Genomic DNA, 230,686 nt, shown 5'->3' on the forward strand with positions numbered 1-230,686 from the left:
TCCAACGGGCGCTTGGGTGCTACCGTCCGGCGCGTTTCCACATCATCGCAGCGCCTGTGCCCTGCGCCGGACATGCCCTCCTCCACGCCCTCCTCGCCTTACCCCCACCTGCTCCAGCCCCTCGACCTGGGCTTCACCACGCTCAAGAACCGCGTGCTGATGGGCTCGATGCACACCGGTCTGGAAGATGGCAACCACTTTGACCGGCTGGCCGCCTACTTTGCCGAGCGCGCACGCGGCGATGTCGGCCTGATGGTCACGGGCGGATTCGCACCCAACATTGCCGGGTGGACAAAGCCCTTTGCCGGGCGCCTCGCCACGCATGGCGCCGCACGCCGCCACCGCACGGTCACCAACGCCGTGCACGAGGAAGGCGGCAAGATCGCCCTGCAGATCCTGCATACCGGCCGCTACGGCTACCACCCATTTGCGGTGGCGCCCACGGCGTTGCGCTCGCCCATCAGCCCGTTCACGCCGCGCGAGTTATCAGCGCGCGGTATCGAACGGCAGATCCGCGCCTTCGTGCGCTGCGCGCAGCTGGCGCGTGAGGCCGGCTACGACGGCGTCGAGATCATGGGTTCCGAGGGTTACTTCATCAACCAGTTTCTCGTCACGCACACCAACAAGCGCACGGACGACTGGGGCGGCAGCTATGCGAACCGCATGCGCCTGCCCGTGGAAATCGTCCAACGCACGCGCGAAGCCGTCGGCAAGGATTTCATCATCATCTATCGCCTGTCGATGATCGACCTGATCCCGGACGGCAGCTCGTGGGAAGAAGTCGTGCAGCTCGCCAAGGCCGTGGAGCGCGCGGGCGCGACCATCATCAATACGGGCATCGGCTGGCACGAGGCGCGCATCCCGACCATTGCGACGAGCGTGCCGCGCGCAGCGTTTGCGTGGGTCACCAAGAAGATGAAGGGCGAAGTCAGCATTCCGCTCGTGACGTCCAACCGCATCAACACGCCCGAGGTGGCAGAGGCCGTGCTGGCCGACGGGTGCGCCGACATGGTGTCGATGGCGCGGCCGCTGCTGGCCGATGCCGATTTCGTACGCAAGGCCGCCACGAACCGCGCGCAGGACATCAACACCTGCATCGCCTGCAACCAGGCGTGCCTGGACCACGCATTCAAGGCCAAGATTGCGAGCTGCCTCGTCAACCCGCGCGCGTGCCATGAGACCGAACTCATCATCCGCCCGACGCCCGCCAAGCGGCGGTTTGCGGTGGTGGGCGCAGGGCCTGCAGGCCTGTCGGCAGCCATCACGCTGGCCGAGCGCGGGCACGCGGTCGATCTCTTCGATGCAGCCCCTGAACTCGGCGGCCAGTTGAACATGGCCAAGACGATTCCGGGCAAGGAAGAATTTCACGAGATGCTGCGCTACTTCAAGCGCCGGGTTGAGGCCACCGGCGTGACGCCCCGCCTGGGCGCGCGCGTGGAAGCGCAGCAACTGCTGGCAGGCAAATACGACGAGATCATCATCGCGACGGGCGTGTCGCCGCGCAATCCGAAGATCCCTGGGCAGGACCATCCGAGCGTGCTGTCGTACATCGATGTGCTGCGCCATCGCAAGCCGGTGGGCAAACGCGTGGCGATTGTCGGTGCGGGGGGCATCGGTTTTGACGTGGCGGAATTCCTCGCGCTTGACGGCCACTCGCCCACGCTGGATCTGCAAACGTGGCGCGCCGAATGGGGCGTGGGAGATCCGACCGAAGTGCGTGGCGGTGTGGATGGCATCCGCCCCGAACCGCAAACACCTGCGCGCGACATCGTCCTGCTGCAGCGGCGTGCCGGCAAACTCGGCGGTGGACTGGGCAAGACCACCGGCTGGATTCATCGCACAAGCCTGAAAAACCTGGGCGTGCGCATGGTGGGCGGCGTCAACTACGAGCGCATCGGCGACGAAGGCCTGCTCGTAAGCTACGGCGAAAAACGCGAAGCGGCCGAATGGCTGCCGGTCGATTCCATCGTGCTGTGCGCAGGGCAAGAGCCGCTGCGAGAACTCGTTGAACCGCTGCAGGCTGGCGGGGCAAAAGTGCACATCATCGGTGGCGCAGATGAAGCGCTTGAGCTCGATGCCAAACGTGCGATCGACCAAGGCACGCGGCTGGCTGCATCGCTGTAGCGCGGGGCCGACTGGATAGCGCGTCGCATGAAGAACTCAGCGTTCGCTTCATGTTTCGCGCTTTCAATGAGAGTTAAAAAAATAGACGCATGAAAGGGCTTTCCTGCGCTTGCTGAAGTGCGCGCCGTGACCTTAGATGCCATTGCGCAAGCCGCCCAACCGGCCATCGGGCCGCAGTAGCACGCAATAGGAAGCGGCACGCCTTGCAGTGGGGTGGGATGGTGCATGGGCACGACCACGGCCATTGCCGGAGGATCGCGCCATGCCTGACCAGCCTTCCAACTCCGGATCATCCGATCTGCTGCGTGCTCTTGGCGCAGACCTATCGACGCATCCGGGTGTGCTCTCCGAGCGCGAGCGCGAATTGCTCGCCAGTCTCGTCACACAGCTCAAGACGCAGACCACCGATCCGAACGTAGGCAACGCGATTCATACCGCGCTGTCCAACACGCTCGGCAAGCGCGCCAGCGATGTCCTCGGTGCAGCCATCGCCTCGCATCTCCTGGGCGCCGGAGGCCGCGTGCCGGTACAGGTCAATCCGGCGGTAGGGCCGGTGGTCGCGCATCCGGTGGCGCCCGTGGTGTCTGAGCCAGGCATCTTTGGCCCGATTGCCCCATCGCCCATCGGCCCCGTCGCGAATGACCCGAGCGGCGGGCCATGGGTGTGGCCGCCGTTGAACCCGCCACCGCTTTTTCCGCCATCCATTCCGCCTGTCCCGCCCAACCCGGGGCCGGGGCCGGTGCCCGTTCCCATCCCCATTCCCATTCCCGTCGATCCACAACCCGTACCGGTTCCCGGCGTACCGCCCTGGTTTCCGATTCCCGTGCCGCCTTCGCTGCCGCCGGACGACCCGTTCTTCCCGCACGGTCCCCAACCCATCTTTCCGCCGATTCCACTCGGCGATCCGGGTGTTCCGCCGCCTCCGGAACCGATTGATCCGGGCGATCCGCAACCGATCGACCCAGGCTGGCCGGGCGACCCCCAACCTGGCGAGCCAGGAAATCCGGAACCGGTCGATCCTGGCGAGCCCGGCCCGGTCGGTCCTGTCGGCCCCGGCGACCCGGGGGACCCCGGCGGCCCTGGCCCTGTTGGGCCGGGAGAACCGACTGGCCCCATCAATCCTGGGCCGGTAGATCCGGGTGGCCCCGGACCTGCGGACCCTGGCAGCCCAGGAGACCCAGGCCCCGTCGATCCGGGCCCCTCAGACCCCGGTTCGCCAGAACCTGGGCCATCCGACCCGGAGGGCCGGTGGAACGGCGTGCTGGATCCTGGCGCGCTCGAATCCATCGTCGACCAGTTCGCCAGCATGGCGGTGTTGCAGCAAGTGGCCGGTGCAGTGGCTGCGGCGGGCGCGCGCTTTGAAACCCAAGTCGTCTACACGCGGTCGATCGAAGCCAGCGAAACCCTGGCTCCTGCGCCGGTGCGCATCCAGGTGCTGCGCGACGCTCCGCAGATCGACAAGCTCCTCGTAGGCCCCGTGGAACGGGCCTTGCCGGGTGCCGCCCGCCGGCTTGCGCCGCGTGCGCGGCAAGTGGGCCGGATTCGTGTGTCCGTGCTCGCGCTGCAGCCCGGTACCAGCACGCGCGTCGATCTGGCCAACCAGCCAGCGCACGCCAACGACGTGGTGCTGGTGGCAACGCTCGGCAGCACGGGCACGACCAATGCATCGCTGCGCATGCTGCGCGGACCGCTGCGCCTGGCGGGTGTCGACCCTCGCCGTGGACAGATCGTGGTACCGCTCTCCACGGGGCGCGCCGTGGTCGTGCCCGCTTTGCGGCCTGCGGAGATCGTCGCCCCTGTCGGACCCAACGCCAGGCCGCTGCTGGTCGCTATCGTGCTGGCCGAGCTTTCGGTCAAGTAAAACGGAGGCCAGCGTGATCGCCCCCATGCTTGACTATCAGCCGGACGTTCTCGCACCGCGCGCAGCGGTGCAGCGCATCCGCGCCCGCGCGATGTCGGATCAGCCGCTGCGTATCAATCCGCGGCTGCGCTTTGGGCAATCGGAGCAAGGCTGGCTGCTGCATGTTGAAGACCCTGACCGTCGCATCGGGCGCACCTTCGCCGTCAGCCCGAATGTCTGGAGCAACCTGCGCCGGATGCAGCCCGGCGACGTCGCCCCGTCAATGGACCCGTTCATGCATAACGTGCTCGTTGACGCTGGCGTGCTGGTATCGGCCGCCCAAATCGATGCCGCGCAGGTGCCGGCGCTCGAAGCCGCGCGGGCGTCGTTCGCACGGGAAAACTATGGCGTGGTGACCGACGCCCTGCACCCGTACGAGGTGGCAGTCTTGCGGCGCTACCTCCGTCACGGCGTACGCTCGGGCGCCATCCGGTTTGGCGACCCGCAAGTGCCGCGCCGATACCGCGCCCACAATGATCCGATGCTGCGAACGCTGCAGGCGCGCCTCACGCCGTTGATCTCGCACGTGGTGGGCGCCCCGGTCAAACCGTCGTACGCCTACCTTGCGGCGTATACGCAGGGCGCGGTCCTGCACCGGCATGTCGACCGGCCGCAGTGTGAATACAGCCTGACGATCGCCGTGGACTACACGCCCGAACCGACGCTCGAAGCCTCGTGGCCCATCCGTCTGGGCCTGCCCGATGCCGAAGTGCTGGTCTATCAAAGCCTGGGCGATGCGCTCGTCTATGCCGGCCCGCGCGTGGTCCATTTTCGTGAGGCCTTGCCCGAAGGACACATCTCGACTTCGCTGCTGCTGCACTACGTCAACCTCAACTTTCGTGGGTCGCTCAATTGAAATTCGAACCACAGCACTTGCCGACGGCATCCTGGCCCGACCTGTTACCGGTGGAACTCGTCCATCCGCCATGGTGGGCGTCATGCGACGAATTCCTGCCGCCCAATGAACTCGAGCTCGTGCGCGAAGCGGCGCTGGCGGACCCGGCCGCATTCCGACCTTCTGCCGTACTCAACGCGGCCGGCGGCGGCGTCGAACTCGACATCCGCAGATCGCGCGTGCGCTACGACGAGCCAACCATCGTGGCGTTGTTCGAGGAGCGTCTGCTCGCCTGTGCCGACAACATCTTCGAGCGCTTGCGCATCGCGCCGTTTCCGGTTCAGCGCCTGGAAGTGCAGCTCACCGTGACTGGCCATGGCGAATTCTTCAAGGTTCACAACGACAACACCCATGCGCAGTTGCGCACGCGCCGCGTCACGTTCATCTACTACTTCCACCGCGAACCGAAGACGTTTGAAGGCGGCGACCTGCGGCTCTATGCATCGCGCACCGATGGCCGGCGCTGGCGCGAAACCACAGATTTCGTCGACATCGCGCCCGTGCAGAATCGGCTGATCGTGTTCCCGAGCTTCCTCATGCACGAACTGCGGCCCGTGAGCGTGCCATCGAGCCGCATGGAGGATGGCCGCTTCACGGTCAACGGGTGGTTCCACAGTTGAGGCCGCTACGGCGGCAGGCCTGTGAAGGATTTGCATCCTGCTTCCGTTTTTACACACACCGCCCCCGCCACGCGCGCGAAGAATGGCGAAATGACAACGTGTGGTGCCGCCGCCCTCTGCTCGGCCCGGTTCTTGCGTGAAAAGGCGCATCACGCACATTCCCAAGAACCGGTTTGTCCAAAAACGTCTCTCCTCAGTCTTCTGCCAACGCAGCGCCGCTGCCCTCGCTCGATCTGGGCCAAACGGCATTCCTCCTGGACTTTGATGGCACGCTCGTCGACATCGCGCCGCAGCCCGATGCCGTGCATGTCTCCGCGCCGCTGCGTGAAACGCTAGCCGCGCTGCACGCCGCAAGCGGGGGCGCATTGGCGATCATCAGCGGGCGCACGGTGCACGACGTGGAGTCTCGTCTGTCGCTGCCGGGGCTCGTCATCGCCGGTGTGCACGGTGCCGAACGCCGCTATGCAGACGGCGGCTTCGTCCGCCTGAACACCGACACCGATGCGCTCGCGCGGCTGGAGAGCGAGTTGCGCGCCGAACTCACACAGTTGTCGACGCAGTTTTCCGGCGTGGTGCTGGAGAGCAAGGGCATCGCTTTCGCCCTGCACTACCGCCACGCACCAGAGGCTGAAAACGCCGTACTGACGGTGGCTGACCGCCTCGCGCGCCGCTATGCCGACCACGTGCGCCTGCAGGCCGGCAAGATGGTTGTCGAACTCAAGCCGCGCGGCGCCAGCAAGGGCGACGTGGTGCACACCCTGATGACCGAGCCGCCCTTCATGGGCCGCACCGTGCTGTTTGCCGGCGATGACCTGACCGATGAAAGCGCCTTCGATGCCGTCAATGCGCTGGAGGGCTGGTCGATCAAGGTGGGCGCAGGCCCGAGCCAGGCGCGCTGGCGCGTGCAAGACGCCGCGGCATTGCGCGCATGGCTGACAACGCTTACGGCCCCGCCCAAGCGAGGTGCCGCATGAGCCGACTCATTGTGGTCTCCAACCGCGTTGCGCCCGTTGCCGAAGGCCAGGGGACGGCCGGCGGCCTGGCCGTGGGTGTGTTCGACGCGCTGCGCGAAACCGGTGGCATCTGGTTTGGCTGGAGCGGTGAAACCGCGACCACCAGCTCGGACACAATCGCGCACGAGCCGAACATCGTCACCAAGGGCAATATCACCTACGCCACCGTCGGCCTGAACCGCAAAGACTACGACCAGTACTACCGCGGCTTTGCCAATGCGACGCTGTGGCCGATCTTCCACTACCGCGTGGATCTCTCACGCTACGAGCGCCAGGAGTACCACGGCTACCGCCGCGTGAATGCGCAGTTTGCGCATCAGCTCAAGGCGCTGGTGCAGCCTGATGACATCCTCTGGGTGCACGACTATCACCTGATTCCGTTTGCTGCGGAGTGCCGCGCGCTGGGGCTGACCAACCGCATCGGGTTCTTCCTGCACATTCCGTTTCCGTCGCCGGAAATCCTGACGACGATTCCGCCGCATGAAGACCTGATGCGGGCGCTCTGTGCGTACGATCTGGTCGGTTTCCAGACCGAGACCGATCGCGTCGCCTTCTACGACTACATCGAGCGCGAGGCGCGGGGCTATATCGAACAGAAGGAACAGAACGGCCCCGTGCACGCCTACGGGCACACGCTGCGTGCCGAGGTCTACCCGATCGGTGTGCACCCGGACGAGATTGCGCAGCAAGCCAAGGCATCGCTGGCGCGGCGCAATCCATTCACGCGGCATGCGAGCCCGCGCGGCGAGCGCGCCGTTGGTCAGGGGCAAGGTCAAGGCCAGCAGCCGCCGAGACTCATCATGAGCGTGGATCGGCTCGACTATTCAAAAGGATTGCCTGAACGGTTCCGAGCATTCGAGCAGTTGCTGGACGATTTTCCGGACCACCGCCGGCACGTGACCTTCATCCAGATTGCGCCAACGTCGCGTCAGGATGTGCAGAGCTATCAGCAGATCCGGCAGCGGCTGGAGGCGGAGTCGGGCCGCATCAACGGCAAGCATTCCGAGCTGGACTGGACGCCCATCCGCTACATCAACAAGCAATACGAACGGCGCGTGCTGATGGCGCTCTTCCGCAGCTCGCAGATCGGCTATGTCACGCCGTTGCGCGATGGCATGAACCTTGTCGCCAAGGAATACGTGGCCGCGCAAGACCCGGAAGACCCGGGCGTGCTGGTGCTCTCGCGCTTTGCCGGCGCGGCGCGCGAGCTGGATGCCGCGCTGATCGTCAACCCGTACGACACGCGCGGCATGGCCGAGGCACTGAACCGCGCATTGACGATGCCACTGGAAGAGCGCAAGGCGCGCTACGCCCACATGATGGATCGGCTGCGGGCCGCCAACCTCACCATCTGGCGCGAGCGGTTTGTAGCCGACCTGCGCAACGCGCCGTCGCAGTAATCAGGCGCGTCAGGCGCCTGCGCTGCCAGTACGCGACATACGCTCGGCGGCTTCCGGTATGTCTGACGATGCGTCGGCCTGGGGCGACAGCATGTCGGCCAATACGGCATTCATGCGTGCCCAGTGCGAACCGGGCCAATAGATACGCCGACAGACATCGCAGGTGCTAAAGAGGCGTTGGCGCTCGCGCACGCGCGGCGGCACGCTGGCGGAAGCCTCTTCCGGGCTTAGCATCCGCAGCAGCACATTGCATTCGAGACAGCGTGAGAACGGCTTGGCCACATCAGCCAGCCGCAGGCGCGTGACGATTTCGCGCATCTGCGCCTGCGGCTCCCGCGCGCGGATGAATGCGCCCCGGCGAATGCCGCGTCGCTTGAGAAGCTCACGGTCACGCGAGAGCACGATCCAGTCTTCGCCCAGGGCCAGCGCTTCGATGGCCGCGTCGGCATAGTTGTTGTCGTAGGCGGTGTCAAAGCCCGCCATGCGCAGCAGCCGAGCCGTGGCCCCCAGGTGGGCGTCGCACAGAAAATGCAGCGGCGCGGTCGGCAACAGGGGCTCCACGGCTGACACGGCAACGTGCCCCCGGCCGGGCAACATGGCCTCCAGCCCCATGGGGGCACCATCCACCAGCACTTGCCCCACTTCGGTATGCGGCACGCCAAGCGCCTCGATGGCGTGCTTGAGCGTGGCGCCCTCTGCCCACGCGCGCACAACGGGATGCCCGCGCAACGCCATCGGAAGAAGCGGCGCCAGACTGGAATCGAACGTGAGGATGACGGTCTGCATGCCTGCCACGATACTCCCAACCCAACATCGGCGCCCTGGCGCCCCGGTTCTCGCGCCAATAAAGATGCGGCGTGACCGGTGAAGTCACGCCGCAAACAGGGAGGAGGAGAAATTCAGTTGGTGCGCGGCTTATGCGCGCGATGCAGCGCCACCGTTCGGATAGCTCGCATCGCCATTCCACGACAGGTAGCCATACGTGTCGGCCTGGCGATCCGCGCCTTGGCTGTACGGATCAAAGCGATCGTTCTTCCACGACAGATAGCCGTAGGTGTCTGCCTGGCGGTCGGCGCCTTGGGTGTATGGGTCGAAGCAGCCCGCCTGCGTCGCGGCCGGTGCGTCAAAGTTGGGCTGGATGGAAGCCGTTGCAGGCTGCGACAGCAGCGCGGCGGAAGCCGATACGGTGGCCACCATAGCCAGGACGGCGCGGCGGGAAAAAGCGGAGAAGAGGCGGGAGTTCATGATCTGTTCCTTGTTCGTTTGCGCTCGTTGTTGCGCTTGGAGGGCAGAATAGATCGTTGCTCCCGTCTGATAAATGCGACTTTGCAGAAATAACTGTTCAGGCGGCGCTAACAATCTGCAGCCGGGGATTTTCCTTGAGCTGCAGGCACGGGTGGTCGGCAAACAGCGTCGCCACCCAGTCGACGAACACCCGCACCTTGGGCGACAGATGCCGGTTGTGCGGATACACCACCGAGATGGGCACCGGCTCGGAAATATGATCCGGCAGCACCTCCACCAGCGCGCCCGACATCAGGTGCTCGTACACCAGGAAGCGCGAGGTCTGCAGCAGCCCCAGGCCATGCAGGCCGCATGCCACGGCCGACTCGGCATCGTTGACGGACACCATGCTGCGCACCTTGTGGATCTGCTTCTGCCCGTCGATCACGAAATCCCAGTCCATGCGGCGGCCATTGCGCGCAGAAAAGTAATTCACCGCTGTGTGGTCCTGCAGGTCTTCCAACGTCAGGGGCGTGCCGCAGCGGGCCAGATATTCGGGCGACGCGCAATTGACCATCGACAGTTGGCCGATGCGGCGCGCGACAAGGCTGGAGTCCTGCAATTCGCCGCCACGCACGGCGCAATCCACGCCCTCCTGCACGAGGTCGACAGTGCGGTCGCTCATGCCGATCTCCAGCTGAAGATCGGGGTACGCCTCGTGAAAATCGCGAATGCGCGGCACGAGCAACCGTTTGCCAATCGACGCAGGCACGTCGATGCGCAGGGTGCCGCGTGCGCCCGATGCGCTTTGTGAAAACGCGGCCTCGGTCTCTTCCAGATCGCCGAGCAGACGCACGCAGCGTTCGTAGTACGCAGCGCCATCGGCGGTGACATTGACGCGGCGCGTGGTCCGGTGCAACAGGCGCACGCCGAGATGCGCCTCAAGGCTTTGCACCAGGTTCGTCACCGTGGCGCGGGGTAACTGAAGGCTGTCGGCAGCCTTGGTGAAGCTGCTGGCTTCCACGACACGCGTGAAAACCTGCATGGCCTGCAAGCGATCCATCTGCGGCTCCTTAAGGACGGACTCCACGGGGCGGGCGCACTGCCCGAATCAAAACGGGCAATGCGCCGGACCTGTGGAATCAAGGGGTCTGCTTGTGCTCGAGAAACGCAACGCGCTCTGAGCATGAGGCGCGATCAGGAAGGCGGCGACTACGGGTTTTCGCAGTGCAACAAGATCGGCCTCGAGCAATGACACTTTGTAGCACAACCGCAAATTTTGATTGTTCGGCTGCAACTAATAGTGATGTCTGATTATAGGCATTTATCCGCGGTCGTCTAATCACCATCATTCAGCCCATCGATATCCGGGTATCCGCAAAGGTAAGCCCCGCCTGACATCATGGGTTCTTCTCCGCCGCGCCTCGTTGTTTCGGATCGCTCGCTGACCAGCGATGCGGCTTCAGCCGCTGTTCGTCCAGCACGGCCGTACGCAACGTCCGCCCCCACAAATGTTGCACTGAATAACAAATTGCGCAGTGCAGCATCCAAGCTGCCTGAGCAAGCTTCTGCGTGCGAGGAAACGGCTGGTGCGGGGCCGCTGCCGCGCGAGGTCACGTCCGAAGACTATTGGACGCAGGGTTACGCCAGCCGCATCCGCCTGCGGGTGTTCCGCCCTGAAATGCACGCCGACGATGCCGCCGCGCCGTTGCGCCGCCCCGGCGTGCTGTACCTGCACGGCGGTGGTTTCGTACGCGGCTCGATTGACGATGCCGATGCGCCGGCGCGCCTCCTGGCCGCCACATTGCCGGCAGTGGTGGTCACGGTCGGCTATTCGCTCGCTCCGGCTGCACCTTTTCCGGCCGCGCCCGAAGATGTGTACGCCGCGCTGTGCTGCATGGCAGACCATGCCGGTGCATGGGGTATTGACCGTCGTCGCATGGCGGTGGCCGGGCATGACGCCGGCGGCAACCTGTCTGCCGCACTCACGATGATTGCGCGCGACCGCGGCGGCCCCAACCTGCGCGCGCAGGTCCTGATCGCGCCGATGCTCGATCCGACCATGGCCCGTGTGCGCCCCGACCACCTGGCCGACGCCGACAACTCGGCCGAAGTCTGCGCCGATTGCTATCGCCAATACCTGCCCCGCCCGACCGAGCGCGTGCACCCCTACGCCGCACCGGTGGAATCGCGCCGCCTGCAGGGCCTGCCCCCTGCCCTGCTGCTCACCGCGCCGCAAGACCTGTTGCGCACGGAAGCCGAGCGCTATGCCGCGTGCCTGATTGAAGCGGGCGTCGTCACGCAAGTCGTGCGCGTGAACGAGGCCTGCCATGACTCGATTGCCATGAGCGCGGTGGCGCAAGACGAGATGACGTGCTTCCTGCGCTGGCACCTCGGGATGACACGTCAAGCGGCTGCGCCACGCAAACGCCGTGCACGTGCGGATCGAAAGGACCGCACCTCCATCGACCCGACCGCGGAGACGCCTGGCTGAACCCATACAACAAGAAACGGAGTGCGAGGCCGCCCGCGTGTTTCTACGCTGCGGCCAAAGCGCTTTTATCCAGTCTTTTTCTCTTTGCTTACCCAACAAAATCGAGAGAGTCATCATGAGCCTGTCCAAACGCACACTCGCCATTTCGGTTGCCGCCGTGCTCGGCGTTGCAGCTGTGGGCACCTACGGTCTGGTCTCCAGTGCCGGCGCATCGCAGCAGCCCGCCGCCGCCCCCGCCGCCACGCCGGTCGATGTGGCGCCGGTCCTGGCCAAGAACGTGGCCGAATGGGACGAGTTTTCCGGCCGCATTGAAGCCGTTCAACGCGTTGAAGTCCGCCCGCTGGTGAGCGGCACCGTCACCGCCGTCCACTTCAAGGACGGCAGCATCGTCAAGAAGGGCGACGCGCTGTTCACCATCGACCCGCGCCCCTACGCTGCCGAAGTCGCCCGCACGCAAGCCGCGCTGACGGCCGCCAAATCGCGCGTGGCCTACACCACGTCGGAGCTGGACCGTGCACGAAAGCTGGTGGCCGACAACGCCATCGCGCGCCGTGAGTTCGAAGAGAAGGAAAACGCCGCACGCGAGGCACAGGCCAACCTGCAAGGCGCCGCCGCCGCGCTGGACGCCGCCAAGCTGAACCTGGAGTACACGCACATCGTGGCGCCGGTCGCAGGCCGCGTGTCGCGCGCAGAAATCACCGTCGGCAACGTCGTCTCTGCCGGTGGTGCTGCGCCGGTGCTGACCACGCTGGTGTCGGTCTCGCCGATGTACGTGGCGTTCGATGCGGATGAGCAAAGCTACCTGCGTTACTCCGAGAAGGCCGCCCAGGGCGCCAAGACCCCGGTCTACATCGGGCTGGCCAATGAAGACGGCTACACGCGCGAAGGCGTGATCCAGTCCGTCGACAACCGGCTGGACGTCCGCTCGGGCACGATCCGCGTGCGCGCCACGCTGGACAACGCCGACGGCCGCCTCACGCCGGGCCTCTACGCCCGCGTGCGCATGAGCACCGGCGCACCGCACGACGCCATCCTCATCAGCGACAAGGCCATCGGCACGGACCAGGACAAGAAGTTCGTCCTGGTGGTGGATGCCGCCAACAAGACGAGCTATCGCCCGGTTGTGCTGGGCGCCTCCATTGACGGCCTGCGCGTGGTGAAGTCGGGCCTGAAGGCGGGTGACCGCATCGTCGTGAACGGTATCCAGCGCGTGCGCCCGGGCGACGCCGTGGCACCCAATACGGTGACCATGGACAGCCTGGTCACCAAGCGCGTGGTGTTGCCCGGTGCACAGCCCGAAGCCCCCGCCGCGCCCGCCGAAGCCAAAGCCGAAACACCCGCCGCGCCCGCCGCCAAGGCCGAAACCAAGCCCGCCAACGCCAAGACCGCAGCCAACGCCCAACGTCTTCCGGCCGACCGCGCCTGATTGCACCGATTGCGCTAAATCGCGACTGAAACTCATCGCTCACAGCCATGAACTTCTCTAAATTTTTCGTGGACCGCCCGATCTTTGCGGGCGTGCTATCCACGCTGATCCTGCTGATCGGGATCATCTCGATCTGGCGATTGCCGATCTCGGAGTACCCCGAGGTCGTACCGCCTTCGGTGGTGGTGCGCGCGCAGTTCCCGGGCGCCAACCCGAAGGTGATTGCCGAGACCGTCGCCTCGCCGCTCGAAGAGCAGATCAACGGCGTCGAGAACATGCTCTACATGCAGTCGCAAGCCAACAGCGACGGCAACCTGACCACGACGGTCACCTTCAAGCTGGGCACCGACCCGGACAAGGCACAGCAGCTCGTGCAGAACCGCGTGTCGCAGGCGCTGCCGCGTCTGCCCGACGTGGTGCAACGCCTGGGCGTGACGACCGTCAAGAGCAGCCCCGACCTGACGATGGTGGTGCACTTGCTGTCGCCCAACGACCGCTACGACATGACGTACCTGCGCAACTACGCCGTGCTCAACGTCAAAGACCGTTTGGCACGGATCAGCGGTGTGGGCCAGGTGCAGCTCTTCGGCTCGGGTGACTACTCGATGCGCGTATGGCTCGACCCGAACAAGGTGGCCGAGCGCGGCCTGACTGCCAACGAAGTGGTCAAGGCCATCCGCGACCAGAACGTGCAGGTGGCAGCTGGCGTGATCGGCGGCTCGCCCTCGGTGCCGGGCACGGATCTGCAACTGTCGGTCAACGCGCAGGGCCGGCTGAAGACCGAGCAGGAATTCGGCGACATCATCCTCAAGAGTTCGCCCGACGGCGCCGTCACGACCCTGCGTGACGTGGCCCGCATCGAGCTGGCCGCATCGGAATACGGCCTTCGCTCGCTGCTGGACAACAAGCAGGCGGTGGCCATTCCGATCTTCCAGGCGCCGGGTTCCAACGCGCTGCAGATTTCGGATGACGTGCGCAAGACGATGGCCGAGCTGAAGGAAGACTTTCCCGAAGGCGTCGACTACCGCATCGTCTATGACCCGACGCAATTCGTCCGCTCGAGTATCGAAGCCGTCACGCACACGCTGCTGGAAGCGGTGGCGCTTGTGGTGCTGGTGGTGATCCTGTTCCTGCAGACGTGGCGTGCGTCGATCATTCCGCTGCTGGCGGTGCCGGTGTCCATCATCGGTACGTTTGGCCTGATGCTGATGTTCGGCTTCTCGATCAACGCGCTGTCGCTGTTCGGGCTGGTGCTGGCGATCGGGATCGTGGTGGACGATGCCATCGTGGTGGTGGAAAACGTCGAGCGGAACATCGCCGAAGGGTTATCGCCACGCGAGGCCACCTACAAGGCCATGCGCGAGGTGAGCGGCCCCATCATCGCCATTGCCCTGACGCTGATTGCCGTGTTCGTGCCGCTGGCTTTCATGACGGGCCTGACCGGTCAGTTCTACAAGCAGTTCGCGCTGACGATCTCCATCTCGACCGTCATCTCGGCCTTCAACTCGCTCACGCTGTCGCCGGCGCTGGCCGCCCTGCTGCTCAAGAGCCATGACGCGCCAAAGGATTGGCTGGCGCGCACGATGGACAAGGGCCTCGGCTGGATCTTCCGCCCGTTCAACCGCGTGTTTGGTGCCGCATCGGAATCGTATGGCCGCAGCACGTCGCGCGTGATCGGCCGCAAGGCAGTGATGCTGGGCATCTACCTGGCCTTGATCGGTGCGACTGCGCTGCTGTTCAACAAGGTGCCGGGCGGCTTCGTGCCGATGCAAGACAAGCAGTACCTGGTGAGCTTCGCGCAACTGCCGGACGGTGCATCGCTGGACCGCACGGAAGACGTGATCCGCCGCATGTCGGACATCGCCCTCAAGCACCCCGGCGTGGAAAGCGCCGTGGCCTTCCCGGGCCTGTCGATCAACGGCTTCACCAACAGCCCGAGCGCCGGCATTGTGTTCGTCACGCTCAAGCCATTTGACGAGCGCAAGACGCCCAACCTGTCGGGCGGGGCAATCGCAGGGCAGCTGAACCAGCAATACGGCGCCATCAAGGACGCCTTCATTGCGGTGTTCCCGCCGCCGCCCGTGCAAGGCCTCGGCACGGTGGGTGGCTTCAAGCTGCAACTGGAAGACCGCGGCTCGGTCGGCTACGAGCAGCTCTTTGCCGCCACGCAGGCCTTCATGGCCAAGGCACGCAAGACGCCTGAGCTGGGCCCATCGTTCTCGAGCTACCAGATCAACGTGCCGCAGTTGAACGCAGACCTGGACCGCGTGAAGGCCAAGCAGCTTGGCGTGCCGGTGACCGATGTGTTCGACACCATGCAGGTGTACCTGGGCTCGCTGTACGTGAACGACTTCAACCGCTTCGGCCGCACGTATCAGGTCAAGGTGCAGGCAGACGCGCCGTTCCGCGCCCATGCAGAAGACATCCTGCAGTTGAAGACGCGCAACGCCGCTGGCGACATGGTTCCGCTGTCATCGCTGCTGCGCGTCTCGCAAGGCTTCGGGCCGGACATGGTGGTGCGCTACAACGGCTACACCGCTGCCGACATCAACGGTGGCCCCGCGCCGGGCTTCTCGTCAGGTCAGGCACAGGCGGCAGTGGAACGCATCGCGCATGAAACGCTGCCCAAGGGTGTGCGCTTCGAGTGGACGGATCTGACGTATCAGCAGATCCTGGCCGGCAACTCGGCCGTGTGGATCTTCCCGATCTGCGTGCTGCTGGTGTTCCTGGTGCTGGCTGCCCAGTACGAAAGCCTGACGCTGCCGCTGGCCGTGATCCTGATCGTACCGATGAGCCTGTTTGCCGCCATGCTGGGCGTGTGGGTCTCGCATGGAGACAACAACATCTTCACGCAGATCGGTCTGGTGGTGCTGGTGGGGCTGGCGTGCAAGAACGCGATCCTGATCGTGGAGTTTGCGCGCGAGCTTGAGCTGCAGGGTCGCACCATCGTGGAAGCCGCCATCGAGGCCTGCCGCCTGCGTCTGCGCCCGATCCTGATGACGTCGATCGCTTTCATCATGGGCGTGGTGCCCCTGGTGGTGTCGACCGGCGCCGGCGCGGAAATGCGCCATGCCATGGGCGTGGCCGTGTTCGCGGGGATGCTGGGTGTGACGCTGTTCGGCCTGTTCCTCACGCCGGTGTTCTACGTGCTGCTGCGCACGCTGGCGGCACGCCGTGGCCAGCGCTCTGAAGATGCACCCGATCGTGATCTGGACCTGGATGGCGCGCTGCCCGTGCCGTCGACCCAGCACTAAGGTCAACACTCATCAAGACATCGTTATGAACGCGTCGACACAACAACAAACAGGTCCGGCCATGCGGTCGGGCCGCTGGACCCCGCTGGCGCTGGCCGCCGCGCTGTTCCTCGCGGCCTGCTCGCTCGCCCCGACCTACGAGAAGCCGGACGTTGGCACACCCAACGCCTTCAAGGAAGCTGCACAACCAGCGGACGCACCGCTGGCCGCAGGCGAGCAAGGCAAGTGGAAGACCGCCGAGCCCGCGCTGCCCGCCGACGGCGCGTGGTGGAAGATCTTCAACGACCCGACGCTCGACAAGCTCGAAGCGCAGGCCGCTGAAGCCAGCCCCACACTGGCCGCCGCAGCCGCACGCGTGAACCAGGCGCGTGCCTTCGTGCAGGCCAACCGTGCATCGCTGTTCCCGGAACTGGATGCGGGCTTCGGCCCGACGCGCCAGCGGGCGTCGGCGGCATCGGCTGGCTTGCCAGTTGGCGCGCCCGTGCAGCCGCAGACGTACTGGCGTGCGCAGTCCACCGTGGCGTATGAGGTCGACCTGTTCGGCCGCGTGCGCAACAACATCGATGCCGCCGGCGCCGATGCCGAGCGTGTCGAAGCGCTGTACCGTGCCGCCCGTCTCTCATTGCAGGCCGACGTGGCGCAGACGTACTTCAGCCTGCGCACGCTGGATGCGGAAGAGGCCTTGCTGTCCCGCACGCTGGTCGGCCGTGAAGAGGCGCTCAAGCTGGTGCAGCGCCGCTTCAACACCGGCGACATTGGCGAGCTGGACGTTGCCCGCGCCGATGCAGAACTCGCCACGGCACGCTCCGACCGCATCGGCGTACAACGTCGTCGCGCGGTGCTGGAGCATGCACTGGCAACGCTGCTGGGCAAGGCACCGGCCGATTTCACGATGGGCACCGACCCCCTGCAATCTGCCGACGTGCGCGTACCGGCCGGGCTCCCTTCCGCCCTGCTGGAACGCCGCCCCGACGTAGCCGCGGCGGAACGCTCGATGGCTGCTGCCAACGCGCGCATTGGCGTGGCGCGTGCGGCGTTCTTCCCGCAACTGCAACTCACGGGTGGCTTCGGCTACGAGTCGCACGACATCGGCGACCTGCTCAAGTGGGGCAGCCGTACGTGGATTCTCGGGCCGCTGGTGGGCACCGCGCTGTCGCTGCCGATCTTTGACGGGGGCGCACGCAGTGCTGGCGTGAAGCAAGCGCGTGCGGCGTACGAAGAGAACGTTGCCAACTACCGCGAAAGCGTGCTCATCGCCTTCCGCGAGGTGGAAGACAACCTGTCGGAACTGCGCCTCCTGGCCGACCAATCCAAGGCCCAGGACGATGCCGTACGCGCTTCCACGCGTGCAGCGCAACTCTCGCGCACGCGCTACAACGCGGGGTCGGTCAACTACCTGGACGTGATCGATGCCGAGCGCAACATGCTGTCCGCCGAACGTATCGGCGTGCAACTGGCCGGCAGCCGCATGAACTCCACGGTGGGGCTCATCAAAGCGCTGGGCGGCGGCTGGGGCGATCTGCCGCCAGCCGCACCGGCCAACGCGTCTAACGCAGCCCAGCCCGCAACGGTGGCGCAGCAGTAAAAATTTCTCTCCTCTCTCTCTGGAAAGCGAGATCTGCGCGGCTTCGGCCGCGTTTTTTTTTCGTGCGTTCAGCGCGAACCTCTGGCCCCGCGCGCGTTCCAGCTCATCGCCCACGCATAGAAGCCGACCAGCGTGCCGAACTGCAGGAACACCGCCCACAGCAGAAAGATCTGCGGGTACCAGAGCATCGACCCCTTGAGCAGCACCACAGATGCCAGCGTGTACTGAAACGGAATGAAGACCGTCAGATACGCCATGCCCATGACGGACAACACCAGCTTGCGGATCAGGCCAAAGTCCAGCACGTTGTAGATCAGCGCATAGAGCCACGGTGTGATCAGCACAACCACGACCGACGCCTGCGTGAGCGAGCCGATCGACCCTCCGCCGTCATACGGAAAGCTCGCGGGCCACATGAAGAAGTAGAACTGGGCGCTCGCCTGAACCACGCCAATAAAGCGCAGCCAGTACGCCAGCGGCAACGCACGGCCGCCGATGAAGCGGGTGCCGAACAGCAACGCCAGCGTGACGATCATCCCGACCAGCCATTGCACGGCAGTGGGCAACGCGGCATCGCTGTGCGGATACGGAATGGCCCCAAAGCCCGGCACGAGCGCCTTCACGGCCGCCACGCGAACCTGCCCTTCCAGTGCCATGCTCCAGAAACCGATGATGCGTTCCCACAGACGCGCCACGGTTGGCCAGAGCGCGCAGTAGCCGGCGGTGAGCGCCAGCGGAATCCCGAGCACATCGATCCAGCGCGAGAGCGGGAACGCCAGACGCCGCATCGCGCGGTGCATGACGATGCGATCGCCGCGATAGCCGATCACCCGCTTGGGCTCATGCCCGCGCAATCGGCGCTTGGTGGGCAGGTCGTCGGCCGGCCCGTCTTCGATGGGCTTGGCGTTCATCGGAAGCTCCAGCGGAAGCCGATTTCACCGTAGGTGCGGTTGTAGAACGGGTTGTGGTAGTACTGCGCGCCGATGATGAGCAGCAGATCACGCGCGACACGCTCGCGCCACTGGATGGCGTAGCTCATGCTGTTGTAGTCCGCGCGCTCGGTGCCGGTGGTCAGCACCTGATAGGCCTCGCGGGCGTGCTCCACGCGCAGCACGAGCGCGCGCTTTTCGTCGTTGCCGATCGTGGCGGCAATGTACTGGCTCGGGCCGAACACCATGCCGGGATTAGCCCGGTTGAAACGCAGACCGCCCTCCAGCACGACCGACGGGAAATACGCCAGCGAGCTGAGCACCAGCCCCTGGTCATTGCGCACGCTGTCCTGGCCCTGCGCGTAGTAAGCGCCGATGCCGGCCACGAAACGGCGGTCCGGGCCGAACTTGCGATAGCCCGCCACATCCACACGCCACTTCGAAAACAGCTCACTGTTGCCTGTGCCCGCACCGACGAGAACGTAGTAATCCTCCGAGAGATCGCGCGTGAGCGAGAGCGCACCGTACTGGCCTGCAAAACCAAACCGGCTCTGCCGATCCAGCTCGGCCTGCCAGATGCCATATGAGGTGACCATCATGCCGCGCAAGGCCACTGCCGTGGCACCGCCAAAGCCGTCGCTCATACGGCCGGTGTCGAGCACGGCCTCGATGGCGGCGCGCTCCGGGGCGTAGGGTTCGGGCAGCGGCTCCGGCACGGTGGGCGCGGTGGCGCCGGGCGTCGGCACAGGCGTCGCGGCCAACGCCGTCGCATCCGCCGGCGGGGCGGCACCTTCCTGTGCAACCGGCTGTTCTGCTTCCGTTGCGGCTTCTTGCGGTGTTGCCGGCTCTGCCGGTTGCATCGCTTCGGCGGGTTGTGCCGCTTCTGTCGCTTGCGTCGGTTGTGCCCCTTCCGCGCCTTCCGCGGGCTTGGCGGCGGCATCGTGGGCGGCGGCCGGCTCGGCAGCCTGTGCCCACACCGCTGGCAATGTCATGCCGCAGATGGCAGCCGCCACCATCCACGCGATTGGAGTTCGGTTCACGCTGGTATTTCCCCGTCTGTTATTGACAGCGGGCGCCGGCCTTTTTTTGATGCGCGGCGGCGGCCCTTTCTGCTTGTTGTTTCGTGCTTAGCTGCCCGTGTTCAACTTGGCAGCAATGGCGAGCTTGGTGCCGGCGCCTGCCACCACCCGCCAGTTTTTTCCCTCCCTGACGATGCTGGCCTGGCCCGTTTCCACACGCGGCTCGGTATAACGATCCGCCGGGAACAGCCATGTCAGGTCGTTCAGTGTTTCCGGATTCTCAGCAATCACGCGCACGTCGCCGCGCTCCGATGTCGTGTGCCACACGGTCTTCTCACGCCGCTCGGCAAACTCGGCCATCTGCGTGATGGTGTGCCAGCGGAAGCGCTTGCGCGCCTCTTCCGCGTCGGCGGCTTCCATCAGTGCGTCAATGGCGTGCAGGTAGCGCACCGCGCCGGGGGGGTGGAAGTAGATCAGGCGGATCTCGCCGGAGTCTGTGGTGAACTTCACCAGCGAAGTCAGCCACGCCGCAATCTCCGCTTCCGGAATGTGCGCCATGTCGGCTTCTTCAATGGTCGCGTACTGGCCATACGTCTGCACCGGAAACGACCAGATGTGCTCGTCGCGCCGGCCGTTGCGATACGTGCGCGTCGGCCCCTGGCCGATGTTGCCGGTGAAGTAATAACCCTTGACGTTGTGCTCGTCCAGCCAGCGCGTCGCCCATTCGGGCTGGTTGCCTGTGGGCGCGGAATACTCGGTCTGCGGCTTGCCGGTCAGTGCCTCGATGGCGTCTGCGTTCTTCTGCAGGTAGGTCTCCATGGTGGTCTGGTTCTCTTCCGTCACGTTCAGGCCGAACCAGTCGTGAATCCAGCCGCCGTGGCTGCCCACCTCGTGCCCTTGCTTCATCAGGCCGTGCACCACTTCCGCAAAGGCGGGGTTGTGGGCGAGGTTGACGCCCAAGCCGTCGCCAAACTGGCGCTGGTCAGGGCCGGCGGTGATGTGGAAGCTGAACGGGCCGCGCTTGAACACGCCGTCTTCAATCAGCTTGTCTGTGGCGTCAATACAGATGCGCGCGTCGCAGTGCCAGTTCAGCACCAGGCCACCCACACCCTGCGGCGCCGGCGACAGGCGCGGCTGTTCCAGCACGTGGCCGGCAAAGTAGCTGAGGAAGCCGTGCATCAGCACGCCGTCGGTACGCAGCTTCAGATACGTCAGCGGCAGGTTGACGAACAGCACGTGGCCTTTGCCCACGGTGCGCTCGCCCGCGATGATCGAGTTGTCTTCGGAGCGCAGCAGCACCTTGCCAGCGTAGTCGCCCTGCGTGCGCAGGGTCGGGTACTGCAGCATGTCTTGCCCGTAGCCCGACAGCACCGCACGCCCATTCGACACAATCCAGCGCCCCGGCGGAATATGCAGATCGACCATCGCATCGGGCTGGCCATAGACGGTGGCCTGGCTGGCCATCTTTTCGCGCAGCGTTGAATAGAAACCGTACTGCACGCCGGCCAGCGTCGACATGCGCGAGGCGCCATCTTCGTAGAAGCCCTTTTCGTTGAGGATGCCGGCGTCGTACACCTGCATCAGTGCGCCGCCGTCCTGCACGAACTGGCTGATCTGGTTGACGAGCGCGGTGGTCATCGACCGGTGCACGGTGTCGGGCAGGATCACGCCGGCAAATACGCGCTCTCCATTCAACCCGTGGCGCACGAAATCCGACGCCGACATGGTGCGCAGGCGCAAGCCCTCTTCCAGTGCGGCGTCTTCCCACGCCTGCACGTAGATGCGGTTGTCTTGCCCGAAGTTGTCAGGCACCACCAGCACGATGTCGTCGGTCTGCGGGCGGCCTGGGCCGGCGCTGAGGTTGCGTGCCAGCAGCAGCGCGCAGGCAGCAAAGGCAATCAGGATAAGCAGACTGGTCAGGTGCTTGCGCCAGTCGATGCGCTTGGAAGGTGTGCTCATTGGGAAACAGCCAGTGCATGCGAGAGCCCGATCAGCGCGCCCTCTTCCATCAAGTTCCAGCGGCCTGCGGCGCGCCATTGCGGCGCGGCCTGCAGCCACTTCTGCGCGGTCGGTGTATCGCCCAGCGTGTAGGCAGCCCAGGCGATCAGGCCCCACGGGAACGGGTCTGCCTTGCCCGACAGCCACGTCTGCCCGTAGCGGAACTTCCACACCGCCCATTTACGCTGGGCGGCCGAGCCGGTTTCCAGGTCATGCACCCATGGATAGACCGGCGCAACCGCCGTCGGATAGAAGCCGTAGGGCGTGGGCGGCAGGCTCACGCGTGCGGGTTCCAGCGCGCCATTCCGTTGGTAACCATAGGCATGCGCAAGGCCGTCCATCATCTGCTTGTGTGTGGGCAGCGCGGCCAGCTCCAGCGTGTAGTGCAACGATGCCTTGGGGTCGGCGCGCAAGTGCTTGAGTGCCCAGGCCACTTCCACGTTGTCGGCAAAGTAGGCTTCGGGCCGATCGGCAAATGCCTGGAACGTCGCGCGCTTCGGGTCCCACAGGGTGGCGAGGTGCATCAACGCAAGGCTGCAGCTCGCCAGCAGTTGCGGCGGACCATGCAAGACCTCATTGACGAGCAGGCACCAGAACACCGCTTGCGAGTCATCCGCGTCGGCGTGGCCACATGCGGCCCAGCCGTCTGTGCCATTGCGGCAAAGGCGTGGAAACGTTCCATTGGGCTGTTGATACGGCAGCAACCAATTGGCCAGTCCAACCGCCGGGGCTTGCACGTCGGCACCCAGGCGGTGAGCGACCAGCAGCGATTCGATGGCGACGTAGGGCTCGACGTAATCGCCCTGGGCGAATACGGTCATGGCCCCGTCGGGCGTGGTGAAGTCTTCAAACATCGTGGCACCGTGCGCAGCGGCAGCCGACAGCACAAGCCCGACCAGCACGGCAAAGCAGCGGCGAACGCAAGCGCTCCAGAACGTGGCCATGCAAGCCTCCTTACCCTTCCACACGCGCGAACTCGTGCGCGGTAATTACGCCATGCACCACACAGCCTGCCGAGACGAACAGGCGGTTGCAGACGAGCGTGGTCGGTGCATCGGGGCGGCCGATGCGGCAGTTCGGTCCGAGCACGATGTCTTCAAAGCCGATCAGCGGGCCCAGCACCGCGCTGCCCGCACCGATCTCCAGGTTCTTGCGCGCCGATAGCGTGCCCGCGATGCGCACGCCGTCGCCCGTGCGCAGGTGCCCGTGCGTCTTGATACTGCCTTCGAGCACCATGCCGCCCGCGACACGGCAGTCGCCGCGCACCACGTAGTCGCAATCGGTTGCCTCGTTGGCCGCGAGCGTGGCATCGCCGTCGAGCACGCGCCGCTCCGTGGCCGGCTTCGGCAAACCGACCGGCTGCGCTGCGCTGCGCACGTCGCCAAACATCACCTCACCGGCGCCGGCCCGCTCGAAGCGCGCCGGGGCGGCCATCTCGATGCGCTCCTCCGCCGTGACACGGCCTTCGACACGCACGTTGGGCAGCAACCGCACATTACGGCCATGCACCCAGCGCTGCACCACCACGTTCTCGCCCAGTTCGATATCGCCCTCGGCCAGGCAGGCACGCAGGCGGGTATCGCGCTCGACTTCGACATCCTGCTCGACATACAAGTCGGCACGCACGCGGCTGCGTGGGCCCAGCCACGCGTTGCCCCGGAACACGACGATGTGGTTCACCTTGTCGAGCATGCGCGCCAGCCCCGACTGCTCGGCTGCGGGGCGGCCGCGCGGGTCGCGCCCCACGCTCAGTTCTGCGCTCACGGGCACCTCGTAGGCGGCACCTTCGGCACGCATGGCATCAACATCCACGCCGTACTGCTCTTGCAGCCGGCGGCGGAAGCTGTTGGCAAAGAAGGTGAGATTGTTCGGCTGGTCACGCCGCATCGGCAACGGCGCGGAGTCGGTCGGACGCAGCCATTCCGACAACGCCGGCAGGAACGGCAGTACGAGCAGGCCAGCAACCGCGCCGCTCAGCAGCAGCACGCTTCCGATCATGTGCCCTCCGGGCCGGTGTGCACGGGCACCTCGCCAGCCATGATGTTGACCACGCCCGCGGCTTCCGTGCGGAAGCGCTCGGTCTTGTCCCACACCAGTTCGCGCTTTTTCACGGCGTCGATGACTTGCGTCACACCCGCGCGCGCGATCGTCATCATGCTGACCAGGAAGCCGAACAGGTTCAGCGGCAGCAAGCGGATACGGTTGCGATGGCCATCGAGGTAGGTGGCCGCCGCAATCTCGAAGAAGGCCGCATTCGTGCCCAGCCCGCCATAGCACAGCAGCGCCGCCAGAAGAATCCAGCCCGAGACGATGGACTGCGCCGCCGCATAGAACAGGATGACCGCCACCACCCAGCCGGCCAGCTGCACCATCGGCATGACGAAGATCAGCAGCAGCAACGCACCGTCCAGCCGCTCAAGCCGGCTGATGCGGTCATTGGCGAGCAGCTTGCGGATGTTCTGCACCATCACCTGGTTGTGGCCGCGCGACCAGCGGCTGATCTGCTTGAGCCGCACGGGCCAGACTTCGGGCACCTCTTCGTAGCATTCGGAGCGGTTCTGGTAGACCGTTTTCCAGCCGTGCTGCAGCAGGCGGAACGTCACATCGGTGTCTTCGGCCAGCGTGTCGATGTTCCAGCCGCCGATATCGTCCAGCGCGCGACGGCGGATGCCGCCCACGGTGCCGCCGTACTGCGGTACCAGGCCCAGGTTCATGCGGGCGGTCTGGTCGACCTGGTAGCCGCCGGAGCGCTCCAGATCGAGCAGGCGCGTGAGCAGGTTCGCGCCGGCATTCACCGGCACCACGCGGCCCATGATGGCGCCCACTTCCGGGTCGAAGAACGGGGCCACGAGTTGTTTGATCAGCCCGCGCGCCGGCAGGTAGTCGGCGTCGAACACGATCATGATCTCGGCGTCGATCAACTGCGTGGCATCGCGCAACGCAGCCGCCTTGCCGGGCCGGCCTTCGGTGCGGTGGAACAACTGGAAGCGGCCCGGGTTGCGCGCTGCAATCTCGTCGATGATCTCGCGCGTGCGGTCCTTGGAGCGATCGTTGACCGGCATGATGGTCAGCTTGTCGCGCGGGTAATCCACCAGCAGCAGCGCGTTGAGGCAATCGGCAATCACGCGCTCTTCGTTGTGCGCCGCCACGCAGACGACCACGCTCGGCCACACACCCTGTTCAATGTCGAGGTACGGCTGACGCTGACGGCCGAACAGCCGGTTCAGCGTGAACAGGTAGTGCCGCGCGGTGTAGACGACGAGCAGCGTGATGATGCAGAACGCCAGCACCAGCAGGATATCGATCGCAAGCGTGGACATGGTCTTCGTTGCCTTCGGCCGTCAGGCCGCTTGAAGTTCTTCGCCCAGAAACTCCTGGACATGCGCACCGCCCAAGGCGGCCACGATGCGCTGCGAGGCGAGCCCGTCGCCATATGGGTTCAGGCGCTGCGAGAACGCACGCCAGGCGTCGTCGTTGTCGTACAGGTGGCTGACGGCACCGACGATGCTGTCCACCTCCGTGCCGACCAGGCGCACGGTGCCGGCCTGCACGGCCTCCGGGCGCTCCGTCACGTTGCGCATGACGAGCACCGGCTTGCCCAGCGACGGCGCTTCTTCCTGCACGCCGCCCGAGTCGGTCAGGATCACGTGGGCGCGCTGCATCAGGCGCACGAAGCGGGCGTAGTCCAGCGGCTCGATCAGGTGCACGTTCGGCAGGCCTGCCAGGGCGGTCTGCACGGGCCCGCGCACGTTCGGGTTCAGGTGGATCGGATAGACGATCTGGATGTCGTCGCGGCGCGCCAGCTTGGCCAGTGCCTCGCAGATGTTGGCGAACCCCGAACCGAAGTTTTCGCGGCGGTGACCCGTCACCAACAGCACCTTGCGGTCGTCCTTCAGGAACGGGAAATGCGCATCCAGCTCGGTGCGGAAGGCGTCGTCCTTCAGGATGCGCTGGGTGGTCTGCAGCAGCGCGTCGATCACGGTATTGCCCGTCACCAGGATGCGGCCGCCCAGGTTTTCCGCCTGCAGGTTGCGGCGCGATGAATCGGTCGGGGCAAACAGCAGGTCGGCGCACACGTCGATGGTGCGGCGGTTCATCTCTTCCGGCCACGGTTGGTAAAGGTCGCCCGTGCGCAGGCCGGCTTCAACGTGGCCAATGGGAATGCGACGGTGGAACGCAGCCATGGCCGACATCATCGCGGTGGTCGTGTCGCCGTGCACCAGGATGCGGTCGGGACGCACCGTCTCCAGCACGTCGTCAAACGCCGTGAGCAGACGGGCACTGAGCCCGTTCAGCGTCTGGTTCTGCGTCATCAGCTCCAGGTCGTATTGCGGCGTGATGTCGAACAGGTCCAGCACCTGCTGCAGCATCTGCTTGTGCTGCCCCGTCACGCAGACGACGGACTCCATGGCCGACTGCTCGGCCAGCGCCTTGACGAGCGGCGCCATCTTGATCGCTTCGGGCCGTGTGCCGAAAACGGAGAGAATTTTCATAGCCGGATAGAAGAAGCACGGCATGCGCATCGCAGACGCGCATACAGCACACAGGACTGACGAAGGGAATCGGGTGACGCCTCCTCCGTGCCTCCTTCTTGTTCTTATGCGACCGTGGGGGCGGGGAAACCGGGCGTCGTGCAGGCCGCAATTTTCTCAATGAACACGCCATTACCGCCACCCCTCTTTTTTTTAAACAGAAAGGCTGACTAGGATTACCCCTTCTTTAGGGGGTGCCGGAAATAACGGGCGCTAACGGAGAAAATGAGATGAAGGATCACGTGCGTTGCTGAACCTGTCCGCAAGGCGCGGATCCGCACTGACATTGGTGCTGCAGCAGGTTGATTGCCTGAACGCGGATTATCGATGAATCAATCTGCGTTTCATCTTCGGCTTTTCTTGAAGTCGAAGCATGCGTAATTGCAACGCAAATGAAAACACAAAAAGGATAAATTATTCCCACCCATTAGTGGGGTATGCCGATTTATCTGAAAAAAAACGCGGCGTCTTCCAAACGCCGCGCGCTGTGCACTTTGGGGGAAGCACAGGAGTTAAATCGATTCGAGTTCGCGGCCGCGTGTCTCCGGCAACGTGAGTGCTGCCACGATGAGCAGCCCATAGGCGCCCGCCGCGAAGATGCCAATGGCATGCCCCAGCGACGAATGCGCGCTCACCTGCCCGATCAGGAACGGAAAGCACGCGCCCACAGCCCGGCCAACGTTGTAGCAAAAGCCCTGGCCGGAACCACGCACCGCCGTCGGGAACAACTCGGTCAGGAAGGCGCCCATGCCCGCAAAGATGCCCGAGGCAAAGAAGCCCAGCGGCAGGCCGAGCAGCAGCATTGTGCTGTCGGTCACCTCCAGCTGCGTGTAGGCCAGCGCCACCACCATCGAGCCCACGGCAAACAGGATGAAGTTGCGCTTGCGGCCAAGGCGGTCAGTCAGCACCGCGCTGGTCAGGTAGCCGACGTACGAACCGATGATCACCACGGCCAGATAACCGCCCGTGCCCAGCACGGTCAGATGGCGCTCCGTCTTCAGGAACGTCGGCAGCCACGTGGTGATGGCGTAGTAGCCGCCTTGCGCACCGGTGGTCAGCACGGCGGCACGCAGCGTGGTGCTCAATAGCCGCGGAGAGAAAATCTCGAAGAAGCTCGTACGCTCGGCGGCTTGTGACTTCGCTTCCTGAAACACCTCCGGCTCTTTCACCAGACGGCGCAGGAAGAACACGAACACCGCCGGCACGATCCCCACGAGAAACAACGCGCGCCATGCGGTTTCAGGCGGCATCACGCTGAAGAACCACGCATACAGCAATGCCGACGCGCCCCACCCCAGCGCCCACCCCGCTTGCACCATGCCAACGGCCTTGCCGCGATCCTGCGAGCGAATGGCCTCGCCGATCAGCACCGCGCCAGCCGTCCATTCCCCGCCAAAGCCGAAGCCCATGAGCGTGCGAGCAATCAGCAATTGTTCGTAGTTCTGCGCGAGGCCGCACAGGAAGGTAAACACGGCAAACCAAAGGATGGTGATCTGCAACGCGCGCACGCGCCCGATACGGTCTGACAAGATGCCCGCTACCCAGCCGCCCGCCGCCGATGCCAGCAGCGTGCACGTGCCGATCAACCCCGCATCGGCCTTGGAAAGGCCCCACACGCCGATCAACGTAGGGATGACGAAGCTCAGGATCTGCGTGTCCATCGCGTCGAGCGCGTAGCCCACCTTGCAGCTCCAGAACGTACGGCGCTCCTGCGTGGAGATCTCTCGGTACCAGCGGAACAAACCGCCGGAGTTGGCTGCGGCAGTGGCGTCCGTCCCAGCGGGCGCTCGCGCAACCGTTGCTTCGGTTGTCATGGTGTTTCCTCCTTGTTACTGATGCTGTCTCGATGCGTCTATCGCTTATTGCTATAAACCAGCGCCTCTGCGTGCGCCAGTTGGAACCCCGGTACCCGTCCGTCTTGCGGTCTTTCGGTCTTTCGGTCTTTCCGACTTTTGGTCTTGCAGCTGCGTGTTCAGGCCAACGCCGCGGTACGCAGGTCGGTGATCAACATGTGCCCCGGCGCATGCGTGATGCACAACTCAGGCCGCGCCTGTTGCACCACCGCCTGGGGTGTCACGCCACAAGCCCAGAACACCGGCACTTCGCCCGGCTGCACAGGCACCGCATCGCCCCAATCGGGCTGTGCGAGATCAGCGATGCCGATGGCCGCCGGATCGCCAAAATGCACAGGCGCGCCGTGTGCACGCGGCATGCGCGAGGTGATCTCGATCGAGCGGATGGCATCGGGCACCGACATCGGCCGCATTGACACCACCAGCTTGCCCGCCAGGCGGGACGTGCCGATCGTGTCGACCGACGTGCGATACATCGCCACGTTGCGCGACATGGCGATATGGCGCAGCGGCACGCCCGCTTCCATCAACGCATGCTCGAACGAGAACGAGCAGCCGATGGCGAAGGCGACCATGTCGTCGGTCCACAGCGCTTCAACGTCGGCCGGCTCGTCGGCCAGTTCGCCGTTGCGGTAGACGCGATAGCGCGGCACGTCGCGGCGCACGTCAACGTCCTGCCCCAGATGGCGGAACACGGGCACGCCGGGTTCGGTCACGTCCAACAGGGGGCACGGTTTCGGGTTGAGTTGGCAGAAGCGCAGAAACTCGTTGGCCCACGTATCGCGCAGCATCACGATATTGGCCTGCACGTAGCCATCGCACAGGCCGCTGGTGTGGCCGCGCAGCACGCCCGAGCGCGCCGCAAGGCGGGCGGAATACGGATTTGCGTACGCCACGCTGGCACCCGGGCGGGTGTGTACGGGCATCGGCGCCGGGTGTTCCGGCACTCTTTTTGCCTGGGCTGTCTCCACTGCCGTCATCATTCAAGCTCTTCCACAAGGTGGTTCGTGCGCCAAATTGTGAAAGCGCGATGAAACGCGGTCCAACGAAAGTTTCGGATTGCAGGCGATAGGAAAAGGTGATTGCCAAGGCGGGTGCCGCATCCGCGCGTGTAGAATCCGTCGCCCCTCCGTTTTGCCGCTCTTCGCCCGACATGGACTACCAAGCGATCCTGGACACCATCCACCGCGACATCCAGCCGTATCTCGGCCAGGGCCGGGTTGCCGACTACATCCCCGAGTTGGCCGGCGCCAGCGCAGCGGATTTCGGCATGGCCCTCGTCACGCTCGGCGGCGACGTCTACACGGTGGGCAAGGCGAATGTGCCGTTTTCGATTCAAAGCGTCTCCAAGCTGTTTGCCTGCACGCTGGCCTTCCAGCTCGAAGGCGAAACGCTCTGGCAACGCGTCGGCCGCGAACCCTCCGGCAATGCTTTCAACTCGCTGGTGCAGCTCGAATACGAGAACGGCATCCCGCGCAACCCGTTCATCAATGCCGGTGCGCTGGTCGTGACCGACGTGCTGTGCCGCCGCTTCGTGCAGGCTGAAACCGCACTGGTGCAATTCATGCGGCGGCTGGTCGACAACCCGCGCATCGACTACGTGCGGCGCGTGGCCGAATCCGAACTGGCCCATGCCGACCGCAATCGCGCAATGGCCCACTTCATGAGGAGCTTTGGCAACCTGCACATGCCGGTGGAAACCGTCATCGATGCGTACTGCCGCCAATGCGCCATCGAGATGGACTGCACCGACCTCGCCCGCGCGGTCCTGTTTCTCGCCAACGGCGGCGTCGTGCCATGGAGCGGCGAGCGCATCGTCGATGCCAGCCCCGCCAAGCGCCTCTCTGCACTGATGCTGACCTGCGGTACCTACGACGCGGCAGGCGACTTCGTCTATCGCGTGGGGCTGCCGGCCAAGAGTGGCGTGGGCGGCGGCATCGTTGCCGTGCTGCCGGGCGAGTTTGGCGTGTGCGTGTGGTCTCCGGGGCTGGACGTCAGTGGCAACTCGCTCGCCGGCCTTCAGGCGCTGGAATGGCTCACGACGCTGACCGGCCGCTCGATCTTCTGACGCTGCCGCGACTGCACGCTTGCGTGGCTCAGGCGGCCTAGGCGGCTTCCGTGTTGCGCTCGACTTCTTCGGCAATGGCATAGCGCGGGCCGACCGACAGGCAGAATTCCCGCGCCATCGTTCGCGCCAGGCCAACAATGGCTTCGTGCACCTCCAGCCCCGCTCCAGCGCGCCACGACGCGATGATCGGCAAAGTGGGCAACGCGGGCTCCACATCCAGTACCGTCAACGCGCCGCTCTCAATGCGGTCGCGTACCAGCACGGTGGGCAACGCGCCCACGCCGAAGCCATCGCCCACCAGGCGCGTCATGGCGGCCACCGAATTGACGCAGTTCACGCGCGGTGATTCCACCCCGCTCAGGTGCAGCAGGTTCAGCATGTCTTGATGCGGCCGCGAGTTGCGCACGAAGGTGATGAGCCGTTCGCGCGCCAGTTCACCCAGGCTGCCGTACGGGTGGGCCAGCCGGGAGTTGGTGGCGACCACCCAGTGGATCGGGTACTGCGCGAGCTGCACGTTGCGCACACTTTCGGCGCGCAGCAGATCGGTCTGGAAAGCAATGTCGAGCGCGCCCTTCTGCAAGTGCTCGACGAGGTGCATCGCGCTGTCGGCCACGAGTTCGATTTCCAGCGCAGGAAACATCTCGGCCGTGCGCGCGATGAGCGGCGAGAGCCACGTATGGATGACGCTGTCCATCGCCCCCACCCGCACGCGCCCTTCAAAGCCCGGGCGTTGTGCCACGGCTGCCTGCAACTGGTGCAGCGTGCTCACCATGCGGTCAGCATATTCGAGCACCTTGTGGCCATCGGGCGTGAGTTGCACGCCGCGTGTGTCGCGGTCAAACAGGCGCACGCCCAGCTCTTCTTCCAGCGCGGCAATCCGCGCCGAAATGGACGCCTGCGTGGTGAACAGCTTGTCTGCGGTAAGGCGAAAACTACGCAGCCGCGCCACCCAGACAAAGGTTTCCAGAAAACGTAGGTTCATGCCCTGCCCCTCGTGTTGTTGTAGGTGGCTCGCTTGCGTTGCACCCGCTGCGCCATCGGCCCCATGCAGCGCGTTTAGGTTACGGATTTTCGTGCTGCGGCGCACGCTCATGCATGCCTGTTCGGCGGTTTTTACCAAAGCCCCGCCAAAACTGCCACGGACCCTCGTAGTTTCTACAAACGCGGGCGCGCCCACACCGCGGCGCACTACGTAATTTGCCAATAGCTGTGCTGGCAACCGGCGTCCAGAATGCCCTTATCACCCGCTTGCTTTCAATCAGGCCCACCCCGCATGGGGCGCAGCTGGAGGACACCATGCCTGCCATCGACGAGATCAACGGCCGCATCGTCTACTACCGTCCGCCGCCCCCTCCGCCTCCCCCGCCAACCCCCGCGCAGAAACAAGCCGCAGCCGACGCAAAGACCAAGACCGACGCGGCCATCCAGACAGCCAATACGGCGGTCAACGACTACATCAACAACGGCGACGACTCCACGGCCGCGCAGGACAAGCTCGACAAGCCGCTTTCGGACGTCATCAACTCGGTGCAGAACGAGTTGCGCCGGCAGGCCGACGAAGCGCCCGGCGGCGGCGAAAAGAAAGCCATTGAAGACGCGGCGGACGCCATCAAGAAACGCGATCCCGATGCCAAATGGCTCGACAAGATCGTCGACGACGCAAAAGACGCGGTTGAGAAGCAAGACCTGAGCCAGCGAACCGCATCGGAAGCGCGCGACGGCGTGCTTGATGCCCAGGACAAGCTGCAGGACGCGCAAGACATCAAGGTCACAAACCGGAGTATTGCTGAAGACAAGCAGGACTCGATCAACGCGGCCCAGGCCAACCTGAACCAGGCCATCGAGGACTTCAAGACTGCCCTTGGCCGCGAGCTTTCCACCTACGAGAACTTCGGCTCGGGCGACAACCTGCAGGCCGCCAATGACGCCACCGATGCGCTGGCAAAAGCCCACCCAGATTGGGACGACGGCAGCCTTGCCCTTGCCAGGAACATCGCCACGGCCGATGCAATCCAGTACCAGATCAACCACATCAACCCGAACGACCCAACGCTGTCTGCCCAGGACAAGGCACTCGCCACCGACGACCCGGTGCAGTTTGCGTGCGTGCAGCTTGCGCGGCCGCATGCCAATGACAAGAACGCCGAGCAGATCTACGAGCAGATCGGCGCAGCCAGCTACGACGTGCGCGTGAACTTCACCAAGGACCAGGTCGCAGCCAAGATGAAGGCGGGCGATGCTCAGGGCGCGCTGAAGATCCTGTCGACCAACATGAACGACGTGTCGGTCACCAGTGCCGACCCCGACGCGCGCGACCATCTGTATCAGGTGGCCGGCGCGCCCTTCTTCAACGCGCACAGCGACTACTTCAACAAGCAGATCAGCGACCTCACCCAGGTCTACAAGTACAACCCAGACGACCCGGACGCCAATCGCAAGATGGCCGACAGCACCGTCAAATACGACGCCGTCGGCAAATGGATGAAGGACCTCGCCAAGGTGGCGCCACCCGAGGTGGCAAGCAACCTGCTGACCACCGTAGAAGATCGCTTCAACGACAACGGCCACTGGTTCCAGAGCAACGCCGGCGCCGACACGTCTGGACTCGTGCCCCACGGCTCGGACTTTTATGGCGGCTTGAGTCTGACGGCTGCCGTGGCCGATTCGCCGCGCTTCGCCAGCGACCAGTCGAGCACCGACCACGCCCAGCAGGTTGCCAACTGGCTGACCACCAACTCCAACGCCAAATCGTTCCTCTACAGCATGCAGACCTCCGGCTCGGGGGGGAGCATGCCGTCGTGGGTGCCGGTGCAGAACGCCGTAGGCGACGGCAACGGCGCCACCGTCACCGATGCGCTCATCCAGCAGCACGGCAAGGACTTGCCCAACGTCGACATGCTGCAACGCGCCTTCGACCGCGGCAACGAGAAGGTCCAGCAAAAGCAGGCAGAGGCTGACTACAAGACGTTCCAGTCCGACCAGAATGCGGGGCTGAAGAACATCTTCGGGCAGATGTCCAAGGCCACCTTTGGAAAGGACACACCGCTTTACAACGACAAGGCGCAGACCTTCAGCGGACCCGATTCCGACACGCAGCTCAAGAACTACATCGGCGGCGCGCTGATGATCCAGGCCGACAACGCTGGCGCGCAGAGCAGCGGCGCCACCGGCACCGCGTGGTTCACCGGCGGCAACAGCACCAAGGTCATCAACGAGGTCAACAAGACGATCCACGAGGCGGGCGGAGACAACCCGACCGTGAAGGCCATTCCCATCGCCTATGTGGACAAGAGCGCGGGCGTGATGCCGACGGCGTTGTTCGAAGTGGCCGACAAGAATGGGGGTAAGCCTCACTACATCGACGATCGCGGTTGGGACTACAGCAGTCTGGATGATTACCGCCACAACAACGCCCTGTCTGACGGCGGCACGATCTACGTGCCGAAGAATCTTGCCGGCACGGTCTCGCTCGACAGCAATGGCATTCCGGACGTCGATCACTTCAGTGCACATATCACCACGACGGGGCAGAAGATCCGGCACGTTGTGGACATCGTGGCCGGTGTAGCCACGGCGGTGGGCGGCGTAATCCTGTCAGTCGGCACGTTTGGCGGCGCAGCACCCATTGGCGGTGCCTTGGTTGCGGTCGGCACGGGATGGATCGTGGGCGAATCGATCGATCACCTCGACACACTGGCCGATCACGGCCGCTCGTGGTCGCCGCTGAACCCCGAAGCGACGAATGACTGGCTGGCCATCGTCACCTCTGCTGCGGGCGAGTACAGCCTTGCGGGCAAGGGCCTGGTCGCCGTATCGGACGTGGCCAATGCATCGAGGCTCTTCAAGATCACGCGCTCGGCGTCGGACCTCGTGGCTGGCGGCGGCGGCATGATCATGACGGGCGCGCAGGTCAAGGACCTGCTGATGTACGGCGACCGGATGTCAGGCTCGCAGAAGGCCGAATCCATCATGTTCCTGGGCCTCGGCCTCGGCCAGGTGGGTGCAACGCGCATGCTCGAACGCGTTGGACTGTCACAAGGCACGGAACGCGTCGGCCTGCTCAACGCACTGAAGAACAACGCCGGCCGCTACAAGCCCACCGAGGTGGTGCCCGAGCCCACCACGGTGGCTGCCAATGACCCAGCCAGTGCGGGCCGGCCGACCACCGACCCGACCACCGAGCCAGTGATCACGCAAGCCGGCGGCAAGACAGCGGAGCCTGCCGGCACCACCGCTGGCAACGATGGGAAAGACGGCACGACGGGCAAGCCCGGCACGGACCCGACCGCCCCGATCGACCCGGTCACAGGCAAGCCCAAAACCGCCGGAGACCCCGTCACTGAACCAGGCAAAACGGGTACATCGGGCGACGAAAGCAATCCGACCAAGCCGGGGCCCGCGCGCCCCTCGCGGCCGCTGCCGGGTGCCCTGGACGACCTCGCCAACCCGGAAATTACGCTCACCAGCTTTACCGACACACAAAAGGCTCTGGACGCCGGCACGCAGAATGCACTGTCGCAGCATGCCGATCTGCTGCTCGATGCCGAGAACTACCGCACCGACGGCACAACCAATGGCCGCCACCCGCACGGCATTGGCGTGCGCAGGCTGGCCGCCAAGCTGGCCGAGATGAGCGACGAGCAGCGGCGCCTCATCCTGAACAAGGCCGAGTTCGCGCACGACACCGCCAACATCAAAGACCCCGTGCGCATGAGCTGGCGCCAGCGCATGCAGCTCTATCGCGGCAAGTCGTCGGTATTCGGCCGCACGGCAGATCGGATCATGTCGCCGGTGGACCGCATCCAGGCGCTTTTCGTGGATCGCGGCATACGCAAGTTCTTCGTCAAGGGCGGCACGGAAGACGCCGCCGCCGCGCTGAAAGACACCCAGCGCATTCTGCTGGTGACGGGCTTCACCGTCGGGCGAGACCCGGTCTCGGGCCGTGCCCTGCCCGAAACGGACGGCCCCGTCGGCACCGCTGAAATGGCGGCCAAGCTCGCGCTGGCCGGCCGCAACATGACCATCGCAACCGATTCGGCCAACATGCCGGTCGTGCAGTCGGTGCTGGCGAGCCTCGATGGCGGGCATCTCGTCAAGCTGGAGCCGTTCGATGCCAAGCGCGGGCAGCCCGCTCGCGATGCCGCAAACGAACTGCTTGACCGCGTGCAGCCCGATGCAGTCGTCGCCATTGAACTGCCGGCCCGAAATGCCGACGGCGACTACCTCAACATGCGCGGCATCTCCGTGGCGGAGGTGAATGCCCCGAAGGATCAGATCGTGCTTGAGGCCAACAAGCGCACGGGGATTGTCACGGTAGGAGTGGGCGACGGCGGTAACGAGGCCGGCATGGGCAGCCTGCGCAGCAATATCCCACCCGTCACGCTCGCCGATAACACCACGATCGATTTCGCATCGACGGTGCCGGTGAAGTATCCCGTGACTGCGTGGAACTCCAACTTTGGCGCACAGGCCATCCTGGCCAACATGCTGCACCAGATGGGCCGCATGGACCTCATGACCACGCCGGAGGAACTACACGCAGCCATCAAGGCTTCAGTGGATGCAGGAGCGGTGGACGGTGTCAGCCGCAAGAGCGAAGCCAGCGTCGACGGTTTCCCCTCACAGGTGCATCAGGGCATGCTCGTGCTGCTGCGCAATGCCATGAACCACATGCCTGACGGCAAGACGTTTGACGAGGCCACGCCCAACGAGCCCTTCACCGTTGCGGCCTTCGACTCCAGCAACGGCGGACTGATCGCGGCCAAGAACATGCTGGCCATCATCAAGGCCGAAACGGGTGAAGACTTGCAGATGGTGCCGGTGGTGGACCACGCCAACGCGCCGTATGGCCCCAAGAGCCCGGACACGCTCATCCGTCTTGTCGGCAATGGGCTGCAGACCGCACAGCGTCTGAAGGCCGCCATGGTGGCCATGGCGTGCAACACGGCGTGCACGGCGTTCCCGAAGGCGCTGGACAACGTTGATGTGCCTGTCATCAACCTGATTGACGTGACGTCGCGCGCCATGGTCGAACACGGCGGGGACCGCCCTGCCGTCCTTGCCACGGCGGGCACCGTCAAGAGCGAGGCATACCAGAACACGGTCGCTGAGCTGTCCGATGGTCGGATCACCCCGCAAGCCGTTGCCGCCCACAAGTTCGCGGATTTCGTCAACGACCTGAAGCACAAGAGCGATGACCCAAAGGTGAAGGAAGAGCTGCAAGACGCCTCGGACGCATACGTCAACGAACTCCACCCGGAGACCACGTCGCTGTGGCTATGTTGCACGCACTACCCGGCGATGAAGGATTTCCTCGTGACCTCGCTGCTCAAGCGCGGCATGGATATTCCGGTGATCGATCCGATGGAGTACCAGGCCAGGGCGCTGCTCAATGAAATCGGGAAGAGCGATTGGCACACGCCAAGCGCGGCGTATTCCACCGATCCGTACGTCGTCACCTCGGGCAAGACGGGCCCGGTGAGCGAATCGGCGCAGAACCTGATGGAGCGGCCCAACGTGCCCGTGCAGCGGGTGCGCAGGTTCGGCCCCGGCAAGACGCTGGATGGCGCCATTCCGCCGAACCCCCGCATGGAGCCCACGCCCATCAGCAACGCCGTGATGGCGCTGTTCAACCCGGACATGGCGCGCATTGAAAATCCTAACGGAGTCGGCAACGCCGCCGCTGCGCTGCAGGGCAGCAACCGCATCCTGGTGCTGGCCGGGTCGCGCAACGCGCATGGCGCGGTGGATACCGACGGCATTGCCGGCGCCGCCGTGTTCGGCCATGACTTGCAGGCGGCGGGCAAGCAGGTCGTCTACGTGGTGCCGCACGAAGCGGTACCGGCACTCGATGCCGCCTTGCAGGCGCGCGGGGCCGCCGTCAACGACTACAGCATCGTCCCGTTCAACGCGGAGCCCGGCGAGCAGGCGCGCACAACGGCGCAAGATCTCATCGATCAGGCGTCGCCCGACACGATCGTCTCCATCAACGTGCACGGCCGCAATAGTGAGAACCGCTACGTCGATCAGAACGGCAACGACGTCACTGACCAGACCGTCCCGCTGGACGAGGTGGCCATTGCCGGCTGGAAGACCGACGGCGTGACGACCATCGGTGTCGGCTCGCGCGGGCATGAAGCCGGCATGGGCAACACGCGCCGCACGGCCCCGCAGGTGACCCTGCCCGATGGCACGGTGGTGGACCCGCGTTCAGTGGTGCCGGCGGACCACTATGTGAGTGCATCGAACTCCAACTGGGGCGCGCACGGCCTGGCGGCTTCGGTGCTGGAAGCCGCCGGCCGCACGGATCTGCTGACGACTCATCAGCAGCATATGGACGCGCTGAACGCCACCGCCAGCGCCGGCGCGGTCGATGGCGCGACGGGCCAGGCCACCGGCACCGTCGGCGGGCACGACAGCAACACCTACCAGACCGTCGTGCAGATGATCAACCTGGCGGCAGGCAAGAAGCCCGACGTGCCGCCACCCACGCCCGCAAGCGCGACAGGGCCGAAGGGGCCGGGAGGCCCGCAGCCCACCGGCAGCAAGACCACTGAGCCCACCACCCCGGCCATCAAGACCGGCGAAGCCGGCGACGATGGCAACGGCACCCCGCCCACCGAGCCCGACAGCGCCGCCAGCGCCGGCGAACCCAAGCGCAAGCCGTGGATCCGCTGGATCTTCGCGGGCTCGCTCACGGGGGCGTTCTCCACGGCTGCGAGTTCCGCCACGCTCACCGGAAGCGCCGCGACGCACGCGGTATTTGATCCGTCCGTCACCAGCCCGCTGTCGTTCATGTATCGGGGCGGCATCGCAGCGCTGCGTGCCAACAAGACGCGCGCCGTGTCTGACCAGGTCAGCAAGTTGGGCACTGAAGATTCAGACTCGGCACTGGCCTGGCTCAAGACCAACATGTCGGATCACGGGCGCCGCTGGGGCGTGACAAAGGGCGACCGGAAAACCATCGCTGACGCAGTCGCGCGTTTCCAGGACAACCCGGATGCGCTCACTGCAGCGCTGTCCAAGGTCGACGATCCCAAAGCCAAGGACGACCCCGATGTCCAGGCACTGATGGCGCTCAAGGGGGCGCCGGGCAAGCTGCTTTCGCCCAAGAGCCCCGTAGGGCGCGCGAACGACACGCTGCAACTGCTGACACTTGCGCTCAATAACGGCAACACGGCTTACTGGTTTGCCACGCATGGAGCGCACCTGAACACGCCATCGTTCTGGAGCAATGCGCTGTTCCTGAGCGCCAACCTGGCGCTGTCCAGCCGCAACTTTGCCGGCCGCCTGGGCGCTACATTCAACGACAAGGCGACCAACACGAGCCCGTGGCTGAATCGCGCGCAGGCATTCACGATGTCGCTGTACACGGTCGGTTCGGTGCCCCTGGCGATGAACGACGCGCTCATGCACACCAACAGCCCGGCCATGGGTGCCACCAAGGCAGCACTGGACCTGGCATTCGGCGCAGGCGCCCTGCGCATTGCCGGCGACCTGATGCCCAAGGTCGGCCAACGGCTGCCGAGCAACGCCATGCTGCCCGGCGGCGTGATCCTGGGTGTGGCGGCGGTCACGCGCTTCGGCATCGAATTGTTCGTGCCCAATCAGGCGGCCAAGCCGGCCGTCGCTCAAGTGCAGGCCAACGGCAACGGGCAGGATCAGAACGACCAGCCCATTGCCGCGTTCCCGCTGCCCGACATGCAGGGCGTAAGCGGTGATCTGCTGCGCGCCAATGCGCCGCACGCGTTGCCATCGATCGGCACAGGCACCTCGCGGCAGTACGCGATCGTTGGCCCAGGCGGCACGCTCTGGCAATTGAGCGCCACCGATGCCGCCAAGCTGCTTGGCACCACGGGCCCGGCATCCGACGCTCGCACGGCTGCCGCGCTCGACAAGCTGGCACCGATGAACAGCCAGTTCGACTGGGCAGCGCTGGATGGCAATCCATATACGCAAGGCGCAACGGGACAGGACCCGGATCTCGTCGTCCCGGGTGACATCGTGCGGATCGGATAACGGGGAAAGCGGGTAACGATCGGCGGGCGCAGCAGTCAGGCGCTTGCCGTTCTTTTTTTGCGCTCCCTTACGCGCTCAGGAGGTGGACGACACGTACGGATTACCCACTGCATCCGCGCCTTCAGCCCAGCGCAGCAGCGCCGCCACATCGCGGAACAGCGTGCGGTCAATGGTGGTATCCATCGGCACGGTGTCGTGCAGGCGCTCCGCCAGACCGGCGTTGGCTGCGGTCGGCACGAGGTGGTATTCGGCCATCTGCCGGATGCGCTGGACAGATTCGCCGCTGCCCTTGGCGATCACCATCGGCAACGTGCCATCGCCGGGGTAATACAGCGCCACCGCATGCCGCGCGCTGAACACGATGGCGGTAGCAATGCGCATGCGATCTTCCAGCGCGCTGTATTGCACCTCCAATGCAAGCTGGCGGCGGCGCCCCACGATGTGCGGATCGCCTTGCAGCTCGCGGTGCTCACGGCGCAGTTCTTCGGTAGACATGCGGTTCTTCTTGAAGAACTCGAAACGCACGTGCCAGTAGTCCAGCGCGGCCATCAGCACGTACACCACCGCCGCCCAGCCGAACAGCAGAAGAATCATGTGCGCGACCACGGCCAGGATGGTCGCCGGCCGCCCGTAGCCCGCCTGCAGCGGCAACGCCAACGACGCGCGAATCACCACGAACAGCGTCAACGCCAGGCAAGCCACCTTGAACAGCATGATGGCCAGGCCGATCAGGTTGCGCACGGAGAACATGCGCTGGATGCCCTCCCCAGGATTGAGCCGTGACATTTGCGGCGTCAGGCGTTTGGGCGCGAACATGCCGCCCACCTGGGCAAACGCACCCAGCACAGCCAGCACGGTCACCAGCACCAGGACGGCTGCGCTCAACAGGATCCACTCCGCCCCCGCCGATACCAACGCCTGCCGCACCGCCGCGGCTGGGTCGCGCGCCTGCGCCACGGCGCTCACGTTCTGTATCAGCAGGCCGCGCATGCGTTCGAGCAACCACGGCCCGCCTTGCCACAACAGCACGAGCATCCCGATAAAGACCAGCGCGCTCGTCACGTCCGTGCTGCGGACGACTTCGCCTTCGCGCCGTGCGTCCTCCAGACGGCGCTGTGTGGGCTTGTGCTGTTTCTCGCTCATGCGCCGGGGCTGTGCAGCAGCGCGCGCAACAGCCAGACCATCTCGCCATTGCCGGCCAGGAAGGTGCGCATCGATTCGAAGACAAAGCCGAGGAACAGCACCATCATCAGCACGGCCAGCAGGCTCTTTACCGGCTGAGCAAACAGGAACACGTTCAACTGCGGCACCGAGCGGTTGATCAGCCCGATGCCCAGCTCCGCCACCACCAGCACGATGATCACGGGTGCGGCCAGCTTGAGCGTCCAGCCGAGCACGCTATCGGCTTCGTGCACCGCAAACTGCTCCAGCGCAACCGATGCGCTTGGCAACATGCGCTCGATCGGCCAGAGCTTGTACGACTCGAAGAACGCGCCAAGCATCACATGCAGGCCGCCGCCTGTGACGAACAACGTGACAGCCATGAAGCCGAGAAAACTGGCGGTCGGCCCGCTCTCATGTCCGGCCACCGGGTCAAAGAAGGATGCGTTGCCCGAGCCGGTCTGAAAGTCGATCAGGTGGCCGATGTTCTCGATGGCCCACAGCAGCGCGCCAAACGCCATGCCGAGCAGCACGCCGATCAGCGCTTCCTTGAGCGCCAGCGCCATCCACAGGCCGCCGCCCTGCACGTTCATCGCCGCGCCTGCCATGGACGGTGCCACGAACACCGCCAGGATGGCGATGAACCCACTGCGCACCATGCCCGTCACCACCCGCCCGCTGAACACGGGCACGATGAACATGATGGGCAGCAGACGCGGCAGCACCAGCAGCGCCTGCCGGAACAAGCCTTCCATGGAGTGCGGATCGAACCCTTGCATCGGCTCAGGCGGTGATCTTCTGGCTGACAAGCTGGCGCGCGAGCTGGGCTTCAAGCGCGGCGTCTTCTTCCTGCCATTCCGCCGCGCGGCGCTGGGCGGCCGCCACGCGCTGCTTGGCGCGGTCGACGGCTTCACACTTGGCGTTCGCGCGGGCCACATGCCGCTGGGCGCGTGCCTGCGCCACCTGCTCGGCCGCCAGCGCCGTGCCGGTCTGCGTTGATTCGACGTGCGCATTGACGATGGCACGATCCAGCGCCAGCCGCGCGGCATTGGCGCCGCACAGCAGCGCGACGGCGCTGCGCGCATCCTCACGCACGGCCTGTTCAATGGCAGCGTCGTGCGCAGAGCGCGCCGATACCGTTTGCTGCAACCCTTGCTGCGCCGCCGCGTTCTGCGCGGCTGCCTGGGCCAACAGGGCAGCCTGCTTCTGCGCACGTGCCATGGCGCCGAGCTTGCGCGCCTCGCGCACGCGGGCGAGCTGACGCAGCACGTCACTCATAGCGCCCCCACCACGGCTTCAAGGTCGGCCACGGTGCGCTCCAGCTTCACGCGCGTATCGGCGTCTTGCTCAAAGAAGCGGGCGAGCGCGGCATGGGCGCGCAATGCGGTATCGCCCAGGGCATCGCTGCCTTCGCGGTATTCGCCAATCTGCACGAGCAATTCGATCTCCTGGTATTTGGCCAGCAGCTCGCGCACGCGTTGCGCGGCGGCACGGTGCGCAGGCGTGGTCACCTGCGGCATCACACGGCTAATGCTGGCCAGCAAATCAATAGCCGGATAGCGTCCCGCCAGCGCCTGCTTGCGCGATAGCACGATGTGCCCGTCGACGATGGAGCGCACCTCTTCGGCAATCGGATCGCTCTCTTCATCGCCCTCCACCAGCACGGTGTAGAAGGCGGTGATGACACCATGCGCCCCCGCGCCCGCCCGCTCCAGCAATTGCGGCAATACCGAGAACGTGGAGGGCGGAAAACTCCGCCGCGTCGGCGGCTCGCCGCTCGCCAGCCCGACCTCGCGCTGCGCCCGCGCAAACCGCGTGAGTGAATCCACCAGCAGCAGCACGTTCTTGCCGCGATCACGGAAGTATTCGGCCACGGCGGTGGCCACCAGCGCGCACTTCACGCGCTCCATGGCCGGCCGGTCAGACGTAGATACCACCAGCACCGTCTTGCGCCGCGTCGCCTCCGGCAGGCACAGCTCCAGAAATTCACGCACTTCGCGCCCGCGCTCGCCAATCAGTGCGATGACGTTGACGTCGCTCTGCGCGCCGCGCGCGATCATGCCCAGCAGCGTGCTCTTGCCCACGCCCGACGGCGCAAAGATGCCCAGCCGCTGGCCAATGCCCACTGTCAGCATGGCGTCGATGGCGCGCACCCCGGTTGAGAGCGCCGCGTCGATGCGGCGGCGTGACAACGGGCTAGGCGGCTCTGCATGCGTTGAAACACGCTCCTTGGTGAACAGCGGCCCGCCGTCATCCATGGGCGCACCCAGCCCATCGAGCACGCGGCCAAGCAACGCATCGCCCACGCCAAAGCGATGCGCGCTGCCAGAGGGAATCACCTCCGTGGCGGCCGACAAGCCGTGCACGCTGCCCAGCGGCGTCAGCAAAGTGGACTGCCGCTCGAAACCAACGACTTCCGCATAGACGCTGCGCTCGCCAGGCGTGCGCAGTTCGCACACCTCGCCCAACCGCGCCTGGATGCCCGATGCATTGAGCATGAGCCCGACCGCACGGTGAATGCGCCCGCGCATCTGGACGCCCGCAGCCATCCCGTCGGTGCGCTCCAGCACGTCGCGCAGGCTACGTTCCAGATCGCCCGCGTCAATGATGTGGCTGACAGCGGGCTCGGTCATGCTTCGCCTCCCACCAGGGCGGCGTGCAGCGCTGCCAGTTGCGTGTCGATGCCGGCTTCGACCACGCCGGATGCGGTCTCCACCACCAGCGCCTCTTCCGAGAGGCTGGCGTCGGGCACCACGCGCACGCGGCGGGTACCGTCGGTCATGGTGCCCAGCACACGCTCCAGATCCGCCACCTGCTGCGGGGCGATACGCACCGTCAGCACGGGTTCGTGTTCGACCAGTGTTTCGATGCGCGCGAAGGCCTTGGCATAGATCGCCTCGCGCGGCAGATCGGCCGCCAGCTCGCGCACGGTGCGTGTGACGAGTTCGGCCATCAGCTGCTTCATGGCCGCCAAGGCCCGCGCGTTGGCAAGCGCATCGGCATACAGCCGCGTGGCGGCTTCGCGTTCGCCCTTTTCATAGCCTTCGTCGTAGCCGGCCTTGAGTTGTTGCTCGCGTTGCGCCTCGGCGTCTTCCAGCAGGCGCTCGCGTTCTTCCTGGGCGCTGCCGAGGATGCTCGTGGCATCGAGCAGCGCCGCATACTCGTGCTGCTTGAGCACCTTGCGCTCGCTCAGGATATGCAGCTTGTCGGTGGTAATCAGAAAAGCCAGTCCCATGCCGGCACCTGTTCAGGAATCAAGCTCAGCCGCAACAACTCGCCCAGTTCTGCGCGTTGCGTGCGGCCTAGCAAATACGGCGGTCGATCGGCGTCGGCCGCGTTGCGCGGGAACTTCAACGCCAGCCGACGGATGACGGCCGGGCCAAACGGCACCAGAAAATCAGTCAGCAACCGGCGCCCGCGGGCGCGCAGCGTTTCCACCGCCAGGCGCGGGTACTGGCGCTGCGCCTGCAAGGTCTCGGCAACGGCCTCGAAGGCCGGCATGCGTTCCAATGCAAATGCCACAAGCGGCGCGCCGAACGCGAGGTCGATGGCCTGCCGGGTCTTGCGCGAGACTTCGCCCTCGCGTAGCCATTGGCGATGCAGGCAAAGGCCGCAGCACATGGCCATGCGCTCCAGCGCATCGGCGGGCAACAGGGCGATGCGCTTTTCCACGGCGGCAAAGTCGTAGTCCCATTCGCCCTGCAACTGATGGGCTTGGAGCAGCGCCCGCGCCAGCACGGCGCGCCCTGCCTCGCCATAACGGGCTGGGTCGCGCAGCGCAAGCGGCCAATCCGCCGGCAGCCACGACGCGTCGATATAGCGATCCGGCCGCAGGTTGAACGTGGCAACTAGCCCTGCCAGGCGCGCATCGTTGGTCATGACGCCCGCTCCGGCCGACGTCCGCTGAGGTTGTCGAACGCGCCACGTCGCCATGCCACGAGACCTGTTACAACGAGTGCCGCGATGATCAGCAAGCCGAGCAGCCACACCAGCGGGTTGCGCGTGCTGAATGTGCCGAGCAACGCCGCGCCCTTTCGCACGTCCACCGGCACCGGCTGGGCGCCCTGCAGGAACAGCGATACGTTGTCGTAGCTCAGCCCTTCAATGCTGTGCGCGACGAGGTCTTTCACCATCGGCGCCATGGCGGTGAGGTTCACGCCGGGCCGGTAGCGGATGTACACCGCAGCGGAGGCTGGCTTGGCCTTGTCGGCCAGCGGATCGTTCTCGGGAATCACGACATGCACGTGCGCGAGCATCACGCCATCCACATCGAGCAGCGTGCGCGACAGCTCCTGCGAGACGCCGTAGATGTAGCGAACGCGCTCTTCAGCAGGCGTGGCCACCAGCCCCTGTTTCTGGAACACCTGGCCGAGTGACGCCAGGCGCGGGCGCGGCAGGCCCTGCGCACGCAGTACCGCCAGCGAAGGACCCATGTCGGCCTGGTCGACGGTAAGCGTCCAGGTGCGGCCCTCCTGGCCCTGGCCGTCCTGCACGAGCTTCTGCCCGCTGATGCCAGCCGCCGACAGCGCGGACACCATCTCGTTGACCTCGACCTCCGACAGGCCGGTGTACAGCTCCTGCTCGCACCCGGCCAGGCCGAAGAGGCAGGCAAGCGCCATCAGCACACCCAGCAATCGGTTCATGTCAGCCTTCCTGGTTTTTCAGCAGCGAGTGGCTCACGCCGTTGGCGGCCTGCGCAAAGCTCATGTCCATCTGGTACTCGGCCAGCGTCATCGAGGCGAAGTAGCTGAAGTCGGCCAGCTTCACCATCGTCATGGTCACGTCCATGCTGTCGAGCGAATCGAGCATCTCCTGCCGCTTGCTGTTGATGCTGGTGTAGCGCTCGTTGAGGTCGTGGCCGTAGTCGCGCCACTGGCCCATCGCACCGTCGGCGCCGGGCCCGCGCGTGAACGAGAACGACACATCCGGCACCGGCGATGGCGTTGCGTGGGAGGCCATCGGAATGGGTTGTGCCGGCAGCGTGGCCGGCTGCACCGTCGTGGTGGCAACCGGGCGCATCATGCCGCCAAACTGCTGGGCGTCGGTGGGCATGGCGGCTTGCGTAGCCGGAGTGCCGATGCCCTGCTCGACCTGCCCCGGGCCCTGGGCCGCATACGCCGCGGGGTTCACCTGCGCGGCCTGGCTGGCGCCGGCAGCACCGCCGGCTTGGGCCTGTGCAGCTTGAGTCGCGGCAACGGCCGCAATCGCATTTGCTTCGATCGACATCGTGCCCTCCTGAATTCGATGAAGCGGCGGCAGGCCGCGCCCGCCGCCGCTGGGGTTGCGCGTCAGCTCGCGCGCGCGCCGTCGCGGACGGCACCGGCTGCCGAAGCCGCCGTATTGCTCAGCGATTGGGCCGCGCCGATGATGCCGCTGGCGGCGGCGCCCTTGGCTGCGGCGGCCTGCACTGCCGTGGCGATCTTCAGTTGGTCTTCGCCGGACTGGTTGATGCTGCCGATGGCGCCGTCAACGCCGGTGGTGGGTGTACCTGCCATGGTGCTCTCCTGGATGTCAGTCAAAAAGGTCAAAAGGGTCAAAAGGAACTACCAACTGCACTGCCAACTGCTTGCGGCGGAAGCCGACCTCGCATCTGCCGGCCACCTCCGTACGACACACCGGGCGCATAGGAGAAAGGGGATCCGCTGCGCTACGGTGTTTGCGGCTGGATCGGCCACGTGACCGATTGCCCGCCGCGGTCGAGCACCACACCATCTGAAGCGATGCTCTTCACCTGGAGGCCGCCCTTGAGGTGGGCGCCCTCGAAATACAACTGGCCGTCGCGCGTCTGCACAAAGCGCGTACCGTCTTCGTCTTCATATGTGCTCACGATGGCGGGCAGGCCGTCGGCGCGCGGCGTTTCCGCCACGACGTTCGGCGGCGGCGGGCCATCCCACGCCACGCGGTCAACCACCTCGACGGCGGGCTTGGCGTCGCGCGCGTAGTTGCGGATGCGCTGCCATGCCTGTGCGCGATCGGCCGTGCCGCTCACCACGATGCGGCCGTGCCCGTCGTAGGCCACGTTCAGCGCGGCCGTGCCGCTTGTGCCGCCCGCGCTGAAGTACTGCTGCGCAGCGGCCAGCAGGTCGCTCACCACGTACACCTCGCCGATCGACACATCGGACAATCCGCGCGCGCGGCTCAGCAGCGCCTGGTGGTCGGCCTCGGTCGGCACGTAGCCGGACACGCGCGACGTGCCGTCTGACGCGGGCGTCACCACAATCTCCGCCGGGTCACCCAACGCGTGACGGACCTGCGCTGCACGCGCCGCAGGGTCGCGGCCCCACAGCGACCAGCCGTCATGCCCGGCAAACGCGACCACGCCGCCGGCCAGCAGCACCGCAAGCCACAGGCCGATGCCGGCAACCAGCCACGTTCGCCCGCGCCCCGCCTTGGTGGACACCCGCGACAGCCACACCGCTGCGGCCAGCGGCAGCCACGACGGCACGCGCTCTGCCAGCACCGCAGCACCCGCACCTTCCACCGCGGCGGCCGGCATGCGGATCGTTCCGACCTTTTCGATGCCGACACGGATGTCGCCCATGGCAATCACATCGCCCGGCACCACGCTGCGGCGCGTCTGGCCGAATGGCTGGCCGTTGAGCGTTGGCTCGGCATCGTCCAGCCGGCGTGCAGAGACGGCAATGCCGCCCACCTCGAACATCAGCTCGCGCGCGGCGACACTGCTGTCGGGCACGATGATTTCGCAGTTGGGCGCCGAGCCGACCACGTTGGCGCCCATCCGCAGCGGCATCGATCTGCCGTATAGCGGGCCGCTCAGGAAGCACAGCTTCCAGGGCGATTTATCCGAGTGCGGCGAGGGTTGTGAGGCTGGCTGGTTCATGCAGTCGTGAAACAGGCGGCGTGGGCAAGGTGCCGACACTGGCCGGCGGCTGGTTGGGTGCCGGCGTGTTGGGCAACGGGCCCGGTTTCCAATCGGTTGATCCCGGCACCGGCATGCCAACGCCCGGAATCGACACGGCGGGCACGTCGTTCGGGTTGGTGCTGGCGGCGGTCAGGACGCGCGGGGTCAGCAGATAGAAGCGCTCCATGTGCTGGCCGGTCTTATTGGTGTACTTGAACAGGTTGCCGATGAAGGGCACGTCCGAGAGGAACGGAATGCCCGACTTGGTGTTGTTCAGGCTGTCGGAGTTGAAACCGGCAATCAGCAGGCTTTTGCCCTCTTCGATCATCGCCTTGGTGACGATGGAGCGCTCCTGCACGACCGGCAGCTGCGAGACGCGGTCGTTGGTCAGGTTTCCGTCGTCAATGTCGATCGACATCATCACGCTCATCTGGCCGGCCTCGTTGACGATGAGCGGCGTGACCTTCACGCTCGTGCCCGTCGTGATGCCGTACAGCGATGCATCCTGAAAGCCCGACACCGGCACATAGAAGTGGATGAGGTTTTCAAGAATCGCCTCGGTATTGTCCAGCGCCAGCACCTTCGGCTTGGCTTGCAGTTGTGCATTGCCGCTCTGCGTGAGCGCATTGATGCGCGCCAGCAGGTAGTTGCGCAGACTGCCGCCAATCGATGCGGTGAGCGCCATGCCGATCGGCGTGGTGGCGCCGGTCTGGCCGTCTTCGGTGGTGCCGAGGTTGAACGTGAGCGGCGGATTGTTGCCGTTGCCGGATTGGAAATCGCCGTGCGTGGTGTGCAGACGCCAGTCGACGCCCAGGCTATCGAGCGAATCGGTGCTGATGTCGATGATCGTGAGGTTGATCTCCACCAGCCGCGGCTTGGTATCGAGCGAGGCAATCAGGCGCTCGTACTGCGCCATGTGCTCGGGCACGTCGCGGATGAGCACGGCGTTGATGCCGGCGTCGGCCTCGATGCGCGGCAGGTCAGGCGGTGCACCGCCGCCCGATGCTGCGGGCGCCTGCGCGCCGTAGCCGGAATCGCCCTGCGCGCCTGCCAGCGGAATCTCGATGCGCGGCACGTTGATGCTGTCACCGGAACTGAGCTTCATCTGCCGCGTCGGCCCAGTCAGCCGCATGGCGCGCGTGGGCGACATGCCGGGGCTGCTTGCACCGGGGTTGGGCGCGCCCAGCAGGCGACGCATCATGGTGGCAATGCCGGGAATCGTCACGGGCTTGCCAGACCGATTGATCTCCACATCGCCCGCCCATGCGTACTTGAGCGGGAATGCGCGAATCTCAGCGCGATCCGCACCGCGCGACGGATCGGCAATCGATGCAATGGCCTGGCGCACCAGTTCCACATAGCGCTTCGGGCCAGACGCGTAGACGGTGTTTTCCTTGTCGCTCACAACCAGCGGAAAGCGCTGATCGGTGATCTGCATGGCGCGCAGGATCTGCGCAAGCTCCGGGCCGCTGCCCTTCGGAATCGGGAAGACCTGCGTCTGTGAATCATCTGCACGGTCCACGTAGATGAGCGAACCGTCGTAGTACCACGTGAGCCCGTAGGTGGCGCATACGGTATTGAGCGTGCTGGCCGGCGGGCCAGAGAACTTGCCGTTGATGGTGCCTTCCACCTTCGGGTCGACGACCGCCGTCACGCCTTGGGATGCCGCCAGCTCGCGGATGAAATCGCCCACCTTCTTGCCTTCGGCCACCAGTGTGTACGACCGGTTGCGCCAGCGCAGCTCGGCCGCCTGCACCAGGGCCGCCGTCGTCAGCAGCCATAGGCACGCTGCAGATGCACTCCACCGCAGGAATCGATAGCGTTTGTTCACGCGTGTTCTCGCTCGGTTATGTTGTTGTTTGTTCGGCGCCATCTCGCGATCCCCCCGCTAGAAAGGCGCCACACCGCCGTAAAACACCTGATCGAGTGCCATGCGGGCAAAACGCAGCACTTCGCGTCCGCCCCACCCCGCCAGCACCACGATGGTCACCATCACAGCAATCAGCCGCACCGACAGGCCGATGCTCTGATCCTGGATCTGCGTCACTGCCTGCGCGATGGCAATCAGCAACGCCGATACCGTCGCCACCGCCACCACGGGCAACGAGACCAGCAGCACCAGAAGCAAGCCCTGGCGCGTGGCTTCGAGAATGGTGGCGCTCATGTTCATGGGCCAGTCTCCTTGTGCGGTCCGTGCGTTCTGTGTGTTCAGGCGGGGTTGGTCACCCAGCCCACGGTGTTGAGTTCGATCGCTTCGTCGATCTCCTGGTACGACAGCACCGGCAGATCGCCAAACACCGGCTGCAGCATCGTCTTGACGTAGCGCCGGCAGTTGAGCGACACCATCACCGCCAGCGGCCGGCCATGGCGGTCTTTCTCCAGCGGGCGTGTGCCGCCAAGGATCTTCACCACCTGGTCGGTAATCGCCTGCTTCGCGTCTCGCGTGAGGCTCAGCACGCTGCCCTGCTTGGTGTGCACGACGGCCTGCTCGATGCGTTCCTGCAAGGACTGCTCGAACAGCACCACATCGAGCACCCGGCTGGTGCCGCAGAACTGCTCGGTGATCTGGCGGTGCAAATCCACGCGCACCAGCTCCACCAGGCCGATCACATCTTCGGGCTCTTTGGGCGACCACGTGATCAGGCTCTCGAAAATGGCGCGGAGGTTGCGGATCGACACGCCCTCCTGCACCAGCCGGCGCAGCACTTCCGTAATGCGCTGCGGAGGCACCAGGCGCGTGAGTTCAGCCACCAGCTCGCCATGTTCGCGGCGCATGATCTGGATCAGGTTCTGTGTTTCCTGAATGCCGATGAGTGACGCAGCGTTGCGCTCGATGAGCGTTTCGACTTCTGCAGCCAGGCGGTCTTCGGCGGGCACGGCACCGTCTGAAATCGCATCGCGCTCCGGCAGCGTGCCTTCGGCGGCCAGCACGTCCTGCACAAGCAGCGCGTAACCGTGGGCGGGCAACGCCGCATCCCAGGTCAGTTGCACGCGTGGGAACACCGCGCCGAGCCTGCGCTGCACGCGCGATTTGGCTTCGGCCAGGCGGGTCTGCAAGGCAACGAGTTCGATCTTGCCGCGCAGGTCTTCCGACAGGCGCACCGCAATGGGCGCCGCAATGCCTTCTGCCGGCGAGCCAGCTTCGGGTTCGGCCAATCGCCGGGCATCGGGGCCGAGCACAAGCAGATCGAGCGGCGGAGTTTGCCGGCGCTGGCGCATGCGGAGGAACGCGGCGGCCGCGGTGCCGATCGCCAGTAGCAGGAACGACCATTTCGGAAACCCAGGCACCAGCAGGAACGCCAGCAGCACCCCGCTGGCCATCAGCATGCCGCGCGGGTGCGCGGTGATCTGCGCGCCGATCTGCTGGCCAAGGTGGCGGGCCTCTCGGTCACGCGTCGCCACGCGGGTGGTGACAATGCCTGCGGCAATCGACACCAGCAGCGACGGAATCTGCGAGGCCATGCCGTCGCCAACCGTCAGGATCGCGTAACGGTGCAGCGCATCGCCGATCGACATGCCGTGCATCAACGCGCCCACGGCAATGCCGGCCAGGATGTTGATGACGGCGATGATGATGCCGGCAATGGCGTCGCCCTTGACGAACTTCATCGCGCCGTCCATCGCGCCGTGCAGTTGCGATTCCTGCTCCAGCGCCTCGCGGCGGCGCTTGGCCTCATCCGACGTGATGATGCCGGCGCGCAGGTCCGCATCGATGCTCATCTGCTTGCCCGGCATCGCGTCGAGTGAAAACCGCGCGCCGACCTCGGCCACGCGCTCCGAGCCCTTGGCGATCACGATGAACTGCACCACCGCGATCACCAGGAAGACCACGCCGCCCACGACGAAGTTGTTGCCGACCACCAGTTTTCCGAACGTGTCGATCACGTGGCCCGCGTTGGCCTGCAGCAGGATCAGCTTGCACGAGGCGATGTTCAGCGACAGGCGAAACAGCGTCGTGAACAGCAGCACCGCCGGAAACGACGAGAACGCAAGCGCCGACGGCAGATAGATCGACACGCACAGCAACACGATGCTTGCGGCCAGATTGAGCGAGATCAGCCCATCGAGCACAACGGTGGGCAGGGGCAGAACGAAGAGCGCGACCACCGCCACCACGAACACGGCAATCGCGATGTCGTAATTCACCAGCCGCGCCCAGCGCATGCCGGAGAGCGGAACATCCAACGCTGCAGCAAGATTCCGAGGCTTTGCCATGGAGCGCCTTTGGGCCCGTTTTGGACTGTTGGGACTGTTTTGGGCCGCGTGGGCCCACGAATCTCCGTAGAAGACAGGCGCTGTTGAGCCCCCGCTTCTCTTGCGAAAGTGTAGAAGTGAGGGGCCTGTCCGCTCAACGCTGAAACTCGTAGTCGAGCGGTCAATCTCTGACGAAGTTTCGGGGTCGACTACGCTTTTCGGTAGTTCATCGTGGTGTGTGCACGCCACTACAGTGAGTGCATTCACTTGCCACGCGAGAGGCCACGGTTGACTGCTTCGAATGTGGGTGCCGGCGATGTCCGCGCGCCGATCCTGTTTGGCGAAGAACACATCGTGGTCGATGCCGAATCGATCCGCCTGGGTGCGATGGCGCGCGCCGAGTCCTTCTCTGAAACCGCCCAGGATCTGCGGGCCGCGCACGGTGCGCAGGAACGGCAATTGCTGCTGCGCGCCGTTTTGCGCAGCATCGGCTTCGACTGGCTCTGCTACTACCGGCTGACACGCATTGGTGAATCGATTACGCGCGTGCTGTACTTCCGTGCGTATTCCCCGCCGAACTGGCCCAAGCGCTACATCGAAGAGCGCTACTTTGAAGTCGACCCGCGCCTGGCCTTTGCGCTGCGCCACGAATGGCCCCTCGTGTGGGACCTGGCCGACCTGGGCGCCACGCTTACCGCGCCGGCGGATGCGGACCGCCTGCACCGCCTGCTGCAAGACGCGGAACGCTCCGGCCTGCGCAGCGGCATCAGCTTCGGCGTCGTCAGCCCACGCAGCCTGGAACACAGCGTCATCTGCTTTGGATCGGGCAATAACGCCAAGGGCTGGATTGCCGATAACGTGGTCGGCCAAGCCTATGCCGTGGGGCTGGGCCTGCATGAATTTCTCATGCAGCACGCCAAGCCATTGCATGAAGACACGCATGCGCGTGCGCTCACGCAGGTGCAACGGCAGATTCTGGAATTCATCACCAGCGGGTTGTCGGACAAGGCGATTGCCGAGCAGCTCAACATGTCGCCGCACAACGTCGACTATCACCTGCGTCAGCTCAAGAAGAAATACGGTGCACAGAACCGCGTGCAGCTGGCCTATATGGCCGGCCGCATGTTCATGACATGAATACGCTCGACGCCCGCATGCTCTCCGCTGTGGACCAGACACTGGCGCGTGCGCTGTCGCGCCTGTATCTGGCGCGCGCGGCACTACCGTTTTCCGTAGGGAACATGCCCTACGAAGCGCGTTGCGAAGCGCATGCCGTGCAGGCTGCGGCACAGGCCTACCGCTTCACGTTGGGCGATGCCCCAGGCTGGCTGCTGCTCGATGCCGCCGCTGAACGTGCATGGCTGGCCGACGCCGCAGATGCGCACGTGCCGCAAGCCCTGCGCTGCGCCGTGCTGGCCGACGCTCTGGCATCGCTCACTCGGGCCATCGAGCAACGCAGCGGAGGCGCGCTTATGTGGTTGCCAGAGACCGCCTCGCCCGACGTACGGCTGGACCGGCCAGACGTCCTGCAGATGATGATCACCCGCCGCGATGACGAATCCGTCGGAGACGGTGCCGCGCCGTGGCTGGCGCGCGCCGGTCTGCTGTTCGACGCGCCGCAGGTGCTAGCCGAACTGTGCCCGCCGGAGTTGGCCGCGGAGCCCATTCCGCTGGCCGCGTTCATGGGCACGCAGGTGCCGCTGCGCTTCGAGCTGGGCGCCACTTTTCTGTCGCGCCGCGACTTTGCCAGCATTGCGCTGGGCGACATCGTGCGCATCGAAAAATGGCTGCCCGCAGGCAATGCGCTGCGCTGCGTGGCCCGCGTGCGGGGCCAACTGCACCTGCGTGTTTTCGGGCAAGTGCAAGGCAACCGCATCGTCGTGGAAACCGTAGAGGAAAAGCCGATGACAACAGAGAACCCAGTCCCCAATACCGCTGCATCCGGCACGGAACCCTCCGCGCGCCCGCTTCCCACCGACAGCCTGGACGACATCGAACTGGTCACTACTTTCGAGCTGGAAGAGCGGCGGCTGTCATTGGCCGAACTGCGTGCGTTACGGCCCGGCACGGTCATGGAGCTGGCGCAGCCGCTCAATCAGGCTGTCATCCGCATCCTGGCCAATGGCATGCCGGTTGGCGAAGGCCACCTGATTGCGGTCGGCAACCGGCTCGGTGTGCGCGTGTCGCGCTTCATCGGTCAGGCGGCACCGGGGCAGGCATAACTAACGCCCCTCCCTCAACAAGAACAACGCATCGACACACTCGACACACCCAATGGGAAACCTGCCCAATCCCGTAGCGATGATTGCCGTGGTGGCGGCGCTGGGCATCGCGCCCTTTGCCGCGCTCATGGTCACGAGCTACACCAAGCTGGTGGTGGTGTTTGGCCTGCTGCGCTCGGCGCTGGGCATTCAGCAGGTACCGCCCAACATCGTGCTCAACGGCATCGCGCTGATCCTGACGGTGTTCATCATGGCGCCGGTCGGCATGGACATGGTCGACAACCTGCGCGGGCGCAACTTCAACCTGAGCAGCCAGATGAGCGTGGATGACGTGATCGCCATCCTCGATGCCGCGCAGCCGCCGGTGAAGAAATTCCTGGAGACCCATACGCTGGAATCGGAGCGCAACTTCTTCGTCAAATCCGCCACGAGCATCTGGCCCAAGGAGCGCGCCGCCGGCCTCAAGAACGACGACCTGACGGTGCTCGTGCCGAGTTTCACCCTCACCGAACTGATCAAGGCGTTCCAGGTGGGCTTCGTGCTCTACATCATCTTCGTGGTGGTCGACTTGGTGGTGGCCAACCTGTTGCTGGCCTTAGGCATGCAGATGATTGCGCCGACCACCATCTCGGTGCCGTTCAAGCTGCTGCTGTTCGTGATGCTCGATGGCTGGTCGGTCCTGGTGCACGGGCTCGTGCTGTCTTATCGATAGAGGTGGCGACCATGCGTGTCAGTGCTTTTATCGTTGCCGCCATGGCGTTTGGGGCCTGCATGGCAGCCACGTCTGCCGTGGCGGGGCCACGCATTGATGCGCGCGCCTTCGCCACGCTGGCTGCCACATGCGCGCCACGCGTTGATCGCCTCACGCTCGAAGCGCTGGTGCGCACGGAGTCTGCCTACAACCCGTATGCGATCGGCGTGGTGGGCGGCAGGCTTGTGCGCCAACCGGCCACGCTGGAAGAAGCCGTCGCAACCGCGCGTTCACTGGAGCGCCAAGGCTACAACTTCAGTGTCGGGCTCGGGCAGGTCAACCGCTACAACCTTGCGCGCTTTGGCGAGACACTGGAAACCGCGTTCGACGCCTGCCGTAACTTGCGTGCAGGCGGCACCATCCTCGCCGAGTGCTTTGCACGCTCATTGCCGCGCTACGGAGATCAGCAGCAGGCGTTGCGCGCGGCGCTGTCGTGCTACTACAGCGGCAATTTCGAGACCGGCTTCCGCCATGGCTATGTGCAGAAGGTTGTCGCCAACGCTGGCGACGTGCCTGCCATCGTGCCCGACGCTGCCGGTGGGCGAATCGAGCCGATTCCTGTCGTGCCCGCCGGCGGCGCTACGCCGGCTGCAAGGGCACCCCGCCCCGCCTCTGCACCAGCACAACCACGGGTGCTGACCGGCAGCGCGTGCACGGGCCAGACCGGCCGGCAGGTGATGATCGTTGCGTGCAATCGCGCCGACGGCGCGTCGTGCCTGCGCTGCGTGGCACTGCCGCGCTGAACGCCGCGCGGCCGCTTCCACATCGCCCCTTCCCCCCGTCAGATCAGGTTCAGGCGGCCCGCAATGTAGGCCAGCTGAGCGCGGTTGGTCGCGCCGTAGCGGCGGCGAATCAGGCGCAAGTGGTAATCAACGTTGTGCGCCGTGGTGTGCAGTTTGATGGCGATTTCCTTGTCGCTCATGCCCGCGGCCAGGCACGTCAGCACACGGCTTTGCATGACGGTGAGCGGTGCCTCTTCACCGGATACGCACGTGTTGCGCGTGAACGTTTGCAGTGGCGCCCGCCAAACCTGATGCAGCGCCATGCCAAAGAGGATCGACTGGCCAAGCACACTGTCGCTGATCCATTCCCGCCCTGCATGCGGCGAGCTGAGGCTGACGATTGCATGGTTCATGCCCTTGCCCGCGCCCAGGCTGAACATCACGCCGCTGCGCAGGCCGTGTTCGTCCATCGCCTGCAGCAGCGCGCGCATTGTGGGCTCCATGCGCGCCTGGCCGCGCGCCAGCGATGCCAGATCCCACACCAGCGGCATGCCGGTGGCAAACACCGCGGGCAGGCGCGGGTCGACGGTGAACAGACGCTCGTCGCAATAGCGCTGCAGGAACCGCGGCGCCACGTAGTTCTTGAGCATGGCCACCGTGGGCGGCGCGTTTTCGTGGCGCTCGGTCAGCGCGTAGGTGAGGGACGAAAAACCCATCAGCCCCATCAGCCCGGACACAATGCGTGCGCGCTCGGCCACCCCGCGTGCGGCCTGCAGTTCGGCAGCCAGGCGCAGGCGACCCGGCTGTGCAGGCGCGGGCTCGAACAGCAGCGCGTGCTCGTCCACGGGAACAACGTCCGTGCCGGACGGCAGCGGCACGAAGAAGCGATCGCCATTGGCGGCATCGTCTGCTGCGGTGCGCGCGGCCAGGGAATCGGCGTGCCCGGGTAGCGATGCGCTGTCCGCCTTCGGGGACAGCGCATCCAGGTCGAGCTGGAGGGAAGCGCCTGGGCAGGTGGAAACACCGGACTGCGCGTCCGCCCCCTTGAGCGCGGTGCGCATGTCCATCAGCAGCGCCACGTCTTCGGCGCGGGGGAAACGTACTGCCTGCAAACCATCTGAGCGATGTGCGGCGGCCATTGCCGTCCTCCGGTCATGTTGGAAACACCTGCTTGGCCGCCGGAAAGCTTCCGGCCATAGCCAAGACTGTTTCCCCCCCGGGGGATGACATTTGCTGTGCGGTGACCCTGAGCACCGCTGGGCATGGATCGTGAAAAGCGACGTCCGGCCTACGTTTTGGCGCATTGTTGCAAGCCGACGGCAAGGTTGTCCAACAAAACTTTTTAGTGCCCCACCATCGACGTGGCTTATGTTGCAATGCAGCGGAGGACGCCGCTGACAGCGGTGGCAGGACGGCGCATCCATGCCCCTTGCGGCATGCCGGACATCATTGTGTCAGGATTGACCGTGCGTTATATCCAACCCTATATTGCGAATAATTAACCCAACCTGTCGCCGGCGCCCAACGCGTCACCTCGTGGTTTGCGGGAATCATCCGGCCAGCCAACCGCACCTTCGCAACGTATCCGCATGTCCGCTTCCATCTGGACGCCTCTGCTGCTCTCACTCAAGGTGGCCGGTTGGGCGACCGTCCTGAACCTCGTGCTGGGCGTGGGCGCGGCTTACGCGCTCGCGCGCACGCGCAATCGCCTGCGCGACGTCATCGACTCAATCCTGACGCTGCCCCTCGTACTGCCGCCCACGGTGCTCGGTTATTACCTGCTGGTGCTGCTGGGCCGGCGCGGCACGATCGGGGGGTGGCTCGACAGCCTCGGGATTCAGCTCGTCTTTACGTGGCAGGGTGCGGTGATTGCCTCCACGGTGGTGGCGTTTCCGCTGGTCATGAAATCCGCACGCGCCGCCTTTGAAGGCGTGGATCACCAACTGGAAAATGCGGCGCGTGTGCTGGGCCTGCCGGAGGCTGCCGTGTTCTTTCGCGTCACGCTGCCGCTGGCCGCACGCGGCATTGCCGCTGGCGTGCTGCTGGCCTTTGCGCGTGCATTGGGCGAATTTGGTGCCACGCTCATGATTGCCGGCAACCTGCCGGGCCGCACGCAGACGCTTTCCGTGGCCATCTACGAAGCCGTGCAGGCCGGCGACGACGCCACGGCCAATACGCTGGTGCTGATCACCTCACTCACCTGCATCGTAGTGCTAGTGGTTGCCAGCCGGCTGCTGCAAGGGCGCGCGCCCAGCCTGCAGGAGCAACTGGCATGAGCGGCGGCATGATCGACCTCGTCGTGCAGAAAACGCTCACCAGCGCGGCGCGTGTGTTCTCGCTGGACATTGCCGTACGCTCGGACAGCCGGCGCGTGGTGCTGTACGGGCCGTCGGGCGCTGGCAAGAGCCTCACCTTGCGCGCCATTGCCGGCCTCATGACGCCCGAGCGCGGCCGCATCGTGCTGAACGGCCGTACGCTGTTCGACCACGCCGAGAGCATCAACCTGAGCGCGCAGGAACGCCGCGTCGGCTACCTCTTCCAGGACTACGCGCTCTTCAACCACTTGACGGTGGCGCAGAACATCGCGTTCGGACTCAAGCGCGGGTGGTTCAACCCGCCCCGCCGCACACGCGACCCTCGCGTGCAGCAGTGGATCGACACATTCGAGCTAGGCGCCGTCGCCGCCAATTACCCGACGCAGATTTCCGGCGGGCAGCGCCAGCGTGTGGCGCTGGCCCGCGCGCTGATCGCCGAGCCGTCCATGCTGCTGTTAGACGAGCCCTTTGCCGCACTGGACCCGGCGCTGCGCACGCGCATGCGTTCCGAGCTGTCTGCCCTGCAAGCGCGGCTGCAGGTGCCGATGCTGATGATCACGCACGATCCGGCCGATGTGGAGATCTTCGGAGACCACGTATTCGAGCTGCGCGATGGCCGCGTCGTGGCCGATGCCGTGCGCGCGCCCGATGCGGCGCCGCTATCGCCGTATCCGCATCTGACGGCGGTGCTGAACCGCTAGAAAACGCCTAACGCGAGCCCGGTTGCCATGGCCTGCCCGAGGGTGCGGCAGCGCTCCAGATCGTCTGCCCCGATGTGCTTGAGAGCCAGGATGGCCTCGGGCGTTTGCGCATGCGTGCAGACGATGAGCGGTCCGGCCACGGCCTTGAGCCGCCAGCCGGTGGCAATGCGCTCAATCTGGCGCACCGCGTTCTGGCCATCGCTGCCTGCACAGATCAGGCATGCGTATGGCCGGCCGTTGATACGGTCGAGCACCGGGTAATAGCAGCGGTCGAAAAAATCCTTGAGCTGCCCGCTGATGGCGGCGAGGTTTTCCGGTGTCGCGAAGAGATAGCCGTCCGCCGCCAGCACATCGTCGGGGCCGGCCTGCGCCGCCTGCAGCAACCGCACGGCAACGCCGCCCTCTTCTGCGGCGCCCGCCTGCGCGGCCTCGGCCATCTGGCGTGTGCCGCCCGTCATCGAGTGGTAGACGATCAACAGGGTTTTGGGCGTCATGAAGGCTTAAGCCAATCCCAGGATCACGCTCGACGCCTCAAAGACGGCCACGGCTTTCACGCCTTCAGCGAGTGCCAGTGTTTCCACAGCGGTACGCGAGAGCATGGCCACCAGCACCGTTTCCCCCGCCAACGCAGCGTTCGCATCCAGCAGGCGCAGGCGCACTTCGGCCTGCACCGCGCCATCGCGGATTTCCGTGACCACGCATGGCAACTGGTTTTCTGCCGAGACGCGCCACTCGCCGGCGCCACGCATCAGCATCACAGCAGGCGCCTTGATGAGCGCGACGGCCTGCACGCCCGGCGCCAACCCCAGCACGCGCGTGCTTTCCTGCGTGATGGTGGCGGCGACAGCCTGACCGCCGGGCAGGCGCAGCGTCACCACATCGTTGACGGCGCCCGGTGCGACTGATTCGACCGTCCCGAACAGCGTATTGCGCGCGCTCGTGCGCAGCATCAGGCGGCGCAGCAGGTTGACGTCTTCACTGGCGGCTTGCGCGGCGGCATCCAGGCGTTCGACAAAGCGACGGTGCTCGGCTTCCAGCGCGCGAAAGCTCTCGATCAGCCGTTGCGCGCGGGGCGTCAGCACACTGCCGCCACCGCCCTTGCCGCCCGTGGTGCGCACCACCAGCGGCTCGCCGGCCAGGTTGTTCATGGTGTCGATGGCGTCCCACGCGGCCTTGTAGGAAAGACCTACCGCTTTTGCGCCTGCGGTGATGGAGCCGGTCTGCCCGATGGCAGCCAACAGTTCGATCCGGCCACGCCCGCCCCAGTTGTCTTCACCGGCGCGCAGCCAGATGGTGCCGTCGAGTTCCAGCATGTCGTCCCGTCTTGGATGGAGATTGCAACATGCAGGATGTTAACGTGTTAACGCCGATTCGCCGGCTCAAGCCGCCGCCAGGCGCGGCGTACGCACATGCAGCAGCACCGAGCGCGAGAGCAGCAGGCCACCCAGGAAGCCGAACAGCGCGCTGAACAGTGCCATGAAACTGCCGGAGTGCGAGACTTCCGGATGCATCGCCAGCATCACGTTGTAGGCATAGCGGGACGCGAACAGACCTACGATCACCACCATCGGCACCCAGCTTCCGGGCACGCGCACGGTGTCGGCAGTTTCGGACACGGCGCCGTCGGGCGGTGACATGTACGTCAGCAGGAATGCCACCAAAACAGCGACCAGCCACATCGTCAGCGCCAGCGCGCTGCCATGGCTTGCCATCGACACACCGTAAAGCGAATACGCGGCCACCACCAGCGGCAGTACGATCAGGCGGCGGCGCGACACGATGCGGGGCTGCATCTGACGCACCCCGATGGCGATCAGCACGGCAAACACGACGAACACCCAGGTGGGCGTGTGCGAAACGATGGAGGCGATCGATTCGAGCATGGCGGTCTCCCTGTTGGAATGACGCCAGCTTAGGTGCTGGCCCCCGCGCGCGGGAGCGGATTGCGACGAACGGCAGAAACCCCGGTGTGAACGGCTCAGTCAGCCATGCAGCCTGCCGGGCGGTCAGCCCAGCGCCGCGCGTACGCCAGCATCCACCACTGACAGGTGCGCCCGCAGCAAGCGGTCGAAACCTTCGGCCGTGACGGGCTTGCCGATGTAGTAACCCTGGATTTCCTGGCAGCCCGCCTTGGCAAGAAACTCCACCTGGTCGGCGTCTTCCACACCTTCAGCGGTGACGGTCATGCCCAGGGCGCGCGCCATGGCGACGATGGCCTCCGTCAGCGCCACGGAATCCGGATCGCCCGGAATGCCGGTGATGAACGAGCGGTCGATCTTCACGTTGCTGATCGGGAAGCGCTGCAGATACGACAACGATGAATACCCGGTACCGAAATCGTCGATGGAGATCCGGATGCCCTGCGCGGTGAGTGCATCGAACATGGGGCGGACTTCATCCGCACCGCCCATCAGCAGGCTTTCGGTAATTTCCACTTCGAGCGCGGTTGGCGGCAGCCCGGTGTCGGCCAGCGTCTGCTCGATCATGGGCACCACGTCGCCGGCCTGGAACTGGCGCGCCGACAGGTTGACCGCCATGCGGAAGTCATAGCCCAGCGCTTCGTACCAGATCACGGCCTGCTCGCAGGCGCGGCGCAAGACCCATGCGCCAATCGGCACAATCAGACCGGTCTCTTCCGCCACCGGGATGAACTCCACCGGCGAGATCGCCCCGAGCTTGGCGCTGTTCCAGCGCAGCAGTGCCTCGGCGCCGACGATGCGATGGCTGGCCAGGTCGTATTTGGGCTGATAGACGAGCTGCAGTTCGTTGTTCTCGCGCGCGTCGCGCAGCGCGTTTTCCAGCATGTAGCGGCGTTGCAGGCGGGCGTTCAGTTCAGCCGTGTAGAACTGCGCGCGGTTGCGGCCATTCTGCTTGGCGCGGTACATGGCGGCATCGGCCGAACGCAGCAGGTCGGAACCCGAGATGCCGTCGTGCGGATACAGCGCCACGCCAATCGACACGCCTAAGTAATACCGTCCGTTGACAGTATCGAACGGCTCGCGCATGGCCTGCAGCAAACGTTCGGCCAGCAGCGCGATGCGCTTTCCTTCGACACGCTGGTCGATCAGGATGACGAATTCGTCGCCGCCCAGGCGGGCGATCATGTCGCCAGGGCCGATGCAATCGGTCAGGCGGGCGGCGGCGCTTTGCAGCAGCGTGTCGCCGCAGGCATGGCCGGCGGTGTCGTTCACGCTTTTAAAGCGGTCGAGGTCAAGGAAGAAAAGCGCCAGTTCGCGGCTCTCGTCGCGTGCGCTCTCAATGGCGCTTTCCAGGTGTGCGATGAAGAAGCTGCGGTTGGTCAGCCCTGTCAGCGCATCGTGCGCGGCCAGATGGCGCAGGCGCTGCTCGGCGCGCTTGATGTCGGTGATATCGGCAAACGACAGCATCACGCTGCTGGGCGTGGGCTCGGCGTGACGACGGATCGGAATGATGTTCTGCCGCACCCACATCAGCTCGCCCGTCTTGAGCAACAGCCCATACACGCGGCCGAAGATGGGTTCGCCAGTGCGCAGAACCTGCCCGGACGGCATCATGGTCGAACCGATTTCCTTGCCGTCTTCATCCACGACGCGTTGAATCGGGTCGAGCCGGTTACGCCCGACAAGCTGCCCAGGACGCACGCGCAGGATGCGCTCGGCGCTGGCGTTGGCGGCCTGCACCACACCGTCCGGCGACATGATGACGACGCCTTCGTGCAGGTTCGAGATCGCCAGGCGATAGCGTTCTTCGCTTTCGGCCAGGCCGCGCTCGACGTTGTCCTTCTGAATGGCAACGCCTGCCAGGTGCGTGACGTCGTCGAGGAAATGCTGTTCTTCTTCCACGGGCATGCACGGTTGTCGATAGAACAACGCGAGCACACCAAGCTTGTCCCCGCGCGATGAACGGATCGGCAACGCCCAGGCAGAAGCAAAGCCCGCCGCCAACGCCGCCGTGCGCTCACGCTGCCAGCGCGGGTCGGTCGCAATGTTGTCGATGAAAACGGCGTCACCCAGGAATACGGCGCAACCGCATGCGCCAACATCGGGGCCGACTGGTGTGTTTTCCAGCGTGGCGGCATAGGCCGCGGGCAGCGTAGGCGCGGCGGCCACACTCAGGGTCTGGGAGTCGGCGTCCAGCAGCAGCAGCGCCGACATGGCATTCGGGTAGACCTGCTCGACGTACAGGCACAGATGGCGCAGCACCGTCGACAGCGTCGCATTGGAGGCAAGTTGCGCAAGCACGGCATTCTCCGAAGCGAGCAGGCGGCGCGCATGCAGTGCTTCGGCACGAGCCTGTACGGCGTGGCGCTCCAACGCATGGCGCGACACGGCTTCGCGCAGCACGATCATGACGGCGGGCTGCCCCTCGTGCTCGCACGCGGCGGCTTCGCTGGCAACCAGCACGTGCGTGTAGTCGGCGCGCACCAGACGGTGTTCGACCGGCTGTGCAGAGACGCCGCTGCTCACCATGCCCGCCAGGCGCGGAACCACCTGGGCAACGTCATCAGGATGAATCAGCCCGGCGAGTTGCAGGCCGGCCAGTTGCGCTGGATCCTGCGCGCCCAGCAAGCGGGCGGCTGCCGGGTTGGCTCGCACGAGGCGCCCGTCCACGGTCAGCAATACCGCGTCGGACGACAGCCGTGACAGCGCATCGAAATCGGTACCACGCACATCAGTCATCGCCCCGACCATGGCCGCCACCGGACGTTGCGCGGCCTGGGGGCCCAGCGCAACGTCTGCAGGAGAGGCTCCGGCCTGGGCCGGAAGAAACTGGGTCATGGGCAATGCGATGGCTTGAGCGATAACAGCAACAGCAGTGGCAATGGGAAAGCGAGAGGGAGACTACACGTGTCTCGACCCTAACCACAACGGCGCGCCGGCAGAAAACTGAAGGGTGCTGCGTGCGATACCCCTGACGGGCGTGTGGCGGCCGTCCTACGTTGCATGCCCCAAGAAAAAACCCGCGCTCAGTTGACGAGGCGCGGGTTGAAATCTCTGGACCGTGTCGATCTGTTCCAGAGAGGAGAACCGACCCATGAGGCAAGCGAGGCAAAGCTGCATCGCATCGCCATGTTGTGAATCATAGTTGCCCCCTTGGAAAAACAAAGGGCGGAAAAGACCGGATATTTCGTCCCATTTTCATTTCCGCCGACCCATTTGTTTTGGCACTGCACGAACCCCTGTGCTGCTTATCCCGCCTGCTTACATCGCCTGCATGTGCGAGCCTTATGGGCGGTTCGTTTCACGATGCAGACGATGCCGGAAAAATCTCCCCGGCATATCGGTTGGTCGCTACATTGGCAAGAATGTTCCAAGCTGCCAGATTATGTCGGTTCACATGAAGCATTTTGCGCAGGCAAAATCACGTCGGAGTGGCTCATGAGGCAGATTGCCGCGTCAAGTTCGGGCGCGGCATGCCGTTACTGGTCGAAAGAGCGCGCCTGTTCCGTGACCTAGCAGGCGCAATTTGGATGCCCGTTCCTGGACTGTCATGCCGTCTCTGTCTCCCCCCACTGGATCGCTTTCACGGCGCACGACGCGGTTGCTGATTGCCGTGAGCGTGCTGGCCGTCCTTGTTGCGTTGCCGCGCGCACACGCTTCAACGCCGCCCGCGGCCGCAGTTGTGCCTGCCCCCAGCCGGCCACCCGTTGCTGCTGCCCCGCCCGCACCGATTCCGGCCGCCAAGACAACCAAGGCGACGACGGTTGCCTCTACCGCCCCGACCTGCCAAGCGATCATGCGGCGCCTGTCGGGCAGCCTGGCTGCCACGCCGAGCACGGCCGATAAGCCGGGCACCGTGATGATCGACGTGGACAAGGCGGGCGTGATGATGGCTTGCAGCCATTCCGACTCCATTGCCATCCCTGTACCGGGTGGCAAGCCGCGATGACACCCTTCGTCTTCGCACACCGTGTCATGGCCGGCATGCTGGCGGCGCTGGCAGCGCTGTCCATGCCGGTGGCCGGTGCGGAGCGCTGGATCAGGCTGGCCGATCAACCGGACAGCTACGCATCGCTCGACGTCGGAAGCATCCAGCGCATGCCCAGCGGGCCGGTCAGCGCATGGGTGCGCGTAGAAGCGTCGAATCGCTCGGGCATGCGCTCGCTGCAACGCATGTTCGGCGCCTTTCGCGGCGACATGGCCGATTTTCTGTACACCATCGATTGCCGCAGCCGGCAGTTCTCCGTCTCGCAAGCCAAGCTGTATCAAGGCGCGCTGACCGTCAGCGAACGACAGCTCGCCAACGATGCGGGCTGGCAACGCGTGGATGCCGTGGGCCTGGCCGGCGAGGTGGCGCGCCAGCTCTGCAGCGGATAGCGTCCAGGCTTCTTGCATCGCATCGCGGTGCCATCGTTGGTAACATCAACGCGTGCGCCCCGCTCCCAAGTCCCCTTCGCTTCAGCCTGCCGACCCTCGCGTAACCGCAGACGCGAGCGTCTTCGGCACGCTTGCACGCGGCTCGCGCGCATCGCTCGAGCGCGTGACGAATCTGGGCGATGGGGTGACCGCCGCCATCTGGCGCAACGAGCACGACGAGGCGCGCTACATCCAGCCCGAGCACCACACGCTTTCGGTCTATCTGCAGGGCGGGTACACCACGCACCGCCAGGATCTGCCGCACCTGTTCGGTGCGCCGGGGCGCGTCTGCATGCTGCCGGCCGAACACCAGTCGAGCTGGGTAATCGAGCAGCCGATGCGTTTCGTTCATCTGTATTTCACGCCTGACGCGTTGGCGGGGCACGCCGTACGTTTGCTCGACGCAGAGCCCCGCCTGTTCACGCTGCACGACCGCACCTTCATTGAAGATGTTCATCTCGCACAAGCCTGCGCGAACATCGCTCAGCTCGACTGGACCGACCTGGACGACCGCATGCGCGCCAACGCGCTGGCCAACGACACGCTGTCGTATCTCGTGCAGACCCAGGGCCGCACGCGGGCGCTGGCCGTACGTGGCGGACTGGCGCCGCACGTATGCCGGCGCATTGCCGCGCGTATCGATGCCGAGCTGCATCTGCCCCTGTCGCTCGGGCAACTCGCAGCAGAAGCAAACCTGTCGGAGTTCCATTTCGCACGGATGTTTCGGGCATCGTTCGGGGTGGCGCCGCATGAGTGGGTGATGCAGCAACGCATGGCGCGCGCGCAAACGCTGTTGCGCACTACAACCCTTGCGCTGGCGACGATTGCCGAGCGCTGCGGCTTTGCCAGCGCCAGTCATTTCAGCCGGCGATTTGCTCTGCAGCTCGGCGCGTCGCCGTCGCGCTACCGGCAGGCGTGGCACGGGGCTAGGCCGTAGCCTGCCACGTCAATATGCGAACGACCGTGCATCGCGATCGCCCGGCTCTCCATATCAGCCGAAAAGCTGCGCTGGACTAGCGTTTTCCACGATAGAGGCGCATCGGCGGGCGCAGTAACGTGGAGATGGGTTCCCCATGGAGACCGCCATGTTTACCCATATCCTCCTGCCGACCGACGGCTCCGAACAGTGCCGCAAGGCCATCGACGGCGCGCTCAAGCTGGCGCGCGCCACGGGTTGCCGCCTCACCGCCTACACGTGCATTGAAGAATTCCCCAACATGGCCTATTCGGCCGGCGTGGGCGAGTGTCCGCATGCGCACTACATGGAAACGGTGCAGGGCCACGCCAAGGACTGCATCGACCGCATTGCAGAGCGCGCCCGGGAAGAAGGCGTGCAGTTCGACAGCGATGTGTCGCAGTTTCCCGAGCCCTATCTGGGCATCCTGGATGCGGCAAAGCGGCACGCGTGCGACGTCATCTTCATGGCATCGCACGGGCACCGCAGCCTGATGGGACGACTGTTGATCGGCAACGAGACGCGCAAGGTGCTGACCTACGCGCATGTTCCGGTGGTGGTCTACCGCTAGGCATCCGTTCACGGGCCGCCCTGCGGACCGGGAACCGATTTCATCTTTGGGCCAATCCCGAATTACATCATCGGTGCGGGTTCCAGCCCGCCTTCTCCGGGCTCGAGCTCGGCCACACGCTGAGCCTCACGGTCGGCGATCTGCTTGCGCTGCTCCGGCGTGAGCACCTGCATGATCTTGGCGCCAGCCTGCGCGCGCAACTGCGCTTCGCGAGCCACGGCGCGGCCCAACGATTCAGTCAGGCTGCGCGCACGCGCTTCGTCATACTGACCCGAAGCCACCATCTGATGCAGATCGCGCCGGGCGTGCTCGATGGCCTTGCGCTGTTCGCGCGCTTCGGGCATCTGCGCATATTCGATGGCGAAGATCTTGTCGCGCTGCTCTTCGGTCAGCTTCAGGCCGTGCAGGAAGGGCGCGCCGCCATGATGCGGGCCCATGCCACGCGGGCCGCCGGGGCCCATGCCTGGCCCGCGCTCCATCATGCCCGGACCATGTGGTGACATAGGTGGCATGGGCGAGAGCGGATCAGCGCCGGGCCCGGCGGTCTGGGCCAGCGCGGCGCACGAGAGCAAAAGTCCGGCGGCAATACCGGCCACGCGGGAAGTCACTGCGGTCATGTTGAGGCTCCTGATGAGATCGTCGGCCGGACATGCCAGCCATACGCTCACTGTAGCCATCGACATCGCACCAAAGGTGGGCAAACAGAGGAGTTTTCTTGAACCTCAGGCGTCAAGGCGATAACCCACGCCATAGACGGAATGGATCAGGTCGGTGCCCGGGCTCACCTGCTCCATCTTGCGGCGCAGGTTCTTGATGTGGGTATCGACCGTGCGGTCGGTCACGATGCGGTGGTCGTCGTAGATCTGCTCGAGCAGGTTCGATCGCGACAGAATGCGCCCCGGTGCGCCCGCCAGCGCAGCCAGCAGGCGAAACTCCACCGGCGTGAGGTCGAGGCGCTGCCCGCGCAGCGTGGCGGCATAGGCGGCACCGTCGATCTGCAAGGCGCTTTCCGACATGCCGCCACCGCGCTGTACGCGGCGCAGGATGGTCTTGATGCGCGCCACCAGTTCGCGTGGGCTGAAAGGCTTGCAGACGTAATCGTCGGCGCCCAGCTCCAGGCCGAGCAGGCGGTCGATTTCTTCAACACGCGCCGTCACCATGACGATGGGCACCTCGCTGAATGCGCGTACCTCGCGGCAGATTTCCAGGCCGTCCTTGCCGGGCAGCATCAGGTCGAGCAGCACGAGTTCGGGTGCGGTCTCACGAATGCGCTGCGTGGCATGCGTGCCATCGGCCAGCCACTCGGTCTCGTAATGAGCGGCGCGCAGATAGTCGGTCATCAATGCGGCCAGCTTGGGTTCGTCTTCAATGATCAGAATCATGGTCGGCTAGCGGATCAAGCACATCAAGAACAGGCAGGCGAATGGCGATCCACAGCCCGCCCAATGGCGAATGTCTGGCGTCAATGGTGCCGCCGTGTGCGGCAATGATGGTCTGGCACAGGCTCAGGCCCAGGCCAGCCCCGCCCTGCGCCCGGCTGCGTGAGGCATCCACACGGAACAGGCGGTCGAAGATGCGCGGCAGCATTGCCTCGGGCACGCCCGGCGCGCTGTCCTGCACGTCGATCTGCTGCCAGCCGCCCTCCTGATGGACATGCACGCGCAGCGTGCCGCCCGCGTCGGTATAGCGCAGCGTGTTTTCCAGCAGGTTCTGCATGACCTGTCGCAGGCGCTGCGGGTCGCCGTTGACCATCGTGGCATGCGACGGCGCGGCCGGCACGTCCAGCTGCAGCGCGATGCGCTTTTCCATCAGGCGTGGCGTGAAGCCTTGCACGGCGTTGCACACGGTGTCGGCCAGGTCGAGCGGCTCCATGTGGAAGGCGAGCGCGCCAACGTCGGCCAGGGAGAGTTCATACAAGTCGTCGATGAGCTTGCTGAGCGTCGACACTTCGGCCTGCAATGACGCGAGCGACGTAGCCGTCAACGGGCGCACGCCGTCTTCCAGGGCTTCGAGTTCGCCGCGCAGCACGGCCAGCGGCGTGCGCAGTTCGTGCGAGATGTCGGCCGTGAGCTGACGCCGCATCTTCTGGTTGGCCTCCAGCGATGCGGCCAGGTGGTTGAAATCCGCCGCGAGCCCGCCGAGTTCATCGCGCGAATGCACGTCGACACGGGTGGCGTAGTCGCCGTCGGCCATGCGGCGCGCGGCATCGGTCAGGCGACGCATCGGGGCCAGCAGACCGCGGGCGAGCAGCACCGCCACCAGCGCCGCCAGCAGGACCGACAGCCCGGCGATGATCCACGTAGCGCGCAGCTGCTGCGCCTGGAATGCCTGGTCGGCGCCTTCGGGGACCCGCACGCGCGGGGGCATGGCCAGCCAGCCGATGGTCTGGCCGTTATGGTGCAGTTCCTGCCATCGCGCGTTCGGCCCGAGCGGCGGCCCGTCTCCAATGACGACGTTGCGCTGCGCATCAAGCAGCCAGATTGGCGAGTGCGGCATCGGCGGCTCGCCGGGCGGGTGCAAGGGCATGCTCCCTGCGGGAGGCGGGCCGGGCGGCGGCGGCATGTCTCCGTCGATGCCGCGGTCCGGGCCGGGTGGGAGCGGATCAAAGCGATGGCCCGGTGGCAGGTCGAAGCGGTCGCCGCCCATGCCGTTGGCGCGTGCCCGGGCGCCTTCGCGGCGCAGCAGGCGGAACCACGCCATGCGATCGTTGCGCAGGAAATCCCAGTTGCCGTGCTGCGTGTAGGCACCCTCCACGCCCTGCGCGAGCACGGCCATGCGCTCGGATTCGCGCGCGTTCACGTAGTCGAGAAAATTGGCGTCAAAGCGCCAGCGCACCGCCGCGCCCATGGCGAGCGCAACAACGATGCTCAGCATGAACAACGCGACGAACAGCTTGGAGGTGATACCGAAAGACGGGCGCATGGATCAGTCAGGGGCTGCCGGGCTCCGCTAGCAGGAGCGGTTCCCGCACTGCCCGGCAGCAGGCACGGCCTCATCTTACCGGGCGCGCTGCCGCAGAAAGCGCCAGCATACCAACCGCCTGTGGGCAAAAAATGAGCGAAATGCGAAGAAAGCGTATGCTGCTGCCACGCTACAGATCCATATATTCGCGTATCCCCTTCACAAGGAACCGCCCTTGCCCAGCCGGTCGGCCAACCTCGCGTTTTCGATGCATCGCTGCGCCATGCGCGGCGTGGAAGCCGTCGCCGCAGATTCTGGCCACGCCTTCCCGCGCCACACGCATGGCCAGTTCGGCATCGGCATCGTTGATCGGGGGGCGCAGAGATCATTCAGCGGACGCGGCACGGTAGAAGCCGGCGCAGGCGACGTCATCACGGTCAATCCGTTTGAAGTGCACGATGGAACACCCATCGGCGATGCCGGCCGCGCATGGCGCATGCTTTACCTCGACCCCGGCGTGGTCGCAGAGTTGGCGACGGACATGCACCCCGGCCACTGCGGCGACGCTGAATTTGACCGCCCTGTCATCCACGACGCAGACCTCGCCCCTCGCATGCACCTGTTGTTTGCGCAGATGACGGTGCCCGCCGCGCAAAGCGATGCACTGCTGCGCGAGCAGCTGCTGCTGTCCGTCCTGGCAGACGCGCTGCACGCCTCCCACGACCGCACCAACCACCACGCCGACGCCGCCCCCGACGCCATCCAGCTTGCCCGCACCCGCATCGACGACGACCCCGCGGCCGCCATCTCCCTGCTCGACCTCGCGCACGAGACCGGCCTCAGCCGCTTCCAGGTATTGCGCGGTTTTGCCCGCGTCACGGGCCTCACGCCTCACGCCTATCAGGTGCAGCGTCGCGTGGCCCTGGCACGCCGCCTGATCGCCCAAGGCCAGCCCTTGGCTGAAGTGGCAGCCGCATGCGGTTTTGCCGATCAAAGCCACATGACGCGGCAGTTCGTGCGCAAGTACGGCGTGTCGCCGGGCATGGTGGCAGCGGCGCGCTAGCCGCATCCTCCGCATCCTCCGCACCCTCCGCACCCTCGCGCTGCAATTTCGTTCAAGACGCGCACATCGCGTGCGCCCATCCTGCGGCTTCCACCCACGCAGGATGCGATATGTCCAAACGACTCGAAGGTTGTCTCTACCTTGCCCTGGCGATGGTGCTGGTGGGCAGCACCGTGGCGGCCAGCAAGATCATCGCGGCGGGCTTGCCGCCCTTTACAGCGACGGCGTTGCGCTTTGCGATGGCACTGCCGATGTTCCTCGTCATCATGCGCATGACCCGTTCGCGCTGGCCCGTGCTTGCACGCCGCGACTGGGTGCTGCTCTTCCTGCAGGCGGCCGCCGGCAGCGTGGGCTATACGACGCTGCTCATTTCGGGCCTGCGGCACACGTCTGCCGCAGACGCGGGCGTCATCATCGGGACGCTGCCGGTCATGTCGGCGCTCATTGCAATCGTGCTGCTGGGCGAACGGCCCGGCCGCGCGGTGCTGGGGGCGATTGGGCTGGCCACCGCCGGCGTGCTGGCCATCGCCCTGCAGCCGCGCGGCGACGCGACGCATCCGCTGCTGGGCAATCTGCTGGTGATGGGCGCAGTGGTGTGCGAGGGGCTCTTCATCCTGCTCAACAAACGCCTGCGCACGCCCGTACCGCCGCTTGCGCTGTCGGCATTGATGAGTGCATTCGGTTTGCTGACAGCGCTGCTGCCCGCGCTGTGGGAAGCGCCGTGGCAGTTGCACGCATCGGTGCAAGCCACGCAAGCACTGCTGGCCGTGGCGTATTACGCCATCGTGCCGACGGTCGGTGGTTTTGTGCTCTGGTATGCCGGGGCCGCGCGCGTGAGCGGCGCGGAGGCGTCGCTGTTTACCGCCCTGGCGCCTGTGGCAGCCGTGGTATTTGCAGCAACGCTGCTCGGCGAGGCCGTCAGCACGCGCCAGGTCAGTGGCATCGCCTGCGTGCTGGCGGCGGTGCTCAGCCTTGGCCTGGCGCGTGCACCACGGCCGGTCACATCGACGACGTCTTAAGCTTCCGCCTCGGGTGCCGTCACATCTTCCATGCGCTCGATCCGCACGCGCACGATGCGACGGCTGGCGGCTTCGAGAATGACGAAACGCAGGTCGTGGCGCACCAGCGTATCGCCCACCTCCGGCAGGCGGTCCCATTGGTTGAAAAGGTAGCCACCGAGGCTCGTGGCGCCGCCGCCTTCATCGAGCAGCCAGTCGACATGCAGGACATCTTCGAGCTGGCGCAGGTCGGCCTCGCCGGCGACTTCCCAGCAGCCATCGCTGACTTCCACCACGCCCAGGCGTTCGTCCTCATCGGGGAATTCACCGGCAATGGCTTCGAGCACGTCGATGGGCGTCACCACGCCCTGCACCACGTCCAGCGGATCGGTCACCAGCAGCATGCGCCCGCGCGCACGCTTGAGCTGATCCATCAGGCGGAGGATGCCGATGTTGTCGGACACCTTGAGCGCAGGCTTCACGCTGCGGTCTACGTCGATTGAGCCGCGGGTGTCGAGATCGCCCATCAGGTCCTTTGCGCGAGCAACGCCCACCAAGTCATCCAACCCGCCGCGGCAGACCGGAAACTGGTTATGCGGCACAGCCAGCAGCAACTTGCGCGTGACGGCCGCATCGGCATCGATATCCACCCACGAAATATCGTGGCGCGGCGTCATGATCGAGCGCACCGAACGTTCGGCCAAATCCAGCACGCCGCTGACCATGCTGCGCTCTTCCGGGCGGAACACGGTCTCGGGCACGGACTTGCCGGTCTCGTGCGAAGCGGCTTCGTGCGATTCAGACTCTGCCGGCGCGCCACGGCGGTCGCCCAGCAAGCTCAGCACGGCATCGGCAGTGCGCTCGCGCAGCGGGCGCCGGCGCTCGTAGCGCACGGTATTGCGCTGGGCCACCTGGTTGAAGAACTCGATCAGGATCGAGAAGCCGATGGCGGCATACAGATAGCCCTTCGGAATATGAAAGCCCAGGCCCTCGGCAACGAGCGAGAAGCCGATCATCAGCAGGAAGCTCAGGCACAACACCACCACCGTGCGATGCGCGTTGACGAATTCCGTCAGCGGCCGCGAAGCAAACAGCATGGCGCCCATCGCGATCACCACGGCCGCCATCATCACCGGCAAATCGTTGACCATGCCCACGGCGGTGATGACGGAGTCGATGGAGAACACCGCATCGAGAATCACCACCTGCGCGATCACGTTCCAGAACTTGCCGTGACCGCTGCCGTGGCTTTCGTCCTGCGGCTGGCCGTCCAGACGTTCATGCAGCTCGGACGTGGCCTTGAACAGCAGGAAGAAACCACCCAGCAGCAGGATGATCGATCGGCCCGACAGGTCGACCGGCCCCAGCGTGAGCAACGGCTTGGTCAGCCCGATCAGCCACGACATGGCGGCCAGCAGCACCATGCGCATCAGCAACGCCAGGCCCAGACCGATCATCCGGGCCCGGTCTCGCAGCGCTGGCGGCAGCTTGTTGACCAGGATGGCGATGAAAACGAGGTTGTCGATGCCGAGAACAATCTCGAGCACCACCAGGGTGAACAGGCCGATCCAGATGGACGGGTCAGCAAGCCAGGTCATAGCGGGAAGTAGAAGACAGCAAAAAGACGATCCGCCGATGATAACCGCAGCGCACGCGCGGCCTTGCGGGAATCCCTCGCAAGGTGTTGCAACAAACGGGCCGCGAGGCTTGGAGCCGGCGGTTCAGCGCTGTGCAACGCGGCTGCCGCCCTGGGCACCGGATTGCGCTGTCCGCACGGGGCGGTAGCCGTCGGAGAGCGTCTTGAGGAAGGCAACGATGTCGCGCACATCAGCCTCGGACAGCACGGGCGTGTCGCCGGGCTTGCCGCCAAACGGCGGTTCCATGTTGACGTTGGCGCGGTATTGGGGCGGCAGGTCATCAAACTTGTCGACCGTGCCGTCGGCCTTGCGCGGGTACCACTTCTGCGGTTGCGTGTCGCGCTGGGCGTAGAAGCGCACCGCGTCTTCCAGCGAATGGATGGCACCGTTGTGGAAGAACGTCTTGCGCAGTGCCACGTTGCGCAGCGACGGCGTGCGGAAGCGGCCGCAATAGTCGGCGCGGTCTTTCAGATCGGTCCGGTCGGGGCCGCACAGGCCGAGGTCGAAGAACTTCGGATCCGCATTGGCGGCCAGCGTGCGGTTGCGTGGAACGCCCACGGCAATGTGGCCGAAATCGGTAAAGGCCGGGAACGCTCCGTCCTGCTTGATGGCGCTCACGTGGCACGAGGCGCAGTTGCCCTTGGCTGGATCGGAAAACGCCTGCAGCCCGCGCATTTCCTGCGGTGAAAGCTTCGCCTGCTTGCGCAAAAACGCGTCGTATTTGCTGTCATACGGATAGAACTCGGACGGCGTTTCCTGGAAGACCTCCAGCACCATCAGTGCGGCGCGGAAGGCAGTGTCTTCGTTGTCGAGAATGTCGTTACCGAACACCTGACGGAACGTCTGTGCATGACGGCCATTGCGCAACTTGGCCACAACGCTGGCCTGCGTGCCGTTGGCCATCTCGTGCCCCGACAGCAGCGGAATACGCGCCTGGTCGTGTGTGGACGACACGCGGCCGTCCCATGTGTAGCCGCCGGTCGGACCCTGGTCTTCAGAGTCGTTGCCGTCGCTTTCATAAAAGTGTTCGGAGAACGGCGGCACATTCTGCAGATAGCGCAGCGATGGCGCGGCACGCACACCGGTCTTGTTCATGCCCGTGCCGCCAAGCTGCACCGACAGATCATTCGGCGGGCCATAGGCATGCGTGGGGCTGTGGCAACTTGCGCAGGCCAGCTTGCCCGAGGCGGACATAGCCGGATCGAAGAACAGCGCCTTGCCCAATGCCGTCATCGCCGGAACCGACGGGCGGCGCGTTGCCATCATCGTGTAGAAGGCTTTTTCATAGGCCGGTGCCACCGTTGGCTTGCCGACCGTTGCCGCTGCCGCTGCCGGCGCCGCAGCGGCCGGTGCAGAAGCCGCCATGGTTGCGGCATGGGCTGTCGCCGAATCGCCCCGCTCGCAGCCGCCCAACCCGACGACCGCGCCCGCAAGCACCGACATAGCGATCACGCAAAACGTTGCAGCGGGCAGGACACGGGACATTTTCGACAGACGAAATTTTGGGAGCCTTGCAACTTAGCATGGCGCCCATGACACTTTGATGTCGTCAAACGTGTGTCACGTCAGCCCTTGGAGAGGTCCTATGGTGGCAAATGTCTTCAAACGTTCGGTGGTGCCCCTGCTCATCCTGATGATGGTTATCACGCTGAACTGGGGCGAAATCGGCGCTACGCCTGCGTTTTCATCATCAACTTGTCACACACAAAGCACAGACTCCGGCTCGCTTTCGTCCCCCACACAACAATCCAGGGAAATCATGAGCCGAGCGCTTCGTCTTTTGCCGCTGACCGCGTTGGTTGCGGCCAGCATGTCTGCCTGTGGTGGCAGCGATTCGAACAGCAATGCCTCCGCGTCCACCTCGGGCGTCGTGACGGGCAGCTACTTCGAACATGCCAAGGTCTGTATCGACGCCAACAACAACGGCAAGTGCGATTCGGGTGAGACCAGCACCTACACCGATGCGAACGGCGCTTACACGCTGGCTGGCTCGGGCGCCATCACCGTGGAAATTGGCACGGACGCCTTCCGCAACGACCCGGACAAGGGTACGCACACGGCCATCACGCAGCCGCTGGTGTTCCGCGCACCGGCCGGTGCCAACGCCGTTGTCAGCGCCATCTCGACCGAACTGGCTGTGCTGATGGACAGCAACGGCGGCGACATCAATGCCGCCAAGACGGCGCTCGCCGCACGCCTTGGCGTGACGATCGACAAGCTGCTGGAAGACCACAACAAGGAAACCGACGCTGGCACCAAGGCTGCCCTGCAGGCTGAAATCGACCAGGCCATCGCCCTGATCGCTGACGCCATTGCCAACGGCGGCGACGTCGGCAAGAGCCTGCGTGACGGCGTGGCCAAGCGCATGGCGCTGGCCAACAACGTCAAGACGATCGTGGTGATCTACGCAGAAAACCGCGGCTTCGATAACCTGTACGGCCTGTTCCCGGGCGCCAATGGCATCCCCGGTGTGAACCCGACCTCGACGGGCACCGCCGTTGCGCAGAAAGACTTCGATGGCTCCGTGCTGCCAACGCTGCCGCCCACCTGGGGTGGCGTGACCGCAGCCGGCCAAAGCGTGCAGATCACGCAGGCGTCCACGGCCAACATGCCCAATCAGATGTTCCAGATCGACAGCCCGTCGGGCTTCGGCAGCACGGGCACGGTCGTCGGCCAGAACGTCATCACGCGCGATCTCTGGCACCGCTTCTATCAAAACCAGATGCAGATCAACGGCGGCAAGAACGACAAGTTCGCCGCCTTTGCCGACGCCGGCGGCCTGACCATGGGCTACTACGACGGCAGCAAGATGACCATGTGGAACATCGCCAAGCAGTACACGCTGGCGGATAACTTCTTCATGGGCGCATTCGGCGGTTCGTTCCTGAACCACCAGTACCTGATCTGCGCGTGCGCGCCGGTCTATCCGAACGCCGCGACCTCGCCGGCCAAGGGCAGCATCGCCAACGTCAAGACGAATGCAGACGGCAGCCCGACGCTCATCCCGGCGGCAAGCTCGGTGATGGCCGGTGCGCCGACCTCATACGCAGGCGCGGCCGACGATGGCAACGCCACGAAGGACGGCAACCTGACGCCGGTCGACAGCAACGGCAATTCGTACGCCGTCAACACGATGCAGCCGCCGTACCAGCCGTCGGGCAACGCCGTAGCCAGCGGCAATGCGGCTTACGCCGATCCGACCAAGGCCACCACCCTGCCGAAGCAGTCGACCACCAACATCGGTGACCTGCTGACCGCACGTGGCGTGGACTGGGCCTGGTACGCCGGCGCCTGGAACGCGGCCATCGCCGACGCCCCGAACGCTACGCGAAGCGTGATCTACAGCGGTTCGATCCAGTTCCAGCCGCACCACCAGCCGTTCAACTACTTCAGCCGCTTCGACCCGGCCACGAGCACCGGTGCTGCTGAGCGTGCGGCCCACCTGCGCGACTACGACGCCGCCTTCCTGCAAGACGCAGCCGCAGGCAAGCTGCCCGCTGTCACGTTCTACAAGCCGCAAGGCAACCTGAACCAGCACCCGGGCTATGCCAACGTGGCTGACGGCGACGCGCACATCGCCAACGTGATCGCCCAACTGCAGAAGAGCCCGCAGTGGAAGAACATGGTGATCGTCGTGACGTATGACGAAAACGGCGGCTTCTACGACCACGCCACGGTGCCGAAGGCTGACCGCTGGGGCCCGGGCACGCGTATCCCGGCGATCGTTGTCTCGCCGTTCGCCAAGAAGGGGTTCGTTGACCACACGCAGTACGACACGGCTTCGGTGCTGCGCCTGATCACGCACCGCTTCGACCTGCCAACGCTGCCGGGTATCAAGCAACGCGACGCCGCGCTCGTCTCCAACGGCAACAAGCCGATGGGCGACCTGACCAACGCGTTGGACTTCACGCAGGCGCAATAACGCTGCAACGCAGTCCTCACGAAAAAGGCGGCCGGAGCAATCCTGGCCGCCTTTTTTCTTTAACCGCTATTTGCCCTTCTTCTTGCCGGCGGGCTTTTCGCTCTCCAGCGTTTCAAGCCGCATCCCCACCTTGATCGTCACCTGCCAGTGGGCGATTCTGCCGTCCACCAGGTGGCCGCGTGTTTCCAGCACTTCAAACCAGTCCAGATGCTTGAGCGTCTCGCCCGCTCGCGCGATGGCGTTGCGGACGGCTGCATCGCTGGAGTCGGGTGAAGACCCGACCAGCTCGATCATCTTGTAGGTATGGGAACCCATATCGCCTCCTTGTTGGCATGGTTGGAACGTCGGCAGGGTGCCTGCAAGGCGCGATGTGCATGCGATGCGCGCGCCATGGCACTTACCAGAATGGCACCTGTCCCTCCGCCTTGATAGCCCGGATTTGCACGGGGCCAAAAATTCATGGCGGTTAATTGCGTTTACAAAGCTGACAAATCTCGTCAACGGACCGACGCGTGGCGTCAAACCCGCTCGCATGCCGAGCGCCTGACTGCTGTTGAGGTGCCACTTTTCGGGCGACCGCGTGGCATGTCCAGGCCAAACGGAGCTGGTACGGAACCTGCGTTGGAGTGCACACCCGTTTCCCCCAAGAGGAGGCGTCATGCGCCACCCAGAACAACAAGCATCCGCCTCATACTCGCCGCTGTCGGCCGTACCGCCCACGCCGCCGGCCACACAGGAAACCGCGCGCCTAGTCGCCGAGACCATCCCTTTCAATCTCGAGCGCGGCGGCCGGAGCATCGAAGCCACCTATTCGACCCGCAACGGCATCGTGACGGTCAAATACCGGGGCAAGACGCTGTCCACGTATTCGCCGCAGGGTGACGAGGCCAACTACAAGGCGGTCGCCCGCCAGTTGCTCAGCGTCATGCTGACCATCTGAGCCGCGCCACACCTTCCCATCAATGCCGGGCCTTGGCCGCGCTATGCGCAGGGCGACCGAACTCGGCACGCAGCGCACCCTTGGCACGTTCGAGAATCCGGCGCCGGCCGGCGCTGAGATTGTGCCCCGCCCGATTGATATAGAACGTCAGCATTGACATGGCCGACTGGAATGCCGTCCCCTTGCGCCGCCGGCTGTGCTCAGCCGATGCCTTGAGCGACGCTGCAATCCGCGCGGGGCTGCGCGACTTGAAGATGTCGGGTTCGATGTCCAGCGCGTCACTGGTTTCCATCACATGGTGCGACCAGCGCTGGGGCTTCGGTTTGGCCTTCGATTTGGCCGTCGCCGGCTTGGGCCGGGCGTGGTGCGTGGCCATGATGAAATCTCCTGTAATGATGTACCGGCAGTTCCGCAAGCCACGTACCCGCGCGGGCAGCTACAAAGCGGCGACTTCCGTTACGATGACGGACGCTTCACGCCTCTTTTCCGCCTCCTTCATTGATCGCCGGGTTCCGGCGCATATCCAACGTGTCTGGCGACGCCGGTCTTTCTCCCGCTTCCTCTTCCGCATCCGCGCAAACGCTTTCACATGCGCCGTTCTCCTACCCCGCCTTCAGGCTGTTCTGGTTCGCCCGGCTGTCCACCACCTTCGCGTATCAGATGTTCGGGGTGGCCGTCGGCTGGCAGATCTACGACCTGACGCGCAGCGCCTATGTGCTAGGGCTGGTCGGGCTGGCGCAGTTCTTGCCGTCGGTGGTGCTGGTGCTGGCCTCCGGCCATATTGCGGACCGCTACGACCGGCGGTACGTCGTGCGTGCCTGTCAGGCCATCGAAGCCCTGGTGGCCCTCGCGCTGGCTGTGCTGGCGGCCAATGGGCACGCCGGTGTGCAGCTGATCTTCCTGTGCGTGGTGGTGATTGGCGCCATGCGCGCCTTCGAGACGCCGACGCTGCAAGCGCTATTGCCGACGCTGGTGCCACTGCAGGCATTGCCGCGCGCAGTGGCGCTGTCGAGCTCGGCCGGGCAGACCGGCGTCATCCTGGGGCCGGCGCTGGGCGGCTTTCTGTACGTGGCCGGGGCCCCAGTGGTGTATGCCACGGCAGCCGCGCTGTTTTTGCTCGCGCACGTGTTGCTGGCGCTGGTGCGGATGGAGCGCGCTGTGCCCGTCAGCACGCCTGTGAGCCTCGAATCGCTGTTCGCCGGTATCGCGTTCATCAAGGGGCGGCCAGTGGTGCTGGGCGCCATCTCGCTCGACCTGTTTGCCGTATTGCTGGGCGGCGCGACCGCGCTCCTGCCGATCTACGCGCGCGACATCCTGGGCACAGGCGCATGGGGGCTGGGGCTGCTGCGCTCGGCGCCGGCGGTGGGGGCGCTGGGCATGGCGCTCTTCCTGGCGCACCGTCCACTCGATCGGCGTGTTGGCCGGGTGATGTTTGCTGCCGTGGCGGTATTTGGACTGACGACGCTGGTGTTCGGGGTGTCGCGCTGGCTGCCGCTGTCGATGCTGGCACTGGTGCTACTGGGCGCGTCGGACATGATCAGTGTGGTGATCCGCACTTCGCTGGTGCAGCTCGATACGCCCGATGCCATGCGCGGGCGCGTGAGCGCCGTCAATTCCGTGTTCGTGGGTGCGTCCAACCAGTTGGGCGAATTCGAATCGGGCATGTTGGCCGGGCTGCTGGGGCCAGTGGCCTCGGTGGTGCTTGGCGGCCTTGGCACGCTGTTGGTGGTGGCAGCCTGGATGCGGCTGTTTCCCGCCCTGACGCAACGCGATCGCATGCGCGATCCGCACCCCGAGCATGCCGGACACCCCTCTTCAGGGGGATAAACCCGCGGGCCCGCGCTGCTGCTGGCCTGAGCAAGAATGGGGCGCTGTCTTGCAAGCGTGTCAGCGAAACCCCGATGGCATCGGCGACGGCCAATTCGTATCCTGAGTCACCTTTGGCTGCCTTGTTCCACGCCCGGTATTGCGCCCGACTGTGACGTCCATTCCGCCCTCTTCGTCCCGCCCTTCGGACGCGCGCGCTGCCGCCCCTGCCCCGTTGCCGGACCCTGGGCCCTTCAGCACTAGCGGGTTCAACGGTGCGCCGGCCATTCGTCCTTCCGCATGGCTCGTGGCGATCGGTGCTGCCGCAGTCGGCACGATCGGGCGGGTGCTGCTCGAATCGGCGATGGGTATCCATCTGCCGTTCTACCTGGCCTTTCCGGTAGTGACGATTGCCGCGTGGTATGGCGGCTTCTGGCCGGGGATGCTGGCCATCGCCTGCTATGCGGGGTTGTTCATGGCACTGGCCACGCTGCAAAGCTGGCCTGCCGCGATGCCTCTCACGTCAATCCAGATGACGGTGTTTGGGGTGGGCGCATTGCTCATCTGCGCCTTGTGCGAGCAGTTGCGCCGCGCCCGCGCCGGGGCTGAACGGCGTGCGCGGGCCGAAACCCAGCAACGCCTGTCGCAGCAACGCCTGCTGGCCGCACTGCAGGCCTCGCCCATCTCACTCTACGACGTCGACAACACGATGCACTTCACGTGGGTGCACAACCCCGTGTTCGGCCTGCAGCCCGAGCAGCTCATGGGGCGGACGGTGCGCGAAGTGTTCGGCCGCCGCGCCGCGTCGCGCCTGACCGAAGCCGGCCAGCGCGTCATCGCAACCGGCACGCCTACGCGCGTTGAGTTCGCATTCCGTCGGCGCCATACGCAGCGCGTGGTCTACGACGTGGTGGTCATGCCGCTGCGCGACGACACCGGAGAGATCATCGGTTTGACCAACGCCGTGATCGACATCAGCGAGCGCCGCCAGGCCGAGGCCCGCCGCACGCAGTTGCTCGAAGCCGAATCCCGCGCCCGCGAAGAAGCCGAGCGCGCCAGCCGCCTGAAGGACGATTTCCTGGCGACCGTCAGCCACGAGCTACGCACACCGCTCAATGCGGTGCTGGGCTGGGCGCAACTGCTGAACATGCGCGCCTACGATGAAGCGATGTTCAAGCGCGGCATTGAAGCCATCGAGCGCAGCGCCCGCACGCAAGTCCACCTGATCGATGATCTGCTCGACATGTCGGCCATCCTCTCGGGCAAGGTCCCGCTGGAGATCGGCCCCGTGGACCTGGCCGATGTGCTGGAACGCGCGCGCGAGACCATCGAGCCCATGGCGCGCCAGAAGAACATCACCATCGATACCGAATTCCTGCCCGTGCCGATGCTGCAAGGCGATGCCGGGCGCCTGAAGCAGGTGTTCTGGAACCTGCTGGCCAACGCCGTCAAGTTCACGCCTGAGGGTGGGCACATCCGGCTCTCGGTGCACCCGTCGCCCGAAGGCGTGGTCGCCACCGTGCGCGACACCGGCATCGGCATCGAGCCGGCCTTCCTGCCGCATATTTTTGACCGCTTCCAGCAGGCCGATCTGTCCAGCACACGCCGCCACGGCGGGCTCGGCCTGGGGCTGGCGATTGCCAAGCAGCTTGTCGAGCTGCATCACGGCCGCATCACCGCCGCCAGCAGCGGTGCGGACCGTGGCACCACCATGGCCGTGTCGCTACCGCTGCATGCAGCGCAACCGGGCGAACAGGCCAACCGCGCGCCGGGGCTGGTCGCAGGGACAGGCATGCCGACGCTGGACGGCATCCGCGTGCTGGCGGTGGATGACAACCCCGAATCGCTCGGCGTGATCGCCCTGATGCTGGAGCGCTACGGCGCCGAGGTTGTCACTGTATCCGGCGGAGCCGCCGCGCTCGAGGCGCTGGAACATGCAGTCGCCAACGCCTACCCGTTCGATGCGCTGGTCAGCGACCTTGCCATGCCGGGCATGGACGGCATGCAGCTCGTGCGAGCCGTGCGCGAACGCGGTTTGACCGACCTGCCCGCCATCGCCGTGACGGCTTTCGCCGACCCGATCCGCCTGAAGGCAGCGAAGGAAGCCGGTTACCAATCCGTCATCACGAAGCCGATCTTCCCGGGCGAGCTGGGCCACGTGCTGGCCGCAAATGTGCATCGCAAGACCGGGCCTGAGACGCTGGTGTGACACATCGGCAACCATGCCTTGACGGAATGGTTGACCCAACAAAAGTCATTGGCGCAGGTGGCGAGAGGTCCGCATACTCGTCAGTCTGTGCCGATCGGTGGGCATCTCTCCCCTAGCAGTTGCCAGCACCGGCTCACTCGATCGGCCAGCTTGCCCTTCCCAATCAGCCGCGCTCGCGGTTGTCTGCCGTATCCATAAGAACGCCTGAATCCTCCCTGCCCATCTGGGCTGCGCTGGCATTCCGGGCTCAGAGAGGAGACTGCATCGCCATGCTTATCCGTTCGCTTCCCGTGCTGTTGTCTGCCGTTGCGCTTGGCATTTCTGCGCAGGCCGCTGCCAAAGACGCGCCCAAGGCGGCCACTCAGACCATCGCCGTACCCGGCCTGTCAAAACCCGCCGACATCCTGATCGACCGCTGGGGCGTGCCACACATTTACGCCAAGAGCGAAGACGACGGCTTCTTCGCGCAAGGCTTCAACGCGGCGCGGGACCGCCTGTTCCAGATCGATCTGTGGCGCCGCCGCGGCCTGGGACAGCTTTCGGAGGTGTTCGGGGCCGCCTATGTCGAACAGGATCACGCGACGCGGCTGTTCCTCTATCGCGGTGACATGCAAGTCGAATGGAATCATTACAGCCCCGATGCGCAGCGCATTGCCACGCGCTTCGTCGCCGGCATCAACGCGTATGTCGACTGGCTGATCAAGCATCCGGAGCAGATGCCGTTCGAGTTCCGCAAGCTGAACTACACGCCCGCGCACTGGGCGCCGGAAGACGTGGTGCGCATCCGCAGCCACGGGCTGACGCGCAATCTGCAATCGGAGGTCGCTCGCGCCAACGTGGCCTGCAAGGCCAACCTTGCCGACGACACCATCCGCTTCGGCCTGCAGCCCGCCTGGCAAACTCAGTTGCCCGAAGGCCTGGACCCATGCCTGCCGAAGGATCTGCTGAAGGTCTTCACGCTCGCCACGCAGGGCGTGCGCCTCACGCCCGAATCGCTTAAGGGCGTAGACGTCGACAACACGCGCGTGGCCGCCGCCGCCAACCTCGAAGAGACGATGGAGGGCAGCAACAACTGGGTGATCGCGCCGGGCAAATCCACCACCGGCCGCGCCGTGATGGCCAACGACCCGCACCGCGCGTATTCGGCACCGAGCCTGCGCTACATCGCCCACCTCAGCACACCCACGCTCGACATCATCGGCGCCGGAGAGCCATCGCTGCCGGCCGTGTCGATCGGGCATAACGGGCACGTCGCGTTCGGCCTGACCATCTTCAACATTGATCAGGAAGACCTCTACGTCTACGAACTGAACCCGGCCAACAATAGCGAATACCGCTACAACGGCGGCTGGGAGCCCTTCACCGTGCTGCACGAAGCCGTGAAGGTGCGCGGCGGTGAGTCCCGCCCCGTCGACCTGACCTTCACGCGCCACGGCCCCGTCATCTACATCGATGCCGAGAAGCACCGGGCGTATGCCGTGCGCTCCGCGTGGCTGTCGCCGGGCATGTCGCCGTATTTCGGCTCGGTCGGGTACATGCGCGCACGCACCTTCGCGCAGTTCAAGCAGTCAATGATGAACTGGGGCGCACCCACTGAAAACCAGGTCTATGCGGACACAAAAGGCAACATCGGCTGGGTGCCGGGCGGCCTCGCCCCGATCCGCCGGAACTGGGACGGCCTGCTGCCCGTACCCGGTGACGGCCGCTACGAATGGGCCGGATTCTGGCGCGGCGATCAACTGCCCAGCACCTACAACCCCAAGTCAGGCTACTTCACCTCGTCCAACGAGATGAACCTGCCACCGGACTACCCGTACCGCGAGCGAAAGCTCGGCTTCGAGTGGACCAACGGCTCGCGCCACGCACGCATTGACGAAGTGCTGGCCAGACTCGACAAGGTGTCGATCGAAGATTCGATGCGCCTGCAGAACGACATGGTCTCGATCCCGGCGCGCAGGCTGATGGCCCTGCTGGCGCCTCTGTCGTCCAACGACGCCGACACGCAAGCCGCGCTCAACCTGTTCAAGGGCTGGAACGCGACCATGCTGGCGGATTCTCCGCAAGCCGCGCTGCATGAGGTCTGGTTCACGCACCACCTGAGCCGCGCATTCAAGAACGCCGTGCTTTCCAAGGCCAGCGCCGAAGCAATGGCCGCGCCCGACACCGACGTCATGCTCGACACGCTGGAACACCCGCAAGGCAGCGAACACAAGTTTGGCGAAGACCCGCAACAAGCCGCCACCAAACGTGATGCCGTGCTGCTCGACAGCTTGAAGAATGCGTGGAGCGATATGGCCAAACGCCAGGGCCCGAACCCGCAAGCGTGGAACTGGGGCCAACTGCACCACAACCTCAACGCCCATCCGTTCGCCGCCATCGTCGACGAAGCCACGCGCGCCAAGCTCAACGTCGGCCCCACGCCTGAAGGCGGCAGCCCCTACACGCCCAACCAGTCGACCTATCGCGCGAGCGATTTCCTGCAGACGAACGGCCCCTCGTTTCGCACGGTGGTGGACGTGGGCAACTGGGACAACTCGCGCGCCGTCAACCTGCCCGGCCAGTCCGGCAACCCTGACAGCCCGCACTACCGCGACCTGGCACCGCTGTGGCTAAAGGGTGAGTATTTCCCGTTGCTGTATTCGCGCAAGGCGGTGGAGGCGGCGACCGAGTCGCGTGTGCACCTGGTGCCGGGGAAGTAAGCACACGATGCGCAAGCAAAAACGCCACCGCGAATACGCGATGGCGTTTTTCTTTGTGCTTTTGTACCGCCCAACTGGCGGCGTCGATCCAGATACGTGGACAACTCAATATCCTGACAGATTGGATTATTTTGTGAATTCGCAGGCAGACGGACCTCTCGCTGGCTACGCTCCACAGCTTCCCGAGCTGGAGCGTTGCCGCCATGGGCCGTCGAGAGTTACCGTTTGCCACCCGAACCGTTACCGTCTCCGGGGCTGGATTGCCGGAGGTCATGGGCCAACCAGCCCTGGTGTTTTCCAAGCTCTTCGGTACCGAGCATCTGGGCGAGCTGTTCGAGTACGAAGTCGAACTCAAGACCCCCGACGATCGCAACGTTCTCTACGGCCCTGGGGCGAATCTCGACACCAACGCACTACGCGGCCAGGAACTCACTGTCACCGTTGCGCTGGATGGCAACGGCTTTGGCCTTGGAGGTGGCATCGGTGCGGGCAGGCGCGAGATTACTGGTCTGGTCACCGACATCGTTGGCCCCATCCCCGTGGGCCAGGGCCGGCAGATCAAATACCGCCTTACGCTTCGCCCCTGGCTCTGGTTGGCCACGCTCAACCGCGACACCCGCATCTTCCAGCGGCAAACCGTTGTCGACATCCTCGACACCCTGCTCGCCGATTACATCTTCCCCGTTGAACGCCGTCTGGATGTCGCTCGCTACCCCAGGCGCGAATACCAGGTTCAATACAACGAAAGCGACTTCGAGTTCTTCCAGCGCCTTACACAAGAGTGGGGCATTTCCTGGCACATCGAGCACAGCGACGGCAAGCACCGTCTGATCCTCACCGATGGCAATGGCGCATTTGCTCCGTTCGCCAGCCCCGCATATCAAACGATCCGCTGGCAACCGTCCTCTGATCGCATCGACGAAGAACACCTGCACACCTTTGAGCTGCACGACCGCGTCGTCTCCGGCCAATGGGCCAGCACCGACTACGACTTCGTCAAGCCAACGGCGGACTTGACCGTCCGCGCCTCCGATCCGCTCGACACCGCCCACGCCGAAGCGGAAGTGCGCGAATGGCCCGGTGACCACAGCCAGCCCGCCACCGGCAACGACCCATGGGCCGAAGGCAATCAAATCGCCCGTCTGCGAATGGAAGCCTTACGTCAGCACGGCCGGCGAGTAAGCGGAGCTGGCAACGTCCGCGCCATGGTGCCTGGCTGCACCTTCAGGCTGACGCACTTCTTGCAAGACGAAGCCAATCGGGAGTACCTGATCCTCGGCACGCAGCTCCGAATTGAGGACGTGCCCGAAGCATCAGGAGGTGGTCAACCGTGGTACTGCGAAGTCAGCTTCAACGCGCAGCCCAGCAACGAACTCTTCCGCCCCGAGCGCACGCAGCCCAAGCCGAGAACGACTGGCCCCCAAACGGCAAGCGTGGTCGGCCCCGAGAACCAGGAAGTCTGGACCGATGAATACGGCCGCGTCCACCTGCAATTCCACTGGGACCGCATCGGCCAACGAAACGCTAACAGTTCCTGCTGGGTGCGAGCGTCCTCTCCATGGCAAGGCGAGCGCTTTGGGGCCATTCAGATTCCGCGTATCGGCCAGGAAGTCATCGTCGACTTCCTCAATGGCGATCCGGATTGCCCCATCATCACTGGCCGTGTCCCTAACCGGAACAACATGCCCCAGTGGCCGATGCCAGGGCATCACGCACTGTCCGGCTTCGTCAGCAAAGAACTGCGCGGGGGTGGCACTAACACCTTCGTCCAGGACGACACGCAAGGCCAAATTCAGACGCAACTACAGAGCGATCACCAGAATTCCAGCCTCAGCCTGGGCTATATCACCCGCATCCTGCGCGGCATCGGGCGCCAAGAGAAACGTGGCGAAGGGTTCGAACTGCGCACGGACGGGCACGGTGCCGTACGCGGCGGTGATGGCCTGCTGATCAGCACAGAAGCCCGGCCCGATGCCAAAGCGCACCACAAGGACATGGGCGAAACGGTCGCCCGGCTGCATCAGGCACAGCATGCTCACGACACCACCGGCCAACTCGCGCAGCATCACAACGCGCAAGATGCCGAACAACAAGACGTCGCCCATGCGCTCAAAGCACAGCATGACGAAATCCGTGGCCCGGGCGAGGCTCACGGCGAACTGAGTGCGCCACACCTCGTGCTGGCGTCGCCTGCCGGCATGGCGGCTACAACAGCACGATCAACCCAATTGCACAGCGGCGAGCATCTGGCCGTGACCACGGGCAAGCACGCATCCTTTGTCAGCAATGGCGGGTTCTTTGCCAGCGCTGCGCGCCGCATTGCGCTCTTCGCGCACAGTCTTGGAATCAAGCTCGTTGCTGCCACCGATCACATCGTGCTCGAGGCGCAGGACGGTGACATAAAGGGTATTGCCAAGCGCAAGATCCATCTCCGCTCGCTGGGCGAAATCGTGTTCGAGGCCGATCAAGGCATCTTGTTCAAGGTCGGGCAAACCTACCAGCGCTGGACGCCCCAGCAGATCATTGAAGGCATGAGCGACAAGAAGCAAATTCATGCCGGTTCATATAGCGTCACAGGCCCCGATGGCATGAGCCTCAGTGCTGTTTCGCTGCCACACAGCGATTTCGACCAAGAAGTCTATCTGCATCTACCCGATGGCTCCCCGGCCGCCAACCGCAAATTCCGCATGACGCACGCCGACGGCAGCGTGATCGAAGGCGTGACCGGCTCCGATGGCTTGACCAAGCTGCATCGAAGCCAAAGCGCGGAAAACTTCCAAATTCAGATTCTGGACCTGCTGCATGGAAATTGATCGTATCCACTTGCCCGTCGGAGAGGAAATCGGCGGGCATGCCGGCGCCACCATTGCACTCACGCCCTCGATTGACAAGGTGCGCATCAGCCTGCCGGTACCCTCGACCAAAGTGATCCCCATCATCTTTCTGCCGGGCGTCATGGGAACCAACCTGCGCATGAGCCGCGATCGGCAAGGGTTCCTCAAGCAGACAGACAACAAAGCATGGCGACCGGATGATTTGGGCCCTGGTGGCCTATTCGGCGGTGACACCCACCAAGCTCAGTACCTCACCCCAAGTCAGCGGCAGCTCATGTTCGATCCGGATGAGGTCGAAGTTGATCGCTACGAGATCACGGAAGACGCGGACAAATTCGACCTGACCGGCGAGAGAACCCAGGATTCCGACGCGCGTCATCAGGATGTACCAAACGGGCTCCCTGATATTGGCTTGCTGATGAACGCGCCATTGCCACCGGCCGCCGAACAATGGAAAGCCAAACGCGGCAAGCACGAATCCACCGCCGCGCAGAAAGCCCGCTGGCGTGGCTGGAGCGAGGTGCTGTTTCGCTCGTCGTATGGCGAGGTCATCAAGTTGATGGAGGAGCACCTGAACAGCATGGCATACCCATCCGTTGGTGGCATGGCAATGGTGAGCCCACGTTGGCGTAAGGACAGCACTCGCTCCAGCGGGCGGGTATTGGACATCAATCCTTCCCAGTGGGGCGGCGCGGGCGACGCTCTAACCGACGCAGACATTCTGCGCATAGCCAATTGCTGGTATCCGGTTTACGCGATGGGCTACAACTACCTGCAAAGCAATGGCGAGTCCGCGAAGAAGATCGCCAAGCGCATTACCGACATCATTCAGATGTACAAGGCCAATGGACGGCAATGCGAGAAGGTCATCATCGTCACGCACTCAATGGGCGGGCTGGTGACGCGCGCACTGCTGCACCCCGAGTATGGAAACATCAAGGACAAGATTCTGGGTGTCTACCACAGCGTGCAGCCCGCACTGGGCTCGGCAGCAGCCTACAAGCGAGTGCGCACGGGGTTCGATGCTGCATCGATACTCGACGTGCCCGGGCAAGTTGCGCGCAGGATCATGGGGAAGACCGGCAAAGAGGTGACGGCAGTCTTCGCCAATGCTCCGGGGCCTCTGGAGTTGCTGCCGATCGCCTCCTATCCACGTGGTTGGCTGCGGGTGAAAGCCGCCCACGATGACCGGCTGGCGATGGCGCTGCCAGCCACCTCAGACGAGCCGTTGAAGGCGTATCACGAAGAGATGAGCCTGCATCAATCGTTGGGCGTGAAAAAGCCGACGCCACCTGCAGTCGTGGGGGAGCCCGTGTATGACATCTATGGGCGTAACCCGAAAGAGTGGTGGCGGTTGCTCAATCCGGAGTGGGTTAATCCGGCCAAGAAGGACCTGAAAGGGAAGGACGCGTATGGTCTTTCGAGACAGAGGATTGCGGATGCCCAGGATTTTCACAAGAACATCAAAGATCTGTACCACCCCGCGACCTACGCAAGCTACGGCGTAGACGCTGCGCAAAAAACCTACGGCAGCGTGACTTGGCGGGCCGATACGTCCGACCTCGCGTCTCACGGTGATCCTCTCACGTGGACCTTCGAGAGCGAGGACGCGGAGGGCCAGATCGTGGTGCGCACACAGGGCAACAAATTGCTGACCCTGAAGCTGGCGCCCGCAGAAGAGTCTGGCGATCAGACGGTGCCTGCCAAAGCCTCGGCCGAGGCGGTTGGCGGCGTGCACTTCCGGCAATCCGGCTACGACCATCAGAACAGTTACAAGGATGACAAGGTGCTGGCCAGCGCCCTGTATTCGATCGTCAAGATTGCCAACACCGCCACCTGGTGGGACAAATGAACCGGCGTCGTTTCTTAATCATCTTGGGTAGTCTGTTCCTGGCGGGCTACGTATCGCCAGCCTTTGCGGAGAAAAAAATGTCGGAACCCGTTGCCATGTCACCGCGCTTGCAAAAGCTATTCGCCAAGACCAAGCAGGTGTGCTTTGGGCGCTACGTGATGGAGGTGCCGGCAGAAGCTGAGTTGCTTTGGGGCTTCCAAGAATTTCCTGGAAAGATTGTCACGCTTGTTGGGGCTGCAGGCCAGTTGACGAAAACGGCAGAAGCCTATCGCGCGGCGGAGCTTGCACAAAGCAAGACTGCCGAGATTAGCTACTATGGCCCCAGCGCTGTTCACAATAGCATCGAGGTTCGATCGTTCGAAAACAAGAATGCAAAGACCTACGGAGTCGAAGGGAAAATGACCTTCGTAGTCTCTGGCTCCAATCTGTACGTGTGGTTCACTGGCGGCAAGAGTCTGGCTCCATTGGTACGTGGCCTCCGCGCGCGCGACAACACAGAAATCCCCACCGCCCCCGGCGTCTGCATCGACCACGGCTTCGTTGCGGATGCGACAGGCAATTTCCAGGAAATCTTCGGCGCCGGCATCGACCTCCCGAGCCTCCCCGATGTCAGCTTCTCGATTCTGTCCAACAAAGATGCAACCACTGACGGTGACCCCGGCCTGATCGAACGCCACTACGACGCGATGGGCAAGGTGACACCCACCGGGGTCACGCGTTTGCAATTGGGTAAGCGTGAAGTCAATGGCTGGAAGGGTGAGCAAGTCCTGCTGCGGCGCGACGGACTCGAGAAAGGTGTATTCGCGCATGAATTCCTGTGGGCGTCCATCGGCAAGAGCGGCAGCGCACTGAACCCCGCCTCGGTCGACATCCAACTCAACACCGGCGTCAGAGCCAACCGCACGCTCGCACAGCCGTCCTCCCTCACGGATGAAGAAGCACTGGCCCTCTGGAATCGACTGTTGGACGGCTTGCGCTTCCGTGTCAACGCCCCGCCCACGCAAACCGGCGCTCCGGTGACGGTGCGTTCGGGCGAGCCCACTCCCCTGACCGGTTTGTGGCGTGCCGCACTACCCCCGGACCACCCGAAGGCGGCGTGGGTTGCTAATGGCCACAGTGTCTTTCGTCAACAAGGGGAGCCGATGGTCCGCTTCGGGTTAGGGTTGCCGCAGGATGAAGCGCTCGTTGTGTGGACGTGGATGGGCGAGCACGACTTGTGAGCGCCAATTACATCATTGCAGTTGATCGCCTTAGTTGAACGATGGATCTCATCGACATCACGCTATTTCTAGCAATTCTGGTACTGATCCTGGTGCTGGTACTGGTAGGTCGGCTTATCGCCCGCGCCGCGTCGAACCCTGACAACCCCTACATCGCATCGATCATGGGACCATACTGCGGTGCGGCTGTGCCTACTTTCTGGCTCCATCACTCTGCAGCGGGAGGGTTTTGGGATCTTTCGTCTGCGTGGCCCCTCGTGTACGGACTTTTCTTCTTGCCTACGGCCGGATCAGCGATCGTATTCAGTTGGTTGACCCAACGACGCGACAGGAAGAACCGAGGTTGACTAGGCACTGCCAAAGCGTTGCATCCGAATATGACGGCAAAAATCCTGAAAGACACATGAGCGCTGAAATCATCCGCGTAGGAGACCCCCCCGACCACGGTGGCGTAGTGCTCGACGGCATCCCCGGTACCGACCTGTATGGCCTTCCGATAGCCGGTATCGGCAACATGGTCAGGTGCCCCAAGTGCGGCGGTCCGTTCCCGATCATCGAGGGTGCCGATAACTATGAGGTCAACGGCGTGAAGGTCGCGCTGTGCGGCATGAAGACCGCCTGCGGCGCTGTGCTGATCGCTGGAGACCCGCGCACGCAAGTGAGTGGCTAGCGCACAAACCACTCCGATGGCGGTTATACGGTCCGCGCCCCGAGCGGCACGTCGATATGCCGCCCACCTCAGAGCGACATCCCAGGTCAATTTTCATTGGTCCGCAATGGATGACCGTGCCTGACTCCTCCAGGCGAGACAACGCAATTCGCCTGAAAGCAAAACGCCACCGCGTCGCAGTACGGTGGCGTTTTGCTTGCGGTAACAGAACCAGGAAATCGCCCTTCAGGCTGGCAGCCCCAACGCCGCACGCACAACCTCAGCCCGCGGAATCGGCGCTACAGCGCTATACCCCGTCGTAGAAATCGCAGCCGCCACATTCGCATACCGCGCCGCCTCTAACGGCGAATCCCCCGCCACGATCCGCGCCACGAACGACCCGCCAAAGCAATCGCCGGCGCCCGTCGCATCAATTGCATTGACCGTATGACGCGGCACCAGAGTGCGCGACTCGGGCGTAGCCACATAGCAGCCTTCCGCGCCCATCTTGAGCGCCACCAGTTTCACGCCCCATCGGAGCAGCGTATCGACAATGCCATCACGGTCATGGCAGTCGAGCAGCACGGTCACGTCATCCCAACTCGGCAGGCAGAGGTCACACGTGCGCATCGCTTCCTGCATCACAGCGCGGGCGCGCGCCAGCGGCCACAGGCGCAGGCGCAGGTTGGTGTCGAACGACACCAGCACACCCGACGCCCGCGCATGCGCCATCGCCGCCAGACCCGCGTCGCAGGCCGTATCGCTGATGGCGAGGCTGATGCCTGACAGGTGAAAGGCCTTGGCAGACGAAATCGCCTGCAATGGCAGTTGCGCCGTCTGGAAGCGGCTGGCTGCCGAGCCCGCGCGCAGGTAGTCGAAGTGGTGGCCACGTGCATCGTGCGACACGAAGTACAGGCCCGTGGGCGCCTGCGTATCGGTGTGCACGTAGGTGTGGTCGACACCTTCGTCCTGCCACAGCGCGCGCAGCGCCTGGCCGAAGCGGTCGGCGCCCACCGCGCTGATGTAGCCCGTGCGTGCGCCCTGCCGTGCCGCGGCAATGCAGAAGTTCGACGTATCGCCGCCGAAGCCGAAATTCCACGACGTGCTGCCGGGATCCGCCTGGTTGAACTCGATCAGCGCTTCGCCGTAGGCGAGGATATCTGCCATGGGCGTCCCGCTCAGAAGTAGGTCTGCACAACGTCGACCACGTTGTAGGCGTCGTCAACGACAGAAATCTGGCGCCACTTGTCGAACGTGAGGCACGGGTGCGAGATGTCGAAAGCGATCATGTCGCCCACCTTGATGTCGTCGCCGGGAGCGATCTTCAGGTAGGCATGCTGATCCATCATGCCGGTGACTTCCCAGTGCGCCGGCGTGGCCGAGGGCGTCTTGTCACCTGGGCGGAAATGCAGCACCGGCAGCGGGAGCCCGGCGTCGAATGCAGCGTCACGTTTGCCCATGGCGATGATGGCGCGCTCAGCCTCAGGCACCGATTGCACATAGGCCCAAAGCTGGAGCGCCGGCAGCAGGCTCGAACGCATCTTGTGCGCGATCGGGTTGTTGGCGTCGATACGGGCTTGCGCCGCGCGGTAGATGCCCACATCGTGCGTCAGATAGCAGCCCGGGCGCAGCACCACATCCAGCGGCTGGCCGATACTGGCCTTGGCGAATTCTTCGGCCACGACGTCGTACCAAGCCGACCCGGCGCCGGTCAGCACAGCCGGCGTGCGTTGCAGGCGACCCGCCTTCGCCAGATCCTCCGTCACCTTCACGGCGCGCTGCAGGAAGGCGCGGATATCCGCCTCTTCCTTGATCACGCCCTCATAGACTTCAACGCCTGCGAGCTTGACGGCGCCATCGGCACGCGTGAGCGCATCGAGCACCGATTGCAGTTGCGCGTCGTCGCGCACGCCGGTGCGGCCGCCTTGCACGCCCAGTTCGATCAGCACCTGGATCGGGCGCCCCGCCTTGCCGAAAAATGCGGCAAGCTGATCGACCTGATCCGCCGCATCCACCAAGCAGAAGAACTCAAACGTCGGATCGGCCAGCAACTCGGCGAGGATCGCCATGTTGCGCTTACCGACCAGCTGATTGGCCATCAGGACGCGACGCACGCCGTGGGCATAGGCAACGCGCGTCTGGTGCGCCGTAGCCAGCGTGATGCCCCATGCACCGCCGGCCAGCTGACGTTGGAACAGGCGAGGCGCCATCGTCGTCTTGCCATGCGGTGCGAGCTTGGCGCCGTATTCGCTCACGAAGCGCTGCATCCACGCGAGGTTGTGCTCCACGCGCGATTGCGAGAGCACCGCCGCGGGCAGGTTCAGGTCTTCGTTCAAAACATTCCAGCGCTGCGCAGCAATCTGCTCCGGCGCGCATGCGGTTTCCAACGCACCCAAGCCCTTGTCGAGCGGGTTGACGACGGCGTTGGCGTCTCCTTGGTACTTTGTATCACTCATGGGATTCGGCTCGTGTTCCTTTGGGGGTAAACATCGGGTTGACACAATGATAGCGACGAAACTATTCTCCGGGCCAGTCTGTTACAAAGTACCAAAGCACTCTCAAAGCCGCTATCCGGACCACTACCGGGGGCCAGAATGCGAGACCCTAAGCCCGACCCGATGCGTGAACCGATGGACATCGTGACCCGACTCTCCCAGCGTGCCGCTGAACTGCGTCCCGCCGAGCAGAAGGTCGCGCAGACGGTCTTGAGCGACATTGCCGAAGCCGCCGCCGGCAGCATCCAGACGCTGGCCGAACGCGCTGGCGTGAGTGAGGCCAGCGTCACCCGCTTTGCCAAAGCGATGGGTTGTCGCGACGTGCGAGAACTCAAGCTCAAGCTAGCGCAGGCAGCCGCAGTCGGCCAGCGCTTTCTGGATGGCGGCGCGGACCGCCCACCTTCAAGCGCGGACGGCATCCTGGCCGACATCAGCAATGTGCTGGAGGCCAATCGCGCGCTGGTGCAGCCCGAGGCGTTCCGCACTGCGGCACTCGCCCTGGTGGCGGCGCGCATGATTGCCGTGTTCGGCATGGGCGGCGGCTCGACCACCATGGCCGACGAAATGCGCTACCGCCTTGCGCGCCTAGGACGGCCGGTCACCACCTATCATGATTCGATGCTGCAGCGGATGGTTGCGGCCACGCTCAGCCCGGACGATGTGGTGGTCGTGTTTTCCGTGACTGGCCACGTGCCCGAGGTGATCGACAGCGTGACCATCGCGCGCGAGTACGGCGCGAAGATCGTCGCCATCACGGCCATCGGCTCACCGCTGGCTGCGCTGGCCGATGTCTTGCTGCCGATCCAGGCCATGGAAACCGATTTCATCTTCAAGCCGTCGTCATCGCGCTACGCCATGATGATGATGATCGACCTGCTGGCCACCGAGGTCGCACTGCAGCAGGCCGATCGCAGCAAGGAGCTCTTACGGCGCATCAAGTACGTGCTCGATGCGCATCGCGGCGGCGGCAATCGCCAGCCGCTCGGAGATTGAGCAGGAGCAGCACATGCAGCAGTACGACACCGTCATCCGTCAGGTCCGCATTGTGGACGGCAGCGGCCACGAACCCGAGGCCACGCTGTTCGACGTGGCCATCACCGACGGCCGCATCGCCGCCATCGCCACATCGGACTCCACCGCTTGGCTGGGGGATGAGGAAATCGCCGGCGAGGGCCGCGTCCTCGCCCCAGGCTTCATCGACGTGCACACGCACGACGATACCAACGTGATCCGCACGCCCGACATGCTGTGCAAGGTGTCTCAGGGCATTACGACGGTGATCGTCGGGAACTGCGGCATCAGCGCGTCGCCCGCCACGCTCAAGGGTGAACCGCCCGACCCGATGAACCTGCTCGGGCCAGCCAGCGCGTTTGCGTACCCGACCTTCGCCGCCTATGTCGACGCGGTGGAGCGCGCCAAGCCGACGGTCAATGTGGCGGCGCTGGTCGGCCACACGGCACTGCGCAACAACCACCTGGACCGCCTCGATCGCCCCGCCACCGCCGATGAAGTCGAAGGCATGCGCACACAACTGCGCGAGGCGCTCGACAACGGCGCGCTGGGCCTGTCGACAGGCCTCGCCTATGCCAACGCCTTCGCTTCCACCACCGAGGAAGTGATGGGCCTGGCCGAGCCGCTGGCCGAAGCCGGCGCCATCTATACGACGCATTTGCGTACCGAATTTGCCGCGATTCTCGATGCGATGGACGAGGCGTATCGCATCGGCAAGCATGCACGCGTGCCCATCGTGATCTCGCACCTGAAATGCGCGGGTGCGGCCAACTGGGGCCGCGCGGGCGAAGTGCTGGAATCCATCGAAGGTGCCCAGCGCTATCAGCCCGTGGGCTGCGACTGCTATCCGTACACCGCAAGCTCGTCCACGCTGGACTTGAAGCAGGTGACGGACGAATTCGACATCTTCATCACGTGGTCTGAGCCGGAGCCGGGCATGGCCGGACAGACGCTCAAGGAGATCGCCGCCGCGTGGGGCACCGACCTGATGGACGCCGCGCGCCGCCTGCAGCCGGCAGGCGCCGTGTACCACAACATGTCCGCGCAGGATCTGGACCGCATCATCACCCACCCTGCGACGGTGATCGGCTCCGACGGCCTGCCGAACGATCCGAAACCGCATCCGCGCCTATGGGGCGCCTTTCCGCGCGTGCTGGGGTACTACAGCCGCGAGCGCAAGCTGCTCTCGCTGTCGGCCGCCATCCGCAAGATGACAGGCCAGTCCGCCGAGCGCTTCGGCCTGACTGAACGCGGCCTGGTGCGCGAGGGCTATTGGGCGGATCTCGTTTTGTTCGATCCCGAAACGGTTCGCGATGTCGCCACCTTTACCGACCCGCAGCAACCGGCCGCGGGCATTGCGGCGGTGTGGGTCAACGGCCATCTGTCATATCAGGGTGGTGCCGTGCAGCCCGCGGTACAGACACCCGGCGCGGGGCGCTTTCTCAAGCGCGGGCCGCGTGCGCAGGCAGTTGCGGCCACCGAAGTCCACTGAAATCCGAGTTTGTTTGAGAGTTTTGAAAGAAGGAACGTAGCGATGACGATTACCCGAATTGGCGTTGAAGGCGGCACCGGCACCGGTGGCCAGCACCTCCCCTTTGCCCGCGCGGCCGGCGCAGACGGCTGGCTGTTTGTCTCGGGCCAGACGCCCATGGTGAACGGCGAGGTGGTCGGCAACGGCATCGTCGAGCAATCCCACCAGACCATCAAGAACGTGCTCGCCATCCTGGCCGAAGCGGGCTACGGCCCCGAACACGTCGTGCGCTGCGGCGTGTGGCTGGATGACCCGCGCGACTTCCAGTCGTTCAACAAGGTGTTCAAGGAGTACTTCGGCGCCAACCCGCCCGCGCGCGCCTGCGTGGTGTCGAGCATGGTGATCGACTGCAAGGTTGAAGTCGATTGCGTGGCGTACAAGAAGCCGTAACGCGCAATACAAGCGCAGTTCAAAACGGGCGCCCGCACAACGGCGCGCCCACGACAACAAGAGCCGTGAATATCCCTGAGGAGGAAACCCGATGGTCCCGATGCAAGGCAACTCGCTATTGCTGACCGCCGCGCTGGCGGTGGTCGCGCTGATCTACCTGATTGCAGTCCAGAAGCTGAACCCGTTCGTCACGCTGATCGTCGTCTCGCTCGTGCTGGGCGTGGTGGTCGGTATGCCGATGGGCAATATCGTCAAGGCGTTCGAAACCGGTGTGGGCGGCACGCTCGGCCACATTGCGCTGGTGGTGGGCCTCGGGACGATGCTCGGCAAGATGATGGCGGAATCCGGGGGGGCCGAGCGCATCGCCAAAACGCTCATCAGTGCCTTTGGCGAGAAGAACGCGCACTGGGCCATGATGGTCGTGGCGTTCATCATCGGTTTGCCGGTGTTCTTTGAAGTCGGTTTCGTGCTGCTGATCCCGATTGCCTTTAACGTGGCCAAGCGCACGGGCACGCCGATCCTGATGGTCGGCCTGCCGATGGTGGCCGGCCTGTCGGTGGTGCACGGCCTGATTCCTCCGCACCCGGCCGCGCTGCTGGCCGTGACGGCTTACCAGGCAGACATCGGCAAGACCATCATGTATGCGCTGATCGTTGGCCTGCCGACGGCCATCCTGGCCGGTCCGCTGTGGGCGATGCTGATCTCGCGCTACGTCAAGCCGGACGAGAACAACCCGCTGGCCGCGCAGTTTGTTGAGGCCGACCAGAAGCGCGAACTGCCGGGCTTTGGCGTGACGCTGTTCACGATCCTGCTGCCGGTGGTGCTGATGCTGATTGGCAGCTGGGCCGACCTGATCGCCGCGCCCAAGACGCTGGCAAACGACATCCTCAAGCTGGCCGGCAACTCGGTGATGGCCCTGCTGATTGCCGCCATCGTGAGCTTCTACACGTTCGGCAAGGCACGCGGCTTCAATCGCGACACCATCCTCAAGTTCACCAACGAGTGTCTGGCACCGATCGCCACGATCACGCTGGTGGTGGGTGCAGGCGGCGGCTTCGGCCAGATCCTGCGTGATTCGGGCGTGTCGAAGGCCATCGTGGCTGTCGCCACCGACGCACATCTGTCGCCGCTGCTGTTGGGCTGGGTGGTAGCCGTGCTGATCCGTATCGCCACGGGTTCGGCCACGGTGGCCATGACGACCGCCTGCGGCATCGTCGCCCCGATCGCTGCAGCTTCGGGCGCCGCCGTCAAGCCGGAGCTGATGGTGCTAGCCACGGGCGCCGGCTCGCTGATCCTGTCACATGTGAATGACGGCGGCTTCTGGCTGGTGAAGGAGTATTTCAACCTGACCGTGCCGCAGACCTTCAAGACGTGGACGGTGCTGGAAACCATCATCTCGATCGTCGCGCTGCTGCTAACGCTTGCGCTGGCGACCGTCGTTTAAGCTTGTTCTGTTGAAGTTGATCTAGGAGAACGTTGTGGGTATCGATTCCGTCGTCAAGGCCGGCCCGGTCATCCCGGTGCTGCAGTTCCAATCTGTCGATGAAGGCGTCAAGGTGTGCCGCGCGCTATACGAGGGCGGTATCCGCACGTTCGAGATCACGATGCGCACGCCGGTGGCGCTGGATGTGATCCGTGCGGTGGTGAATGACCTGGGCGGCGATGCCATCGTCGGCGCCGGCACGCTCACGCGGCCGGAGCATTTCCAGCAGGCGAAGGATGCCGGTGCGGTGTTCGCGGTGTCGCCGGGCATTACGCCCATGTTGGCCGTGGCGCAGGCCAAGACAGAACTCGATTGGCTGCCGGGCATCGCCACGCCGTCCGAGCTGATCCTGGCGCTGGAGTTCGGCCTGAACACGCTCAAGTTCTTCCCGGCAGAAGCGGCTGGCGGCATCCCGATGCTCAAGTCGATCTATGGCCCCTTTGGCGATGTGCGTTTTTGCCCGACCGGCGGCATCACGCCGCAAAGCGCGCCCGACTACCTCGCGCTGCCCAACGTGGTGTGCGTAGGCGGCTCGTGGATGGTGCCCAAGGACAAGGTCGCTGCCGGTGACTGGGCAGGCATCACGGCACTCGCCAAGGAAGCGGCCGCGCTCAAGCGGTAAATCAGCGTTACCTTTTTCGCGCGGCCGGCTTTGGCATTAAACGAAGCTGACCGCGCGCTCCATCTGCTCCCGATATTGAACGATGTCTTCAATGGTCAGCACCGGCAGGTTGTGCTGATCAGCGAAACGCACCGCGTCGTCCCGGCGCGCCATGGTGCCGTCGGGCAGCATCAGCTCGCATAGCACGGCAGCCGGCGGCAAGCCCGCCAGACGTGCCAGGTCGACCGAGCCCTCGGTATGACCGCGCCGCGCCAGTACCCCACCCTCCTTTGCCACCAGCGGAAACACGTGCCCGGGGCTGACGACCGACCGCGTATCGGCATCTGCCGCGATGGCTGCGCGGATGGTCGTGATGCGGTCCGCTGCAGATACGCCGGTGCTCACGCCCGTGCGTGCCTCAATCGACACCGTGAACGCCGTGCCGTACTGGCTGCGGTTGTCTTCCACCATCGGGCGCAAGCCGAGCGATGCGCTCTTCTCCGCCGTCAGGCACAGGCAGACGATGCCGCTGCACTCGCGAATGAGCATGGCCATGCTGGCCTGCGTGAGCTTGTCTGCAGCGACGATGAGGTCGGCCTCGTTCTCGCGATCGGCATCGTCAAGCACGACAACAGGCACGCCCAACCGCACAGCGTCGAGCGCGGCGGCCATGCGCGCAGGCATGTCGGCCGGATCAAAGCGGGCATCGATGGCCTCAAGCATCACATTGCTGGCAGGCAACACGGGCGGGCGAACTACGGGGGATTGCTGAGTGGACAACATGGACACGCTCCTCGCAAGATTGGCGACAAGACGTTCCAGGGCAAGCAGACAAACACGCGCGCGCCATGCAGCGGCGCAGCCCGGCGCAAAGCCAAGCGCGCCCCTGTTGCACGGGCGTGTTGTTCCGCACATCTTCTTCCATCCGGACTCTGACCGTCGGCCCCGGCATCTCACCGGATCTGCTGACCCTTGCATGCAGGCGCATGCAAGGCGCTCGCGGGCTCACGGACGCACGGTCCGCATACCGCCGGTGGGGAATTCCACCCCGCCCTGAAGACGTACTGAACCGGCAGGATCGCCGGCAAGCGCAATGCTACCGCAACAAGTTGCAACGATTCGACCCTACTGACGGGTCGGGCAAAGCGCTATCTAGGCTTCGTGATGGCTGCGGTCGCTAATACACGGCATGAAGATCAACGCTGATCCGGCATCGACTAGAATCCACCCTTTCCGACCGTGCCCGCGAAGTTCACCCCTGCATGGAATCCCGCCTTGTTTCCTCCCGCCGCTCGCCATGGATGGCGTTGCTTGTCATTGCGCTCATCGCTGTGTTCCTCGCGCTGTGGACGGATGACCTGTTCCAGCGCTCTACCCTGTTCCGGCCAGATGAAGGCCGCTATGCGGAGATCCCGCGCGAGATGGTGGTCTCGGGCGACTGGGTAACGCCGCGCCTGAACGACCTCAAATATTTCGAGAAGCCGCCTCTGCAGTACTGGACGACGGCGGCCACGTTCCAGGCGTTCGGCGTCAATGCCTGGGGGGCGCGCCTGTGGCCAGTGCTGTTCGGTCTGGGCGGCATCCTGATGACGGCCTGGACGCTGGCGGTCTATCGCGGCGGGCGGGCCGCGGCAACCGGCGCGGCAATTCTCGCCTCCTCGCTGCTGTATCTGCTGTTCGGGCAGGTCATCACGCTCGACATGGGCGTGGGCTTCTTCCTGACCGTCGGAGCGTGCGGCTTTGCGCTGGCGCAGCGGCCGAGTGCATCGCGTGGCGGGCGGCTCGCATGGATGCTGGTGGTCTGGCTGGCGCTGGCAGGTGCGACGCTCACCAAGGGGTTGATCGGGCTGGTCGTCCCGGGCTTGATCGGCGTGGCCTATCTGCTGATGACACGCGACTGGGCACTGATCCGCCGCATGCACTGGCTACCGGGCCTTGCGCTGTACCTGACCGCCACGGTGCCATGGTTCGTGATCGTGCAGCAGCGCAACCCGGAGTTCTTCAACTTTTTCTTTATCCACGAGCATTTCCAGCGCTTCCTGACCAATGAGCACCATCGCAGCGGCAAGTGGTGGTACTTCATCGCGGTGGGCGCGGCGGGGCTGCTGCCGTGGACGCCGCTGCTGTTTGCGGCCATCGGCCGGCGCATGGGGCGCGTGGCCGATCTCTTCGTTGGCACGCGACAGTTTGATTTGATGCGCTGGTCGATTGCGTGGGCGGGGATGATTTTCCTGTTCTTCTCGGCGTCCAGCTCGAAGCTGCCGGGCTATATCGTGCCGGCCTTCCCTGCGCTGGCGATTGTGCTGGCTTTGGCGCTGGAGAAGATGCCCACGCGCACCGTCGCGTGGTCGCTGGGCGTCAATCTTGTGATCGCCATCGGCCTGTGGTTTGCGGTGCCGATGATCGGCGCCAAGGCCGGCGCGAAGATGCCGGTTGAACAGGTTGCGGTGGCCATGCCTGCGTTGCGTGAGGTCATGGCCATGCTGGCCGTCGGCACGCTGGCTGCACTCGTGGCGCTGCGCTGGCAGAAGCGCACCGTGGCCGTAATCGTGCTGTCGATCTCTGCCCTGTTCTGCTGGGATCGCGTGCTCAACGCCAGCGAGATCTTCCGCGACGCGCTGTCTGCCCGCGACGTCATCGAAAAGACGCTGAGCGCGACGGGCCCGATTCCGGCCGAGACGCCGTTCTACTCGGTCGAGTGGCTAGATCAGACCGCCATCTACTACCTCGGTCGCCCAATGACGCTGGTCTCGGGCTTTGACGAACTGGAAATGGGCGCCGGCTTGGAACCGAGCAAGGTCGTTGCCACCACTGACGAATGGATCAAGCGCTGGACCGACGGGCCACCCGCTTACGCATTCATGCGCCGCACCACGTGGCAGAAACTCCAAGACGCCGGTGTGCCGATGCGCCTGGTGGCCGAATCTGCCGACAAGGTGGTGGTGGCGCGGCGGTAAGTGCATCTCCAAACCATTCGCCTCCTCCAAACAAAAAGGGCCGCAACATCTGCGGCCCTTTTTCATTGCCTGCGGTTACCACGTACAACTGCCGCGCAGGAACGCCCATTCCTCGCACTCATCGCCGCCGGGACTGACGCACGTTCCTACGTCAGCGCCGTTGGCACGCGTGGAAAACTCAAGTTGACCGCCGCGCTGCAGGCAATACGTGGATGCCGGATTCGCCATGCCCGGCGTTGCGCGCGGGGGTTCCGTATCTGCGGCAGGCGGCGGCGCGTAAGCCGGCGGCTGGGACGGCACCGACTGCATGGCCGGTGACGGCGGCAGCGTGGTCGCCGGCGCAGGTGCCGGTGCGGGCGGCGGCGGAGGTGCGGGCTCGATGGTCATGCGCGGCGGCTGCCACGGAGGCATCGGCGACGAGCAGGCTGCCAAGCCCATCGCCAGCACACAAGCGGCAACGGTGGCGGCCATGCGGGCCTGGCCAGCATCCTTGACGAGACAGACAGCGCGATCCATGCGTTTTCCTCCCGGAGTTCTGGTGAGCGCACGCAACAAGCGTGCTTGCGCCGCCTAGGATAGCTTACGCAATCGCTTGCTCATATGTCAGTCAGGCGAACAGTCGAGCGTTCCGGCGATCAAGCCACCGCAGTTGAGACTGGAAATCGCATCGTGACGCGAAAACCCGGCGATGGCGCGTCCGCAGCCGCCGGTCCGACTGCGAGATCGCCGCCCAGGTGGCGCACCAGCCGATCGACGATCGCCAGGCCGAGCCCGCAGTGCGCATTGCCGCCGCGAGCCGGGTCCAGGCGCACAAAGGGCCGCATGACGCGGTCAAAGTCAGCCACGGGGATACCCGCGCCGTGGTCTTCCACCGTCAGCGTATAGCCGGTTTCGTCCACTGCGGTGCGCACGTTGACAGGCTCGGCGCCATACGCGAATGCGTTGTCGAGCAGGTTGACGACGATGCGCTCGAGATGCGTCGGCTTGAGGCGAAAGCGGTCTCCCGCATGCAGATCGAGCGCGACATGCTTACCCTGCTCGGCAAACGGCTGCACCAGGCTGCGCAGATGGCGGTCGACCGACACCTCGCGCGCCTCGCTGTCGCCGCTTTGCGCATAGGCGAGAAACTGCTCGACGATGGCCGACATGGACTCGACATCGCGTTCGATACCGGCGCCTGCTTTCTGGTCAGCCAGCATTTCGGCACGCAGGCGCAGGCGTGACAGCGGCGTCTTCAGATCGTGCGCAATGCCGGCCAGCATGGTGTTGCGCTCTTCGTCGGCGGCCGACAGGTCAGCAGCCATATGGTTGAACTGGTCGGTCAACTGGCGGAGTTCGTACGGGCCACGCTCCTTGAGCGGGGCCACGTAGCGGCGCCGGGCCAACGCCCCGGCCGCATCGGCCAGCTCGCGCACGGGGCGTTGGATCTGCCACGCCGCAAACAACGAGAACGCAATAGCAATCGCCAGCACCACCATCACGCCCGGTACCACTGCCGAGATGGTGGGCGGCGCATGCACCCACACCAGCGGCATGGCGATCCACTTGTTGCGCTGCGGAAAGCGCACGAACACGCGCGGCGTGGGGCCGGGTTCCAGCCGCAATTGCGTATCGGATGGCAAACGACGCGCGAGCTGTCGCACCAGTTCGGCAGACTTGTCCGATGCGGATGACGGGTCCCCCGCGGGCGGCTCAGCGGTTTCGGTCACTAGGTCAGGCAGTTTGACCTTCAGATGACCGTCCATCGCTGCCTGGAAGGCTTGCAATTGGAATGCCATCTGATCGACCGAAGCCTGGAATTGCCGCTCGCGCCGCTCCGCGCGCAGCACGCCCAGCCATGAGAAGTGGCTCAGCACGAGCACCACCACGATCAGCACCGCCAGCCGGCCGAACAGCGTGTCGAATCTAGCCTTGAACTTCATTGACCTCTTCCCGCTCATCCGGCACGAAGGTGTAGCCGCGGCCACGCACGGTCTGGATATACCGCGGGCGCTGCGCGTCTTCTTCCAGCACGCGGCGCAGGCGCCAGATCTGCACGTCGATGCCCCGGTCGGACACACCGCTGCCCGGCCCGTACATCAGCTCAACGATGTGCTCGCGCGTGAGCACCTGCATCGCATGCCCGATCAGCAGCTTGAGCAGCGCGAATTCGGTATCGCTGATGGAGAGCGCGGTATCGCCGCGAAACAGCGTGCGCATGCGAAAGTTGAGCTTGAACGGGCCGAAACTGAAGCTGTCGCGGTCTTCCGGAGCCGATGCCGGCACGGCGAGGCGCCGGCGCAGCACCGCGTTGATACGGGCGAGCAGCTCGCGCGGCGAGAACGGCTTGCCGAGATAGTCGTCGGCACCGATTTCCAGGCCGATGATTCGGTCGATCTCGTCGCTGCGGGCCGTGAGCAGGATGACGGGCACGTCGTCGTTGCGGGCGCGCAGATCACGCAGGGCGGACAGGCCATCCACCTTGGGCATCATCAGGTCGAGCACGACGAGTGCCGGACGCTCGCGTTCGAGCCGGGCGCCCAGTCCATCACCGTCGTGCAGCACGGAAACGGCAAAGCCCTGCTGGGTCAGGTATTCGCGCAGAAGGTCGCGCAGTTCGACGTCGTCATCGACGACCAGGATCTTGGTGCCGCTCATCTGTCTGGTGGAGTCTCTGGTATGCGCAGGAAGGTGTGCTCATGATAGCGACTGTGGCCCTCACGAATCCGCTGCACTGTCACCATATTGTTTCGCCCGGTAACACCGCGATGGGTTTGTAATCAGCCGTAATAGAACCCGCTGCGCGACTAATTCTGCGCAAAGGCGTTGCCTTTAAGCTGCGGTCTGACTGGCACGGGCGCCAGCTATCATGTGCGCTCGTCCCCATATTGCTAAGAACAGGAACGCCAACATGTCCGATCCCAAGGACCAGAAGCCCGGCCAGTTTGACGACGCCGGCCGCCGCACGTACGACGGGAAGGAGACGCCCAACGAGGTATCTCCGACGCTGCTGCCGCCCCCGCGCGAGGGTGGCAAGCGCCGCCGCTGGGGCATCTGGGTGGTGATCGTTATCCTCGTGCTGATCGGTTATGCGGTCTATCACGCGAAGTACCGCAATGCGGGCGGCCCGGGTGGTCGAGGTGGCCCCGGTGGGCGCGGCGCAGCCATGGCCGGCAAGCCGATGCCGGTGATGGTCGGCACGGCCGTCAAGGGCGACATCAACGTGGTGCTGTCGGCGCTGGGCAATGTCACCCCGGTCAACAACGTGACGGTCAAGACGCGTGTGGACGGCCAGCTCGTGCGGCTGGCGTTTACAGAGGGGCAGACCGTCAAGGCCGGCGACCTGCTGGCCGAGGTCGACCCGCGCACCTATCAGGCACAACTTGCCCAGGCGGAAGGTCAGCTTGCACGCGATCAGGCGCTGTTGCAAAACGCAAAGCTCGATCTGCAGCGCTATCAGACGCTGCTCTCGCAGGATTCGATCTCCAAGCAGCAGGTGGATACGCAAGCCGCGTTGGTGCGCCAGTACGACGGCACGGTCAAGCTGGACCAGGGCAACGTCGACAACGCCCGCGTGCAGCTTTCCTATACGCGCATCACTGCGCCGGTGTCGGGCCGGGTTGGCCTGCGCCAGGTCGATCCGGGCAACATCGTGCACGCCTCGGACACCAACGGCATCGTGGTCATCACGCAGATCGATCCGATTACCGTCATCTATTCCATTCCTGAAGACAACCTGCCCAAGGTCATGCCGCGCCTGCAGTCCGGCGACAAGCTGCCGGTGGAGGCCTGGGATCGCGGCCAGACCACGCAGCTCGCGCGCGGCGTGCTCATGACCGTGGACAACACCATCGACAACACCACCGGTACGGTCAAGCTGCGTGCGCAGTTCCCGAACCAGAACGCCATGCTGTTCCCGAACCAGTTCGTGAACGTGCGCATGCGTGTGGATACGCTACGCGACGCGGTAATCGTGCCGAGCGCAGCCATCCAGCGCGGCACGCAGGGCACCTTCGTCTACGTGGTCGGCGAAGACAACAAGGTAGCGCTGCGCGTGGTCAAGCTGGGCGTGACCGAAGGTGAGCGCGTGTCGGTGGCGCAAGGCCTGCAGCCCGGCGAACGCGTGGTGATCGACGGCGCAGACAAGCTGCGCGACGGCTCGCCGGTGGAGGTGATCCAGCCGGGTGCCGCCGCTGCAAGCGCACCCGCGGCCGGCCAGGCCCATCAGGGCGGGCGTCATCGCCGTGGCCAGGGTGGCGCTTCGGCACCCGCCGCAAGTGCCCCGGCTGCCAAGCCGTAAGCCGTGAGTCGTGCATTGCGTGCACTCGCCTGACGAAGTCTTCTGTTCCGAGCTGGCATGAATCCCTCCCGAATCTTCATCCTCCGGCCCGTGGCGACCACGCTGTTGATGGTCGCCATCCTGCTATCGGGCCTGGTGGCGTACCGGATGCTGCCGCTCTCTGCGCTGCCCGAGGTCGACTATCCGACCATCCAGGTCACAACGCTGTACCCGGGTGCCAGCCCCGACGTGATGACGTCGTCCATCACCGCGCCGCTGGAACGGCAGTTCGGGCAGATGCCCGGCCTGAAGCAGATGACGTCGTCCAGCTCGGGCGGCGCCTCGGTCATCACGCTGCAGTTTGACCTGTCCCTCTCGCTCGACATTGCGGAGCAGGAGGTACAGGCGGCCATCAACGCGGCCGGCAACCTGCTGCCGAACGATCTGCCGATGCCGCCGATCTACAGCAAGGTGAACCCGGCCGACGCGCCGATCCTCACGCTGGCGATCACCTCCAACACGATGCCGTTGCCCAAGCTGGAAGACCTGGTCGACACGCGCATCGCGCAAAAGCTATCGCAGTTGCCAGGCATTGGCCTGGTCAGCATCAGCGGCGGGCAGCGGCCGGCCGTCCGCATCCAGGCCAATACGTCGGCGCTAGCGGCGCTCGGGCTGTCAATCGATGACATCCGCACCGCCATCGGCACCGCCAACGTGAATGGCGCCAAGGGCAGCTTCGACGGCCCGATGCGCGCCTCCACTATCGACGCCAACGATCAGCTCAAGTCGGCCGCCGAGTACGGCAAGATGATCGTCGCCTACAAGAACGGCGCGCCCATCCGCCTGACCGACGTGGCGCAGATCGTTGACGGCGCCGAAAACAGCAAGCTGGCCGCGTGGTCCAACACCACCCCCGCCATCATCCTGAACGTGCAGCGCCAGCCTGGCGCCAACGTGATCGAGGTGGTCAACCGTGCCAAGGCGCTACTGCCACAGTTGAAAGAAACGCTGCCCGGCAACGTAGAGGTATCGCTGCTGACCGACCGCACCACGACGATCCGTGCCTCGGTATCGGACGTGCAGTTCGAGCTGATGCTGGCCGTGGCGCTGGTCGTGATGGTGATCTTCCTGTTCCTGCGCAACGTGCCAGCCACGGTCATTCCGGCGGTAGCGGTGCCGCTCTCGCTGGTCGGTACGTTTGGCGTGATGTACCTGGCAGGTTTTTCAATCAACAACCTCACGCTGATGGCGTTGACCATCGCCACGGGTTTCGTGGTGGACGACGCCATCGTCATGATCGAAAACATCGCCCGCTACATTGAAGACGGCGACCCACCGATGGAGGCCGCACTCAAGGGCTCCAAGCAGATCGGCTTCACGATCATCTCGCTGACGTTCTCGCTCATCGCCGTGCTGATTCCGCTGCTGTTCATGGGTGACGTGGTGGGGCGACTGTTCCGCGAGTTTGCAATTACGTTGGCGGTATCGATCCTGATCTCGGCCGTGGTGTCGCTCACGCTTACGCCGATGATGTGCGCACGCTTGCTCAAGCACATTCCCGAGGCCGAGCAATCCCGCTTCTACCACGCGGCCGGCGCGTTCTTCGACAACGTCATCGCCCGATACGGCCGCATGCTGCAGTGGGTGCTCGACCGGCAGAAGACCACGCTGCTGGTGGCCATCGGCACGCTGGTGCTGACGGCGTTGCTGTATGTAGTGGTGCCCAAGGGGTTCTTTCCGGTGCAGGACACGGGCGTGATCCAGGGCATTTCGGATGCGTCTCAGTCGATTTCGTTCTCGGCCATGGCAGAGCGCCAACAGAAGCTGGCCGAGGTGGTACTGAAAGACCCTGCGGTCGAAAGCCTGTCGTCGTTCATCGGCGTGGATGGCGTGAACACCACGCTCAACAGCGGCCGCATGTTGATCAACCTCAAGCCGAAGGATAAACGCGACGCCGACGCCACCGAGATCATTCAGCGCCTGCAGCCCGAATTGGCCAAGGTGGCAGGTATCTCGCTGTACATGCAGCCGGTGCAAGACCTGACGATTGAAGACCGCGTGAGCCGCACGCAGTATCAGTTCACGGTAGAAGATCCGGACCCGAACAACCTCTCGAAGTGGGTGCCGAAACTCGTTGAACGCCTGCAGCAGACCAACGAACTGCGTGACGTGGCGAGCGACCTGCAGGACAACGGCCTGCGCGCCTACGTGCAGGTCGACCGCGACAAGGCGGCGGTGTACGGCATCACGATGGCAGCGGTCGACAGCGTCCTGTACAGCGCTTACGGCCAGCGCCTGATTTCGACCATCTTCACGCAATCGAACCAATACCGCGTGGTGCTCGAGACGGACCCGAAGATGCAGCTTGGGCCGCAATCGCTATACGACCTGCACGTGGCGTCAAACAGCGGCCAGCAGATTCCGTTGGGCGCGTTTGCCACGGTGGTGGAACAACCGGGCTCGCTGGTGGTGAACCATCAGGGCCAGTTCCCGGCGGCAACCATTTCGTTCAACCTCGCCCCGCATGCCTCGCTGGGTGCGGCCGTCGACACCATCAATGCCGTCGAACAGGAGATCGGCCTGCCGGCCAGCATGCAGACCAGCTTCCAGGGGGCCGCGCTGGCGTTCCGTGCGTCGCTGTCGAACCAGTTGTGGCTGATCCTCGCGGCTGTCATCACGATGTACATCGTGCTGGGCGTGTTGTACGAAAGCACGATCCACCCGGTGACGATCCTGTCGACGCTGCCGTCAGCCGGTGTAGGTGCCCTGCTGTCGCTGCTGGTGTCGGGCAGGGACATGGGCATCATTGCCATCATCGGGATCATCCTGCTGATCGGTATCGTCAAGAAGAACGCGATCATGATGATCGACTTCGCGCTGGAGGCCGAGCGCGAGCAGGGCATGGCCCCGCGCGACGCCATCTACCAGGCGTGTCTGCTGCGCTTCCGTCCGATTCTGATGACCACTATGGCCGCCCTGCTGGGTGCCCTGCCGCTGATGCTCGGCACGGGCGTGGGCTCCGAGTTGCGCCAGCCGCTGGGGATCACGATGGTGGGCGGCCTGCTGGTCAGCCAGGTGCTGACGCTGTTCACCACGCCGGTCATCTATCTGGCCTTCGACAACCTGGGCGAACGCCTGCGGGACTGGCGCGCCCGCCGTGCTGCCCGACGCCACGGCGCCGCAGGCACCAACCAATCTGGCGGACCGCGATGAATCTGTCCGCCACCTTCATCGCCCGGCCGGTTGCCACGGCACTGCTGACCATCGGCGTGGCGTTGGCCGGTATCGCGGCGTTCCGCTTACTGCCGGTGTCGCCGCTGCCGCAGGTGGACTTTCCGACCATCTCGGTCAATGCGTCGCTGCCGGGCGCCAGCCCTGAGACCATGGCGGCCACTGTGGCGACGCCCCTGGAACGCTCACTCGGCCGCATCGCGGGCATTACCGAGATGACGTCTTCCAGCTCGCTCGGTTCGTCGCGGATCACGCTGCAGTTCGATCTGTCGCGCGACATCGACGGCGCGGCGCGCGATGTGCAGGCCGCCATCAATGCTTCACGCAGCCTGCTGCCTTCCGGCCTGCCGAGCAACCCGACGTATCGCAAGGTCAACCCGGCCGATGCGCCAATCATGATCGTGGGGCTGACGTCCGACACCAAGTCGCGCGGCGAGCTGTACGACGCGGCCTCGACCATCCTCGCGCAGAAGCTGTCGCAAATCAACGGCGTGGGCCAAGTCACCATCGGCGGTGCGTCGCTGCCGGCGGTGCGGGTCGAGCTGAACCCGATGGCGCTGAACAAGTACGGCATCTCGATGGAGACCGTGCGCACCGTCATCACCAGCACGAACGCGAACAAGCCCAAGGGCATGATGGAATCCGGCGACCGCGTCTGGACCATCTACGCCAACGACCAGGCCAAGAAGGCCGTCGAATACCAATCGCTCATCATCGCCTGGCGCAATGGCTCGCCGGTGCGGCTGGCCGACGTGGCCGAGGTGACTGACAGCGTGCAGGACATCCGCAACTACGGCTCGGCCAACGGCAAGCCTTCGGTGCTGCTCATCATCAGCCGGCAGCCGGGCGCCAACATCATCGACACGGTCGACCGCATCAACGACATCCTGCCGTACCTGCGCAACACCATTCCCGCGCAGATCAACCTCGATGTGATGATGGACCGCACGCCCACCATCCGCGCCTCGCTCAAGGATGTGGAGCGCACGCTGGTGCTGTCGATCGCGCTGGTGATCATGGTGGTGTTCCTGTTCCTGCGCAACGTGCGGGCAACGCTCATTCCGAGCGTGGCGGTGCCCGTCTCGCTCATCGGCACATTCGGGGTGATGTACCTGTGCGGCTACAGCCTCGACAACCTCTCGCTGATGGCGTTGACCGTGGCAACAGGCTTTGTCGTGGACGATGCCATCGTCGTGCTGGAAAACGTCTCGCGCCACATCGAAAACGGCATGCGACCCATGCAGGCAGCGCTCAAGGGTGCGCGCGAGGTCGGCTTTACCGTGGTGTCGATGAGCCTGTCGCTGATTGCCGTGTTCATCCCGCTGCTGATGATGGGCGGCATCGTGGGGCGGCTGTTCCGTGAGTTTGCGGTGACGCTGTCGGTCGCAATCCTGGTGTCGCTGGTGGTGTCGCTCACCACTACGCCGATGATGTGCGCACGCTTGCTCAAGCCTGCCGCCGAGGAAGAACATGGCTGGTTCCATCGCAAGACCGAAGGCTTCTTCACCTTCCTGCTCGACCTCTACCGCAATTCGCTGGCGTGGGCGCTGCGGCACAGCTGGCTCACGCTGCTGATCCTGCTGGCAACGGTGTGCCTGAACGTCTACCTGTACATCATCGTGCCGAAGGGGTTCTTCCCGCAGCAGGACACCGGCCGGGTGATCGGCTTCATCCAGGCGGACCAGTCGATCTCGTTCCAGGCGATGCGCACCAAGCTGACCGACTTCATCACCATCGTTCGGCAAGACCCCGCGGTGGAGAACGTGGTGGGCTTTACGGGCGGCAGTCAGCGCAATACCGGGCAGATGTTCATTCAGCTCAAGCCGCTGGCCGAGCGGAAGATGTCTGCCGACCAGATCATCAACCGATTGCGCGGCAAGCTCGCGCGTGAGCCGGGCGCGAGCCTGTTCCTGCAATCGGTACAGGACATCCGGGTGGGCGGTCGGGCCAGCAACGCGCAGTACCAATACACGCTGCAGGCCGACGACCTGAACGAGCTGCGCGCGTGGGATCCGAAAATCAAGCAGGCGCTCACGCAGGTGAAGTCGCTGACGGACGTCAACACAGATACGCAGGACAAGGGCTTGCAGACTTCCCTCGTCATCGACCGCGACAAGGCGAAATCGCTCGGCATCAATCCGAGCGATATCGACAACGCCCTGAACAACGCGTTCGGGCAGCGCCAGGTATCGACCATCTACAACCCGCTCAACCAATACCGTGTTGTGATGGAAGCCGCGCCTCAGTACTGGCAGAACCCGGACGGCCTGCGCGACATCTACATCATCACGTCGACGGGTGCGCAGGTGCCGCTGTCGACCTTCTCGCATTACGAGCCCACCAACACGGCGCTGGCCGTCAATCACCAGGGGCAGTTTGCGGCCAGCACGATCTCGTTCAACCTCGCGCCGGGGGCATCGCTGTCGGGCGCCACGCAGGACATCCAGGACGCGATGAACCGCATCGGCGTGCCGTCCTCCGTGCACGGCAGCTTCCAGGGCACCGCCAAGGCGTTCCAGGATTCGCTCTCCAGCCAGCCCGTGCTGATCCTGTTTGCGCTCATCACCATCTACATCGTGCTGGGCGTGCTGTACGAGAGCTACGTGCATCCCATCACGATTCTCTCGACGCTGCCCTCGGCCGGTGTGGGGGCGCTGCTGGCGCTGATCATCACGGACACGGATTTCTCGATCATCGCGTTGATCGGCGTGATTCTGCTCATCGGCATCGTCAAGAAGAACGCGATCATGATGATCGACTTCGCGCTCGAGGCTGAGCGCAGCCAGGGCATGAGCCCCGCAGATGCGATCTTCCACGCCTGCGTGCTGCGCTTCCGGCCGATCCTGATGACGACGATGGCCGCGCTGCTGGGCGCCCTGCCCCTGGCGCTCGGCCACGGCGACGGCGCGGAGCTTCGCACGCCGCTGGGCATCTCCATCGTCGGGGGGCTGCTGGTCAGCCAGATCCTCACGCTCTACACCACGCCGGTGGTCTACCTGGCGCTCGACCGGCTGCGCCTGCGTCGCGCCGGCCGCAGCAAAGACGCACCGCTGCCCGCATTGGATTCGCAAGGAAGCTGAACATGACAAGAGGCACTCAAGCCCTTCGCACCTCGTTGCTCGCGCTGGCCGCGTGCGCGCTCGTCTCGGCCTGCGCGGTCGGGCCCGATTACAAGCGCCCCACCGCCGAAGTGCCGCAGCAATACAAGGAAGCCGGCGACTGGAAAATCGCCGACCCGAGCGACGCCATCGCCCGCGGCAAGTGGTGGGAGATCTTCAACGACCCGCAATTGAACGCGCTCGAAGAACAGGTGGCCGCCGCCAACCAGAACATCCTGGTGGCCGAGGCGCAATACCGCCAGGCCCAGGCGCTGGTGCAATCGGCGCAGGCTTCGTTCTTCCCGACGCTGGGTGCCAATGCATCGGCCACGCGCAGCCGTTCAGTGCGCACCTCGGTCAACCCGGACGGCAGCCTGTCGACAGGCAACCCGAGTCTGCTCAACTCGCAAAGCCTGTCACTCAACGCCAGCTGGGAACTGGATCTGTGGGGCCGCATCCGCCGATCGGTGGAGTCGAACAAGGCCAGCGCGCAAGCCAGTGCCGGTGATCTGTCGTCCGCTTTGCTGTCCGCGCAGGCAACGCTTGCGCAGAATTATTTTCAATTGCGTGTCACGGATACCCAGAAGGCTGTCTTGCAACGCACGGTTGCAGACTACGAGCGCTTCCTGAAGCTCACGCAAAACCAGTATTCGGTGGGCGTGGCGCAGCGTTCGGATGTACTGACCGCGCAGACGCAGCTCAAGCAGTCGCAGGCGTTGCTGCTGGATACCGAAGTCACGCGCGCGCAGCTTGAGCACGCCATTGCGGTGCTGATCGGCAAACCGCCGGCGGAATTCTCGCTGGCTCCGGCCACCGCAGCCAGCGCAGCCGACTTGCCGGCCCTGCCCGCCATTCCGCTGGAAGTGCCATCGGCCGTGCTGGAACGCCGCCCCGACATTGCCGCCGCCGAGCGCCGCATGGCCGCTGCCAACGCGCAGATCGGTGTGGCCAAGGCTGCGTACTTCCCGACGCTCACGCTGGGAGCCTCGACCGGTTTGGCGGCCAACACGCTTTCGCGCCTGGCAACGCTGCCCAGCCGCGTCTGGTCGATCGGCCCAACGCTGGCCGCCACGCTGTTCGATGGCGGCGCGCGTGCAGCCGCCGTCGACAAGGCCGGTGCTGCTTACGATGCGTCGGTCGCGACATACCGCCAGACGGTGCTGGGCGCGTTCCAGGATGTCGAAGACAACCTCGCCGCGCTTCGCTGGCAGACGCAGGAATTTGGCGTACAGGCCGATGCCGTCAAGGCCGCGCAGGAAGCCGCGCAACTCAATCTGAACCGCTATCGCGCGGGCACGGTGAGCTTCCTGGAAGTCATCACCGCACAGGCCACGGCCTACAATGCCGAGCGCACGCTGCTCACGCTGCAGGGCAAGCAGTATTCAGCAGCGGTGCTGCTGGTCAAGGCGCTGGGCGGCGGGTGGCACGGCGAAGTGCCGGTGGTTGGCCAAGCGGCGCTGCAACCGGCATCCGCGCCTGCCGCGCAATGACCCTTCTCTTGTTGCCGGTGGCCGACAACGTTTCGCCACCGGCAATGTCCCCTTGTGCGTAAGCCCGCACGCAGTCGGAAAGTTCCCCCTATAATCGACGGGATTTATTTCAGACCGCCCGACCATCCGGGCCGGCTGATGCAGCAGCGGGCGCGCAAATTGCGTCGTCCGATGCCTTGCAAGCCGCCCCGGTGCTATCCAGACCGTCTGTTTGCCAGCCACCATGTCCGCCGCGCGCGTGGTTGCCGACGCAGTTGCCCCGATTCACGCGCGCCGCTCAATTGATTCCGCTCTCTCCGATGATCCGATCCGCGCTTCCCCGTTCTGCCAAGCTGCTGGCTGCCGCCCTGGGCGCCGCCACGCTGTTTGCCGCCCTGCCTGCCCAGGCCGACCCGTCCGTGCGCGTCATCTACGGCAAGGACAACCGCCACGGCATCGAGAAATATGGGGTCGATCTGGATTTCGATTCGGGCTTCCACTGGGGCAACCCGGAAGGCTGGTTCGTGAACCTGGATTGGGAAGTGGCGCTGGGCCAATGGCGCTCGACCAAGGGAACCAACCGCCAGAACCTGACCGAATTTGGCGTAACGCCGCTGTTCCGCATTGAAAAGCGCGGCGGCTCGTGGGTGCCATTCATTGAAGCTGGCGTTGGCCCGCGCCTGCTCTCGCACACCCGCACGTCGGATGAGCACAACTTCAGCACGGCCTTCCAGTTCTCCGACATGATCGGCGTGGGCGTGGCCTTTGGCAGCAAGCAGCAATTCCAGATGGGCTACCGCTTCGAACACCTGTCGAATGCGTCGATCAAGCGCCCGAACCCGGGCACGGACCTGAATGAGCTGTACCTGCGCTACACGTTCTAAGACTTGAGCGTTTGCGACGCTCCAAGAAAAACGGCCTGCCTTTCGGCGGGCCGTTTTGTTTGGGTGCGCGGTAGCGGATCAGCGTGCGCCGGCTTCGCCATCGAGATCACGATCGCGCGATCGCATGCCCATCAACCGCTCGTAGTTGAGCGAGGCATGGAAGCCCAGGCCGTTGCCGCCGGCACGCTTGACTTCATACATCGCTGCGTCGGCATTGCGGATGAGTGTCTGCGCGTCATGCCCGTCGGTCGGATACAGCGCCACGCCGGCGCTCACGCCCATCGACAGCACATGGCCTTCCACACGAAACGGCGTCTGCAATTCTTCGATCAGGCGTTCCACGGTTTGCGTCACATCGTCGCGCGTGGCGCAGTGCGTGAGGACAGCGACAAATTCATCGCCACCCAGGCGCGCCACCGTGTCCGAAGCGCGCAGTCCGCTGCGCAAGCGCATGGCCGTGGCCTTCAAAACGAGATCTCCCACGGCGTGGCCATACTCATCGTTGACCGGCTTGAAGCGATCAAGATCAATGAACACGACGGCGACCTGGCCGCGCGCGCGACGTGCCGCCTGAATAGCCACGAACAGGCGATCACGAAGCAAACGCGCATTGGGCAAGTCCGTGAGCGGATCATGCAGCGCGAGGTGGTGCGCCTGATCCAGCGCCGCGCGCCGCTGCGTCACGTCGAGCAGCGTTCCGCTTACACGCGTGGCCACGCCACGGGCATCGCGTTCGGTCACGCGCCCGCGCGCAGCCACCCAGATCCATTGGCCATGGCGAGCGCGCATGCGCTGCTCGATCTCAAAGCTGTCGGCATCGCCGCGCATATGGCGATAGATGCGTCGCGCGCTCAATGCGGCGTCTTGCGGGTGCACCATGGCGTACCACGCATCCGGATCGTTGGAAAGATCCGCCGGCTCGTAGCCGAGCATGTCGGCCGTCCGCCGGTTGAACGACACATGCCGTGTGCGCGTAGACCAGTCGAACGTACCCAGCCCCGCGCCATCGAGCACATAGGCCAACCGTTGCTCCGACGCGCGCAGCGATTCCAGCGCCAGCCGGCGCGCGGTCACGTCCTGCATCTGCACGACGAGATGCTCGTTGCCGTCGTCGCGCGCCACCGCCACGTCGGTCTGCACCCACACGGTGCTGCCGTCCTGACGGACGAGGCGCGTTTCCATCGACAGCGCATCGCGCTGACCGGCGAGCAGCGACTCGACACCATGTCGTGCGCGTTCAGTGTGATCGGGGTGGCAAAGGTCGAACAGATCGCGCGCACGCAGGGCCTGTGCTTCGTGACCAGTCAGCGCGCACAGCGCACGGTTCACGTCGAGGAAGCGACCCTCCGGCGCGCACAGGCCGATTCCTATCGGCGAATGTTCGATCGCAGCCTTGTACAAGTGGTGGTCCTCAAGCATGGCGATGCTGTTTCGCGAATGCGGCAGTCCCGGGGGCGTGGCTGATGTGATGGCCATCGCGCCTCCGGTGCCCTTTGACGCAATGGTTGCATCAGGCGCGCGCGGTGGCGGTTGGCGTGATCCCCGTAACCGGTCTCGTGGTCTGCGTGGCCCAGTTGGCGGCCGGTAATGGCAAACCTTGGTGCGTTACAAGCGCACGAATCGAGGCGGACTATAGAAGCCGCGAGTTAACGGGGCAATCCCTTCCCGCGAGGGGACATGGACCGCGTGCCCGCTTTGGGTCCCCTCGTGCGCGAAATGACGCGAAGGAAACGCGCCCCGCGTCATTCCCGTCTGCGTTTGTCGACCTTGATTGTCGACAGCTGCCCAGCGTCGCCGGACACCCGAGCACTCTACACCGGACCCCGCTGCGAAGCAGCTAGCCGTTTGGTTAGGTCGCGCAGGCGCTGCCGGCAAGCAACCGTTTGCTATGTGGGTTGGCCACGATCTCCACATTGTGAATGTCTTAAGGTGAAGACAAGGTCCCTCGACCTCATCCGGAAGGACGAAACGCGCAATCGGGCGGCTCCGTTACTATTCTTCAATATCGCTTCGGGGGGCGAATTCAAACACGGCGAAGCCGCGGCACCAGCGCACGCGGCTGTGGGAGGTCGTATGGAATTGAGTTTTGTCGCCCCAGGCACGCAGACGCATCGGTATGCGCTCAAGCTCGCGGGCCTGCCCGAAGCCGAACCGGGTACGCCAGTCGATCCGGCGTGGGTGGACGATGCCCTGACTGCCGCCGTGCGCGTATTCGATGCGCACCGCGTGCACTTTGCCGACGCGTACTTCGCCTATCGCGCCCGTGAGACCGCGCAGCATCCCACTCGCGCTGCCCACCAAAGCTCGCCCGCACGCGTGGCAGGCGATCTCCACGACGACACGCCGCTGCTGGCGGATACGTTTGCGATTGCGCAGTTGGCCGCACTTGTTTCGCTAGAGGCAGCCGGCGTGGCCGATGTGATCGATGTGCGCTTGGTGGTGGAGCGCTTGCGTGACGATGCCCCCGCCCCGCCCGCCGACGGCATCGGTGAAGTGACACTCGTCACGGAAACCGCGGCCAGCCTGCAAGGCGTAGCCAGCCGGCATTAACGCGGCGGGACCGCTCAACGCCCGTGGTGCGTGGGCCGCTCCGGCACGATGGTCGGCTGCGGCTCAGTGGGCGCGCCGACTGCGTCGGCGTCACGAAACGTCCAGTACCGGTGCACCACGAAGTTGAAGATTGCCGTGATGGCCGAGGCGAACATCTGCGCGATCAGGTAATACAGGCCAATTCCCAGGCCGATGGCCATGATGGTCGCGTTGCACCCCAGCGCGAGAAAGGCCACCAGGCCGAACCGCACCATCGCGCCCACGTGCCCGCGTGTGCTGTTGAAGACGGCCTGCCGGCTGATGAAGTAATTGAGCGTCGCTCCGATCACGCTGCCCGCCACGGACGCTCGCCAAGGCGAGACGCCTACTTGCACCAGTCCGAACAGCACCACATAGTGCGCCAGCGTTGCGCTGCCACCGATGACCACATAGCGCGCAAATTGCTCAACCGCCGCCCAGAAATGCTGCCGAGACGCCATACGCGCGCTCACCCCGTCCACTTTGGAACCGACATTGTGCTCGATCATGGCTGCGAGGCCGCAACTCGCGTGCCACGGTCCCTGCACAGTAAGTGCGCTTAAAGTTGTGCAACATTTGGCCGTATAGAAACGTGGGGCCCTGCGCGGCTGTTGGCTCCCCCATTGCCATGCTCGAACTTCAACCTCTCGACATTCCGCTTGCGATCCCCCTTCCGTGGCCGATGCTTGACGCCGACGGGCAGTTGCTCGTCCCAAAGGGCGACGTCATCCACTCCCCGGAGGAGATCGACCTGCTGTGCACGCTGCACCGCCCGCATCGGCTGGCGGACGGCACGCCCGCGCCTGCGCCCGTGTTTGCAAATACGCAGTTCCCGAACACGATGTTCCCCGACATGGGCGACGACCCTGACGGTGAACGGACGATCGCCATGGAGCTGCTGGGCCTGCGCCCCGGCGGCATGCTGACCGTGCGCCTAACTGCGGGCGCCGGCCAGACCAAGGGCGCCGCACGCGTGATGGGCTACAGCCCGCAGCGCCATCTGCTCATCACCATGCCCACCGAAAGCGGCCGTACGGTCATGCCGGTCAAGGACGAACTGGTGGAAGTGCACGCCTTCTCGGGCGAGGGCATTGCCAGCTTCGAATGCACGGTGATGGCGGTGTGCCGCATCCCGTTCGAATACGTCGTGTTGTCACCGCCGCGGCGGATCAAGAACCGCACGTTGCGCAAATCGCTGCGCGTGCGCGCCAACGTGGTCGGCAAGATGCTGGTGAGCGGCGACCCGCCGCGCATGATCCATATCTCCGACATCAGCACGACGGGCGCGTCGTTCCGCTCCGCGCATCGGCTGGAAGTGAGCGGCGCGCCGGCGCGTCTGCGCTTCCGGGTGAAAACGCGCGACTACCACTCCGAGCTGGTGGCTGCGGCCCTCGTGCGCAGTGAAAAGCCGGCCGACCTGCCCAACGTCTACCAATACGGCGTGGAATTCGTCGAATTGGTCGCGGCCCAGAAAATGCTGCTGCAATGCTTTATCTACGAACAGTTGCTGTGGGGCGGCCAGCGCATGGTGTAACGTGCCGACCGACCTGATATTCGTAGTTCTTTGATCAGAATTAATTGCTGTTAAACGTTAAAAAGGCGCGCCGGACTCACGCGAAAACATGCCGGTAATCGGCCACCGTGGCCGATTTTCGGCTTATGATGCCGCAGGCTTGCTTGTGACAAAGCTATACAATTGACAACGTATCAAGTGCACGTATATCCGTTTTAAAGGCATTTGCAGGACGATCCCATTTATGAGCCGCGCAAGGTCTGCCGCGCCATCGAGTCTGGATCCGATCTCCGGATTGCCGGGCCGCGAACGATTCGTCCAACTGCTGGCTGCCATGCCGCAACCCGCACGCCAGGACGCGATCGGCGCCCTGCTGCTGATCAGCTTCGACCATTTTGCCGAGGCGACCAACACGCTCGGGCCGCTCGCCGCGCGCGAGGTCATCGTCGAATGTGCATCGCGGCTTGAAGCGCTGAGCGTGCCGCCCGCGGATGGCATCGCACCCATCGTCGGGCGCGTCGGCCATGAGACCTTTGCCGTTGCCTGCGCAGATTTCGTCTCGGCACAGGATGTGCACGATCTCGCGCGACGGATTTCTGCTGCGCTCACGCGGCCTTACATCACGCATGGTTATGAGCTGGTCTGCTCGTGCAGCATCGGCATGACGCTTTTCGAGGGCATGCCCTCGGATGCAGCGCGGCTGATCGAACAGGCCGACCGGGCACTGTACGGTGTTCAGCACGGTGCCGAACGAAGCCCAGCGCTTTACGCCCCGGCGGCCATGCCTCCACGCAGTGGCGTTCACGTCGCCGAGGACGATGGATACGACCCCGTCACCGAGCACCCGCGCCTGGCCGCCCAACTACGCCACGCGCTGGCCCGCCGCCAATTCAGCCTGAACCTGCAGCCGCAACTGAGCCTGACCGACGGACGGATCGTCGGCTACGAATTTTTGCTGCGCTGGATTTCACCGGAGCTGGGAGGCGTGGCACCGGCCGATTTTCTGCCGATCCTGGAGCAGACGGGCGACATTCGCGAAGTGGGCCACTGGGTGCTCGACAACGCCGCCCAGATGCTGGCCGGGCTGCTGCGCGAAGAATCTCAGCGCGCAGGACGCAACAACCGGCATCAGCCAGGCGTGCATGCTGCCGTCAACTTGTCGGTTGCGCAGTTGCTCGATCCGCAGTTGAGCGACGTCGTGCGCGACATTGCCGCGCGCCATGCGGTGCCCACCACGCGCCTCGTTTTCGAGATCTCAGAACACACGCTGCAGCGTGCCAACGGCTCGGCGCAGAAAGCCGTGGAAGCCCTGCACGCCTGTGGCGCACGCGTAGCAATAGAAGACTTTGGCGCCACTGCACACAGCCTCGATTGCCTGGCAACGTTCCGCCCCGATCAAGTCAAGCTCGATCAGGCCGTCGTCAACGCAGTGACCAACGCAAGCGATCACGCGGTGCTGCAACGCCTGGTGACTGCGGCGCATGGTGCGGGCGTGCCCGTCACCGCCACGCGCGTGGAAACCGCCGTGCAGCTCCATGCATTGCGTGCCTGCCGATGCGACGTGATCCAGGGCTACCTGCTCTCGCAACCCTTCCCTGCCCGCTGGATCGACGACACGCAAGACGTGATTGCCGAGCGCGCACGCGATCTGATGCCGTAAAAGAAAATGCCCTCCAGCCCGCCAGGCGGAAGGGCGTTGGTGCTTGCGCGCGTGCTGCTCATGCGTGCTCGACACGGAAGACCGACACCGCGCTGCGCAACGCCTCGGCCTGCTCTTCCAGCGATTCCGCCGCAGCCGCAGCCTGTTCGACCAGCGCCGCATTCTGTTGCGTCACCTGATCCATCTGCGTAACGGCTTGGTTGACCTGTTCGATGCCGCTGCTCTGCTCTTCCGACGCAGCGCTGATCTCGCCCATGATGTCGGTCACGCGGCGCACCGCCACCACCACCTCGTCGATCACCGTGCCAGCTTCGGCCACCAGGGTCGTACCGTTTTGCACGCGGCCCACCGAATCGCCGATCAGTTCCTTGATTTCCTTGGCCGCCGTGGCGCTGCGCTGCGCAAGGCTGCGCACCTCTCCGGCAACGACGGCAAAGCCGCGGCCCTGCTCTCCAGCGCGTGCGGCTTCCACCGCGGCATTCAACGCCAGGATGTTCGTCTGGAACGCAATGCCTTCGATCACGCCGATGATGTCGGCAATCTTTCGGCTGCTTTCATTGATGCCGGCCATCGTGTTCACCACGCGGCCCACGACTTCCCCACCCTTGACCGCGATATCCGACGCATTGACGGCCAGCGTGCTCGCTTGACGCGCGTTATCGGCATTCTGCTTCACGATGCTCGTCAGCTCTTCCATGCTCGACGCGGTTTCTTCCAACGACGATGCCTGCTGCTCCGTGCGCTGCGAAAGGTCGGCATTGCCGGCAGCAATCTGCTTGGTAGCGCTGGCGATCGAATCCGAGCCCGTGCGCACCTGCCCGATGATCTGCTGCAGACTGGTCTGCATGGACGACACCGCATGCATCAGGCGTGCGGTTTCATCGCGGCGGCCCGCGGCGGTCTGGCCTTCCATACGCGTGGCAAGGTCGCCCGATGCCATGCGCTCGAACACCTGAATGGCGCGCTCCAGCGGACGCACCACCGTACGGCCGAGCACGCCGCGCGCTACCACCGACAGCACCAGCGCGGCGGCCAGCAAGCCACCCGAGATCCAGATGCTCATCGCGTAGCGCGACTGGGAATGGTCAAAGCGTTGCTGGCCGTACTTGAAACGCGCCCCGACCAGGGGCCCGAGCGCCGAGTCGTAATCCACAAACAGCTTGGGCACCAGGTTCGTGTTCAGTTCGCGATACGTGGTGAGGTCACTGCGTTCCAGTGCGGCAATGGCCGGCTCCAGCGCCGTTTTGACGAACTTGGTGCGTGCCGCGTCGGCGGCTTGCAACTGGGCGCGGTCGGCTTCCGGAATCGGCAGCTTCATGAACTGGGCCCAGGCATCGTTGGCCGAGTTGACCATGCCATGCGCATCGGACAGTAGCTTCTTCAGTTCTTCAGGCGACGAAACCGAATCGAAATTGGTCAGGTGAATGCGCGCCCACAGCAGGTTGATGGTGTCTTTGGCCAGCAGATCCAGGCCCTTGGCATCTTCCAGATACACCGCACGCAAATCGTCATTGGTCGCCCGGCCGGTGGTGATACCCGCGAAGCCCACCACGGCAATCATCACCGCAAATACCGCGACCAGGAACGTCAGCCGCGTGCGAATGCTCGTATCCATCCACTTCCACATGTGTTTTTCCCCTGCATGGTTGAGCCGTGTGGCGCCGAGATCCTCTTCCCGCGCCCCTCTTCAGGCACCCTGTTCACTCCCCAAAGGTGCTAACGGCAGGGCACGGTGGAAATAGAGGGCGTGACCGCGAATGTCCGGGATACGCTGCAAGTGATATGCAAGAAGGTAAAAAAGATGCGGCTGACGCACCCCACGTGCGCGGGGTCGCACTAAAATGCGGGTTGCGCCACCGCTCGGGTGGCAATCACGCGAACATCGTGCGGGATACCGCACGGCTCACAAGGGGATCGAGATGAAGAAACTGATCGCACTGCTGGCCCTGGGCTGCGCCGTCCTGGCGGGCTGTAACACGATGGCAGGCATGGGCAAGGACATCCAGACGGGTGGCCAGAAGCTGGAAAACGCTGCGGACAACACCAAGCAGAAGATGTAATGCAGCGACGGCTGGGCGAGCGCCTGGCCTGAGTCAAGAAACGCCGCAATTCGCGGCGTTTTTCTTTTGGAACCGCTACAGCAGTTCTTCCGGGGTAAACGGCGCCAGCATCTGAATCCACGTCCGGCGACCCAGGCCCACTTCCGGTTCGTGATCGACAACGACCTCCTTGCCGTTCTCATGCGTGGTCCAGCGCAGGTGGCCATTTTCCTTGGTCACCAGGTAGGCGCTGTCGCGCACCGAGTCGTCAAACAGCTTGGCCACCGCCTCTGAAAGCACCGGGCTGCGGATGATCAACCCTGTCTCCGTATTCAACCCGATGGAACGCGGGTCGATGTTCATTGAGCCGACAAACAGCGTGCTGCGGTCCACCACGATCGATTTCACATGCAGGCTTGCCTGTGACGAACGGAACGTGCCGATCACCTTAGGGCGATCCCCCAGCGTCGGACGCAGTTCGTACAGCTCAACGCCGTCATCGATCAACTGGCTCCGATATCTGGCATAGCCCACATGCACGATGGGTGCGTCGGTCGCTGCCAGCGAGTTGGTCAGCACCCGCAGGCGCACGCCACGATCCTGCAGGCGCTTGGCCACCTCGATACCGCGCTTGCCCGGCACGAAGTACGGCGAGATCAGCACGACCTCCCGCTTGGCCTCGTCAATCAGACGCAGAAGCGTCTGGGCGAGGCGCTCGCCGCCGGGTTCCACCTCATCACCCGACACCTTGGCTGGACGGTCGACGATCACCTGCGCGGGCGCCCATTCCAGGCGCAGGCGGCCCCGGGCAATCTGGTCGGCCAGAAACCAGTCGCGCGGCGCGGGCTTCAGCGGCAAGGGCTGCTCTGGCGCCGGGCTGGCGAGATCGGTCTGGTTGCGACGCTGCTCGAGCTGCGAGATGGTCTGCTCGGACGCCGGCTTGGCGGAACCGGAGCCCATGTTGATCGGCCGGGTCGGCACATCGATATGCTGCGGTGGCCCTGCCGGCCGATCTGGCATCGTCACCGGCGGCGGATAGCTGCCCTCCTTCGGCTCGGGCGGATGTGCCGTGCTCGGCTCGGGCGCCAGCGCCTGCACCGGATAGGCAAATTCGCTATTCCAGTACGCATCGAACGCTGACGATAGCTGACGCACCGCCGGCCCCGCGGCCAGCACGTCCAGATCGACGAAGTTGGTGGTCTGGTTCTGCGTGAAATACTCGGCGCCCAAGTTGCGCCCGCCCGTCACGGCCAACGCGTTGTCGGCAATGAAGGCCTTGTTGTGCATGCGCCGATTGACGCGGCGGAACTCAGCCGCGCCGCTCAGGTACCGTGTGACATTCGACATCCGCCCGCCCGGAAACGGGTTGAACAGCCGCACATCGATGTTCTTGTGCGACGAAAATTTCAGAAATGCCAGATCGCGCCCATCGCTGTGCAGATCGTCTACCAGCATGCGCACGCGCACCCCGCGATCCGCAGCGGCCCGCACATGGCGCATTAGTTCGCGCACGCTGTTGTCGCTCGCAATGATGAAGTACTGCAAGTCGAGCGTGCGCTCGGCCCGGTCGGCCAGCGTGAGCAACGTGGCGTAGGCTTCTTCGCCCGACGGGATCAGCCGAAAGCCGGACACCTCGGGCGCCGGCGCATTCGTCTGCGCCAAGCGCCCCAGCGAGGTGGCCGACTCGGCATTGGGCAGCGCCGTCGTCACGGGTCGATCGACGTGCTCGGGCAGGCTTGCGCAGCCTGTCACCAGCGCGATGGCCAGACAGGCGAACCAGGCGCGCAGATACGCGATCGGGAAGTTCCTCGGGTGCCCTTGCATATTCGATGTCGTCTTGGGTACGGCGGGTCGAAAGGACGTCGACTTCACACCAGCACGCGTCGTGCCTGAACGGCCGCCACGGCCAGACTACGCGAGATATCAGCCGGGGCAGTATCCGTGTTTGTCCGACGCCACGTGGGGCGTGTCAAAATGGCCAACGGTGTGCTGTTTTCCCCGCCGCTTTCCATGCTGACCAACACCACGGCATTTGCCACCTTCCTCTTTCTTGTGCACTGCGTGGGCGTCCTCGCCGCCATGCATGCTGTGCTGACCGTGCGCACGTCGCAGGGCGCCATCGCGTGGGCCATCTCACTGGTGACGCTGCCGGAGTTCACGCTGATCCCCTATCTGATCTTCGGGCGAAGCACCTTTGCCGGTTACGTGGATGCGCGGCGCTTTCACAACGCCCGCCTGCGCGAAATCACCCTGTCTGACGACTGGCGCCGACTGCGCGACCATGAATCCAGCGTGGTCGCACCGCAGCACACCTGCATGCAGGCCTTGCCGCGCCTGACCGGCACGCCGTGCCTGGCTCGAAACCGCGTGCGGCTGCTCGTCAACGGCGCGGAAACCTTCGATGCCATCTTTGCGGCGATTGCGCAGGCGCGGCGCGTGCTCATCGTGCAGTTCTTCATCGTGCATGACGACACGCTCGGCCGCCGCCTGGCCGAACTGCTGCTCGACCGCGCGCGGGCCGGGGTGCACGTGTACTTTCTCTTCGACAGCATCGGCTGCCACGCGCTGCCCCGCCACTATGTGCATCGGCTCGTCGAAGGCGGCGTGCACGCCAAACCGTTCTCCACGCACGCCGGGTTCGTCAACCGCTTCCAGCTCAACTTTCGCAACCACCGCAAGCTCGTCGTGGTGGACGGCGAGCGCGCTTACGTTGGCGGCCACAACGTCGGCAACGAATACATGGGCGAAAAGCCGCCGCTTGCCCCGTGGCGCGACACGCATATCGAGATCGTCGGTGCCGCAGTGATGGACTTGCAGTTGACCTTTGCCGAAGACTGGTACTGGGCCGCGCACGAAGTGCCGCAGCTGATCGTTCCGGAACTGCGGCCCGAAGAAGACATGGTCTGCCAGGTGGTCGCCAGCGGCCCGGCCGACAAGCAGGAAACCTGCTCGCTGTTTTTCATGGAAGCCATCCAATCAGCACGCAAGCGGCTGTGGATCACGTCGCCGTACTTCATTCCAGACGAAGCTGTGTTTGCCGCGCTGCGTCTGGCCGTGCTGCGCGGGGTGGACGTGCGCATCCTGATCCCTTCGCGGCCGGATCATCACATGGTGTTCCTGGCGTCCACGCTGTATGCATATCAGGCGATCCGCGCCGGCGTGAAGATCTACCGCTACCTGCCCGGCTTCCTGCACCAGAAGGTCGTGCTGATCGACGATGAGGCCGCCGCCGTGGGTAGCGCCAACCTCGACAACCGTTCGTTCCGCCTGAACTTCGAGCTGATGATCATGACCGCCGACTCACGCTTCGCCAACGACGTCGCGCAGATGCTCGAAGCCGATTTTGCCGAAGCTGCCCGCGTCGGCCGTGACGAATACGAACACGCACACCCGCTGCGCCGCGTGATCATGCACGTCGCCAAGCTGTTCGCCCCCATCTTGTAATCACGCTCCAAATTCCGAGTTCGCCCGCAAGAAGCGGAGCGCATCGAGGCATCGCCGTCCCTACCCTGAAGCGAACATTTTCAGGAGTGTGCGATGTCCGATTCCCATGATCTTGCTGCCGACCGCCTGCCGCCGGGTTTCAATCGGCTGGCGGGTTCGAACCTGGCTGCGCAGTCAGCCGAGCAGATTGCACTGGCCGCCATGCCAATGGTTGCGGTGCTCACGCTGCATGCCGACGCCAGCACGGCGAGCTGGCTGCAAGTGGCGCTCACGCTGCCGTTCGTGCTGTTTGCCATTCCCATTGGCATGCTGGCGGACCGTTGGCCCAAGCGTGCATTGATGGCCGGCGCAGAGGCGGTGCGCGCGCTGGCGTTGTGTGTTGTGGCGGGCCTGCTGGTGGCCGGGCGGTTGAACCTGGCTGCGCTGGGCGGGCTGGGCTTCATTGCCGTGTGCGGCACGGTGGTGTTCAGCGTGGCGGCGCCTGCGCTGGTGCCCTCGCTCGTGCCGGCAGCAATGCTTGCACGCGCGAACGGCCGAATCGAACTGGCGCGCACCATTGCATTTGCGTGCGGCCCGGCCATCGGCGGTGCGTTGATCGGCTGGACCGGCTCGATGGCGGCGTTCACGCTGGCTGCAGCGTTGTCCGCCATGGCTGCGGCACTGCTGGCCGGCGTGACCGCTCCGGAGCCCGTGGCGCGGCATGCGGCGCACCCGCTGCGGGACATTGCCGAGGGCGCGCGCTTCGTGTTTCACCATCCGCTGCTGCGGCCGGTGTTCATCACGCAGTGCGTTTTCACCATGGCGTTCTTCATGGTGTTGGCCATCTTCGTTCCGTATGCGGCGCATCGGTTGAACCTCTCTGCACAAGCGATTGGGCTGACGCTCGGCATGTACGGCGCGGGCATGGTGATCGGCGCGCTGCTGGCCGCCCGCATTCTGGCGCGCTGGCGCTTCGGCCATGTGGTGGCGACTGGCCCCGTGTGTGGACTGGCGGGCGGTGTGCTGCTTGCGGCCACGCTCTGGCAGCCGTGGCCGGCACTGGCACAAGCGGGCTTCTTTCTGCTGGGTTGTGGGCCGATTCTGTGGGTGGTCAGCACCACCACGTTGCGGCAGACGGTGACGCCGCCCGCCCTGCTCGCGCGCGTATCCGCAGTGAATGTGATGTCGTATGGCGCCCGGCCGATCGGCGCGGCAATGGCCGCGTGGCTCGCTGCACACGCCGGTGTGGGGGCGTGCTTGCTGATGGCGGTAGCAGGTTTTGCGCTGCAGTTGCTGTGCATCCTGCAATCGCCTGCGGTGCGGCTGGCGCGTCAACCGCGTGCGGACGATACGTCGGCCGGGCTCGAACCTGCCTGAGCCGCGTCGGCACCGCGGTCGCCGCGCTGCCGATCGCGCCACGCGCGCGGCGTCATGCCAAAGTGGGCGATGAACCAGCGCGTGAACGACGCCTGCCGCGTGTAGCCGAGCAACGCGGCCACCCGCCCGATCCGGTAGCTCGGGTTCGCCATGTAGCGAACGGCGAGGTTGTGCCGGACCTCCTCCACCAGGTCAGAAAACGTCATGCCCGCCGCTTCCAACTGACGTTGCAAGGTCCGCACACTCAGGTGGAGGTGATCAGCCACCTGCTCGACCGAGGCACGCTCCAGCGGCAGCAGCAGGTAGATCGCGCGACGCACGTCCTGCACCACCGCCTCCTGCGCCGACACATTGAGCGGCTCGGCGAGGCTTTCCGCATAACGCACGAGGGCCGGGTCAGCGGCAGGGTTGGGCGTCTCCAGATCGGCCGCCGCACAGACGATGCCGTTAAAGTCGCTGCCGAACACGATAGGGCAACCGAACACGCGCCGATGCAGGCTGACGTCGTTGGGGGCGGCATGTGAGAAGTGGATGCTGCGCGGCTTCCAGTGAACCCCCAGCAGCGCGCTGCACGTCCGAGCCAGCACGCCGACGGCCAGCTCGTTGGCCTGCCGCAGCGGCACCGGCGTCTCGGTGATGACCTCTTCGCGAATGACCACCATGTCGCCATCGGATTCCAGGTAGATCGCCAGCGCCTCGTTCAGCAGGTGGCGGTACTGGATGATGGCCTGCAGTGCCTCGCGCAGCGTGCGCTTGTGGGCCAGCAACAAGCCGAGCACACCGAAATCCAGCTCCTGACGCGCCTCGGCCATCTGCAGCCCCAGCGTCGGACATGGGGCACTGGCGGCGGTGATTTCCATCAACTGGCACGTCGCCACGACCGACACGAGCTGCTCTGGATCGGTCAGTCTGGCCGGGTCCAACCCCACCTGCCGCAGGGCTTCCTGCGGGTTGAAACCGAGCCGGCGCACGACCTGGAAATAACCGTTGAGCGAGCGGGCACGCACCATCGTTTCCATAGGTTTCAGTGAGCTTCGAGCCGTCTTGGTGTTTACGCGGAATGGCGTGTGAAGAGAAAAACTTGGCGCCAATTGAGAAATTCAAAGCTACCGCTTCCCTATAGTGAAGTCCAGCCGAGACATCCCCTACAGGAGCCCCCAACATGCAATTCCTCGATGATTCGCTGCACCCGGAAAACCAGGACAAGGTCGTCATTACCGTTGCGCCGTACGGCCCGGAATGGATGCCGGAAGATTTTCCCGAAGACATTCCGGTCACGATGGAAGAACAGGTGCAAAAGGCCGTCGATTGCTACAACGCCGGCGCTACCGTGCTGCACCTGCACGTGCGTGAACTGGACGGCAAGGGCTCCAAGCGGCTCTCGAAATTCAACGAACTGATTGCCGGCGTGCGTGCGGCGGTGCCCGACATGATCATCCAGGTGGGCGGCTCGATCTCGTTTGCGCCGGAAGACGAAGGGCAAGCCGCCAAGTGGCTGTCGGACGACACGCGCCACATGCTGGCCGACCTGACCCCGGCGCCCGACCAGGTGACCGTGGCGGTCAACACCACGCAGATGAACATCATGGAGTTGCTGTATCCGGCATATCTGGAGGGCACATCGCTGGCCAATCCAGCGCTGGCTGCAGCCTATGCAGAAATGACCGTGCCCGCCGGCCCCGCCTGGCTAGAAGAACACCTGCGCCGTCTGCAGGCCTCCGGCGTGCAGCCGCACTTCCAATTGACCGGCATCCACGCGCTGGAAACGCTGGAGCGCGTCGTCCGCAAGGGCGTCTACAAGGGCCCGCTCAACCTGACGTGGATCGGCATTGGCGGCGGCTTCGACGGCCCCAATCCGTTCAACTTCTTCAACTTCATCCACCGTGCGCCGGATGGTTGCACGCTGACGGCCGAGTCGCTGCTCAAGAACGTGCTGCCGTTCAACATGATGGCCATGGCGATGGGCCTGCACCCGCGCTGCGGCATTGAAGACACGATCATCGATCAGCACGGCAATCGCATGACGTCCGTACAGCAGATCGAGCAGTGCGTACGCGTGGCGCATGAACTGGGCCGTGAGATTGCCAGCGGCAAGGAAGCCCGCGCCATCTACCGCATCGGCGTGCAATATGACAGCGTGGAAGAAACGCTGGCGAAGAACGGCATGTCGCCCAACCGTGCCCCGAACGTGAAGAACCTGCCGCTGCGCGCGGCCTAAACTAAAAACCGCAGTATCACCGGGCCAACACAGGCGGCGCTCAACGCAAGCGCCGCCACTCGGAGACAACCATGAATCTGCATGCCGCCGACCCGCGCGCAGACCACCACGACGGCTACCTCGTCAGCCGACCCCAGGCGTGGTTTGCGTTTGCAATGACCTTTGCACTGATGCTGTTCGATTACATCGACCGGCAAGTCATCGTGTCGCTGTTTCCGCATCTGAAGACCGCCTGGGCGCTGTCCGACAAGCAACTTGGCGCGCTCGTCTCGGTCATCTCGATCGTGGTGGCGGTGGGTGGCCTGCCGGTGGCGCTGTTGGCCGACCGCTACAGCCGCGTCAAGAGCATCGTCGTGATGGCCACCGTATGGAGTCTGGCAACGATCTCCTGCATGTTCACGCGCAATTACGGACAACTCTTCACCGCGCGCGCCATCGTGGGCGTGGGTGAGACCGGCTACGGCTCGGTGGGCGCGGCACTGATTGCCAGCCTGTTCCCCAAGCGCCTGCGCGCCACGTTGATGGGCGCCTTCTTTGCCGCGGCATCTGTCGGTTCGGTATTGGGTGTGTTGCTCGGTGGCGTAATTGCAGCGCGCTGGGGCTGGCAGGCGGCGTTCGGCGTGGTGGGCGTACCGGGTCTGGTGCTGGCGCTGCTCTATGTATTCGTGCCGGACTACAAGACGGTGGCGATGGCGGCTGGCGGCCCGCAAGTGCGGCAGCCCGCAGGCACGCTCCTGCAAAGCGTTGCGGGCGCGCTCACCAGCTCGCGCACGCTGTGGTGGACGTGCCTGGGCGCAGCCTTCCAGTTGATCGTCGTGTCGACCATCTGGGCGTGGCTGCCGAGCTACCTGAATCGCTATCACGGGACACCGCCGGACCGTGCTGCCATGCAAGCCGCACTGGTGGTGCTGTGCGGTGCGCTGGGCGCCTTCGTGTGGGGTGTGGTGGCCGATGTGGTTGCAGCGCGCCGCCAGCGCAACCGGCTGATTGCCGTGGCTGTGCTGGCCGTGGTCACGCTGCTCGTATTCATGGCGGCGTTCGGCATGAGCATGCCGGCCAACCAGCAGTTCCTCATGATCGCCTTCGGCGGCTTCTTGATGACGTGCACGGTGGCGCCGGCTTCAAGCGTGGTGTTCGACGTAGTGCACCCTGGCGTGCGCTCAACAGGCGCTGCGGTGCTCTCGCTGTTCCAGAACTTGTTCGGCTTGGCCATCGGGCCGTTTGTGGGCGGCGCCATGTCCGACGCATGGGGTCTGCAAACCGCTCTGGCAGTGATGCCGATCTTCGGCGTGGTTGCAGCGGGCTGCTTCTTGCTCGCCGCACGTAGCTACGAAGCTGAACTCAAGCGCGTGGCCAACGTGTCGATCGATGCAGCGCCCACCGCCGCGCCGGCCGCCGTGGCTTCCGCATGACGCCCTTGCTCCGCTAACCGCGCGCCGCCTTCAAGGCACCCATCCCCTCTCCGCTTTGACAGCGTCTCGCCAGGCGAGCTGCGCTGGCGGCGCGCACCCCAAACATCAGAAAAGAACCCAGGAGATACCCATGGCAACCGCAGTCCGCTTTCATGAAACCGGCGGCCCCGAGGTCTTGCGCTGCGAGACCGTCGAAGTGGGCCAACCCGGCCCCGGCCAGGTCCGTCTGCGCCACGAAGCCGTCGGCCTGAACTTTGCCGACACCTACTTCCGCTCGGGGCTGTATCCCGTACCCCGCCCCGCCGGCATGGGCGTGGAAGCGGCAGGCATCGTTGAAGCCGTGGGCGATGGCGTGAGCAACGTCGCCGTGGGCGATCGCGTGACCTATACGGGCTTCATCAACACGCTGGGCGCGTACAGCACCGAACGCCTCATTCCGGCTGCACCACTGATCAAGCTGCCCGCTGCCATCGCCTGCGAAACCGCCGCCGCCATGACCATGCGCGGCCTGACGTCGGCCTACCTGCTGCGCCGCATCTACCCGTTTGCGCAGGGGAATACGATCCTGCTGCATGCGGCCGCCGGCGGCGTGGGGCTGATCGTCTCGCAGTGGGCCAAGCTGCTTGGGCTGACGGTGATCGGCACGGTATCGAGCGAAGCCAAGGCCGACATCGCCCGCGCGCACGGCTGCGACCACGTCATCAACTACGCGCACGAAGACGTTGCAAAGCGGGTGCGCGAACTGACCGACTGCGTGGGCGTGAACGTGGTGTTCGACAGCGTGGGCAAGGCCACCTTCGATGCCTCGCTCGATTCGCTCAAGCGACGCGGCCTGATGGTATGCGTGGGCACGGCATCGGGCCCGATCCCGCCGTTCAACCCACAACTGCTGGCGATGAAGGGATCGCTTTACCTCACGCGCCCGGCCCTGGCCGATTACATCGCCGACCCGGCGGAGAAAGCCGAGCTTGCCGGCGAGTTGTTCGATCACGTGGCCGCCGGTCGCATCAAGATCGAAATCCACCAGCGCTACGCATTGGAAGACGCCGTGCAGGCACACCGCGATCTGGAATCGCGCAAGACGACGGGTTCGTCCGTCTTCGTCATCTGAGGGCCGCCATGCGTATCGAACAACTGACCAACGCCCTGGGTGCCGAGCTGACCGGCGTGCAACTGAGTGACGCGATCGAAGACGAAGGCCTGTTCGGCGAAATCCGCACCGCGCTGCTCAAGCACCGCGTGATCTTCCTGCGCGATCAGGACTTGAGCCGCCCGCAGCATGTGGCGTTTGCCCGCCGCTTTGGCGATCTGGAAGACCACCCCGTGGCCGGTAGCGACCCCGAGCACCCCGGCCTCGTGCGCATCTACAAGACGCCCGACCACCCGAACGACCGCTACGAGAACTGCTGGCACGCCGACACCACGTGGCGCGAAGCGCCGCAGTTTGGCGCCGTGCTGCGCTGCGTGGAATGCCCGCCCGTTGGCGGCGACACCATGTGGGCCAACATGGTGCTGGCCTACGAGAAGCTGCCGGACGACGTCAAGCGCGACATTGCGGGCCTGCGTGCCCGCCACAGCATCGAGGCCAGCTTTGGTGCCGTCATGCCGATCGACAAGCGTCTCGCACTCAAGGCGCAGTACCCCGATCCGGAACACCCCGTGGTGCGCACCCACCCCGAGACCGACGAGAAGGTGCTGTACGTCAACGGTTTCACGACCCACTTCACGAACTACCACACCCCTGCGCGCGTGCGCTACGGGCAGGACGCCACGACAGGTGCATCGGAGCTACTGCGCTACCTGATCAGCCAGGCCTACATTCCCGAATACCAGGTGCGCTGGCGCTGGAAGCCGAACAGCGTGGCCATCTGGGACAACACCGCCACGCAGCACTACGCGGTCATGGATTACGCGCCGTGCCATCGGAAGATGGAACGCGCCGGCATCATCGGCGGCAAGCCATTCTAACGATCGTCGGGACACATCGGACCCGTCGGCGATAACACCAAGAGGAGACCCTGCAACATGAAGACGAAGCACATCGCCCCCGCTGCACTGCTGGCCTGCGCCGGCGCGGCCTGCGCGCAATCCGGCGTCACGCTGTATGGCGTGGTGGATACCAACATCGAATATGCGACGAACCTGCCGGGCGCCACACCGGGCAGCTCGGGCAATCGCGTGTCGATGCAAAGCGGCGGCCTGTCAGGCTCGCGCTGGGGCCTGCGCGGCGTGGAAGACCTTGGCGGCGGCCTGAGCGCCCTGTTCGTGCTCGAAAGCGGCTTTGCAAGCGACACGGGCCAATCGCAACAAGGCGGCCGGCTGTTCGGGCGCCAGGCCTACGTTGGGCTCAAGAGCAGCACGATCGGGCAGTTCACTTTCGGCCGCCAGTACACGACGCTCTTCCAGTTGCTGGCCAACTGCGAGCCGATGGCGTATTCCACGCAGTACGAACCGGCCGCCGTGCAGACCGGCGTGAATTTCCGGTCCGACAACACCGCCATGTACACGGGCAACTTCGGCCCGGTGACTGCGCAGGCGCATTGGTCGTTCGGCACCGGTGCCCCGAGCGCCAACCCGACCGGCGGCGGCAACGGCGAGGTGCCCGGCCAGGCGCGGCGCGACAACGGCTACGGCGCGGGGGTGGCGTACTCGGCCGGCCCGCTTGGCGCCACGCTGGCGTATGACCAATACAACCCGAGCACACCGCTGGGCGGCGGTGCGTTCAGTTCCGGCACGGTGCGCAAGGCGGCGCTGGCGGGCAGCTACCTCGTTGGTGACGTGCTCAAGATCATGGGCGGCTACCGCTGGGGCCAGAACAAAAACGCCAACGGCAGCGTGGCGCTGCGCGACGACTATTTCTGGGCTGGTGCCAACTATCAGGCGACGAACGCGCTGATGCTCTCGCTCGAATACTCGTACCAGAAGATCAAGACCATCAACAGCGCCCCGTCAACGCAGGCCAACCCGTGGCAGGTCGCGTTCATTGCCGACTACACCCTTTCCAAGCGCACCGATCTGTACCTGACCACGGCCTATGCGCGCAACGCGGGCCTCGCGCTGGACCAGGCCACGGTGGATCTCAACGCCACGGGCTATAGCCTCGCCGCAGGCAAGACCAGCATGCTCGGCGCGGCCGTCGGCATCCGTCACAAGTTCTGAGCGGCCGGCATCCAAAAGCACCACGGGAGGCGGACTCCGCCGTCTCCCCGGTCGGCATTCGAGGAGGGCGACCTCCTCGTTTTTTCTTCATGGCGTTTCATCATGACGTTGTCCAACCCTTCTCCCACCATCCTCATGGTGCCCGGCCTGCGCGACCACGTGGCCGAACACTGGCAGACGCTGCTCGAGGCCGAACTCCGGACGGCAGGCCACAAGGCCGTGTCGGTCCCGCCGCTGGAGGTCGACAAGTTGAGCTGCGCGGCACGGGTCGCAGCGTTGGACAAGGCCATCAGTGCCATCGCGGGTCCGGTGATCCTGGTGGCGCATAGCGCAGGCGTGATGATCACCGTGCACTGGGCTCGGCTGCACACGCGCAAGATCCACGGCGCCCTGCTGGCCACCCCGGCCGATCTCGACACGCAGTTGCCGTCGGGCTACCCCACGCACGACGTGCTGCAAGAAAACGGCTGGCTGCCCTGCCCGCGGCATCCGCTACCGTTTCCAAGCATCGTCGCCGCGAGCCGGAACGACCCGCTGGCCTCGTTCGAACGCGTGGCCAGCATGGCCGCCGACTGGGGCAGCCGACTGGTCGATCTCGGGGATGTCGGACACCTCAATCCGGCATCGGGCTTCGGCCCCTGGCCGGGGGCGCAGGCACTCATCGCTGCCCTGCGCTGATTCGGGAGGCCAGCATGTCGCACGCCGTGTCGATCCCCTTGGCGGAACTGCCGCAGGGTCAACGCAAGCTCATATGGATTGCGGACCGGTGCATCGCGCTGTTCAACATCGACGGCGCGGTCTACGCCATCGACAATGCGTGCCCGCATCAAGGGGCGGCGTTGGCCAACGGGCCACTGGAGGGCACGTGGCTGCGGTGCCCCGCGCATGGCCTGCGCTTCGATCTGGCGGCACCGGCCGCGGGCCTGTGCCTGACGCATGTGCCGATCAGCATCGCCGATGACACGCTGACCGTCACGCTCGGCGGCCCGCAAGACGGTGCGTAGCTCCACGGGCCCATCACACCATGCGGCGGATGCCGAACCGCTGCGCACGGCGTCGCCACACGAGCGCGTAATACAGCCCTTGCATCACGAACATGGCGAGGAAGGCAGCCGGGTACGCAGCCCAGATGCCGTCGGTGCCGATATGCCGGCTCAGCACCCAGGCCACTGGCACTTCCACCGCCGCAATGGCGAGGATGGAAATCGCCGTGGGCGCCATCACCGTACCGCTTGAGCGCATCACGCCCGAGAAGACGCTCGCCATGCCAAAGATGACCGAGCTCCACAGCGAGATATGCAGCAGGCTCTGGGCAAGGCTCATCACCTCCGTGTTGGTGGTGAACCAGCCGATGACAGCGCGCGAGAACAGCAAGGCCATCACCACCAGCACGCCGGTAATGGCCACGTTGAGCCACAGCCCGGTGCGCGTGATGGCGTCAAGCCGCTCCGTATTGCCCGAGCCAATGGCTTGCGCGCCGAGGATGGATGCCGTGATCGCAATCGACATGGCGGGAAACTGCACGTAGCTGATGATCTGCGTGCCGGCGCCGTACGCGGCCGTTGCGTCGGAGCCGAAGCCGTTGACGAAGGACAGCAGCGCCAGCTCGGCAATCGAAATGACCACAAGCTGCACGCCCGTCGGCACGCCGATCCGCAGCACGGTTTTGAGCACACCCAGATCGACCCACAGATGCCGCGCCAGCACAGCATCGGGCGCGAGCGGATGGTTGCGGCGGCGCAGGAAGAACGCGAGCCACACCAGCGCGATCGTGAACGAGATGATGGTCGCCGCGGCGCCGCTTGCCACGCCCAGCTGCGGCAAGCCGAACCAGCCGCGAATGAAGGTCGGCGTCAGCACCAGCCCGATCGCCGTCGACAGCGCGAGCGTGCGCAGCGGCGTGCGTGTGTCACCCACGCCGCGCATCATCGCCGTGGCCAGCAGGTAGACGAACAGGCCCGGCATGGCATAGAGCATGACGCTGGCGTAGAGCGTGGCGTCTTGCAGGATGTCGGCCGGCGTGCCGAGCCACCCCAGCAGCGCGTTGGCGAAGGGGCCGCCCAGCAGTGCCACCGCCAGCCCGACGATGAAGCCCACCGACAACGTTGTGCCGGCCACGGTCTTGACCGCCTCGGGCTTCTTGGCGCCCCACGCCTGCCCGATCAGCACCGCCGCACCGGACCCGAGCCCGATGATGAAAGCGATGAAGAAGAACAGGATCGGGAAGAACGCCGACACCGCGGCGAGTGCCTTCACGCCCAGCATGTGCCCCACATAGACGTTGTTGAGCGTGCCCGACAACGATTGCAGGATGTTGGCCAGGATCAGCGGGCCGAGGAATGCGATGAATGTTCGCCACAACGGGCGCGCAGCAGGCGCTGTCATGCAGCCTCCTGTTGAGGATTGAAGGCCCGGCTCGCCAGTTCGCGTGCAAAGTCGCGCACGTCGGCGGGCCAGGAGTGTGTGAGGGATTCGAACGCCGCGGCATCTGCGGCAAACAGGGCGCGCGTGGCCTCTTCAAAGCCCGCGGCGTTGCCGGCCATCGCCGACATGAAACGGTACGCCGCCTCTTGCGCAGTCCGGCGGCGGTCGGCGCCTTCGGCAGCGCGGCGCGCATCTTCCACGAGTTTGCGCAGCGTAACCGATGCCCCGCCCGGCTGCGCGGCCAGCCAGTCCCAGTGGCGCGGCAGCAAGGTGACCTCGCGCGCAATCACGCCCAGCTTGGGACGGCCAGGACCACGCGGGCGACTATCGGACTCGGCCGGTTGCGTGGCAGACGGTGCGGTTGGATCGAGGCGCGCAAGCACGTCTTCCACCGTGCCGCGCAAGTCGAATTCCACGGGCTGCGCGGTGGTGCGGTCGAACACCAGCACCTGCGATTCGGGGTGTGCATCGACGTGGATCTTGACGGCCCGGGCGACGTCGCGGACGGGCCCGGCGGCCAGGCGCTGCGTGCCGGCAAACGCCGTGCACGCGTAGGTTGCTGCGGCATCCATGAGAAACGCTCCTGCTGAAGTTTCAACAGGAACGCATTCTACCCGGGTTTAATTGGGTGTCAATATTACCCGGGCAGAAAATAGCGCTCACGCATAAAGAGACGCAAGTATCACGCCGCCTGCTGCACGCGCGCCTCCACCAGCAACCGCTTCAGCTCCGGCACACACGAGCCGCAATTGCCGCCCGCCTTCAGGCAGGCCGTGATCTCGCCGGTGGATTGCAGGCCCTGCGTGCGGATGGCATCGCAGATGGTGTTGCGGCCCACGCCAAAGCATGAGCAGACGGTGGGACCGACGTCGACGCCCGCTTCGATCGGCTGGCCGAGCAGCACGCCCGCCCGATCGACGTCTTCCAGCCGTTCTTGCGCGAAGAGGCCGGCCAGCCAGTTGCGCGACGGCAGGTCCGGGCGCGGTGAAAGAAACACGCAGGCTTCGATGCGGTCGTCCACGACGTGCACGGCGCGGTAGACGCGCGCGGTGGTGTCTTCGTATTCGAGCCAGTCGGCGTGCGGATCCGTCACGCCGAGCAGCGCACGCGCCCAATCGTGTACGGCACCCAGTTGCTGGCGACCGGCCAGCTCATAGCGCACGAACTGCTTGCCCTGGATGCGCGTCCACCACGTTGCATCGTCGGTGTCGAGCGCGCGGCGCGAGAGCACGAAACCGTGCCACGCCACATCGAACGGCTCGACCATCACCGGCGTGTGCTTGAACTCGGGCTCGCCGGACACCGGGTCGACCACCGGATTGACGACCGCACCCACACGCGCATCGGAAGCAAACTGGCCGTTCCAGTGGATCGGCACGAACACGCTGCCGCGCGCGATGCCGCCCGTCATGCGCACACGCGCCACCACGCTGCCCCAGCGCGAGGACACGCGCGCCAGGCCGCCCTCGCGCACGCCGGCCAGCAGCGCATCGTGCGGGTGCAGATCGACGAACGGTTCGGGCACGTGATCCGCCAGCTTGGGCGCGCGGCCGGTGCGCGTCATGGTGTGCCATTGGTCGCGCACGCGGCCCGTGTTGAGGATGAGCGGATATTCGCTGTCGGCCGCATGCGCCGGTGCGCGGGCCGGCGTCGGCACGAAGCGCGCGCGGCCATCGGCGTGGGCGAAGCGGCCATCGCTGAAGAGGCGCGCTTCGCCGTTGCCCGACGCTGTGATGGGCCATTGCACCGGCAACATGCCGTCGTATGCATCGGCATCAAGCCCCGCCAGGCCGCCGAGATGGAAGGCGCGGCGAATGCCGCTCGCGCCGTTGGCGTAGGCGGACAGACGCGCGTGTTCGTCGAACACATCGCGCACGCGCTTGAAGTCGAAGCCGTCGTAGCCCATGCGGCGCGCGACGTCGGCGATGATGTCCCAGTCGGCGCGTGCCTCGCCGGGTGCGGGCAGAAAGGCGCGCTGGCGCGAGATGCGGCGCTCGGAGTTCGTCACCGTGCCGTCTTTTTCGCCCCAGCCGAGCGCCGGCAGCAGGATGTCGGCCAGCACGGTCGTGTCGGTGGCTTCAACGATGTCGGAAGCGACGACGAGCTCGCACTTGGCCAGCGCACGGCGCGCCTGGTCAGCATCGGGCAGGCTGACCACGGGGTTGGTGCCCATGATCCACACGGCCTTGATGCGCCCGTCTTCAATGGCGTTGAACAGATCGACCGCCTTGAGGCCCACCTTGTCGGCCATGCGTGGTGCGCCCCAGAACGTCTGCACGAGGTCGCGATGCGAAGGCTCGTTCAGTTCCATGTGCGCGGCCAACATGTTGGCCAGACCGCCCACTTCGCGTCCGCCCATCGCATTCGGCTGGCCGGTAATCGAAAACGGCCCCATGCCCGCACGGCCGATGCGACCCGTGAGCAGGTGGCAATTGATGATGCTGTTGACCTTGTCCGTGCCCGCTGTCGACTGGTTGACGCCCATCGAAAACGCGGTGATGGTGCGTTCGGTCTCGGCAAACCAGTTGTAGAACATCAGCAGATCGTCGAGCTTGAGCTTGCAGGCCTTGGCAACAGCTTCGATGTCGTGGCTCTCGGTGCCGGCGGCTTCCAGGGCGGCGTCCGGGCCGTTGGTGTGCAGCGTGACGAAGTTGCGGTCAACCACACCGCGCCGCGAGAGGAACGACAGCAGGCCATTGAACAGCCACACATCGGTGCCGGGTTTGATGGGCAGATGCAGATCGGCTAGCTCGCACGTGGCCGTGTGGCGCGGGTCAACCACCACCACCTTCATCTCAGGCCGCGCTTCCTTTGCGCGCACGATGCGCTGGAACAGGATCGGGTGACACCACGCCGTGTTGGAGCCCACCAGGACGACGAGGTCTGCCGTTTCCAGATCGTCGTAGCAGACGGGCACGAGGTCTTCGCCAAACGCGCGCTTGTGCCCGGCCACGGCCGACGACATGCACAGCCGCGAGTTGGTATCGATGTTGGCCGTGCCGATGAAGCCCTTCATCAGCTTGTTGGCGACGTAGTAATCCTCGGTCAGCAACTGACCGGAGACGTAGAGCGCCACGGAATCCGGGCCGTGCTCTTCAGCAATGCGGCGAAAACCTTGCGCCACGGCATCGAGCGCGGTGTCCCACGAGACGCGCTGCAATGGCGCCGGCTTGGTGAGCTGCGCGGCGTCCACATCATGCGAGCGATGGCGCATGGCCGGGTGGAGCAGCCGGCCGTCCAGGCTGACGGTCTCGCCCAGCGCCGAGCCCTTCACGCACAGGCGCCCTGCGTTGGCGGGATGCGTCGGATCGCCTTGAATGCTGACACTGCCATCCGCCTGCGGGGTCGCGAGCACACCGCAGCCGACACCGCAGTACGGGCAGGTGGTGCGCACCGTGTTGGCTGCGGTATCGACTGCCGGGTGGATGGGGATGGTCGTCATCGTCATGAGATGGCCTTGGGTGTCAGGCAGATCAGTGATCAGGCGGCTTCTGCTTCGCACAGCGCACGGCCAAACAACAGGCGCTGGCGAATCGGTGTGATCGGGGTCTGGCGCTGGATCATGTCGAAGTACCACGGGCCGTCGGCCACATCGCCGTACAGCACCGCGCCGACAATGCGGTCCTCTTTCAGTACGAGGCGCTTGTAGACGCCGCGGCGCGGGTCGCGCAGCACGATGTCTTCGGTGCCATCGCCGCCTATGAAATCGCCAGCGGAATACAAGTCCACGCCCGTGACCTTCAGCTTGGTCGCCGTGGCCTGCTGGATATAGCGGCGGTGTCCGGCGCCAGCCAGGTGCGCGGCACACACGCGGGCCTGATCCCAGATTGGCGCAACGAGACCGAACGTTGCGCTGCGGTGTTGCACGCATTCGCCCACGGCGTAGATGCGCGGGTCGTAGGTTTGCAGCGTATCGTCGACGATGATGGCGCGTTCGCAATGCAGGCCGGCGGCCTTGGCAAGCTCGATATTCGGGCGGACGCCGGCAGTCATGACGACGAGGTCGGCGGGGATCTCAGTGCCGTCCTTGAAGCGGACGGCGGTCACGCGGTCGGTGCCAAGCAGCTCCGCCGTATGCGCGCCCAGCAGGAAGCGCAGGCCCTTGGCCTCCAGCGCCTTCTGCAACAGCTTGGCGGCCGGCTTGTCGAGCTGGCGCTCCATCAGGCTGTCGGGCAGGTGCACCACGGTCACGTCCATGCCCTGGCGCATCAGGCCGTTGGCGGCTTCCAGCCCAAGCAGGCCACCGCCGATGACGACCGCGTGCCGGTGGTTGCGGGCCGCCTCCAGCATTGTCTCCACGTCCTGAATGTCGCGGAAGGCGATCACGCCCGGCAGCAGGTGCCCCGGCACCGGCAGGATGAACGGCCGCGAGCCGGTGGCGATCAGCAGGCGGTCGTAGCGCACCTCCACGCCATCGCGCGAGCGCAGTGTGCGGCGCGGGCGATCGATAGCAACCACCGGATCGCCCGCATGCAGCGTGATGTGGTTCTGGTCGTACCACTCGCGCGTGTTGAGCATGATGTCGTCAACCTGCTTCTCACCCGCCAGCACAGGCGAGAGCAGGATGCGGTTGTAGTTGCCGTGCGGCTCTTCGCCGAACACGGTCACGTCGTACAGGTCCGGCGCCAGCTTGAGCAACTCTTCGACCGTGCGCATGCCGGCCATGCCGTTGCCGATGACGACCAGCTTGGGACGTACGGTCTTGGCGTTCATGCTGCCCTCTTCTGAAGGTTGTCGGTCATTTGATTCACTCAGTGCCGGCGGCCATCGGCATGCGCCGCCGTGTGTCTGCCCACTGCGCAGGGCAGCCGCTTACGGCTCATGCCGCTACCCAGACCTTGCCGTCTTCCACCTTGGTCGCGTACGCGTGCACGGAGTTGGCCGGCGCTTCCAGGCACTCGCCCGTGGTCAGATCGAAATGCTGCTTGTAGATAGGCGACGCGACGACAATGCGCTCGCCCAGGTTGCCGACCAGTCCGCGCGAGAGCACGGCGGCGTCGGAGTTCGGGTCGTAGTTGCCGATGGCGTACACGCTTTGTGGTGTGTTGCCGCCCACGCGGAACACGGCAACCTGGTCGCCTTCCACCAGCGCGCAGACGCCGGTGTTGGGAACGATGTCGTCCAGGGCACAGATCGGGGTCCAACGGGATGCTTGCATGACGTCCTCCTCTTCCTCTATCAAGCTCAAGCGGCTTCAGCAACAACGGGAATGCGCACGGGCCGCGTCTTGGCACGCTCCTCGACCGTCGCCGGGCGGATCTGGCCACGCTCCTCGACGAAGACGACATTCGCATCCTTCGCTTCGCTGTTGACGAAGTGACGGAAGCGCTTGCGTACCTCGGGGTTGGTCACGGCCGTCTTCCACTCGTCTTGATAGGTGTCGACCACGTGCTGCATGTCGGCTTCGAGTTCCGCCACGATGCCCAGCTTGTCGTTGATGACCACGTCTTTCAAATAGTCGAGACCGCCTTCGAGGTTGTCGCGCCACGTGCTCGTGCGTTGCAGGCGATCGGCCGTGCGCACGTAGAACATCAGGAAGCGGTCGACATACTTGATGAGCGTTTCCTGGTCCAGGTCTGCCGCCAGCAGTTCGGCATGACGGGGTTTCATGCCGCCGTTGCCGCACACATACAGGTTCCAGCCTTTTTCGGTAGCGATGATGCCGACGTCTTTGCCTTGCGCTTCGGCACATTCGCGCGTGCAGCCCGACACGCCAAACTTGATCTTGTGCGGCGAGCGCAGGCCCTTGTAGCGGTTCTCCAGCGCAATCGCAAAACCGACCGAATCACCCACGCCATAGCGGCACCACGTCGATCCCACGCACGATTTCACCGTACGCAGCGATTTGCCATACGCGTGACCCGACTCGAAGCCGGCCGCAATCAGCTCTTCCCAGATCAGCGGCAACTGCTCCAGACGCGCACCGAACAGGTCGACACGCTGGCCGCCCGTGATCTTGGTGTACAGGCCGTATTTCTTGGCGACCTGCCCCACGGCGATCAGGCCGTCTGCCGTCACCTCGCCGCCGGGCATGCGCGGCACCACGGAGTAAGTCCCATCCTTCTGGATGTTGGCGAGGAAGTAGTCGTTGGAATCCTGCAGGCCGGCGTGCTCTTTCTTGAGCACGAAGTCGTTCCAGCACGAAGCGAGGATGCTCGCGACGGCCGGCTTGCAGATGTCGCACCCCATGCCGCTGCCATGCGCCTCCAGCAATGCTTCGAACGACTGGATGCGGCCCACGCGCACCAGGTGATACAGCTCCTGGCGCGAATACGGAAAGTGCTCGCAGATGTGATTGTTGACGGCCAGGCCTTGCTTCTTCATCTCGGCCTTCATCACCTGCGTCATGAGCGGCACGCAGCCGCCGCACGAGGTGCCGGCCTTGGTCGCATCCTTGAGCGCGCCCACGGTGGTAGCGCCGGCACACACGGCCTGGCACAGCGCGCCCTTCGACACATCGTTGCACGAGCAGATCTGCGCGCTATCGGGCAGCGCATCCACGCCCAGTGCGGGGCGTGCATTGCCATCGGCCTGCGGCAGGATCAGGAATTCCGGCGCCTCAGGCAGCTCGATACGGTTGAGCATCATCTGCAGCAGCGTGCCGTATTCGGCCGCATCACCCACCAGCACGCCGCCCAGCAGGTACTTGCCGTCTTCCGACACCACCAGCTTCTTGTAGATCTGCTTGCGCTCGTCGGTGAACTGCACGCTGCGGCTGCCCGGCGTCACGCCCTGCGCATCGCCCAGGCTGGCGACATCCACGCCCATCAGCTTGAGCTTGGTGCTCATGTCAGCGCCGCTGAACTCTGCCGCATCGTCGGCCGCCAGGATCTGCTTGGCGGTGATGCGCGCCATCTCGTAACCGGGCGCGACCAGGCCGTAGACCTTGCCACCCCACAGCGCGCATTCGCCAATCGCGTACACGTCGGGCGCGGAGGTACGGCACTCGGAGTCGATCACGATGCCGCCGCGTTCGCCCACCTCCAGACCGCAGGCGCGCGCCAGCTCATCGCGCGGACGGATGCCGGCCGAGAAGACGACCATGTCGGCTTCCAGGTGCGTGCCGTCGGCAAAGTTCAGGCGATGCGTCGCCGTTTCGCCGTCGACGATCTCCGAGGTGTTCTTCTGCGTGTGAACGGTCACGCCAAGATCTTCGATCTTCCGGCGCAGCATGCGGCCGCCGCCGTCGTCCACCTGCATGGCCATCAGGCGGCCGGCAAACTCCACCACGTGCGTTTGCAGGTTCATGTCACGCAGCGCCTTGGCGCATTCAAGGCCCAGCAGGCCGCCACCAATGACGACGCCCGTCTTGGCGCGCTGGCCACATTCGGCCATCGCTTCGAGGTCTTCGATGGTGCGATAGACAAAGCAGTCTTTGCGGTCTTTGCCCGGCACCGGTGGCACAAACGGCGACGAGCCCGAAGCGATAACGAGCTTGTCATACGGCAGCACCTCGCCGGTGGAGGCCGTGACCGTTTTGGCAGTGGTGTCGATGGCCGTGGCGCGAGCGTTGAGCTTGAGCACCACGTCGTCGCGGTCGAAGAAGCCCGGGGCCACGAGCGACAGATCTTCCGCCGTCTTGCCCGTGAAAAATTCCGACAGGTGCACGCGGTCGTATGCGGGGCGCGGCTCTTCGCACAGCACCGTCACCTCAAGGTGATGGCCCGGTGTGTGCAGCAGGCTTTCCAGAAACTTGTGGCCCACCATTCCGTGGCCAATGACGACGATCTTCATGGTCATGGTGATGTCCTCTTTCAGGCGTTGCCGGCGGCGGCCAGCGTGTTGTCGTACAGCGCTTGTTCGCGCGCCTTGTGTTCTGCCGAGAAACGCACGGCGATGGCGCAGATGGCCGACAGCGCCACCAGCACGCCGAGGATGGACAGCGTGGCCTGCGTATCGGCCATGCCCTTGAGCAGGAAGCCCGCCGCCACCGCGCCGGCGTTGCCGCCCGCGCCGATGATGCCGGCCACGCCGCCCAGCGCGCGGCGGTCAATGAAGGGCACCAGCGCATACGTCGCGCCGCACGCCATGTGCGTGAACAGGCCGAAACCGAGCATCGCGAGCACTGCCACCGTCACGCTTCCTGCATGGGCGAAACCGAACAGGCCCAGGCCCTCGCCCACCATCAGCACGCACAGCAGTTGAGTACGCGCATCCAGGCCGCGCTTGGCTGCCACGCGGTCCGACACGATGCCGCCCAGCGCGCGTGCAAACAGCGCCAGCAGACCGAAGCTCGCCGCAGCCATGCCCGCAGCCGAGAGCGACAGACCAAAGTGATCGACGTAATAGGTGGCGGCGATGTTGTGGATGAAGATTTCCACGCCAAAGCACGCGCCGTAGGTGATGAACAGCAGCCACACGCGATAGTTGCCAGCGGCCGCCACGAAGCTGCCCCAGCCGCCCTTTTTGCCGCCTTCGATGGTCTTGCCGGCGGCGCGCAGCGCGCTGAAATTGCCTTCCGGGCAGTCTTGCGTATAGCGCCAGTAGAGCGCCGCGACGATCAGCATCGCCACGCCCGGCACCACCATGGCAAGGCGCCAGCCCATGCTCTGCGTCACACCCATCATCACGATGGCGGTGAGCAGCAGCGGCATCGTGCCTTGTGCCACACCGCCGCCCGCATTGCCCCAGCCTGCAGCCGCCGCGTTGGCCGTGCCCACCACGTTGGGCGCGAACATGACCGACGTGTGGTACTGCGTGATGACGAAGCTCGCACCAATCGCGCCGATCGCCAGGCGGAAGAAGAGGAAGGTTTCGTAGCTTTGCGCGAGCGCCACGCCCAGCACCGGGATGGCGCCCAGCAGCAGCAAGCCGGTATAGGTCTTGCGCGGGCCGAAGCGGTCGCACAGCGGGCCGACAATCAGCCGCACCAGGATCGTCACCGCCACCGCGGCGATGTTGATGTTGGCGATCTGGCCGGGCGTGAGGTGGAACTCGCCCTTGAGCACCGGCATGAGCGGCGCACAGGCAAACCATGCGTAGAAACACACGAAGAACGCGAGCCACGTCAGATGGAAGGCGCGCATCTGCGGCGTACGCAGGCTGAACAGGTCGATTCGGGTGGCTTTGCCGGTCATGTTGAATCCCAATCAGGGGCCGAAAAAAAAAAGAAAGGCGTCCGAGAGCCCGGCTGCAGTAGCCGGGGTCTGGGACGCCGTTGTCCAAGTAGCCCTGAGCACCAGGGCCTTCACCACGAAGAGCACAGATCGCCTTTGACCCGCGCGATGGTGCTATGCAACAGGTATGCCAGGCGGGCAAAGCCTTGAGCTATCGCGGTTTGCAGGAGATTGAGGAGAAGTCGCCGCCCGCGCGTGCCTCATGCGGGAGCACCGCGCCGCACGGTTTCGGTGCAGATGCGATTCGCGATGGTGCGGCACAGCAAATGCGTGGGCCGCCACCAATGGCGACCGACACATCACGTGCATGACCGGTGGAAGGAGAAGCTGCCGGGATCCGTAACCGACGTCAGTAGCCGTGCGTCACGATCGACAGCACAGACAGATCCGGATGCGTGCCGTCAACAATGCTGCGCGCCACGTGCATGGCTTCCTCCATTGCCTCTTCGGGGCTGTGGAAGGTGTCGTCCCCGTCGGCATGAAAGGGCACGACGTGACCGGGCAACTGCGGATCGGCGCCAGGGTGGCACACGTAGCCGGTGTAGGTGTAGCGCGTGGAGTTTGCCCGCGTCGGGCTTGGCACAACGTGAATCTCGAACCCTTCGTAGAGTTCTTGCGGTGCGGTGGTGAGCTGGTCAGACATGGTGGCCTCGCTGGGTTAGCGTGTACCGGCCGCGCTGGTGCTTGTGGCGTGGCGCGACTGCCCTTGGTTCAACCAGTCTAGGTGATGAGGTGCATGTTGAAATCCGGCGGTTGGATGACATCCGCATCCACCGCCGTTCTTGGGTCTGGTGCTGCCTTGCGCTATGCGCGCTTGATCAGCCGAATGATGAACAGCAGGATCACCGCGCCGATCACCGCCGTGATGATCGAGCCGATCCACCCGCCGCCCAGCGAGATGCCCAGCACCCCCGCCAGCCATCCGCCGATGAACGCACCGACGATGCCGACCACGATGTCGACGAAGATGCCGAAACCGCCACCCTTGACCAGGATGCCGGCAAGCCAACCCGCCACCGCGCCGATGATCAACCAGGCAATCAAACCGTGTGAGGCCATGTTCGCGCTCCAAAGAATGTGCGTTTTGAGGGACGTTACCGCACAGGCATAGTAGGCGAAGACCGCACAATCGCGATGTGGCGCTCACTCGGTTTTTGCAATTGCATCGTGCTCAACGGAACACGTTGACCGCCTCCACCAGGCGTGTGGCCTGAATGCGCAAGCCCTCGGCCGCCGCCGCGCTCTGGCCAACCAGCGTGGCGTTCTCCTGCGTGACCTGATCCAGATGGTTGACCGCCTGGCTGACCTGCGTGATGCCGTCGGTCTGCTGCGCCGTCGCCAGGCTGATATCGGCGATCATGGCCGAGACCTTTTTGACCTGCTCGACGATGTCGTCCATGGTCTTGCCGGCATCGTCCACCAGCCGCGAGCCCGATTCAACCTTGTCGACACTGGTGCCGATCAGCTCCTTGATCTCCTTGGCTGCACCCGCGCTGCGCTGCGCAAGCGCACGCACCTCGCCTGCCACGACGGCAAAACCCCGACCTTGTTCGCCGGCGCGCGCGGCCTCCACGGCCGCATTGAGCGCCAGGATGTTGGTCTGGAAGGCAATGCTGTCGATCACGCCGATGATGTCGGCAATCTGCTTGGCACTCTGCGTGATGGCGCTCATGGTGGCCACGACCTGCTCCATGGCACGGCCGCCATTGACCGCCGCCTGCGTAGCCGCGCTCGACAACGTGTTCGCCTGCCCGGCCGTCTCGGCATTGCTCGCCACCGTGGCGGTCATCTGCGTCATGGAGCTGGAGGTTTCTTCCAGGCTCGCGGCGGCCTGCTCGGTGCGGGTGTTGATGTCGCCGTTGCCCTTGGCGATCTCCTGGCTGGCCGATTGCACGTTGATGACCTGCTCTGCCACGTCGTCGATCAACCAGCGGAACATCAGCCCGAGCTGGCTGATCGTGCGCAGCGTCATGCCGATCTCGTCCACGCGGTCTGCGATGGCGACTTTCCGGCTCTCGCCCGAGGCCACGCTCAGCGCAAGTTCCTGCAGTTTTTCGAGCGGCGTGGCGATCTGCACCTTCAATGACCACGAGGCAATCGCCAAAGCCACAAGCAACGCGCCGGCAAAACCGCCGAGCGCCGCGCCAGAGAGGCCGAACGCCCATCCTATTGCCAACAGCGCGGGCAGCAATGTGAGAAACGTGAGCCGAATGCGCCAGCGCACCGGCATCACCTGAAACACCGAACGCCAGGCCATCAGCCCGGTTCGCACGATCAGGCCCTTGTGAAACTTGCGGCTGCCCGCCTGGCCGGTGCGGAAATCTTTATAGAGCGCCTCGGCCGCCGCGATTTCTTCGCGCGTGGGCTTGGTGCGCACCGACATATAGCCGCTGGCCCGTCCGTTACGCACCACGGGCGTGGCGTTGGCACGCACCCAATAATGGTCGCCGTTCTTGCGACGGTTCTTAACCAGCGCCGTCCAGGGCTGCCCCGCCTTGAGCGTGGCCCACATATCGGCAAATGCCTCGGTTGGCATATCGGGGTGCCGCACGATGTTATGTGGCTGGCCTTCAATTTCTTCGCGGGAAAAACCGCTCACCTCCACAAACGCTGCATTCGCATAGGCGATGTAGCTCTGGGTGTCTGTGGTTGACATGAGCGTGGCGTTGTCCGGGAACTCGTATTCGCGCTGGGTGACAGGTTCGTTGACACGCATGGGGGATCTCCTTTGATGATTTACTTCGCAACGGATTATCGGCACATAACTGGATTTATTAAGACCCGATAACCTCGTTTTGCAACGCCCCGCAATTCAGCTGCCGTAGCAGATACTGCATTCTTGAAAATGATTCTTATCTGCCTTACCCGCCTTCTTTCTCGCCTCCGCCAGCAAAGCGATGCGGATTACTTCCGCACGCTGGCCTCGTAATACCTTATTTGCGTTAAATATTGTCAGATAAAAAAGATAAAAATCCCGATATTGAGGCACCAAACGTTTTATTGTGAGCTTTTCTCACACTTGAGGCACCTTCCGCATGCTGCCAACGCCCCACACGCCCCGCGACAGCGCGTCACATCCCAAGGGCGGAAAGGGGGGCTAAACTTTCAGAAATTCCTGAAAATTGAGAAAGATCAAAACAATGCAACTCTCCCCCTTGAAACAGCGGTTCGTTCTGCATTTCGGTGAGATGGGCAGCCGCTGGGGCATCAACCGCACCGTCGGGCAGATCTACGCCCTGCTCTACGCCGCGCGCGAGCCGATCAACGCGGACGAGATCGCCGAGGCGCTGGGCTTCTCCCGCTCAAACGTGAGCATTGGGCTAAAGGAGCTGGAGTCTTGGAAGCTCGTGCGGCTATCGCACAAGCCGGGTGACCGGCGCGAATACTTCTCCGCCCCGGACGACATCTGGACCATCTTCCGCACGCTGGCCGAGGAGCGCCGCAAGCGCGAGATCGATCCCACGCTCTCGTTGCTGCGCGACGTCATGCTCGAATCCCCCACCGATCCGGATGACCGACACGCTCAGGCGCGCATGAAGGAGATGTATCAGCTCATCACGCTCATGACCAACTGGTTTGACGACGTGCAGAAACTCGACGCCGAATCGTTGCAGCAACTCATGAAGATGGGCTCCAAGGTGCACAAGCTGCTGGAGATGAAGAACAAGCTTGCCGTGGTCGTTGGCGGCAAATCGAAGTAGCCCGTATCAAGAAAAACCATGTCGCTCGATCCCGTTGTCCTGGCGCGCATCCAGTTTGGCGCCAACATCACGTTTCACATCCTCTTTCCTACCATCAGCATCGCGCTTGCATGGGTGCTGCTGTTCTTCAAGCTGCGCTATCGCAAGACCGGTGACGAGGCCTGGATGGCCGCATATCGCCTTTGGGTAAAGGTCTTTGCATTGACGTTCGCGCTGGGCGTGGTGTCCGGCGTGACGATGAGTTTTCAGTTCGGCACGAACTGGCCGGGCTATATGAATACCGTCGGCAACATCGCCGGGCCATTGCTGGCGTATGAAGTGCTGACCGCGTTCTTTCTGGAGGCCAGCTTTCTCGGGATCATGCTGTTCGGCACAGGCCGCGTGAGCCCGCGCATCCATACATTCGCGACGTTCCTGGTTGCGCTGGGCACGACCATCTCGGTGTTCTGGATCATCGCGCTCAACTCTTGGATGCAGACACCCGCCGGCTACGTGATGATCGACGGTCGCGCACATCCGCAAAGCTGGCTGGCGATCATCTTCAACCCGTCGTTTCCATATCGGTTCACGCACATGCTGCTGGCCTCCGGCTTGACGGTGTCGTTCCTGCTGGCGGGCGTATCGGCCTACCGCTGGCTGCGCAACGACCGCGGAGGCGATGTGCGCGCCGCGCTCAAGACAGGCGTGGTGATCGCGGCGATGCTGATCCCGCTGCAGATTGCCGCCGGCGACGCGCACGGTCTCAACACACTGGAGCATCAACCGGCCAAGCTGGCCGCGATGGAAGGCATCTGGCAAACCGAACGCGGCGTGCCCGCCGTGCTGTTCGGCATTCCCGATGCGGCCTCGCACAGCAACCGCTACGAAATCGCGGTGCCGAAGTTGGCGTCGCTGTATCTCACGCATTCGCTCGACGGCGAGGTGCGGGGGCTCGATCAGTTCGACCAGCACCCGCCCGTGCTGCCGGTGTTCTTCGCCTTCCGCCTGATGGTCGGCGTGGGGCTGCTGATGCTGGCGGTGTCGTGGACAAGCGCCTGGCGCCTCCGCCGCCACGGAGAACTGCCGAACTGGCTGGCACGCGCCCTCGTTGCCATGACGTTCTCAGGCTGGGTGGCCGTAGTGGCCGGCTGGTACGTCACCGAGATCGGCCGGCAACCGTGGCTTGTCTACGGCGTGCTGACCACCGCGCAGGCTGCGTCGTCCGTGCCCGCGCGGATGATCGGCAGCACGCTGGCGATGTATCTCGCGCTGTACGCGTTCCTCATCGCCTCCTACATCGGCGTGGTGTTCTACCTGGCCCGCAAGGCCGGCGGCGCCATCGATCCGACGGATGCCGATATCCCCGGCAAGCACACCTCTCAATCTTCTGCGCCCCTCGCGAGCCACGCATGAGCACCATCCCTGACCTCACCCAACCCGCCGGCTGGCTGCCGGTGGTCTTCATGGCCCTGATGGGCATTGCCGTGCTCGCCTACGTCGTGCTCGACGGGTACGACCTGGGCGTCGGCATCCTGCTGCGCCGCGCGGATGACGCCGAGAAAGACACCATGATCGCTTCCATCGGCCCGTTCTGGGACGCCAACGAAACGTGGCTCGTGCTTGGTGTCGGGCTGTTGCTGGTGGCGTTTCCGGCCGCCCATGGCGAGATCCTGGGCGCGCTGTATCTGCCGGTGGCGCTGATGCTGTTCGGCCTCATCCTGCGCGGCGTGGCCTTCGACTTTCGGGTCAAGGCACGCGCGCACCACAAGCCGTGGTGGAACCGCGCGTTTTACGCCGGCTCGGTCATCGCCACCGCAGCGCAGGGTCTGATGCTCGGGCTGTACATCACGGGGTTCCAGTACGACGCGGCCAACGTTGTCTTTGCGATCTGCACGGCGGGCGGCCTGATTGCGGGCTACCTGCTGCTGGGCGCCACGTGGCTCATCATGAAGACGGAAGGTGCGCTGCAGCTGCGCGCGGTGCAATGGGCGCGCGGTAGCCTGTGGTTCACCGCGCTCGGCGTAGCCGCCGTGTCGCTGGCAACGCCGTGGGTCAGCACACGCGTGTTCGACAAGTGGTTTGCACTGCCGAACATCATCCTGCTGGCGCCCGTGCCGCTGGTGACCATCGTGCTGTTCCTGCTGATCGACTGGGTCCTGCGCCGCCTGCCCCAGCAGATTTCCAAGGGCGATGAACACCTGATCTGGGCGCCGTTCGTCGGTACCGGGGCCATCTTCCTGCTCGCCTTCAATGGCCTGGCCTACAGCCTCTTCCCGTATCTGGTGGTGGATCGGCTCGACATCTGGCAAGCCGCCAGCGCGCCGGAATCGCTTGAGTTCATGCTGGTGGGCGTGGCGATTGTGCTGCCGACCATCGTCGGCTACACGATCTACTCGTACAAGGTGTTCCACGGCAAGGCGACGGAGTTGCGCTATTACTGATACTGAACACGCCGCCCGCACACGGCATTGACCGGACTGCGGGCGGACGTTTAGGCTGGTGCGCTCCCGACCTCACCATACGCGCCATGATCACCTGCTACCTCCGCTACATCATCAACCCGGCACGGCTTGCCGAATTCGAAGCCTACGGAAAGATGTGGATTCCGCTGGTCGAAAAATTCGGCGGCCAGCACCACGGCTACTTTCTCCCATCGGAAGGGGCGAACAACGTTGCGCTGGCCTTGTTTTCGTTCCCGAGTCTGGCGACCTACGAGGTCTATCGCGAGCGCGCCAAGACCGACCCGGATTGCATGGCGGCCTTCCAGTACGCAGAAGACACCGGCTGCATCGTCAGCTACGAGCGCAGCTTCTTCCGACCGGTATTTTCCTGACAGCCGTCTAGCCTTGCGGCCTGCGCTGCGACAGCACCCACAGCATCGCGCCCACGGCCTCCGCCTGCGAGCGCGTGCAGGTCTTTTCAAAGATGGCCCGTAGCTGCGAACGCACGGTCGACATGGCGACGTTGGCGCTGGCCGCATATTCGTCAGGCGTCTTGCCGACGATCAGCGCTTCGCCCACCGCCGCCTCTGCCGCTGACAGACCGAACGCCTGGCGCAACTGCACGGCTGTCACCGGCGCCGCATCGCCCTTGCGCCGGGCCGTGACCAGCATGGCGGCATCCCCAAACGCGGCATGCGCGGCATTGGCGGGCAATTGCGAGATGCCAAGAAAGATCTCGTGTGGCGCCCCAAGCGCCGGCCGCACAGCGAAGCTCTCGCCCTTGCGTGACTTTGCCACCCGCGCCAGCGCGGCTTGCAGGCCATCGTTGTCGACAGCAAACGCGGCTGTCAGTCGGCCGTGCTCCAGCCGCAGGCAAGTCGATGCGCGCAGCAATGCTTCGGCTTGCACATTGGCAAAGAGCACGCGCTGGTCCCGCCCGAGCGCGAATACGGCCAGGCCAAGCTGCTCCATCAGTTCGGCGCCGAGTGCAGCATCGCGATGCAGCACGCGTGTATCCCGCCAGAGATTGATCGTGCGCTGCAGGTGGTCGGTCATGCCGGCCGCGTTGAAACGATCCTCGTCGGAAAATGGCGTCCGGCCGTGTGCCCGCAACATGCCGAGCAGGATGTCGCTGCTGCCGGGGCGCTCCAGGCGCACGCCCATCAGGTAACGGAAGCCCGCCGGAATCTGGTAGTCCTGGAAGAACTCGCTGCGCTCAACATATGCATCGGACAGGTAATCCTGGCAGAAGGCAAACTCGCGCACACCCGCACGTTCGACAAAACCGCGGCGAGGGTCCAGTGCGCCGTAGTACCTGTCATACAGCCCGATGGTGTCGTCCAGCCCCCGCTTCGGGGAGTAGACCGAAAGTTGAGGCGCATTGCGCACGGTGTCCCAACTGAACATGTGGAACAGGTCGGCACCAAGCGATTCGGTCACGCCCTGGAACACGTCCAGAAACCCTTCCTGCGTTACCGCAGCTTCGTACAGATCACCGATGAGCTGGTCTTTGAGCACGCGTCCCTCCCCCGAAGGATGGCTGTCTGGCCTTGGCGTCTGCCATGCTCACCCCGGGAAAACTGGGTGGCGGCGGACATGTTATGCGTGCAAACGTAGCACGTGTGCGTATCCGTCAACATCGTTCATTTGGCGACGCTTTCCTCCAAATGAATGATGCGGACGCTTGGGGCGCGCTTCGAGAATCTCCGTGCCGAATAACGGAATAACGGCGTCGCACGCACGGCGCACCCACGATCCAGGGAGGACTCCATGAAACTCACCCCCATTTCCATCGCACTCGCCACGCTTGCGCTGTCGGCTTGCGGCGGCGGCGATTCCGGCAGCAGCGCCAGCACAGCGCCCGGCACCACCGTTCCGGCAGCACAGACCGTCAGCGGCGTCGCTGCCACGGGTGCAGCCATGCAAGGCGCCACAGTCACGCTGATGGATGCGAGCGGCAAGTCGGTCGACTGCCCCGCTAACGCCACTACGGGCGCCTTCCAGTGCACGGTCACGGGCCTTGCCGCGCCGTTCGTGCTGTCGGCGGCCGGCAACGTTGCCGATTCGCAAGCCACGCTGATCGCGCTGTCTGCCAGTGCCGGCACGCAGACGATCAACATCACGCCCATCACCAACGCCATTGCAGCCACCATCGTGGGCGACAACCCGAGCAAGCTCCTGGGCAATACGGGCCTGCTGCAAAGCAAGGTGACCGCGCAGACCGTCTCCAGCACCGTCGCCGCCTATGCCGCCGCGCTGGCCGACCTGCTGGCCGCCACCGGCAACACGGGGGCGGACCTGATCTCGGGCCCGTTGACTGCAGGCGCGCCGGGGCTGGACCGCCTGCTCGACCAGTTGAAGGTGAACGTGCTGCCGGACGGCAGCGTGCAGATCAGCTCCGTGGCCGGCGCGTCGAGCGATACGCCCGCGCAGCTGCAACTCGCGCCAGGCGTAGCGCCCCAGCCCAGCGACAAGGCGAGCCTGCCCAGCGTGGCGACCATCAATGGCAACCCCGTCTCCAACCTGCCGACCGCCTCGGACCTGGCTGCGCTGCAAACTGCGCTGAACCAATGCTTTGCCGGCTCCACGGGTGCGGCGCGCACGGGCGGCAGCGTGCCGGTTTGCGGCCAAATCTTCGTGGATGACGTGGCCAACGGCGCGCTCATCAACGGCGTGCCGTCGGCCTACCTGAACAACGGCATGACGGCCGACCAGGAATTCGGGCCGGCATCAGGCGGGGGCAACCCAGGCCTGTTCGCCGATGATGCGATGAACAACGCCAGCTTCAGCCTGCCGGAGATCATCCGCGTGGCGTCCAACAGCGGTGACACGCTGTGGGTCAAGCTCGCCTGGACCCGCGCCGACGGACTTCGCGACGGCATGCAGCAGCATGTGCAAGTGGCGGTACAACCTGCCTCTCGCGCCCGCGGCGACAACGGCTGGCGCATCGTCGGCAATCAGCGCGCGGTGCTCACGAAAGTCAACGCCAACGCGCAGAAGTGGGATTGGCTGAACAGCGCCACCGCAATGACGGGCACCAACGCGTTTGTCGATTCGATCAACATGCAGGTGGGCGTAGTGGATGCCGCTGGCACGCCCGTCGACTTTGCGATTGTTACCGGCCCCGGCCTGCGCAATGGCGTGTTCCTGCAGCCGTCGTCAGGCACGTGCGACACACTCAACATCCGCGCCCAGGTTGGCGCGAGCCAGACGGCAGCACAGCTTGCCTTGCTGGCCAAGCAAAGCTCCTGCCGCAATAACTTCCGCCTGGCAGGTGTGGCCCAAGACCCGGCCAACCAGGGCAGCTTCACATGGCCCGGAGATGCACCGCGCAACAACACGGCATGGGCCAAGCCGCAACTGACGGCATCGGAGCTGGCGACCATCACGCCGTTCAGCGCCTACACGATCGCCATCTATCAGGGCGGTGTCACGAGCCAGCCGTCCAAGACGTACACGGTGCGGCTGCGCACGCCGTCGCCCTCGCCTGATGCGCTGCGCCAATACACGTGGCAGGACATCTCACAGGCCACGCGCGACATCCTCACTCCGGGTACGGGATCGACGTTTGCAGGCGGCGCCACGCTGCCCGTCACGTGGACGACCAAGGCGGGCGTGCCCTTCGTGAAGCGCGTTAACGTGCAGATCCGTTCCACGATGTCGGGCCAGTCGACGGTGTTCGTGAACGGGGTGGGCCGCGCCTCACCGGCAGCGCCCGGGACCACGCTCACCGTGAATGTGGCGGGTGATCAGGGTGTGGCCTTCCCCGCCGTGACGGGCTGGACGGGCGCGCAGGACATGTCGTTCACTAACATGTCGTGGGCCGACCCGCTGGATCTGAACTTCACCACGTCGGTCGAGTACGACCGCTAACACGCAGGACCGCAGGGCACACACGGGGAAGTGCGGTGATCGGGCCCGCAAGGCGTCATGGCTGGCGCCCTGCGGGCCACGATCAACCCACCGTCGCCTCGAACACGCGCCGGCAACTGCGCATTGCTGGTGAACACCGGCGGCCGGATAAAACCGAGCATGTCGGTGCCCAGCCCCACGTGCGCCACGCCGACCACGTCGGCCATGCGCTTGATGCCCAGCGCCATGGCATCGAGATTGGGAAAATCGGCCGCTTCGGGCCACACGCCAATCACGCCGCCAGTGTCCGCCACCGCGCGCGCATGCGGCATTGACCGGACGGCGGGCGGACGTCTAGGCTGGCGCGCTAACCCACCCGCATGCACGCGCCACGATCTTTTACTACGTCCGCGCCATCATCGGCCGGGCGCCGCTGCCCGGTTCCAAGCCTACCAATCGACCTCAATGTTGGCATTGGTGGCGTTGTTCACGATGTTGTTGATCTGCGTCCAGACGGCGCGGTCGTAGTCATCTCGGTCGGTGTGCTCGACACGCATGATGGCGGGGCCGTTGGAGTAGAAGTGTCCGAGCAGATCGCGGAGTCCGCGCTCGTTCAGCCGAATACCGACGATGAAACGCTGATCACTCAGGGCGATGGGCGCAGCGTACGTCTGCAGATTGGTATGCAGGCTGCCGGCCGAGACGTTGTTCTGGATGAATTCCAGTTGATAGATGCGCAATGCTTGGGGCATGGTGGGCTCCGCAAAGAGTGAAAGAAATGCCCCCGACAGACAGCAAACCGCAGAGGGCGAGACCACTCTATGGGCGCCATCGCTTCTGCCCTATAGCGCTTGCGTACCACGCGTTGGCCCGTGAGAAAGAGCACGGGCCCCGATCAACCCACCGTCGCCTCGAACACACGCCGGTAGTTGCCGCCCAGAATCTGGCCGGTCTCGACTGACGGGTCAGCGTCCAGCGGCATCGCCCAGCCTTCCATGTCGGCAACGGTGTCGTGCAGCGCGTCAGCCTCGCGCGTGGCGATGAGGGACCAATCGATAAGCATGCGCATCCCGCAAAATTGAGCTGCGGTATTGTGCGCGCGATCGGTCCATCGCTCTATCGCCGTTGCTTACACGCCCCTACAAAGCATGACGATTTTGACGTTCATGGCGCTCACCCCCAGAAGCCGATGTGCGATTGCGCGGCTTCGTCTTCGATAAGCGGACCGTGCACGTCGATGTGGCGCTGACCGCGTACAAACACCTCCCGGCATGGCAGCGAGAACGTCGGGTTCTCGGGGTGGTCGCCGGTGAGCGTCAGCAGGTGGTGCTCAGACAGCGCATAGACCACGCGGCCGATGTTGCACCAGTAGATGGCGCCCGAGCACATGCAGCAAGGTTCGGCACTGGTGTACAGCGTGCAGCGCGCGAGCTGCTCGGGCGACAGGACCTTGGCCGCTGCCGCCGCGGCAGCCAGCTCGGCATGCTGCGTGGGGTCGCCTTCGGGCGGCATCGAGTTGTTGCCAGCGGTGGCGATCACGTTACCGCGCTCATCGGCCACCAGCGCGCCGAACGGATGGCGGCCGCGCTTGCGCGCGTCGTCGGCCACCGCAATCGCCTGGCGTAACAGTGCCATGTCGAGTTCGGTCAGTTGGGATGGCGTGTGGGGCTCAGGTGCGGTCACGATGAAATCCTTGGCATGAGAATCGACGAAAGACGCGGGGGCAATTCAGCGGATGCGCGGCCTGGGAGGCTCCGGGCTGCCCGGCACGCCACAAGATGCTGGAAAGTAACCGCAACGGCAATCCCACCACGCTGTAACCATGCCATTTGCGCTACGCTTACGGCCTTTCGCTTGCCCTCGCCTTCATCGCTTTTGCGTCACCTCATGCCCACGCTGCAACACGTCGACCTGCGCACGGACCCCGCCGCCCGCCCCTTCGTCAAGGACGAGACCGTCCACGTCGACTTTGCCGCAGAAGCCGGCGAGCTGATGAGCCTGGAAGGCCCCAACCGCTACGCCCCCGGCGATGCGCTGATCACCGGCTCCACAGGCGACCGCTGGGTGGTCTCGCGCGAACGTTTCGATACGAAATACGTTCCCACCGATGCATCGCTCGCGCATGGGCAGGCCGGCGCCTATCGCAACCGCCCCAGCGTGGTGCTAGCCAGGCAGATGAGCGAAGCGTTCTCGATGGCGCGCTCCGAAGCCGGCGATGTGTTGCACGGCCAGGCCGGTGACTGGGTGCTCCAATACGCCCCGGGTGACTACGGCGTCGTGCAGGCGCAGCGCTTCGCCAAGGTCTACCGCCCGGCCTGAAGCGTTACTGCGCCGCCTGCTGGCGCTCGACTTCGTGGTGTTTCATCTGCAGATAGTCCTGCCGTTCCACTTCATGCAGTTGGCGCGGGTACTGCTCGGTGGCGTTGAACCACGTGTTCAGCCGCTGCTGCAAGCGCTTGTCCGGGGGCGCCGACAGCGACTTCAGATAGGCGTCGATAGCCAAGTAGTAGCGCATTGTGTTGCGCTCGAGCAGGCCGCGCACACCGCCCACATATTCCGGCTCTGCGCCCGATGACGAGTCCGCCGCCTTGGTAAAACCGACTTTGCCGCTGCCCACGGTGGCGAGGTACGTGCGCATCGCCAGGCGGCCGGCCGTACCGTAACCGTACGCGTAGGTCAGATGCAGAAACGTGTGGTTACCCCCGCCCGGCGCGGGAATGGCCTCCAGCATGATGTGATAGTCCCGGGTGCTGAGCGGGCCGGTAGCCGCGCTGAGTTCCACGCGAAAATAATCCGCACTGCTGGCAACTGGGTGATAACCAAACTCCAAGCGATAGCTGCTGGAAAGCGAGTCCTCCACCTTGCGGCCCAGATTCACGTTCAGCACGCCGCCATCTGCGCCCTGCGTGGCGTGGCAGTACTTGATATTCAGATGCAGGATCAGCACGTCGCACCAGTTGGCAGCCCCGTGCTCCGGATCGCCCAGTGCGTTCTTGACGGTCGCGAAGGGGTAGTCGAGCACACTATAGATGTCACTCTTGAGCCGGTCAGGCGCTTCGGTGGATTCCAGGACCAACGGGCGATGGAACACGTTATCGGCCAACTGGGGCGCCACAGTCTGGTATTTGTCGCGCAGACCTTGCGCGCTGTCCGCCGCACGCAGGGGGAGGCTCAGGCATAGGCCTGCCACCAAAGCAAGAGCGGCAAGCGAGCCCAACCAGGCGGTATGTCGATGGGAGGTCATAGGCATGGCGTTCTCGTGGAATCGTTCTTCATTCTAGGAGGCCCGGACAGACATGCCGTCGCAACAAATGGTCCTGCGAAGGCACATCGGCCATGCGGCGTTCTGTCATCACGATAGGTGCAGTGTGCCTCGATGCGGCTCGGTAAAATGGATGCTCCTTCGCCTCGTGCTTCCCGGCACTTCCGGCACCATGCCCTCGCCACTCGTCGCCATTCGCGAACGCATCGCCAACCAGGTCCGCGGCCTTACGCGTGCCACCGGCAGCCTCACCCTCGACATTGCATCGCCGCCTGGCGACCCCGGCCTGTTCGGCCCCGACGCCGTCTGCTGGAGAGTGCATGCCGATTTTCCGGCGATGATGGCCGGCGGCATCAGTGCGCTGTTGTTGCAGGCGTTGCACCCGCGTGCGCTGGCCGGCGTGTGGGACCACTCCAACTTTCGCGAAGACCTGCAGGGGCGCCTGGGGCGCACCGCGCAGTTCGTAGCCGGCACCACGTACGGCAGCCGCAAGGATGCGCTGGCGCTCATCGAGCGCGTGAAGACCATCCACGACCGCGTACAGGGCATCGCGCCCGATGGCCGGCCGTATTCGGCCAACGACCCGGACCTGCTCACCTGGGTGCACGTGGCGGAGATGTCGAGCTTCCTGGCAGGCTATCTGCGTTACGTGGATGGCAACCTGAGCGGTGCCCAGCAGGATCGTTACTTTGAAGAGACTGCGCTGGTGGCCGAGATGCTCGGCGCGCGCGACGTGCCGAAATCGCGGGCGGCCGTGCAGACCTATCTGAATGCGATGCGCGCCGAGCTGGTGGCCAGCGATCGCACGCGCACGGTGGTGGAGGTGTTGACGACGTGGCAGGCGCCGCGCCCCGGGTTGCGCCCAGCGGTACGCCTCTTCCTGGACGCGGGCATCCAGTTGCTGCCGCCGTGGGCAATACAAATGCTCGATCTCAAGCGGCCGCCGCTGCAGGCGGCCATTGCATCGGCAGCCATGCGCACCGTGGCGCCCACGCTGCGCTGGGCGCTATACGAGGGCAGCGTGGCGCGCCGGGCTCGACACCGCGCACTGGCGCCCGCAACAACCTAGTGCGTCCGCGAGCTACTCGATGGCGTCGGCAAGCGACACCTTGCCGCGCAGCACCTTCTCTTCCAGCCGGATGATCAGCAGCGGCGAGACCACCGACACGGCTGCCGCAAAGAAGAACAGATGCCTGAAAGCGCTTTCACCCGCGCGCTGCAGAGCCTCGGCATCGGCACCGCTGCTGGCAAGCGCAGCGTGGAAAAGGTCCATCAGCACATCGCCGCCGGCCGCCACATGCGCTTCAGGCGCAGCCTGGCGCAGCAACGCAATCAGCACGGACGTCAGCACCGCCACACCCACCGCGCCCCCCAGCAGACGCGAGAAGGCCGTCAGCGCCGTGGCCAGGCCCACCGTCTGCGGCGGCACGGCGTTTTGCGTGGCGACCAGGCCGGTCGGAAACTGCACGCCAATCGCCAGACCGAGCACAATCATCGCAAGGGTCAGCGGTAATACGCTGTGCGGGTCCAACAAACCCAGCGAAGCCACGGCAAACGGCACCACGCATGCGCCACCCAGCATGAGCGGCTTGTAGCGGCCGCTGTGCGTCATCCACTTGCCGGCGATGAAGGCGCCAAGCGGAATTGACAGCGTGAGGGGCACGAGGCGCAGCGCCGCAGCATCGGGGCTGGCACCGGCCACCATCTGGAAGCGCAGCGGCATCAGCACCGACGTGGCAATCAGTTGGAAGAAGCAGAGGAACAGCGCGAGGCAGCAGATCGTAACCGTGCGAACCCGGAACATCGACAGCGGAATGATCGGCTCGACGGCACGGCTCTCTTGCCAGACAAACGCGCCCAGCAGCACCACCGCGCCCGCCAGCAGGCCCAGGTTTTCGGGTTGCATGAGCGGCGTGCCCTGCCCCACACGGGTAATCATCAACAACAGCGCAGTCAGGCCCCCGGCAAACAGCACCACGCCCGGCACGTCGATGGGGCGACGCTGATGCGCCACCGGCAGATGCCGCAGCGTGCGGCGCACGACCAGCAGCGCGACAATCCCCAGCGGCAGGTTGATCCAGAAAATCCAGCGCCACGACAGGTAATGCGTGAGATACCCGCCGATCACCGGGCCAGCAAGGCTGGCCATGGCCCACATGCCGCTCACGTAGCCCTGGTAGCGACCCCGCTCGCGCAGGGGCACCACATCGGCAATCGTGGCTTGCGATACCGAAATCAGGCCGCCGCCGCCCAACCCCTGGAGCACGCGGGCAAGCAGCAGCATCGGCATGCTGGTTGCCAACGCGCACGCCACGGAGGCCAGCACGAAGAGGACGATGGCCGTCGTCAGCATGGCGCGGCGGCCGTAGAGATCACTCAACTTGCCGTAGATGGGCGTCACCACGGTAGACGCCACCAGGTACGCCGACACCAACCACGCCATCAGCGCAAAGCCGTTGAATTCGCCCGCGATCACGGGCAACGCCACGGCAACAATGGTTTGCTCCAGCGCGCCCAGCAAGATGGCGAGCATCAGCCCGCCCATCACGGCCATCACCGGAATGTCGGCCACCGGCGGCGTATCCAGCGGGCTGGATACTGACGCGATGGGCGCGGTCGGTGTGTCTGGCTTGGGCGGTTCGATGCTGGGGCGGGAAGACATGGGAATGTGCGCGAATGCCGCTCAGGCACCCGCGCCAATGGGAGAAGCGAAGCCGTTGATGATACTGCCGATTCCCATTCGTTGCAGAGTCAACGATCCGGTTGCCGGACGATGTCCTCATAACAACGGCTGACATTTGCCGTCATGCCAGGCAACTCTTCTGCGAGGAATTCGATGAACGCGCGCACGGCCGGCACCAGCCCGCGGCGTGACGGAAACACCGCGTGAAACTGGTGCACTGGCAAGCGATATTCCGGCAGCAGCACGACCAGCCGGCCATCACGAACCGGCTCCGCGCACAGGTTGAACGGCAGTTGCGCAACGCCAACGCCAGCGAGCGCCGTCTGTCCCATCAGGTACAGATCGTCCGTCACCAGCGCGGGGGTGTAATCGATATCAACTGCGCCGCCTTCCGGGGCGGTCAGGCGCCAGCGCGTCCGCTCGCCGCCCGCACCGTCAAAGCCCACGCCAATCGCGCCGCGCATCGCTTCCGGCGTCTCGAACGGGCCATGCTCAGCAACAAACGAAGGGCTGGCGACGAGCACCTGATCGCTCACGCCAAAGCTGCGCACGACGAGGTTGGAGTCGTCCAACGCCGAGCGCACACGCAGCGCCACGTCGTAGCCGTCGCCGATTACGTCGACACGGCGGTTCGTCACGTCCAGCTCCAGCCGTACATCGGGCTGGGCGCGCAGGAATTTCGACAGCACGGGGGCGATGAACACGTGCGCCACGCCAACGGGACAGCTCACGCGCAAGCGGCCGGAAGGTTTTTCGCCTGCGTGCTCGGCCACCTCGAAGGCAGCGCGGGCCGCGTGCGTCATCGATTCGCAATGCGTAAAGAACGCCGAGCCCACGTCCGTCACATGCACCGCCCGCGTTGAGCGCTGCAGCAGCCGCACGCCCAGGCGCGTTTCGAGATCGGCCACGCGGCGGCTCACGCGCGATTTGGGGATCCCCAGCGCCCGCGCGGCACCGGAAAAACTGCCGTGCGTCACCACACTGGCAAACAGGACGAGGTCGTTCAGATCTTCCATGGCCGTTCTCCAAAGCACGGGCGCATTGTCTCATCCATAGAACGAAGTGTGTCAATTCGACCCACTACTGGAACTCGCTGCATCGCACTATCTTTCCAGCAACCCACCTTTTCTTGGAGAGACACCATGCAAGTCCTTCACATTGATTCCAGCATCCTCGGTGACGCCTCGGCCTCGCGCATCCTGAGCGCCGCCATTGTTGATGAGCTGCGTCGCGAAAACCCCAGCACCACCGTCGTCCACCGCGACCTGTCGGTCGAAGCGATTCCGCATCTGGACGGCGCCATTGCTGCCGGCTTCCGCGCCACGGGCGCCGACGATTTTGACGACGCCACCCGCGCCGAGCATGCCCGCTCAGAAGCGCTCGTAAATGAACTGCTCGCCAGCGATGTGATCGTGGTTGGCGCGCCGATGTACAACTTCTCGGTGCCGAGCCAGCTCAAGGCCTGGATCGACCGTGTGGCGCAAGCCGGCCGTACCTTCAAGTACACGGAGAACGGCCCGGTTGGCTTGGCCGGCGGCAAGAAGGTGATCGTTGCGTCGACGCGCGGTGGCATGTATTCCGCCGGCCCGGCAGCCGCCATGGATTTCCAGGAGGCCTATCTGAAGACCGTGTTCGGCTTCTTCGGCATCACCGATGTGCAGTTCGTACGTGCAGAACGCCTGGCGATGGGCCCGGACGCCCGTACACAAGCCTTGGAAGCAGCACACGCCGCCATGCGCGACGTGGTGAGCCAGGCCGTAGCAGCCTGAGCGAGCACAGTTGCGGCGCAAAATGCCAAACGGGCGCCAGCAGCAATGCGGCGCCCGTTTTCGTTTTTTACCGGCGTGGCAAGAAGATTGGACCGGCGCAGATGGCCGATCGGCAAATTACTCGTCGCGGTGTTCGCGTGCCTGGTGCATGGCTTCGAGCAGACGGCGCGTACGCAGCTTGCTCCACATAACAGGCACGACGATCGCGGTAGCGATCAGGCACGGTGCAGCCCAGGCGATGCTGGATTCCAGAAAATTCGTCATGATGCATCCCCCCGATATGTTGCCGATGCGCCCAATTGGGTGGCGCGCATCGTATGGTCCCCGCAGGGCTTTGCTATCTCGATTGGGCCGAGATGCCCTGACATCTATATGAACGGCTATCGGCGCTGTGCGTTCAAACTTGAAGCCCAACGTTTGCCGTTTGTTGTATTTCCCGCCAGTCTCGACGATCTGTCAATAGTGTGGCGATAAGTTCGTGGAACATTGTGGCGCTGCGCTGACAGTGCCCGAAGACGCCCGAACTGCTCCACAGTCCGATCGCAAAGGTAACGGCAAATTACTGCGGCCGTGACGCAAGCGTTGCCAACCCGGGGCGGGCCGTCGATTACCGGCCTGGGCGTCACAGTTTTTCTTACAAACGGTAAAGCGCGGTTGCGAAGCGTTTCCATACAGTGAGGCCAAGTCCAACGATAACCACGGAGCCTCACCATGAAACGCACCATCGCCCTGCTCATCCTTGCTGCTGCCGCTACCTCTGCGCTGAGCGCATGCGTGGTGGTGCCGGCAGGCGGCTATTACGAACGCCCGCATTACTACCATCCGTATTACCGCGGCTATTGATCCACGCGGTGCGCGGCGCGGCCTGCATGCCCGCCGCTCAGGCCTTGCGCGCCTGCAGCATACGGATGCGCGCGACGGCCTGATGGTCGGTCGTGGCGGCGTCGTAAAGGCGCGCCAGATCGGCCTTCAATGCCGTGCGCGAACCACCGTCCAGGTACACCATGTGGCCCGACGGATAGAACCCCGCGGAGAGGTTCTTGCGCACGCCGGCATCCAGCAACGGCATCGCCTTCAGGTCCAGCATGGTCTGGTAGAACGGCGTGACGAAGTCGTAATAGCCGTTGGCGGAGAACACCTTCAGATCCACGTTGAGGCTCATCGTGGCCGCAAGGTCACCCGCGGTGTAGAGCGCGACATTGCCGTTGGCGTCGAGCCCCTTCTGCGCGCCGGTCGGGTCGGTGTGACGGAAATCCCAATGGCGGAAGGCCTGGTCGTTCAAGTCCGTAAAGGCGGAGTTGGACGTGAACTTCAGGTCGTCGTTCAGGTAGGTGTTCCACATGGCGGTGTAGACGCCGGACACCGCCGTCATGGTCGGATCGTTGCCTCCGGAGTTCGGATCAACGCTAGCCGCAATGCCGGTGTGGATGCCCGTGACCCGACCGTCATACGCACCCAGCGACAAGCCTTTGTCTGCCAGCAGCGTGGTCAGGAACAGCGACGTGCCCGCGCCGTCAGACGCTGCCACATCCAGCCGCCAGCCTTGCAACGTAGCCGCATCGATGCCGGTGTAGGCAGACAACGCTTTGAGCACGGCCGGATCGGCATGCGTGGGTTTGGCGAGCGCTTTTTCGTAATCGGTGCTGGCAAATACGGCGGCGGCTTCGGCAAAGTTGCCCACGTCAGCCGGCAGCGGGCCGCCTTTGGGTGAAGCTGCACGCTTATGGAACCACGCATCTGCGGCACACGTCGGCAAGAGCCCGACCGGGTTGCCCGCCTGCGTGTAGTCGAGGATGGACGATTGCAGCGTGATGCCGTTCAAATCCACCCCGTCTTCATGCAGCACGTATGAAAGCACGCAGGAACGCGCCGTGCCGTAAGACTCGCCAAACAGGAACTTGGGCGAATTCCATCGATCATTGGCCGTCAGCCAGCGCTTGATGAACTGCGCGATGCTGCGCGCGTCCTGATCGACGCCCCAGAAATCGAGGTTGCGCTTGGGCGCAATGGCCGTCGAATAACCGGTGCCGATCGGGTTAATGAAAACCAGGTCCGAGCGATCGAGCAGGCTGTCGGGATTGTCTTCCATGCGATACGGCGCGGGCGGCGTGAACGACGGCATCGACGTCACGATGCGGCGCGGCGCAAACGACCCCAGCAGCACAAATACGGCCGAAGACCCCGGCCCGCCGTTATAGAAGAACGTCACCGGCCGCGCCTGCGTGCCGCCCGCTGGCGTATCTGCCACAAAGGCCACGTGGAACATCTTGGCCACGGGCTGCGAGCTGCTCGGGTCTACCGTGACGAGGTGGCCGGCATGCGCGGTGTAGGCGATGTCGCGGCCGCCAATGCGCACGGTGTGGTGCGTGATCGCCATGCCCTCGCTGGTGTCGGTCACGCTGTCGTCGGGGCCGTTGCCGTAAGCGGTGGGGTCAAAGAACGGCTGGTCGGTGGTGGTCATGCGTGCCTCGCTGCTAGAAAAGGTTTGCGATCGCGTCGCCCTTGGGGCTGCCCAGGCCGGTGCAGGCATCCCAACCGGGCGCGGCGGCAAAGGTGCCGTTGTTGCCCCGCTTGATGTCGTTGAACGCCCCGGGGTTCTGATACAGCCGCGCATGCAGATAACCCGCCGGGCGCCCCTTGATGGCGTTGATGCGCGCGATGAGCGCGGCCCATAACGGTGCCGCGGCGCTGGTGCCGCCCACCACGCCGGACTCGCCATCCACGCGGACGGCATAGCCGGTCAATGGGTCGGCATCGGCCGATACATCAGGCACGCCGCGGCGCGCCAGCGGCACACTTTCGCCGCCGGTCTGCTGCGCGGCCAGGCCCTGCTGCCAACTCGGCAGTGCAAAGACGGTGCTCACCCCGCCGCCGCCCGCGCCGCCTCGTGCGCCGTCGTTCCAGACGGTTTCCTCTGCGATGCGGTTTCCGCTGGCACGCACGCTGGTGCCGCCGCATGCCAGCGCGTACGGGCTGGAGGCGGGAAAGTCGACGTGATCAGCGCGATCAGGCTGGCCGTCGCTGGAGCCGCTGTCGCCCGAGGCCGCACACACCGTCACGCCCATCGTTGCGGCGCTCTGCAACGCGGCGTTGACGGCCTGCATGGCTTGCGGCGTCCAGGCGCTTTCAGGCGCACCCCAACTGATGGAGACCACCGAGGGCCGCAGCTTGGTGTCATGGATGGCGGCGTTGATGGCCTGCACAAAACCGGCGTCGGTATTGACCGTGAAGTACACGGCCAGCGTGGCGCCCGGCGCCGCGGCGCCTGCCACTTCCAGGTCAAGCATGACTTCGCCGTCGGGACCGCCGGGGTCCCCCGTGGGACGGTTGGCGCCCTGCCCGACCGGTATGGCCGTCACCTTGGGCATCGGCACGCCCAGCTCCTGGAAGTACGCACGCAGATCGTCTTCTCGGTAGCCGCCGCCAAGTTCAATAAACGCAATGCACTGACCCGCGCCGTCGCCCTGCGGAAAGCCGTAGAGCTGCGCGAGCTGAACCGGCGTGTACGACGCGGTGGGCGCCGCACGCGCGGGCCGTATGCCTCCCGGCTCAACCGGCCCGGTCGGCAGCGGCACGAAGCGGAAATGCGGCGCCGCCTGCGGGCGCGAGTCGAGCCCCAGCACGGCCACGACCACGTCCTGCAACGACTCCGGCAACCGCAGCGGGCCGGAGCGCCCGCGGTATTCGCAGTCGCCATGTGCCACGCGGTGCAGATGCGTATCGAAGGCCCTGCAAAATTGTTCGACGGAGCCTTCGAGCGTGACGGTAGCAGCCGCAACGTTCACTTCGACCACTTGCAGGCCATGTTCGCGGGCAAACGTGCGGACGGCGTCGATGTCGTCCGTGGTGGCGCCGAACTGTGCGGCCCACTCTTCGCGGGTCAGGGGTGTGGGCGATGGCGTTCCCGCGGCATGCGCGTGGACAAATCCGGACAGGCGCGCATCGAGTTCAGCCTCGTTGGGGCGGCGCAATTGCACGAGCGCCCGGATTTGTTCTGCCGGATGCGCATCGCCGAGGATGCGTGCGTCTTCAGGAATGGTGCGCTCGCTGCCGCGCAGGGTGTGCCGGACCATGGGCCATCTCCATGTAGGTAGGTGGCCCGTGCGTCGCAACCGGCGTGCCGAGGGTGCCGACAGGATGCGGCGCCACCTCCAACCACGTTAGGCGATGGCTTGCCCGCTTGATCTGCGAGGCTGGTCAGTCGGCAAAATCGGCGGCGCCCCCGCTTTCTGCGGGATGCTGCGGCTTGCCCTCGGCAAAGGCACGGCGGATCAGTGCGCCGCATGCCGCGCTGCGCACATAGGCGCGTGGGGCAAGGGTCTCGCGTACGAGCATGCCGTAATGGCGCTTGTCAGCGGTGATCCAAGGATAGAAGCCGAAAGCGCCGGCCGAGCTGAACGCGCCGTCGCCGCCGGGCTGGTCCTCGATCCAATAATTGAGCGCGTAATGCCACGGCAGGGCAGCCGGGGTGCTGACAGCAGTCGAGCACGTGCCCGGCTCGGTGCAAACGGCATGTTGACCGAGCATCTTGCCGAGCTGGTATTCCCCGCGGATGAGACGACGCAAGAACTGACCATAAGCAGCCGGCGTGGCGATCATTCCGCCGGCAGGCTCCGGTGCGAGGTAACGGATGTCCAGGGGCTGGCCGGCATCGCGCATGCCTGGGGTATTGGCAAGCTGGCGATCGAGGTCGTTGTTGAGCGCATCGGCATCGGCGCGGCCCAGGCCGAGATCGATCAACAGCTTCTGATCATGGCCACCGTTGTAGCTGAAACGGCCGACGTGGCCGGGCGTGAAAGTCGCGTTGCGCCCTCGCTCAAAGCAGCTTTGCACGGTGTCGTTGCGATTGCACAGCAGAGGGTTAAGCCCGTCGTAGCCTGAGCGCATGGTGAGCGCATCGATTTCGCCGGGCGTCGGCTTGCCTTGCGCACGCTCGACCACGTAGGCGCCAAACACCCATTTGGATGCCGATGCCAGCCGCACCGTCTTGTTCGCGCTGATGCGCTGGCCCTGCTGCCCGTGCATCAGCGCGCCATGAGCGTCCCCAATTTCCCAGTAATAATCGCCCAGGCGCTGGCAACTGCCTGCATGCGCCAGCGTCGATTCCACGGCAGCACGGCGCGTTGCCAGGCTTGGCGCGGCGGCTTGGGCCGCGGCGGTTGCCACCAATACTGCCGATGCCACCAAAGCGGCACGCCCCCCTCGCCCAATCCCTGCAAACGCCCTGATGTTCCGGACGTGTCTTGCTTGCCTCATATCGATGTCCCGCTCATTCTCTGCTGCCTTGCCAGCCCGGCGGCACTGTACCGCAGCGCGCGTGGCATTTCGCTGTTTTCCGCTGGGCGTCGATCGTTGTGCAGTCTTGCAACATGCCACCTGCGAAATGCGCATGACTGTATCGGCGGCACCTTGCAGGCAGTTTGCGAGGCGCGAGCGGCGCCCGTTTCAAACGTAAGCGTTTGCGCATCGATTAATCATCTTGGAAGGTGATGAAAATCGTTTCATATTCGCTCCCCCAATATGTCCTAAACCTCCCGTTTATGAGCCAAATGGAGGATAAGAATCGTGCCAAGGCACGCTGGCGGTCTGCGTAGAGTGTCCTAGAATGCAATGGAAGAAAAGCAGAATTAAATAAAAGTAAATACGCGGCAGCGGCGAGCCTTCGGGAGCGGACCATGGGAACAATCAAACGGGGAACAGCGGGCTTGACCGCTCGCTTGGGGTGGGAACGTCACACTGCCAATTGGCAGGTGATTCCTACGCGTCGGCGCCTTTTTCAAACACGCCTTCCGGCGACGCGCACCTCCACCGTTTTGCTTTGGCTGGTAGCTTTCTCGATTGCCATAGGCGTCGGGCTGCTGCACAGATTGTGGTAACCAAAAAACATAACTGAATTTTGTACGGGGAAGGTCGCAGCGCGAGAGCGAACCCGCAGTCAACTACCGAATTAACAGACCGTATAACGGCACCGAGGGATAGTCCGACCCGCGTCACTGGGTCAATCGCATCCGGATGGATTCAACATCTGGAGCATCGTCATCCCTCCATTCGGAAACACGCTCCTGCATGTGATCACTTGCGCCGCGAAAGCGGCATGTGGGGCACGCCGCTCAAACGGCACGCCTGATCAATGGGGGGAGCATCATGAACATTTCATTCACTGGCAAGACCTTCAGGTCCGTAGGCGACCTGTTCTTCCAAGCCATTGTCGACGGCAAGGTCTTGAGTTGTTTCGTCACGTCTGAAGCGCTGTCGCTCTGCGATTGCGCGCATCAGAAGATCACGGCCGAAGAGGTCTATCGCAATTACCGCGACTGGATTGAGCTGGCTGCGTCGGACCTGATCCGCGCTGGCTCGCTCGCACCGGTCATCGTGCGCGGCCGCGACCTGGCCGCTTCACGTGCATCGCTGCCGCACGGTGGCGTGCCAGCTTACGATCTGGATCGCTCGCGTCAACTGCGCCTGGTCCCGCGTTCGTCGCGCTGATATCCGTCAGCGCTGGCGCAGCGGAACGTGCGGTCGGGGGGCTGCACGTTCCGTGGGTGCCAAGCACACCGCGCAAATCACTCGGCCGGGAAATCCTCTTCCCAATATTCCTGCATGTTGCGTACGCCCGCGGCGCTTTCGCTGCGCGCGGCTTCGCGCATGCGCAGTTCGACGCGACGGATCTTGCCCGAGATGGTTTTGGGCAGATCGGCAAATTCGATGCGGCGCACGCGCTTGTAGGAAGCCAATCGGCTGCGGCAAAACCCGAGGATGTCGCGCGCCAGTTCCGGGCCGGCTTCGTGCCCCGCACGCAGGACCAGAAACGCTTTCGGCACGGCCAGGCGCAACGGGTCGGGACTTGGCACAACAGCGGCCTCAGCGATTGCCGGGTGTTCGATCAGCACGCTCTCCAGCTCAAATGGGCTGACACGGTAGTCCGATGCCTTGAATACGTCATCGGCGCGGCCGACGTAGGTCAGGTAGCCACTGGCATCGCGCGCGGCAATGTCGGAGGTGTGATACACGCCGCCGCGCATGGCTTCGGCCGTTTTGTCGGCGTTGCCGGCGTAGCCCTCCATCAGGCCGGTCGGGCGTGAATTCAATTCGATGCAGATCTCGCCCTCTTCCGCCTCGTGGCCGTCGGGGTCGCGCAGCGTGATGCGGTAGCCCGGCAGCGGCCGGCCCATCGAGCCCGCCTTGACCGGTTGCCCGGGGCTGTTGCCGATCTGGCAGGTGGTTTCGGTCTGGCCGTAGCCGTCGCGAATGGTGATGCCCCACGCCGCGCGCACGCGTTCGATCACCTCTGGGTTGAGCGGCTCGCCGGCGCCCACGAGTTCGCGCAGCGCGGGCTTCCATGCGGCCAGGTCTTCCTGGATCAGCATGCGCCACACCGTGGGCGGGGCGCACAGCGTCGTCACCTTGGCGCGGCAGAGCACATCGAGCGCCGCCTTGGGTTCGAAGCGCGCGTAGTTGTAGATGAAGACGGTGGCGCCGGCATTCCACGGCGCGAAGAAGCAGCTCCACGCGTGCTTGGCCCAGCCGGGCGAGCTGATGTTCCAGTGCACATCCCCCGGGCGCAGGCCGATCCAGTACAGCGTGGACAAATGCCCGACCGGATAGCTCGCATGCGTATGCATCACGAGTTTGGGTTTGGACGTGGTGCCAGACGTGAAATACAGCAGCAACGGATCGTTAGCCTGCGTTGGCGCGTCGGGCGTGAATTTGGCGGATGCATCGTAGGCATCTTCAAAGCGGTGCCAGCCGGGCGGCGCCTTGTCCGTACCGACCGCGATGCGCGTATAGGTGCCCGAGACCACGTCGAGCTTGGCGCAATCTGCCCCGCCCACCACCACGTGGCTCACCTCGCCCATGGCAATGCGTTCACGCAAGTCTTCGGCGGTGAGCAGTGTCGTGGCTGGGATGATGACCGCGCCAATCTTGATGCTGGCGAGCATCACATCCCAAAGACCGGGCACGTTGCCGAGCATGAGCAGGATACGATCGCCGCGCTGCACACCCAGCGCCCGCAAGTGGTTGGCCACGCGCGCCGAGCGCTCGGCCATCTGCGCGAACGACAACCGCGTTTCGTTGCCCTGATCGTCGACCACCCAGAGGGCGATGCCGTCGTTGCCACGCGCCATGGCGTCGAAATAATCGAGCGCCCAGTTGAAGCGATCCAGCTTGGGCCATGCAAAATCGCGCACGGCGGTGTCGTAATCCTCACGGTGCGCGAGCAGAAAGTCGCGGCACCGCAGGAAGGCGTCCAGCGATGTCATGCCTGTCTCCTGGGGTTCGGAGCGTGTTGTGCACGCTCCAACTGCACGCGCCTCGTCCGGGCGCTACGGAAACGCACCTGCAACCGACATCGCCACTTATAGGAGGAATTCTTCCGCCAGACCAGCCCGGATTGTCCCGAGCCATGCGCTCATTGCGAGCGCGGCGGAAAACGCAGCGAACGGCCGCCACCCAGGCTCAGCCACGCCCAGGCCGTTGCGGCAACCACGACACCCAGCACGACGATCCACTGGGCGCTGACCAGCATCAGCTCAATCGTGCCGGCCATGTCCGGCAGTATCTGCGGCCAGGCGGGCGCAAGCCAGCCGTCGGCGTCGAACCATGCGCCGCGTCCGGCACCCGTGGCCAGTTCCACCGCGAGCAGCGCCGCATTGATGGCCGCGAATGCCATGCCGCTGTGTGCCAGCAGGCGGCTGAACACCGGCAGTTCATACAGGGGCTTCATATATTGGATGTGCCGCGTGAGCGACCACGCGCACACGATGAGCAACGCAACGCCGATGGCAACCATGGGCGCCGGGCTGCGCAGGCACACGCCCAGCGCGATCCACGCCAGCGCATTGACCTCGTGGCGCCGATAGATGCGCAACGCACGCGCCGCGTGCAGCAGGCCAATCGGCGGAACACCAGGGGGAACACCGGCAGACGCCATGATGTGCTCCATGAGCAGAGGGTTGGTGCGGCGCCGCACGCCTGTGGCGCTGTGCGGCCCGCAACTGCTTGCAGTGTACCGACGCGTTTTCACACGCGCGAGTTCAAACAGCATTCCTCAGCCAAATGACGGACGCGCAACGCGCTCAGGCCTCGCGCAAATGCTCGATCAACTGGCGTGCGAAGACGGGCAGGTCATCGAAATGACGCACGCAGATGCGCAGCAGGCGCGTCGCCCAGGCGTCGGTCAGCCGCACACGGCGGATGCCCATGGAACGCTGCAACCGGATCGCCGCATGCTCGGGAATGACGCCCACGCCCACGTTGCGTTCCACCATGCGGCAGACGGCGTCGAAGCTGCGCAACCGCACGCGGTATTTGAGCCGGTGACCGGCGCGCGCAGCATGCCCCGCGAGATACGCCTGCAAGGCGTTGTCGCCCGTCAGGCCGACGAAATCTTCCTGCAAGGTTTCAACGAAGGCCAGCTCACGGCGATCGGCCAGCGGGTGGTCGCGCGCGGTCACCAGCACAAGGCGGTCGTGGCGGAACGGAAAGGTCTCCAGCCCGGACAAGTCCACCGCGTCGTTGACGATGCCGATGTCTGCCCGCCCCTGCGCAATTGCTTCGACAATCTCGTGGCTGACCAGCTCTTCCAGGTCGATATCCACTTCAGGATGTGCAGCCAGGAAAGCGCTGAGCGTTTCCGGCAAGAACTCGGTCATGGCTGCCGTGTTGGAAAGCAGCCGCACGTAGCCCTTGAGGCCACGCGCATATTCGCCCAGCTCGCCACGCATGCGATCCATCTGCTGCAGGACGACGCGAGCGTGATGGACGAGCGTGCGGCCGGCAGCGGTCGTTTCCACGCCACGCCGGTTGCGCGTGAGCAGCGGCACGCCCAGTGTGTCTTCCATGCCGCGGATGCGCGCGCTGGCAGACGCCAATGTCAGGTGCGCACGCTCGGCCCCCGCCGTGATGCTGCCGGCTTCGGCGGTATGGAGGAAGAGTCGCAGGTCGGTCAGATCAAAGCGCACGATGCATCTCAAAATTGGCATGAGCCTCAGTTTCACACTGAGGCAGGGTCAATGTATCGCAGATTGCCGCGCAATTCCCAGTGCCGGAAACTGAGGCACCCAAAAACAGAACATCCCCAAATTCGCCCCCAATGGAATCCGCCACGCTGCTGCTTTTTGGCGCGGGCCTGCTCGCCGGCATGATGAATGCGCTGGCGGGCGGCGGCTCGTTTGTCACCCTGCCCGCGCTCATGTTCGCGGGTGTGCCCTCAGTCTTTGCCAATGCGTCGAGCACGGTGGCGCTGCTACCCGGCGCGGCCACCTCGGCGTGGGCGTACCGCGCGGACTATCGCGGGTTCGGGCAGGTCTCGATGCGCGCCATGGTGGGGATCAGCCTTGTCGGCGGGCTGCTCGGCGCGCTGCTGTTGATGAACACGTCGTCCCGCGCGTTCGATTTCATCGTGCCGTGGCTGCTGCTGATCGGCTCGCTCGCATTTACCTTCGGCAAACAGGCCGGTGTGTGGCTGCGCCAGCGCATGCAAATCGGACGGACCACGCTGCTGGTCTCGCAAGGTGCGTTGGCCATCTATGGCGGCTATTTTGGTGGCGCGGTCGGGATCATGATGATGGCCGTCTGGGCACTGTTCGGCCACGACGACATCAAAGCATTGAACGCCTCCCGCACGCTGCTCGTGGGCGCAACCAACCTCGTGGCCGTGGTCTGTTTTGCCCTGGCCAAGATGGTGTTGTGGCCGCAGACGCTGGTCATGCTGGTGGCTGCTGCGCTGGGCGGCTATCTGGGCGCCCATGTGGGCAAGCGTTTGCCGGTGCCGATTGTGCGGGCGCTGATTTCCACCTTCGGCTTTTCGATGACGGCGCTGCTGTTCTGGCGCGCCTGGTCACACGTTTGAGTATGAGGAGAACCGCCATGTCGCACATGCAACCTCATCCGACGCACCGCACGCTCGCGCCACGCGCCTATCGTGATCCGCATCCCCATCGAGATCGGGCAGCGCGCAATGCCTGGCACGCCCATCTTGCTGAAACCACCTCTGCCAAGCCGGAAATGACGGGTGCGCAAGCGGTGTTCTACATCGCGCGTGGTGTTGCTCTTTTGCTGGCCGCCGTGGCGATGGGCCTGGGCGCGGCATCCACTGATGCGGAGCGCGCGTCCGAGCAATACCCCCCTTCTTCGCACGCGACAACGCGCTGAGGGCGCGTTATCATCCGCCCCCCGCAGCACAGGCCCGTTCAATACAAATCCAGTATCGACCGGGCAAAGAAAAAGCCCGCGGGCCGGGGGGCGGGCGGGCTTAACATCTTCAGCCTTTGACGACGAAAGATGGTCGGGTGTGCTTTGTGAACGAGCAATGCGCCGGAATTCACAAAGCGAGGCCATTATAAAAAGTGCGCGCCCCCCGCCATACCCCAACAACGAGGGGGGTCCGCGTCGTTTTCTGATTAATCCCTGAGCGCTGTGTCCAGTGTCTGCGGCGTCAGCAACCCGCTCGATGCATGGCGCTTGCCGTCCGGGCGCAAGATGATCGTGCGCGGCATCTCGCCCTGCCAGCCAGGGTCGAGCGCGGCGCGCAGCCGCTCCGGCATGTCTTCGGCATTGGCGTACTGCGGCACGCGGGCAATGTCGATCTTCCTGTCGCGGGCCAGCGGCGCCAGCGCGCGGTTCAGCATCTCGGCCTGGTCGGGCCCGTCCATCGACACCATCACCACATCCACATCTTGCTTGGCGCTACGCCGCCATTGCGCGATACGCGCGATGTTCTCGCGGCAGTAGCTGCATTCCAGTGACCAGATTTCGACGATGAGCGGGCGCGCGGGTGGCGTCTGCAGCAGCGCCGGCACATCACGCGCATGCAACGGCTGGAACTGCAGCGCACCTGCGGCCTGCGCGGCGAAGGTGGCGGTAAAGGCGGCGGCGGATAGCGCCACGCCCATCGCAAACGATTTCCATCGAATCTTCATTTCGATGCCTCCAATGATGGATTGGACGGGCTGACATTGCCGATGTCGATCAGCCGGTAGCCCTCGGCCTGCGTGCGCCACGATAGGTAGACACGGCCATCGCGCGCGAGCAGTTGCGGGTGATCGCTTCCGCCATCGGTGTTTGCCACGCTGGCCGGCGCTGTCCAGTGCGCGCCGCCATCGGTCGATTTGCGCAGCAGGATCTGCATGCGGTCTTCAGCAAACTGTTTCCAGACGAGCCACAGTGCGCCATCCTCCGCGAGCAGCGCGGGGTGCGACGCCTGCGCACCAGCTTGTGCCGAACCGGCAAAGGACCATGCGCCGCCGATCGGCTTGCCGCCGGCCGAGAGCCGGCTGTAGAACAGGCCAGGCTTGTCCTGCAGCACCGAGAACCACGCCATGTGCCGCACGCCATCCGCCGTAACGGCCAACGCGGGGCCATGGTGCGGACACGCATCGACGCGCCATTCCGAGAACGTCGCCCGCGTAACGGCAAGCGGCGCGTTACCAATCGGTAATGTTGTCAATGCGTGGTCGCGGATCTGCCCCGCAAACACGTTGCGCCACAGCGCGAGCATGTGGCCGTCGGCATCGGGCGCCAGCGCAATGCGGCAGCATTCGCAGGTCTGGTCGATGACCTTGCGTTCGGGTGCGAAGGTGGCGCCGCGGTCGGTGGAAACGGTGTAGTACACCGCCGCGCCGTCGTACGGCTGTTTGGCCGCCTGCGCGCGCAGCAGGTCGCGCTTGTCGATCCACGTGACGAAGATATGACCGGCGCGGTCGACCGCGATCGAATCGAAGCGGTGCGTGATCGGCTGGCGGTCGTGGTGGACGGTGACTGGCGCGCTCCATGTCTTGCCGCCGTCAAGCGAGCGCGAGAAACGCACGAAGCCCGTGTACGGCGCATCGAGCGGGCGCGACCAGCTTACATACAGCGCGCCGTCCGGGCTGGCGATGACTTTCGGACGGTTCTCGCCGTCGGTATAGATCGGCTCGGGTTGCGGGTTCACACGCTGCGGCTTGGAGAGCGTCTTGCCGAGGTCATCGGATGAGGCGATCACCACGTGCTGCCCTTCTGCCCACGTCACCCACAAGCGCCCTGCCTTGTCGAACGCCGCGGTCGTCGCAAGCTGCGGCTTTGCGGCAGACTTGGCTGCCATGGCGCCGTGGTCGTGGCCTTCGTGCGCGGGCGCCACCGTGGCCGCGAGCGCCAGCAGCGCACCGGCAAGGAATCGAGGAATCGACTGCATTACAGACGCCATTTCAGTTGTCCATAGAAGGTGCGCGACGGATACGGGTGGTACACGAAATACCGCCGGTCGGTCAGGTTGTCGACGCCCAGCGCCAGCGTGATGTGCTTGTCGATACGGTAGCTGGTCTTGAGGTCCACGGTGAAGAAGCTGCTGGTGCCGCCGTAGACATTGGGCAGCACATCGGTGTTGTCGAGCGTGCCGTATTGCCGCCCCGAATAGCGCACGCCTGCGCCCACCGTCCAGTCGGGCGTGGCATGCCAGCTGGCAAACATGTTTGCACGCACGCGCGGCATGCGCGGCCAAGTCTTGTCGACGTAGGTGGGGTTGGCGGCGTCGGCCAGCGTTTTCGATTGTGTGAAGGCAACGTTGGCCTCTAAGTCAACGCCGCGCACACCTGCATCCTGCAGAACGTCCTGCCCTGAATACGCCAGTTCGATACCGCGCGTGCGCACGCGGTCCACGTTCTGTACGTTCGTCACGTTGGGTGTGACCGTGATGTTGGTCTGCGTGTAGATGCTGTCGCGCACATCGCTCTGGAACAGGCTGGTACGCAGCACGCCGTAGGGCACGGCCTGCTCGACGGTGAAGTCGAAATCATTGGCGCGTTCAGGCTTGAGATTCGGATCGTTGTTGACGATCGTGTTGCCGCTGATCGTGCCCTGAAACAGCTCCGCCACCGTCGGAAAGCGCACTGCACGGCCATACGACAAGCGCAGCAGCGTGTCTTGCGTGGCCTGCCATTGGATAGCCGCCTTGGGCGAGAACGCGTCTTCAGTACGGCTGGCGTAGCCCAACGTGCTCGTGCCGTTGCCCAACTGGCCGTTGTAGGCGCGCCAGCTTTCGTAGCGCAGGCCCAGCGTGGCGAGCCAGCGCGGCGCAAACGCCCACGCGTCCTGCAGGAAGACGGCCTGCGTTTGCGTGTCGCCCTGGTAGCTGGACTTCAACGTGGATAGCGTTTCCGTCGACCAGTTGGTCGCGTTGAAGGTCTGGTTACGCAGGTGGTATTGGTCGTAGTGGTAGCCGGTCGTGAAGGTGTGGCCGGACACCGTGGGCGACGTTGCCTTGATGTCGAAGTTGGACCAGCCGGTGCCGACGCCGTAGAACACCGTGCCGGGTCCATTGCCGGCCGCCGTGTTCGACGCGCGCAGGATGTCGCGCGAGACGTTGTAGGCCGACGCGTTGGTGTCGATCTTCCAGCCGCCGATCTTGCCTTTCACGCCCAGGCCGTAGAGCCAGTTTTCCTGGTCGCCGTTTTGCGGGGCGAAGGTGTTCGGGGCGATCGTATAAGGCGTGCCGTTGATCAGCACATTGCCACCCGTGACGGTGTTGCCGGCGGCGTCGCGCAGGAAACTGAGCGCCTGATCGTTGAAATGGTTTTCCCAATGGCCCAGCGTGAGCGATGCCTCCAGGCTGTCGCTGAACACGTAGCCGAATCGCAGCGTCTCTTGCAGCTGCTGCGTGCGCTCAAGCATCTGGGGCCCGAGAATCACGCGCGGCTGGCCGTTGGGGCCGAGATCCTGCCGCGCACCCGTGACCGGCACGGGCGTGCTGCCTGCGGTGAACCTCGAGTTGGGCGTGGCGTATTGCATCGGCTGGCTGTCGTTCTCCAGCCGGTCGACCGACAGCGCATACCAGAACTTGCCAATCCGATCGCCCAGCGACGCGCTCTCGTGGTTGCCGGTGACGTTGCGCGAAAAGCCGTAGGCATCGTTGTAGCGCTGGCTCATCACCTGCGTCTGCGCGGCGGCCTCGAATTTTTCGGGGCGGCGCAACGTCATCGCGATGGTCGTGCCCATCGAATTGCCCGGCAGCAGCGCCGAGAACGGCCCATACAAAATATCGACGCGCGCCAGGTCGTCCGGCCCGACCATCGACCAGCGTGGCGGGTAGCTGTAGCTCGAGCCCAGCAGGTTCGAGAGCAGGATGCCGTCGGCGTACAGCAGGCCGCGTGCGCTTTGAATTTCGTTGAAATCGCGGCCGGCAAAGATGGAGTTGCGGTCGCCAATGAAGCGGCGGCGCACCATCACGTTGGGCTGGTATTTGACCGCGTCTTCGGTGGTGACGACGTTGCGGTCGGCCAGTTGATCTGCCGTCACGCTTTGCACGACTGCGGGCGTATTGCGGGCGAACGGCGCGGGGTTGGCGTTGGCCCGCACCACGGTGGGCGCGAGTTCCTGCGTGACTGGCACGGGCACGGGGGCCGCATCTTCAGCAGCAAAAGCGGACAGCGGTGCCGCCGCGCTCAGGGCGAGCGCAGCACGGCACACCAGCGTGCGCTTAGGAGCAGCGGCCCCAGCGCGCTTGTGGAATGACATCGGAAAGGTCTCCGGATTGCGATGGCGTTGGCCGCAACGAGGGCCAGACGCAAAGGCGCCACGGAGTGCATCCCCGCAGGCGCGTCAGATCGACAACGACGGAGAAGCGGGAGGCGCGCGCGACTCGGCCACACGCAGCGCGCTGCGCGCGTAGACGGGCGCCGGGGTGGCCGGCGGCCGCACGCGATAGACGAAATGGGCGGAGGGAACATCCAGCGCCGGCAATGAGGCCAGCGCCAGCCCGGCTGCAAACCCCGGGCAATATAGACAGTGCGCCACGCTGTGGTGGGCGGCCGAATCGTCGATAGAGCCATCGCCTTGCAGGTCGATGGCAACCTGCACGGTGCTGCCATGCGGGGCCGTTACGCTGCACAGCTCGACGGCAAGGGTGCCCGTGGCCGCCGCACGGGCGGAAGCGAGCACCGGCGACAGTACGTTCAGTACGATCGCAAGCCAGACGAGGAAGAGCCAGCGGCGATGGAGCATGGGTGGACAACGTCAGAATGTGTGGAGTATAGCGCTGCACACAGTTCCCCGAATTGCCTGCGGCACAGTGCCGCGCAACGGCAAATCGACGGAGATCAACTGGCAATTCGATCGGAATTAGCCTTAATTATTGGATCAACTATAATTTATACCGACTTCCATAATCAGGTCTAAAACAGGGCTTTCCATGGATTCCCGAATCGACTCCGGCGACACCGCCCGCTTCAACTTCCACCGCCAGGACCTTGCCAACACGCTGTGCGACAGCCTGGAAGGCAAGGGTTTGGCCGACGCGCGCTCGGGACTGTTCCTGGCGGCGCCCCGGCGCACCGGCAAAAGCACGTTCCTGCGCGAAGACCTGGTGCCCGAGGTCGAGCGCCGGAAGTGGATCGCCATCTACGTGGATTTATGGGCCGACCGCGCCCGCGACCCTGGCCTGCTGATCGCCGATGCCATCAAATCGAAGCTGGCCCAGTACGACGGGCCGATCGCGAAGCTGGCCAAGCAGGCCGGGATGGAAAAGGTCGACGTGCTGCGCACCTTCACCTTCAACCTCGGCAAGATCGGGCTGCCGCCGGGCATCACCCTGGCCGACGCGCTGGATGTGCTCTACAAGGCGGTGCAGCGGCCTGTCGTGCTGATCATCGACGAGGCGCAGCACGCGCTGTCCACCGAGGCCGGCACCAACGCCATGTTCGCGCTCAAGGCGGCGCGGGACCAGATGAACCAAGGCGTGGACGAACCCCGTCTCTTCCTCGTCTTTACGGGGTCGAACCGTGACAAGCTCGCCAACCTGCTGCTCAATCGCACACAGCCGTTTTTTGGCTCGCGCGTAACCAACTTTCCGCTGCTGGGGCGGCCGTATGTGTCAGCGTACACGGCGTGGGTCAACCAGCACCTGGCGCCGAATAACCAGTTCAAGGAAGACGACATGTTTGCCGCCTTCCAGTTGGTCGGCCACCGGCCCGAGATGCTCAAAGGCATCGTCAGCGAGATCGCCCTGGAGCTGGGTGAAGCCGCCAGCCTGGGCGAGTTGCTCAAGCGCGGCGCGCAGGGTTTTCGCGATCGCATCTGGGGCGAGATCGAAAGCGATTACAGCGCGCTGACCGAAATCCAGCGCGCCGTGCTGGCGGTGCTGATCGAGCGCGGGCAAAGCTATTCGCCGTTCTCTGAGGATTCGATGAAGGCGTATGCGGCAAAGCTGGGCCACAGCGATTTTTCCACCGCCACGGTGCAAGCTGCGCTGGATGCGCTGCGCGACAAGAACCTGATCTGGAAGGAATCGCGCGGCGCCTACGCGCTGGAAGACGAAAGCCTGGCGCTGTGGTTTCGCGAGACGCGGGGGGCGCATGCCGTGCCGCCGCGGTTGAGCGAGTAGCACGCCAGATCGTCAAACAGCCGCCACCGGCACCGCCTGCGTGCGGCCGAGCAGGCTCCACACCACCACCGCCGACACCACGGATACGACGGCCAGCGCATGGGCAATCTGCGCAAACGCGGCAACGTAGGCCGAGATGAGCGTCGGCGCCGATCCGGCCGGCAGCAGCGTCAACGCTGCGGGTACGTTGCCCATGGCGGTGCGATGTGCGGCCTCCATCCAGGTCGCTACGTTCGCACGGCCCGACGCGCCGGCCTGCGAAACGATGAGCGCCGTCAGCACCGCGCCCACCACGGCCAGCGCAATCGCCTCGCCAGCCACGCGCGTGGTGCTGAAGATGCCGGTGGCCATACCTGCGCGCTCCTTGGGCACCACGCTCACCGACAGACCATCCATCAGCCCCCACGCGAAGCCCGTGCCGAAGCCCGTGAGCAGCATCGGCAGAATCCACGCAGCGGCCGGCTGGCCTGGCGCGACATCGCCCAGCCACCAGAAGCCCATCGCCGCCACCACCAGCCCGCCGCACGTCAGCGCCGCCGCAGACCACCGATGCGCGAGTTGCACCGCCAGCAGCGGCACCACCAGCAACGGGAGCGACAAGGCAATCATCGTGATGCCTGCCTCGGTTTCGCCCTGCCCCTCGATGCCGATGAGGCGCGCGGGCAGCAGTACCAGCATCGCCACGTAGCACGCCGTGGCGAGCGGCAAGAACTGCACGCCGACAAAACGACGGAAGCGGAAGAGCGACAGATCGAGCATCGGCCTGACCACGCGCTGCTCGATGGCGACGAACACGGCCAGCCCAAGCGCCGACGCAGTGAACAACGCCAGCACCACGCCGTCGCCCCAGCCGCGCTCGGGCACTTCCATCAGCGCCCACGTGAGCAGGACAAGCGTGGCCGTAAAGCTTGCGGCGCCGGCCCAGTCGACGCCGCGCGCATCGGGATCGCGCGTTTCCCGCATGCGCGGCACGCCAAACACAAAAGCCAGCGCGCCCACCACCGCGCACAGCACGAAGATGGCGCGCCAGCCTTGCGTCTGCACCAGCGCGCCCGCAATCAACGGCCCGAAGGCCAAACCCACGCCAAAGGTCGTCCCCAGCAGGCTGAAGGCGCGAATGCGCGCATGCCCATCAAACTCCTGTGCCAGCGCAGCCGAGCCACCCGCCAGCGACATCGCCGCCGCCACGCCCTGCAGCGCGCGCAGCCATCCGATGGCGTTCACGCTGGGCGCCAGCGCGACGCCAATCGATGCCAGCACGAACAGCGCGATCCCACTGGCGAACACGCGCTTGCGACCATACGAATCGGCCATCGCACCTGCCACCATCAGACAACTGCCGAAGGCCAGCATGAAGCCATTGACCACCCAGTTGAGCGCCGTGGCACTGCCGCCCAACACGCGGCCGATGGCCGGCGTGGCCACCGCCGCACCGGTGAAAGACAGCGGCAGGACCAGTCCTGCCATGCAAACCGCCGCCAGCACCAGCCAGCGCCCGGCGTGTTGTGGGCGATGCGAAATCGTCGTATTCAAGGGAGCCTCTTATTTTTGTATCGATCGGTATACAAATTAACGAGGCGACACGGCCGACGTCAAGGATTAATATATTGACCGGTACAGAAATAAGGATTTCAGGACTTCATCATGGCGACACGAGGACGCCCCCGCACCTTTGATCGCGACGAAGCCTTGCGCCAGGCCATGACCGTGTTCTGGGCGCGCGGCTACGAAGGCACCACGCTCGACGAACTCAAGCTGGCGATGGGCGGCATCACCGCGCCGAGCTTCTACGCGGCATTTGGTTCGAAGGAAGCGCTCTTTCGCGAGGCCGTTGCGCTGTATCGGCAGACGGCCGGCAGCACCACGGCCATCGCCCTGACCGAACCGGCTACCGCGCGCGAATCCATCGACGCGCTTTTGCGCAGCAACGCCCTTGCCTTCAGCCAGCCCAACGCGCCGCGCGGATGCATGGTCGTGCTCGGCGCGCTGCTGTGTTCGGCCCCCAATCAGCAGGTGCAGGAGGACTTGCGCGCGATCCGGCTGGAAACCATCGAGGCCATCCGAACGCGCATCCGCCGCGGCATGGATGAAGGCGACGTGCCTACCACGGCCAACGCCGATGCACTTGGCGGTTACTACGCGACCGTGCTCAACGGCCTGTCGATCCAGGCGCGCGACGGCGCCCCGCGTGAAGCATTGATCGCGACCGTCGATTGCGCGATGGCCGCGTGGGACGCGATGGTCTGCGCCCGCTAAACTGCACAGACGACCACAACAATATTTCGGGGAGCAGCCAAATGGCACGCAATCGCACCACGTGGCGCGCGCTGGCGGCCGCGCTTTTTCTGCTGATGGGCGCGGGCGCCGCCCTCGCGCAAGACGCAACGCCAGCACAGGCACAAGCACAGGCCCCGGCCGCGAACTGTCCGCCCCCGGCCTCCAGCTTCATCCCCAAGGACGGCTGGGCCGCCGCCGCGCAACGCGCGACCGACCACGGCCTGCTTTGGCGTATCGAAAAGAACGGTCACACGTCGTGGCTCTACGGGACGATCCATGTGGCACGAGCTGACTGGATGCTGCCCGGCCCGACCGTGCGCAGCGCGCTTCAGCAGGTGGATAGCATCGCGCTCGAACTCGACCTGCTCGACAAGGACGTCGACCGCAAGCCGCTCACAGCACAAAACAGCGCAGAAGATCGCCGCCTCATGGCTGGCCGGCGCGGTGAACGCTTCAACAAGCTGCTCTCCGCGGCTTGCCTGCCCGATACGGCCCTCACACAGATCCGCAAATTCCAGCCGACCATGCAGTTGGCCTCGCTGGCGGTGCTGGGGGTACGCACGGACGGTCTCTATCCCGATTTCGGCATCGACCTGTTTCTGACGACCTACGCCAAGAGCGTGCATTTGCCCATCGTGCCGCTCGAAACGCTGGCGCAGCAGGTGCGCGTGCTCAACGAGATCGTGCCGAAGAACGAGGTTGCGCAGCAATTCGACACCGTGCTCGACGCGATTGAATCCGGCGAGGCGCGTACGCAGACGCTCACGCTCGCCAATGCCTGGGCCGACAGCGACATCAGTACGCTGGAGCACTATCCGCAGTGGTGCGATTGCCTGAAGACGGCGACGGATAAACGCGCCTTCCAACGCCTGGTGACGAATCGCAACCGCGCCATGGCTGACAACATTGCGCGCGTGCACAACAGCGGCCAGCGCGTGTTTGGCGCAGTCGGCGCGTTGCACATGATCGGGCCGAAAGGGATTCCGGCGCTGCTGGCCGCGCACGGATACAAGGTCACGCCGGTGTTGCCGGCGGCTGCACCGCGTTAGACCCTCAGCGCTTTTCCGGCGGCGTGGCTCCAACAGCCGCCGCCAGTTCGGCATGCGCGGCCAAGTCTGCGCGACGATGCTTGACCGTCGTGCTGGCCGGGTGCTTGCCCAGGAAATTGCCGTTTCTCCAATCTTTCGACGGGCGGATCGGCCGCGCCGTAAAGCCGCCCCCGCAGTTCGGGCAGACATTGCCGAACACGCCGTCCGCGCACGTCGCGCAGAATGTGCATTCGAATGAGCAGATGCGCGCGTTGGTCGCGTTGGGCGGCAGCGCCGTGTTGCAGTGTTCGCAAGTTGGGCGGAGTTCGAGCATTGCGTCCTCGGTGTGGTGGGTTCAGTCCATTGCAGCCAGAATCCGCTGCGCGGACGCTTCGTCGGTCACAAGACCGGTCAGCCAGCCGCCTCGCAACGCCGCCCCGATCGCGCCCGCCTTGGCCACGCCGCCAGCAATGGCGATGACCGGGCGAGATGGCATCGGCTTGAGCGGCAAGCTGGTGATGCGGGTCTGCAGTGGTACATCCAGCAAGCGCCCCTGGGCGTCGATCGGCCGGCCGATCAACTCGCCTGCCGCGCCATGGGCAAGCAGATCTTCCACATCCTTCGCACTGATGAAGCCATCGACCTGCAATGCGCAACCGGGCCCGATCGTGCCGACCCCAATGAAGGTGACATCGGCCTGCGCAGCCAGATCGGCCACCACGCCGTAGAGCCGGTGCTGGCACCACTGCCGGGTGTCTTCGGCGCTGTCTGCAACGAGCGGCGCAGGAAGCTGGTAATAGCGGCTGCGGGTTTTCTCTGCCGCGGCAAGCGCGACGTCGTAACGGTTGGACGAGCCATCCGCCGCAATCGCCCCGACCATCGAGACGATGCGATGCTGCGGCCGGTCAAGATCGGGAAGTTGGTCGATCGCGGCGCGCAGCGTGCGGCCCGAGCCGACATTCACCACGCGCGGCGCGTCGGCCAGCAGGTGACGCTCCATGATTTCTGCGGCGGCCACGGCAATCATGCGCTGGGCGGCGTCGGCGTCGTCGGCACTGGCCGGCACCACATGGCAGGTCTCCAGCCGGAAACGGCTGCGCAGGTTCTCCGCCAACTCCAGACACGCTGACACCGGGTGCGTCACGCGCACCTTCACCAGCCCGTGCTCCACCGCATAGGCGATCAGCCGCTGCGCGATCTGGCGCGACACGCCCAACTGCTCGGCGATGTCGTGTTGCGTGTGGTTGCCGACGTAGTAAAGCCACGCCGCACGCGCGGCCTGGTCTCGTTTTTCCTGCTGCTTGGACACGCAGCGCCTCCTCTAGAACCCTGGCGATATGGGATGCATCGTAGCGTGCTTTTGCCCTTTTACCGAGCATTTGCTTGACAAGCGCAACACCGCATCCGATTATTTGCTCACAACACGGACAATTGCTCAAAACCCGAAGCAAGTCCAGGCGGTGCGCCCGCATCGCCACATTCCAAGAAAGGAGACGACTGCATGTTCCGCACGCTTCTGCGCGGGATGGCCCGCCCATCCCAACTACTCAAGCTGACCGCCCTCGCTGCCTTCCCCGCTCTCTGCGCTATCACTGCGCATGCCGCGCCCACCACGCTCACGATTGCCACGATCAACAACCCCGACATGATCGTGCTGCAGAAGCTGTCGAGCCAGTTCGAGCAGGCGCACCCCGACATCAAACTGCGCTGGGTCACGCTGGAAGAAGGTGTGCTGCGCCAGCGCGTGACCACCGACATCGCCACCGGCAGCGGCCAGTTTGACCTGATGACGATTGGCGGCTATGAAGCGCCGCTGTGGGCCAAGAAAGGCTGGCTCGCCCCGCTGGACATGCCCGCCAGCTACGACACGGCCGACCTGCTGCCGACGGTGCGCGATGGGCTCTCGCAGGGCGGCAAGCTCTTCGCCGTACCGTTCTATGCCGAAAGCTCGATGACGTACTACCGGCGGGATCTGTTCAGCGCAGCCGGCCTGAAGATGCCCGAGCAGCCCACGTATGACGACATTGCCAAGTTCGCCGCCAAGCTGCACGACCCCGCCAAAGGGGTGTACGGCATCTGCCTGCGAGGCCGTGCGGGCTGGGGCGAGAACATGGCGCTGATATCGACCATGGTGAACACGTTCGGCGGCCGCTGGTTCGACGAGAAATGGCAACCGACCATCGACACGCCGCAGTGGAAACAAGCGGTCAACACGTATGTCGACCTGCTGAAGAAATACGGCCCACCCGGCGCAAGCAGCAACGGCTTCAACGAAAACCTCGTGCTGTTCTCGGGCGGCAAGTGCGGCATGTGGATCGACGCGACCGTTGCCGCCGGCATGGTCAGCAGCACGAAGGATTCCAAGGTGGCCGACAAGGTGGGCTTTGCGAATGCGCCCATCGCCAGCACACCGAAGGGCTCGCACTGGCTGTGGATCTGGGCGCTCGCGGTGCCGAAGTCGTCGAAATCGCCGGAGGCTGCCAAGACGTTTGCGGCGTGGGCGACATCCAAGGAATACATCCGCGCCGTGGCCAAGGCCCAGGGCTGGGGCGAGGTGCCGCCGGGCACGCGTGCATCGACGTATGACGACCCGGCCTACCAGAAGGCTGCGCCGTTCTCGAGCTTCGTGCGCCACGCCATCGAGACTGCCAACCCGAACGATCCGTCTGCGCAGAAGGTGCCGTACACCGGCGTGCAGTTCGTGACGATTCCGGAGTTCCAGTCGCTGGGCACGGTGGTTGGCCAGGCGATTGCCGGCGCGCTCACAGGCAAGACGACTGTGGACGACGCGCTCCGTGTTTCGCAATCGCAGGCCCAGCGGGCGATGCGCCAAGGCGGCTATCTGAAGTGACGCAGCCGCTGCTGCGCCCCGGAGGTTTCATGGAACACGTATTGGAGTCGCACCCGAAATCGCAGATGAGCGGCGTGGGTGGTACGCCGTCACCGGCCCAGCCACAGCGCGCCCGGCGCTGGCTGCCGACGCTGCTGGTGTCGCCGTCGGTACTGGTCCTGCTGCTGTGGATGACGGTGCCGCTGGCGATGACGCTGTATTTCTCCGTCAGCCGCTACAACCTGCTCAACCCGGATCAGACCGGCCTGGCGGGGCTCGACAACTACCGCTTCCTGGTCGAAGACCCCGCCTTCTGGCCGGCCATCGGCAACACGCTGGTGCTGATCGGCTCGGTGCTGGTGATCAGCGTCGTGGCGGGCACGTTGCTGGCTGTGCTGTTCGACCAGCCGTTTGCGGGGCGCGGTGTGGCGCGCATTCTCGTCATCAGCCCGTTCTTTGTCATGCCGACGGTGGCGGCGCTCATCTGGAAGAACATGATGCTGCACCCCGTGTACGGGCTGGCCGCGTGGGTGGCGCGCCTGTTCGGCGTCGAGCCGGTGGATTGGCTCGCGACACAGCCGATGCTCTCCGTGATCATCATCGTTGCGTGGCAGTGGACGCCGTTTGCCTTCCTGATCCTGCTGACGGCGCTGCAATCGCTCGACCCCGAGCAGAAGGAAGCCGCGCAGCTCGACGGCGCGAGCCCCGTGCGCATCTTCTGGCACATCGTGCTGCCGCACCTGAAGCGCGCGATTGCGGTGGTGGTGATGATCGAGACCATCTTCCTGCTGTCGATCTTCGCCGAAATCCACACCACCACCGCGGGCGGCCCAGGCACGGCCACGACCAACCTCGCCTACTTTGTCTACAGCCTCGGCTTGCAGCAGTTCGACATCGGCATTGCGTCGGCCGGCGGCATCGTGGCCGTGGTGCTGGCAAACGTGGTGGCGTTCTTCCTCGTCCGCATGCTGGCGCGCAACCTGAAGGGAGTGCACGAGCAATGAGCACCCTCACCTCAACCTGGCGCACGCGGCTTGCGGGCGTTCTGGCGTGGGCGATTGCCCTGGCGCTGTTCTTCCCCATCGCCTGGGCAACGCTGACCGCCTTCAAGACCGAGCAGGACGCCTATACGCCCACGCTGTGGTTCACGCCCACGCTCGACAGCTTCCGCGAGGTGTTGGAGCGCGCGCACTACCCGAGCTTCCTCGGCAACTCGCTGGCGGTGTCGATCCTCTCCACGCTGCTGGCGCTAGCGATCGCCATTCCGGCGGGATATGCGATGGCGTTCTTCCCGAACAAGCGCACGCAGCAGGTGCTGCTGTGGATGCTGTCGACCAAGATGATGCCGGCCGTGGGCGTGCTGCTGCCGGTGTACCTGCTGGCAAAGACGGCGGGGCTGCTGGATTCCATCACCGCGCTCGTCATCGTCTACACGCTCGCCAATCTGCCGATTGCCGTGTGGATGGTCTTCACCTACTGCAACGACGTGCCGCGCGAGATTCTGGAGGCTGCGCGCATGGACGGCGCCAACCTCTGGCAGGAACTGGTCTACGTGTTGCTGCCGACGATGCTGCCGGGACTGGCCTCCACGGCGCTGCTCCTGCTCATCCTGTCGTGGAACGAAGCGTTCTGGAGCCTGAACCTGACCAGCATCGATGCCGCGCCGCTCACCGTGTTCATTGCGTCGTACTCCAACCCGGAGGGGCTGTTCTGGGCGAAGCTGTCTGCGGCCTCGGTTCTGGCCATTGCGCCGATCCTCGTGCTGGGCTGGCTGGCACAACGGCAACTCGTGCGCGGCCTGACGTTCGGGGCCGTGAAATGACGCCACATGCCAACGAATATGCCAACGCACGCGCGCCCGCCTATCTGATCTGCGATTGCGACGGCGTGCTGATCGACAGCGAATCGGTGGCGTTGCGCGCGCTGATCCGCACGTTGGGTCCGCACATACCGCATCTTTCATCCGCCGCGCTGGAAGACATGCTTGAACCGCGTCTGGGCATGAACACGATGGCACTGCTGAGCGAGTTGCAGAGCAGCGTCGGCTTTCATCTGTCCGACGCGCAACTAGCCAAGGTGCTGGCCGACGTCGAACACGACTGCGCCACGCAATCGCAGCCGGTGCCCGGCATTGCCAACCTGCTCGCCACGCTGCCGCAGCCCAAGGCCGTCGCCAGCAACAGCAGCCGCCTGCGCATTGAAGCGAGCCTGCGTCGCGCCGGACTGCGCGAGCTGTTTGGCGAGCATATCTATAGCGCCTACGAAACACCGCGGCCCAAACCGGCACCCGACGTGTATCTCGCCGCCTGTGCGGGCCTGCGTGCCAGCCCCGCGCAATGCCTCGTCATTGAAGACAGCGACACCGGCGTGCGCGCCGCCCGCGCTGCCGGCCTGACCGTATTCGGCTTTGCCGGCGTTGCGCATGTGCCGGCAGTCGCCACGCAGCGCCTGCTGGCTGCCGGCGCACGCCACGTCTTTACCGACATGCGGGCACTGGCCGATGCGCTTTCGTCGACGCTCGCCACGCCCGCCTGACCCGCACACAGAACACGCCCAAGGAGACCTCGCCATGGCCAGCCTGACCCTGCGCAATCTGCAGAAGCGTTACGAGCAGAACACCGTCCTGCACGACATCAACCTCGACATTGCCGATGGCGAATTCGTTGTCTTCGTCGGGCCATCGGGCTGTGGCAAATCGACATTGCTGCGCACGATTGCAGGCCTGGAAGGCATCGACGCCGGCGATCTGTTGATCGGCGATACGCGTGTGAACGATGTGGTGCCCGCCAAGCGCGGCATTGCGATGGTGTTCCAGTCGTACGCGCTGTATCCGCACATGAGCGTGTACGACAACATGGCCTTTGGCCTGAAGCTCTCGGGCATGAAGCGCGAGGCTATCGACACTGCCGTGCGCCGTGCCGCCGAAGTGCTGCACATCGATGCGCTGCTCGATCGCAAGCCGCGCCAGCTCTCCGGGGGCCAACGCCAGCGCGTGGCCATTGGTCGAGCCATCACCCGCGAGCCGAAGGTCTTCCTGTTTGACGAACCGCTCTCCAACCTCGATGCCGCGCTGCGCGTGAAGATGCGCCTGGAGTTTGCCCGCCTGCACGACGCATTGAAGACGACCATGATCTACGTCACGCACGATCAGGTGGAAGCGATGACGCTGGCCGACAAGATCGTCGTGCTGCGTGACGGACGCATCGAGCAGGTCGGCTCTCCACAAACGCTGTATCACCACCCGGCCAGCCAGTTTGTGGCCGGCTTCATCGGCTCGCCCAAGATGAACTTCCTGCGTGGCGTCGTCGATCGTGCCGATGCGTCGGGTGTGTCCGTAACGCTTGCGGGGGGCCAACAGCCGGTGGCCGTGTCGCCGGGTGAACTGCGTGCGGGGGATGCCGTCACGCTCGGCATCCGCCCGGAGCATCTGCATCTCGACACGGCCGGCACCCTGCGGGGCACCGTCACGCATATCGAGTCCCTGGGCGACGTGGCCTATCTGCATGCCGATTGCGAAGCCGCACCCGACGGTCTTGTGCTGCGCGTGCCGGAATCGACCCGGCTCGCGCACGGCAGCGCCATCACGTTGTCTGCCGACGCCGCGCACTGCCACCTGTTCGACGCCGAAGGCCGTGCGCTGGCGCGCCTGCAAGCGCAACTGGCCGCCTGAGGTTCACACCGCCCAACGTTGCTCTCCCCGATCATGCCCTCCCCCAACGCTTCTTCCACCTGGCTGCACCTGGGTGCCGGCTCCTTCCATCGCGCGCATCAGGCGTGGTATCTGCATCGCCTTCGCGAGACCGGCGACACGTCGTGGCGTTTAGCGCTGGCCAATATCCGCGACGATACCGGCCCGCTGCTGCATGACCTTGCCGCTCAGCACGGCGCTTACACGCTGGAGACCGTCGACACCGCCGGCCATCGCGCGTACACGCGCGTCCAATCCATCGATGCCGTCGTGCCGTGGGATACCGAACTTGCCGCGCTGTGCGAGATCGGGGCGGCGCCCGATACGCGCGTGATCTCCTTTACCGTGACGGAGGGCGGCTACTACCTCGACGAGCAGCACCAGCTCGACGCGACACAGCCAGATATCGCCGCTGACCTGCGCGGCGGTGCCTGCACGCTATACGGCGCGCTGGCCCGTCTGCTGCACCTGCGCTTGCAGCGTGGCGGCGCGCCCCTCACGCTGCTCAATTGCGACAACCTGCGCCACAACGGCGAGCGCTTCCGAAGCGGCCTGCGCCAGTTCCTCACGTTGCGCGGCAGGCCCGGCGACAGCGGCCTCGTAGCATGGCTCGACGCATATGCCAGCACGCCCAACACGATGGTCGACCGCATCACGCCACGCCCGACCGACACCTTGCGCGAACGCGTTGCCGCACAGACCGGCTGGCCAGACCGCTGCCCCGTGATGGCCGAGACCTTTGCGCAATGGGTGGTGGAAGACGATTTCCGTGCCGGGCGGCCTGCGCTCGAACGCGTGGGCGTCGAGTTCGTCCCTTCGGTACTGCCGTACGAAGAAGCAAAGATTCGCGTGCTCAACGCCAGCCATAGCTGCATCGCCTGGGCCGGCACGCTGTTGGGGCTGCACACGATTGACGAAAGCGTTGCCGTGCTGTCCATCCACCGCATGGCGTGCGACTACGTGACCGACGATGTCATCCCGTGTCTCACGGCCAATCAGCCCAGCCCCGTCGACCTGGCCGCCTACCGCGACACCGTGCTCGACCGTTTCGCCAATCCGCACATCAGGGATACCAACCAGCGCGTGGCGGCGGACGGTTTTTCGAAAATCCCGGGGTTCGTCACGCCCACGCTGGCGGAATCCTTTGCGCGCGGGCATGTGCCGCTTGCCACGGCAATGCTGCCGGCGCTGTTCTTCGTCTTCCTGGAGCACTGGCATGCGGGCACGCTGCCGTATGCCTATCAGGACGGCCAGTTCGATCCCGTTGCCGCGCAAGCCATGCTTGAGGCCGATGACCCGGTTGCGGTGTACTGCCGGAACGCCGCACTGTGGGGCAGCCTCGCGGGCACGGAAACGCTCACGAGCCTTGTTCGCAACGCCATCGAGCATGTGCGAGCGTGGCTGGCAGTCGAACAAGCCGCAACGGCCGGTTAGTTGCCAACCAACGTATCAGCGGATTCGCGCGACAATCCACGGTTCAAGCAACCGGACCCGGCGGCCTCATGTACCTCGGCATCGATCTCGGAACCTCGGAAGTCAAAGTGCTGTTGCTGGACGCGGCGGGCTCCATCGTCGGCACGGCGGGCGAGCCGCTCACCGTATCGCGGCCGCATCCGGGTTGGGCCGAGCAGACGCCGGAAGACTGGTGGCAGGCCACCAGCGCCGCTATCGGCAAGCTGCGCGAGGCCGCACCGGAAGCCTTTGCCGCCACGCGCGCGATCGGCCTGTCGGGCCAGATGCACGGCGCGGTGCTGCTCGACGCACGCAACCGCGTGCTGCGTCCCGCCATGCTCTGGAACGACACACGCAGCACCGTGGAATGCCTTGAACTCACCCGCCGCGTGCCCGAGCTGCATACCGTTGCCGGCAACCTGGCAATGCCCGGTTTTACCGCGCCGAAGCTGCTGTGGAGCGCACGCCATGAGCGCGATGTGTTCAACGCCATCGATTGCGTGATGCTGCCCAAGGATTACCTGCGCCTTCGCCTGACGGGCGAGCGCGCATCCGACCCATCGGACGCGGGCGGCACGCTGTGGCTGGACGTGGCACAGCGCGCGTGGTCTGACGAACTGCTCGCCGCGACGGGCTTGTCACGCAGCCAGATGCCACGCCTGGTAGAAGGCAGCGCGCCCAGCGGCACGCTGCTGCCCGAGGTGGCCGATGCATGGGGCCTTGCGCGTGGCGTCGTCGTTGCTGGCGGCGGTGGCGATGGTGCGGCCAGCGCTGTGGGCATCGGTGCGACCCAGCCGGGCGATGGCTTTCTGTCGCTGGGCACGTCGGGCGTGATCTTTGTCGTCAATGACCGCTTCCGCCCAAACCCGGCTCAAGCCGTGCACGCGTTCTGCCATGCGCTGCCGGGGCGCTGGCATCAGATGAGCGTGATGCTGTCCGCCGCGAGCTGCCTGCGCTGGTTCTGCCGGCTGACAAGCGTGCCGGAAGCCACGCTGCTGCCTGAAATTGCCGCAGTGGCCGAATCTGAACGCAAGTCCGCACCGTTCTTCCTGCCCTACCTCAGCGGCGAGCGCACGCCGCACAACGATGCGTTTGCGCAAGGCCATTTTCACAACCTCACGCATGCGAGCGACCGCGCCGCGCTCGGTTACGCCGTGATCGAGGGCGTCGCCTTCGGCATGGCGGATGGCCTGGACGCATTGCGCGCAGCGGGCACGCAGGTTGCATCGCTCTCGTTTGTGGGCGGCGGCTCGCGCAGTCCATTCTGGGCGCAGTTGCTGGCCGACACCCTCAACACAGAACTGACAACGCATGTCGGCAGCGAAGCCGGTGGCGCGCTCGGTGCCGCGCGCCTGGGCTGGATGGCCGATGGCGGCATCGAAGCAGCCGTCTGCGCCAAGCCGCCCGTGCAAGCCACGTATCGGCCCGATGCCACACGCCACGCACGCCTTGCTGAACGGCTGTCGACATTCCGTGCGCTGTATCAGCGTGCTTCGCCGCTGCCGGTTACACCTTCCGCCCAAACGACTGAGCTGCCCTTGCCCGCATGACCGACGCCCTGCCCTTGCCCCGCCTCGTCGTCTTTGGCGAAGCGCTGACCGATTTCCTGCACCAAGGCAACGGCCAATGGCTCGCCCGGCCAGGCGGCGCATGCTGGAACGTCGCGCGCGTGGCAGCGCGCCTGGGCGTGCCCACGGGCTACGCAGGCGCCATCAGCAACGACGTGTTCGGCGATGCGCTCTTCGCCGATTCCCAGGCGGCTGGCCTCGACTTGCGCTTTCTGCAGCGGGTCGACCGCTCGCCATTGCTGGCGATGGTCACGTCCATCCAGCCGCCGCACTATTTCTTCGTGGGCGACGACAGCGCCGATCTGCATTTCGATGTGCAAGCCCTGCCCGCCGGGTGGCAAACGGCCGTGGAGATCGCCCACTTCGGCTGCATCAGCCTGGCGCGCGAGCCGCTGGGCAGCCGCCTCGTGGCGCTGGCCGAAACGCTGGCCGCACAAGGCACCCGCATCACCTTCGACCCGAACTGGCGCACGGCGATGAACGCTCCGCACTACGCGCCGCTGCTGCTGCGCATGGCTGCCATCGCATCGGTCATCAAGGTGTCGGATGAAGATTTGCGCCAACTGTTTCCCGGGGATGCCGATCCACTGACCACGCTGCGCACCCTCGCGCCGCAGGCCGACATCCTGCTCACGCTCGGGGCGGAGGGCATGGAATGGATGGCAGCGGCGCACGGTGGGCAAGACGATCCGCGTATCGCCCAACCGGCCTTTGCCGTGCCGGTGGCGGACACCGTCGGCTGCGGCGATGCCGCCATGGGCAGCTGGCTGGCGAGCCTGCTGCAATCGCCCGAAGCGCCCGTGCAAGCGCACTTGCGCCAAGCCGCCGCCGCGGCCGCCCTCACAGCCACACGCGCCGGCGCGTATGCGGGCACGCAGGAGGAAGTCGATGCACTGCTGCAGGCGCACGCCGCCTCGCACGCCTGAGACCCCGTGGCAGCGCGGCGGCGCATGCCACAATCTGCGCCGTCCGCGTTTTGATTGCTTCGGGGCCCGCTTTGGAACTGCTTCGCATTGCCATGCTGTTTGCCGTCACCGCCGTGGCGGAAATCGTCGGTTGCTATCTACCCTGGCTCGTGCTGCGGCAGGGCAAGCCGGTCTGGCTCTTACTGCCGGCGGCCGCCTCGCTGGCGCTGTTTGCGTGGTTGCTGACGCTGCACCCGACCGCAGCCGGCCGCACCTATGCCGCATACGGCGGCATGTATATCGCCGTGGCGCTGGTGTGGCTGCGCCTGGTCGACGGCGTGACGCTCACGCGCTGGGACATCGGCGGTGCGGCCATTGCGTTGACGGGAATGGCGGTGATCGCCCTGCAACCGCAGGCCAACTGATCGAATTGCACGCGATATTTAGGTTTTCCTGAGCGAAACGGAACCCTAAGCCACCGCCAGGATCGGAGGGAGGATCATTGCCGCGGCCATCGCGCTGCGCGCCGGTCATCTACCCACCCAACCGTTTTGCCCTGGAGGCCACGATGCCTGCCACCACCCTCAAACACCTTGTCGTGGCCGCGACGCTGATGTCGGCAGCAATGTCCGCTTCGGCCCTGACCACGTCGACCTTCACATTCACCGATCAGGACCTGCAAGGGATGCTCGCCCACAGTCAGCCGATCCAGCCGGCCAAAGCCGCCGAACCGGCGTCTACGGACACGCTCCGCATCGGGCTGAGCGATCCAGGCACGCAGCTCGTGCTGCCCTGGTTCCTGGCGGACCTGGTGGAGGCCCTCAACCGGCGGGCTTCACCGCAGGATTTCGCGAAGACGCTGCGGGACGGTATCTGATCCACCCTCCCATTCACCGCCCTCACTTTCCGAAAGCAGGCAGCACGGTGCTGTATATTCATACAGTTATTTTTTGTGACGCCATGCCGTGCTTACCGCCTCCTCCACCCCTGACACCGCCAATGCCCCGGCCAGCCCCGGCTACCTGGCCCAACTGAACGAACAGCAGCGCCAGGCGGTCGAGTTCGGTATTTCCGGGGCAGACGCGGCGGAAACCGGCCCGCTCCTCGTGCTGGCCGGAGCCGGGTCCGGCAAGACGCACACGCTGGGCTGGCGCGTGGCGCATCTGGTGGCCAACGGCGCCGATCCGCAACGCATCCTGCTGCTGACGTTTTCCCGCCGGGCGGCGAGCGAGCTGTCCAACCGCGCCGGCCACCTGCTGGCGCGTGCCATGCAGGGCGAGCGATCGAACAACGCCCTCAATTCGGCTGGCACTTCGTACAAAACCACCCTGCCCTGGGCCGGTACCTTCCACGGCATCGGCGCGCGCCTGCTGCGTGAATACGCCGAGCGCGTCGGCCTCGCGCCCGATTTCACCATCCACGACCGCAGCGATTCGGCCGATCTGCTCAACGTTGTGCGCCATGAGCTGAACCTGTCGACCAAGGAACGCCGCTTCCCGCTCAAGCAGACGTGCATCGCGATCTACTCGCGCGCCATCAACGCCGAGAGCCCGCTGAACGCCGTGCTCAAGCACCACTTTCCGTGGTGCGCGATGTGGGAAACGCAGCTGCGCACGCTGTTCGATGCATATGTCGAAGCCAAGCAGGCGCAGCACGTGCTCGATTACGACGACCTGCTGCTCTACTGGCACGCGATGGTGTCTGACGCAGAACTGGCGGCCGAGATCGGCGCGCGCTTCGACCACATCCTCGTCGACGAATACCAGGACACCAACCGGCTGCAGTCGTCCATCCTGCGTGCGCTGCGCCCGGACGGCCGCGGCGTTACCGTGGTGGGCGACGACGCGCAATCGATCTACGCATTTCGCGCGGCGACGGTGCGCAACATCCTCGATTTTCCGCGCCACTTTTCGCGGCCGGCGCACACCGTGCTGCTGGAGCGCAATTACCGGTCGACGCAACCGATTCTGGATGCCTCCAACGGCGTGATGCGCTTCGCAACGGAGCGCTTTGCCAAAACGTTGTGGACGGACCGCGCATCGACGCATCGCCCGCGTTTGATTTCGGTGCGTGACGAAGCCGAGCAGGCGCGCTGCGTGGCCGAGCGGGTGCTGCATCACCGGGAAGGTGGGCTGACGCTGAAATCGCAGGCGGTGCTGTTTCGCACCGCGAGCCACAGCGCGCCGCTGGAGATCGAGCTCACGCGCCGCAACATCCCGTTTGTGAAATACGGCGGCCTCAAGTTTCTGGAAGCCGCGCATGTGAAGGATGTGCTTTCGGTACTGCGCTGGGCCGAGAACCCGCGTAACCGCATTGCCGGGTTTCGCGTGATCCAGCTGCTGCCGGGTGCGGGCCCTGCCACGGCGGCACGCGTGCTCGACGCCATGGCGGAAGCGGCGGACCCGATTGCCGCACTGCTTGCCTACGAGCCACCGGCACGGCTGGCCGGCGACTGGTCTGCGCTGATGGCACTCATGCAAGCCTTGCGCACGCCCAAAGACAGTCTGGAATGGGCTGGCGAACTCGAAGCCGTAGGCGCCTGGTACACGCCGCACATGGAGCGCCTGCACGACGACGCAGCCGTGCGCCAGGGCGATCTGGACCAGCTCGCCCGCATGGCCGCCACGTACGCCACGCGCGAGCGCTTCCTGACCGAGATGACGCTCGACCCGCCCGAGCTGACCAGCGATGAATCGGGCGACCCGTACCGCGATGAGGACTACCTGATCCTCTCGACCATTCACTCATCGAAAGGCCAGGAGTGGAAGGCGGTGTATGTGCTGAACGCCGTGGACGGCTGCATGCCGGCCGATCTGGGCGCCGGTTCGCATGAAGAACTGGAAGAAGAACGCCGGCTGCTCTACGTGGCGATGACCCGTGCGCGCGAGCATCTGGACATCCTGGTGCCGCAGCGCTTCTACGTCACGCAGCAAACCCCCAACGGCGACCGGCACATCTACGCGTCGCGCACGCGCTTCATTCCGCCTGCGCTGCTGCCGCTGTTCGAAGCGTGCGCATGGCCGGAACCGGAGCCCGGCGCGGACCCCGCAGCCGAAGCGCGTGCCGCAGCCAAGGTCGACCTGAGCCAGAAGATGCGCGGCTACTGGAAAAAGTAGCCAGCGCGATCGCCGAAGGGTGCAGTCAATGCACCTCCAACTCGGGCTGCTTGACGACCTGCGTCGACTCGAAGCGCGAGAGCTGGGCGAAGATCCACGCGGCCGCGCAGGTCATGACGCCCACGCAGACGAACGTCTTGTGGAACGCAGCCAGCGTGTCGCGCCCTTCCGGCCCGGCGGTGAAGTCCGTAAAGCCCGTCAGCAGCGCGCCAGCCGCGGCCACGCCCAGGCTCATCGACAGCATCATCACCATCGACAGCATGCTGTTGCCCGCGCTGGCCAGCGGGCCGGTCAGGTCCTTCAGCGTGAGCGTGTTCATGGCCGTGAACTGCATCGAGTTGAAGGTGCCAAAGACCGCCAATTGCACGATGCGCAGCCACACCGGCACGTTGGGCGTCATCACAGCAAAGCTGGCCATCATCAGGCCGACCATGACCGTGTTGACAGAGAGCATGCGGCGATATCCGTAGCGCTTGATGGCCCACGTGCCCAACGGCTTGGCGGCCATGCCGGCAGCGGCCACCGGCACCATCATCAGCCCGGCCTGCAGCGGCGTGTAGCCCAGGCTCACCTGCAGCAGCAGAGGAATAAGGAACGGCATCCCTCCGCTGCCGATGCGCGCAAACAGATTGCCCAGCACACCAATCGAAAAGCTCGGAATGCCGAACAGCGTGCGCGGAAACAGCGGCCCGGTCACGCGCCCCGCATGCAGCCAGTAAGCCGTGAGCGCGGCCAGACCGAAGATCAGCAGCACCAGCACCGTGGCGTGCTGGAAGCCCAGTTCCGACAGCCCATCGAGCGAGAACGACACCGCCGCCATGCCAAAGGCCAGCATCAGGTAGCCGGACCAGTCGAAGCGGTTGTCGTCTTCAGCGTGCACATCGGGCATCACCTTGAGCGTGACCAGCGCGCCGATCACCCCCACGGGAATATTGATCAGGAAGATCCAGTGCCACGACACGGCCTCCACCAGCCAGCCTCCCAGCGTCGGGCCGATCAGCGGGCCGATCAGCCCCGGGATAGTGACGAAACTCATGGCGGGCAAAAACTGCTCCCGCGGCACCACCCGCAGCACCGTCAGCCGCCCCACGGGCATCAGCAGCGCGCCGCCCACGCCTTGCACCACGCGGGAGGCAATCAGCATGGTCAGGCTGCGGGACTCCGCGCAGAGCAAGGAACCGATCGTGAACAGGAAGATGGCGGCGAAGAACATCTTTCGCGTGCCGAAGCGATCGGCCAGCCAGCCCGAGGCCGGCATCAGCATGGCGGTCGTCAGCGTGTAGGCGATGATGACCGACTGCATCTTCAGCGGGCTTTCCGACAGGCTGCGCGCCATGGCCGGCAAGGCGGTGTTGACGATGGTGGAATCGAGCGTCTGCATGAACAGACCCATGGCCACCAGCCAGAGGAGCGGTTTCAGCGATTTGTCGAGCGAGGCGGAGGGCGTGGTGGGCATGGGGCGCGGGGGCGGAAGCGGCGGGGTATGCGAGGCAGCCGTCATTGTGGCGTGCCTCGCCCGAGCCCGCAAACGCTGTACTCGGCCAAGCTGGCGTATCCGCCCTACCGCCAACAGGGGCACTGGGCTCTGCCTATACTGGAGCGTTCATTCCAGTCACCTCGTGCCATTCCTCTGCCATGACGACCCGTACCGAACGCGACACCTTTGGCCCCATTGAAGTCCCTGCCGACCACCTGTGGGGCGCACAAACGCAACGCTCGCTGCAGAACTTCGACATTGCCGGCGACCGCATGCCGCGCGAGTTGATCGACGCGCTCGCCCGCATCAAACGTGCCAGCGCCGTCGTCAACCATCGGCTCGGGCTGCTCTCCGCGGAGAAGGCCAACGCCATCGTGGGGGCAGCCGATGAAGTCATCGCAGGCAAGCATCCGAGTGAATTTCCGTTGGTGGTCTGGCAAACGGGCTCGGGCACGCAGACCAACATGAACATGAACGAGGTGCTTGCCAACCGCGCCAGCGAACTGCTGGGCGGCGAGCGTGGCGAAGCGCGCCTCGTGCATCCGAACGATGACGTCAACCGCAGCCAGTCGTCCAATGACGTGTTCCCCACGGCGATGCACGTGGCGGCCGTGACGGCCATCACCCAGCACCTGCTGCCCTCGCTGCGCACGCTGCGCGAGACGCTCGCCAAGAAAGCGTCGGACTTCAACGACATCATCAAGATCGGCCGCACGCATCTGCAGGACGCGACGCCACTCACGCTTGGCCAGGAGTTCTCGGGCTACGTCGCGCAGTTGCAGCACAACGAGACGCACCTGAACGCCGCCCTGCCCCACCTGTGCGAACTGGCGCTGGGCGGCACGGCCGTCGGCACGGGATTGAACGCCCCCAGCGGCTACGCAGAACAGGTGGCGGCAGAACTGGCGCAACTGACCGGCCTGCCCTTCATCACCTCGCCGAACAAGTTCGAGACCATGGCATCGGCCGACGGCCTCGTCCATGCGCACGGCGCACTGAAAACGCTGGCCGCCAGCCTCACCAAGATTGCCAACGACATCCGGTGGCTGGCCAGCGGCCCGCGTAGCGGCCTGGGCGAAATCTCCATCCCCGAGAACGAGCCGGGCTCGTCCATCATGCCGGGCAAGGTCAACCCCACGCAAAGCGAAGCCGTGACGATGCTATGCGCGCAGGTGTTCGGCAACGACGTTGCAGTGAACATCGGCGGCGCATCGGGCAACTTCGAACTGAATGTGTTCCGCCCGATGATCGCCTACAACTTCCTGCATAGCGTGCGCCTGCTGGCGGACGGCATGCGCAGCTTCAACGACCATTGCGCAGCGGGCATCGAACCGAACCGCGACCGTATCGACGAGTTGGTACAGCGCTCGCTGATGCTGGTGACGGCGCTCAACCCGCATATTGGCTACGACAAATCGGCGCAGATTGCCAAGAAAGCGCACAAGGAAGGTACGAGCCTGCGCGAAGCCGCCCTGGCGCTGGGCTATGTCACGCCCGAGCAGTTCGATGCGTGGGTGCGGCCGGAGAACATGGTCGGCCACTAACGTGATGTGTCGCGGGCCCGCGGCTTGCTACGCGTGAGCTATCCCTCTCCCATTGCCCGTTTCAAGCGCGCCGGCCCGACCGGCGCCCCCTGCGCATGAAACCCGCCCCCATTCCGGATAACGAAGCAGAACGTCTGGCCTCCCTCCAGGACATGCTGTTGCTGTCTACGCCGGATGAGGAACTGTTCGACCGCGTCACGCGCACGACCAAGCGGGTGTTTGAAGCGCCCATCGTGCTCGTGTCGCTCATCGACGCCCAGCGCCAGTGGTTCAAATCGTGCATCGGTCTGAGCGTGCGCGAGACCCCGCGCGACATCTCGTTCTGCGGGCATGCCGTGGCCGAAGACCAGATGCTGGTCATTCCCGACGCCATGGCCGACCCGCGCTTTGCCGATAACCCGCTCGTTATCGGCGCGCCGCACATCCGTTTCTATGCCGGGCGGCCCGTCAGGAACCTAGCGGGCTACGCCGTCGGCACGCTCTGCGTGATCGACCAGAAGCCGCGAGAGTTCGACCAGGCCGAGCAAGAGCTGCTCGACGACTTGGCCAGTTGGGTGGAATCGGGTTTTCGCGAACGTGAACTGAGCGAAACGCAGCGCTCCATCCTGACCGAGCTGCAGGTCGCACGCCATGAGAGCCTGACCGACCCGATGCTGAGCATCTGGAACCGGCGCGCTGCGATGGAACTGCTCACACGCGAATGTGGCCACGCGATGCGGCACAGGCAGCCGCTGTCATTGCTGGTGGTGGACGTTGACCACTTCAAGCGCGTGAACGATACCTACGGTCACCCCGCGGGCGATACGGTATTGATTGAAATCGCGCGCACGCTGCGGGTGAATTCACGCCCCGTCGATGCGGTGGGCCGCTACGGCGGCGAAGAATTCCTGGTGTTGCTGCCCGACACGACCACCCAGCAGGCCGCCAGCATCGCGGAACGACTCCGTAGCGCGGTGGAAGCCTTGGTGATTGCCACGCCCGAGGCCGACATTCGCTGCACCATCAGCCTGGGCCTGGCGAGCTGCGAGCCGGGGCGCAACCTGTGTACGCCCACAGACCTCATCATGCGCGCCGATGCCGCGCTGCTCGCTGCCAAACGGCTGGGGCGCAATCGCGTGATATTCGACGGCCAGCCGGTGTAGATCAGTTCGGCGCAGGCTCGCCGCCGCGGCGGGCGACGCGCACGTCAACACGTTCCGGCGCCAACGCACGCTCGAACACCGCGCGCGCGGCATGCGTCGTGCCAGTGCCGCACATGAACGCATCGATGGCAGCAAAGCCGTGCTCGGGCCAGGTGTGAATGGAAAGATGCGATTCGGCAAGCAACAACACACCGGTCACGCCGCCCTGCTCGCCAGCAGGCAAGCCCGTGCGCACGGAATCGAAACGATGCAGATGTGCATGCAGGATGGTGGCGCCCAGTGCGTCGGCAGCATCGCGCAGCGCGGTTTCCAGTGCAGCGGCATCGCGCAGCAGCGCAGGCGCCACGCCGTACAGATCGAGCAGAAGATGCTCGCCCACGGCGGCGGACGCCTCATCCACCGAAAGCGCTGCGTCAGTGCGCGTCACTTGTGGCCCCCGCTGAAGCCGCCGCCATAACCGCTGCCGCCCGATGAGCCGCCCCAGTAAGACGATCCGCCCGTGCTGCTGCCGTAAGACGGCGTGCGCGGCGCGGCAAAGCCGGCCTTCCAGTCCATATAGGTCGCGCCAATCACCACGGCCACGGCATAGAGAACGAACCAGTTCTTCATTCCCCGCCCCCAATCTTGGCGACCAGCCACGCGGGCACCAGCAACAGCAGTGCCGCAAAGAACGTGATACCGAACACGGAGCCGGGCGCCATGAAGAACGGCACGAGGTTCAGCAGACCGAGCAGCACGCAGGCCACCACCGCCACCGTCATGTAGTTCGACGATGATGCCTTGGCCGGCTCGGCGACCACCTTGCCGAACCACGCCTTGATCTGCGCGGCGCTGACCGGCGTGCTTTTGGACCACGTCAGCTCATGCGCGTCGCTCTCCGCCGCCAGGCTTTCCTCGCCGGCGGCATATTCGACAACGCGCGTCTGGTCGCCCGATTGGACACGCCAGTTGAAGGCTCCGGCGGCGTAGGTCACTCGCGAGGTGTAATCCTCGTCGCGGGCGTAGACCTTGCCGTCGAGCACTGCGGTGCGCCCGTCCCGCTGGGTGGGCCAGCGGTCGAGTACGTTGGCGCGGAACCAGCCGTCATCGGTTTCGACCATCCAGCTGAAGCCGCGCTTAGGGGTGTACAGCAAGTATTCGAACCATTCGCCTCCGCCGTCGACGACCGTGCGGCGCATCACGCCGATCACCTGCCACTGCAGGCCATCGATGAGCGCCTTGTCGCCCAGCTCCAACGTGGTGGCCACCTGCGGCACCGACCGCGCGCGCGCAATGATGTCGCCGCGCGGCGTGGCGGCATCAATGGCTGCGCCGCAGCCGGGGCACAGCACATGGCCCGTCAGGCCGGGGCTGAACGGAATTGACGTGCCGCACTGCGGGCAATCGAGATTCGCGAGCTTGCGCGGGACGCGGCCAGCGGTTTCCTTGATCTCCGCGTCGGTGCGCAGAAGCTGGCACTTGAGCACGTCGAGCGTGGTGGCTTCGCCCACGTAGAGCGTGGGGGCCGTGCCGTCGGAGTAATCCAGCGTGATGAAAGCGTCTTCGCGGCGGCCATCGGCCACGCGCGCATGCCAGCCTTCGCCCACGCGGAACGGCAATTCGCCCTGGCCGCCTGTGCAATCGGCCTCGCGCACGTCGGACAGCGTGAATTGCGTGCCCTCGGCATCGTAAAGCTGACCCGGGCGCAGCCCTTCGAACGCAACCGCATTGGCCGGCGTACCGCGCGCGAACGTCATCGTGACCTGCCCGGACGCCTCTGCGAGCCAGCCATCGGTGCCGTCGTCAAACAGCACGTACCACTCGTTCCAGAAACCCGCGTCGTAGCGCAACTGGATGCGCCCGACAACGGTGAACGCCTTGTTCTTGTAGCGCCCGGTGGTGCCGATCTGCACGCGCGCGTAGTCCTCCAGCACGGCAGACATCTTGCCGATGTCGGACAGCGTCTCACCGTCGCGCAGCAACGTGCTTTTGCAGAAGCTGCACACCGCCATGACGGCAGCGGCAGACTTCAGTTCCACCGGCGCGCCACACGCCGGGCAGTTGGCATGAAACATGGTCAGGTCGTTCGATTGCGCGAAAAATTGCGCAGAAAAACGGGCGGCTTGCGGTGCCGCCCGGTCATCCGATCAGCGGGGCCGAAGCTCAGCCTCCGGTCAGTGCCTTGAGCACGGCAGCCTTGCCGGCGTCAAAGTCAGCTTGCGTGATGAGGCCCTTGTCGAGCAGTTCCTTGAGCTTGGCCAGGCGAGCGGTGGGGTCGTCCGCTGCCGGAGCGGCAGGTGCCGCAGCCGCAGGTTGAACCGCCGGAGCAGCTGCCCCGCCAGCGTTGCCTTGCACTGCCGTGCGCAGGCTGTCGGCCATCGCCTGGCCCATCGCCAGCCCTGCCGCCAAACCCGCGCCCGTACCGGCGATGCCGCCCTCGTTGCGCGCGGCCAGCGGCAGCGATTCGGCCGTCTGGTATTGCGTGAAGCGCTGCATGTCGCCGGTCATGTCCATGCTGATGCGGCGGTCCAGTGCGGCCTGCAGCTCGTCCGGCAGCGTGACACTGGAAACCTGGAAGCTGTCGAGCGCCAGGCCGTACTGCGTGAACTGCGGCAGCAGCGCCTCGCGCACCTTGTTCGACATCAGCATCTGGTTGGCGGCCAGGTCCAGGAACGGCACGCCGGATTCGCCAAACGCCGTGGCCATCGCACCCATGATGACGGGGGCGAGTTGCGCCTCGACTTCATCCACGGTGTAGATGTCGCGCGTGCCGCTCACCTGCTGGTAGAACAGCTTCGGATCGGCCACGTGGTAGGCGTACACGCCAAACGCGCGCAGGCGGATCATGCCGAAATCCTTGTCGCGCACCGTCACCGGCTGCGGCGTGCCCCAGCGGCGGCCAAGCTGCTGGCGCGTGCTGAAGTAATAGACATCGGACTTGAAGGGGGATTCGAACAGCTTGTCCCAGTTCTTCAGGTACGTGAGAACGGGCAGCGTCTGCGTGGTCAGCTTGAAGGTGCCGGCGCTGAACACGTCAGCGATCTGCCCTTCGTTGACGAACATCGCCATCTGCGAGTCGCGCACGACCAGGGTGCCGCCGTTCTGGATTTCCATGTCCTGCATCGGATAGCGCCAGGCAAGCACGCCGTCTTCGCTCTCCGTCCATTGCAGGATGTCGATGAACTGCTTCTTGATAAAACTGGACAGACTCACAGCAAACTCCTTCGCGATGATTCGCGGGGCAGGAACAATCAGAACAAGGTCAGGACAGGCACGCCGCGTTGATCACGCCCACGGCCAGCGCACTCACGCCAAACAGCATACCGGCGGCGATATTGTTGTGCTCGATCTGCAAGCGGTAGTCCGGCATCAGCCGCGTAAGCACCAGAAAGACGACCAGCTGCACCACCGACGCCATCACCGCCCAGAACAGGAACGGCACCAGGCCATCGGCATGCGTGATGCTCGACGCGATGGTCAGCACGAAACCAAGCAGCGCACCGGACAGCGACAGCGCTGCCGCAATATTGCCTTCACGGATCAGCTTGAACTCGTCATACGGCGTCAGGCGCAGGTAGACGAAAAAGAAGCCGGAGAACACCACGGCGCCGGCCAGCAGGTGCGAAGCGTAGGCGATCACGGAAGCGGTCATGTCGGGCATGGGAAGGCCGTGCAGTACATAGGTGGCGCCACTATAGCGGCTGATGCGCCGCTTGCGTACCCCCCGATGCGGCCATGCAGCCGCCGGCTCGCCGGGAGGGAAAAAAGGCGGCACAATCGCGCTCGCCTTGGCATCCGCCGTTTGTTAACACCCCTTCATTTTCCACCTTCGCAGCATGTCGACGCCGCAGCCTGACGCCACATACGAACCCACGCAGCCTGCGGGCCGCGGCAATGCCCTGCTGGTCCTCGCCGTCTTCGTGGTCGCCTCGTGCGGGCTCGCGTACGAATTGATTGCCGGGGCATTGGCTTCGTATCTGCTGGGCGATTCCATCCTGCAGTTCTCTTCCATCATCGGCGCCTATCTGTTTGCCATGGGCATCGGTTCATGGCTCTCGCGCTACGTGGCGGACGAGGCGCTACTCGCCCGCTTTGTCGATCTGGAATTGCTGGTGGGACTGTTTGGCGGCGTGTCTGCGGCGGCACTGTTTGCGTTATTTGCGCTGGAATCGGCGCCGTTCCGGCTGGTGCTGTATGCGCTGGTGACGGTGATCGGCGTGCTGGTCGGCATGGAGATCCCGCTGGTGATGCGCATGCTGCATCGCCGCCAAGCCAAATTTTCCGATCTCGTCAGCCGCGTGCTGACGTTCGATTACCTGGGCGCGCTGGCGGTGTCCCTGCTCTTTCCGCTGGTGCTGGCGCCGCGCCTGGGGCTGGTGCGCACCGGCTTCCTGTTCGGCCTGTTCAATACGGCGATTGCGGTCTGGACGCTCTGGCACTTCCGCGCCGAGCTGGCGCTCACGGCCCGCATGCGCACGGCGATGGCGTGGCGCGCCGGCGCAGTGGCAGCGGCATTGCTCGCCGGCTTTGGCGCATCGGACAAGCTCACGCATTGGTCGGAGCGCGCGCTTTTTGGCGACGAGATCATCCATGCGATTTCCTCGCCGTATCAGCGGCTGGTGGTGACGCGCTGGAAAGACGACTTGCGCCTGTACATCAACGGCAACCTGCAGTTTTCCTCGCGCGACGAATACCGCTATCACGAGGCGCTGGTGCTGCCCGCGCTGGAATCGGTGCGCGGTGCACGGCGCGTGCTGGTGCTGGGCGGTGGCGACGGCCTCGCGCTGCGGCAGATCTTGAAGTATCCGCAGATCGAGCATGTCACGCTGGTTGATCTGGACCCGCGCATGACGAACCTGTTCTCGCACGCCGAAGCGCTGGTCGCGCTCAATCAGCATGCGTTCAGCGACCCGCGCGTGACGGTGGTCAACGCCGATGCAGCGCAATGGATGCAGACCGCTACCGACATGTTCGACGTCGCCATCGTGGATTTTCCAGACCCGTCCAACTTCAGCATTGGCAAGCTGTATTCGGTGCCGTTCTACCGGCTGCTGTCGCGCCACGTGGCAGACACGGGGCTCGTGGTCATCCAGGCGACGTCGCCCTACTTCGCGCCGCGCTCGTACTGGTGTGTGGATGCGACATTGAAGGAAGCCGGCTATCGCACATGGCCGTACCACGCGCTGGTGCCGTCCTTCGGTGAATGGGGCTTCATCCTGGCCGCGCCGGGCCGCGCAGACTTCCAGCTGCCCACCTCATACCGCGTGCCGACGCGCTTCCTGGATGCCGACACCACGCATCAGATGTTCAGCTTCGCGCCCGACATGCCGCGCCCGCAGGTGGAACCGAACCGGCTGAACAACCAATCGCTGGTGCGGTATTTCGAAGAAGACTGGCACGGCGTGCTGCGCTGATGGCAACGCGACGCAGCTTTCTTGTGGGTGCAGCTGCGGCCGGTGTGGCTGCGGCGGGTGCCGGTTCGTGGGCAGGCTTTCGCGCGCTCACGGAGATCACGCCCAACGTGCGCATGCCGGGCCAGGCTGCGGGCCACAAGTTGCGCGACCTCCGCGCCCTGCCGGCACCATCGGAAACGCGGCGCGTGGGCGTTGCCATTTGCGGCAGCGGCATCGGCGGATTGAGCTGTGCGTGGCGACTCGCAAAAAGCGGCCGGCGCGACGCGGTGGTCGTAGAAGGCCCGGAGCGCTATGGCAATGCCGCTGGCGGCGCCTTCGGTGCGCAGCGCTTCCCAACCGGTGCGCATTACCTGCCGCTGCCGTCGATGGAATCGACGCACGTGCGCGAGATGCTGGCCGACTTTGGCGTGATCGAGCGCGACCCTTTTGCCCTGCGCCCGACGTACGACGAACGCGTGCTCGTTCACGCGCCCGATGAACGCCTGTGGCTCGGCAATCGCTGGCAAGACGGCTTTGTGCCGCATGAAGGCATTACCGAAGCCGAACGCGCCGAGCACACACGGTTCTTCGCCCACATCGACCGGCTGCGCCAAACCACCGGCGCCGACGGCCGCCGCGTCTTTGCCGTGCCGACGGCGCTCTCATCCGCAGACCCGGCGTGGCGCGCGCTCGACGCATTCACCTTTCGCGACTGGCTGCACCGCGAGGGCTACCGCGCCGCCACGCTGCACTGGTATGCCGACTACTGCTGCCGCGACGATTACGGCGTCACCGCCGATCACGTTTCCGCCTGGGCCGGCATTGCCTATTTCGCCAGCCGCGGCGGCATGGCGAGCAACGCCGAACAAGGCACCGTGCTCACGTGGCCGGAAGGGCTGGACTGGATGGCCGAGCGAATGTTCAAAGCTGCCGGATTGAACGAGCCGGGCCGCTTGCTACCGGGCAGCGCCGCGCGCATCGGCATGACGAACGAGGCCGGCGCACGCGTCTTCGCCGATGTACTGCAGGCAGACGGCAGCGTCGTGCGCCTGCTGGCCGATCACGTGGTCAGCGCGATGCCGCTGCACGTTGCCAAGCACGTCGTCGAGGGCTTTGATGTGCCCGCCGCCGAGTTGCCTGAAACCGCGCCGTGGCTGCTCGCCAATCTGCTCATCGACGGCTTTCCGCCCGAACACGACGACACGCCGCTGGCCTGGGACAACGTGGTCTATCGCGGCACGGGGCTGGGCTATGTGGTGGCCAATCACCAGGACATTCGCGTCGGGCCGCCCGCGCAGAGCGTGTTCACGGCCTACGTGGCGCTGTCTGACATGACACCGAAGGCCGCGCGCGCATGGCTGCTGAAGGCATCGCCGCAAGCGCTGTTCGATCGCGCGCTGGCCGATCTCGATACGGTGTACGGCATCCGCCTGCGCACCCAGATCCGCCGGGCCGACCTGACGCTACGCGGCCACGCGATGGCGATTCCCACACCGGGCTTCCTCTCTCGACCGGGCATTGCGCGCCTTCGTGAGAGCGCCGGGCCGATCCACTACGCGCATGCGGACCTGTCCGGCTACTCCGTGTTCGAAGAAGCGGCGTGGTGGGGAGATCGGGCGGCGCGGCGCATCCTCGGTGGCTGATTGTTAGCGCCGCCGCAGGGCATCTAGCGCAACCGCTCAATCTCGGCCATCAGTTCCCACGTGGCCGGATCGATATCGCTGCGCTCAAGCGCCAGCGATAGATACGCTCCGATCATGTCGACAAACCCACGCGCAAATGCGGGTGGATATGCGCTGCCCGTGTACTGCATCAGTTGCTGCCGCAAGAGGCGCGGCCGGTGCTGCCCAAACTCGCGTACGTAGGCCTGCGTTCGGCAGAGGAATGTTCGCGCTTCCAGCGCACCGTCAAGGTAGACGCGGCGTTTGGTGAGGGTCATTGGCGGCTCCCGCATCGCAACGAAACGGGGCACAGCCAAGGCGGGGAAGGAAAAGACGCGGGGCGACGCCCGCTGAACACAACAGTCATGGAGCCTCCTACGGATAGCAAAAGGCCCGACTAATCGCTGCTAAACGAGGGTGGCGGGCCCGACGACAGGGTTAGCAGACCGGCCCGTAGGACGCCGGCGACCCGAAGGTCCCCTGCCCGGCCCGCCATGATGCAGACGTGCACGAGCACGGACGTAAAAAAGCCGCGCGAGGCGGCCGTCCGGCCATACGGTAAAAATAGGCTGCTAAACCCAGCTGCCGTTGGTGCGGCAGCGCCGTGAATTATAGCGGCGGCAACGGCGCAGGCCACGTGCCAGTTTGCAGCATTTCGTGATCGCGCCTTACCGCCAAACCCGCACTTCGGGCTGCGCTTACGCCTGACGCGGCCAGAGCGTGCGGCCAAAGAACGTCAGCGCGCGGTCCCACGCATGTTCGGCCCACACCGGGTCGTATTGCGTGATGGCGATGCGGTTCTCGCCCACGGCCGTTTCATTGGCGAAGGCGTGATGCGCGAGATAGCGGTGGAAATCGACATCGACGCCAGCATCGACAAGCTTCTTTTCCAGCGCATCGACGCCCTCGATCTTGAAGGCGTTGTCCTGCGTGCCCCAGTGGCCCTGCACCGGCACCTTGATCTTCGAGGCGTCGATGTATTCCAGCGGAGGGTAGCCGTACCACACCACGCCGGCATCCGCTTCCGGCACATTGCTCAGCGTCAGGAGCGTCAGCGCGCCGCCCATGCAGTAGCCGGTCACGCCCACGCGGGCGCAGGTCTGCTTGAGGTATTGGACGGCGCCGCGCACGTCCTGCGTAGCCGCGTCGCCAAAATTCAGGTTGGTCATCAGGTGGTGGGCTTCCTCCTCTTCTACCGTCATCTTGCCGCGGTAGAGATCGGGCACCAGGGCCACATAGCCCGCGCGCGCGAGGCGGTCCGCCACGCCGCGAATCTGGTCGTTCAAGCCCCACCACTCCTGGATGACGACGATGCCCGGGGCGCCTTCCGCCTTGGCGGGCTGGGCCAGATAGCCCTGGACATCCTGCCCGTCCGGGCGCTTGAACGAGATCATGGATCCTTGGGTTGCGGTCATGCGATGGCTCCTCTGCCTGGAACGAAAGCGCACAGGATAGTCCTGGCGGATGAAATTTGCAGCCAGCGCATTTGCGGTAATGGGCCTTCGTGCGCCCTTGCCCAGCCGATACCCCTCCATCAGGGTGCCGATACGCGGCGCAAAGTCTCTATCATGGCGGCACGTTCACATCTGACTGCCTCCCATGATCAAAACCCTCGGCCTCATCGCCTACCTGCTCGTATTGCTGATCCACGTCTATATCGTTGTGCTCGAAATGGTGCTCTGGAAGACGCGCGGGCCCAAGGTCTTCGGCATGACGCCCGAGAAAGCCGCCGAGACTGCAGCCATGGCGTCCAACCAGGGCCTGTACAACGGTTTTCTGGTGGCTGCGCTGGTGATTGGGCTGGTGGCACCAGACCCGACCGTCAACGCGTCGTTCGCGCTGTTCGGGCTGATCTGCGTGGCGGTGGCCGGCATCTGGGGCGCCATCACCGTCAACAAGCGGATTCTTTTCGTGCAGACGGTGCCGGCTGTGGCGGCGTTGGTGCTGGGGTGGTTCGCCTGAGGGCGATAGGCGATGGGTGCTGAAGCGACGGCGGTAGTGCTTGTCTGCCGCTCCGCTGCGCACTAGCTTGAAAGGAGTCGGGAGCGCGTTAGACGATGCGCTCTCGCCAACCGGCTCTTCGCACATGCCGCCTGCATACTGCCGAATGCTCCGAATGCTGGGCCTGGCATCACTGCTGGCAACCACGCTGTGTGGCCCGCCCGTCTCCGCTCAAGTGAGGAACGCCATGACGCTCACCTTGACCTCTCCGGCCTTTGCCGCTGGCGGCGAAATCCCCAGCCGTCTGACATGTGAAGGCGCGGATACATCGCCGCCGCTCGCATGGGCCGGCGCTCCGGCCGGCACACGCAGCCTGGCACTGGTCGTCGATGACCCCGACGCCCCCGACCCCGCAGCACCAAAGATGACGTGGGTCCACTGGGTGCTCTACAACATCCCGCCCGCCACGACTTCGCTGTCGGAAGACGCGTCGCGCACGGGACTGCCTCCCGGCGCACGCCCCGGCAACAACGACTGGAAACGCACCGCATACGGCGGCCCCTGCCCGCCCGTCGGGCGCCATCGCTACTACCACAAGCTCTACGCGCTGAACGTGGAACTGCCGGAGCTTGGCGCACCCACCAAGGCCGAGCTGGAGCGGGCCATGCGTGGCCATGTGCTGGCTGAAGCCGAACTTGTCGGCACCTATCAGAAGCACGACCACTGAGCCGATTCGTCAGAAGGTGAGGCCGATTGGCTCTCAAGGCTTGGCAACCGCGCCGTTGTGGAACAACGCATACGGCACACCCTGCTCCGGGTGTGCCGTTGTCTCGTTGATAAAGCGTTCGACATCGGGCACGTCATGCAGGGCGGTCATGAACGGCGCCAGCGCATAACCCGGCGCCACGCAGCCCTGCACCAGCATCCACCGCTCCCATATCGTCACCCACAGCGTGGTGTTCTGCTTCCATCCCGGCACATGGATGGACATCCATTGCAGGCGCCGCTTCGCAGTCTCGGCAATCTCATCGTCGTAGGCGAAGGAGTTGAACTGGCGGCAGCGGCCTTCCAGCCAACAATGGTTGCCGTGCTCGATTCGGTGGTGCGAATCACGCTTCCATTCCGCCTCGGTGATGCGCGGGCCGGCCGGCTCAGGGCAATTGGCTACGCCTGACGAGATCTGAAAGAACGGATCGTGACCGCGGTTCTGCAGGTCGTCTTCAGCGTGGGTGGCCGGCGCAGCCAGCAGCAGCGCCAGGACAAGACAGCGTGCGGAAATCATCACGGTGGCCTCCTCGCCCACACGGGGGCGTCGGCTTGAGCAATGCTGCGAAGGATAGGCGCAAAGCGGCGGACCATCCAGACGCCCCGGACGACTCCCCAAACTATCTCGACTGCACGTGCGCCGCGAGCATCGAGGCAAACACATCGTGCAGCTCAGTCTTGCCGAAACGCTGCTCGGATACGCCCTTCTCCACGTCGATCTGCCCAGCGTTGACCGCGTCGTACAGTTCGGTGATGAGCTGCACGTGGTTCGCGCTCAGACCGGCGCGTTGCAGCATCGGCGCCCAAGCGGTGCGCGGCACGGCCTCGGCAACAATCTCCCGGCCGATAACGGCGCTGAATGTGCGCGCGACGTCGGTCAGGCTCACGCGACGCGGGCCCTCCACGCTGACGATGCGCGGCGTTTTGGCCGATGGCGCCTCCAGCAACAATTCGGCGGCCAGCGCACCAACGTCTTGCGTGGCGACAGTCGCAAACGCGCGGTCCAGCGGCTGGTGCAGGCTCGGCAGCCGTCCTGTTGCCAGCATGACGGGCAGCATCGCCGCCCAGTTCTGCGCGTGCTCCGCTGAACGCAGCAGCGTCAGATGGGTCGCCAGCGGCTTGAGTCGCTGTTCCAGCAGATGAAACAACCGCGTCAGGCCAGTGCCCCGGTCCAGTTCTGCGCCGTAGTCGGACAAGGCCAGGACAGCCGATGGCGGGTTGGCACGCAGCGCATCGGCGGCCACGTCGATCATGCGCTCCATGGTCAACGCTGGGTCCGCATCGCCCACCGGCACCGGACACAGGATCTGCACGGCCGTGGCACCCTTGATGGCCGATGCGACCGAGGCCGGATCTGTCAGGTCGGCAATCGCAATGTCGCAGCCGAGCTTGACCAGCGCCTCGCCTTGCCGGGCATGGCGCACCACCGCGCGCACTGGCCGACCCGCGTTGCGTAGTGCCGTGGCGGTGGCGCGACCAACTTTGCCCGACGCCCCAAAGATGACAAACATGTTCGCGCTCCTCTCAAGTGGGAGGCACGAGCTTAGAGCGGCCCCGCAAACCCGACTTGCAGGAACGGAGGAATCTGGCAGATTCGGAGGATTGGCTACACGGCCAGCGTGTCCGGAGAAGCGGCCGCAGCCTTGCCCGCGCGCGCGATGTCACGCGGGCCCACACCGAGCAACCGTTGCATCCACTGCGTCATGTGGCTCTGGTGTGCGAAGCCGACCTCGAGCGCGACCTGCGATGCGCTGCGCCTGCCTTCGAGCAGCAGCACTTTCGCGCGTTCCACGCGGCGCTGCACGACATAGCGATGCACCGGAACACCCAGCGTTGCGCGAAACAGCACGTTGAAATGCGGCACGCTCAAGCCGGCCTGCGCCGCCAGTTCGGCCAGCGTCAGGCGCTGATGCAGATGGGCTTCGATGTAGTCGATCACGCGTGCAGCCACGCGGGGCGCCAGCGTGCGAGCGCTGTTGGCCGCCCCGGCAGCCACGTCCCGACTGCTGTTGAGCAGACGAACGACCAGCGCCGTGCACAGGCTTTCCGCATACAACGCATCAGAGGTGTCTTCTGCCTCCAGTTCTGCCCCCAGCGCAGCGGCAAGATGATGCACGCGCGCATCGCGCCATTGCAGACGCGGCGTCATGTCTGCCGGTGCACCCACCTGTTCGCCGATGCTGCGTACAAACGTATCGGTGATAGCGATGCGCAGAATCCGGCAGTCGGCATCGTCCGTCCACATGCCGGGCAGGCCGGCGGGAATCACGTTCGCATCGCCGTGGGCCTGGATGCCCGAATAACGGCGGCCGTCGCATACGCAGTTCGTCCGCACGGGTGTGCCGACATGCACGGTGACGCGGTGATGCGCCATGGCGGGCACCCGGTACGTGCCGGGGCGGATGCCGAGCAGTGTGGCGGCAAAGCCGTCCCAGCCAAGCCCCTCGCTAGAGCGCAGGCAGACTGGAGCGGGTTCAAGCAAGGCGGCGGGCGTGATGGCGTTCATGGCGGGTTCGGGAATTCGGTGGTGCCTCGACATTCTGCGCCCACCCATCCCCTATCGCTTTCATAACAAAGATCAATTAGATTTACGATATCGATAGCCAGATACTTGCCAGCGTTGTATTTGGCTTCCCCACAGCTAAATTTCCGACGGCCTCCGGGCCGTCTTTTTATTTCGGTGCCCTGCGCTTATGGTGAAACGGGCACGCATCACAACACGGAGACACGCCAATGGACCGCGACGCATTCGTCGGCGCATTGAGAGCGGAAGGCTTTACGGACTTTGTTCTGGTGACGCGAGAGCCAGGCGAGCTGGACACGCATACGCACCCGTTCGAGGCGAAAGCGCTCATCCTGGCCGGCGAAATTCACATCCGCGCAGAGGGCGCGGAGCGCGTCTACCGGCCCGGCGACACGTTTCATCTGGCGGCCAATGCACCGCACACCGAGCGCTACGGCGCGCAGGGTGTGCAGTATCTGGTGGCCCGGCGCTAGGCCGGCAAGTCAGGCGCGCGCTGGATACTGCGCGAGCACCTTGTCGCGAATCGACGGCTTGATGTTCGCCAGCGACATGTTGCCGTTGTAGTGCGCCACCACGCGCGGGTTCATCACGCGGAACCACAGCGGCGGCACATAGGCGATGAGGATCATCGCGGCATAACCGGCAGGCAGTTGCGGTGAATGCTCGAAATGCCGCAGCGCCTGGAATGACCGCGTCGGGTTGGCGTGGTGATCGGCATGTCGTTGCAGTTGATACAGGAACAGGTTTGTCACCACGTGGTTGCTGTTCCACGAATGTTGCGGCGTGCATCGCTCGTAGCGGCCGCTGGGCAATTGCTGGCGGCACAGGCCGTAGTGCTCCAGGTAGTTCACCACCTCCAGCAGCGATGCGCCGTAGATGGCCTGGATGATCAGGAACGGCACCGCCTTGGGCCCGACAAACGCGATGCACACGCCCCACAGCACCACCGTCATCGCCCAGGCGTTGAGCACGTCGTTACGCCATGACCAGATCGAGTGGCCGTGCTGCTCCAGCCGACGCTTCTCCAATGCCCACGCCGATTTGACGCTGCCCACCACCGTACGCGGCAGAAATTCCCAGAACGACTCGCCATAGCGCGCGCTTGCCGGATCGGCCGGCGTGGCCACGCGCACGTGGTGGCCGCGGTTGTGCTCCACATAGAAGTGCCCGTAGGCGACCGGTGCCAGCGTGATCTTCGCGAGCCACCGCTCGAAACGGTCTGTCTTGTGGCCAAGCTCATGCGCAGTGTTGATCGAGATGCCCGTCACCACGCCCACCGAAAACGCGAACGCAATGTAGTCGTACCAGACGAGGTCATACGTGCGCAGCACCCACATCGCCACCGCAAAGCTCACGTAGAGCACGGTGGTCGCCAGGTAGACGATACGGCGGTAGTAACGCTGTTTTTCCAGCGTCGGGACGACGTCTTCGGGAGGGTTGTCGCGGTCGTCGCCAATCAGAAAATCAAGGGCTGGAATGATCGTGAACACGATGAACGGCCCCGCCCACCAGAGCGGATGCCAGCCCGTCGCAAGCGCCGACACGGCTGCGATGATGGGTAGCGTGATAGTCAGCGCGCCGAGCATCCAGAGATAGCGCTTGCCGTCGGTCCATTCCACGGACGCGACCATGCCGGGTGTTGCCATTGTCTTCCTCCTGTTTTGCCCCGCTGGGTGGCTTGGCTTGTGTACGCACATGCGTGCGCCGCCGGGGTCGTGCCCGACGCTTGCGTTATAGGCGCAGCAGGAGAAGAGACCAACGCCAGAAACTAGGCGCGAAACTCCAAACAAAGCAGCCGCTGTGCAGCCCTCTGGAGGCGAGAAAAAAGCAGGTGATTGAAACGGACGATTTAAAAACGGTCGTTCGATTTTGGTGCGGCGCACCTGAACGAAGGCTCGCAACAACCGCTTATGCCTGCGCCCAAGGGCGCCGGGGGCAATGCGGATCAGGCCAATGTGGGGAGGAACATGTTGACCGCTTCGAGCACAGCGGCCTCCTGCTCCCGATGCGGCACGTGCCCGCAACGCTGCACGAGTTTGAGCGTGGCGGGCGCACCGGCCAGCGTGACGATGCGTTCGGGCTGCGCAGTCGAGCCGTATTCATCTTCGGTGCCGTGCAGCGCCAGCACGGGGCTGCGCACGGCAAGCAGTGCTTCGTCCAGACACCACTGCGCAAATGCCGGAGACAACCACGTGTTGACCCACGCATCCAGCACCCATTGCGCCTTGCTGCCGTGATAGCGCTCCAGCCGGCCTATCTGACGGGGCTCTGCAAACTGTGCCTGGGCGACGCGGATGCCCTCGCGCGTCTGCTCTTCCACAAACGCCTGCGCCGACTCGGTAATCAACCCCGCACAGCGGCCCGGATACGCCGCCGCAATCGACACGGCCATCCCACCCCCGACGCTGTGGCCGAAGACGATGAAGCGATCCACGCCAAGTTGCTCGATCAGCGCGGCAAAGCCACCGTACGCTTCCTGCTGAATGAAGCCCGGATCGAGCTGGCCCGCACAGGCGTCGGATCGGCCGAAGCCAAGCCGGTCGTAGGCGATGACCGCGTGTCCGGTCGACTGCGCCAGGTGCTGCGGAAAATCACGCCACAGCGCTACACAGCCGAGGGAATCATGCAGCAGCACGATGGGCGGTTTGGCGGCATCGTCAACCGGGCCGCCCCACTGCTTGGCATGGAGACGGCCATCGGGTGTGGTGATCCATGCCTCGGCGCCATCCGCCGAAACCGCAGAAAGCGACTCAGCCATCCCGGTCTCAGAACAGGCGGTCGAGCCAGCCGTGCGGGTCCGGTGCGCGGCCGTTCTGCAGATCGACCAACGCCGCCTTCAGCTTGGTCGTCAGCTCGCCCGCCTTGCCATCGCCGATGGTGAAGTTGTGCTTGTGGCCCTTGACCTTGCCGATGGGCGTGACAACCGCTGCGGTGCCGCAGGCAAAGGCTTCACGCAGGCGGCCGCTTTGGGCGTCGGCCTGCCATTGGTCGATGGAGTACGGCTCTTCACGCACGGTCAGGCCCATGCCGCGCGCCAGCGTGATCAGCGAATCGCGTGTGATGCCCGGCAGGATCGTGCCGGTGAGCGGCGGCGTCTGCAGCGAACCGTCATCGAAGACGAAGAAGACGTTCATGCCGCCCAGCTCTTCAATCCACTTGCGCTCCACCGCATCGAGGAAGACGACCTGGTCGCAGCCCTCGCGGGTGGCTTCAGCCTGGGCAACCAGGCTGGCGGCGTAGTTGCCGCCGCACTTGGCCTCGCCCGTGCCGCCGGGCGCGGCGCGCGTGTAGTTGTCCGACACCCAGATGGTGACGCCTGACGATGCGTCGCCCTTGAAGTACGCGCCCACCGGGCAGGCAATCACGCAGAACAGGTATTCGGCCGACGGCTTCACGCCCAGGACCACTTCGGTGGCGATCATGAAGGGGCGCAGGTACAGCGACGAGCCCTGGCCCGACGGAATCCAGTCGCGATCGAGCTTGACCAGCTCGCGCACGGCCTGCAAGAAGAGGTCTTCCGGCAGCGCGGGCATCGCCAGGCGCTTGGCAGAATTCTGGAACCGGCGCGCATTCGCCTCCGGGCGGAACAGCGCACCGCCGCCGTCCGGCAGGCGGTAGGCCTTCATGCCCTCGAAGATTTCTTGTGCGTAGTGCAGCACCAGCGTGGACGGATCGCACTGGATCGGGCCATGTGCACCGATTTTGGCGTCGTGCCAGCCCTTGCCCTCGGTATAGCGAATGGTGGCCATGTGATCCGTGAAGACGCGGCCGAAAGCTGGGTTTTCCAGCAGGCGCGCCCGCTCTTCCGCCGGAACAGGGTTCGGGCGCTTCTCGATCGAAATAGCCGATTCGACAACGTTGTTCATACCGTCTCCAAGAGTGCGAGGGGGCACAAAAATGCCCAAACCGCTATTTTGCGCCAACGGCGATGCAATTTGGTTGCGTATTCACGCGCATACGGTATTGCAGGCGGCGGAAAAGCAATGCCCCGGACAGGCGCCCAGGAGCATTAGCCGCCGTGACCCAGCGGCTGAAACGTTCTCGTCGTGCGACGTGGAATCCCGCAGCGGAACGGCGATATCGCCGCGCATTCGCGCGCCCAAAGACTTGATGGCCCGGCATCACCCCTGCGTGATATGAAGCCCTATGGTACGGTTGACGGAATGAACGTCATGACCCGCCATCCCTTGCTGGCGTGCGGCGGCACAGCGGTGCCGCCATGGAGCGTTGCGCACCATGAGTGATGTGAAACGCGATCCGCGTCGTCAGATCCACGCCGAGAAAGTCGCCGCCAGCCGGGCTTTGCGCCTGAGCGTGCCGGCAGAGGCACGGCCCGCGCCGGTGAGCCGAAAAGACTGGCTCCGGCAGCGGAAGGAGCAACTGCAGGCCGCCCGCGTTGCCGCCAAACAGCGACGTGATCAACTCAAGGCAGAAATCCTCTCGGCCGCGCAAGAAGTTGCCCGCGAAGAACGGGTAGCCGCACGACTGGAAGCGGAACGCGTCAAGGCAGAAACGAAGTCGGCCAGCGTGCATGCCAAGGAAGACGCACGTGCTGCGGCCAAGTTCGAACGCAGCAAGCCAGGCCGGTCAACGTCAAAGCGCAAGACGCTCGGGACGGGAAAGCGCAAATTGGTCTCCTACGCCGATCTTCTGCGCATGCGCGGATGAGCCCGGCCTACGCTGACCCTGCAACCGTTAGCGCGCCTGCACAGCCTCGGCTTCTACGTTCTTCGAACGAACCGGCATGGGCTTGCCGTCAAGCTTGCGGAAAATCCATGCAGAAAACACGGTCACGACGCCCATGGTGAAGAACGCCAGCCGATACGCCGGCGCGGCCACACCAAGCTTGACCGAAAAAAGGCTGACAAGCCCACCCCCGATCGATACGCCCAGGCCGATTGCGAGCATCTGCACCATCGAGAACAAGCTGTTGCCGCTGCCCGCATCCTGATGCGACAAGCCTTTGAGCGTGATGCTGTTCATGGCCGCGAACTGCATCGAATTGGCCCATCCGAACACCGACAGTTGCACGATCGATAGCACAAGCGGCCAGCCCGGCGACATGGCCGCAAACGAGGCAATCGAGACACCGACGACCCACGTGTTGACCTGGAGAAACACGTCGTATCCGAACCGGTTCACAAGCGGGACGACCCAGCGCTTGGCGAGCATGCCGGCAATGGCAATCGGCAATAGCAGCAACCCGGAATGGAACGGCGAATACCCAAGCTGCAACTGGAACAGCAGCGGCAGCAGGAATGGCACGGCGCCGGACCCGATGCGGCAGAACAGGTTGCCGATCAGCCCAATGCTGAAGTTCGGCTCGCGAAAGAGCGCAAGCTGGAACAGCGGCGCCATACGCCGCCTTGCGTGCGGAATATAAAGCAGCGCGCTGACGATGCTCACGGCGATCAGCACCACGCTCCACGGGCTATGCGCACCGTTTTCGAGCGCCAGCGAGAACGCCACCATGCACAACGACAGCAGCCCACAGCCAAGCCAATCGAATGGCGCCACGGCGCGCACGGCGTCCTGCGGCAGATAGCGCCGTACCGCAAACAGACCCACGAAACCCACCGGCACGTTGATCAGGAAAATCCAGTGCCACGAGACATCCTGCACAAGCCAACCGCCCAGGGCGGGTCCCAGGAGCGGACCAACCTGCCCCGCCACCGACACAAAGGCCAACGCTGCGATGTACTGCTCGCCCGGAATATTGCGCAGCACCGCCAGCCGGCCAATCGGCAACAGCATCGATCCGCCAATCCCCTGCAGCACGCGTGCGATCACCAGTTGCGGCAGCGTGTGTGCCGTTGCGCAGAACACCGAACCGAGAACAAAGATCAGGATCGCGGTGAAATAAACGCGCCGCGTGCCGAACTTGTCTGCCAGCCACCCTGATGCCGGCGTCAGCATCGCCATGGTGAGCGTGTAAGCCACGACCACCGATTTCAGGTCGAGGGGCTTTTCACCCAGGCTGCGCGCCATGGATGGCAGGGCGGTATTGACGATCGTTGTGTCCAGCGCCTGCATGAAGAAGCCGGCAAAGACGATCCACAGCATGGCCTTGTGGGAGGCGTTCTGCGGGGCGGCGGGAGTTGAAGCGGTTTGCATGTGAATCCTGGAACACCTGCCCGGAAAGCGCCGGACATCCACCCGCAATGCTACCGACGGACAGCCAATCGGGAACCCCTCTAGAGACGTTGACTGTTATCGGAAAACCCGATGACAATGCCGGCATGCTCAATCCAGTCTGGATTCAAACCTTCGCCGCGGTGGCCGCCGCCCATAGCTTTACGGAGGCCGGACGCCAACTTGACCTGTCGCAATCGTCGGTTAGCGATCACATCCGCCGGCTGGAGCAAAGCGTGAACCGGCGGCTGTTTGTGCGCGACACCCATTCGGTGTCGCTCACGCCCGACGGCGAGGCCCTGCTCGTTCACGCGAAGCTGATCCTCGAATCCCTGGCGCGTGCTGAACTGCAGTTCAGTGCGCCCCGGCTGCAGGGCCGCGTTCGGCTGGGCTCTTCGGAAGACTTGGCGCAAGGGCCGTTGCCCAATCTGCTGGCAGCGTTTAGGGCCACGCATCCGGATGTGGAGCTTGAGATCACGATGGGGATGACCAGCAAACTGTATGAAGGCATCGAAGACGGCTCGCTCGATCTGATTGTCGGCAAACGCCGCGAAGGCGGGCGACGGGGCGTGCCGCTATTCCGCGGCCAGCTCGAATGGCTGGCCCGGCCCGGTACCGTGGTGGATGTTGGTCAGCCGTTGCCGCTCATCCTCGTCAACGAGCCCAGCGTGACCCGCTCCATCGTGCTGGACACGCTGGCCGCAGCGGGGTGGCTGTGGCGCGTGGTCTGCACCAGCAGCAGTCATTCCGGGTGTATTGCGGCGGCGCGCGGCGGGCTGGGGATTACCGTGCGCGCGCAGAACCTCGCGGGCGGCGGGCTGGTACCGCCCGTCAATGGCGATGTCTTGCCGCCGTTGCCGGCAATCGAATTCATTACGTTGTCAGCACGGCGCTTGAGCAAGCCGGCGGAGACACTCTTGCAGCTCATCCGCAAAAGCGACCTGCGCGCCGGGCGGACGGACTGAACAACGTTTACCGTTACGAGAGCACGGCCTCGTCGACTTGCTGGGCAGTCTGCGCAACTTCAAGCCGATTGCCGCCCAGCGATTTGGCACGATAGAGCGCCTTGTCTGCCGCAGCCAGGCCATCCGCCAGCGATGGCAGATCGGCGTTGAACTCTGCCATGCCAATGCTGACTGTCGCCAGAATGCCGGCGCTGTCGCTGCGGCGTTGGACCGCTTCTGCAAAGCACTTGGCCACGGCCTCGCCCCGCGTTCTTGCGTGGCGCGCGTCATCACCCAACAGCAGCGCGGCAAATTCCTCGCCGCCAATGCGCGCAAGCATTGCGCCGGGGCCAAGCACACCCTGCGCGATTTCCGCAAACACCGTGAGAACGGTGTCGCCAGCCTGGTGTCCGTAGCGGTCGTTGATGGCCTTGAACCGGTCCAGATCGAACACGAGCGTAGCGACTGGGCCGTTGCTGCCGACGCCTTCGATCAGACGTGTGCCCTGCTCAAAGAACCAGCGGCGATTGCCAAGGCGGGTCAGGTAGTCGGTCTGCGATTCGCTCAGAAGCTGGCCGTGGGCCTCGTCCCGAATGAGCTTCAGCAACGTCATCGGCAACACCATCGCGTACAAGACGCCCTCGATCATCGTCAACTTGCTGGCCAGCGGCTGCATGGCGGGTCCGTATGCGGACACCAACCCGGGCAGCGCGAGCCCGCGGGCAAGGTAGAGCGCGGCATGCAAGGTCGTCACCATCACCACGAGTTGTCGCGGGCGCAGCGGCTTCATGGTGTCGCATCGCCACATTTCCCGGGCCGTCATCGCACTGACCAACGCAATCGGAATCGCGCTGACGTAGTTCCAGAGGATGCCTTGCCACTGCGCACCCCAGATCGCCCAGACCAGGGCCATGCCGATGAGCACGCCGGCTGCGGCGCCGCGATACTGCCGCCCGTTCAGCGCCGCCACGCCGGACAGCACGAGCAGATAGCCGCACAGCATGATGAGGTTGCAGAGTGCTGCGCCCGTCGCGCCCGGCACTTCGTGGCGGAACAGCACGGCCGTGCACCCGAGCGAGAGCGTCGCAAACCCGGCCGCCAGCAGGCGCAACGCCTTGCTGCGCCGGGGGTTGGTCCGATGCTCCCAGAACAGCATTCCAGCGCTGGCGAGCAGGATGCCGACGGCAAGGAGATAAAGGGTAAGAAGATCGACGTACATCCGGATATCAAGACAGTGCGCCGAGCATGGCGGCGCGCGCTCCGGATTTTACGTGGGAATGTCGTTGCGCATCGGGCGCGGCAGCCCCTCCCTACGGGGGTGAATGCATTATCACTCGCAGCGAAAAACGCTGGAAATGGCGTCAAAAACCCGTGTGCCTACCGTTGCGTGCGTCCCCGTCAAACACGTACGAGGACGACGCCAACGACCCACGCGGCGGCGCCAGCAATTCGCGGCAAGCCGCCCGGATGCTGCGGCATACCAAATGGCCCGCGCTATCTGCTCGCGTTCAGCCTCGACACGAGCAGTGCATATTTTTCCGGCGAGGTATCAGCCAACGCGGCTTCGCGTGTGGAAGGCGTGTCGTCATACGGCACCGGTTCGGTAAACTGGCTCACTGTCAGATCCCACATCTTGCCGTCAATCCGGTTGTAGAAGTGCGTGCCGCCTGGCGTCTGCGTCGTGAGGATGTCTCCACCGAAATGGTCCTGCACGACAAGCGAAGTCACGCTGCAATGATTCTGCGCCGGATTTGACGGCGACCACGCATTGGTGGGGCTCGATGTATCTGCAGACCACACGTTCGAGAGGGCTCGGTACAGATCGAGTGGCACTGCGAAAGGGGACGACACGGCTGGCATTTGATCTTCCTGTTTCATCGATAGGGAAGCGGCGGTTGAATCGAGGTTGGATACCCCGGTTGATGCGACAGCGGATGGAACGCGCAAAAACAAAAAGCCCCGTCGTGGTCGGCGGGGCTTCGGTGCGCATGGTCTTGCGGATTGCTAATGCGTGCACGCCCCCAGAGGCCGTCCCCAATGGGCATGCGCGTGATGCTGGATCGCAATGGTGAGGGACGTGTGGGCTTGCATGGGACGAGTGTGCCTTCCGGCGTGAGGCGCGTCAACGAATGTCGGTTGACCTTTGACGCCGGCGTGCACATGCTTGGCACGCAACGTGTGGAGTCTTCCGTTGTACTGAAAACCAACCGCCGGTGCCGCGGCCTCCACGGGTGGCTCCAGGCACGCATCGGAGCGCATGAATGATCCCCACCATTACCGCTTTTGAACGCTCGCCCGATGGCGGCAAGGGACTGGCGCGCGACACGCGTGTCCGCTGGGCGCTTGAAGAAGCAGGCCAGCCCTACAACGTCCGGCTGGTTTCGTTCCAGGCGATGAAAGCGCCTCCGCACCTGCGCCTGCATCCATTCGGCCAGATCCCGACCTACGAGGAAGGCGACCTGGCCTTGTTCGAAACAGGCGCGATCGTCTTCCATATCGCCGAGCGGCATACGGTTTTATTACCAAACGACAACAATGCTCGCGCACGGGCGATCACGTGGATGTTTGCGGCGCTCAACACCGTCGAACCGCCGATTCTGGAACTCGTTACTGCCAAGTTCCAGGAGGGCGACAAGCCGTGGACCGCTGAGCGCTTGCCGCTGGTCATGGATCGCATCCGCCGTCGGCTCAATCAACTTTCTGCGCGCCTGGGCGATGCGGATTGGCTTGATGGAGCATTCAGCGCAGGGGACTTGTTGATGGTGTCCGTACTGCTCCGGCTGCGGCCCTCGGGCCTTCTGGACGAATTCCCGAGCCTGGCCGCCTATGTCGCGCGCGGTGAAGCGCGGCCCGCTTACCAGCGCGCGTTCGAGGCGCAACTGGCGGTGTTTACCGGCACACCGCCAGCCGGCTGACGAAGCTCAGGCCGCTTTGGCCTGTTGCATGGCGTCGAGCTGATCGCCGCCAAGACTGTCGACCAGGTCGGTCAGCATCCGAGCCAACTCGCCGGTCATCAGTGCGACATCGGAGTCGAAGCGTTCGTCGTCGTTCTGGGCGGTGGGGTCTTCGGCTTCCTTGATCACGTCAAGCGGCGTCACGCGCTTGATCAGGAGCGACGGCGTCAGCACGAAGGAGACCCGGTCGTCCCAGGTCATGGCAAGGCGCATGCATTGTTTGCCAGCTTCGATATGCCGGCGCATGTCTTCCGCTTCCAGCGCGTGGCCGACGTATCGCACCGTGGCACCGCCCTCACCTGTCGAGCGCAACTCGGCGTCCTGGTCTACGGTAAAGCCGCCGGGCGCCTCTCCAGAGAGCAGCCACTCCGTCATTGCCGCAACCGGCGAATGCGCCAAGTGCACGTTGGTGAGCGGCAACTGATCGACCGACTTCACGAGCAGGCCGCGTACATCGTCGGCAACCGCCTGCGAAGCCGCATCGATCACGAGCCAGCCGTTTGCCGTATCGATCCATACACGGGTATCGCGCCGAATGCTGAACGCGCGTGGCAGCAGTTCGTCAGTCACCTGCTCCTTGAGTTCGCGCAGTTGCTTTCGGCCGGGCTTGAAGCCCTGCTGCTCCTCCAGCTCAAGCGCGCGGGCTTTGGTCACCTGGTTGATGACGGACGCCGGCAGCAGCTTCTTTTCTGCGCGAAAGACCAGCAGCATCTGCCCGTTGTTCGAATACACGAGCGCGCCGTCATCGCGCGGCGATGCCCAGCCGGAGGTTTGCTTTTCTACGCTGTTGCCCGGTTGAAACGCGTGGGGCGCCAGCCACTTTTCAAGTTGGTCAGGGGTAACGGCCCAAGGTGCCGGCAGGCGATGGAGCTGAAGGTTTTTGAACCACATGGGAGTACGGGCAAAGTGCGCGATTCTAAATGATGGCGGCACCCCTCCTCCCAATGGCCGATGTCCGGCCCGGCGCGCGCGGCACGTTCGGCTGGCGCCGGTACTAATATGCAGGTCTTGACGCCGGCATCCGTTGATGATCGATCGGGCGTCGCATTCGAGCTGGAGACAAACGATGACACGCGTTCGCGTTGCGGGCTTCACCATCTCGCTTGACGGATACGGCGCAGGTCCGGATCAGGACATCAACAATCCGCTCGGCATTGGCGGGGCAGAACTGCACACGTGGCTAGTCACGACGCGCACGTTCCAGCACGCCCTGCTCGGCAAGGACGGCGGCACAACCGGTGTTGACAATGATTTTGCCGCCCGCAGTTTTCAGAACGTTGGGGCGTGGATTCTCGGGCGAAACATGTTCGGCCCCATTCGCGGGGATTGGCCCGACGACAACTGGAAAGGCTGGTGGGGCGACAACCCACCGTATCACGTTCCCGTTTTCGTGTTGACCCACTACGCGCGTGCACCCATCGAGATGGAGGGCGGCACGACCTTCTACTTCATCACAGGCGGCGCTCAAGAAGCGCTCGACCGTGCCCGCGCGGCCGCCGGCGGGAAAGATGTACGCATCGGCGGTGGGGCAGGCACCATCCGACAGTACCTTCGTGCGGGCCTCATCGATGAGCTGCACATTGCGATCTCGCCGATCTTGCTTGGCCGTGGGGAACCTCTGTTCGAAGGCATTGATTTGCGAGCGCAGGGCTATACGTGTGTTGAATCCGTAGCGTCGGAGAACGCAACGCATGTTGTTCTGCGGCGCCCGTCCCGTACGAACATCTGAACGGACGATGACAGGACGAACCATGACTGAGCACGACGCAAAACTACACGGTAGCTGGCGCTTGGTGTCTTTCGAGACCGAGATGCAAGAGACAAAAGAGCGCACGCAGCCCTGGGGCGCTGATCCCAAGGGGTCACTGATCTTCGGCGCGGATGGACGCATCATGGTGCTTCTCACCGCAAAGGTGCGGGAGCCCGGGAATACAGACGAGAAGCTGCTGGCGCTATTCCGCACGGTGATGGCCTACACGGGGCGGTATCGGGTCGACGGAGACCGGTTCATCACAAGGGTGGATGCGTCCTGGAATGAAGCCTGGACCGGCACGGAGCAGGAACGGTTCTACACGCTTGACGGGGACGAGCTCGAGGTTCGCACGGCGTGGATGCCCAACCCGTTGGCATCCGGAAACCCAATGGGAAGAGGTGTTCTCCGTTTCAGGCGCGAGTCATCTCCCCTGCCGGCTTGACGATGAGTGGCCTAGAAAGATGCATAGCGAACAACTTACGTTCACCAGTCAGGAAGCCTGGGAAGCCTGGCTCGAAACCCATGCAGAGGCTGTGACCGGTGTCTGGCTCCGCATCGCAAAGCGGTCGGCCGACCAATCGACTGTGTCTTACGCCCAGGCACTGGAGAGTGCCCTCTGCTACGGATGGATCGATGGCCAAAAAAAGGCTGAGAGCGAGCACTACTGGCTACAGCGATTTACACCTAGAACCGCCAAAAGCATCTGGTCGAAGATCAACAAAGCCAAGGCTGAAACGTTGATCTCCGACGGGAGGATGCGCCCAAGCGGACTTCGCGCAATCGATCTGGCCAAGCGCGACGGGCGTTGGGAGGCTGCCTACGCATCTGCGAGTACGTCAACGGTGCCCGATGACCTGCAGCTGGCTCTCGACGCCAACCCGAAGGCCAGGCAATTCTTCTCGACCCTGAATAGCCAGAACCGCTATGCGATTCTGTTCAGAATCCAAAACGTGAAGAAGGCCGAGACGCGCGCAAAGAAGATCGCTCAGTTCATCGACATGCTGAACAAGGGCGAGAAGCTTCATCCATAGCATTCATTTAACTGTGCTGGACGTGTGTCAACAGACCTCGGCGCGCTCCCATCAGGAGCGATTCGTGCATTCATGCCGTCAAGCATGATCGAGTGCCGAGACCGCAGCCCTCAGGGCCAGAAGGTAACTCTGTACTCCGAACCCACAGATCTGCCCGGTGACGATGTCTGCAAACACCGAGTGATGCCGGAACGGCTCGCGTGCGTGGATATTGGACATATGCAGTTCTACGACGGGACACGTCAGGATCGCCAGCGCATCGCGGATGCCGTAGCTGTAATGCGTCCACGCGCCCGCGTTGATCAGCACGGCGTCCTGGCCGTCTTCGAACGCACGGTGAATGCGCTCACACATCGCCGCTTCGCTGTTTGTTTGGAAGGACTCCACCTGCACGCCAAGTTCGGCGCCCAACGCCTGCAATCTGGCGTCGATCTCGGCCAGCGTGATCGTCCCGTACTGCACCGGATCGCGCTTCCCGAACATGTTGTGATTGACGCCGTGCAGCATCAAGATGCGCTTCATTCGGGCCTCCGTGCTGGACTCAATCAAAGGGAACGGTGAGCCGATCGATCACCGGCCGTGTCTCCGGACGCACGCCGCGCCACCACGCGAACGCTTCAGCGGCCTGTTCGACCAGCATGCCAACACCGTCTGCGATGTCGCGCACGCCCGCGTTGCGGGCGAGCCGCAGGAACGGCGTCAACCCCTTGCCGTAGGCCAGTTCATAGGCCATGCCTTCATGGCGGAAGATGCTCGGTGGAACAGGTGGCAGATCGCCCGTGAGACTGGCTGATGTGGCATTGACCACCAGATCAAAGCGCCCCATCGCCGCCAGCTCGGCATACCCGCACGCGACGACCGGGCCGCGCTCTGCAACCTGTGCAGCCAGCGCCTGCGCTTTTGCGACGTCGCGGTTCGCGATGACCATCTCCGCCGGCATCGCCTGCAGGAACGGCAGCAGAGCGCCACGCGCCGCACCGCCGGCACCGAGCATCAGCACGCGCTTGCCAGACATCGGCAGCCCCAGGTTGGCTTCGATGTCGCGAACCAGCCCAATGCCGTCGAAGTTGTCGGCCAGGATGCGGCCATCCTCAAACTTCAGTGCGTTCGCCGCGCCGGCCAACGTTGCACGCTCGCTGCGCTCGTCGGCCATCGCAAAGGCCTTGAGCTTGAACGGCGCTGTGACATTCATGCCCTTGCCCCCGCCTGCGGCGAACCTGCGAACGACATCCGCGAACGCCGCCTCCGGTTCGACCGGCCCTTCGATGGCCGTGTATTGCATGTCCTGTCGCGTCTCTTGAGCAAATAGCCCGTGAATAAGCGGCGATTTGGTATGAGAGATCGGATTGCCGATCACCGCATAGTGGTCAGTCATCATTGGGCTCGCTTCGAATAGAGGACACCATCAACCTGCATCGCGTGGATCTCGTCTGAGTCGAAACCCAGGGCGCGCGCCACTTCGGCGTTGTGCTCGCCCAGGTCGGGCGCGACATCGCGGACCGTCGTATCGCAATCGGAGAACTTGAACGGCAGGTTCGGCAGGCGCAACGTGCCATAGCGTGGGTGCTGTTGCTCGACCACCATCCCCCGCGCTTGAATTTGCGGATCGGCCAGCACCTCGTCAATGCGCTGCACCTTGGCGCATGGCACATCGATGCCATCCAGCAGCTCCAGCACCGATGCCACCGACCGCGCCGCCACCCAGGGCTCCACCACAGAGAGGATTTCCGTGCGGCACGCGTTGCGCCCAGCGCCCGCATGAAACCGCGTGTCGGTGCCGAAGCCCGCCGGGCCACCATTTGCCTCGACCAGCGCGGCGAAACGCTTCCAGGCGTCGTCCACCTGCGCGGCGATCACCAGATCGCCGTCAGCCGCGCGGAACACGCCATAGAGGGTGGAGGTCGGCATGTCATGTCCAGTCTGCTCGGGCAGTACGCCCTGTAGCGTGTAGCACTGCACCGCGTATTCGTGCATCGACACCAGCGTGTCGTACAGCGCCATGTCGATGTGTTGCCCTCGCTGGCTCTTCACGCGTCCCAACAAGGCCGCGTTGATGGCAGCGACGGCGTGTATGCCCGTATACATGTCACCGAGCGAGATGCGCAGCAACGGCGGCCGCTCACCCGGCATGCCGACCATTTGCATGATGCCGCTCTTGGCTTCGGCAATCAGTCCGAAACCGGCGCGATGTGCGTCCGGCCCGGTATGTCCGTAAGCCGAGATGGAGCAATAGACTAGGCCCGGATTGCGCGCCGCCAACTCGGCATAGCCCAGTCCCAGCTTGTCCAGCGCACCGGGCCGGTAGTTTTCGATGAACACATCGGCCGAGTCGCACAGCCGCTGCATGAACGCCTTGCCGCGCGGGTCCTTCATGTTGACGCTCACACCGCGCTTGCCCATGTTGAGCTGCAGGAAGTAACCGCTTTGCTCATCGTCGAGCACGGTGGCGTGCTGGCGGCCGGCGTCGCCGGTACCGGGGCGCTCGACCTTGATCACTTCGGCGCCGAGCGCGGCCAAGCATCGGCCGACGTAAGGACCGGCGAGGAAGTGGCTGTAGTCGACAACGCGAATACCTTCCAGAGGGCGGGCCTGCATCAAAACGCTCCCGGCCGGCGCGGCACCATCAGACGATGCTCGCCGCGTTGCACCACCTGACCGTCCTGGTTGATCAGCTCCGATGGCAGCACGACGATGCCCCAGCCCGGCCGGCTCTTGCTTGCCCGCATCTCCCCGACGCGGAACTTCACATGCAGCACGTCGTTGACCTTGATCGGCAGCAGGAAATCCCAAGTCCAGCCGAGCGACATGCCGGGCAGGAAACGGTAGTCGCTCTGCGTTTTCAGGCCATCGGCAATCGACAGCCCGAACAGCCCATGCGCGACGATGCAGCCGAAGTGGCTGGCATTGGCATAGGCCTCATCAACATGCACCGGTGTGTGGTCACCGGTGAGGTCGGCGTAAGCGAGGATGCGTTCCTTCGTTACCGTGTAGCTCGGGCTCACGCAGGTGTCGCCCTCGCGTGCGTCATCCCAATATTTTTCGACGATGGTCATATTTATGCCTGCGCACGTGGGTTGATCGCCAGCGCCTGCGCTACGCACGACGCAGGCTTGGCCTGGATGAGTTCGACCGCCAGGCCATCCGGCAATCGCAGCCAATTGCGGCCCTGCGGCATTTCGCTGACGCCGAAACCGTGTGCCAGGGACAGTGCGGCTTCGAGGTCTTCGCACATCACCCCAAGATGAGCCAGACGGCCCTCAAGGCCCTCAGGGCCCTCAGGGCCCTCGAACTCCGGGGCATGGATGAACTGCAGTCCACCGAGGGTCCAGTACTGCCGAGGCGCTTCACGCGTGCCGTCGATCTCGCGCAGCGTCATGCCGAGCACCTCTTCGAAGAAACGGATGTGCCAATGGATGTCTTTCACCCAGATGGCGACGTGTTCCAGATAGGCCTTGGGGGCGCTCATGCGGTGGCCTCCTGGCGTTGACGGTCAGCCATCTCGCGCTCGATGCCTTTGATGCAGGCCACCAGCGTCGCATTGACCGGTGTCGGCACGCCGTGCTGCTGCCCGCAGCGCACGACTGAACCGTTGATGAAATCGATCTCGGTGATCGACCCTTTCTCCAGGCTTTGCAGCATCGATGTCTTGAACGCCGCGGGAAGGCCCTCGGCGGCAAGGTTCCAAGCCTGCTCTGGATCCGTCATCGAGAGCTTCACGCCCGCCGCTTGCGCCGCCGCAATCGCCTCGGCCACCGCGGCAAGCGATGTGGCCTTGAGCAGCGCATCGTCGTAGAGCTGGCCGTAGGTCAGTCGAGTGATGCCGGTCAGCGCGCCCGTGGCGACGTTCACCAGGAGCTTGTCCCACATCGTGCCGACAATGTTTTCGCTGACGGTGGTCGCCAGCCCGGCTGCGTTGAATGCGTCTGCGATGGCGTGCACACGCGGTGTCACGCGGCCGTCGAGTTCGCCGATGTACGTTGCCTTGCCAACCACGCCGGACTGAATATGGCCGGGGCCACGCAGCACCCCGCCCACGTAGGTCTTGCCTGCCAGCACCCGTTCGCGGCCGACGATCTCCGCCAGGATCGCTTCATGCCCCAGGCCGTTCTGCAACGACAGCACCAGCGTATCGGGCCCAACCAGAGCGGCCGCGCCGCGCATGGCCGCATCGGTCTGGAACGATTTGACGAGCACGATCACCAATTCCGCCACCCCGACTTCCGCAGCCTGCGTCGCTGCCAACACCGGGATGCGGCGCGTACCCTGCGCGTCGTCAACCCGCAGGCCCTCGCTGCGCATGGCGTTGACGTGCGCCGGTGAACGGCCGATCAGCCAGGTCTCATGGCCGCCATCC

At 64.8% G+C, this 230,686-nt stretch carries 201 protein-coding genes and 1 riboswitch (1 of these 202 running past the window's edge); of the genes, 96 read left to right on the plus strand and 105 right to left on the minus strand.

What is annotated here, in order from left to right; genetic code table 11:
• Nucleotides 1-72: 72 nt before the first annotated feature.
• The 6 genes from BM136_RS11365 to otsA all read left to right on the plus strand — a co-directional run bounded on the left by BM136_RS11365 (nt 73) and on the right by otsA (nt 7,952).
• Nucleotides 73-2,124, plus strand: coding sequence for an NADPH-dependent 2,4-dienoyl-CoA reductase (locus BM136_RS11365; protein WP_092971942.1), 2,052 nt, complete (start codon nt 73-75; stop codon nt 2,122-2,124).
• A gap of 262 nt (nt 2,125-2,386) precedes the next feature.
• Entirely contained in the window at nt 2,387-3,985 is a 1,599-nt protein-coding gene (locus BM136_RS25160; RefSeq protein WP_139219365.1) for a hypothetical protein, read from the plus strand.
• A gap of 13 nt (nt 3,986-3,998) precedes the next feature.
• The gene (locus BM136_RS11385; protein ID WP_139219366.1) at nt 3,999-4,880 is read left to right on the plus strand and encodes a hypothetical protein; all 882 of its coding nucleotides are present in this window, start codon (nt 3,999-4,001) and stop codon (nt 4,878-4,880) included.
• Between the two features lie 17 nt (nt 4,881-4,897).
• A complete protein-coding gene (locus BM136_RS11390) occupies nt 4,898-5,539 on the plus strand; it encodes a 2OG-Fe(II) oxygenase (protein WP_175537117.1) in 642 nt (213 codons plus the stop codon).
• Nucleotides 5,540-5,712: 173 nt separating this feature from the next.
• Nucleotides 5,713-6,513 (plus strand): trehalose-phosphatase, encoded by an 801-nt coding sequence (gene otsB / locus BM136_RS11395; RefSeq protein ID WP_092971948.1) that lies wholly within the window; start codon nt 5,713-5,715, stop codon nt 6,511-6,513.
• Entirely contained in the window at nt 6,510-7,952 is a 1,443-nt protein-coding gene (gene otsA, locus BM136_RS11400) for an alpha,alpha-trehalose-phosphate synthase (UDP-forming) (protein WP_024978667.1), read from the plus strand. Before otsB ends, otsA begins: the two co-directional genes overlap by 4 nt.
• A gap of 9 nt (nt 7,953-7,961) precedes the next feature.
• Here the strand turns inward: otsA and BM136_RS11405 are convergent, their stop codons facing one another.
• The 3 genes from BM136_RS11405 to BM136_RS11415 form a co-directional block, all read right to left on the minus strand.
• Complete coding sequence (locus BM136_RS11405) at nt 7,962-8,738, minus strand: Mut7-C RNAse domain-containing protein (protein WP_092971949.1); 777 nt, start codon at nt 8,736-8,738, stop codon at nt 7,962-7,964.
• Between the two features lie 129 nt (nt 8,739-8,867).
• The gene (locus BM136_RS11410) at nt 8,868-9,197 is read right to left on the minus strand and encodes a hypothetical protein (RefSeq protein ID WP_092971950.1); all 330 of its coding nucleotides are present in this window, start codon (nt 9,195-9,197) and stop codon (nt 8,868-8,870) included.
• Between the two features lie 97 nt (nt 9,198-9,294).
• The gene (locus BM136_RS11415; protein WP_092971951.1) at nt 9,295-10,239 is read right to left on the minus strand and encodes a LysR family transcriptional regulator; all 945 of its coding nucleotides are present in this window, start codon (nt 10,237-10,239) and stop codon (nt 9,295-9,297) included.
• 339 nt (nt 10,240-10,578) lie between these two features.
• On the opposite strand from BM136_RS11415, the gene BM136_RS11420 reads away from it, so the two are divergent.
• The 4 genes from BM136_RS11420 to BM136_RS11435 all read left to right on the plus strand — a co-directional run bounded on the left by BM136_RS11420 (nt 10,579) and on the right by BM136_RS11435 (nt 17,935).
• Nucleotides 10,579-11,670: an alpha/beta hydrolase gene (locus BM136_RS11420; RefSeq protein ID WP_092971952.1), complete on the plus strand. Its 1,092-nt coding sequence runs from the start codon at nt 10,579-10,581 to the stop codon at nt 11,668-11,670.
• A 115-nt stretch (nt 11,671-11,785) separates the two neighbouring features.
• A complete protein-coding gene (locus BM136_RS11425; RefSeq protein WP_092971953.1) occupies nt 11,786-13,096 on the plus strand; it encodes an efflux RND transporter periplasmic adaptor subunit in 1,311 nt (436 codons plus the stop codon).
• 47 nt (nt 13,097-13,143) lie between these two features.
• Entirely contained in the window at nt 13,144-16,350 is a 3,207-nt protein-coding gene (locus BM136_RS11430) for an efflux RND transporter permease subunit (RefSeq protein WP_092971954.1), read from the plus strand.
• Between the two features lie 61 nt (nt 16,351-16,411).
• The gene (locus BM136_RS11435; RefSeq protein WP_092971955.1) at nt 16,412-17,935 is read left to right on the plus strand and encodes an efflux transporter outer membrane subunit; all 1,524 of its coding nucleotides are present in this window, start codon (nt 16,412-16,414) and stop codon (nt 17,933-17,935) included.
• 68 nt (nt 17,936-18,003) lie between these two features.
• Here BM136_RS11435 and BM136_RS11440 read toward each other — a convergent pair whose 3' ends face one another.
• From BM136_RS11440 to BM136_RS11480, 9 genes are all read right to left on the minus strand, one after another.
• The gene (locus BM136_RS11440; RefSeq protein ID WP_092971956.1) at nt 18,004-18,846 is read right to left on the minus strand and encodes a hypothetical protein; all 843 of its coding nucleotides are present in this window, start codon (nt 18,844-18,846) and stop codon (nt 18,004-18,006) included.
• Nucleotides 18,843-19,904: a YaiO family outer membrane beta-barrel protein gene (locus BM136_RS11445; protein ID WP_254775663.1), complete on the minus strand. Its 1,062-nt coding sequence runs from the start codon at nt 19,902-19,904 to the stop codon at nt 18,843-18,845. Before BM136_RS11445 ends, BM136_RS11440 begins: the two co-directional genes overlap by 4 nt.
• Nucleotides 19,905-19,991: 87 nt before the next feature.
• Nucleotides 19,992-21,842 (minus strand): polysaccharide deacetylase family protein, encoded by a 1,851-nt coding sequence (locus BM136_RS11450; RefSeq protein WP_092971957.1) that lies wholly within the window; start codon nt 21,840-21,842, stop codon nt 19,992-19,994.
• Nucleotides 21,839-22,825 carry a hypothetical protein gene (locus BM136_RS11455; RefSeq protein ID WP_254775664.1) on the minus strand — a complete coding sequence of 329 codons (987 nt, stop codon included), beginning with the start codon at nt 22,823-22,825 and terminating at the stop codon, nt 21,839-21,841. Before BM136_RS11455 ends, BM136_RS11450 begins: the two co-directional genes overlap by 4 nt.
• 10 nt (nt 22,826-22,835) lie before the next feature.
• Complete coding sequence (locus BM136_RS11460; RefSeq protein WP_092971958.1) at nt 22,836-23,879, minus strand: bactofilin family protein; 1,044 nt, start codon at nt 23,877-23,879, stop codon at nt 22,836-22,838.
• Nucleotides 23,876-25,201, minus strand: coding sequence for a glycosyltransferase family 2 protein (locus BM136_RS11465; protein WP_092971959.1), 1,326 nt, complete (start codon nt 25,199-25,201; stop codon nt 23,876-23,878). Before BM136_RS11465 ends, BM136_RS11460 begins: the two co-directional genes overlap by 4 nt.
• A gap of 21 nt (nt 25,202-25,222) precedes the next feature.
• Nucleotides 25,223-26,374: a non-hydrolyzing UDP-N-acetylglucosamine 2-epimerase gene (gene wecB / locus BM136_RS11470; protein WP_092972307.1), complete on the minus strand. Its 1,152-nt coding sequence runs from the start codon at nt 26,372-26,374 to the stop codon at nt 25,223-25,225.
• Between the two features lie 551 nt (nt 26,375-26,925).
• Nucleotides 26,926-28,227, minus strand: coding sequence for an MFS transporter (locus tag BM136_RS11475; protein ID WP_092971960.1), 1,302 nt, complete (start codon nt 28,225-28,227; stop codon nt 26,926-26,928).
• Nucleotides 28,228-28,385: 158 nt separating this feature from the next.
• Nucleotides 28,386-29,192, minus strand: coding sequence for a putative hydro-lyase (locus BM136_RS11480; RefSeq protein ID WP_092971961.1), 807 nt, complete (start codon nt 29,190-29,192; stop codon nt 28,386-28,388).
• 227 nt (nt 29,193-29,419) lie between these two features.
• On the opposite strand from BM136_RS11480, the gene BM136_RS11485 reads away from it, so the two are divergent.
• Nucleotides 29,420-30,334, plus strand: a complete 915-nt coding sequence (locus BM136_RS11485; protein ID WP_092971962.1) for a glutaminase — start codon at nt 29,420-29,422, stop codon at nt 30,332-30,334.
• Nucleotides 30,335-30,371: 37 nt separating this feature from the next.
• On the opposite strand, the gene BM136_RS11490 is transcribed toward BM136_RS11485, so the two are convergent.
• Nucleotides 30,372-31,316 carry a LysR family transcriptional regulator gene (locus tag BM136_RS11490; protein ID WP_092971963.1) on the minus strand — a complete coding sequence of 315 codons (945 nt, stop codon included), beginning with the start codon at nt 31,314-31,316 and terminating at the stop codon, nt 30,372-30,374.
• A gap of 314 nt (nt 31,317-31,630) precedes the next feature.
• Here BM136_RS11490 and BM136_RS25685 point away from each other — a divergent pair, with 314 nt between their 5' ends.
• On the plus strand, nt 31,631-39,352 hold the full coding sequence (locus BM136_RS25685; RefSeq protein WP_092971964.1) for a glutamate cyclase domain-containing protein: 7,722 nt from the start codon (nt 31,631-31,633) through the stop codon (nt 39,350-39,352).
• Between the two features lie 75 nt (nt 39,353-39,427).
• Here the strand turns inward: BM136_RS25685 and BM136_RS11500 are convergent, their stop codons facing one another.
• The 13 genes from BM136_RS11500 to BM136_RS11560 form a co-directional block, all read right to left on the minus strand.
• Nucleotides 39,428-40,495, minus strand: a complete 1,068-nt coding sequence (locus tag BM136_RS11500) for an EscU/YscU/HrcU family type III secretion system export apparatus switch protein (RefSeq protein WP_092971965.1) — start codon at nt 40,493-40,495, stop codon at nt 39,428-39,430.
• On the minus strand, nt 40,492-41,268 hold the full coding sequence (sctT, locus tag BM136_RS11505) for a type III secretion system export apparatus subunit SctT (RefSeq protein ID WP_254775666.1): 777 nt from the start codon (nt 41,266-41,268) through the stop codon (nt 40,492-40,494). The genes BM136_RS11500 and sctT overlap by 4 nt, the downstream gene beginning before the upstream one ends.
• Nucleotides 41,269-41,296: 28 nt before the next feature.
• Nucleotides 41,297-41,791 (minus strand): hypothetical protein, encoded by a 495-nt coding sequence (locus BM136_RS11510; RefSeq protein ID WP_092971967.1) that lies wholly within the window; start codon nt 41,789-41,791, stop codon nt 41,297-41,299.
• Nucleotides 41,788-43,146, minus strand: coding sequence for a FliI/YscN family ATPase (locus tag BM136_RS11515; protein WP_092971968.1), 1,359 nt, complete (start codon nt 43,144-43,146; stop codon nt 41,788-41,790). Before BM136_RS11515 ends, BM136_RS11510 begins: the two co-directional genes overlap by 4 nt.
• The gene (sctL, locus tag BM136_RS11520) at nt 43,143-43,748 is read right to left on the minus strand and encodes a type III secretion system stator protein SctL (protein WP_092971969.1); all 606 of its coding nucleotides are present in this window, start codon (nt 43,746-43,748) and stop codon (nt 43,143-43,145) included. The genes BM136_RS11515 and sctL overlap by 4 nt, the downstream gene beginning before the upstream one ends.
• Nucleotides 43,730-44,392, minus strand: a complete 663-nt coding sequence (locus tag BM136_RS11525) for a SctK family type III secretion system sorting platform protein (RefSeq protein ID WP_175537118.1) — start codon at nt 44,390-44,392, stop codon at nt 43,730-43,732. The genes sctL and BM136_RS11525 overlap by 19 nt, the downstream gene beginning before the upstream one ends.
• Nucleotides 44,389-45,156, minus strand: coding sequence for a type III secretion system inner membrane ring lipoprotein SctJ (gene sctJ / locus BM136_RS11530; RefSeq protein WP_092971971.1), 768 nt, complete (start codon nt 45,154-45,156; stop codon nt 44,389-44,391). The genes BM136_RS11525 and sctJ overlap by 4 nt, the downstream gene beginning before the upstream one ends.
• A gap of 1 nt (nt 45,157) precedes the next feature.
• A complete protein-coding gene (locus BM136_RS11535) occupies nt 45,158-45,739 on the minus strand; it encodes a hypothetical protein (protein WP_024978641.1) in 582 nt (193 codons plus the stop codon).
• Nucleotides 45,740-45,801: 62 nt separating this feature from the next.
• Complete coding sequence (locus BM136_RS11540; RefSeq protein ID WP_092971972.1) at nt 45,802-46,008, minus strand: hypothetical protein; 207 nt, start codon at nt 46,006-46,008, stop codon at nt 45,802-45,804.
• A 152-nt stretch (nt 46,009-46,160) separates the two neighbouring features.
• On the minus strand, nt 46,161-47,354 hold the full coding sequence (locus tag BM136_RS25690; RefSeq protein WP_092971973.1) for an FHA domain-containing protein: 1,194 nt from the start codon (nt 47,352-47,354) through the stop codon (nt 46,161-46,163).
• Entirely contained in the window at nt 47,314-49,185 is a 1,872-nt protein-coding gene (gene sctC / locus BM136_RS11550; protein WP_254775676.1) for a type III secretion system outer membrane ring subunit SctC, read from the minus strand. Before sctC ends, BM136_RS25690 begins: the two co-directional genes overlap by 41 nt.
• Before the next feature lie 78 nt (nt 49,186-49,263).
• Entirely contained in the window at nt 49,264-49,539 is a 276-nt protein-coding gene (gene sctS / locus BM136_RS11555) for a type III secretion system export apparatus subunit SctS (RefSeq protein WP_024978637.1), read from the minus strand.
• 44 nt (nt 49,540-49,583) lie between these two features.
• Nucleotides 49,584-51,539 carry an FHIPEP family type III secretion protein gene (locus BM136_RS11560; protein ID WP_254775677.1) on the minus strand — a complete coding sequence of 652 codons (1,956 nt, stop codon included), beginning with the start codon at nt 51,537-51,539 and terminating at the stop codon, nt 49,584-49,586.
• A gap of 318 nt (nt 51,540-51,857) precedes the next feature.
• Here BM136_RS11560 and BM136_RS11565 point away from each other — a divergent pair, with 318 nt between their 5' ends.
• The 4 genes from BM136_RS11565 to BM136_RS11580 are packed head-to-tail and all read left to right on the plus strand — an operon-like array spanning nt 51,858 to nt 55,285.
• A complete protein-coding gene (locus BM136_RS11565) occupies nt 51,858-52,706 on the plus strand; it encodes a helix-turn-helix transcriptional regulator (protein WP_092971976.1) in 849 nt (282 codons plus the stop codon).
• Nucleotides 52,703-53,791: a type III secretion system cytoplasmic ring protein SctQ gene (sctQ, locus tag BM136_RS11570; RefSeq protein WP_092971977.1), complete on the plus strand. Its 1,089-nt coding sequence runs from the start codon at nt 52,703-52,705 to the stop codon at nt 53,789-53,791. The genes BM136_RS11565 and sctQ overlap by 4 nt, the downstream gene beginning before the upstream one ends.
• Nucleotides 53,792-53,843: 52 nt before the next feature.
• Nucleotides 53,844-54,503 (plus strand): type III secretion system export apparatus subunit SctR, encoded by a 660-nt coding sequence (gene sctR, locus BM136_RS11575; protein WP_092971978.1) that lies wholly within the window; start codon nt 53,844-53,846, stop codon nt 54,501-54,503.
• Between the two features lie 59 nt (nt 54,504-54,562).
• Complete coding sequence (locus BM136_RS11580) at nt 54,563-55,285, plus strand: lytic transglycosylase domain-containing protein (RefSeq protein ID WP_254775678.1); 723 nt, start codon at nt 54,563-54,565, stop codon at nt 55,283-55,285.
• Between the two features lie 38 nt (nt 55,286-55,323).
• Here the strand turns inward: BM136_RS11580 and BM136_RS11585 are convergent, their stop codons facing one another.
• Complete coding sequence (locus BM136_RS11585) at nt 55,324-56,403, minus strand: helix-turn-helix transcriptional regulator (RefSeq protein ID WP_175537119.1); 1,080 nt, start codon at nt 56,401-56,403, stop codon at nt 55,324-55,326.
• Nucleotides 56,404-56,853: 450 nt separating this feature from the next.
• Between BM136_RS11585 and modB the strand changes: the two genes are divergently transcribed.
• Together modB and BM136_RS11595 are read left to right on the plus strand one after the other, a co-directional pair.
• Nucleotides 56,854-57,540, plus strand: a complete 687-nt coding sequence (gene modB, locus BM136_RS11590; RefSeq protein ID WP_092971980.1) for a molybdate ABC transporter permease subunit — start codon at nt 56,854-56,856, stop codon at nt 57,538-57,540.
• Nucleotides 57,537-58,280 (plus strand): ABC transporter ATP-binding protein, encoded by a 744-nt coding sequence (locus BM136_RS11595; RefSeq protein ID WP_092971981.1) that lies wholly within the window; start codon nt 57,537-57,539, stop codon nt 58,278-58,280. The genes modB and BM136_RS11595 overlap by 4 nt, the downstream gene beginning before the upstream one ends.
• On the opposite strand, the gene BM136_RS11600 is transcribed toward BM136_RS11595, so the two are convergent.
• The 4 genes from BM136_RS11600 to BM136_RS11615 all read right to left on the minus strand — a co-directional run bounded on the left by BM136_RS11600 (nt 58,277) and on the right by BM136_RS11615 (nt 63,037).
• The gene (locus tag BM136_RS11600; RefSeq protein ID WP_092971982.1) at nt 58,277-58,774 is read right to left on the minus strand and encodes a flavodoxin family protein; all 498 of its coding nucleotides are present in this window, start codon (nt 58,772-58,774) and stop codon (nt 58,277-58,279) included. The genes BM136_RS11595 and BM136_RS11600 overlap by 4 nt on opposite strands.
• 6 nt (nt 58,775-58,780) lie before the next feature.
• Complete coding sequence (locus BM136_RS11605) at nt 58,781-59,593, minus strand: TOBE domain-containing protein (protein WP_092971983.1); 813 nt, start codon at nt 59,591-59,593, stop codon at nt 58,781-58,783.
• 66 nt (nt 59,594-59,659) lie between these two features.
• Nucleotides 59,660-60,163: a DUF6622 family protein gene (locus BM136_RS11610; protein ID WP_092971984.1), complete on the minus strand. Its 504-nt coding sequence runs from the start codon at nt 60,161-60,163 to the stop codon at nt 59,660-59,662.
• Nucleotides 60,164-60,286: 123 nt separating this feature from the next.
• Entirely contained in the window at nt 60,287-63,037 is a 2,751-nt protein-coding gene (locus BM136_RS11615) for a sensor domain-containing protein (RefSeq protein WP_092971985.1), read from the minus strand.
• Between the two features lie 712 nt (nt 63,038-63,749).
• Here BM136_RS11615 and BM136_RS11620 point away from each other — a divergent pair.
• The 4 genes from BM136_RS11620 to BM136_RS11635 all read left to right on the plus strand — a co-directional run bounded on the left by BM136_RS11620 (nt 63,750) and on the right by BM136_RS11635 (nt 66,141).
• The gene (locus BM136_RS11620; protein ID WP_092971986.1) at nt 63,750-64,148 is read left to right on the plus strand and encodes a glycoprotein; all 399 of its coding nucleotides are present in this window, start codon (nt 63,750-63,752) and stop codon (nt 64,146-64,148) included.
• Nucleotides 64,145-64,576 carry a hypothetical protein gene (locus BM136_RS11625; protein WP_092971987.1) on the plus strand — a complete coding sequence of 144 codons (432 nt, stop codon included), beginning with the start codon at nt 64,145-64,147 and terminating at the stop codon, nt 64,574-64,576. Before BM136_RS11620 ends, BM136_RS11625 begins: the two co-directional genes overlap by 4 nt.
• A 52-nt stretch (nt 64,577-64,628) precedes the next feature.
• Entirely contained in the window at nt 64,629-65,552 is a 924-nt protein-coding gene (locus BM136_RS11630; protein ID WP_092971988.1) for a helix-turn-helix domain-containing protein, read from the plus strand.
• 148 nt (nt 65,553-65,700) lie between these two features.
• Nucleotides 65,701-66,141 (plus strand): universal stress protein, encoded by a 441-nt coding sequence (locus BM136_RS11635; protein ID WP_092972309.1) that lies wholly within the window; start codon nt 65,701-65,703, stop codon nt 66,139-66,141.
• Between the two features lie 62 nt (nt 66,142-66,203).
• Here the strand turns inward: BM136_RS11635 and BM136_RS11640 are convergent, their stop codons facing one another.
• The 3 genes from BM136_RS11640 to BM136_RS11650 all read right to left on the minus strand — a co-directional run bounded on the left by BM136_RS11640 (nt 66,204) and on the right by BM136_RS11650 (nt 69,063).
• Complete coding sequence (locus BM136_RS11640) at nt 66,204-66,758, minus strand: Spy/CpxP family protein refolding chaperone (RefSeq protein WP_092971989.1); 555 nt, start codon at nt 66,756-66,758, stop codon at nt 66,204-66,206.
• 105 nt (nt 66,759-66,863) lie between these two features.
• Nucleotides 66,864-67,523, minus strand: coding sequence for a response regulator (locus BM136_RS11645; RefSeq protein ID WP_092971990.1), 660 nt, complete (start codon nt 67,521-67,523; stop codon nt 66,864-66,866).
• Nucleotides 67,507-69,063, minus strand: a complete 1,557-nt coding sequence (locus BM136_RS11650; protein ID WP_092971991.1) for an ATP-binding protein — start codon at nt 69,061-69,063, stop codon at nt 67,507-67,509. Before BM136_RS11650 ends, BM136_RS11645 begins: the two co-directional genes overlap by 17 nt.
• A gap of 262 nt (nt 69,064-69,325) precedes the next feature.
• Here BM136_RS11650 and BM136_RS11655 point away from each other — a divergent pair, with 262 nt between their 5' ends.
• On the plus strand, nt 69,326-70,105 hold the full coding sequence (locus tag BM136_RS11655) for an AraC family transcriptional regulator (protein ID WP_092972310.1): 780 nt from the start codon (nt 69,326-69,328) through the stop codon (nt 70,103-70,105).
• Nucleotides 70,106-70,215: 110 nt separating this feature from the next.
• Complete coding sequence (locus BM136_RS11660; RefSeq protein ID WP_092971992.1) at nt 70,216-71,124, plus strand: DMT family transporter; 909 nt, start codon at nt 70,216-70,218, stop codon at nt 71,122-71,124.
• Here BM136_RS11660 and BM136_RS11665 read toward each other — a convergent pair.
• A complete protein-coding gene (locus tag BM136_RS11665) occupies nt 71,121-72,701 on the minus strand; it encodes a TerC family protein (protein ID WP_092971993.1) in 1,581 nt (526 codons plus the stop codon). The genes BM136_RS11660 and BM136_RS11665 overlap by 4 nt on opposite strands.
• 123 nt (nt 72,702-72,824) lie before the next feature.
• Nucleotides 72,825-74,225 carry a cytochrome-c peroxidase gene (locus tag BM136_RS11670; RefSeq protein ID WP_092971994.1) on the minus strand — a complete coding sequence of 467 codons (1,401 nt, stop codon included), beginning with the start codon at nt 74,223-74,225 and terminating at the stop codon, nt 72,825-72,827.
• Nucleotides 74,226-74,499: 274 nt separating this feature from the next.
• Here BM136_RS11670 and acpA point away from each other — a divergent pair, with 274 nt between their 5' ends.
• A complete protein-coding gene (acpA, locus tag BM136_RS11675; protein WP_092971995.1) occupies nt 74,500-76,662 on the plus strand; it encodes an acid phosphatase in 2,163 nt (720 codons plus the stop codon).
• A gap of 66 nt (nt 76,663-76,728) precedes the next feature.
• On the opposite strand, the gene BM136_RS11680 is transcribed toward acpA, so the two are convergent.
• Nucleotides 76,729-76,977: a dodecin gene (locus tag BM136_RS11680; protein WP_024978611.1), complete on the minus strand. Its 249-nt coding sequence runs from the start codon at nt 76,975-76,977 to the stop codon at nt 76,729-76,731.
• Between the two features lie 343 nt (nt 76,978-77,320).
• Between BM136_RS11680 and BM136_RS11685 the strand changes: the two genes are divergently transcribed.
• Nucleotides 77,321-77,602: a hypothetical protein gene (locus BM136_RS11685; protein WP_092971996.1), complete on the plus strand. Its 282-nt coding sequence runs from the start codon at nt 77,321-77,323 to the stop codon at nt 77,600-77,602.
• Between the two features lie 19 nt (nt 77,603-77,621).
• Here the strand turns inward: BM136_RS11685 and BM136_RS11690 are convergent, their stop codons facing one another.
• Complete coding sequence (locus BM136_RS11690; protein ID WP_092971997.1) at nt 77,622-77,978, minus strand: DUF3175 domain-containing protein; 357 nt, start codon at nt 77,976-77,978, stop codon at nt 77,622-77,624.
• 152 nt (nt 77,979-78,130) lie between these two features.
• Between BM136_RS11690 and BM136_RS11695 the strand changes: the two genes are divergently transcribed.
• The 7 genes from BM136_RS11695 (at nt 78,131) to BM136_RS11725 (ending at nt 90,892) form a co-directional block, all read left to right on the plus strand.
• Nucleotides 78,131-79,429 (plus strand): MFS transporter, encoded by a 1,299-nt coding sequence (locus BM136_RS11695; RefSeq protein ID WP_092971998.1) that lies wholly within the window; start codon nt 78,131-78,133, stop codon nt 79,427-79,429.
• Nucleotides 79,430-79,568: 139 nt separating this feature from the next.
• Nucleotides 79,569-81,617, plus strand: a complete 2,049-nt coding sequence (locus BM136_RS11700) for an ATP-binding protein (protein ID WP_175537120.1) — start codon at nt 79,569-79,571, stop codon at nt 81,615-81,617.
• Between the two features lie 269 nt (nt 81,618-81,886).
• Nucleotides 81,887-84,316: a penicillin acylase family protein gene (locus BM136_RS11705; RefSeq protein ID WP_092971999.1), complete on the plus strand. Its 2,430-nt coding sequence runs from the start codon at nt 81,887-81,889 to the stop codon at nt 84,314-84,316.
• A 203-nt stretch (nt 84,317-84,519) separates the two neighbouring features.
• Nucleotides 84,520-87,129: a type VI secretion system Vgr family protein gene (locus BM136_RS11710; RefSeq protein WP_092972000.1), complete on the plus strand. Its 2,610-nt coding sequence runs from the start codon at nt 84,520-84,522 to the stop codon at nt 87,127-87,129.
• Nucleotides 87,119-89,002 (plus strand): lipase family alpha/beta hydrolase, encoded by a 1,884-nt coding sequence (locus BM136_RS11715; protein WP_092972001.1) that lies wholly within the window; start codon nt 87,119-87,121, stop codon nt 89,000-89,002. The genes BM136_RS11710 and BM136_RS11715 overlap by 11 nt, the downstream gene beginning before the upstream one ends.
• Nucleotides 88,999-90,222, plus strand: coding sequence for a T6SS immunity protein Tli4 family protein (locus tag BM136_RS11720; protein ID WP_092972002.1), 1,224 nt, complete (start codon nt 88,999-89,001; stop codon nt 90,220-90,222). The genes BM136_RS11715 and BM136_RS11720 overlap by 4 nt, the downstream gene beginning before the upstream one ends.
• A gap of 403 nt (nt 90,223-90,625) precedes the next feature.
• Nucleotides 90,626-90,892: a PAAR domain-containing protein gene (locus BM136_RS11725; RefSeq protein WP_092972003.1), complete on the plus strand. Its 267-nt coding sequence runs from the start codon at nt 90,626-90,628 to the stop codon at nt 90,890-90,892.
• Between the two features lie 225 nt (nt 90,893-91,117).
• Here BM136_RS11725 and BM136_RS11730 read toward each other — a convergent pair whose 3' ends face one another.
• Nucleotides 91,118-92,038: a sugar kinase gene (locus tag BM136_RS11730; protein WP_092972004.1), complete on the minus strand. Its 921-nt coding sequence runs from the start codon at nt 92,036-92,038 to the stop codon at nt 91,118-91,120.
• 11 nt (nt 92,039-92,049) lie between these two features.
• Nucleotides 92,050-93,327, minus strand: a complete 1,278-nt coding sequence (locus BM136_RS11735; protein WP_092972005.1) for an amino acid deaminase — start codon at nt 93,325-93,327, stop codon at nt 92,050-92,052.
• Nucleotides 93,328-93,489: 162 nt separating this feature from the next.
• Between BM136_RS11735 and BM136_RS11740 the strand changes: the two genes are divergently transcribed.
• The 5 genes from BM136_RS11740 to BM136_RS11760 all read left to right on the plus strand — a co-directional run bounded on the left by BM136_RS11740 (nt 93,490) and on the right by BM136_RS11760 (nt 98,403).
• Nucleotides 93,490-94,359 carry a MurR/RpiR family transcriptional regulator gene (locus BM136_RS11740; RefSeq protein ID WP_175537132.1) on the plus strand — a complete coding sequence of 290 codons (870 nt, stop codon included), beginning with the start codon at nt 93,490-93,492 and terminating at the stop codon, nt 94,357-94,359.
• A 13-nt stretch (nt 94,360-94,372) separates the two neighbouring features.
• Nucleotides 94,373-95,869: an N-acyl-D-amino-acid deacylase family protein gene (locus BM136_RS11745; protein WP_092972312.1), complete on the plus strand. Its 1,497-nt coding sequence runs from the start codon at nt 94,373-94,375 to the stop codon at nt 95,867-95,869.
• 42 nt (nt 95,870-95,911) lie between these two features.
• Nucleotides 95,912-96,298: a RidA family protein gene (locus tag BM136_RS11750; RefSeq protein WP_009240594.1), complete on the plus strand. Its 387-nt coding sequence runs from the start codon at nt 95,912-95,914 to the stop codon at nt 96,296-96,298.
• 91 nt (nt 96,299-96,389) lie between these two features.
• Entirely contained in the window at nt 96,390-97,742 is a 1,353-nt protein-coding gene (locus tag BM136_RS11755; protein ID WP_092972007.1) for a GntT/GntP/DsdX family permease, read from the plus strand.
• A gap of 34 nt (nt 97,743-97,776) precedes the next feature.
• Complete coding sequence (locus BM136_RS11760) at nt 97,777-98,403, plus strand: bifunctional 4-hydroxy-2-oxoglutarate aldolase/2-dehydro-3-deoxy-phosphogluconate aldolase (RefSeq protein ID WP_092972008.1); 627 nt, start codon at nt 97,777-97,779, stop codon at nt 98,401-98,403.
• A 36-nt stretch (nt 98,404-98,439) separates the two neighbouring features.
• Here the strand turns inward: BM136_RS11760 and ribB are convergent, their stop codons facing one another.
• Nucleotides 98,440-99,165 (minus strand): 3,4-dihydroxy-2-butanone-4-phosphate synthase, encoded by a 726-nt coding sequence (ribB, locus tag BM136_RS11765; protein ID WP_092972009.1) that lies wholly within the window; start codon nt 99,163-99,165, stop codon nt 98,440-98,442.
• 126 nt (nt 99,166-99,291) lie between these two features.
• Nucleotides 99,292-99,447, minus strand: a riboswitch (FMN riboswitch).
• A gap of 197 nt (nt 99,448-99,644) precedes the next feature.
• On the opposite strand from ribB, the gene BM136_RS11770 reads away from it, so the two are divergent.
• The gene (locus tag BM136_RS11770; protein WP_175537121.1) at nt 99,645-101,339 is read left to right on the plus strand and encodes an ArnT family glycosyltransferase; all 1,695 of its coding nucleotides are present in this window, start codon (nt 99,645-99,647) and stop codon (nt 101,337-101,339) included.
• A 75-nt stretch (nt 101,340-101,414) separates the two neighbouring features.
• Here the strand turns inward: BM136_RS11770 and BM136_RS11775 are convergent, their stop codons facing one another.
• The 3 genes from BM136_RS11775 to BM136_RS11785 form a co-directional block, all read right to left on the minus strand.
• Entirely contained in the window at nt 101,415-101,855 is a 441-nt protein-coding gene (locus BM136_RS11775; protein ID WP_092972011.1) for a putative hemolysin, read from the minus strand.
• Nucleotides 101,856-101,974: 119 nt separating this feature from the next.
• Nucleotides 101,975-103,261 (minus strand): ATP-binding protein, encoded by a 1,287-nt coding sequence (locus BM136_RS11780; RefSeq protein ID WP_092972012.1) that lies wholly within the window; start codon nt 103,259-103,261, stop codon nt 101,975-101,977.
• On the minus strand, nt 103,245-103,976 hold the full coding sequence (locus tag BM136_RS11785) for a response regulator (RefSeq protein WP_024978593.1): 732 nt from the start codon (nt 103,974-103,976) through the stop codon (nt 103,245-103,247). Before BM136_RS11785 ends, BM136_RS11780 begins: the two co-directional genes overlap by 17 nt.
• Before the next feature lie 253 nt (nt 103,977-104,229).
• Between BM136_RS11785 and BM136_RS11790 the strand changes: the two genes are divergently transcribed.
• The 5 genes from BM136_RS11790 (at nt 104,230) to BM136_RS11810 (ending at nt 114,279) form a co-directional block, all read left to right on the plus strand.
• Nucleotides 104,230-105,618, plus strand: a complete 1,389-nt coding sequence (locus BM136_RS11790; RefSeq protein ID WP_092972013.1) for an MdtA/MuxA family multidrug efflux RND transporter periplasmic adaptor subunit — start codon at nt 104,230-104,232, stop codon at nt 105,616-105,618.
• 57 nt (nt 105,619-105,675) lie between these two features.
• Entirely contained in the window at nt 105,676-108,810 is a 3,135-nt protein-coding gene (locus BM136_RS11795) for an MdtB/MuxB family multidrug efflux RND transporter permease subunit (protein ID WP_092972014.1), read from the plus strand.
• On the plus strand, nt 108,807-111,908 hold the full coding sequence (locus BM136_RS11800; RefSeq protein WP_092972015.1) for a multidrug efflux RND transporter permease subunit: 3,102 nt from the start codon (nt 108,807-108,809) through the stop codon (nt 111,906-111,908). The genes BM136_RS11795 and BM136_RS11800 overlap by 4 nt, the downstream gene beginning before the upstream one ends.
• A gap of 2 nt (nt 111,909-111,910) precedes the next feature.
• Nucleotides 111,911-113,416, plus strand: coding sequence for an efflux transporter outer membrane subunit (locus BM136_RS11805; RefSeq protein WP_092972016.1), 1,506 nt, complete (start codon nt 111,911-111,913; stop codon nt 113,414-113,416).
• Between the two features lie 299 nt (nt 113,417-113,715).
• Nucleotides 113,716-114,279 carry an acyloxyacyl hydrolase gene (locus BM136_RS11810; RefSeq protein WP_092972017.1) on the plus strand — a complete coding sequence of 188 codons (564 nt, stop codon included), beginning with the start codon at nt 113,716-113,718 and terminating at the stop codon, nt 114,277-114,279.
• 78 nt (nt 114,280-114,357) lie between these two features.
• Here BM136_RS11810 and BM136_RS11815 read toward each other — a convergent pair whose 3' ends face one another.
• Nucleotides 114,358-115,698, minus strand: a complete 1,341-nt coding sequence (locus tag BM136_RS11815) for a diguanylate cyclase domain-containing protein (RefSeq protein ID WP_092972313.1) — start codon at nt 115,696-115,698, stop codon at nt 114,358-114,360.
• Between the two features lie 654 nt (nt 115,699-116,352).
• On the opposite strand from BM136_RS11815, the gene BM136_RS11820 reads away from it, so the two are divergent.
• A complete protein-coding gene (locus BM136_RS11820; protein ID WP_092972018.1) occupies nt 116,353-116,829 on the plus strand; it encodes a hypothetical protein in 477 nt (158 codons plus the stop codon).
• A 14-nt stretch (nt 116,830-116,843) separates the two neighbouring features.
• On the opposite strand, the gene BM136_RS11825 is transcribed toward BM136_RS11820, so the two are convergent.
• Complete coding sequence (locus BM136_RS11825; protein ID WP_092972019.1) at nt 116,844-117,356, minus strand: GtrA family protein; 513 nt, start codon at nt 117,354-117,356, stop codon at nt 116,844-116,846.
• Between the two features lie 119 nt (nt 117,357-117,475).
• Between BM136_RS11825 and BM136_RS11830 the strand changes: the two genes are divergently transcribed.
• Complete coding sequence (locus BM136_RS11830; protein WP_092972020.1) at nt 117,476-118,381, plus strand: flagellar brake protein; 906 nt, start codon at nt 117,476-117,478, stop codon at nt 118,379-118,381.
• Between the two features lie 223 nt (nt 118,382-118,604).
• On the plus strand, nt 118,605-120,020 hold the full coding sequence (locus tag BM136_RS11835) for a bifunctional diguanylate cyclase/phosphodiesterase (RefSeq protein WP_092972021.1): 1,416 nt from the start codon (nt 118,605-118,607) through the stop codon (nt 120,018-120,020).
• Nucleotides 120,021-120,078: 58 nt separating this feature from the next.
• On the opposite strand, the gene BM136_RS11840 is transcribed toward BM136_RS11835, so the two are convergent.
• Nucleotides 120,079-121,647 carry a methyl-accepting chemotaxis protein gene (locus BM136_RS11840; RefSeq protein ID WP_092972022.1) on the minus strand — a complete coding sequence of 523 codons (1,569 nt, stop codon included), beginning with the start codon at nt 121,645-121,647 and terminating at the stop codon, nt 120,079-120,081.
• A 292-nt stretch (nt 121,648-121,939) separates the two neighbouring features.
• Between BM136_RS11840 and BM136_RS11845 the strand changes: the two genes are divergently transcribed.
• Nucleotides 121,940-122,080: an entericidin A/B family lipoprotein gene (locus BM136_RS11845; RefSeq protein WP_009240575.1), complete on the plus strand. Its 141-nt coding sequence runs from the start codon at nt 121,940-121,942 to the stop codon at nt 122,078-122,080.
• A 75-nt stretch (nt 122,081-122,155) separates the two neighbouring features.
• On the opposite strand, the gene BM136_RS11850 is transcribed toward BM136_RS11845, so the two are convergent.
• Nucleotides 122,156-123,883: a phospholipase D family protein gene (locus tag BM136_RS11850; protein ID WP_092972023.1), complete on the minus strand. Its 1,728-nt coding sequence runs from the start codon at nt 123,881-123,883 to the stop codon at nt 122,156-122,158.
• Between the two features lie 186 nt (nt 123,884-124,069).
• On the opposite strand from BM136_RS11850, the gene cls reads away from it, so the two are divergent.
• Together cls and BM136_RS11860 are read left to right on the plus strand one after the other, a co-directional pair.
• Nucleotides 124,070-125,503, plus strand: coding sequence for a cardiolipin synthase (cls, locus tag BM136_RS11855; RefSeq protein ID WP_092972314.1), 1,434 nt, complete (start codon nt 124,070-124,072; stop codon nt 125,501-125,503).
• A 93-nt stretch (nt 125,504-125,596) separates the two neighbouring features.
• A complete protein-coding gene (locus BM136_RS11860) occupies nt 125,597-126,859 on the plus strand; it encodes an MFS transporter (protein ID WP_092972024.1) in 1,263 nt (420 codons plus the stop codon).
• Here the strand turns inward: BM136_RS11860 and BM136_RS11865 are convergent.
• The gene (locus tag BM136_RS11865) at nt 126,814-127,878 is read right to left on the minus strand and encodes an AraC family transcriptional regulator (RefSeq protein WP_092972025.1); all 1,065 of its coding nucleotides are present in this window, start codon (nt 127,876-127,878) and stop codon (nt 126,814-126,816) included. The two genes, BM136_RS11860 and BM136_RS11865, sit on opposite strands and share 46 nt — an antisense overlap.
• 143 nt (nt 127,879-128,021) lie before the next feature.
• Here BM136_RS11865 and BM136_RS11870 point away from each other — a divergent pair, with 143 nt between their 5' ends.
• From BM136_RS11870 to BM136_RS11900, 7 genes are all read left to right on the plus strand, one after another.
• Nucleotides 128,022-129,077 carry a beta-keto acid cleavage family enzyme gene (locus BM136_RS11870; RefSeq protein WP_024978576.1) on the plus strand — a complete coding sequence of 352 codons (1,056 nt, stop codon included), beginning with the start codon at nt 128,022-128,024 and terminating at the stop codon, nt 129,075-129,077.
• A gap of 71 nt (nt 129,078-129,148) precedes the next feature.
• Nucleotides 129,149-130,489: a spinster family MFS transporter gene (locus tag BM136_RS11875; protein WP_092972026.1), complete on the plus strand. Its 1,341-nt coding sequence runs from the start codon at nt 129,149-129,151 to the stop codon at nt 130,487-130,489.
• A gap of 130 nt (nt 130,490-130,619) precedes the next feature.
• Nucleotides 130,620-131,600 (plus strand): quinone oxidoreductase family protein, encoded by a 981-nt coding sequence (locus BM136_RS11880; RefSeq protein WP_092972027.1) that lies wholly within the window; start codon nt 130,620-130,622, stop codon nt 131,598-131,600.
• A gap of 8 nt (nt 131,601-131,608) precedes the next feature.
• Nucleotides 131,609-132,457, plus strand: coding sequence for a TauD/TfdA dioxygenase family protein (locus tag BM136_RS11885; protein WP_092972028.1), 849 nt, complete (start codon nt 131,609-131,611; stop codon nt 132,455-132,457).
• A gap of 57 nt (nt 132,458-132,514) precedes the next feature.
• Nucleotides 132,515-133,648, plus strand: a complete 1,134-nt coding sequence (locus BM136_RS11890) for a porin (protein ID WP_092972029.1) — start codon at nt 132,515-132,517, stop codon at nt 133,646-133,648.
• A gap of 102 nt (nt 133,649-133,750) precedes the next feature.
• Nucleotides 133,751-134,326 carry an RBBP9/YdeN family alpha/beta hydrolase gene (locus BM136_RS11895; protein WP_092972030.1) on the plus strand — a complete coding sequence of 192 codons (576 nt, stop codon included), beginning with the start codon at nt 133,751-133,753 and terminating at the stop codon, nt 134,324-134,326.
• A gap of 14 nt (nt 134,327-134,340) precedes the next feature.
• Complete coding sequence (locus BM136_RS11900) at nt 134,341-134,652, plus strand: Rieske (2Fe-2S) protein (RefSeq protein ID WP_092972031.1); 312 nt, start codon at nt 134,341-134,343, stop codon at nt 134,650-134,652.
• A 13-nt stretch (nt 134,653-134,665) separates the two neighbouring features.
• On the opposite strand, the gene BM136_RS11905 is transcribed toward BM136_RS11900, so the two are convergent.
• The 10 genes from BM136_RS11905 to BM136_RS11950 form a co-directional block, all read right to left on the minus strand.
• On the minus strand, nt 134,666-136,033 hold the full coding sequence (locus BM136_RS11905) for an MATE family efflux transporter (RefSeq protein WP_092972032.1): 1,368 nt from the start codon (nt 136,031-136,033) through the stop codon (nt 134,666-134,668).
• Nucleotides 136,030-136,644 carry a DUF2239 family protein gene (locus tag BM136_RS11910; RefSeq protein WP_092972033.1) on the minus strand — a complete coding sequence of 205 codons (615 nt, stop codon included), beginning with the start codon at nt 136,642-136,644 and terminating at the stop codon, nt 136,030-136,032. The genes BM136_RS11905 and BM136_RS11910 overlap by 4 nt, the downstream gene beginning before the upstream one ends.
• A gap of 110 nt (nt 136,645-136,754) precedes the next feature.
• Complete coding sequence (locus BM136_RS11915; RefSeq protein WP_092972034.1) at nt 136,755-139,520, minus strand: nitrate reductase; 2,766 nt, start codon at nt 139,518-139,520, stop codon at nt 136,755-136,757.
• Nucleotides 139,521-139,552: 32 nt separating this feature from the next.
• On the minus strand, nt 139,553-140,785 hold the full coding sequence (locus tag BM136_RS11920; RefSeq protein WP_092972035.1) for an NAD(P)/FAD-dependent oxidoreductase: 1,233 nt from the start codon (nt 140,783-140,785) through the stop codon (nt 139,553-139,555).
• A 106-nt stretch (nt 140,786-140,891) separates the two neighbouring features.
• A complete protein-coding gene (gene nirD / locus BM136_RS11925; protein ID WP_024978563.1) occupies nt 140,892-141,230 on the minus strand; it encodes a nitrite reductase small subunit NirD in 339 nt (112 codons plus the stop codon).
• Nucleotides 141,231-141,256: 26 nt separating this feature from the next.
• Nucleotides 141,257-143,812 carry a nitrite reductase large subunit NirB gene (gene nirB, locus BM136_RS11930; RefSeq protein ID WP_092972036.1) on the minus strand — a complete coding sequence of 852 codons (2,556 nt, stop codon included), beginning with the start codon at nt 143,810-143,812 and terminating at the stop codon, nt 141,257-141,259.
• 14 nt (nt 143,813-143,826) lie between these two features.
• Nucleotides 143,827-145,149 carry an MFS transporter gene (locus BM136_RS11935; protein ID WP_092972037.1) on the minus strand — a complete coding sequence of 441 codons (1,323 nt, stop codon included), beginning with the start codon at nt 145,147-145,149 and terminating at the stop codon, nt 143,827-143,829.
• A gap of 388 nt (nt 145,150-145,537) precedes the next feature.
• On the minus strand, nt 145,538-145,831 hold the full coding sequence (locus tag BM136_RS11940; RefSeq protein ID WP_092972038.1) for a hypothetical protein: 294 nt from the start codon (nt 145,829-145,831) through the stop codon (nt 145,538-145,540).
• A gap of 161 nt (nt 145,832-145,992) precedes the next feature.
• Nucleotides 145,993-146,247 carry a GlsB/YeaQ/YmgE family stress response membrane protein gene (locus BM136_RS11945; protein WP_004627540.1) on the minus strand — a complete coding sequence of 85 codons (255 nt, stop codon included), beginning with the start codon at nt 146,245-146,247 and terminating at the stop codon, nt 145,993-145,995.
• 112 nt (nt 146,248-146,359) lie between these two features.
• Nucleotides 146,360-147,904: a methyl-accepting chemotaxis protein gene (locus tag BM136_RS11950; RefSeq protein WP_092972039.1), complete on the minus strand. Its 1,545-nt coding sequence runs from the start codon at nt 147,902-147,904 to the stop codon at nt 146,360-146,362.
• A gap of 424 nt (nt 147,905-148,328) precedes the next feature.
• Here BM136_RS11950 and BM136_RS11955 point away from each other — a divergent pair, with 424 nt between their 5' ends.
• The 4 genes from BM136_RS11955 to BM136_RS11970 all read left to right on the plus strand — a co-directional run bounded on the left by BM136_RS11955 (nt 148,329) and on the right by BM136_RS11970 (nt 151,701).
• Nucleotides 148,329-148,889, plus strand: a complete 561-nt coding sequence (locus BM136_RS11955) for a GbsR/MarR family transcriptional regulator (protein ID WP_045201721.1) — start codon at nt 148,329-148,331, stop codon at nt 148,887-148,889.
• A gap of 18 nt (nt 148,890-148,907) precedes the next feature.
• Nucleotides 148,908-150,281, plus strand: a complete 1,374-nt coding sequence (locus BM136_RS11960; protein WP_092972040.1) for a cytochrome ubiquinol oxidase subunit I — start codon at nt 148,908-148,910, stop codon at nt 150,279-150,281.
• Nucleotides 150,278-151,309 (plus strand): cytochrome d ubiquinol oxidase subunit II, encoded by a 1,032-nt coding sequence (locus BM136_RS11965; protein ID WP_092972041.1) that lies wholly within the window; start codon nt 150,278-150,280, stop codon nt 151,307-151,309. The genes BM136_RS11960 and BM136_RS11965 overlap by 4 nt, the downstream gene beginning before the upstream one ends.
• 86 nt (nt 151,310-151,395) lie before the next feature.
• Nucleotides 151,396-151,701, plus strand: coding sequence for an NIPSNAP family protein (locus BM136_RS11970; RefSeq protein WP_092972042.1), 306 nt, complete (start codon nt 151,396-151,398; stop codon nt 151,699-151,701).
• A gap of 7 nt (nt 151,702-151,708) precedes the next feature.
• Here BM136_RS11970 and BM136_RS11975 read toward each other — a convergent pair whose 3' ends face one another.
• Complete coding sequence (locus BM136_RS11975; RefSeq protein ID WP_092972043.1) at nt 151,709-152,827, minus strand: helix-turn-helix transcriptional regulator; 1,119 nt, start codon at nt 152,825-152,827, stop codon at nt 151,709-151,711.
• Nucleotides 152,828-153,079: 252 nt separating this feature from the next.
• Here BM136_RS11975 and BM136_RS11980 point away from each other — a divergent pair, with 252 nt between their 5' ends.
• Nucleotides 153,080-155,182, plus strand: a complete 2,103-nt coding sequence (locus tag BM136_RS11980) for a hypothetical protein (protein WP_092972044.1) — start codon at nt 153,080-153,082, stop codon at nt 155,180-155,182.
• Here BM136_RS11980 and BM136_RS25165 read toward each other — a convergent pair.
• From BM136_RS25165 to BM136_RS11995, 4 genes are all read right to left on the minus strand, one after another.
• Entirely contained in the window at nt 155,179-155,493 is a 315-nt protein-coding gene (locus tag BM136_RS25165; protein WP_139219367.1) for a membrane dipeptidase, read from the minus strand. The genes BM136_RS11980 and BM136_RS25165 overlap by 4 nt on opposite strands.
• A 117-nt stretch (nt 155,494-155,610) precedes the next feature.
• Nucleotides 155,611-155,913, minus strand: a complete 303-nt coding sequence (locus BM136_RS11990; protein WP_092972045.1) for a hypothetical protein — start codon at nt 155,911-155,913, stop codon at nt 155,611-155,613.
• 143 nt (nt 155,914-156,056) lie between these two features.
• Nucleotides 156,057-156,224, minus strand: a complete 168-nt coding sequence (locus BM136_RS25380; RefSeq protein ID WP_175537122.1) for a hypothetical protein — start codon at nt 156,222-156,224, stop codon at nt 156,057-156,059.
• Between the two features lie 110 nt (nt 156,225-156,334).
• Nucleotides 156,335-156,796 carry a nucleoside deaminase gene (locus BM136_RS11995; protein WP_092972046.1) on the minus strand — a complete coding sequence of 154 codons (462 nt, stop codon included), beginning with the start codon at nt 156,794-156,796 and terminating at the stop codon, nt 156,335-156,337.
• A 252-nt stretch (nt 156,797-157,048) separates the two neighbouring features.
• Between BM136_RS11995 and BM136_RS12000 the strand changes: the two genes are divergently transcribed.
• The gene (locus BM136_RS12000; protein ID WP_092972047.1) at nt 157,049-157,480 is read left to right on the plus strand and encodes a PGDYG domain-containing protein; all 432 of its coding nucleotides are present in this window, start codon (nt 157,049-157,051) and stop codon (nt 157,478-157,480) included.
• 4 nt (nt 157,481-157,484) lie between these two features.
• On the opposite strand, the gene BM136_RS12005 is transcribed toward BM136_RS12000, so the two are convergent.
• The gene (locus BM136_RS12005; RefSeq protein WP_092972048.1) at nt 157,485-158,411 is read right to left on the minus strand and encodes a hypothetical protein; all 927 of its coding nucleotides are present in this window, start codon (nt 158,409-158,411) and stop codon (nt 157,485-157,487) included.
• 184 nt (nt 158,412-158,595) lie between these two features.
• On the opposite strand from BM136_RS12005, the gene BM136_RS12010 reads away from it, so the two are divergent.
• Complete coding sequence (locus BM136_RS12010) at nt 158,596-159,492, plus strand: oxygenase MpaB family protein (RefSeq protein WP_092972315.1); 897 nt, start codon at nt 158,596-158,598, stop codon at nt 159,490-159,492.
• A gap of 12 nt (nt 159,493-159,504) precedes the next feature.
• Here the strand turns inward: BM136_RS12010 and BM136_RS12015 are convergent, their stop codons facing one another.
• Together BM136_RS12015 and BM136_RS12020 are read right to left on the minus strand one after the other, a co-directional pair.
• On the minus strand, nt 159,505-161,085 hold the full coding sequence (locus tag BM136_RS12015) for an MDR family MFS transporter (protein ID WP_092972049.1): 1,581 nt from the start codon (nt 161,083-161,085) through the stop codon (nt 159,505-159,507).
• An 89-nt stretch (nt 161,086-161,174) separates the two neighbouring features.
• Nucleotides 161,175-162,122 carry a LysR family transcriptional regulator gene (locus BM136_RS12020; protein WP_092972050.1) on the minus strand — a complete coding sequence of 316 codons (948 nt, stop codon included), beginning with the start codon at nt 162,120-162,122 and terminating at the stop codon, nt 161,175-161,177.
• Between the two features lie 126 nt (nt 162,123-162,248).
• Here BM136_RS12020 and BM136_RS12025 point away from each other — a divergent pair, with 126 nt between their 5' ends.
• Nucleotides 162,249-162,875, plus strand: a complete 627-nt coding sequence (locus BM136_RS12025) for an FMN-dependent NADH-azoreductase (protein WP_092972051.1) — start codon at nt 162,249-162,251, stop codon at nt 162,873-162,875.
• A gap of 117 nt (nt 162,876-162,992) precedes the next feature.
• Here BM136_RS12025 and BM136_RS25385 read toward each other — a convergent pair whose 3' ends face one another.
• Nucleotides 162,993-163,139, minus strand: a complete 147-nt coding sequence (locus tag BM136_RS25385) for a hypothetical protein (RefSeq protein WP_175537123.1) — start codon at nt 163,137-163,139, stop codon at nt 162,993-162,995.
• Between the two features lie 447 nt (nt 163,140-163,586).
• On the opposite strand from BM136_RS25385, the gene BM136_RS25695 reads away from it, so the two are divergent.
• The gene (locus BM136_RS25695) at nt 163,587-163,718 is read left to right on the plus strand and encodes a hypothetical protein (protein WP_024978542.1); all 132 of its coding nucleotides are present in this window, start codon (nt 163,587-163,589) and stop codon (nt 163,716-163,718) included.
• Between the two features lie 37 nt (nt 163,719-163,755).
• Here the strand turns inward: BM136_RS25695 and BM136_RS12030 are convergent, their stop codons facing one another.
• The 3 genes from BM136_RS12030 to BM136_RS12040 all read right to left on the minus strand — a co-directional run bounded on the left by BM136_RS12030 (nt 163,756) and on the right by BM136_RS12040 (nt 168,131).
• Nucleotides 163,756-165,405 carry a S10 family peptidase gene (locus BM136_RS12030; protein ID WP_092972052.1) on the minus strand — a complete coding sequence of 550 codons (1,650 nt, stop codon included), beginning with the start codon at nt 165,403-165,405 and terminating at the stop codon, nt 163,756-163,758.
• Nucleotides 165,350-166,948, minus strand: coding sequence for a S53 family peptidase (locus BM136_RS12035; protein ID WP_092972053.1), 1,599 nt, complete (start codon nt 166,946-166,948; stop codon nt 165,350-165,352). Before BM136_RS12035 ends, BM136_RS12030 begins: the two co-directional genes overlap by 56 nt.
• Nucleotides 166,949-167,072: 124 nt before the next feature.
• Nucleotides 167,073-168,131, minus strand: a complete 1,059-nt coding sequence (locus tag BM136_RS12040) for a serine hydrolase family protein (protein ID WP_092972054.1) — start codon at nt 168,129-168,131, stop codon at nt 167,073-167,075.
• A gap of 888 nt (nt 168,132-169,019) precedes the next feature.
• Between BM136_RS12040 and BM136_RS12050 the strand changes: the two genes are divergently transcribed.
• The gene (locus BM136_RS12050; protein WP_092972056.1) at nt 169,020-169,361 is read left to right on the plus strand and encodes a DUF1488 family protein; all 342 of its coding nucleotides are present in this window, start codon (nt 169,020-169,022) and stop codon (nt 169,359-169,361) included.
• A 77-nt stretch (nt 169,362-169,438) separates the two neighbouring features.
• On the opposite strand, the gene BM136_RS12055 is transcribed toward BM136_RS12050, so the two are convergent.
• The 3 genes from BM136_RS12055 to BM136_RS12065 form a co-directional block, all read right to left on the minus strand.
• Nucleotides 169,439-171,136: an AMP-binding protein gene (locus tag BM136_RS12055; RefSeq protein WP_092972057.1), complete on the minus strand. Its 1,698-nt coding sequence runs from the start codon at nt 171,134-171,136 to the stop codon at nt 169,439-169,441.
• A gap of 149 nt (nt 171,137-171,285) precedes the next feature.
• Nucleotides 171,286-171,807: a hypothetical protein gene (locus BM136_RS12060; RefSeq protein ID WP_092972316.1), complete on the minus strand. Its 522-nt coding sequence runs from the start codon at nt 171,805-171,807 to the stop codon at nt 171,286-171,288.
• Between the two features lie 145 nt (nt 171,808-171,952).
• Nucleotides 171,953-172,837 carry a LysR substrate-binding domain-containing protein gene (locus BM136_RS12065; protein ID WP_092972058.1) on the minus strand — a complete coding sequence of 295 codons (885 nt, stop codon included), beginning with the start codon at nt 172,835-172,837 and terminating at the stop codon, nt 171,953-171,955.
• A gap of 131 nt (nt 172,838-172,968) precedes the next feature.
• Here BM136_RS12065 and BM136_RS12070 point away from each other — a divergent pair, with 131 nt between their 5' ends.
• Both BM136_RS12070 and BM136_RS12075 read left to right on the plus strand, forming a co-directional pair.
• The gene (locus BM136_RS12070; protein ID WP_092972059.1) at nt 172,969-173,727 is read left to right on the plus strand and encodes a sulfite exporter TauE/SafE family protein; all 759 of its coding nucleotides are present in this window, start codon (nt 172,969-172,971) and stop codon (nt 173,725-173,727) included.
• A gap of 17 nt (nt 173,728-173,744) precedes the next feature.
• A complete protein-coding gene (locus BM136_RS12075; protein ID WP_092972060.1) occupies nt 173,745-174,029 on the plus strand; it encodes a hypothetical protein in 285 nt (94 codons plus the stop codon).
• Between the two features lie 248 nt (nt 174,030-174,277).
• Here BM136_RS12075 and BM136_RS12080 read toward each other — a convergent pair whose 3' ends face one another.
• From BM136_RS12080 to BM136_RS12095, 4 genes are all read right to left on the minus strand, one after another.
• The gene (locus BM136_RS12080; RefSeq protein WP_092972061.1) at nt 174,278-174,796 is read right to left on the minus strand and encodes a thioredoxin domain-containing protein; all 519 of its coding nucleotides are present in this window, start codon (nt 174,794-174,796) and stop codon (nt 174,278-174,280) included.
• Complete coding sequence (locus BM136_RS12085; protein WP_254775668.1) at nt 174,793-176,058, minus strand: sialidase family protein; 1,266 nt, start codon at nt 176,056-176,058, stop codon at nt 174,793-174,795. Before BM136_RS12085 ends, BM136_RS12080 begins: the two co-directional genes overlap by 4 nt.
• Nucleotides 176,046-178,364, minus strand: a complete 2,319-nt coding sequence (locus BM136_RS12090; protein ID WP_092972063.1) for a TonB-dependent receptor — start codon at nt 178,362-178,364, stop codon at nt 176,046-176,048. Before BM136_RS12090 ends, BM136_RS12085 begins: the two co-directional genes overlap by 13 nt.
• A gap of 84 nt (nt 178,365-178,448) precedes the next feature.
• The gene (locus BM136_RS12095; RefSeq protein ID WP_092972064.1) at nt 178,449-178,850 is read right to left on the minus strand and encodes a DUF2946 domain-containing protein; all 402 of its coding nucleotides are present in this window, start codon (nt 178,848-178,850) and stop codon (nt 178,449-178,451) included.
• A 187-nt stretch (nt 178,851-179,037) separates the two neighbouring features.
• Here BM136_RS12095 and BM136_RS12100 point away from each other — a divergent pair, with 187 nt between their 5' ends.
• Entirely contained in the window at nt 179,038-180,228 is a 1,191-nt protein-coding gene (locus tag BM136_RS12100; protein WP_092972065.1) for an ATP-binding protein, read from the plus strand.
• A gap of 12 nt (nt 180,229-180,240) precedes the next feature.
• Here BM136_RS12100 and BM136_RS12105 read toward each other — a convergent pair whose 3' ends face one another.
• Nucleotides 180,241-181,695: an MFS transporter gene (locus BM136_RS12105; RefSeq protein ID WP_092972066.1), complete on the minus strand. Its 1,455-nt coding sequence runs from the start codon at nt 181,693-181,695 to the stop codon at nt 180,241-180,243.
• A 177-nt stretch (nt 181,696-181,872) separates the two neighbouring features.
• On the opposite strand from BM136_RS12105, the gene BM136_RS12110 reads away from it, so the two are divergent.
• Both BM136_RS12110 and BM136_RS12115 read left to right on the plus strand, forming a co-directional pair.
• Entirely contained in the window at nt 181,873-182,484 is a 612-nt protein-coding gene (locus tag BM136_RS12110) for a TetR/AcrR family transcriptional regulator (RefSeq protein WP_092972067.1), read from the plus strand.
• A 41-nt stretch (nt 182,485-182,525) separates the two neighbouring features.
• Nucleotides 182,526-183,554, plus strand: a complete 1,029-nt coding sequence (locus tag BM136_RS12115; RefSeq protein WP_092972068.1) for a TraB/GumN family protein — start codon at nt 182,526-182,528, stop codon at nt 183,552-183,554.
• A 4-nt stretch (nt 183,555-183,558) separates the two neighbouring features.
• Here the strand turns inward: BM136_RS12115 and BM136_RS12120 are convergent, their stop codons facing one another.
• Nucleotides 183,559-183,867 (minus strand): DUF1272 domain-containing protein, encoded by a 309-nt coding sequence (locus tag BM136_RS12120; RefSeq protein ID WP_092972069.1) that lies wholly within the window; start codon nt 183,865-183,867, stop codon nt 183,559-183,561.
• 21 nt (nt 183,868-183,888) lie between these two features.
• Complete coding sequence (locus BM136_RS12125; protein ID WP_092972070.1) at nt 183,889-184,842, minus strand: sugar-binding transcriptional regulator; 954 nt, start codon at nt 184,840-184,842, stop codon at nt 183,889-183,891.
• A gap of 192 nt (nt 184,843-185,034) precedes the next feature.
• Between BM136_RS12125 and BM136_RS12130 the strand changes: the two genes are divergently transcribed.
• From BM136_RS12130 to BM136_RS12180, 11 genes are all read left to right on the plus strand, one after another.
• On the plus strand, nt 185,035-186,384 hold the full coding sequence (locus BM136_RS12130) for an ABC transporter substrate-binding protein (RefSeq protein WP_254775669.1): 1,350 nt from the start codon (nt 185,035-185,037) through the stop codon (nt 186,382-186,384).
• 65 nt (nt 186,385-186,449) lie between these two features.
• Nucleotides 186,450-187,367: a carbohydrate ABC transporter permease gene (locus BM136_RS12135; protein WP_092972318.1), complete on the plus strand. Its 918-nt coding sequence runs from the start codon at nt 186,450-186,452 to the stop codon at nt 187,365-187,367.
• Nucleotides 187,364-188,185 (plus strand): carbohydrate ABC transporter permease, encoded by an 822-nt coding sequence (locus tag BM136_RS12140; protein WP_092972071.1) that lies wholly within the window; start codon nt 187,364-187,366, stop codon nt 188,183-188,185. The genes BM136_RS12135 and BM136_RS12140 overlap by 4 nt, the downstream gene beginning before the upstream one ends.
• On the plus strand, nt 188,182-188,898 hold the full coding sequence (locus BM136_RS12145) for an HAD family hydrolase (protein ID WP_092972072.1): 717 nt from the start codon (nt 188,182-188,184) through the stop codon (nt 188,896-188,898). The genes BM136_RS12140 and BM136_RS12145 overlap by 4 nt, the downstream gene beginning before the upstream one ends.
• A gap of 34 nt (nt 188,899-188,932) precedes the next feature.
• Complete coding sequence (locus BM136_RS12150; protein WP_092972073.1) at nt 188,933-190,033, plus strand: ABC transporter ATP-binding protein; 1,101 nt, start codon at nt 188,933-188,935, stop codon at nt 190,031-190,033.
• A 33-nt stretch (nt 190,034-190,066) separates the two neighbouring features.
• Entirely contained in the window at nt 190,067-191,485 is a 1,419-nt protein-coding gene (dalD, locus tag BM136_RS12155; protein ID WP_092972074.1) for a D-arabinitol 4-dehydrogenase, read from the plus strand.
• A 68-nt stretch (nt 191,486-191,553) separates the two neighbouring features.
• Nucleotides 191,554-193,053, plus strand: a complete 1,500-nt coding sequence (gene xylB, locus BM136_RS12160; RefSeq protein ID WP_092972075.1) for a xylulokinase — start codon at nt 191,554-191,556, stop codon at nt 193,051-193,053.
• Nucleotides 193,050-193,997: a carbohydrate kinase family protein gene (locus BM136_RS12165; RefSeq protein ID WP_092972076.1), complete on the plus strand. Its 948-nt coding sequence runs from the start codon at nt 193,050-193,052 to the stop codon at nt 193,995-193,997. Before xylB ends, BM136_RS12165 begins: the two co-directional genes overlap by 4 nt.
• Nucleotides 193,998-194,068: 71 nt before the next feature.
• Entirely contained in the window at nt 194,069-194,401 is a 333-nt protein-coding gene (locus BM136_RS12170) for a YnfA family protein (protein WP_092972077.1), read from the plus strand.
• 143 nt (nt 194,402-194,544) lie between these two features.
• Entirely contained in the window at nt 194,545-194,853 is a 309-nt protein-coding gene (locus tag BM136_RS12175; RefSeq protein ID WP_092972319.1) for a hypothetical protein, read from the plus strand.
• Between the two features lie 88 nt (nt 194,854-194,941).
• Nucleotides 194,942-197,092, plus strand: a complete 2,151-nt coding sequence (locus tag BM136_RS12180; RefSeq protein ID WP_092972078.1) for an ATP-dependent helicase — start codon at nt 194,942-194,944, stop codon at nt 197,090-197,092.
• Between the two features lie 25 nt (nt 197,093-197,117).
• Here BM136_RS12180 and mdtD (BM136_RS12185) read toward each other — a convergent pair whose 3' ends face one another.
• Nucleotides 197,118-198,548: a multidrug transporter subunit MdtD gene (gene mdtD / locus BM136_RS12185; protein ID WP_092972079.1), complete on the minus strand. Its 1,431-nt coding sequence runs from the start codon at nt 198,546-198,548 to the stop codon at nt 197,118-197,120.
• Between the two features lie 179 nt (nt 198,549-198,727).
• Here mdtD (BM136_RS12185) and fumC point away from each other — a divergent pair, with 179 nt between their 5' ends.
• Both fumC and BM136_RS12195 read left to right on the plus strand, forming a co-directional pair.
• Complete coding sequence (gene fumC, locus BM136_RS12190) at nt 198,728-200,113, plus strand: class II fumarate hydratase (RefSeq protein ID WP_092972080.1); 1,386 nt, start codon at nt 198,728-198,730, stop codon at nt 200,111-200,113.
• Between the two features lie 95 nt (nt 200,114-200,208).
• A complete protein-coding gene (locus BM136_RS12195) occupies nt 200,209-201,255 on the plus strand; it encodes a sensor domain-containing diguanylate cyclase (RefSeq protein ID WP_092972081.1) in 1,047 nt (348 codons plus the stop codon).
• A 1-nt stretch (nt 201,256) separates the two neighbouring features.
• Here BM136_RS12195 and speD read toward each other — a convergent pair whose 3' ends face one another.
• From speD to BM136_RS12220, 5 genes are all read right to left on the minus strand, one after another.
• A complete protein-coding gene (gene speD, locus BM136_RS12200; protein ID WP_092972082.1) occupies nt 201,257-201,682 on the minus strand; it encodes an adenosylmethionine decarboxylase in 426 nt (141 codons plus the stop codon).
• Complete coding sequence (locus BM136_RS12205; protein ID WP_039375299.1) at nt 201,679-201,864, minus strand: hypothetical protein; 186 nt, start codon at nt 201,862-201,864, stop codon at nt 201,679-201,681. The genes speD and BM136_RS12205 overlap by 4 nt, the downstream gene beginning before the upstream one ends.
• Nucleotides 201,861-203,309 (minus strand): DUF4178 domain-containing protein, encoded by a 1,449-nt coding sequence (locus tag BM136_RS12210; RefSeq protein WP_092972083.1) that lies wholly within the window; start codon nt 203,307-203,309, stop codon nt 201,861-201,863. Before BM136_RS12210 ends, BM136_RS12205 begins: the two co-directional genes overlap by 4 nt.
• A gap of 88 nt (nt 203,310-203,397) precedes the next feature.
• Entirely contained in the window at nt 203,398-204,447 is a 1,050-nt protein-coding gene (locus BM136_RS12215) for an SPFH domain-containing protein (RefSeq protein WP_092972084.1), read from the minus strand.
• A gap of 49 nt (nt 204,448-204,496) precedes the next feature.
• On the minus strand, nt 204,497-204,895 hold the full coding sequence (locus tag BM136_RS12220) for a DUF350 domain-containing protein (RefSeq protein ID WP_092972085.1): 399 nt from the start codon (nt 204,893-204,895) through the stop codon (nt 204,497-204,499).
• A 175-nt stretch (nt 204,896-205,070) separates the two neighbouring features.
• Here BM136_RS12220 and BM136_RS12225 point away from each other — a divergent pair, with 175 nt between their 5' ends.
• Both BM136_RS12225 and BM136_RS12230 read left to right on the plus strand, forming a co-directional pair.
• The gene (locus BM136_RS12225) at nt 205,071-206,648 is read left to right on the plus strand and encodes a polyamine aminopropyltransferase (RefSeq protein WP_092972086.1); all 1,578 of its coding nucleotides are present in this window, start codon (nt 205,071-205,073) and stop codon (nt 206,646-206,648) included.
• On the plus strand, nt 206,648-208,270 hold the full coding sequence (locus BM136_RS12230) for an NAD(P)-binding protein (protein WP_092972087.1): 1,623 nt from the start codon (nt 206,648-206,650) through the stop codon (nt 208,268-208,270). Before BM136_RS12225 ends, BM136_RS12230 begins: the two co-directional genes overlap by 1 nt.
• A 23-nt stretch (nt 208,271-208,293) precedes the next feature.
• On the opposite strand, the gene BM136_RS12235 is transcribed toward BM136_RS12230, so the two are convergent.
• Nucleotides 208,294-208,566 (minus strand): hypothetical protein, encoded by a 273-nt coding sequence (locus BM136_RS12235; protein ID WP_024978502.1) that lies wholly within the window; start codon nt 208,564-208,566, stop codon nt 208,294-208,296.
• Nucleotides 208,567-208,986: 420 nt separating this feature from the next.
• Complete coding sequence (locus tag BM136_RS12240) at nt 208,987-209,703, minus strand: dienelactone hydrolase family protein (protein ID WP_092972088.1); 717 nt, start codon at nt 209,701-209,703, stop codon at nt 208,987-208,989.
• A 184-nt stretch (nt 209,704-209,887) separates the two neighbouring features.
• On the opposite strand from BM136_RS12240, the gene BM136_RS12245 reads away from it, so the two are divergent.
• Both BM136_RS12245 and BM136_RS12250 read left to right on the plus strand, forming a co-directional pair.
• Nucleotides 209,888-210,250 carry a DUF1304 domain-containing protein gene (locus BM136_RS12245; protein ID WP_024978500.1) on the plus strand — a complete coding sequence of 121 codons (363 nt, stop codon included), beginning with the start codon at nt 209,888-209,890 and terminating at the stop codon, nt 210,248-210,250.
• A gap of 226 nt (nt 210,251-210,476) precedes the next feature.
• Entirely contained in the window at nt 210,477-210,956 is a 480-nt protein-coding gene (locus tag BM136_RS12250) for a YbhB/YbcL family Raf kinase inhibitor-like protein (protein ID WP_092972089.1), read from the plus strand.
• A 33-nt stretch (nt 210,957-210,989) separates the two neighbouring features.
• Here BM136_RS12250 and BM136_RS12255 read toward each other — a convergent pair whose 3' ends face one another.
• The 3 genes from BM136_RS12255 to BM136_RS12265 form a co-directional block, all read right to left on the minus strand.
• Nucleotides 210,990-211,511 carry a hypothetical protein gene (locus tag BM136_RS12255; RefSeq protein ID WP_092972090.1) on the minus strand — a complete coding sequence of 174 codons (522 nt, stop codon included), beginning with the start codon at nt 211,509-211,511 and terminating at the stop codon, nt 210,990-210,992.
• Nucleotides 211,512-211,614: 103 nt separating this feature from the next.
• Nucleotides 211,615-212,505, minus strand: a complete 891-nt coding sequence (locus BM136_RS12260) for an NmrA family NAD(P)-binding protein (RefSeq protein WP_092972091.1) — start codon at nt 212,503-212,505, stop codon at nt 211,615-211,617.
• 95 nt (nt 212,506-212,600) lie between these two features.
• A complete protein-coding gene (locus tag BM136_RS12265) occupies nt 212,601-213,500 on the minus strand; it encodes a helix-turn-helix domain-containing protein (RefSeq protein WP_092972092.1) in 900 nt (299 codons plus the stop codon).
• Nucleotides 213,501-213,727: 227 nt separating this feature from the next.
• On the opposite strand from BM136_RS12265, the gene BM136_RS12270 reads away from it, so the two are divergent.
• Nucleotides 213,728-213,991 carry a cupin domain-containing protein gene (locus BM136_RS12270; RefSeq protein WP_092972093.1) on the plus strand — a complete coding sequence of 88 codons (264 nt, stop codon included), beginning with the start codon at nt 213,728-213,730 and terminating at the stop codon, nt 213,989-213,991.
• A gap of 9 nt (nt 213,992-214,000) precedes the next feature.
• Here BM136_RS12270 and BM136_RS12275 read toward each other — a convergent pair whose 3' ends face one another.
• The 3 genes from BM136_RS12275 to BM136_RS12285 form a co-directional block, all read right to left on the minus strand.
• Nucleotides 214,001-215,164 carry an alkane 1-monooxygenase gene (locus BM136_RS12275; RefSeq protein WP_092972094.1) on the minus strand — a complete coding sequence of 388 codons (1,164 nt, stop codon included), beginning with the start codon at nt 215,162-215,164 and terminating at the stop codon, nt 214,001-214,003.
• Nucleotides 215,165-215,463: 299 nt separating this feature from the next.
• Nucleotides 215,464-216,276 carry an alpha/beta fold hydrolase gene (locus BM136_RS12280; protein ID WP_092972095.1) on the minus strand — a complete coding sequence of 271 codons (813 nt, stop codon included), beginning with the start codon at nt 216,274-216,276 and terminating at the stop codon, nt 215,464-215,466.
• 7 nt (nt 216,277-216,283) lie between these two features.
• On the minus strand, nt 216,284-217,384 hold the full coding sequence (locus BM136_RS12285; protein ID WP_045201829.1) for a branched-chain amino acid aminotransferase: 1,101 nt from the start codon (nt 217,382-217,384) through the stop codon (nt 216,284-216,286).
• Nucleotides 217,385-217,754: 370 nt separating this feature from the next.
• Between BM136_RS12285 and BM136_RS12290 the strand changes: the two genes are divergently transcribed.
• Entirely contained in the window at nt 217,755-218,186 is a 432-nt protein-coding gene (locus tag BM136_RS12290) for a hypothetical protein (protein WP_092972096.1), read from the plus strand.
• 27 nt (nt 218,187-218,213) lie between these two features.
• On the opposite strand, the gene mdtD (BM136_RS12295) is transcribed toward BM136_RS12290, so the two are convergent.
• On the minus strand, nt 218,214-219,632 hold the full coding sequence (gene mdtD, locus BM136_RS12295; RefSeq protein ID WP_092972097.1) for a multidrug transporter subunit MdtD: 1,419 nt from the start codon (nt 219,630-219,632) through the stop codon (nt 218,214-218,216).
• A gap of 125 nt (nt 219,633-219,757) precedes the next feature.
• Here mdtD (BM136_RS12295) and BM136_RS12300 point away from each other — a divergent pair, with 125 nt between their 5' ends.
• A complete protein-coding gene (locus tag BM136_RS12300) occupies nt 219,758-220,615 on the plus strand; it encodes a LysR family transcriptional regulator (RefSeq protein WP_092972098.1) in 858 nt (285 codons plus the stop codon).
• A 13-nt stretch (nt 220,616-220,628) separates the two neighbouring features.
• On the opposite strand, the gene BM136_RS12305 is transcribed toward BM136_RS12300, so the two are convergent.
• Entirely contained in the window at nt 220,629-221,813 is a 1,185-nt protein-coding gene (locus BM136_RS12305) for a GGDEF domain-containing protein (RefSeq protein ID WP_092972099.1), read from the minus strand.
• A 275-nt stretch (nt 221,814-222,088) separates the two neighbouring features.
• Nucleotides 222,089-222,322, minus strand: coding sequence for a YunG family protein (locus BM136_RS25620; RefSeq protein WP_254775670.1), 234 nt, complete (start codon nt 222,320-222,322; stop codon nt 222,089-222,091).
• A gap of 533 nt (nt 222,323-222,855) precedes the next feature.
• Between BM136_RS25620 and BM136_RS12315 the strand changes: the two genes are divergently transcribed.
• Nucleotides 222,856-223,509 carry a glutathione S-transferase family protein gene (locus BM136_RS12315; RefSeq protein ID WP_092972101.1) on the plus strand — a complete coding sequence of 218 codons (654 nt, stop codon included), beginning with the start codon at nt 222,856-222,858 and terminating at the stop codon, nt 223,507-223,509.
• Between the two features lie 6 nt (nt 223,510-223,515).
• On the opposite strand, the gene BM136_RS12320 is transcribed toward BM136_RS12315, so the two are convergent.
• The gene (locus BM136_RS12320) at nt 223,516-224,439 is read right to left on the minus strand and encodes a recombination-associated protein RdgC (RefSeq protein ID WP_092972102.1); all 924 of its coding nucleotides are present in this window, start codon (nt 224,437-224,439) and stop codon (nt 223,516-223,518) included.
• Nucleotides 224,440-224,614: 175 nt separating this feature from the next.
• Between BM136_RS12320 and BM136_RS12325 the strand changes: the two genes are divergently transcribed.
• From BM136_RS12325 to BM136_RS12335, 3 genes are read left to right on the plus strand one after another with little or no spacing between them, the layout of a single operon-like run.
• Complete coding sequence (locus tag BM136_RS12325; protein WP_092972103.1) at nt 224,615-225,277, plus strand: dihydrofolate reductase family protein; 663 nt, start codon at nt 224,615-224,617, stop codon at nt 225,275-225,277.
• 22 nt (nt 225,278-225,299) lie between these two features.
• Nucleotides 225,300-225,743 carry a lipocalin-like domain-containing protein gene (locus BM136_RS12330; RefSeq protein ID WP_092972104.1) on the plus strand — a complete coding sequence of 148 codons (444 nt, stop codon included), beginning with the start codon at nt 225,300-225,302 and terminating at the stop codon, nt 225,741-225,743.
• Nucleotides 225,744-225,762: 19 nt separating this feature from the next.
• Nucleotides 225,763-226,332, plus strand: coding sequence for a YdeI/OmpD-associated family protein (locus BM136_RS12335; protein WP_092972105.1), 570 nt, complete (start codon nt 225,763-225,765; stop codon nt 226,330-226,332).
• Between the two features lie 78 nt (nt 226,333-226,410).
• Here BM136_RS12335 and aroQ read toward each other — a convergent pair whose 3' ends face one another.
• The 6 genes in view from aroQ to BM136_RS12365 are tightly spaced (at most 19 nt apart) and all read right to left on the minus strand, a layout consistent with a single transcriptional unit that may run on beyond the window.
• Nucleotides 226,411-226,854 carry a type II 3-dehydroquinate dehydratase gene (gene aroQ, locus BM136_RS12340; protein ID WP_092972106.1) on the minus strand — a complete coding sequence of 148 codons (444 nt, stop codon included), beginning with the start codon at nt 226,852-226,854 and terminating at the stop codon, nt 226,411-226,413.
• A gap of 19 nt (nt 226,855-226,873) precedes the next feature.
• Entirely contained in the window at nt 226,874-227,707 is an 834-nt protein-coding gene (aroE, locus tag BM136_RS12345; RefSeq protein ID WP_092972107.1) for a shikimate dehydrogenase, read from the minus strand.
• Nucleotides 227,707-228,927 carry a CaiB/BaiF CoA transferase family protein gene (locus BM136_RS12350; RefSeq protein WP_092972108.1) on the minus strand — a complete coding sequence of 407 codons (1,221 nt, stop codon included), beginning with the start codon at nt 228,925-228,927 and terminating at the stop codon, nt 227,707-227,709. Before BM136_RS12350 ends, aroE begins: the two co-directional genes overlap by 1 nt.
• Nucleotides 228,927-229,385 carry a MaoC family dehydratase gene (locus BM136_RS12355; RefSeq protein ID WP_092972109.1) on the minus strand — a complete coding sequence of 153 codons (459 nt, stop codon included), beginning with the start codon at nt 229,383-229,385 and terminating at the stop codon, nt 228,927-228,929. The genes BM136_RS12350 and BM136_RS12355 overlap by 1 nt, the downstream gene beginning before the upstream one ends.
• Nucleotides 229,386-229,387: 2 nt before the next feature.
• A complete protein-coding gene (locus BM136_RS12360) occupies nt 229,388-229,798 on the minus strand; it encodes a VOC family protein (RefSeq protein ID WP_092972110.1) in 411 nt (136 codons plus the stop codon).
• On the minus strand, nt 229,795-230,686 hold the 3' portion of the coding sequence (locus BM136_RS12365; RefSeq protein ID WP_092972111.1) for a ketopantoate reductase family protein. 59 nt of this gene lie beyond the right edge of the window; only the last 892 of its 951 coding nucleotides appear in the window; its start codon lies off the right edge, out of view; it ends in the stop codon at nt 229,795-229,797. Before BM136_RS12365 ends, BM136_RS12360 begins: the two co-directional genes overlap by 4 nt.

Source organism: Ralstonia sp. NFACC01, from assembly GCF_900115545.1.
Lineage (GTDB): Bacteria > Pseudomonadota > Gammaproteobacteria > Burkholderiales > Burkholderiaceae > Ralstonia > Ralstonia mojiangensis.

Excerpts from the sequence above, each read along its gene's own strand:
- BM136_RS11650 (WP_092971991.1), bottom strand. The coding sequence starts at position 69,063 with ATGCGCCCGTCTTTCGGTATCACCTCCAAGCTGTTCGTCGCGTTGTTC.
- BM136_RS11610 (WP_092971984.1), bottom strand. The coding sequence starts at position 60,163 with ATGCTCGAATCGATCGCCTCCATCGTTTCGCACACGCCCACCTGGGTG.
- BM136_RS12115 (WP_092972068.1), top strand. The coding sequence starts at position 182,526 with ATGGCACGCAATCGCACCACGTGGCGCGCGCTGGCGGCCGCGCTTTTT.
- BM136_RS11845 (WP_009240575.1), top strand. The coding sequence starts at position 121,940 with ATGAAGAAACTGATCGCACTGCTGGCCCTGGGCTGCGCCGTCCTGGCG.
- fumC (WP_092972080.1), top strand. The coding sequence starts at position 198,728 with ATGACGACCCGTACCGAACGCGACACCTTTGGCCCCATTGAAGTCCCT.
- BM136_RS11415 (WP_092971951.1), bottom strand. The coding sequence starts at position 10,239 with ATGGATCGCTTGCAGGCCATGCAGGTTTTCACGCGTGTCGTGGAAGCC.
- BM136_RS12330 (WP_092972104.1), top strand. The coding sequence starts at position 225,300 with ATGACTGAGCACGACGCAAAACTACACGGTAGCTGGCGCTTGGTGTCT.
- BM136_RS12225 (WP_092972086.1), top strand. The coding sequence starts at position 205,071 with ATGTCGACGCCGCAGCCTGACGCCACATACGAACCCACGCAGCCTGCG.
- BM136_RS11660 (WP_092971992.1), top strand. The coding sequence starts at position 70,216 with ATGTCCAAACGACTCGAAGGTTGTCTCTACCTTGCCCTGGCGATGGTG.
- BM136_RS11915 (WP_092972034.1), bottom strand. The coding sequence starts at position 139,520 with ATGACGATGACGACCATCCCCATCCACCCGGCAGTCGATACCGCAGCC.
- BM136_RS11890 (WP_092972029.1), top strand. The coding sequence starts at position 132,515 with ATGAAGACGAAGCACATCGCCCCCGCTGCACTGCTGGCCTGCGCCGGC.
- BM136_RS25695 (WP_024978542.1), top strand. The coding sequence starts at position 163,587 with ATGAAACGCACCATCGCCCTGCTCATCCTTGCTGCTGCCGCTACCTCT.
- BM136_RS12265 (WP_092972092.1), bottom strand. The coding sequence starts at position 213,500 with ATGAACGCCATCACGCCCGCCGCCTTGCTTGAACCCGCTCCAGTCTGC.
- aroE (WP_092972107.1), bottom strand. The coding sequence starts at position 227,707 with ATGACTGACCACTATGCGGTGATCGGCAATCCGATCTCTCATACCAAA.
- BM136_RS25165 (WP_139219367.1), bottom strand. The coding sequence starts at position 155,493 with ATGCCGCATGCGCGCGCGGTGGCGGACACTGGCGGCGTGATTGGCGTG.
- BM136_RS11955 (WP_045201721.1), top strand. The coding sequence starts at position 148,329 with ATGCAACTCTCCCCCTTGAAACAGCGGTTCGTTCTGCATTTCGGTGAG.
- BM136_RS12275 (WP_092972094.1), bottom strand. The coding sequence starts at position 215,164 with ATGGCAACACCCGGCATGGTCGCGTCCGTGGAATGGACCGACGGCAAG.
- BM136_RS11945 (WP_004627540.1), bottom strand. The coding sequence starts at position 146,247 with ATGGCCTCACACGGTTTGATTGCCTGGTTGATCATCGGCGCGGTGGCG.
- BM136_RS12090 (WP_092972063.1), bottom strand. The coding sequence starts at position 178,364 with ATGTCATTCCACAAGCGCGCTGGGGCCGCTGCTCCTAAGCGCACGCTG.
- BM136_RS11980 (WP_092972044.1), top strand. The coding sequence starts at position 153,080 with ATGAAACTCACCCCCATTTCCATCGCACTCGCCACGCTTGCGCTGTCG.
- BM136_RS12270 (WP_092972093.1), top strand. The coding sequence starts at position 213,728 with ATGGACCGCGACGCATTCGTCGGCGCATTGAGAGCGGAAGGCTTTACG.
- BM136_RS12360 (WP_092972110.1), bottom strand. The coding sequence starts at position 229,798 with ATGAGCGCCCCCAAGGCCTATCTGGAACACGTCGCCATCTGGGTGAAA.
- BM136_RS11885 (WP_092972028.1), top strand. The coding sequence starts at position 131,609 with ATGCGTATCGAACAACTGACCAACGCCCTGGGTGCCGAGCTGACCGGC.
- BM136_RS12025 (WP_092972051.1), top strand. The coding sequence starts at position 162,249 with ATGCAAGTCCTTCACATTGATTCCAGCATCCTCGGTGACGCCTCGGCC.
- BM136_RS12205 (WP_039375299.1), bottom strand. The coding sequence starts at position 201,864 with ATGAAGAACTGGTTCGTTCTCTATGCCGTGGCCGTGGTGATTGGCGCG.
- BM136_RS11595 (WP_092971981.1), top strand. The coding sequence starts at position 57,537 with ATGAGCGGCGGCATGATCGACCTCGTCGTGCAGAAAACGCTCACCAGC.
- BM136_RS11780 (WP_092972012.1), bottom strand. The coding sequence starts at position 103,261 with ATGAAGTTCAAGGCTAGATTCGACACGCTGTTCGGCCGGCTGGCGGTG.
- BM136_RS11865 (WP_092972025.1), bottom strand. The coding sequence starts at position 127,878 with ATGGAAACGATGGTGCGTGCCCGCTCGCTCAACGGTTATTTCCAGGTC.
- BM136_RS12085 (WP_254775668.1), bottom strand. The coding sequence starts at position 176,058 with ATGGCGTCTGTAATGCAGTCGATTCCTCGATTCCTTGCCGGTGCGCTG.
- modB (WP_092971980.1), top strand. The coding sequence starts at position 56,854 with ATGTCCGCTTCCATCTGGACGCCTCTGCTGCTCTCACTCAAGGTGGCC.
- BM136_RS25690 (WP_092971973.1), bottom strand. The coding sequence starts at position 47,354 with ATGAACCAGCCAGCCTCACAACCCTCGCCGCACTCGGATAAATCGCCC.
- BM136_RS11710 (WP_092972000.1), top strand. The coding sequence starts at position 84,520 with ATGGGCCGTCGAGAGTTACCGTTTGCCACCCGAACCGTTACCGTCTCC.
- BM136_RS11940 (WP_092972038.1), bottom strand. The coding sequence starts at position 145,831 with ATGTCTGACCAGCTCACCACCGCACCGCAAGAACTCTACGAAGGGTTC.
- xylB (WP_092972075.1), top strand. The coding sequence starts at position 191,554 with ATGTACCTCGGCATCGATCTCGGAACCTCGGAAGTCAAAGTGCTGTTG.
- BM136_RS11990 (WP_092972045.1), bottom strand. The coding sequence starts at position 155,913 with ATGCCCCAAGCATTGCGCATCTATCAACTGGAATTCATCCAGAACAAC.
- nirD (WP_024978563.1), bottom strand. The coding sequence starts at position 141,230 with ATGCAAGCATCCCGTTGGACCCCGATCTGTGCCCTGGACGACATCGTT.
- BM136_RS12110 (WP_092972067.1), top strand. The coding sequence starts at position 181,873 with ATGGCGACACGAGGACGCCCCCGCACCTTTGATCGCGACGAAGCCTTG.
- BM136_RS11540 (WP_092971972.1), bottom strand. The coding sequence starts at position 46,008 with ATGGCAGGTACACCCACCACCGGCGTTGACGGCGCCATCGGCAGCATC.
- sctT (WP_254775666.1), bottom strand. The coding sequence starts at position 41,268 with ATGGAAGGCTTGTTCCGGCAGGCGCTGCTGGTGCTGCCGCGTCTGCTG.
- BM136_RS11440 (WP_092971956.1), bottom strand. The coding sequence starts at position 18,846 with ATGAACGCCAAGCCCATCGAAGACGGGCCGGCCGACGACCTGCCCACC.
- BM136_RS12320 (WP_092972102.1), bottom strand. The coding sequence starts at position 224,439 with ATGTGGTTCAAAAACCTTCAGCTCCATCGCCTGCCGGCACCTTGGGCC.
- BM136_RS11705 (WP_092971999.1), top strand. The coding sequence starts at position 81,887 with ATGCTTATCCGTTCGCTTCCCGTGCTGTTGTCTGCCGTTGCGCTTGGC.
- BM136_RS11785 (WP_024978593.1), bottom strand. The coding sequence starts at position 103,976 with ATGAGCGGCACCAAGATCCTGGTCGTCGATGACGACGTCGAACTGCGC.
- BM136_RS11905 (WP_092972032.1), bottom strand. The coding sequence starts at position 136,033 with ATGACAGCGCCTGCTGCGCGCCCGTTGTGGCGAACATTCATCGCATTC.
- BM136_RS11425 (WP_092971953.1), top strand. The coding sequence starts at position 11,786 with ATGAGCCTGTCCAAACGCACACTCGCCATTTCGGTTGCCGCCGTGCTC.
- BM136_RS11795 (WP_092972014.1), top strand. The coding sequence starts at position 105,676 with ATGAATCCCTCCCGAATCTTCATCCTCCGGCCCGTGGCGACCACGCTG.
- BM136_RS12080 (WP_092972061.1), bottom strand. The coding sequence starts at position 174,796 with ATGAAGATTCGATGGAAATCGTTTGCGATGGGCGTGGCGCTATCCGCC.
- BM136_RS11585 (WP_175537119.1), bottom strand. The coding sequence starts at position 56,403 with ATGGCCGCCGCACATCGCTCAGATGGTTTGCAGGCAGTACGTTTCCCC.
- sctL (WP_092971969.1), bottom strand. The coding sequence starts at position 43,748 with ATGGGACTGGCTTTTCTGATTACCACCGACAAGCTGCATATCCTGAGC.
- BM136_RS11775 (WP_092972011.1), bottom strand. The coding sequence starts at position 101,855 with ATGGATCGCGCTGTCTGTCTCGTCAAGGATGCTGGCCAGGCCCGCATG.
- BM136_RS12230 (WP_092972087.1), top strand. The coding sequence starts at position 206,648 with ATGGCAACGCGACGCAGCTTTCTTGTGGGTGCAGCTGCGGCCGGTGTG.
- BM136_RS11525 (WP_175537118.1), bottom strand. The coding sequence starts at position 44,392 with ATGACCAACGATGCGCGCCTGGCAGGGCTAGTTGCCACGTTCAACCTG.
- BM136_RS12210 (WP_092972083.1), bottom strand. The coding sequence starts at position 203,309 with ATGTTTCATGCCAACTGCCCGGCGTGTGGCGCGCCGGTGGAACTGAAG.
- BM136_RS11420 (WP_092971952.1), top strand. The coding sequence starts at position 10,579 with ATGGGTTCTTCTCCGCCGCGCCTCGTTGTTTCGGATCGCTCGCTGACC.
- BM136_RS12285 (WP_045201829.1), bottom strand. The coding sequence starts at position 217,384 with ATGAACAACGTTGTCGAATCGGCTATTTCGATCGAGAAGCGCCCGAAC.
- BM136_RS12305 (WP_092972099.1), bottom strand. The coding sequence starts at position 221,813 with ATGTACGTCGATCTTCTTACCCTTTATCTCCTTGCCGTCGGCATCCTG.
- BM136_RS11560 (WP_254775677.1), bottom strand. The coding sequence starts at position 51,539 with ATGCGCTGGGCGCGGCTGGTGAATTACGACATCGCGATTGCCGTGTTC.
- BM136_RS12175 (WP_092972319.1), top strand. The coding sequence starts at position 194,545 with ATGCCTGCCACCACCCTCAAACACCTTGTCGTGGCCGCGACGCTGATG.
- mdtD (WP_092972097.1), bottom strand. The coding sequence starts at position 219,632 with ATGCAAACCGCTTCAACTCCCGCCGCCCCGCAGAACGCCTCCCACAAG.
- BM136_RS12355 (WP_092972109.1), bottom strand. The coding sequence starts at position 229,385 with ATGACCATCGTCGAAAAATATTGGGATGACGCACGCGAGGGCGACACC.
- BM136_RS11770 (WP_175537121.1), top strand. The coding sequence starts at position 99,645 with ATGGAATCCCGCCTTGTTTCCTCCCGCCGCTCGCCATGGATGGCGTTG.
- BM136_RS11875 (WP_092972026.1), top strand. The coding sequence starts at position 129,149 with ATGAATCTGCATGCCGCCGACCCGCGCGCAGACCACCACGACGGCTAC.
- BM136_RS11900 (WP_092972031.1), top strand. The coding sequence starts at position 134,341 with ATGTCGCACGCCGTGTCGATCCCCTTGGCGGAACTGCCGCAGGGTCAA.
- BM136_RS11880 (WP_092972027.1), top strand. The coding sequence starts at position 130,620 with ATGGCAACCGCAGTCCGCTTTCATGAAACCGGCGGCCCCGAGGTCTTG.
- BM136_RS11430 (WP_092971954.1), top strand. The coding sequence starts at position 13,144 with ATGAACTTCTCTAAATTTTTCGTGGACCGCCCGATCTTTGCGGGCGTG.
- BM136_RS12075 (WP_092972060.1), top strand. The coding sequence starts at position 173,745 with ATGTCGCACATGCAACCTCATCCGACGCACCGCACGCTCGCGCCACGC.
- BM136_RS11755 (WP_092972007.1), top strand. The coding sequence starts at position 96,390 with ATGGTCCCGATGCAAGGCAACTCGCTATTGCTGACCGCCGCGCTGGCG.
- BM136_RS11580 (WP_254775678.1), top strand. The coding sequence starts at position 54,563 with ATGGCAGCCACGTCTGCCGTGGCGGGGCCACGCATTGATGCGCGCGCC.
- BM136_RS11605 (WP_092971983.1), bottom strand. The coding sequence starts at position 59,593 with ATGCTGGAACTCGACGGCACCATCTGGCTGCGCGCCGGTGAAGACAAC.
- BM136_RS11635 (WP_092972309.1), top strand. The coding sequence starts at position 65,701 with ATGTTTACCCATATCCTCCTGCCGACCGACGGCTCCGAACAGTGCCGC.
- cls (WP_092972314.1), top strand. The coding sequence starts at position 124,070 with ATGCTGACCAACACCACGGCATTTGCCACCTTCCTCTTTCTTGTGCAC.
- BM136_RS12100 (WP_092972065.1), top strand. The coding sequence starts at position 179,038 with ATGGATTCCCGAATCGACTCCGGCGACACCGCCCGCTTCAACTTCCAC.
- BM136_RS11460 (WP_092971958.1), bottom strand. The coding sequence starts at position 23,879 with ATGATCGGAAGCGTGCTGCTGCTGAGCGGCGCGGTTGCTGGCCTGCTC.
- BM136_RS12290 (WP_092972096.1), top strand. The coding sequence starts at position 217,755 with ATGAGTGATGTGAAACGCGATCCGCGTCGTCAGATCCACGCCGAGAAA.
- BM136_RS11620 (WP_092971986.1), top strand. The coding sequence starts at position 63,750 with ATGCCGTCTCTGTCTCCCCCCACTGGATCGCTTTCACGGCGCACGACG.
- wecB (WP_092972307.1), bottom strand. The coding sequence starts at position 26,374 with ATGAAAATTCTCTCCGTTTTCGGCACACGGCCCGAAGCGATCAAGATG.
- BM136_RS11995 (WP_092972046.1), bottom strand. The coding sequence starts at position 156,796 with ATGGCACTGTTACGCCAGGCGATTGCGGTGGCCGACGACGCGCGCAAG.
- BM136_RS25160 (WP_139219365.1), top strand. The coding sequence starts at position 2,387 with ATGCCTGACCAGCCTTCCAACTCCGGATCATCCGATCTGCTGCGTGCT.
- BM136_RS12235 (WP_024978502.1), bottom strand. The coding sequence starts at position 208,566 with ATGACCCTCACCAAACGCCGCGTCTACCTTGACGGTGCGCTGGAAGCG.
- BM136_RS11825 (WP_092972019.1), bottom strand. The coding sequence starts at position 117,356 with ATGATCGAGCACAATGTCGGTTCCAAAGTGGACGGGGTGAGCGCGCGT.
- BM136_RS11510 (WP_092971967.1), bottom strand. The coding sequence starts at position 41,791 with ATGAGTGACGTGCTGCGTCAGCTCGCCCGCGTGCGCGAGGCGCGCAAG.
- BM136_RS12195 (WP_092972081.1), top strand. The coding sequence starts at position 200,209 with ATGAAACCCGCCCCCATTCCGGATAACGAAGCAGAACGTCTGGCCTCC.
- BM136_RS11800 (WP_092972015.1), top strand. The coding sequence starts at position 108,807 with ATGAATCTGTCCGCCACCTTCATCGCCCGGCCGGTTGCCACGGCACTG.
- mdtD (WP_092972079.1), bottom strand. The coding sequence starts at position 198,548 with ATGCCCACCACGCCCTCCGCCTCGCTCGACAAATCGCTGAAACCGCTC.
- BM136_RS11910 (WP_092972033.1), bottom strand. The coding sequence starts at position 136,644 with ATGGATGCCGCAGCAACCTACGCGTGCACGGCGTTTGCCGGCACGCAG.
- BM136_RS12020 (WP_092972050.1), bottom strand. The coding sequence starts at position 162,122 with ATGGAAGATCTGAACGACCTCGTCCTGTTTGCCAGTGTGGTGACGCAC.
- BM136_RS12050 (WP_092972056.1), top strand. The coding sequence starts at position 169,020 with ATGAACATTTCATTCACTGGCAAGACCTTCAGGTCCGTAGGCGACCTG.
- BM136_RS11645 (WP_092971990.1), bottom strand. The coding sequence starts at position 67,523 with ATGATTCTGATCATTGAAGACGAACCCAAGCTGGCCGCATTGATGACC.
- BM136_RS12245 (WP_024978500.1), top strand. The coding sequence starts at position 209,888 with ATGATCAAAACCCTCGGCCTCATCGCCTACCTGCTCGTATTGCTGATC.
- BM136_RS12220 (WP_092972085.1), bottom strand. The coding sequence starts at position 204,895 with ATGCCCGACATGACCGCTTCCGTGATCGCCTACGCTTCGCACCTGCTG.
- BM136_RS12055 (WP_092972057.1), bottom strand. The coding sequence starts at position 171,136 with ATGACATCGCTGGACGCCTTCCTGCGGTGCCGCGACTTTCTGCTCGCG.
- BM136_RS11450 (WP_092971957.1), bottom strand. The coding sequence starts at position 21,842 with ATGAGCACACCTTCCAAGCGCATCGACTGGCGCAAGCACCTGACCAGT.
- BM136_RS12035 (WP_092972053.1), bottom strand. The coding sequence starts at position 166,948 with ATGGTCCGGCACACCCTGCGCGGCAGCGAGCGCACCATTCCTGAAGAC.
- BM136_RS11615 (WP_092971985.1), bottom strand. The coding sequence starts at position 63,037 with ATGACCCAGTTTCTTCCGGCCCAGGCCGGAGCCTCTCCTGCAGACGTT.
- acpA (WP_092971995.1), top strand. The coding sequence starts at position 74,500 with ATGAGCCGAGCGCTTCGTCTTTTGCCGCTGACCGCGTTGGTTGCGGCC.
- BM136_RS11465 (WP_092971959.1), bottom strand. The coding sequence starts at position 25,201 with ATGTCCACGCTTGCGATCGATATCCTGCTGGTGCTGGCGTTCTGCATC.
- BM136_RS12250 (WP_092972089.1), top strand. The coding sequence starts at position 210,477 with ATGACGCTCACCTTGACCTCTCCGGCCTTTGCCGCTGGCGGCGAAATC.
- BM136_RS12060 (WP_092972316.1), bottom strand. The coding sequence starts at position 171,807 with ATGGCGTCTGCCGGTGTTCCCCCTGGTGTTCCGCCGATTGGCCTGCTG.
- sctQ (WP_092971977.1), top strand. The coding sequence starts at position 52,703 with ATGAATACGCTCGACGCCCGCATGCTCTCCGCTGTGGACCAGACACTG.
- BM136_RS11480 (WP_092971961.1), bottom strand. The coding sequence starts at position 29,192 with ATGCCCGTACACACCCGCCCGGGTGCCAGCGTGGCGTACGCAAATCCG.
- otsA (WP_024978667.1), top strand. The coding sequence starts at position 6,510 with ATGAGCCGACTCATTGTGGTCTCCAACCGCGTTGCGCCCGTTGCCGAA.
- BM136_RS12325 (WP_092972103.1), top strand. The coding sequence starts at position 224,615 with ATGACACGCGTTCGCGTTGCGGGCTTCACCATCTCGCTTGACGGATAC.
- BM136_RS11690 (WP_092971997.1), bottom strand. The coding sequence starts at position 77,978 with ATGGCCACGCACCACGCCCGGCCCAAGCCGGCGACGGCCAAATCGAAG.
- BM136_RS11670 (WP_092971994.1), bottom strand. The coding sequence starts at position 74,225 with ATGTCCCGTGTCCTGCCCGCTGCAACGTTTTGCGTGATCGCTATGTCG.
- BM136_RS25685 (WP_092971964.1), top strand. The coding sequence starts at position 31,631 with ATGCCTGCCATCGACGAGATCAACGGCCGCATCGTCTACTACCGTCCG.
- BM136_RS11405 (WP_092971949.1), bottom strand. The coding sequence starts at position 8,738 with ATGCAGACCGTCATCCTCACGTTCGATTCCAGTCTGGCGCCGCTTCTT.
- sctR (WP_092971978.1), top strand. The coding sequence starts at position 53,844 with ATGGGAAACCTGCCCAATCCCGTAGCGATGATTGCCGTGGTGGCGGCG.
- BM136_RS11725 (WP_092972003.1), top strand. The coding sequence starts at position 90,626 with ATGAGCGCTGAAATCATCCGCGTAGGAGACCCCCCCGACCACGGTGGC.
- BM136_RS11745 (WP_092972312.1), top strand. The coding sequence starts at position 94,373 with ATGCAGCAGTACGACACCGTCATCCGTCAGGTCCGCATTGTGGACGGC.
- BM136_RS11920 (WP_092972035.1), bottom strand. The coding sequence starts at position 140,785 with ATGAACGCCAAGACCGTACGTCCCAAGCTGGTCGTCATCGGCAACGGC.
- BM136_RS12130 (WP_254775669.1), top strand. The coding sequence starts at position 185,035 with ATGTTCCGCACGCTTCTGCGCGGGATGGCCCGCCCATCCCAACTACTC.
- BM136_RS11820 (WP_092972018.1), top strand. The coding sequence starts at position 116,353 with ATGGAATTGAGTTTTGTCGCCCCAGGCACGCAGACGCATCGGTATGCG.
- BM136_RS11830 (WP_092972020.1), top strand. The coding sequence starts at position 117,476 with ATGCTCGAACTTCAACCTCTCGACATTCCGCTTGCGATCCCCCTTCCG.
- ribB (WP_092972009.1), bottom strand. The coding sequence starts at position 99,165 with ATGTTGTCCACTCAGCAATCCCCCGTAGTTCGCCCGCCCGTGTTGCCT.
- BM136_RS11435 (WP_092971955.1), top strand. The coding sequence starts at position 16,412 with ATGCGGTCGGGCCGCTGGACCCCGCTGGCGCTGGCCGCCGCGCTGTTC.
- BM136_RS11850 (WP_092972023.1), bottom strand. The coding sequence starts at position 123,883 with ATGCAAGGGCACCCGAGGAACTTCCCGATCGCGTATCTGCGCGCCTGG.
- BM136_RS12135 (WP_092972318.1), top strand. The coding sequence starts at position 186,450 with ATGAGCGGCGTGGGTGGTACGCCGTCACCGGCCCAGCCACAGCGCGCC.
- BM136_RS11640 (WP_092971989.1), bottom strand. The coding sequence starts at position 66,758 with ATGACCGCAGTGACTTCCCGCGTGGCCGGTATTGCCGCCGGACTTTTG.
- BM136_RS11735 (WP_092972005.1), bottom strand. The coding sequence starts at position 93,327 with ATGAGTGATACAAAGTACCAAGGAGACGCCAACGCCGTCGTCAACCCG.
- BM136_RS11840 (WP_092972022.1), bottom strand. The coding sequence starts at position 121,647 with ATGTGGAAGTGGATGGATACGAGCATTCGCACGCGGCTGACGTTCCTG.
- BM136_RS11750 (WP_009240594.1), top strand. The coding sequence starts at position 95,912 with ATGACGATTACCCGAATTGGCGTTGAAGGCGGCACCGGCACCGGTGGC.
- BM136_RS11455 (WP_254775664.1), bottom strand. The coding sequence starts at position 22,825 with ATGGCCACGTTCTGGAGCGCTTGCGTTCGCCGCTGCTTTGCCGTGCTG.
- BM136_RS11730 (WP_092972004.1), bottom strand. The coding sequence starts at position 92,038 with ATGGCAGATATCCTCGCCTACGGCGAAGCGCTGATCGAGTTCAACCAG.
- BM136_RS11715 (WP_092972001.1), top strand. The coding sequence starts at position 87,119 with ATGGAAATTGATCGTATCCACTTGCCCGTCGGAGAGGAAATCGGCGGG.
- nirB (WP_092972036.1), bottom strand. The coding sequence starts at position 143,812 with ATGACCATGAAGATCGTCGTCATTGGCCACGGAATGGTGGGCCACAAG.
- BM136_RS12165 (WP_092972076.1), top strand. The coding sequence starts at position 193,050 with ATGACCGACGCCCTGCCCTTGCCCCGCCTCGTCGTCTTTGGCGAAGCG.
- BM136_RS11965 (WP_092972041.1), top strand. The coding sequence starts at position 150,278 with ATGAGCACCATCCCTGACCTCACCCAACCCGCCGGCTGGCTGCCGGTG.
- BM136_RS11365 (WP_092971942.1), top strand. The coding sequence starts at position 73 with ATGCCCTCCTCCACGCCCTCCTCGCCTTACCCCCACCTGCTCCAGCCC.
- BM136_RS12000 (WP_092972047.1), top strand. The coding sequence starts at position 157,049 with ATGCCCACGCTGCAACACGTCGACCTGCGCACGGACCCCGCCGCCCGC.
- BM136_RS12315 (WP_092972101.1), top strand. The coding sequence starts at position 222,856 with ATGATCCCCACCATTACCGCTTTTGAACGCTCGCCCGATGGCGGCAAG.
- BM136_RS12040 (WP_092972054.1), bottom strand. The coding sequence starts at position 168,131 with ATGAGGCAAGCAAGACACGTCCGGAACATCAGGGCGTTTGCAGGGATT.
- BM136_RS12260 (WP_092972091.1), bottom strand. The coding sequence starts at position 212,505 with ATGTTTGTCATCTTTGGGGCGTCGGGCAAAGTTGGTCGCGCCACCGCC.
- BM136_RS12105 (WP_092972066.1), bottom strand. The coding sequence starts at position 181,695 with ATGGCAGGACTGGTCCTGCCGCTGTCTTTCACCGGTGCGGCGGTGGCC.
- BM136_RS12335 (WP_092972105.1), top strand. The coding sequence starts at position 225,763 with ATGCATAGCGAACAACTTACGTTCACCAGTCAGGAAGCCTGGGAAGCC.
- BM136_RS11815 (WP_092972313.1), bottom strand. The coding sequence starts at position 115,698 with ATGCTTGAGGACCACCACTTGTACAAGGCTGCGATCGAACATTCGCCG.
- BM136_RS11720 (WP_092972002.1), top strand. The coding sequence starts at position 88,999 with ATGAACCGGCGTCGTTTCTTAATCATCTTGGGTAGTCTGTTCCTGGCG.
- BM136_RS12240 (WP_092972088.1), bottom strand. The coding sequence starts at position 209,703 with ATGACCGCAACCCAAGGATCCATGATCTCGTTCAAGCGCCCGGACGGG.
- BM136_RS12005 (WP_092972048.1), bottom strand. The coding sequence starts at position 158,411 with ATGCCTATGACCTCCCATCGACATACCGCCTGGTTGGGCTCGCTTGCC.
- BM136_RS11410 (WP_092971950.1), bottom strand. The coding sequence starts at position 9,197 with ATGAACTCCCGCCTCTTCTCCGCTTTTTCCCGCCGCGCCGTCCTGGCT.
- BM136_RS11515 (WP_092971968.1), bottom strand. The coding sequence starts at position 43,146 with ATGACCGAGCCCGCTGTCAGCCACATCATTGACGCGGGCGATCTGGAA.
- BM136_RS11655 (WP_092972310.1), top strand. The coding sequence starts at position 69,326 with ATGCGCGGCGTGGAAGCCGTCGCCGCAGATTCTGGCCACGCCTTCCCG.
- BM136_RS11950 (WP_092972039.1), bottom strand. The coding sequence starts at position 147,904 with ATGCGTGTCAACGAACCTGTCACCCAGCGCGAATACGAGTTCCCGGAC.
- BM136_RS12300 (WP_092972098.1), top strand. The coding sequence starts at position 219,758 with ATGCTCAATCCAGTCTGGATTCAAACCTTCGCCGCGGTGGCCGCCGCC.
- BM136_RS11810 (WP_092972017.1), top strand. The coding sequence starts at position 113,716 with ATGATCCGATCCGCGCTTCCCCGTTCTGCCAAGCTGCTGGCTGCCGCC.
- BM136_RS11680 (WP_024978611.1), bottom strand. The coding sequence starts at position 76,977 with ATGGGTTCCCATACCTACAAGATGATCGAGCTGGTCGGGTCTTCACCC.
- BM136_RS12255 (WP_092972090.1), bottom strand. The coding sequence starts at position 211,511 with ATGATTTCCGCACGCTGTCTTGTCCTGGCGCTGCTGCTGGCTGCGCCG.
- BM136_RS12030 (WP_092972052.1), bottom strand. The coding sequence starts at position 165,405 with ATGCCTGCACCGGCCTGGGCAGCCCCAAGGGCGACGCGATCGCAAACC.
- BM136_RS11625 (WP_092971987.1), top strand. The coding sequence starts at position 64,145 with ATGACACCCTTCGTCTTCGCACACCGTGTCATGGCCGGCATGCTGGCG.
- aroQ (WP_092972106.1), bottom strand. The coding sequence starts at position 226,854 with ATGAAGCGCATCTTGATGCTGCACGGCGTCAATCACAACATGTTCGGG.
- BM136_RS12095 (WP_092972064.1), bottom strand. The coding sequence starts at position 178,850 with ATGCTCCATCGCCGCTGGCTCTTCCTCGTCTGGCTTGCGATCGTACTG.
- BM136_RS12350 (WP_092972108.1), bottom strand. The coding sequence starts at position 228,927 with ATGCAGGCCCGCCCTCTGGAAGGTATTCGCGTTGTCGACTACAGCCAC.
- BM136_RS11600 (WP_092971982.1), bottom strand. The coding sequence starts at position 58,774 with ATGACGCCCAAAACCCTGTTGATCGTCTACCACTCGATGACGGGCGGC.
- BM136_RS11685 (WP_092971996.1), top strand. The coding sequence starts at position 77,321 with ATGCGCCACCCAGAACAACAAGCATCCGCCTCATACTCGCCGCTGTCG.
- BM136_RS11935 (WP_092972037.1), bottom strand. The coding sequence starts at position 145,149 with ATGACCGGCAAAGCCACCCGAATCGACCTGTTCAGCCTGCGTACGCCG.
- BM136_RS11860 (WP_092972024.1), top strand. The coding sequence starts at position 125,597 with ATGTCCGATTCCCATGATCTTGCTGCCGACCGCCTGCCGCCGGGTTTC.
- BM136_RS11805 (WP_092972016.1), top strand. The coding sequence starts at position 111,911 with ATGACAAGAGGCACTCAAGCCCTTCGCACCTCGTTGCTCGCGCTGGCC.
- BM136_RS12140 (WP_092972071.1), top strand. The coding sequence starts at position 187,364 with ATGAGCACCCTCACCTCAACCTGGCGCACGCGGCTTGCGGGCGTTCTG.
- BM136_RS12010 (WP_092972315.1), top strand. The coding sequence starts at position 158,596 with ATGCCCTCGCCACTCGTCGCCATTCGCGAACGCATCGCCAACCAGGTC.
- sctJ (WP_092971971.1), bottom strand. The coding sequence starts at position 45,156 with ATGAACCGATTGCTGGGTGTGCTGATGGCGCTTGCCTGCCTCTTCGGC.
- BM136_RS11790 (WP_092972013.1), top strand. The coding sequence starts at position 104,230 with ATGTCCGATCCCAAGGACCAGAAGCCCGGCCAGTTTGACGACGCCGGC.
- BM136_RS11665 (WP_092971993.1), bottom strand. The coding sequence starts at position 72,701 with ATGACCTGGCTTGCTGACCCGTCCATCTGGATCGGCCTGTTCACCCTG.
- BM136_RS11535 (WP_024978641.1), bottom strand. The coding sequence starts at position 45,739 with ATGTCGATCGAAGCAAATGCGATTGCGGCCGTTGCCGCGACTCAAGCT.
- BM136_RS11485 (WP_092971962.1), top strand. The coding sequence starts at position 29,420 with ATGGACTACCAAGCGATCCTGGACACCATCCACCGCGACATCCAGCCG.
- BM136_RS11870 (WP_024978576.1), top strand. The coding sequence starts at position 128,022 with ATGCAATTCCTCGATGATTCGCTGCACCCGGAAAACCAGGACAAGGTC.
- dalD (WP_092972074.1), top strand. The coding sequence starts at position 190,067 with ATGCCCTCCCCCAACGCTTCTTCCACCTGGCTGCACCTGGGTGCCGGC.
- BM136_RS11835 (WP_092972021.1), top strand. The coding sequence starts at position 118,605 with ATGAGCCGCGCAAGGTCTGCCGCGCCATCGAGTCTGGATCCGATCTCC.
- BM136_RS25385 (WP_175537123.1), bottom strand. The coding sequence starts at position 163,139 with ATGACGAATTTTCTGGAATCCAGCATCGCCTGGGCTGCACCGTGCCTG.
- BM136_RS11475 (WP_092971960.1), bottom strand. The coding sequence starts at position 28,227 with ATGACAACCGAAGCAACGGTTGCGCGAGCGCCCGCTGGGACGGACGCC.
- BM136_RS11960 (WP_092972040.1), top strand. The coding sequence starts at position 148,908 with ATGTCGCTCGATCCCGTTGTCCTGGCGCGCATCCAGTTTGGCGCCAAC.
- BM136_RS11970 (WP_092972042.1), top strand. The coding sequence starts at position 151,396 with ATGATCACCTGCTACCTCCGCTACATCATCAACCCGGCACGGCTTGCC.
- BM136_RS11895 (WP_092972030.1), top strand. The coding sequence starts at position 133,751 with ATGACGTTGTCCAACCCTTCTCCCACCATCCTCATGGTGCCCGGCCTG.
- BM136_RS11740 (WP_175537132.1), top strand. The coding sequence starts at position 93,490 with ATGCGTGAACCGATGGACATCGTGACCCGACTCTCCCAGCGTGCCGCT.
- BM136_RS11500 (WP_092971965.1), bottom strand. The coding sequence starts at position 40,495 with ATGAGCGAGAAACAGCACAAGCCCACACAGCGCCGTCTGGAGGACGCA.
- BM136_RS11490 (WP_092971963.1), bottom strand. The coding sequence starts at position 31,316 with ATGAACCTACGTTTTCTGGAAACCTTTGTCTGGGTGGCGCGGCTGCGT.
- BM136_RS25380 (WP_175537122.1), bottom strand. The coding sequence starts at position 156,224 with ATGCTTATCGATTGGTCCCTCATCGCCACGCGCGAGGCTGACGCGCTG.
- BM136_RS12120 (WP_092972069.1), bottom strand. The coding sequence starts at position 183,867 with ATGCTCGAACTCCGCCCAACTTGCGAACACTGCAACACGGCGCTGCCG.
- sctS (WP_024978637.1), bottom strand. The coding sequence starts at position 49,539 with ATGAGCGCCACCATTCTCGAAGCCACGCGCCAGGGCTTGCTTCTGGTG.
- BM136_RS12150 (WP_092972073.1), top strand. The coding sequence starts at position 188,933 with ATGGCCAGCCTGACCCTGCGCAATCTGCAGAAGCGTTACGAGCAGAAC.
- BM136_RS12015 (WP_092972049.1), bottom strand. The coding sequence starts at position 161,085 with ATGTCTTCCCGCCCCAGCATCGAACCGCCCAAGCCAGACACACCGACC.
- BM136_RS12070 (WP_092972059.1), top strand. The coding sequence starts at position 172,969 with ATGGAATCCGCCACGCTGCTGCTTTTTGGCGCGGGCCTGCTCGCCGGC.
- BM136_RS12280 (WP_092972095.1), bottom strand. The coding sequence starts at position 216,276 with ATGGCTGAGTCGCTTTCTGCGGTTTCGGCGGATGGCGCCGAGGCATGG.
- BM136_RS12145 (WP_092972072.1), top strand. The coding sequence starts at position 188,182 with ATGACGCCACATGCCAACGAATATGCCAACGCACGCGCGCCCGCCTAT.